Origin of the sequence: Muricoccus vinaceus, from assembly GCF_042433125.1 — a bacterium.
In the GTDB taxonomy this organism is placed as follows: domain Bacteria; phylum Pseudomonadota; class Alphaproteobacteria; order Acetobacterales; family Acetobacteraceae; genus Roseomonas; species Roseomonas vinacea.
Map to the genome: position 1 here is coordinate 282,290 of NZ_JBHLVZ010000084.1, position 221,501 is coordinate 503,790.

212 protein-coding genes, 4 tRNA genes and 1 pseudogene (2 of these 217 running past the window's edge) are annotated in these 221,501 nt (G+C 70.6%); 81 read left to right on the forward strand and 136 right to left on the reverse strand.

Translation table 11 applies throughout. The features are described 5' to 3' along the window. From dxr to ACFFIC_RS24475, 8 genes and pseudogenes are all read right to left on the reverse strand, one after another. Nucleotides 1-357 carry the beginning of a 1-deoxy-D-xylulose-5-phosphate reductoisomerase gene (gene dxr / locus ACFFIC_RS24440; RefSeq protein ID WP_377055288.1) on the reverse strand. It extends 813 nt beyond the left edge of the window, so only the first 357 of its 1,170 coding nucleotides appear in the window; its start codon is at nt 355-357; its stop codon lies beyond the left edge, outside the window. A 31-nt stretch (nt 358-388) separates the two neighbouring features. After that, nucleotides 389-1,264 carry a phosphatidate cytidylyltransferase gene (locus ACFFIC_RS24445; RefSeq protein WP_377055290.1) on the reverse strand — a complete coding sequence of 292 codons (876 nt, stop codon included), beginning with the start codon at nt 1,262-1,264 and terminating at the stop codon, nt 389-391. 4 nt (nt 1,265-1,268) lie between these two features. After that, nucleotides 1,269-2,015 carry a polyprenyl diphosphate synthase gene (uppS, locus tag ACFFIC_RS24450; RefSeq protein ID WP_377055292.1) on the reverse strand — a complete coding sequence of 249 codons (747 nt, stop codon included), beginning with the start codon at nt 2,013-2,015 and terminating at the stop codon, nt 1,269-1,271. Nucleotides 2,016-2,029: 14 nt separating this feature from the next. Beyond that, a complete protein-coding gene (frr, locus tag ACFFIC_RS24455) occupies nt 2,030-2,602 on the reverse strand; it encodes a ribosome recycling factor (RefSeq protein ID WP_377055294.1) in 573 nt (190 codons plus the stop codon). A gap of 10 nt (nt 2,603-2,612) precedes the next feature. After that, nucleotides 2,613-3,332 carry a UMP kinase gene (pyrH, locus tag ACFFIC_RS24460; protein ID WP_377055296.1) on the reverse strand — a complete coding sequence of 240 codons (720 nt, stop codon included), beginning with the start codon at nt 3,330-3,332 and terminating at the stop codon, nt 2,613-2,615. Nucleotides 3,333-3,499: 167 nt separating this feature from the next. Further along, on the reverse strand, nt 3,500-4,414 hold the full coding sequence (tsf, locus tag ACFFIC_RS24465; protein ID WP_377055298.1) for a translation elongation factor Ts: 915 nt from the start codon (nt 4,412-4,414) through the stop codon (nt 3,500-3,502). 377 nt (nt 4,415-4,791) lie between these two features. After that, nucleotides 4,792-5,529 (reverse strand): annotated as a pseudogene (rpsB, locus tag ACFFIC_RS24470) (30S ribosomal protein S2); the annotation flags it as partial. A 226-nt stretch (nt 5,530-5,755) separates the two neighbouring features. Beyond that, a complete protein-coding gene (locus ACFFIC_RS24475; protein WP_377055300.1) occupies nt 5,756-6,301 on the reverse strand; it encodes a hypothetical protein in 546 nt (181 codons plus the stop codon). 181 nt (nt 6,302-6,482) lie between these two features. On the opposite strand from ACFFIC_RS24475, the gene ACFFIC_RS24480 reads away from it, so the two are divergent. Then, nucleotides 6,483-7,466, forward strand: a complete 984-nt coding sequence (locus ACFFIC_RS24480; RefSeq protein WP_377055302.1) for a tripartite tricarboxylate transporter substrate binding protein — start codon at nt 6,483-6,485, stop codon at nt 7,464-7,466. Here ACFFIC_RS24480 and dnaE read toward each other — a convergent pair. The 8 genes from dnaE to ACFFIC_RS24520 all read right to left on the reverse strand — a co-directional run bounded on the left by dnaE (nt 7,463) and on the right by ACFFIC_RS24520 (nt 17,095). Next, nucleotides 7,463-10,921: a DNA polymerase III subunit alpha gene (dnaE, locus tag ACFFIC_RS24485; RefSeq protein ID WP_377055304.1), complete on the reverse strand. Its 3,459-nt coding sequence runs from the start codon at nt 10,919-10,921 to the stop codon at nt 7,463-7,465. The two genes, ACFFIC_RS24480 and dnaE, sit on opposite strands and share 4 nt — an antisense overlap. Before the next feature lie 54 nt (nt 10,922-10,975). Further along, the gene (locus ACFFIC_RS24490) at nt 10,976-12,205 is read right to left on the reverse strand and encodes a M28 family peptidase (RefSeq protein WP_377055306.1); all 1,230 of its coding nucleotides are present in this window, start codon (nt 12,203-12,205) and stop codon (nt 10,976-10,978) included. Further along, a complete protein-coding gene (locus ACFFIC_RS24495; protein ID WP_377055308.1) occupies nt 12,205-13,167 on the reverse strand; it encodes a Bug family tripartite tricarboxylate transporter substrate binding protein in 963 nt (320 codons plus the stop codon). The genes ACFFIC_RS24490 and ACFFIC_RS24495 overlap by 1 nt, the downstream gene beginning before the upstream one ends. Before the next feature lie 54 nt (nt 13,168-13,221). Then, nucleotides 13,222-13,926 carry an ABC transporter ATP-binding protein gene (locus ACFFIC_RS24500; protein ID WP_377055310.1) on the reverse strand — a complete coding sequence of 235 codons (705 nt, stop codon included), beginning with the start codon at nt 13,924-13,926 and terminating at the stop codon, nt 13,222-13,224. Beyond that, nucleotides 13,919-15,172 (reverse strand): lipoprotein-releasing ABC transporter permease subunit, encoded by a 1,254-nt coding sequence (locus ACFFIC_RS24505; RefSeq protein WP_377055312.1) that lies wholly within the window; start codon nt 15,170-15,172, stop codon nt 13,919-13,921. The genes ACFFIC_RS24500 and ACFFIC_RS24505 overlap by 8 nt, the downstream gene beginning before the upstream one ends. Further along, entirely contained in the window at nt 15,172-16,488 is a 1,317-nt protein-coding gene (proS, locus tag ACFFIC_RS24510) for a proline--tRNA ligase (protein ID WP_377055314.1), read from the reverse strand. The genes ACFFIC_RS24505 and proS overlap by 1 nt, the downstream gene beginning before the upstream one ends. A gap of 174 nt (nt 16,489-16,662) precedes the next feature. Next, the gene (locus ACFFIC_RS24515; protein ID WP_377055316.1) at nt 16,663-16,818 is read right to left on the reverse strand and encodes a hypothetical protein; all 156 of its coding nucleotides are present in this window, start codon (nt 16,816-16,818) and stop codon (nt 16,663-16,665) included. Between the two features lie 4 nt (nt 16,819-16,822). Further along, the gene (locus ACFFIC_RS24520; RefSeq protein ID WP_377055318.1) at nt 16,823-17,095 is read right to left on the reverse strand and encodes a DUF1467 family protein; all 273 of its coding nucleotides are present in this window, start codon (nt 17,093-17,095) and stop codon (nt 16,823-16,825) included. A 74-nt stretch (nt 17,096-17,169) separates the two neighbouring features. Here ACFFIC_RS24520 and ACFFIC_RS24525 point away from each other — a divergent pair, with 74 nt between their 5' ends. Next, complete coding sequence (locus ACFFIC_RS24525; protein ID WP_377055320.1) at nt 17,170-17,463, forward strand: hypothetical protein; 294 nt, start codon at nt 17,170-17,172, stop codon at nt 17,461-17,463. A 6-nt stretch (nt 17,464-17,469) separates the two neighbouring features. Here the strand turns inward: ACFFIC_RS24525 and ACFFIC_RS24530 are convergent, their stop codons facing one another. From ACFFIC_RS24530 to ACFFIC_RS24660, 27 genes are all read right to left on the reverse strand, one after another. After that, nucleotides 17,470-19,122, reverse strand: coding sequence for a ribonuclease J (locus ACFFIC_RS24530; protein ID WP_377055322.1), 1,653 nt, complete (start codon nt 19,120-19,122; stop codon nt 17,470-17,472). Continuing rightward, entirely contained in the window at nt 19,119-19,940 is an 822-nt protein-coding gene (locus ACFFIC_RS24535) for a type III pantothenate kinase (RefSeq protein WP_377055324.1), read from the reverse strand. The genes ACFFIC_RS24530 and ACFFIC_RS24535 overlap by 4 nt, the downstream gene beginning before the upstream one ends. Nucleotides 19,941-19,962: 22 nt before the next feature. Next, complete coding sequence (locus ACFFIC_RS24540; RefSeq protein ID WP_377055326.1) at nt 19,963-20,685, reverse strand: biotin--[acetyl-CoA-carboxylase] ligase; 723 nt, start codon at nt 20,683-20,685, stop codon at nt 19,963-19,965. Then, nucleotides 20,682-22,103: an NADH-quinone oxidoreductase subunit NuoN gene (nuoN, locus tag ACFFIC_RS24545; protein ID WP_377055736.1), complete on the reverse strand. Its 1,422-nt coding sequence runs from the start codon at nt 22,101-22,103 to the stop codon at nt 20,682-20,684. The genes ACFFIC_RS24540 and nuoN overlap by 4 nt, the downstream gene beginning before the upstream one ends. 4 nt (nt 22,104-22,107) lie before the next feature. Beyond that, the gene (locus tag ACFFIC_RS24550) at nt 22,108-23,619 is read right to left on the reverse strand and encodes an NADH-quinone oxidoreductase subunit M (RefSeq protein WP_377055328.1); all 1,512 of its coding nucleotides are present in this window, start codon (nt 23,617-23,619) and stop codon (nt 22,108-22,110) included. Next, nucleotides 23,616-25,532: an NADH-quinone oxidoreductase subunit L gene (gene nuoL, locus ACFFIC_RS24555; protein ID WP_377055330.1), complete on the reverse strand. Its 1,917-nt coding sequence runs from the start codon at nt 25,530-25,532 to the stop codon at nt 23,616-23,618. Before nuoL ends, ACFFIC_RS24550 begins: the two co-directional genes overlap by 4 nt. A gap of 6 nt (nt 25,533-25,538) precedes the next feature. Next, nucleotides 25,539-25,850: an NADH-quinone oxidoreductase subunit NuoK gene (gene nuoK, locus ACFFIC_RS24560; protein ID WP_377055332.1), complete on the reverse strand. Its 312-nt coding sequence runs from the start codon at nt 25,848-25,850 to the stop codon at nt 25,539-25,541. Then, complete coding sequence (locus tag ACFFIC_RS24565; RefSeq protein ID WP_377055334.1) at nt 25,850-26,539, reverse strand: NADH-quinone oxidoreductase subunit J; 690 nt, start codon at nt 26,537-26,539, stop codon at nt 25,850-25,852. The genes nuoK and ACFFIC_RS24565 overlap by 1 nt, the downstream gene beginning before the upstream one ends. Beyond that, the gene (gene nuoI, locus ACFFIC_RS24570; RefSeq protein ID WP_377055336.1) at nt 26,536-27,024 is read right to left on the reverse strand and encodes an NADH-quinone oxidoreductase subunit NuoI; all 489 of its coding nucleotides are present in this window, start codon (nt 27,022-27,024) and stop codon (nt 26,536-26,538) included. Before nuoI ends, ACFFIC_RS24565 begins: the two co-directional genes overlap by 4 nt. A 44-nt stretch (nt 27,025-27,068) precedes the next feature. Beyond that, nucleotides 27,069-28,079: an NADH-quinone oxidoreductase subunit NuoH gene (nuoH, locus tag ACFFIC_RS24575; protein WP_377055338.1), complete on the reverse strand. Its 1,011-nt coding sequence runs from the start codon at nt 28,077-28,079 to the stop codon at nt 27,069-27,071. Then, complete coding sequence (gene nuoG / locus ACFFIC_RS24580) at nt 28,079-30,142, reverse strand: NADH-quinone oxidoreductase subunit NuoG (RefSeq protein WP_377055340.1); 2,064 nt, start codon at nt 30,140-30,142, stop codon at nt 28,079-28,081. The genes nuoH and nuoG overlap by 1 nt, the downstream gene beginning before the upstream one ends. Nucleotides 30,143-30,148: 6 nt before the next feature. Continuing rightward, nucleotides 30,149-31,459, reverse strand: a complete 1,311-nt coding sequence (gene nuoF, locus ACFFIC_RS24585) for an NADH-quinone oxidoreductase subunit NuoF (RefSeq protein WP_377055342.1) — start codon at nt 31,457-31,459, stop codon at nt 30,149-30,151. 2 nt (nt 31,460-31,461) lie between these two features. Then, nucleotides 31,462-32,118: a complex I 24 kDa subunit family protein gene (locus ACFFIC_RS24590; protein WP_377055344.1), complete on the reverse strand. Its 657-nt coding sequence runs from the start codon at nt 32,116-32,118 to the stop codon at nt 31,462-31,464. Continuing rightward, complete coding sequence (locus ACFFIC_RS24595; protein ID WP_377055738.1) at nt 32,115-33,332, reverse strand: NADH-quinone oxidoreductase subunit D; 1,218 nt, start codon at nt 33,330-33,332, stop codon at nt 32,115-32,117. The genes ACFFIC_RS24590 and ACFFIC_RS24595 overlap by 4 nt, the downstream gene beginning before the upstream one ends. 20 nt (nt 33,333-33,352) lie before the next feature. Further along, nucleotides 33,353-34,030, reverse strand: coding sequence for an NADH-quinone oxidoreductase subunit C (locus tag ACFFIC_RS24600; RefSeq protein ID WP_377055346.1), 678 nt, complete (start codon nt 34,028-34,030; stop codon nt 33,353-33,355). Then, nucleotides 34,023-34,595 (reverse strand): NuoB/complex I 20 kDa subunit family protein, encoded by a 573-nt coding sequence (locus ACFFIC_RS24605; RefSeq protein WP_377055348.1) that lies wholly within the window; start codon nt 34,593-34,595, stop codon nt 34,023-34,025. Before ACFFIC_RS24605 ends, ACFFIC_RS24600 begins: the two co-directional genes overlap by 8 nt. Before the next feature lie 91 nt (nt 34,596-34,686). Then, nucleotides 34,687-35,055 carry an NADH-quinone oxidoreductase subunit A gene (locus ACFFIC_RS24610; RefSeq protein ID WP_140880998.1) on the reverse strand — a complete coding sequence of 123 codons (369 nt, stop codon included), beginning with the start codon at nt 35,053-35,055 and terminating at the stop codon, nt 34,687-34,689. A 252-nt stretch (nt 35,056-35,307) separates the two neighbouring features. Continuing rightward, nucleotides 35,308-35,384, reverse strand: a tRNA-Asp gene (locus tag ACFFIC_RS24615). 51 nt (nt 35,385-35,435) lie between these two features. After that, nucleotides 35,436-36,389: a tetratricopeptide repeat protein gene (locus ACFFIC_RS24620; protein ID WP_377055350.1), complete on the reverse strand. Its 954-nt coding sequence runs from the start codon at nt 36,387-36,389 to the stop codon at nt 35,436-35,438. Between the two features lie 7 nt (nt 36,390-36,396). Then, on the reverse strand, nt 36,397-37,188 hold the full coding sequence (locus ACFFIC_RS24625; RefSeq protein ID WP_377055352.1) for a hypothetical protein: 792 nt from the start codon (nt 37,186-37,188) through the stop codon (nt 36,397-36,399). A gap of 134 nt (nt 37,189-37,322) precedes the next feature. After that, nucleotides 37,323-37,394, reverse strand: a tRNA-Val gene (locus ACFFIC_RS24630). Nucleotides 37,395-37,534: 140 nt separating this feature from the next. Further along, nucleotides 37,535-39,955: an endopeptidase La gene (gene lon, locus ACFFIC_RS24635; protein WP_377055354.1), complete on the reverse strand. Its 2,421-nt coding sequence runs from the start codon at nt 39,953-39,955 to the stop codon at nt 37,535-37,537. A gap of 218 nt (nt 39,956-40,173) precedes the next feature. Continuing rightward, nucleotides 40,174-41,430, reverse strand: a complete 1,257-nt coding sequence (gene clpX / locus ACFFIC_RS24640) for an ATP-dependent Clp protease ATP-binding subunit ClpX (RefSeq protein WP_377055356.1) — start codon at nt 41,428-41,430, stop codon at nt 40,174-40,176. 214 nt (nt 41,431-41,644) lie between these two features. Next, nucleotides 41,645-42,322: an ATP-dependent Clp endopeptidase proteolytic subunit ClpP gene (clpP, locus tag ACFFIC_RS24645; RefSeq protein WP_377055358.1), complete on the reverse strand. Its 678-nt coding sequence runs from the start codon at nt 42,320-42,322 to the stop codon at nt 41,645-41,647. Nucleotides 42,323-42,497: 175 nt separating this feature from the next. Further along, nucleotides 42,498-43,841: a trigger factor gene (gene tig, locus ACFFIC_RS24650; protein WP_377055360.1), complete on the reverse strand. Its 1,344-nt coding sequence runs from the start codon at nt 43,839-43,841 to the stop codon at nt 42,498-42,500. Nucleotides 43,842-43,900: 59 nt separating this feature from the next. Then, a tRNA-Leu gene (locus ACFFIC_RS24655) sits at nt 43,901-43,985 on the reverse strand. A 78-nt stretch (nt 43,986-44,063) separates the two neighbouring features. Then, nucleotides 44,064-45,464, reverse strand: a complete 1,401-nt coding sequence (locus ACFFIC_RS24660) for an NAD(P)H-hydrate dehydratase (protein WP_377055740.1) — start codon at nt 45,462-45,464, stop codon at nt 44,064-44,066. Nucleotides 45,465-45,618: 154 nt separating this feature from the next. Between ACFFIC_RS24660 and ACFFIC_RS24665 the strand changes: the two genes are divergently transcribed. The 3 genes from ACFFIC_RS24665 to parA are packed head-to-tail and all read left to right on the forward strand — an operon-like array spanning nt 45,619 to nt 48,102. Continuing rightward, complete coding sequence (locus ACFFIC_RS24665) at nt 45,619-46,920, forward strand: sulfite oxidase (protein ID WP_377055362.1); 1,302 nt, start codon at nt 45,619-45,621, stop codon at nt 46,918-46,920. Continuing rightward, entirely contained in the window at nt 46,917-47,420 is a 504-nt protein-coding gene (locus tag ACFFIC_RS24670; protein ID WP_377055364.1) for a hypothetical protein, read from the forward strand. The genes ACFFIC_RS24665 and ACFFIC_RS24670 overlap by 4 nt, the downstream gene beginning before the upstream one ends. 58 nt (nt 47,421-47,478) lie before the next feature. Continuing rightward, nucleotides 47,479-48,102, forward strand: coding sequence for a ParA family partition ATPase (parA, locus tag ACFFIC_RS24675; protein ID WP_377055366.1), 624 nt, complete (start codon nt 47,479-47,481; stop codon nt 48,100-48,102). Between the two features lie 4 nt (nt 48,103-48,106). Here parA and ACFFIC_RS24680 read toward each other — a convergent pair whose 3' ends face one another. Continuing rightward, a complete protein-coding gene (locus ACFFIC_RS24680; RefSeq protein ID WP_377055368.1) occupies nt 48,107-49,015 on the reverse strand; it encodes a DMT family transporter in 909 nt (302 codons plus the stop codon). Between the two features lie 158 nt (nt 49,016-49,173). On the opposite strand from ACFFIC_RS24680, the gene ACFFIC_RS24685 reads away from it, so the two are divergent. The 4 genes from ACFFIC_RS24685 to metC are packed head-to-tail and all read left to right on the forward strand — an operon-like array spanning nt 49,174 to nt 52,623. Continuing rightward, nucleotides 49,174-49,851, forward strand: coding sequence for an NUDIX domain-containing protein (locus ACFFIC_RS24685; protein ID WP_377055370.1), 678 nt, complete (start codon nt 49,174-49,176; stop codon nt 49,849-49,851). After that, on the forward strand, nt 49,848-50,579 hold the full coding sequence (locus ACFFIC_RS24690) for an alanyl-tRNA editing protein (RefSeq protein WP_456306967.1): 732 nt from the start codon (nt 49,848-49,850) through the stop codon (nt 50,577-50,579). Before ACFFIC_RS24685 ends, ACFFIC_RS24690 begins: the two co-directional genes overlap by 4 nt. Further along, entirely contained in the window at nt 50,576-51,430 is an 855-nt protein-coding gene (locus ACFFIC_RS24695) for a sulfurtransferase (protein WP_377055372.1), read from the forward strand. Before ACFFIC_RS24690 ends, ACFFIC_RS24695 begins: the two co-directional genes overlap by 4 nt. Further along, on the forward strand, nt 51,430-52,623 hold the full coding sequence (gene metC, locus ACFFIC_RS24700; RefSeq protein ID WP_377055374.1) for a cystathionine beta-lyase: 1,194 nt from the start codon (nt 51,430-51,432) through the stop codon (nt 52,621-52,623). The genes ACFFIC_RS24695 and metC overlap by 1 nt, the downstream gene beginning before the upstream one ends. An 18-nt stretch (nt 52,624-52,641) precedes the next feature. On the opposite strand, the gene ACFFIC_RS24705 is transcribed toward metC, so the two are convergent. The 3 genes from ACFFIC_RS24705 to ACFFIC_RS24715 all read right to left on the reverse strand — a co-directional run bounded on the left by ACFFIC_RS24705 (nt 52,642) and on the right by ACFFIC_RS24715 (nt 55,517). Beyond that, a complete protein-coding gene (locus tag ACFFIC_RS24705; protein ID WP_377055376.1) occupies nt 52,642-54,003 on the reverse strand; it encodes an NTP/NDP exchange transporter in 1,362 nt (453 codons plus the stop codon). Next, nucleotides 53,993-54,904 carry an aldo/keto reductase gene (locus tag ACFFIC_RS24710; RefSeq protein ID WP_377055378.1) on the reverse strand — a complete coding sequence of 304 codons (912 nt, stop codon included), beginning with the start codon at nt 54,902-54,904 and terminating at the stop codon, nt 53,993-53,995. The genes ACFFIC_RS24705 and ACFFIC_RS24710 overlap by 11 nt, the downstream gene beginning before the upstream one ends. 121 nt (nt 54,905-55,025) lie before the next feature. After that, the gene (locus tag ACFFIC_RS24715; RefSeq protein ID WP_377055380.1) at nt 55,026-55,517 is read right to left on the reverse strand and encodes a Fur family transcriptional regulator; all 492 of its coding nucleotides are present in this window, start codon (nt 55,515-55,517) and stop codon (nt 55,026-55,028) included. Between the two features lie 59 nt (nt 55,518-55,576). Here ACFFIC_RS24715 and hisI point away from each other — a divergent pair, with 59 nt between their 5' ends. Then, nucleotides 55,577-56,050 (forward strand): phosphoribosyl-AMP cyclohydrolase, encoded by a 474-nt coding sequence (gene hisI / locus ACFFIC_RS24720; protein WP_377055382.1) that lies wholly within the window; start codon nt 55,577-55,579, stop codon nt 56,048-56,050. 76 nt (nt 56,051-56,126) lie between these two features. Beyond that, the gene (locus ACFFIC_RS24725) at nt 56,127-56,792 is read left to right on the forward strand and encodes a GOLPH3/VPS74 family protein (protein WP_377055384.1); all 666 of its coding nucleotides are present in this window, start codon (nt 56,127-56,129) and stop codon (nt 56,790-56,792) included. A gap of 4 nt (nt 56,793-56,796) precedes the next feature. Here ACFFIC_RS24725 and ACFFIC_RS24730 read toward each other — a convergent pair whose 3' ends face one another. Next, entirely contained in the window at nt 56,797-57,027 is a 231-nt protein-coding gene (locus ACFFIC_RS24730) for a PQ-loop domain-containing transporter (protein ID WP_377055386.1), read from the reverse strand. Between the two features lie 144 nt (nt 57,028-57,171). Between ACFFIC_RS24730 and lpxB the strand changes: the two genes are divergently transcribed. Then, the gene (lpxB, locus tag ACFFIC_RS24735) at nt 57,172-58,320 is read left to right on the forward strand and encodes a lipid-A-disaccharide synthase (RefSeq protein ID WP_377055388.1); all 1,149 of its coding nucleotides are present in this window, start codon (nt 57,172-57,174) and stop codon (nt 58,318-58,320) included. A 60-nt stretch (nt 58,321-58,380) separates the two neighbouring features. Here lpxB and ACFFIC_RS24740 read toward each other — a convergent pair whose 3' ends face one another. The 3 genes from ACFFIC_RS24740 to ACFFIC_RS24750 form a co-directional block, all read right to left on the reverse strand. Next, the gene (locus ACFFIC_RS24740; RefSeq protein ID WP_377055390.1) at nt 58,381-59,385 is read right to left on the reverse strand and encodes a YsnF/AvaK domain-containing protein; all 1,005 of its coding nucleotides are present in this window, start codon (nt 59,383-59,385) and stop codon (nt 58,381-58,383) included. A gap of 74 nt (nt 59,386-59,459) precedes the next feature. Continuing rightward, a complete protein-coding gene (locus ACFFIC_RS24745; RefSeq protein WP_377055392.1) occupies nt 59,460-59,861 on the reverse strand; it encodes a DUF2382 domain-containing protein in 402 nt (133 codons plus the stop codon). Between the two features lie 85 nt (nt 59,862-59,946). Then, nucleotides 59,947-62,280: a bifunctional salicylyl-CoA 5-hydroxylase/oxidoreductase gene (locus ACFFIC_RS24750; protein WP_377055394.1), complete on the reverse strand. Its 2,334-nt coding sequence runs from the start codon at nt 62,278-62,280 to the stop codon at nt 59,947-59,949. A gap of 108 nt (nt 62,281-62,388) precedes the next feature. On the opposite strand from ACFFIC_RS24750, the gene ACFFIC_RS24755 reads away from it, so the two are divergent. The 10 genes from ACFFIC_RS24755 to ACFFIC_RS24800 all read left to right on the forward strand — a co-directional run bounded on the left by ACFFIC_RS24755 (nt 62,389) and on the right by ACFFIC_RS24800 (nt 70,899). Further along, entirely contained in the window at nt 62,389-63,141 is a 753-nt protein-coding gene (locus ACFFIC_RS24755; protein ID WP_377055396.1) for an SDR family NAD(P)-dependent oxidoreductase, read from the forward strand. Next, nucleotides 63,138-63,644 (forward strand): MarR family winged helix-turn-helix transcriptional regulator, encoded by a 507-nt coding sequence (locus tag ACFFIC_RS24760; protein WP_377055398.1) that lies wholly within the window; start codon nt 63,138-63,140, stop codon nt 63,642-63,644. Before ACFFIC_RS24755 ends, ACFFIC_RS24760 begins: the two co-directional genes overlap by 4 nt. Beyond that, nucleotides 63,641-64,450 (forward strand): enoyl-CoA hydratase family protein, encoded by an 810-nt coding sequence (locus ACFFIC_RS24765; protein WP_377055400.1) that lies wholly within the window; start codon nt 63,641-63,643, stop codon nt 64,448-64,450. Before ACFFIC_RS24760 ends, ACFFIC_RS24765 begins: the two co-directional genes overlap by 4 nt. Then, entirely contained in the window at nt 64,450-65,610 is a 1,161-nt protein-coding gene (locus ACFFIC_RS24770) for an acyl-CoA dehydrogenase family protein (RefSeq protein WP_377055402.1), read from the forward strand. Before ACFFIC_RS24765 ends, ACFFIC_RS24770 begins: the two co-directional genes overlap by 1 nt. Further along, nucleotides 65,607-67,268 (forward strand): AMP-binding protein, encoded by a 1,662-nt coding sequence (locus ACFFIC_RS24775; protein ID WP_377055404.1) that lies wholly within the window; start codon nt 65,607-65,609, stop codon nt 67,266-67,268. Before ACFFIC_RS24770 ends, ACFFIC_RS24775 begins: the two co-directional genes overlap by 4 nt. After that, nucleotides 67,265-67,744, forward strand: coding sequence for an acyl-CoA thioesterase (locus ACFFIC_RS24780; protein WP_377055406.1), 480 nt, complete (start codon nt 67,265-67,267; stop codon nt 67,742-67,744). Before ACFFIC_RS24775 ends, ACFFIC_RS24780 begins: the two co-directional genes overlap by 4 nt. Then, complete coding sequence (locus tag ACFFIC_RS24785; RefSeq protein ID WP_377055408.1) at nt 67,741-68,142, forward strand: RidA family protein; 402 nt, start codon at nt 67,741-67,743, stop codon at nt 68,140-68,142. Before ACFFIC_RS24780 ends, ACFFIC_RS24785 begins: the two co-directional genes overlap by 4 nt. Nucleotides 68,143-68,482: 340 nt before the next feature. Continuing rightward, nucleotides 68,483-69,697, forward strand: a complete 1,215-nt coding sequence (locus tag ACFFIC_RS24790) for an NADP-dependent isocitrate dehydrogenase (protein WP_377055410.1) — start codon at nt 68,483-68,485, stop codon at nt 69,695-69,697. Between the two features lie 100 nt (nt 69,698-69,797). After that, nucleotides 69,798-70,478 (forward strand): DUF599 domain-containing protein, encoded by a 681-nt coding sequence (locus ACFFIC_RS24795; RefSeq protein WP_377055412.1) that lies wholly within the window; start codon nt 69,798-69,800, stop codon nt 70,476-70,478. Between the two features lie 37 nt (nt 70,479-70,515). Beyond that, the gene (locus tag ACFFIC_RS24800; RefSeq protein ID WP_377055414.1) at nt 70,516-70,899 is read left to right on the forward strand and encodes a hypothetical protein; all 384 of its coding nucleotides are present in this window, start codon (nt 70,516-70,518) and stop codon (nt 70,897-70,899) included. Nucleotides 70,900-70,917: 18 nt separating this feature from the next. Here ACFFIC_RS24800 and ACFFIC_RS24805 read toward each other — a convergent pair whose 3' ends face one another. From ACFFIC_RS24805 to ACFFIC_RS24815, 3 genes are all read right to left on the reverse strand, one after another. After that, nucleotides 70,918-71,394: a hypothetical protein gene (locus ACFFIC_RS24805; protein ID WP_377055416.1), complete on the reverse strand. Its 477-nt coding sequence runs from the start codon at nt 71,392-71,394 to the stop codon at nt 70,918-70,920. Nucleotides 71,395-71,498: 104 nt separating this feature from the next. Beyond that, nucleotides 71,499-73,130: a peptide chain release factor 3 gene (locus tag ACFFIC_RS24810; protein WP_377055418.1), complete on the reverse strand. Its 1,632-nt coding sequence runs from the start codon at nt 73,128-73,130 to the stop codon at nt 71,499-71,501. Nucleotides 73,131-73,187: 57 nt separating this feature from the next. Continuing rightward, nucleotides 73,188-74,357: a multidrug effflux MFS transporter gene (locus tag ACFFIC_RS24815; protein WP_377055420.1), complete on the reverse strand. Its 1,170-nt coding sequence runs from the start codon at nt 74,355-74,357 to the stop codon at nt 73,188-73,190. A 175-nt stretch (nt 74,358-74,532) separates the two neighbouring features. Here ACFFIC_RS24815 and ACFFIC_RS24820 point away from each other — a divergent pair, with 175 nt between their 5' ends. Continuing rightward, nucleotides 74,533-74,979 carry a hypothetical protein gene (locus tag ACFFIC_RS24820; RefSeq protein WP_377055422.1) on the forward strand — a complete coding sequence of 149 codons (447 nt, stop codon included), beginning with the start codon at nt 74,533-74,535 and terminating at the stop codon, nt 74,977-74,979. Nucleotides 74,980-75,018: 39 nt separating this feature from the next. Here the strand turns inward: ACFFIC_RS24820 and ACFFIC_RS24825 are convergent, their stop codons facing one another. From ACFFIC_RS24825 to ACFFIC_RS24835, 3 genes are all read right to left on the reverse strand, one after another. Continuing rightward, nucleotides 75,019-75,615 (reverse strand): YcbK family protein, encoded by a 597-nt coding sequence (locus ACFFIC_RS24825; protein ID WP_377055424.1) that lies wholly within the window; start codon nt 75,613-75,615, stop codon nt 75,019-75,021. Further along, nucleotides 75,612-77,186, reverse strand: a complete 1,575-nt coding sequence (locus ACFFIC_RS24830) for a L,D-transpeptidase family protein (protein WP_377055426.1) — start codon at nt 77,184-77,186, stop codon at nt 75,612-75,614. Before ACFFIC_RS24830 ends, ACFFIC_RS24825 begins: the two co-directional genes overlap by 4 nt. A gap of 63 nt (nt 77,187-77,249) precedes the next feature. After that, nucleotides 77,250-77,480 (reverse strand): hypothetical protein, encoded by a 231-nt coding sequence (locus ACFFIC_RS24835; protein WP_377055428.1) that lies wholly within the window; start codon nt 77,478-77,480, stop codon nt 77,250-77,252. Nucleotides 77,481-77,675: 195 nt separating this feature from the next. Here ACFFIC_RS24835 and ACFFIC_RS24840 point away from each other — a divergent pair, with 195 nt between their 5' ends. Together ACFFIC_RS24840 and ACFFIC_RS24845 are read left to right on the forward strand one after the other, a co-directional pair. Continuing rightward, nucleotides 77,676-78,788, forward strand: coding sequence for a hypothetical protein (locus ACFFIC_RS24840; protein WP_377055430.1), 1,113 nt, complete (start codon nt 77,676-77,678; stop codon nt 78,786-78,788). 61 nt (nt 78,789-78,849) lie between these two features. Beyond that, nucleotides 78,850-79,569 (forward strand): DUF1028 domain-containing protein, encoded by a 720-nt coding sequence (locus tag ACFFIC_RS24845; protein WP_377055432.1) that lies wholly within the window; start codon nt 78,850-78,852, stop codon nt 79,567-79,569. 16 nt (nt 79,570-79,585) lie between these two features. On the opposite strand, the gene ACFFIC_RS24850 is transcribed toward ACFFIC_RS24845, so the two are convergent. From ACFFIC_RS24850 to minC, 4 genes are all read right to left on the reverse strand, one after another. Beyond that, a complete protein-coding gene (locus ACFFIC_RS24850; RefSeq protein WP_377055434.1) occupies nt 79,586-81,979 on the reverse strand; it encodes a putative bifunctional diguanylate cyclase/phosphodiesterase in 2,394 nt (797 codons plus the stop codon). Between the two features lie 81 nt (nt 81,980-82,060). After that, nucleotides 82,061-82,342 (reverse strand): cell division topological specificity factor MinE, encoded by a 282-nt coding sequence (gene minE / locus ACFFIC_RS24855; RefSeq protein WP_377055436.1) that lies wholly within the window; start codon nt 82,340-82,342, stop codon nt 82,061-82,063. Further along, nucleotides 82,339-83,157: a septum site-determining protein MinD gene (gene minD, locus ACFFIC_RS24860; protein ID WP_377055438.1), complete on the reverse strand. Its 819-nt coding sequence runs from the start codon at nt 83,155-83,157 to the stop codon at nt 82,339-82,341. The genes minE and minD overlap by 4 nt, the downstream gene beginning before the upstream one ends. Nucleotides 83,158-83,271: 114 nt before the next feature. Further along, nucleotides 83,272-84,027 (reverse strand): septum site-determining protein MinC, encoded by a 756-nt coding sequence (gene minC / locus ACFFIC_RS24865; RefSeq protein WP_377055440.1) that lies wholly within the window; start codon nt 84,025-84,027, stop codon nt 83,272-83,274. Between the two features lie 146 nt (nt 84,028-84,173). Here minC and ACFFIC_RS24870 point away from each other — a divergent pair, with 146 nt between their 5' ends. Beyond that, nucleotides 84,174-84,614 (forward strand): acyl-CoA thioesterase, encoded by a 441-nt coding sequence (locus tag ACFFIC_RS24870; RefSeq protein WP_377055442.1) that lies wholly within the window; start codon nt 84,174-84,176, stop codon nt 84,612-84,614. Nucleotides 84,615-84,680: 66 nt separating this feature from the next. On the opposite strand, the gene ACFFIC_RS24875 is transcribed toward ACFFIC_RS24870, so the two are convergent. From ACFFIC_RS24875 to ACFFIC_RS24910, 8 genes are all read right to left on the reverse strand, one after another. Next, the gene (locus ACFFIC_RS24875; protein ID WP_377055444.1) at nt 84,681-85,238 is read right to left on the reverse strand and encodes a hypothetical protein; all 558 of its coding nucleotides are present in this window, start codon (nt 85,236-85,238) and stop codon (nt 84,681-84,683) included. Between the two features lie 160 nt (nt 85,239-85,398). Then, nucleotides 85,399-87,063 (reverse strand): gamma-glutamyltransferase, encoded by a 1,665-nt coding sequence (gene ggt, locus ACFFIC_RS24880; RefSeq protein WP_377055446.1) that lies wholly within the window; start codon nt 87,061-87,063, stop codon nt 85,399-85,401. 10 nt (nt 87,064-87,073) lie between these two features. Continuing rightward, nucleotides 87,074-87,835 (reverse strand): ABC transporter permease, encoded by a 762-nt coding sequence (locus tag ACFFIC_RS24885; RefSeq protein ID WP_377055448.1) that lies wholly within the window; start codon nt 87,833-87,835, stop codon nt 87,074-87,076. 28 nt (nt 87,836-87,863) lie between these two features. Then, the gene (locus tag ACFFIC_RS24890) at nt 87,864-88,709 is read right to left on the reverse strand and encodes an ABC transporter permease (protein WP_377055450.1); all 846 of its coding nucleotides are present in this window, start codon (nt 88,707-88,709) and stop codon (nt 87,864-87,866) included. Then, a complete protein-coding gene (locus ACFFIC_RS24895; RefSeq protein WP_377055452.1) occupies nt 88,706-89,788 on the reverse strand; it encodes an ABC transporter ATP-binding protein in 1,083 nt (360 codons plus the stop codon). Before ACFFIC_RS24895 ends, ACFFIC_RS24890 begins: the two co-directional genes overlap by 4 nt. Continuing rightward, a complete protein-coding gene (locus ACFFIC_RS24900) occupies nt 89,785-90,555 on the reverse strand; it encodes a class II aldolase/adducin family protein (protein WP_377055454.1) in 771 nt (256 codons plus the stop codon). The genes ACFFIC_RS24895 and ACFFIC_RS24900 overlap by 4 nt, the downstream gene beginning before the upstream one ends. A gap of 2 nt (nt 90,556-90,557) precedes the next feature. Next, nucleotides 90,558-91,493 (reverse strand): 2-hydroxyacid dehydrogenase, encoded by a 936-nt coding sequence (locus ACFFIC_RS24905; RefSeq protein ID WP_377055456.1) that lies wholly within the window; start codon nt 91,491-91,493, stop codon nt 90,558-90,560. Between the two features lie 4 nt (nt 91,494-91,497). Continuing rightward, nucleotides 91,498-92,604, reverse strand: a complete 1,107-nt coding sequence (locus ACFFIC_RS24910) for an extracellular solute-binding protein (protein ID WP_377055458.1) — start codon at nt 92,602-92,604, stop codon at nt 91,498-91,500. Between the two features lie 106 nt (nt 92,605-92,710). Here ACFFIC_RS24910 and ACFFIC_RS24915 point away from each other — a divergent pair, with 106 nt between their 5' ends. Further along, nucleotides 92,711-94,030 carry an NAD(P)/FAD-dependent oxidoreductase gene (locus ACFFIC_RS24915; protein WP_377055460.1) on the forward strand — a complete coding sequence of 440 codons (1,320 nt, stop codon included), beginning with the start codon at nt 92,711-92,713 and terminating at the stop codon, nt 94,028-94,030. A 48-nt stretch (nt 94,031-94,078) separates the two neighbouring features. On the opposite strand, the gene ACFFIC_RS24920 is transcribed toward ACFFIC_RS24915, so the two are convergent. Continuing rightward, nucleotides 94,079-94,987 carry a LysR substrate-binding domain-containing protein gene (locus ACFFIC_RS24920; protein WP_377055462.1) on the reverse strand — a complete coding sequence of 303 codons (909 nt, stop codon included), beginning with the start codon at nt 94,985-94,987 and terminating at the stop codon, nt 94,079-94,081. Between the two features lie 258 nt (nt 94,988-95,245). Here ACFFIC_RS24920 and ACFFIC_RS24925 point away from each other — a divergent pair, with 258 nt between their 5' ends. From ACFFIC_RS24925 to ACFFIC_RS24935, 3 genes are all read left to right on the forward strand, one after another. Continuing rightward, a complete protein-coding gene (locus ACFFIC_RS24925; protein WP_377055464.1) occupies nt 95,246-95,797 on the forward strand; it encodes a peroxiredoxin in 552 nt (183 codons plus the stop codon). Between the two features lie 212 nt (nt 95,798-96,009). After that, the gene (locus ACFFIC_RS24930) at nt 96,010-96,546 is read left to right on the forward strand and encodes a carboxymuconolactone decarboxylase family protein (RefSeq protein WP_377055466.1); all 537 of its coding nucleotides are present in this window, start codon (nt 96,010-96,012) and stop codon (nt 96,544-96,546) included. A gap of 67 nt (nt 96,547-96,613) precedes the next feature. Beyond that, nucleotides 96,614-98,197, forward strand: a complete 1,584-nt coding sequence (locus tag ACFFIC_RS24935; RefSeq protein ID WP_377055468.1) for an EAL domain-containing protein — start codon at nt 96,614-96,616, stop codon at nt 98,195-98,197. Here the strand turns inward: ACFFIC_RS24935 and ACFFIC_RS24940 are convergent. From ACFFIC_RS24940 to ACFFIC_RS24955, 4 genes are all read right to left on the reverse strand, one after another. Continuing rightward, nucleotides 98,194-99,474 carry a TRAP transporter large permease gene (locus ACFFIC_RS24940; protein ID WP_377055470.1) on the reverse strand — a complete coding sequence of 427 codons (1,281 nt, stop codon included), beginning with the start codon at nt 99,472-99,474 and terminating at the stop codon, nt 98,194-98,196. The genes ACFFIC_RS24935 and ACFFIC_RS24940 overlap by 4 nt on opposite strands. A 3-nt stretch (nt 99,475-99,477) precedes the next feature. Further along, nucleotides 99,478-100,011 carry a TRAP transporter small permease gene (locus tag ACFFIC_RS24945; RefSeq protein WP_377055472.1) on the reverse strand — a complete coding sequence of 178 codons (534 nt, stop codon included), beginning with the start codon at nt 100,009-100,011 and terminating at the stop codon, nt 99,478-99,480. 2 nt (nt 100,012-100,013) lie between these two features. Then, the gene (dctP, locus tag ACFFIC_RS24950) at nt 100,014-101,015 is read right to left on the reverse strand and encodes a TRAP transporter substrate-binding protein DctP (RefSeq protein WP_377055474.1); all 1,002 of its coding nucleotides are present in this window, start codon (nt 101,013-101,015) and stop codon (nt 100,014-100,016) included. A 65-nt stretch (nt 101,016-101,080) separates the two neighbouring features. Then, nucleotides 101,081-104,299: a YhdP family protein gene (locus ACFFIC_RS24955; RefSeq protein WP_377055476.1), complete on the reverse strand. Its 3,219-nt coding sequence runs from the start codon at nt 104,297-104,299 to the stop codon at nt 101,081-101,083. Between the two features lie 17 nt (nt 104,300-104,316). On the opposite strand from ACFFIC_RS24955, the gene ACFFIC_RS24960 reads away from it, so the two are divergent. The 6 genes from ACFFIC_RS24960 (at nt 104,317) to ACFFIC_RS24985 (ending at nt 111,079) form a co-directional block, all read left to right on the forward strand. Then, complete coding sequence (locus ACFFIC_RS24960; protein WP_377055478.1) at nt 104,317-107,307, forward strand: bifunctional [glutamine synthetase] adenylyltransferase/[glutamine synthetase]-adenylyl-L-tyrosine phosphorylase; 2,991 nt, start codon at nt 104,317-104,319, stop codon at nt 107,305-107,307. Then, nucleotides 107,304-107,756, forward strand: a complete 453-nt coding sequence (locus ACFFIC_RS24965; RefSeq protein WP_377055480.1) for a peroxiredoxin — start codon at nt 107,304-107,306, stop codon at nt 107,754-107,756. Before ACFFIC_RS24960 ends, ACFFIC_RS24965 begins: the two co-directional genes overlap by 4 nt. A gap of 64 nt (nt 107,757-107,820) precedes the next feature. Continuing rightward, nucleotides 107,821-109,023 (forward strand): MFS transporter, encoded by a 1,203-nt coding sequence (locus ACFFIC_RS24970; RefSeq protein WP_377055482.1) that lies wholly within the window; start codon nt 107,821-107,823, stop codon nt 109,021-109,023. A gap of 75 nt (nt 109,024-109,098) precedes the next feature. Beyond that, nucleotides 109,099-109,560, forward strand: coding sequence for a hypothetical protein (locus ACFFIC_RS24975; protein ID WP_377055484.1), 462 nt, complete (start codon nt 109,099-109,101; stop codon nt 109,558-109,560). 6 nt (nt 109,561-109,566) lie between these two features. After that, nucleotides 109,567-110,313, forward strand: coding sequence for a DUF6065 family protein (locus ACFFIC_RS24980; protein WP_377055486.1), 747 nt, complete (start codon nt 109,567-109,569; stop codon nt 110,311-110,313). Between the two features lie 19 nt (nt 110,314-110,332). Beyond that, nucleotides 110,333-111,079, forward strand: coding sequence for a sulfite exporter TauE/SafE family protein (locus ACFFIC_RS24985; protein WP_377055488.1), 747 nt, complete (start codon nt 110,333-110,335; stop codon nt 111,077-111,079). Between the two features lie 7 nt (nt 111,080-111,086). Here ACFFIC_RS24985 and ACFFIC_RS24990 read toward each other — a convergent pair whose 3' ends face one another. Together ACFFIC_RS24990 and ACFFIC_RS24995 are read right to left on the reverse strand one after the other, a co-directional pair. Beyond that, nucleotides 111,087-112,442 (reverse strand): ATP-binding protein, encoded by a 1,356-nt coding sequence (locus ACFFIC_RS24990; RefSeq protein WP_377055490.1) that lies wholly within the window; start codon nt 112,440-112,442, stop codon nt 111,087-111,089. A gap of 25 nt (nt 112,443-112,467) precedes the next feature. Beyond that, nucleotides 112,468-113,187 carry a response regulator gene (locus ACFFIC_RS24995; protein WP_377055492.1) on the reverse strand — a complete coding sequence of 240 codons (720 nt, stop codon included), beginning with the start codon at nt 113,185-113,187 and terminating at the stop codon, nt 112,468-112,470. 252 nt (nt 113,188-113,439) lie between these two features. Between ACFFIC_RS24995 and ACFFIC_RS25000 the strand changes: the two genes are divergently transcribed. Both ACFFIC_RS25000 and ACFFIC_RS25005 read left to right on the forward strand, forming a co-directional pair. Then, nucleotides 113,440-114,090, forward strand: a complete 651-nt coding sequence (locus ACFFIC_RS25000; protein ID WP_377055494.1) for a DNA-3-methyladenine glycosylase family protein — start codon at nt 113,440-113,442, stop codon at nt 114,088-114,090. Further along, nucleotides 114,083-114,484, forward strand: coding sequence for a VOC family protein (locus tag ACFFIC_RS25005; protein WP_377055496.1), 402 nt, complete (start codon nt 114,083-114,085; stop codon nt 114,482-114,484). Before ACFFIC_RS25000 ends, ACFFIC_RS25005 begins: the two co-directional genes overlap by 8 nt. Nucleotides 114,485-114,494: 10 nt before the next feature. Here ACFFIC_RS25005 and ACFFIC_RS25010 read toward each other — a convergent pair whose 3' ends face one another. Then, nucleotides 114,495-114,626: a hypothetical protein gene (locus ACFFIC_RS25010; RefSeq protein ID WP_377055498.1), complete on the reverse strand. Its 132-nt coding sequence runs from the start codon at nt 114,624-114,626 to the stop codon at nt 114,495-114,497. Nucleotides 114,627-114,815: 189 nt separating this feature from the next. On the opposite strand from ACFFIC_RS25010, the gene ACFFIC_RS25015 reads away from it, so the two are divergent. The 3 genes from ACFFIC_RS25015 (at nt 114,816) to ACFFIC_RS25025 (ending at nt 118,083) form a co-directional block, all read left to right on the forward strand. Continuing rightward, nucleotides 114,816-116,345, forward strand: coding sequence for a circularly permuted type 2 ATP-grasp protein (locus tag ACFFIC_RS25015; protein WP_456306968.1), 1,530 nt, complete (start codon nt 114,816-114,818; stop codon nt 116,343-116,345). Further along, a complete protein-coding gene (locus ACFFIC_RS25020; RefSeq protein WP_377055502.1) occupies nt 116,345-117,286 on the forward strand; it encodes an alpha-E domain-containing protein in 942 nt (313 codons plus the stop codon). Before ACFFIC_RS25015 ends, ACFFIC_RS25020 begins: the two co-directional genes overlap by 1 nt. 65 nt (nt 117,287-117,351) lie before the next feature. Then, on the forward strand, nt 117,352-118,083 hold the full coding sequence (locus tag ACFFIC_RS25025; RefSeq protein ID WP_377055504.1) for a peptidase: 732 nt from the start codon (nt 117,352-117,354) through the stop codon (nt 118,081-118,083). 165 nt (nt 118,084-118,248) lie between these two features. Here ACFFIC_RS25025 and ACFFIC_RS25030 read toward each other — a convergent pair whose 3' ends face one another. Continuing rightward, the gene (locus ACFFIC_RS25030) at nt 118,249-119,343 is read right to left on the reverse strand and encodes a catalase family protein (RefSeq protein ID WP_377055506.1); all 1,095 of its coding nucleotides are present in this window, start codon (nt 119,341-119,343) and stop codon (nt 118,249-118,251) included. A gap of 145 nt (nt 119,344-119,488) precedes the next feature. Between ACFFIC_RS25030 and ACFFIC_RS25035 the strand changes: the two genes are divergently transcribed. After that, nucleotides 119,489-119,686 carry a hypothetical protein gene (locus tag ACFFIC_RS25035; protein WP_377055508.1) on the forward strand — a complete coding sequence of 66 codons (198 nt, stop codon included), beginning with the start codon at nt 119,489-119,491 and terminating at the stop codon, nt 119,684-119,686. A gap of 9 nt (nt 119,687-119,695) precedes the next feature. Here ACFFIC_RS25035 and alaS read toward each other — a convergent pair whose 3' ends face one another. The 12 genes from alaS to ACFFIC_RS25095 form a co-directional block, all read right to left on the reverse strand. Next, the gene (gene alaS, locus ACFFIC_RS25040) at nt 119,696-122,341 is read right to left on the reverse strand and encodes an alanine--tRNA ligase (RefSeq protein ID WP_377055510.1); all 2,646 of its coding nucleotides are present in this window, start codon (nt 122,339-122,341) and stop codon (nt 119,696-119,698) included. 95 nt (nt 122,342-122,436) lie between these two features. Further along, nucleotides 122,437-123,036, reverse strand: coding sequence for a transposase (locus tag ACFFIC_RS25045; protein ID WP_377055512.1), 600 nt, complete (start codon nt 123,034-123,036; stop codon nt 122,437-122,439). Nucleotides 123,037-123,106: 70 nt separating this feature from the next. Next, complete coding sequence (locus ACFFIC_RS25050; RefSeq protein ID WP_377055514.1) at nt 123,107-123,901, reverse strand: hypothetical protein; 795 nt, start codon at nt 123,899-123,901, stop codon at nt 123,107-123,109. 20 nt (nt 123,902-123,921) lie between these two features. Then, on the reverse strand, nt 123,922-125,007 hold the full coding sequence (locus ACFFIC_RS25055; protein WP_377055516.1) for an MBL fold metallo-hydrolase: 1,086 nt from the start codon (nt 125,005-125,007) through the stop codon (nt 123,922-123,924). A 318-nt stretch (nt 125,008-125,325) separates the two neighbouring features. Further along, complete coding sequence (gene recA / locus ACFFIC_RS25060) at nt 125,326-126,366, reverse strand: recombinase RecA (protein ID WP_377055518.1); 1,041 nt, start codon at nt 126,364-126,366, stop codon at nt 125,326-125,328. 156 nt (nt 126,367-126,522) lie between these two features. Next, nucleotides 126,523-128,121 (reverse strand): ATP-binding protein, encoded by a 1,599-nt coding sequence (locus tag ACFFIC_RS25065; RefSeq protein ID WP_377055520.1) that lies wholly within the window; start codon nt 128,119-128,121, stop codon nt 126,523-126,525. A gap of 44 nt (nt 128,122-128,165) precedes the next feature. Next, a complete protein-coding gene (locus tag ACFFIC_RS25070) occupies nt 128,166-129,224 on the reverse strand; it encodes an EscU/YscU/HrcU family type III secretion system export apparatus switch protein (protein ID WP_377055522.1) in 1,059 nt (352 codons plus the stop codon). Nucleotides 129,225-129,227: 3 nt separating this feature from the next. After that, entirely contained in the window at nt 129,228-130,004 is a 777-nt protein-coding gene (locus ACFFIC_RS25075) for a flagellar biosynthetic protein FliR (RefSeq protein WP_377055524.1), read from the reverse strand. Next, entirely contained in the window at nt 130,001-130,276 is a 276-nt protein-coding gene (locus ACFFIC_RS25080; protein WP_377055526.1) for a flagellar biosynthetic protein FliQ, read from the reverse strand. The genes ACFFIC_RS25075 and ACFFIC_RS25080 overlap by 4 nt, the downstream gene beginning before the upstream one ends. A gap of 50 nt (nt 130,277-130,326) precedes the next feature. After that, nucleotides 130,327-130,620, reverse strand: a complete 294-nt coding sequence (fliE, locus tag ACFFIC_RS25085; RefSeq protein ID WP_377055528.1) for a flagellar hook-basal body complex protein FliE — start codon at nt 130,618-130,620, stop codon at nt 130,327-130,329. Further along, nucleotides 130,620-131,027, reverse strand: a complete 408-nt coding sequence (gene flgC, locus ACFFIC_RS25090) for a flagellar basal body rod protein FlgC (RefSeq protein ID WP_377055530.1) — start codon at nt 131,025-131,027, stop codon at nt 130,620-130,622. The genes fliE and flgC overlap by 1 nt, the downstream gene beginning before the upstream one ends. A gap of 14 nt (nt 131,028-131,041) precedes the next feature. Next, nucleotides 131,042-131,449: a flagellar basal body rod protein FlgB gene (locus ACFFIC_RS25095; RefSeq protein WP_377055532.1), complete on the reverse strand. Its 408-nt coding sequence runs from the start codon at nt 131,447-131,449 to the stop codon at nt 131,042-131,044. Between the two features lie 96 nt (nt 131,450-131,545). Here ACFFIC_RS25095 and ACFFIC_RS25100 point away from each other — a divergent pair, with 96 nt between their 5' ends. From ACFFIC_RS25100 to fliP, 3 genes are read left to right on the forward strand one after another with little or no spacing between them, the layout of a single operon-like run. Then, nucleotides 131,546-131,791: a hypothetical protein gene (locus ACFFIC_RS25100; RefSeq protein ID WP_377055534.1), complete on the forward strand. Its 246-nt coding sequence runs from the start codon at nt 131,546-131,548 to the stop codon at nt 131,789-131,791. A gap of 21 nt (nt 131,792-131,812) precedes the next feature. After that, on the forward strand, nt 131,813-132,058 hold the full coding sequence (locus ACFFIC_RS25105; protein WP_377055536.1) for a flagellar biosynthetic protein FliO: 246 nt from the start codon (nt 131,813-131,815) through the stop codon (nt 132,056-132,058). A gap of 26 nt (nt 132,059-132,084) precedes the next feature. Next, on the forward strand, nt 132,085-132,780 hold the full coding sequence (gene fliP / locus ACFFIC_RS25110) for a flagellar type III secretion system pore protein FliP (protein WP_456306969.1): 696 nt from the start codon (nt 132,085-132,087) through the stop codon (nt 132,778-132,780). 84 nt (nt 132,781-132,864) lie between these two features. Here the strand turns inward: fliP and speE are convergent, their stop codons facing one another. From speE to ACFFIC_RS25155, 9 genes are all read right to left on the reverse strand, one after another. Beyond that, nucleotides 132,865-133,737 (reverse strand): polyamine aminopropyltransferase, encoded by an 873-nt coding sequence (gene speE / locus ACFFIC_RS25115; RefSeq protein ID WP_377055538.1) that lies wholly within the window; start codon nt 133,735-133,737, stop codon nt 132,865-132,867. A 73-nt stretch (nt 133,738-133,810) separates the two neighbouring features. Further along, complete coding sequence (speD, locus tag ACFFIC_RS25120) at nt 133,811-134,257, reverse strand: adenosylmethionine decarboxylase (RefSeq protein WP_377055540.1); 447 nt, start codon at nt 134,255-134,257, stop codon at nt 133,811-133,813. A gap of 162 nt (nt 134,258-134,419) precedes the next feature. Next, a complete protein-coding gene (locus ACFFIC_RS25125) occupies nt 134,420-137,128 on the reverse strand; it encodes a hypothetical protein (protein WP_377055542.1) in 2,709 nt (902 codons plus the stop codon). Further along, nucleotides 137,128-137,694, reverse strand: a complete 567-nt coding sequence (locus ACFFIC_RS25130) for a protein phosphatase CheZ (RefSeq protein WP_377055544.1) — start codon at nt 137,692-137,694, stop codon at nt 137,128-137,130. The genes ACFFIC_RS25125 and ACFFIC_RS25130 overlap by 1 nt, the downstream gene beginning before the upstream one ends. After that, on the reverse strand, nt 137,687-138,067 hold the full coding sequence (locus ACFFIC_RS25135) for a chemotaxis response regulator CheY (RefSeq protein WP_377055546.1): 381 nt from the start codon (nt 138,065-138,067) through the stop codon (nt 137,687-137,689). Before ACFFIC_RS25135 ends, ACFFIC_RS25130 begins: the two co-directional genes overlap by 8 nt. Before the next feature lie 16 nt (nt 138,068-138,083). Beyond that, nucleotides 138,084-138,704 carry a MotE family protein gene (locus tag ACFFIC_RS25140; RefSeq protein WP_377055548.1) on the reverse strand — a complete coding sequence of 207 codons (621 nt, stop codon included), beginning with the start codon at nt 138,702-138,704 and terminating at the stop codon, nt 138,084-138,086. Further along, nucleotides 138,701-139,108 (reverse strand): DUF6468 domain-containing protein, encoded by a 408-nt coding sequence (locus tag ACFFIC_RS25145; protein WP_377055550.1) that lies wholly within the window; start codon nt 139,106-139,108, stop codon nt 138,701-138,703. The genes ACFFIC_RS25140 and ACFFIC_RS25145 overlap by 4 nt, the downstream gene beginning before the upstream one ends. Then, nucleotides 139,105-140,169: a flagellar motor switch protein FliM gene (gene fliM, locus ACFFIC_RS25150; RefSeq protein WP_377055552.1), complete on the reverse strand. Its 1,065-nt coding sequence runs from the start codon at nt 140,167-140,169 to the stop codon at nt 139,105-139,107. The genes ACFFIC_RS25145 and fliM overlap by 4 nt, the downstream gene beginning before the upstream one ends. A 67-nt stretch (nt 140,170-140,236) precedes the next feature. Next, entirely contained in the window at nt 140,237-140,791 is a 555-nt protein-coding gene (locus ACFFIC_RS25155; protein ID WP_377055554.1) for a flagellar basal body-associated FliL family protein, read from the reverse strand. A 228-nt stretch (nt 140,792-141,019) separates the two neighbouring features. Between ACFFIC_RS25155 and ACFFIC_RS25160 the strand changes: the two genes are divergently transcribed. From ACFFIC_RS25160 to flgH, 4 genes are read left to right on the forward strand one after another with little or no spacing between them, the layout of a single operon-like run. Next, nucleotides 141,020-141,766 (forward strand): flagellar hook-basal body complex protein, encoded by a 747-nt coding sequence (locus ACFFIC_RS25160; protein WP_377055556.1) that lies wholly within the window; start codon nt 141,020-141,022, stop codon nt 141,764-141,766. Between the two features lie 57 nt (nt 141,767-141,823). Further along, on the forward strand, nt 141,824-142,609 hold the full coding sequence (gene flgG, locus ACFFIC_RS25165) for a flagellar basal-body rod protein FlgG (protein WP_377055558.1): 786 nt from the start codon (nt 141,824-141,826) through the stop codon (nt 142,607-142,609). 5 nt (nt 142,610-142,614) lie between these two features. Then, nucleotides 142,615-143,547 (forward strand): flagellar basal body P-ring formation chaperone FlgA, encoded by a 933-nt coding sequence (gene flgA / locus ACFFIC_RS25170; RefSeq protein WP_377055746.1) that lies wholly within the window; start codon nt 142,615-142,617, stop codon nt 143,545-143,547. 8 nt (nt 143,548-143,555) lie between these two features. Next, entirely contained in the window at nt 143,556-144,302 is a 747-nt protein-coding gene (gene flgH, locus ACFFIC_RS25175) for a flagellar basal body L-ring protein FlgH (protein ID WP_377055560.1), read from the forward strand. Nucleotides 144,303-144,555: 253 nt separating this feature from the next. Here the strand turns inward: flgH and ACFFIC_RS25180 are convergent, their stop codons facing one another. Then, the gene (locus ACFFIC_RS25180; protein ID WP_377055562.1) at nt 144,556-145,740 is read right to left on the reverse strand and encodes an acyl-CoA dehydrogenase family protein; all 1,185 of its coding nucleotides are present in this window, start codon (nt 145,738-145,740) and stop codon (nt 144,556-144,558) included. Nucleotides 145,741-146,274: 534 nt separating this feature from the next. On the opposite strand from ACFFIC_RS25180, the gene ACFFIC_RS25185 reads away from it, so the two are divergent. Continuing rightward, nucleotides 146,275-146,682 (forward strand): phasin family protein, encoded by a 408-nt coding sequence (locus ACFFIC_RS25185; RefSeq protein WP_377055564.1) that lies wholly within the window; start codon nt 146,275-146,277, stop codon nt 146,680-146,682. A 205-nt stretch (nt 146,683-146,887) separates the two neighbouring features. Then, entirely contained in the window at nt 146,888-148,081 is a 1,194-nt protein-coding gene (locus tag ACFFIC_RS25190; protein WP_377055566.1) for a DUF2382 domain-containing protein, read from the forward strand. A 331-nt stretch (nt 148,082-148,412) separates the two neighbouring features. Here ACFFIC_RS25190 and ACFFIC_RS25195 read toward each other — a convergent pair whose 3' ends face one another. Beyond that, nucleotides 148,413-149,486 carry an HWE histidine kinase domain-containing protein gene (locus ACFFIC_RS25195; RefSeq protein ID WP_377055568.1) on the reverse strand — a complete coding sequence of 358 codons (1,074 nt, stop codon included), beginning with the start codon at nt 149,484-149,486 and terminating at the stop codon, nt 148,413-148,415. 455 nt (nt 149,487-149,941) lie between these two features. Beyond that, nucleotides 149,942-150,757, reverse strand: coding sequence for an IclR family transcriptional regulator (locus ACFFIC_RS25200; protein ID WP_377055570.1), 816 nt, complete (start codon nt 150,755-150,757; stop codon nt 149,942-149,944). A gap of 219 nt (nt 150,758-150,976) precedes the next feature. On the opposite strand from ACFFIC_RS25200, the gene ACFFIC_RS25205 reads away from it, so the two are divergent. The 4 genes from ACFFIC_RS25205 to ACFFIC_RS25220 all read left to right on the forward strand — a co-directional run bounded on the left by ACFFIC_RS25205 (nt 150,977) and on the right by ACFFIC_RS25220 (nt 155,124). Beyond that, entirely contained in the window at nt 150,977-152,035 is a 1,059-nt protein-coding gene (locus ACFFIC_RS25205) for a beta/alpha barrel domain-containing protein (protein WP_377055572.1), read from the forward strand. Between the two features lie 91 nt (nt 152,036-152,126). Continuing rightward, nucleotides 152,127-153,101, forward strand: coding sequence for a Bug family tripartite tricarboxylate transporter substrate binding protein (locus ACFFIC_RS25210; protein WP_377055574.1), 975 nt, complete (start codon nt 152,127-152,129; stop codon nt 153,099-153,101). Between the two features lie 13 nt (nt 153,102-153,114). Continuing rightward, entirely contained in the window at nt 153,115-154,023 is a 909-nt protein-coding gene (locus ACFFIC_RS25215) for a cupin domain-containing protein (RefSeq protein WP_377055575.1), read from the forward strand. A gap of 132 nt (nt 154,024-154,155) precedes the next feature. Next, nucleotides 154,156-155,124 carry a DUF6282 family protein gene (locus ACFFIC_RS25220; protein ID WP_377055577.1) on the forward strand — a complete coding sequence of 323 codons (969 nt, stop codon included), beginning with the start codon at nt 154,156-154,158 and terminating at the stop codon, nt 155,122-155,124. Between the two features lie 73 nt (nt 155,125-155,197). Here the strand turns inward: ACFFIC_RS25220 and ACFFIC_RS25225 are convergent, their stop codons facing one another. Further along, nucleotides 155,198-155,665, reverse strand: coding sequence for an isochorismatase family protein (locus ACFFIC_RS25225; protein ID WP_377055579.1), 468 nt, complete (start codon nt 155,663-155,665; stop codon nt 155,198-155,200). 246 nt (nt 155,666-155,911) lie between these two features. Between ACFFIC_RS25225 and ACFFIC_RS25230 the strand changes: the two genes are divergently transcribed. Genes ACFFIC_RS25230 through ACFFIC_RS25245 form a run of 4 tightly spaced genes read left to right on the forward strand, consistent with a single transcriptional unit; the run spans nt 155,912 to nt 159,624 of the window. Further along, nucleotides 155,912-157,192, forward strand: a complete 1,281-nt coding sequence (locus ACFFIC_RS25230; protein WP_377055581.1) for an aconitase/3-isopropylmalate dehydratase large subunit family protein — start codon at nt 155,912-155,914, stop codon at nt 157,190-157,192. Beyond that, entirely contained in the window at nt 157,189-157,683 is a 495-nt protein-coding gene (locus ACFFIC_RS25235) for a LeuD/DmdB family oxidoreductase small subunit (RefSeq protein ID WP_377055583.1), read from the forward strand. The genes ACFFIC_RS25230 and ACFFIC_RS25235 overlap by 4 nt, the downstream gene beginning before the upstream one ends. 32 nt (nt 157,684-157,715) lie before the next feature. Next, complete coding sequence (locus ACFFIC_RS25240; protein ID WP_377055585.1) at nt 157,716-158,594, forward strand: isocitrate lyase/PEP mutase family protein; 879 nt, start codon at nt 157,716-157,718, stop codon at nt 158,592-158,594. 37 nt (nt 158,595-158,631) lie between these two features. Continuing rightward, nucleotides 158,632-159,624 (forward strand): Bug family tripartite tricarboxylate transporter substrate binding protein, encoded by a 993-nt coding sequence (locus ACFFIC_RS25245; RefSeq protein WP_377055587.1) that lies wholly within the window; start codon nt 158,632-158,634, stop codon nt 159,622-159,624. A 292-nt stretch (nt 159,625-159,916) separates the two neighbouring features. Here the strand turns inward: ACFFIC_RS25245 and ACFFIC_RS25250 are convergent, their stop codons facing one another. Beyond that, the gene (locus ACFFIC_RS25250; RefSeq protein WP_377055589.1) at nt 159,917-161,278 is read right to left on the reverse strand and encodes an MmgE/PrpD family protein; all 1,362 of its coding nucleotides are present in this window, start codon (nt 161,276-161,278) and stop codon (nt 159,917-159,919) included. Nucleotides 161,279-161,898: 620 nt separating this feature from the next. Between ACFFIC_RS25250 and ACFFIC_RS25255 the strand changes: the two genes are divergently transcribed. Continuing rightward, nucleotides 161,899-162,678 carry an SDR family NAD(P)-dependent oxidoreductase gene (locus tag ACFFIC_RS25255; RefSeq protein ID WP_377055591.1) on the forward strand — a complete coding sequence of 260 codons (780 nt, stop codon included), beginning with the start codon at nt 161,899-161,901 and terminating at the stop codon, nt 162,676-162,678. 215 nt (nt 162,679-162,893) lie between these two features. Here the strand turns inward: ACFFIC_RS25255 and ACFFIC_RS25260 are convergent, their stop codons facing one another. Genes ACFFIC_RS25260 through ACFFIC_RS25285 form a run of 6 tightly spaced genes read right to left on the reverse strand, consistent with a single transcriptional unit; the run spans nt 162,894 to nt 171,661 of the window. Next, nucleotides 162,894-163,652, reverse strand: coding sequence for an SDR family NAD(P)-dependent oxidoreductase (locus tag ACFFIC_RS25260; RefSeq protein ID WP_377055593.1), 759 nt, complete (start codon nt 163,650-163,652; stop codon nt 162,894-162,896). Between the two features lie 37 nt (nt 163,653-163,689). Continuing rightward, nucleotides 163,690-166,002: a xanthine dehydrogenase family protein molybdopterin-binding subunit gene (locus ACFFIC_RS25265; RefSeq protein ID WP_377055594.1), complete on the reverse strand. Its 2,313-nt coding sequence runs from the start codon at nt 166,000-166,002 to the stop codon at nt 163,690-163,692. After that, nucleotides 165,999-168,344 carry a transketolase gene (locus tag ACFFIC_RS25270; protein WP_377055596.1) on the reverse strand — a complete coding sequence of 782 codons (2,346 nt, stop codon included), beginning with the start codon at nt 168,342-168,344 and terminating at the stop codon, nt 165,999-166,001. The genes ACFFIC_RS25265 and ACFFIC_RS25270 overlap by 4 nt, the downstream gene beginning before the upstream one ends. A 37-nt stretch (nt 168,345-168,381) precedes the next feature. Then, entirely contained in the window at nt 168,382-168,981 is a 600-nt protein-coding gene (locus ACFFIC_RS25275; protein ID WP_377055598.1) for a VOC family protein, read from the reverse strand. Between the two features lie 26 nt (nt 168,982-169,007). Continuing rightward, entirely contained in the window at nt 169,008-169,976 is a 969-nt protein-coding gene (locus ACFFIC_RS25280; RefSeq protein WP_377055600.1) for a Bug family tripartite tricarboxylate transporter substrate binding protein, read from the reverse strand. 14 nt (nt 169,977-169,990) lie between these two features. Beyond that, nucleotides 169,991-171,661, reverse strand: coding sequence for an FAD-dependent monooxygenase (locus ACFFIC_RS25285; RefSeq protein ID WP_377055602.1), 1,671 nt, complete (start codon nt 171,659-171,661; stop codon nt 169,991-169,993). A gap of 234 nt (nt 171,662-171,895) precedes the next feature. On the opposite strand from ACFFIC_RS25285, the gene ACFFIC_RS25290 reads away from it, so the two are divergent. After that, nucleotides 171,896-172,789: a LysR substrate-binding domain-containing protein gene (locus ACFFIC_RS25290; protein ID WP_377055604.1), complete on the forward strand. Its 894-nt coding sequence runs from the start codon at nt 171,896-171,898 to the stop codon at nt 172,787-172,789. 118 nt (nt 172,790-172,907) lie between these two features. Here the strand turns inward: ACFFIC_RS25290 and ACFFIC_RS25295 are convergent, their stop codons facing one another. The 5 genes from ACFFIC_RS25295 to ACFFIC_RS25315 form a co-directional block, all read right to left on the reverse strand. Continuing rightward, a complete protein-coding gene (locus ACFFIC_RS25295; RefSeq protein ID WP_377055605.1) occupies nt 172,908-173,879 on the reverse strand; it encodes a Bug family tripartite tricarboxylate transporter substrate binding protein in 972 nt (323 codons plus the stop codon). A gap of 110 nt (nt 173,880-173,989) precedes the next feature. Continuing rightward, nucleotides 173,990-174,919 carry a CobW family GTP-binding protein gene (locus ACFFIC_RS25300; RefSeq protein ID WP_377055607.1) on the reverse strand — a complete coding sequence of 310 codons (930 nt, stop codon included), beginning with the start codon at nt 174,917-174,919 and terminating at the stop codon, nt 173,990-173,992. Then, on the reverse strand, nt 174,919-176,394 hold the full coding sequence (locus ACFFIC_RS25305; RefSeq protein ID WP_377055609.1) for an amidohydrolase family protein: 1,476 nt from the start codon (nt 176,392-176,394) through the stop codon (nt 174,919-174,921). Before ACFFIC_RS25305 ends, ACFFIC_RS25300 begins: the two co-directional genes overlap by 1 nt. Before the next feature lie 5 nt (nt 176,395-176,399). After that, a complete protein-coding gene (locus ACFFIC_RS25310) occupies nt 176,400-177,986 on the reverse strand; it encodes an ABC transporter substrate-binding protein (protein WP_377055611.1) in 1,587 nt (528 codons plus the stop codon). After that, a complete protein-coding gene (locus ACFFIC_RS25315; RefSeq protein WP_377055613.1) occupies nt 177,983-179,473 on the reverse strand; it encodes a M81 family metallopeptidase in 1,491 nt (496 codons plus the stop codon). Before ACFFIC_RS25315 ends, ACFFIC_RS25310 begins: the two co-directional genes overlap by 4 nt. A 102-nt stretch (nt 179,474-179,575) precedes the next feature. Here ACFFIC_RS25315 and ACFFIC_RS25320 point away from each other — a divergent pair, with 102 nt between their 5' ends. Next, a complete protein-coding gene (locus ACFFIC_RS25320) occupies nt 179,576-180,232 on the forward strand; it encodes a helix-turn-helix domain-containing protein (protein WP_377055615.1) in 657 nt (218 codons plus the stop codon). Nucleotides 180,233-180,272: 40 nt separating this feature from the next. Then, nucleotides 180,273-181,517 (forward strand): NAD(P)/FAD-dependent oxidoreductase, encoded by a 1,245-nt coding sequence (locus ACFFIC_RS25325; RefSeq protein ID WP_377055617.1) that lies wholly within the window; start codon nt 180,273-180,275, stop codon nt 181,515-181,517. A gap of 340 nt (nt 181,518-181,857) precedes the next feature. On the opposite strand, the gene ACFFIC_RS25330 is transcribed toward ACFFIC_RS25325, so the two are convergent. Continuing rightward, on the reverse strand, nt 181,858-182,049 hold the full coding sequence (locus ACFFIC_RS25330; protein ID WP_377055619.1) for a CsbD family protein: 192 nt from the start codon (nt 182,047-182,049) through the stop codon (nt 181,858-181,860). Between the two features lie 104 nt (nt 182,050-182,153). Between ACFFIC_RS25330 and ACFFIC_RS25335 the strand changes: the two genes are divergently transcribed. After that, nucleotides 182,154-182,906: an SOS response-associated peptidase gene (locus tag ACFFIC_RS25335; RefSeq protein WP_377055621.1), complete on the forward strand. Its 753-nt coding sequence runs from the start codon at nt 182,154-182,156 to the stop codon at nt 182,904-182,906. Here the strand turns inward: ACFFIC_RS25335 and uraH are convergent. Next, nucleotides 182,891-183,238, reverse strand: coding sequence for a hydroxyisourate hydrolase (gene uraH, locus ACFFIC_RS25340; RefSeq protein WP_377055623.1), 348 nt, complete (start codon nt 183,236-183,238; stop codon nt 182,891-182,893). The two genes, ACFFIC_RS25335 and uraH, sit on opposite strands and share 16 nt — an antisense overlap. After that, nucleotides 183,235-184,695 (reverse strand): SidA/IucD/PvdA family monooxygenase, encoded by a 1,461-nt coding sequence (locus ACFFIC_RS25345; protein ID WP_377055625.1) that lies wholly within the window; start codon nt 184,693-184,695, stop codon nt 183,235-183,237. Before ACFFIC_RS25345 ends, uraH begins: the two co-directional genes overlap by 4 nt. A 136-nt stretch (nt 184,696-184,831) precedes the next feature. On the opposite strand from ACFFIC_RS25345, the gene ACFFIC_RS25350 reads away from it, so the two are divergent. Next, nucleotides 184,832-186,121, forward strand: a complete 1,290-nt coding sequence (locus ACFFIC_RS25350; protein ID WP_377055627.1) for a M20 family metallo-hydrolase — start codon at nt 184,832-184,834, stop codon at nt 186,119-186,121. 234 nt (nt 186,122-186,355) lie between these two features. Continuing rightward, nucleotides 186,356-186,859, forward strand: coding sequence for an NMCC_0638 family (lipo)protein (locus ACFFIC_RS25355; protein ID WP_377055629.1), 504 nt, complete (start codon nt 186,356-186,358; stop codon nt 186,857-186,859). A 127-nt stretch (nt 186,860-186,986) separates the two neighbouring features. On the opposite strand, the gene infC is transcribed toward ACFFIC_RS25355, so the two are convergent. From infC to ACFFIC_RS25390, 7 genes are all read right to left on the reverse strand, one after another. After that, nucleotides 186,987-187,511, reverse strand: coding sequence for a translation initiation factor IF-3 (gene infC / locus ACFFIC_RS25360; RefSeq protein WP_140882217.1), 525 nt, complete (start codon nt 187,509-187,511; stop codon nt 186,987-186,989). A 139-nt stretch (nt 187,512-187,650) separates the two neighbouring features. Beyond that, nucleotides 187,651-189,612, reverse strand: a complete 1,962-nt coding sequence (gene thrS / locus ACFFIC_RS25365; protein WP_377055631.1) for a threonine--tRNA ligase — start codon at nt 189,610-189,612, stop codon at nt 187,651-187,653. Nucleotides 189,613-190,193: 581 nt separating this feature from the next. Continuing rightward, complete coding sequence (locus ACFFIC_RS25370) at nt 190,194-190,730, reverse strand: DUF421 domain-containing protein (protein ID WP_377055633.1); 537 nt, start codon at nt 190,728-190,730, stop codon at nt 190,194-190,196. 64 nt (nt 190,731-190,794) lie between these two features. After that, a complete protein-coding gene (locus ACFFIC_RS25375) occupies nt 190,795-191,202 on the reverse strand; it encodes a hypothetical protein (protein ID WP_377055635.1) in 408 nt (135 codons plus the stop codon). A 73-nt stretch (nt 191,203-191,275) separates the two neighbouring features. Continuing rightward, nucleotides 191,276-192,163: a formyltetrahydrofolate deformylase gene (gene purU / locus ACFFIC_RS25380; protein ID WP_377055637.1), complete on the reverse strand. Its 888-nt coding sequence runs from the start codon at nt 192,161-192,163 to the stop codon at nt 191,276-191,278. A gap of 109 nt (nt 192,164-192,272) precedes the next feature. Further along, nucleotides 192,273-192,704, reverse strand: coding sequence for a CBS domain-containing protein (locus ACFFIC_RS25385; RefSeq protein ID WP_377055639.1), 432 nt, complete (start codon nt 192,702-192,704; stop codon nt 192,273-192,275). 141 nt (nt 192,705-192,845) lie between these two features. Then, on the reverse strand, nt 192,846-194,627 hold the full coding sequence (locus ACFFIC_RS25390; RefSeq protein WP_377055641.1) for a glucan ABC transporter ATP-binding protein/ permease: 1,782 nt from the start codon (nt 194,625-194,627) through the stop codon (nt 192,846-192,848). Nucleotides 194,628-194,899: 272 nt separating this feature from the next. Here ACFFIC_RS25390 and ACFFIC_RS25395 point away from each other — a divergent pair, with 272 nt between their 5' ends. Together ACFFIC_RS25395 and ACFFIC_RS25400 are read left to right on the forward strand one after the other, a co-directional pair. Beyond that, complete coding sequence (locus ACFFIC_RS25395) at nt 194,900-195,901, forward strand: Bug family tripartite tricarboxylate transporter substrate binding protein (RefSeq protein ID WP_377055643.1); 1,002 nt, start codon at nt 194,900-194,902, stop codon at nt 195,899-195,901. A 45-nt stretch (nt 195,902-195,946) separates the two neighbouring features. Further along, nucleotides 195,947-196,963: a Bug family tripartite tricarboxylate transporter substrate binding protein gene (locus tag ACFFIC_RS25400; protein WP_377055645.1), complete on the forward strand. Its 1,017-nt coding sequence runs from the start codon at nt 195,947-195,949 to the stop codon at nt 196,961-196,963. Between the two features lie 25 nt (nt 196,964-196,988). Here ACFFIC_RS25400 and ACFFIC_RS25405 read toward each other — a convergent pair whose 3' ends face one another. Beyond that, nucleotides 196,989-197,654, reverse strand: a complete 666-nt coding sequence (locus ACFFIC_RS25405) for a glutathione S-transferase (protein WP_377055647.1) — start codon at nt 197,652-197,654, stop codon at nt 196,989-196,991. Between the two features lie 247 nt (nt 197,655-197,901). Here ACFFIC_RS25405 and ACFFIC_RS25410 point away from each other — a divergent pair, with 247 nt between their 5' ends. Next, the gene (locus tag ACFFIC_RS25410) at nt 197,902-199,131 is read left to right on the forward strand and encodes a polyhydroxyalkanoate depolymerase (RefSeq protein ID WP_377055649.1); all 1,230 of its coding nucleotides are present in this window, start codon (nt 197,902-197,904) and stop codon (nt 199,129-199,131) included. Between the two features lie 48 nt (nt 199,132-199,179). Here ACFFIC_RS25410 and ypfJ read toward each other — a convergent pair whose 3' ends face one another. Further along, nucleotides 199,180-200,112, reverse strand: a complete 933-nt coding sequence (gene ypfJ / locus ACFFIC_RS25415) for a KPN_02809 family neutral zinc metallopeptidase (protein WP_377055650.1) — start codon at nt 200,110-200,112, stop codon at nt 199,180-199,182. Nucleotides 200,113-200,183: 71 nt separating this feature from the next. Further along, the gene (locus tag ACFFIC_RS25420) at nt 200,184-201,035 is read right to left on the reverse strand and encodes a Rossmann-fold NAD(P)-binding domain-containing protein (protein WP_377055652.1); all 852 of its coding nucleotides are present in this window, start codon (nt 201,033-201,035) and stop codon (nt 200,184-200,186) included. A gap of 65 nt (nt 201,036-201,100) precedes the next feature. On the opposite strand from ACFFIC_RS25420, the gene ACFFIC_RS25425 reads away from it, so the two are divergent. Further along, nucleotides 201,101-201,892 (forward strand): tetratricopeptide repeat protein, encoded by a 792-nt coding sequence (locus ACFFIC_RS25425; protein ID WP_377055653.1) that lies wholly within the window; start codon nt 201,101-201,103, stop codon nt 201,890-201,892. Here the strand turns inward: ACFFIC_RS25425 and fzlA are convergent. From fzlA to ACFFIC_RS25445, 4 genes are all read right to left on the reverse strand, one after another. Further along, nucleotides 201,889-202,557: an FtsZ-binding protein FzlA gene (gene fzlA, locus ACFFIC_RS25430; protein WP_377055748.1), complete on the reverse strand. Its 669-nt coding sequence runs from the start codon at nt 202,555-202,557 to the stop codon at nt 201,889-201,891. The two genes, ACFFIC_RS25425 and fzlA, sit on opposite strands and share 4 nt — an antisense overlap. Before the next feature lie 139 nt (nt 202,558-202,696). Beyond that, entirely contained in the window at nt 202,697-207,214 is a 4,518-nt protein-coding gene (gene gltB / locus ACFFIC_RS25435) for a glutamate synthase large subunit (protein ID WP_377055655.1), read from the reverse strand. A gap of 14 nt (nt 207,215-207,228) precedes the next feature. Beyond that, nucleotides 207,229-208,665 carry an NAD(P)-dependent oxidoreductase gene (locus tag ACFFIC_RS25440; RefSeq protein WP_377055657.1) on the reverse strand — a complete coding sequence of 479 codons (1,437 nt, stop codon included), beginning with the start codon at nt 208,663-208,665 and terminating at the stop codon, nt 207,229-207,231. 228 nt (nt 208,666-208,893) lie between these two features. Continuing rightward, nucleotides 208,894-209,841: a complex I NDUFA9 subunit family protein gene (locus tag ACFFIC_RS25445; RefSeq protein WP_377055659.1), complete on the reverse strand. Its 948-nt coding sequence runs from the start codon at nt 209,839-209,841 to the stop codon at nt 208,894-208,896. A 211-nt stretch (nt 209,842-210,052) separates the two neighbouring features. Here ACFFIC_RS25445 and ACFFIC_RS25450 point away from each other — a divergent pair. From ACFFIC_RS25450 to hpf, 7 genes are all read left to right on the forward strand, one after another. Continuing rightward, a tRNA-Leu gene (locus ACFFIC_RS25450) sits at nt 210,053-210,139 on the forward strand. Nucleotides 210,140-210,202: 63 nt separating this feature from the next. Next, complete coding sequence (locus tag ACFFIC_RS25455) at nt 210,203-210,871, forward strand: ribonuclease D (RefSeq protein ID WP_377055661.1); 669 nt, start codon at nt 210,203-210,205, stop codon at nt 210,869-210,871. 98 nt (nt 210,872-210,969) lie between these two features. Next, a complete protein-coding gene (gene lptC, locus ACFFIC_RS25460; protein WP_377055663.1) occupies nt 210,970-211,728 on the forward strand; it encodes an LPS export ABC transporter periplasmic protein LptC in 759 nt (252 codons plus the stop codon). Continuing rightward, nucleotides 211,725-212,759, forward strand: coding sequence for an LptA/OstA family protein (locus ACFFIC_RS25465; RefSeq protein WP_377055665.1), 1,035 nt, complete (start codon nt 211,725-211,727; stop codon nt 212,757-212,759). Before lptC ends, ACFFIC_RS25465 begins: the two co-directional genes overlap by 4 nt. Continuing rightward, entirely contained in the window at nt 212,756-213,508 is a 753-nt protein-coding gene (gene lptB / locus ACFFIC_RS25470) for an LPS export ABC transporter ATP-binding protein (RefSeq protein WP_377055666.1), read from the forward strand. Before ACFFIC_RS25465 ends, lptB begins: the two co-directional genes overlap by 4 nt. Nucleotides 213,509-213,579: 71 nt before the next feature. Then, the gene (gene rpoN, locus ACFFIC_RS25475) at nt 213,580-215,040 is read left to right on the forward strand and encodes an RNA polymerase factor sigma-54 (protein WP_456306970.1); all 1,461 of its coding nucleotides are present in this window, start codon (nt 213,580-213,582) and stop codon (nt 215,038-215,040) included. 72 nt (nt 215,041-215,112) lie between these two features. Then, nucleotides 215,113-215,730 carry a ribosome hibernation-promoting factor, HPF/YfiA family gene (hpf, locus tag ACFFIC_RS25480; protein ID WP_377055670.1) on the forward strand — a complete coding sequence of 206 codons (618 nt, stop codon included), beginning with the start codon at nt 215,113-215,115 and terminating at the stop codon, nt 215,728-215,730. Nucleotides 215,731-215,770: 40 nt separating this feature from the next. Here hpf and ACFFIC_RS25485 read toward each other — a convergent pair whose 3' ends face one another. Further along, the gene (locus ACFFIC_RS25485) at nt 215,771-215,992 is read right to left on the reverse strand and encodes a DUF1150 family protein (RefSeq protein WP_377055672.1); all 222 of its coding nucleotides are present in this window, start codon (nt 215,990-215,992) and stop codon (nt 215,771-215,773) included. 92 nt (nt 215,993-216,084) lie between these two features. Continuing rightward, a complete protein-coding gene (locus ACFFIC_RS25490) occupies nt 216,085-216,522 on the reverse strand; it encodes an Hsp20 family protein (protein WP_377055674.1) in 438 nt (145 codons plus the stop codon). 189 nt (nt 216,523-216,711) lie between these two features. On the opposite strand from ACFFIC_RS25490, the gene def reads away from it, so the two are divergent. From def to ACFFIC_RS25510, 4 genes are all read left to right on the forward strand, one after another. Continuing rightward, nucleotides 216,712-217,245 (forward strand): peptide deformylase, encoded by a 534-nt coding sequence (gene def, locus ACFFIC_RS25495; protein WP_377055676.1) that lies wholly within the window; start codon nt 216,712-216,714, stop codon nt 217,243-217,245. Between the two features lie 23 nt (nt 217,246-217,268). Further along, complete coding sequence (gene fmt / locus ACFFIC_RS25500; RefSeq protein ID WP_377055750.1) at nt 217,269-218,165, forward strand: methionyl-tRNA formyltransferase; 897 nt, start codon at nt 217,269-217,271, stop codon at nt 218,163-218,165. Nucleotide 218,166: 1 nt separating this feature from the next. After that, entirely contained in the window at nt 218,167-218,931 is a 765-nt protein-coding gene (gene truA / locus ACFFIC_RS25505) for a tRNA pseudouridine(38-40) synthase TruA (RefSeq protein WP_377055678.1), read from the forward strand. A 186-nt stretch (nt 218,932-219,117) separates the two neighbouring features. Next, nucleotides 219,118-220,251 carry an SGNH/GDSL hydrolase family protein gene (locus ACFFIC_RS25510; RefSeq protein ID WP_377055680.1) on the forward strand — a complete coding sequence of 378 codons (1,134 nt, stop codon included), beginning with the start codon at nt 219,118-219,120 and terminating at the stop codon, nt 220,249-220,251. Nucleotides 220,252-220,318: 67 nt separating this feature from the next. Here ACFFIC_RS25510 and ACFFIC_RS25515 read toward each other — a convergent pair whose 3' ends face one another. Together ACFFIC_RS25515 and ACFFIC_RS25520 are read right to left on the reverse strand one after the other, a co-directional pair. Beyond that, complete coding sequence (locus ACFFIC_RS25515; RefSeq protein WP_377055682.1) at nt 220,319-221,041, reverse strand: class II aldolase/adducin family protein; 723 nt, start codon at nt 221,039-221,041, stop codon at nt 220,319-220,321. A gap of 20 nt (nt 221,042-221,061) precedes the next feature. Continuing rightward, nucleotides 221,062-221,501: the final stretch of an NAD-dependent succinate-semialdehyde dehydrogenase gene (locus tag ACFFIC_RS25520; RefSeq protein WP_377055684.1), read on the reverse strand. Its footprint extends 1,000 nt past the window's final position; the window shows 440 of its 1,440 coding nt (coding positions 1,001-1,440); the start codon falls outside the window, past its right edge; its stop codon occupies nt 221,062-221,064.

Here is a 221,501-nt window from a genome sequence, read left to right on the forward strand (position 1 = left end):
CAGGGTGCCGCCCCGGCGCAGCGCGGCCAGGGCCGGGTGCAGCCCCGCGGCGCCGACAATGGCGGCCATGGTCCAGTCGGCCGGGCGGGACGCGGCCTCGGCCACGGCAGCCTCGCCTGCCGCCGCCTCGATCCCCGAGCCGGACAGGGCCTCCCGCAGGGCAGGCAGGCCCGCGGCGTCGGCCAGCACCGCCACGCGGGCGCGCAGGCGCCGGGCCGTGGCCGCGAGCGCCGCGGCGTCGCGGCCCGCCACGAGGGCCTCCACGGCGAAGGCGCCCTCCGGCGCGGCCTCCAGCAGGGCCACGGTGGAGCGGCCGACCGAGCCGGTGGCGCCGAGGATGGTCACGGTGCGCGTCATGCCGATCGCCCCCGGTTCAGGTTGAGGGCGTTCAGCGCCACAGGGCGCCGCCATAGCCGATCAGCAGCGCAAGGATCATGGCGGCAGGCGCCGCCGCCAGCAGTCCGTCCAGCCTGTCCAGCAGCCCGCCATGGCCGGGGATGAGGCTGGAGGTGTCCTTCACCTTGAAGTGCCGCTTGATGGCCGACTCGAGGAGATCCCCGGCCTGGGTCGCCACGGCCAGCACCGCCGCGACGGCCGCCGCGCGCCACGGGCTGCCCGGAGCAAGCTCGGGCGCCAGCAGGCCGCCGATCACCATGGCCAGAAGCAGCCCGCCGCCAGCCCCGGTCCAGGTCTTGGCAGGGGAAACCTGCCGCCAGAGCAGCGGCCCGCCGAGGGCTCGCCCGGCGACATAGGCGCCGATGTCGCTGGCCCAGACCACCAGGAGAAGGAACAGCAGGTTGGCCCGCCCGGCCTCGTTCTCGTGCCGCAGCTCGATCAGGCAGAGCCCGGCGACGCCGATGTAGAGCACGCCGAGCGCCAGCCGCAGCGCGGGCTGCTGCGCCCGGTCACCGCCGCGAAGCCGCTCGGCCGAAAGCCAGGTGAGCAGGAAGCCCATGCCCAGCACGAGCCAGGACGCCAGCGGATATTCCATCACCGCCAGGGTGCCGGCCACGAACACCGCGACGGGCACCCCCGCGCCAGGCAGCTTCACCGTGCGCAGGCCGCAGAGATGCACCCATTCCCAGGTCAGGATCGCGGCGCCCAGGGCCAGCAGCAGCGTATAGGCATTGGCCCCGAGCCAGACGCAGAGAATGGCGGCGGGCGCGAGCACGATGGCCGAGAGCACCCGCTTGCGCAGGTCCCGCCAGTTCTTCCCCGGCCTGGCCGGGGCGCCGGCTTCCGCCGCTGTGCCCGCCTGGTCCACCGGCTCAGCCGGTCCGGGCGCCGAAGCGGCGGTCCCGGCGGTGGAACTCGGCCACGGCATCCCGCAGATGGGCCGCATCGTAGTCGGGCCAGAGCACGGGCTGGAACACCAGCTCGGCATAGGCGCACTGCCAGAGCAGGAAGTTGGAAAGCCGGCTTTCGCCGGAGGTGCGGATGATGAGGTCGGGATCGGGCATCCCCGCCGTGTCCAGGTGGGCCGCCAGGGCCGCCTCGTCGATGTGCTCCGGGTCCAGCTCCCCCGAGGCCACCCGCGCGGCCAGGACACGGGCGGCCTTCACCAGCTCCGCCCGCCCGCCATAGGAAAGGGCGACGTTCAGGTTCAGCCGCACGTTGCCGGCGGTCGCAGCCTCGGCGCGGGCGATCTCGGCCTGCATGCCCGGCCCGAACGCCGCCCGGTCGCCGATAACACGGAGCCGCACGCCCTTTTCCACGAGCTGCCCGACTTCGTGGCGGAGATAGTGCCGCATCAGCCCGGTCAGGTCCCGCACCTCGTCGGCCGGGCGGCGCCAGTTCTCGCTGCTGAAGGCGAAGAGGGTGAGCCAGGAGATCCCCATCTCGCCCGCCGCCTCGATCAGCCGGCGCGTGGCCTCAGCCCCCGCCTTATGGCCGAGCGCGCGGGGCACGCCGCGGGCTGCTGCCCAGCGGCCGTTGCCGTCCATGATCACCCCGACATGGAGCGGTGGGGGGGGTGCCTCCCCCCTCTGGCGTTTGGTCTGCGTGGCGGCGCTCATGGGAATTGGCCGGCTCAGACGGCCTTGATGTCCTTTTCCTTCTCGGCGTAGGCCGCGTCCACCTTCTTGACGTACTCGTCCGTCAGCTTCTGCACGTCGTCCGACCAGCGCTTCGCATCGTCCTTGGAAATGTCGGACTTGGTTTCCCAGCCCTTGATCGTCTCCATGCCATCCCGGCGCACGCCGCGGATCGACACCTTGTTCGCCTCGGCGTACTTGGCGGCCTGCTTGGCCAGATCGTTGCGGCGCTCCTGCGTCAGGGGCGGCAGCGGAACGCGGATCACCTGACCCTCGGCCTGCGGGTTCAGGCCCAGGTTGGCATCGCGGATCGCGACCTCCACGGCCTTGGTGACCGACTTGTCCCAGACCTGCACCGAAAGCAGCCCGGGGCCGGCCACGGAGATGTTCGCCACCTGGCTCAGCGGCTGGTTGGTGCCATAGGCCTCAACCCGGATCGGCTCCAGCAAGGCGGGGCTGGCGCGTCCGGTGCGCAGGCCGGAGAACTCCTTGCGCAGCGTCTCGAGCGCGCCGTCCATGCGGCGCACGAGGTCCTTGCGCAACTCGGGGAAGTCGGGGGGAGCGGCCATGGGGTGTCCCTCAGCTCTCGTGGACCGTGGTGAACTTGCCCTCGCCCTTCATGACGGCGGTGAAGGCCCCCGGCTCATGGATGTCGAAGACGATGATCGGGAGCTTGTTCTCCCGGGCGAGCGAGATGGCCGCCGCATCCATAACGGCCAGGTCGCGCGCCAGCATGTCATGATATGTCAGGGCCTCGTAGCGCTCGGCCAGTGGGTCCTTGCGGGGGTCGGCGGTGTAGACGCCGTCCACCTGCGTGCCCTTGAGCAGCACGTCGCAGCCCATCTCGGCCGCGCGCAGGGCGGCCGCCGTGTCGGTCGTGAAGAAGGGATTGCCCGTTCCGGCGGCAAAGATCACCACCCGCCCCTTTTCCATGTGGCGCACGGCGCGGCGGCGGATAAAGGGCTCGCACAGGCTCGCCATGGGAATCGCGGACTGAACCCGCACCGGCACGCCCGCCTTCTCCAGCGCGTTCTGCATGGCCAGGGCGTTGATCACGGTGGCCAGCATGCCCATGCCGTCCGCCTGGGCGCGGTCCATGCCGGCGGCCGCGCCGGACACGCCGCGGAAGATGTTCCCCCCGCCGATCACCAGCCCGACCTGGATGCCCAGCTTCGCCACCGCGGACACGTCCTCGGCGATGGCGTTCACGGTGTTGGCGTCCAGGCCATAATTGCCCGGACCCATCAGGGCCTCGCCCGACACCTTCAACAGGACGCGCTTGTAGCGGAGGCTGGTCATTCTGTGCTGCGGTCCCGGGAGCTTGCGAAGGTAACCGTGACCGTCCCGTGCGGCAAGGCAGCGGGGCCGGAAGCGGGGCGCCAGGAGCCGGGCGATCCGTCGCCCGCCTCCCGGCAGATCGCCTCCCCTCGGAGGCAGAGCCGGGCGCGGGGCGCCCGGCAGGCCGGTCAGCCGGCGGTCCCGGCGGCGGCGGCGACCTCGGCGGCGAAGTCGCTCGTTTCCTTTTCGATGCCCTCGCCGAGCTGGAAGCGGGCGAAGCCCGTCAGCTTGGCACCGGACTTCTGCACCACGGCCTTCACGCGGCTCTCGCCGTCATGCACCCAGACCTGCTCCAGCAGCACCACTTCCTCGTAGTACTTGCGGATGCGGCCTTCGACCATCTTCTCGATGACCGCGGGGGGCTTGCCGGAGGCCTGGGCCTGCTCGGTCAGCACCGCGCGCTCGCGCTCCAGCGCCGCGTTGTCCACGGCGGAAACGTCCAGCGCCTCCGGGCGGGCGGCCGCCACGTGCATGCCGATCTGACGGCCGAGCGTGAGGATCGCGTCCCCGCCATCGGCGGCCTCAAGGGCGGCCAGAACGCCGATCTTGCCCAGGCCCGGCTTCACCGCGCTGTGAACATAGGTGGCAACGGCGCCCGAGGGGACGGACAGCACGCGGGCGCGGCGGATCGTCATGTTCTCGCCGATGGTCGCGATCAGGCGGGTCAGCTCCTCGGCGACCGAGTGGCCGGCGCCCGGGTACTGGGCGGCCTTCAGCCCCTCCACGTCCTCGCCGGCGTCGAGGGCGATCCGGGCCACCGTCTCCACGAAGCCCTGGAACTGCTCGTTGCGGGCCACGAAGTCGGTCTCGGCGTTCACCTCGACCATGGCGGCCTTGGGGCCGGAGGAGGCGACGCCGATCAGGCCCTCGGCGGCCACGCGGCCGGACTTCTTGGCGGCCGACGACAGACCCTTCTTGCGCAGCCAGTCGATGGCGGCCTCGCTGTCGCCGTTGCTCTCCACCAGGGCCTTCTTGACGTCCATCATGCCCGCGCCGGTCTTCTCGCGCAGGTCGCGCACCATGGCTGCCGTGATCTCGGCCATCTTTCTCTTTCCGTCTTCTGGCGCGCCGGCCCGCCGGGGCGGGCCCCGGGGCTTGCGGCGCGGCGTGTATGCGACACGCCGGGGCGGCGATGCCACCCCGGCGCGTTCAGTTCCCTGCGAGCCCGGCCGGATTGCCCCGGCCGGGGGCGCGATCAGCCGGCGTTGTTGCCGTCGTCACGGTTGCTCTGGCCAGCGGCTTCCAGGGTGCCGGTGTCCACGCCCGAGGTCGGGCTCGACTGCGCGCCCTCGAGGGCCGGGCCGGCAGCAACCTCGGCGCCACCGACCGCCTCGGGGATGCTCTCGGCGAAGATGCCGACGCCGCCGGTGGAGGCGAGGTCGTCCGGCACGGAGGGCAGCGCCTCGTCGTCGGGCAGGGCGTCGATCGGCAGATCGGCCTGGGCACCGACATCGATGCCGGAGCCGGACAGCTCGGCCGAGATGCCGTCGAACACGGCGGCGGCCATCATGTCGCAGTACAGGTTGATCGCGCGGATCGCGTCGTCGTTGCCAGGGATCGGGAAGGCGACGCCCGAGGGGTCGGCGTTGGAGTCGCAGACGGCGATCACGGGGATGCCGAGCTTGTTGGCCTCCTCGATGGCCAGCTTCTCCTTGATCGTGTCGATCACGAAGATCACGTCGGGCAGGCCGCCCATCTCGCGGATGCCGCCGAGCGCGCGATCCAGCTTCTCCTTCTCGCGCGTCAGCATCAGGATCTCCTTCTTGGTGAGACCCTGGGTGTTCCCGCCGAGCTGCTCGTCCATCTGCTTCAGGCGCTTGATGGAGCCGGTGATGGTCTTCCAGTTCGTGAGCATGCCGCCGAGCCAGCGGTGGTTCACGTAATACTGGCCGCAGCGGGTCGCGGCCTCGGCCACGTAGTCCGCCGCCGCCTTCTTGGTGCCCACGAAGAGCACGCGGCCGCCGCCGGCCACCACGTCACGGACGGTGCGCAGCGCGCGGTCCAGCATGGGCACGGTCTGCTGCAGGTCGAGGATGTGGACCTGATTGCGGACGCCGAAAATATAGGGGGCCATCTTCGGGTTCCACCGGCGGGTGTGGTGGCCGAAGTGGACGCCGGCCTCGAGCAGGCCGCGCAGGGTAACGTCGGGCATCGCCATGTGGCGGTTCCTTCTTCCGATTGATCCGGTTAGGCCTCCGCGGCGCTGACACCCGCGCGAGATTTTCCGGGCGGAAAACTCGGGGGACCGGACCCTGCCGCTTATCTCGGAAGGGCGCACCGCGTGCGGATTTGCCGGGCGAGGGAAGCCCCCTCGTCCGGCGCGCGGCATATGGCATGACACGCGCGCCCGGACAAGGGCGCGCGTGCCCGGTCAGGCCGGCGGCTCAGGCGGTGAAGGCGTCCTCGAGCCGCTTCAGCATGGCCTTCTCGGTGGGCGACACCTTGCTCGTAAGCCCCAGGAAGCCGCCGGAGGCCTCGGCCACCTGATGGGCACGGGCGATCACGTCCTTATGGAGCGCGGCGCGCGCCTCGGGCGCCAGGGCGTGGACATAATCGGTCCAGGTGGCGAGCAGGTCCTGCGGGGGGTGCTGGGCCAGCCAGTGGTCGAGCAACGCGTGGGCGGCGCCGCCCGTCGGAATGCCGGCCTCGCCGGCCGCGGAAAGAATGGCGCGCCGCTCTTCCGGCTCCGGCGTGCCGTCCGCCCAGGCAACCAGCACCAGCGGTGCAAGCGAGAGGGCGGCAAGGGCGTTGGCACCGATGCCGTGCGCCTCCAGCCGTTCCAGCACCTTCGGATCCTGGATGCCCGTGGAGCCGGACAGCTCCTTCTGCCCCTCCGGCGCGTGCAGGCGGCGGATCAGCTCCGCGTTCTGGCGCGCAAAGAAGGCCTCTTCCAGGGCCTTGCGGCGATCATCGATGAAATCGTGGCTCATGGCGGTCTCCAAAGGTGCTTCGTGGCCCCTGCGGGCGGCGGGGCAAGAATATGAGGTGTGGCCGCCGGCACCAATGCCGTCCGCCGGGACGCTCCGGTTGTCAGGCCAGGGCCGCTTCTGCCACGCTTCCCCGGAAGGTCGAGGCGCCGGCAACAGGCGCCCGCCGATGGGAGGATGAGCCATGATGACGCACCCGCGGGGGCGCGTTGCCCGCCGTACCCTTCTCGCGCTCGGCACGGCAGGGCTCGCCGCGCCGGCCCTGGGGCAGACCGGCTTCCCGAACCGGCCCATCCGGCTCCTGGTGCCCTGGCCGCCCGGCGGCTCGGCCGATGCGCAGCTCCGTTCGCTGGCGGACGTCGCCACGAAGATCATCGGGCAGCCCGTGATGATCGAGAATCGCTCCGGCGCCCGCGGGCTGCTGGCGGCCCAGGCGCTGCTGCAATCCGCGCCGGATGGCTACACCCTGGCTCAGCATCATCTTTCGGTTCTCCGCCACCCCTTCATGACGAAGGCGCGGTCATGGGATCCGGTGGCGGACTTCACCCCGGTGCTGGGCCTGACCGGCTGGCTGTTCGGAGTGGTGGTGAGGGCGGACAGCCCGATCCAGGACTGGGCGGGCTATGTGGCGGCCGCCCGGGCCCGGCCAGGGCGGATGACCTATTCCACCAGCGGCATCGGCACGAGCAACCACATCGCCATGGAGGACATCTGCGTGCGCCTCGGCATGGAGATGGTGCACGTGCCCTTCCGCGGCACCACCGAGGGCGTGACGGCGCTGCTGGGCGAGCAGATCGACAGCATCGCCGACAGCTCCGCCTGGGTGCCGCAGGTCGAGGCCGGCGCCTTCCGCCTGATCTGCGTCTGGTCGCCCGAGCGCGCGGCGCGCTTCCCGCAGGTGCCGACGCTGAAGGAGCTGGGCGTCGACGTGGCGGTCACCTCGCCCTACGGCATCGCGGGGCCGAAGGGCATGGACCCGGGCGTGGTGCGGGTGCTGCACGACGGCTTCAAGGCCGCGCTGATGAGCCCGGAGAACACCACCGTGCGGGACCGCTGGGACATGCCCCTGGCCTATATGGACACCGCCGCCTACCGCGATTTCATCGCGGAGCGCGTGGCCTACGAGCGGGAGATGGTGGGGCGGCTCCGGCTGAGCATCGACAGCTAGGCCGCCTCCACCGCCTCCACGCCGGGGATCACCTTCATCGCCTGCGCCAGGCGGGGCGAGACGTTCCAGCGGCCGGGAAGGGTCAGCTCCACCTCCTGCCCGGGCCCGGTGCGGGGGATGAGGATGACCTCCCCCCTGCCCTTCCCTTCCCGCTCCAGCAGGGTGCGCAGCGGCTCGATCGCCTCCATTCCGGCCACCTCGATCCTGAGGCCCTGGCCGATCGACTGCGCCGCGCGCTCCAGCGGCTCGCAGTCGAGCGCGGTGAGCCGCACGGCCTCGCCATCCGCGCGCACCTCCGTGGAGAAGATCACCGCGTTCCCCTCCACCAGCATCTCCCGGCACTTGCCGAGGATCTCGGAGAAGCAGGTCACCTCCGTGCTGCCGCTGGCGTCCGAGATGCGGATCCAGGCCATGCGGCTGCCGGTCTTGGTCGTGCGCTCCTTCGTGCCGATGATGGTGCCCGCCAGCTTGAGGCGGGCGGCGCCGGCCTGGGCGCGCTCCGTCATCTTGGCGATGGGGCAGACGTTCAGCTTGCGCAGCGTGTCGATATAGGTGTCGAGCGGGTGGGCCGAGAGGTGGAAGCCGATCGCCTCCGCCTCCTGGCTCAGCCGGTCGAGCTGCGGCCAGTCCGGCATGTCGCGCAGGCGGAGCGGCGGCGTGTCGCCGGAGGCTCCGGGGGCGCCGAACAGGCCGATCTGCGCGCTGCCGCGGTCCTCCGCGGCGGCCTGGGCGCGGCGGAGGATGAGCTCCGCCCCCTCCGTCACGCGGGCACGGTTGGGGTCCAGGCACTCGAAGGCGCCGGCGCGGGCGAGGTTCTCGACCTGCATCTTGTTGAGCTGCTTCGGGTCCACGCGGTCGGCGAAGTCCGAGAGCGAGCGGAACGGCGTGCCCTGCTCGCGGACCCGCACGAGGTCCTGCATGGCGGCGAGGCCCACGCGCTTCACGGCGGCGAGGGCGAAGCGGATCGCCTCCACCGGCGTGCCGTCCTCCATCTCCCGCATCTCCACCGTGAACTCGGCGGCGCTGCGGTTCACGTCGGGGGGCAGGACCTTGATGCCGAGCCGCGAGGCCTCCTGCAGGTGGGAGGCGAGCTTGTCGGTGTTGCCCATGTCCAGCGTCATGGAGGCGGCGAGGAAGGCGACGGTGTGGTTCGCCTTCAGCCAGGCCGTCTGGTACGAAACCAGCGCGTAGGCGGCGGCGTGTGACTTGTTGAAGCCGTACTCCGCGAAGCGCTCCATCAGGTCGAAGATCTCGCCGGCCTTGTCGTTCGGGATGCCGCGCGCCGTCGCGCCCTCCACGAAGATCGCGCGCTGGGCCTGCATCTCCGAGCGGATCTTCTTGCCCATGGCGCGGCGCAGCAGGTCGGCGCCGCCGAGCGAGTAGCCCGCCAGCTCCTGGCTGATCTGCATGACCTGCTCCTGGTAGACCAGGATGCCGTAGGTTTCCTCCACCAGCGGGCGCATGGCGGCGTGCACGGGCTCCCAGGGCTCCCCGTGCTTGCGGGCGCAATAGGCGGGAATGTTGGCCATAGGCCCCGGGCGGTAGAGCGACACCGCCGCGATCAGATCCTCGAAGCGGTCGGGGCGCATCATGCGAAGGCAGTCCCGCATCCCCTGGCCTTCGAACTGGAACACCCCGGCCGCGTCGCCCTTGGCGAGCATCGCGTAGGTCTTCGCGTCGTCCAGCGGGATGGTGGTCAGGTCCACCGTGATCCCCTGCCCCTTGAGGATGTTCACCGCGCGCTCGAGCACCGTGAGCGTCTTCAGCCCGAGGAAGTCGAACTTCACCAGCGAGGCGCTCTCGACGTATTTCATCGAGTACTGCGTCACCAGCATTTCGCTTCGCGGATCGCGGTAGAGAGGCACGATCTCGATCAGCGGCTTGCGCCCGATCACCACGCCCGCGGCATGGGTGGAGGCGTTGCGGTAGAGGCCCTCCAGCTGAAGGCCGGTGTGCATGAGGCGGTCGACGTTCTCGTCGGTCTCGCGCATCTCCTTCAGGCGGGGCTCGCCGTCCAGCGCCTCCTGGAGCGTCGGCGGCTTGGCGGCGTTGAAGGGGATCAGCTCCGCGATGCGGTTCACCTGGCCGTAGGGCATGCCCATCACGCGGCCGACGTCGCGCACCACCGCCTTCGCCTGGAGGCGGCCGAAGGTGATGATCTGGCCGACGCGGTCCTCGCCATATTCCCGGCGCACGTACTGGATCACCTCTTCCCGCCGGTCCTGGCAGAAATCGATGTCGAAGTCGGGCATCGAGACGCGCTCGGGGTTCAGGAAGCGCTCGAAGAGCAGGCCGAAGCGAAGGGGATCGAGGTCGGTGATCAGCAGCGCCCAGGCGGCGACCGAGCCCGCGCCCGATCCGCGGCCGGGGCCCACGGGGATGCCTTGCTCCTTCGCCCACTGGATGAAGTCGGCGACGATGAGAAAGTAGCCGGAGAAGCCCATCTTCTCGATGACGTTCAGCTCGAAGGCCAGGCGCTCGCGGTATTCGGGGCGCTTGTCCTCGGGGGTGCCCTGGGCATCGAGGCGGCCCTCCAGGCCGCGCGTCGCCATGTCGCGAACCGTCTCGGCCTCGGTCATTCCGGGCTGGACCTTCGGGCAGATCGGCAGCTCGGGCTTGCGCGTCTCGGCCATCACGGCGCAGCGGCGGGCGATCGCCAGGGTGTTGTCGCAGGCTTCCGGCAGGTCCGCGAACAGGGCGCGCATGGCAGCCGGCGGCTTGAACCAGTGGTCCGGCGTCACGCGGCGCCGGTCGGGCTCGGCGAGCGTCCGGCTCTCGGCGATGCAGAGCAGGGCGTCGTGCGCCTCGTGCGCGGACTCCGTCGCGAAGTAGACGTCGTTGGCGGCGACGATCGGCACGGCGGCGGCATCGGCCAGGGCCAGGAGGCCGGGCTCCACCGCGCGGTCGCGCTCGGTGCCGTGGCGGGTCAGCTCAACCGCCAGATTGTCGCCGTAGGCCTCGCGCAGCGCGGCCAGCAGCGCCTCGGCCTGCTCGCGCCGGCCCTCGGCCAGCAGGCGGCCAAGCGGGCCGAGCGTGCCGCCCGTGAGCAGGAAGATGCCCTGCGAATTCGCGCGAAGCTGGTCGAGGTTGATCGCGGGCTTGCCCGAGGGGTCGTCGCCCAGCCAGCCGAGGGAGGAAAGGCGCTGAAGGTTCTGCAGGCCCGGCGCGTCCATGGCCAGCGCCACCACCGGGTCGGGCGGCAGGCGCGCGGCCTCGGGACGCTCGGGCTCCCTGGCTCGGGCCAGCCAGATCTGGCAGCCGATGATGGGCTGCACCCCCTCCTTCGCCGCGTACTGGCTGAACTCCAGGGCGCCGAACATCGTGGCGGTGTCGGTCAGCGCCAGCGCCGGCATCCCGGCCTTGCGGGCCAGGCCCGGCAGCTTGTCGGCCTTGATGGAGCCCTCCGCCAGCGAATAGGCGGAGTGGACGTGGAGGTGGACGAAGCTGGAGGGCATTCCCGGAATATAGGCGGGCGGTGCCCGATTCGCGCGGCCCCGGCGGCGGAACGGTCAGCCCAGCGCCCCGATCTCCTCCTCGCTGGCGTTCAGGGCGGCCCAGAGGATGGCGCCGGCCGTGACGGCGGCCGACTTCAACTCACCCGGCGGCACCACGGCACGGGTGTCGGCGCCGGTGAGGAGGAGCCGCAGCGCCCCTTCCGGCGCATCGAAGCCCGCGATGAGCCGGAGCGCGGGAATGCCGGCGGCGGCGAAGTTCGCGTGGTCGGAATTGACCATAAGGGGATGATGCACCGCCACCTCCGCCCCGATCGCGGCGGCGGCCCGCCGCACGAAGGGACCAAGCCCCACAAAGCCGCTGGTGAGGGCGGTGAGCCGTGGATGGCCCGCGATGCTGTCGAGGTTGAGGTTGAACCGGATGGCCGCGCGCCGCCCCGGATCGATCGCGGCCAGCCATGCCCTGGAGCCCGAGAGCGCCCATTCCTCTGCCCCGAAGACGCAGACGGTGAGCCCGCGCCGGCAGGCGTGCAGGTCGGGTGCCACCGCGCGGGCGAGCGCCAGCGCTGCGGCGAGCCCCGTGGCGTTGTCCATGGCGCTCTCCCCCAGGGGATGGCCATCCAGATGGGCGGAAAGCACCACGCGTCCCTCGCCGCCGCCGGGAAGGTCGAGCACCAGGGTGGGCGCCGTCGCGGGGGCGGCGTCACCTTCCAGCACAAGATGCGCGCGGCGGCCGGCGATGCGGGCCGCGACCTCGATCCCCACCCCGAAGCAAGGGATGGCCACGCCGTTGGCGCCGCCCGAGACCGGCCCGATGCCGGGCTCCGGTTGCACCATCAGCGCGGCCGCCGCCCCCGCGGCGGCCGCGGCGGCCAGCTTGAAGCGCCGGTGGATGGTCCAGGGCGCGAAAGGATATTCGTGCCGCAGCAGCACGGCCTTGCCACGCACGCGCGCGCCGGCCGCCGCCACGTCCTCGGGCGCGCCGCGGCCGAGATCGAGCACCTCCAGTTCCATCCCGCCCGGCCCGGTCGTGGCGGAGCCGAAGAGGGCGACATGGGGCAAAGCCGTTCCGTCCGGCAGGGAGAGGGCGGATCGCCGCAGCGTCCATCCGTCATAAGGCACGGGCTCGTTTGCGGCAGGGCCGATCGCGCGCAGGCGCTCCAGGGTCCAAGCGAAGGCGGCCTCCGCCGAAGAACTGCCCTGCACCCGCCCGCCGAAGTCGCAGAGCGCCTCGAAGTCGGCGCGGAGGTCTGGATCGGCGGCCAGGCGCCCGAGGAAGGCCTGCATCAGCGGACGCTCACACCGGCGGCGCGCGCCACCTCGGCCCAGCGCCGGAACTCGGCATCGAGCACGCGGGCGAAGGCCTCCGGCCCGCCCGGGCGTGGCTCCAGCCCCAGGCTCTCGAGACGGGCGCGCACGTCGTCCGCGGCGATCGCCCCGGCCAGGGCCGTCGCCAGGCGGGTCCGCGCCTCGGCGGGCAGGGAGACGGGCGCGAGGACGCCGAACCAGTTGTCGGCGATCAGCTCGACACCCCCTTCCCGCAGCGTCGGCACGTCGGGGAGGCTGGGGAGCCGCTGCGGGGACGCAACGGCGACGGGAACAACCTGCCCGGCACGCAGCGGCCCCTCGATGGAGGCCGGTGAGGAGAAGATCGCGTTGATCTGCCCGGCCGCCACGTCCTGGAGCGCCGGCCCGGCGCCGCGATAGGCCACGTTGGCGAAGCGCGCGCCCGTGAGTTGCCCGAACCATTCGGGCAGGAGGTGCGACAGGCTGCCGATGCCCGACGACCCGAAGGAAACGGTGTCCGGCCGCGCCTTCGCCGCGGCGGCCAGCGCGGCGGCGTTGCGCGCCGGAAACCCGCTGTTCACCGCCAGGATCATGGTGACGGCGCCGATGAGCGAAACGGGGGCCAGGTCCGCCGCCGCGTTGTAGGGAACGCGCTCCTGCACCGCCGGGATGATGGTGAAGGGCGAATCGGCCAGCAGCACGGTGTGGCCGTCCGTGGCGCGCGCCGCCGCCTCCGTGCCGAGCATGGAACCGGCGCCCGGCCGGTTGTCCACCACCACGGGCTGGCCGAGCGCCGCCGCGAGGCCGGGGGTGAGGAGGCGCGCCACGATGTCCGACGGGCCGCCCGCCGCATAGGGGACGACCACCCGCAGGGGGCGCTGCGGCCACGTGCCCTGCGCGCGCGCGGTGGGCGCCGCCAGGATGGCCGGGGCGAGAAGGATGGAACGGCGACGGATCGGCATGCGCGGGAGCCTAGGGTGGGCTCCCGCCCCCTGTCCACCGATGGACCGGCGGCGTCAGGCCGGGACGATCAGCCCCTCCCGCAGGGTCACCGTGCGGTCCATCCGCGCGGCAAGCTCCGGGTTGTGGGTCGCGATCAGCGCGGCGACCCCGCGCCCGCGAACGGCGTCGAGCAGCTCCGCGAAGACGCGGTCGGCGGTGGCGACGTCCAGGTTGCCCGTCGGTTCGTCCGCCAGCAGCACCTTGGGGCCGTTCGCCAGGGCGCGGGCGATGGCCACGCGCTGCTGCTCCCCGCCCGAAAGCCGCGTGGGGCGATGGTGCCCGCGGTCGCCCAGGCCGAAGGTGGCCAGAAGCTCGCGCGCCCGCGCCTCCGCCTCCCGGCGCGGGCGGTTGGCCGCGAGCTGGGGGAGCACGATGTTCTCCTCCGCCGTGAACTCGGGCAGCAGGTGGTGGAACTGGTAGACAAAGCCGATGGTGTCGCGGCGGAGCGCCGTGCGGGCATCGTCGGAGAGGTTGCCGCTGTCGCGCCCTCCCACCAGCACCTGCCCGGCATCGGGCTTCTCCAGCAGGCCCGCGACGTGCAGCAGCGTGGACTTGCCCGTGCCGGAGGGCGCGACGAGGGCGACGATCTCGCCCGCGAAAAGGTCTAGCTCGGCGCCGCGCAGCACGGGCAGCTCGCCGGCCTCCGTGCGGTAGCGGCGCTCGACGGCGCGCAGCGCCAGGGGCGGCCCGGACGATGTCGCGAGCGGCGCGTCACGCATTGCGCAGCCCCTCCACCGGGTCGAGCCGCGCGGCGCGCCAGGAGGGATAGATGGTGGCCAGGAGCGAGAGGCCGAGGCCCATGCCGACCACCTGCGCCACCTCCATCGGCTCCACCACGGCGGGCAGCTTGGTGAGGAAGTAGATCTCGGCGCTGAACAGGTCCGTGCCCGTCAGCGTCTGCAGGAACTGCCGGATGTTCTCGATGTTCAGGCAGAAGACCAGGCCGATGAAGAAGCCGATCAGCGTGCCCGCGACGCCGATGGAGGCGCCGGCGAGAAGAAAGATGCGCAGGATCGCGCCCCGCGTGGCGCCCACGGTGCGCAGCACCGCGATGTCGCGTCCCTTGTCCTTCACCAGCATGATGAGGGAGGAGACGATGTTGAAGGCGGCGACGATGATGATGAGGGTGAGGATCAGGAACATCACGTTCCGCTCCACCTGCACCGCGTTGAAGAACGACGAGTTGGAATCCTGCCAGTCCAGCACGCGCACGGGCATGCCGCGCAATGCCCCGAAGATCTCCCGCGTGGCGAGCCGGACGCGGGAGGGATCGTCCACGAAGACCTCCACCTGGGTGGCGCTGTCGCGGTGCTGGAAATAGACCTGGGCGGCGCCGAAGGGCAGGAAGACGTAGCTGGAGTCGTATTCCTGCATCCCCGCCTCGAACAGCGCGACCACCTCATAGGCGCGCAGGCGGGGAACCGTGCCCATCACGGTGGTGCGCCCTTGGGGAGAAACCAGGGTGATCCGCTCGCCAACGCGAATGCTGAGCTTGCGGGCGAGCCGCGTGCCGATGACGACCGTGTCGTCGCCGCCGAAGCGGGACAGGTCGCCCGCGCGGATGTTGCCGGCGATCAGCGGCCGGGCGCGCAGATCCTCCGGCCGGATGCCGCGCGCGAGGCCACCCGTCGCGCCGCCCTCGTCGCTGGTGAAGAGCACCTGCCCCTCCACGATGGGCGTGGCGGAGGCGATGCCGGGCAGGCCGCGGATGCGGGCGGCGATGTTGTCGAAGTCGCGCAGACCCGAATTGTCCTGCGCATAAACGCCGAGATGCCCGTTCAGCCCGAGGATGCGGCCCAGCAGCTCCTGCCGGAAGCCGTTCATCACGGACATGACGATGATCAGCGTCGCGACACCCAGCGCGATCCCCACGAGCGAGAAGATGGCGATGACGGACACGAAGCGCTCTCCCTTGCGGGCGCGCAGATAGCGGAAGGCGACGGCGCGCTCGAAGGGAGAGAACATCAGGCGAGCGTCGCGCGGATCTTCGCCAGCGCGTCCTCCAGCGAAAGCTCCAGCCGCTCCCCGGTCGCCCGCCGCTTCAGCTCCACGACGCCCTTGGCCGCGCCGCGCGGGCCGATGATGGCCTGCCAGGGATAGCCGATCAGGTCGGCATCGGCGAACTTGGCCCCGGCCCGTTCCGGCCGGTCGTCATAGACGGCCTCCCCCGGGAGCGCGGCATAGAGCTGCTCGCACAGCGCGTCCGCGGCGGCGTCGCCGGGCTTGAGGTTCAGGATCGCGCAGGCATAGGGCGCGACGGCGTCGGGCCAGATGATGCCTTCCTCGTCGTGCCCGGCCTCGATGATGGCGGCCAGCAGGCGAGACACGCCGATGCCGTAGGAGCCCATCTCCGGCACCACCGGGGTGCCGTCCGGGCCGGCCACGGTCAGGCCCATGGGCTTCGAGTACTTGGTGCCGAAATAGAAGATGTGCCCGACCTCGATACCGCGCGCCGTGACCTGCGCTTCGGCGGGGATGGCGTCCCAGGCGGCCTCGTCGTGCTTTTCGTCGGTCGCGGCGTAGCGGCTGGTCCAGAAGTCCACCACCGGGGACGGATCGCCCGTGCCCGTGGGGTCCTGCGCCAGGACGTCGAACTCCAGCAGGTCCTTGTGAAGGTAGACGACGCTTTCCCCGGTTTCGGCCAGGATGATGAACTCGTGGGAAAGATCGCCGCCGATCGGGCCCGTGTCGGCCTGCATGGGAATCGCCTTCAGCCCCATGCGCGCGAAGGTGCGGAGATAGGCGCGGAACATCAGGCGATAGGACTTGCGCGCGCCCTCCGCATCGATGTCGAAGGAATAGGCGTCCTTCATCAGGAACTCGCGCCCGCGCATCACGCCGAAGCGGGGGCGGATCTCGTCCCGGAACTTCCACTGGATGTGATAGAGGCTGCGCGGGAGGTCCCGGTAGGACTTCGCGTAGCCCTTGAAGATATCGGTGACCATTTCCTCGTTGGTCGGGCCGTAGAGCATTTCCCGGTCGTGGCGGTCGGTGATGCGGAGCATCTCCTTGCCGTAGTCCTCGTAACGGCCGCTCTCGCGCCAGAGTTCGGCGGGCTGGACCGTCGGCATCAGGATTTCCTGCGCGCCTGCCAGGTCCTGCTCCTGCCGAACGATTTCGCTGACCTTGCGCAGGACGCGAAGGCCGAGCGGCAGCCAGGCATAGATGCCCGCACTGGTCTGGCGGATCAGGCCCGCCCGCAGCATCAGCCGGTGCGAGACGATCTGCGCCTCGGCGGGCGTTTCCTTGAGCGTGGGGAGAAAGGCGCGGGACAGGCGCAAGGGAAGGAGCTCCGGTAAGGCCAGGGGATCAGATCGGGGCGCAACCTAGAGCAAGGCGCGGGTGGCGCAATCCGGCAGCCGCCTGCTTCGGACCGTGCCGCGGAAAAGGCGGAGGAAAAGCCAAAAAAAGGGCCACCCCAATGGGGCGGCCCGAGTTTAGGGAGGAAACGCCAGTCACACGGCGGAAGAGGAAAAGCCCTCTTCCATGTCCCGATGATGCAGCGCAGCAGCAGCCGCACAAAGGGCTTTCCGGCCCTCACCGCCAAAAAAGAAGGCCGCGCAGCCGTCGAATGACTCAAAAATACTCATCTTCGTTGTCGAGTGCTGCATTTGCCTAATCGTTAGGCTTGGCGAGCCATCCATCTCGAAAGGACAACCAGTCAGCACGCACCAGCCACTCGATCAGGAACCAGATCAGAATGGACAGGAGCGTGGTGATGATCAGGATTCTCAGCACGCGCACCTGCCTCGGCGCCCCTCGCCACCCGCCGGTCGCAGCCGCCTCCGGGTCCGGGTTGATGCCCAGTGGCAGCACGGCGAAGAGCACCGTCCACCACACCAGGAAATACACCACCGTCCCCGTGACCCAGCCCATGCCATCCCCCATGCCGCGTCGTCATCGTAACCTTACGGCGTCGTATCGCGTTCAAGGCGCGTCCTTGTTCCGGAACGGAAACCGCGATGCGACGCATCCTAATCCTCGCGGGCCTCGCCCTCACGGCGTTGCCCCTTCTGCCACACGCCGCCGAGGCACGCCCGCCCTGGGAAAGGGAGCGTGGCTGGGAGCGCCATGAGCGCCGTGAAGCCTGGCGCGAGGAGCGCTGGCGCCGCGAGGCGTGGCGGCGCGAACATGACCGCCGTGAGGCCTGGCGTGCCGAGCGCTGGCGCCGGCACGCTGGTCGCGGCTACGGCCCGCCGGTGGCCGACTACGCGCCTCCCGCCCCAGGCGTGACCCTGCAGTTCAACCTCCGCTGAGGCGCCTCACACCCGGAGCAGGTGCAACTCGACCTGCGGGCGCTTGCGCACGCGCCGCCCAATGGCCTTGCGCAGCGCGGTCCGGGCGGCCTCCCGCAGGGCCGTGTCCTCCCGGCGGAGGGGCGCGGGCAGGTCGTTCACCAGCCGCGCGAGATCGGCGGCGATCTGGTTGGTCGCCTCCTCGCCCTGGTCGAACAGGCCGGGAGCCGAGATCTGCGGCACGCCGCGGACCCGGCCCGCTTCGTCCACGGCCAGTGACCCGACAACCACCCCGTTGAACAGCATGCGCCTGCGGGCGCCGAGCACGTTGCCTTCCAGCGGAAGCAGGCGCGGCCCATCGACCGCGAGCTTGCCGCTCTGCACGGTTTCCGACACCTCGACGGGGTCAGGACCGAGGCGGAGCATGTCGCCGTCCTCGATCAGGTGCGGGATGGCACCGAAATCGCGCGCAAGGGCCGCGTGCTGCTGCAGGTGCCGCCACTCGCCGTGCACCGGCACGGCGTGACGGGGCTTCACCAGCTCGTAGAGGCGGCGAAGCTCTTCCTTGGCGGGATGGCCGGAAACATGGACGGGATGCTCGGAGTCCGGCGTGATCACGCGGCAACCGGCGCGGAACAGGGCGGATTCGACCGCCATGATCGCCTTCTCGTTTCCCGGGATCATGCGGGAGGAGAAGATCACCGTATCGCCCTCCCCCAGAGAGATCTGGGGGTGGGTGTCGGCCGCGATCTTGGCCAGTGCCGAGCGCGGCTCGCCCTGACTGCCCGTGCAGATGATCAGCAGCTCGTCATCGGGCAGGTAGCCGGCCTCGTCCTCATCCAGGAAGGGCGGGATGTCCTTGAAGTAGCCGGTCTCCCGCGCCGCCGCATCGGCGTTGCGGAGCGACCGGCCGAACAGGGCCACGCGCCGGCCTGCGGCCATCGCGGCCCGGGTGATGGATTCGACGCGCGCCACGTTCGTCGCGAAGCAGGTCACGGCCACCCGGCCCTTGAGGCTGGCGACCAGTTCCGTCAGCGCGACCCGCACATCGGCCTCGCTGCCCGAATAGCCGTCCACCAGGGCATTGGTGCTGTCGCAGACCATTGCCAGCACCCCCTCCGCGCCCAGGGCCGCGAAGCCGGCCTCGTCCGTCGGCGGGCCGATCAGGGGATCGGCGTCCAGCTTCCAGTCGCCGGTGTGCAGCACGATGCCGTGGCGTGTGCGGATCGCCAGCGCCTGGGCCTCGGGCACCGAATGGGCGACGCGGTAGAACTGCAGGTCGAAGGCTCCCACCAGCACGCGCGACGCCAGCGGCACGGTGTGCAGCTTCACCTCGCCCAGAAGGCCGGCCTCGCCAAGCTTGCGGCGCAGCACCGCGGCGGCGAAGGGACTGGCGTAGAGGGGGCATCGCAGCAGCGGCCAGAGGGCGGCAACCGCGCCCAGATGGTCCTCATGGGCATGGGTGATGACCATGCCCACGAGCTTGTCCCGCCGCTCGGCGAGCCAGGCCGGGTCGGGAACCAGGATTTCCGCTTCCGGAAACTCGCTTCCCCCGAACCCGATGCCGCAGTCCACCGCCAGGAGGGCTCCGTCCAGGCGATAGACGTTGAGATTCATCCCGATCTCGCCCGTCCCCCCCAATGGGAGGAAGGCGAGGTCGTCCGTTATGTGGAAGGTCATTCGGTCTCGTTCTTGAGAGCTTCTGGAAGCGTTGTCTTGTGGAAGATGGGGGGTGGATTGCGGCCAGCCAACAGGCGCAGCCCCTCCAGCGTGATATCGGGATCAGTGTGTTGAATGACCGTCGTCCCCTCCGCGAACAAGGGGGCGAGGCCGCCGGTCGCGATCACCTTCAGGGGACCGCCGTGCTCGGCCCGGATCCGCGAGACCAGTCCTTCGACCAACCCCACATATCCCCAGAAGATCCCGGACTGCATGGCGGGCACGGTGTCCCGCCCGATCACCGCCTGGGGGCGGCCGATCCCTATCCGGGGCAGCCGGGCCGCCGCGCGGTGCAAGGCCTCTATGGAGAGGTTGATGCCGGGTGCGATGACACCGCCGACATAGGCGCCGCCCTCCCCCACCACGTCGAACGTCGTCGCCGTCCCGAAATCGATGACGATCAGCGGGCCGGTGTAGTGGTGATGGGCGGCGAGCGCGTTCAGGAGGCGGTCCGCGCCCACCTCCTTCGGCCGGTCCATGCGGATCTCGAAGCCCCAGTCCACGCTGTCCCCTCGCGCGACCAGGGGTTCGCAGTTGAACCAGTCGCGCACCAGGCGCCGAAGGTTGTAGAGGGCGGCGGGCACCACCGTGCCCAGGGCGCAGCGGGTGATCTCGGCTGGCTTCAGCCCGGCATGGGCCAGCAGCGCCAGCAGCCAGACGGCGTATTCGTCGCTGGTCCGGTCCGCCCGCGTGGCGATGCGCCAGCGCCCCCGCCATTCCGAACCGTCATGCACGGCAAAGACGACGTTGGTGTTACCGGCATCGATCGCCAGGAGCATCGCGTGTTCCTTCCCCGGCCCCTCAGGGGTGAACATCCCCGGCCGTGATCGTTTCCATGCCGAGTGCGGTGCGAAGACGCAATGCGCCGCCCTCGTCCAACCCGTCGAAGTGACCGGCGAGCAGGCCGCTGGGCGCGGTGACCGAAAGGGCCGTGCCGGGGGGATGGCCCCGCTCCAGCCAAGCGGCCCGAATGGCGGCGAAGCCCTGCTCCTCCTGGATGGTTCGCCAGTGATCGATCGACGCCATGATCGCTGCCGCCGCTACCTCGGGTGCCAGGGCGGGCGGCGGCAGGGCAGCGGTCGGCCGGCCCGGCACCTCCGGCGCGAAGGCCAGGTTCACCCCGATGCCAAAGGAAAGCCAGTCCAGCCCGCCGCTGGGTGCGAGCGATGCCTCGGAGAGGATCCCGGCGCACTTCGCCCCGCCAAGGAGAAGGTCGTTCGGCCATTTCAGAACAAGGCCAGGCGCAGCGGGCGAGAGAGCGGCGTGGAGCGCGACAGCCGCAAGCAAGCTCCACTGCGGCGCCTCGCGCGCGGCGGCGTGCGGGCGGAGGAGCACCGAAAGATACAGATTGCCCGGAGGAGACTCCCAAGCCCGGCCGCGCGTGCCCCGCCCGGCCGTCTGCCGCCGCGCGAGGACGGCAAGGCGCTCATCCGCGCCGTCCTCCGCGCAGCGGCGGATCAGATCGGCCGTGCTGGGAAGCTGGTCATGAACCAGCAGCCGCCAGCCGGCCGGCGCCGCGCTCACCCAGCGAGGGCGGCAACCGCGGCGGCCGCGGCGGCCACGATCGGCGCGGGGAACAGGAAGAAGAGCACGTTGAACAGCCCCGCTCCGGCCAGCACGAAGGAGACGGCGGAGGAGCGCGGATCCAGCGCGCCATCGGCCGCGTCGAAGTACATGATCTTGATGATGCGGAGGTAGTAGTAGGCACCCACCACGCTGGTCAGCACGCCCACGGTGGCAAGAACCCAGTAGCCCTCCTGCACGGCGGCGAGAAAGACGTAGAGCTTGGAGAAGAAGCCCGCGAGAGGCGGTATGCCGGCCATGGAGAACATGAACACCGCCATGGCCAGTGCCATCGCGGGGTCGGTCCGTCCAAGCCCGGCCAGATCCTCGATCCGCTCCAGCGACCGGCCCTGGCGGCGCATCGCCACCAGAACCGCGAAGACGCCGGCGTTCATGACGATGTAGATCGCCATGTAGAGCATGACGCCCCGAAGCCCCGTATCGGTGGCAACGGCCAGGCCCATGAGCGCGTAGCCGACATGCCCGATGGAGGAATAGGCCATCAGCCGCTTGATGTTGGGCTGGCGGATGGCGGCAAAGGAGCCCAGCAGCATGGAGCCGAGCGAGGCCAACCAGATCACCCCCTGCCACTGCTCGGCAAGGTCGGCGAAAGGATCAGCCAGCACGCGCACAAGGAGCGCGACGGCCGCCACCTTCGGGGCCGAGGCGAAGAAGGCGGTGACCGGCGTCGGCGCGCCCTCGTAGACGTCGGGTGTCCACATGTGGAAGGGCACGGCCGAGATCTTGAAGGCCAGCGCCGCGATCACGAAGGTCATGCCGACCATGACACCGAGCGAGACGCCTCCCTCCCCGGCCACCGCGGTGGAAATGGCGGAGAAGTTGGTGGAGCCGGCGAAGCCGTAGGTCAGGCTGGCGCCGTAGAGATAAAGACCCGAAGCCAGCGCGCCCAGCACGAAATACTTCAGCCCGGCCTCGGCGGAGCGCGCATTGTCACGATCAAAGGCCGCGATGACGTAGAGCGAGAGCGAGAGGAGCTCGAGCCCCATGTAGAGCGTGATGAGGTCCGAGGCCGAAACCATCACCATCATGCCGATCGTGCTGAGCAGCACCAGCACAGGAAACTCGAAGCGCGCGATCCCCTGCTTCTCGTTCCAGTCCAGGGCCAGAAGCAGGCCGGTGGCGGCGCCGAGCAGAATCAGAATCTTCGCGAAGCGCGCGAAAGCGTCCGACACGAACTGGCCGTGGAAGGCCTGGCCGTCCGGCGTTCCCAGAACCAGCACGGCGCCGATCAGAAGCGCGCCGAGCGTACCCATCGTGATGGGAAAGGTCATGTCCCGCTTGGGAATGACGCCAACCAGCAGCAGCACCAGGGCCGCGACCGCGAGCAGGGTCTCGGGGAGGGCGAGGGTCCAGTTCATCATCTCACAGCCCGGCCATGCGGGGGATCGCGAGGGCGGCCTCGTGCCGCTCGACGAGCGCGGCGACGGAAGCCTCCCAGACATGGGTGAAGGAGGAGGGATAGAGGCCCATCCAGAGGGTCAGCAGAATGAGCGGCGCGAAGATCGCGAGTTCCCGCGGGGAAAGGTCCAGCAGCCCGCGCACCTCAGCCTTGGTCACCTTGGAGAAGATCACGCGGCGGTAGAGCCATAGCATGTAGCCCGCACCCAGGATCATCCCCATGGCCGCGCCCAGGGCCACCCAGCCGCTGGACTTCCAGGCCCCGGTGATCACCAGGAACTCGCCCGGGAACCCCGCCGTGCCGGGAAGCGCCACGCTGGCCATGGTGAAGAGCATGAACACCAGAGCGTAAGCCGGCATGATCTTCGCCACCCCGCCGTAGCGCGCGATCTCCCGCGAATGGACGCGGTCGTACAGCACGCCCACGCAGAGGAAGAGCGCGCCCGAGACGATGCCATGCGACAACATCTGGAAGATGGCGCCGGAGATGCCCTGCTGGTTGAAGGTGAAGAGCCCGATCGTCACGATGCCCATGTGAGCCACGGACGAATAGGCGATCAGCTTCTTCATGTCGTCCTGCGCGAAGGCCACGCAGCTCGTGTAGATGACCGCGATGACGCTGAGGGCGAACATGAGCGGCGCGAAATAGGCCGCCGCATCCGGAAAGAGCGGGATGGAGAAGCGCAGGAAGCCGTAGCCGCCCATCTTCAGCAGCACGCCGGCCAGGATCACGGAACCTGCCGTGGGCGCCTCCACGTGGGCATCCGGCAGCCAGGTGTGCACGGGCCACATCGGCACCTTCACGGCGAAGGAGGCGAAGAAGGCAAGGAACATCCAGTACTGCCAGGAGATCGGCACGGGGTTGTCCATCAACCCCGCGATGTCCGTCGTGCCGGCGCGGTACCAGAGCGCCAGGATGGCGAGCAGCATCAGAACCGAGCCGAGCAGCGTGTAGAGGAAGAACTTGAAGGCGGCATAAACCCGCCGCTGACCGCCCCAGACGCCGATGATCAGGAACATCGGGATCAGCACGCCCTCGAAGAAGACGTAGAAGATGATGAGGTCGAGCGCGCAGAACATGCCCACCATCATCGTCTCGAGCACGAGGAAGGCGATCATGTACTCCCGCACGCGGTTCTGCACCGCTTCCCACGAGGCGAGGATGCAGATCGGCGTGAGCAGCGTGGAGAGCAGGACAAAGAGCATCGAGATGCCGTCCACGCCCATGTGGTAGTTCACGCCGAACTCGGGCAGCCAGTTCGCCTGCTCGACGAACTGGGCATCGGCCATGCGAGGGTCGAAGCGGGCCCAAAGGATGAGGGAGAGGACGAAGACGATCAGGCTCGTCCACAGCGCGGTCCAGCGGGCGTTGGAGGCGACGGTCGCCTCGTCGCCCCGGATCGCCAGGATGGCCACCACGCCTGCAAGCGGCAGGAAGGTGAGCAGGGAGAGCAGCGGGAAGCCGGCCGCGTTCATCGGGTGAAGCCCAGGAAGATGACGGAAACGAAGACCACGAGACCCGCGATCATGGTGAAGGCGTAGTTGGCCACGCGCCCCGTCTGGAAGCGCGCCACGCCGCGGGCGGTGTCGACGGTGATGGCGGCGATCCCGTTGGGCATGCCGTCGATGATCCTCACGTCGCCCGTGCGCCACAGCACCCGCGCGAGGCGCCGGAACGGCCGCACGAAGATCGTGTCGTAGAGTTCGTCGAAGTACCACTTATTGAGCAGGAACCGGTACAGGCCCGGGAAGGTCTCGGCCAGGCGCGCCGGAATGCCCGGCGCGAACATGTAGAACACATAGGCCAGCGCGATGCCCGCGATGGCGATCACGGTGGGCGCCAGCGGCACCCAGCCCGGCACCTCGTGCACGGCGTGCATGATGTGGTTGTGCTCGGCGTTGAAGATGGCGCCGTTCCAGAACTCGCCCTGGTGATGCCCGACGAAAAGATCTTCGAAGGCGGCACCGGCGAAGAGGGCGCCGAGCGCCAGAACCAGCAGCGGGATCAGCATGACCGCCGGGCTCTCATGGACATGTTCCATCGTGTGATGATCGGCCCGGGGACGGCCATGGAAGGTCAGGATCAACAGGCGCCAGGAATAGAAGGCGGTCAGGAAAGCCGCGATCAGCCCCATGGCAAAAGCATACATCCCGGCACCCGTATGGGCCGCGAAGGCGCTCTCCAGGATCATGTCCTTGGAATAATACCCGGCGAAGAAGGGAATGCCCGCCAACGCCAGGCTGCCGATCCACATCACGGCATAGGTGATCGGGATCTTGGTCCAGATCCCCCCCATCTTGCGGATGTCCTGCTCGTCCGACATCGCGTGGATGACGGAGCCGGCCGACAGGAACAGCAGCGCCTTGAAGAAGGCGTGCGTGAAGAGGTGGAACACCGCCGCCTGGTAGGCACCAACTCCGATGGCGAAGAACATGTAACCGAGCTGCGAGCAGGTCGAATAGGCGATGATGCGCTTGATGTCGTTCTGCACGCATCCGATCGTCGCCGCGAAGAAGGCGGTCGATGCACCGACAATGGTCACCAGCGTCAAGGCGTTGGGCGCGAACTCCGTGATGGGCGACATGCGCGCCATCAGGAAGACTCCGGCCGTCACCATGGTCGCCGCATGGATCAGCGCGGAAACGGGCGTCGGCCCCTCCATCGCATCCGGCAGCCAGGTGTGCAGGCCGAGCTGTGCCGACTTGCCGCAGGCACCCAGGAACAGAAGAACCGAGATTACCTCCAGCACGGGCAGGCCGGCGAAGGTGACGGAGCGCATCTCCTCCACGCGAGGAAAGATGTCCCCGAAGTTCAGCGCGCCGAAGGTCCAGAAGGTCAGCGCCATGCCAAGCATGAAGAACAGGTCGCCGACGCGGTTCACGATGAAGGCCTTCATCGCGGCCCGGTTCGCGCTCTCGCGGTCGTACCAGTAGCCGATCAGCAGATAGCTCGCGAGGCCGACGCCCTCCCAGCCGAAGAAGAGCTGGACCAGGTTGTCCGCCGTCACCAGCATCAGCATGGCGAAGGTGAAGAGGCCGAGATAGGCGAAGAAGCGCGGCGGCGTCTCGTCATGGGACATGTAGCCGACGCTGTAGAGATGGATGAAGGTGGAGATGAAGGTCACCATCCCCACCATCATCGCGCTCAGCGTGTCGTAGCGGAGGGCCCAGTCGACGCTCAGGCCACCGACATCGATCCACTCCGAGATGGTCACGGTGCGGGGCGCCGAATGCAGCCCGACCTCGACGAAGGCCGAGACGCCGCAGATGGCGGCCAGCACCATGCAGCCGACCGAAACCCACATGGACAGGCGCACGCCCAGCCAGCGGCCGAAGAAGCCCGCGAGCGTCGCGCCCAGCAAGGGGAAGAAAACGGCACCGACGAACATGGCGCCCTAACCCTTCAGGGTGGAAACGTCTTCCACCTCGATGCTTCCGGTGTTCCGGAAGTAGATGACAACAACCGCCAGCCCGATCGCGGCCTCCGCGGCCGCGACGGTCAGGATGAACATGGCGAAGATCTGCCCCGTCAGGTCCCCGAGCCGGGCCGAGAAGGCCACGAGGTTCAGGTTCACCGAGAGCAGGATCAGCTCCACCGACATCAGAATGACGATGATGTTCTTCCGGTTCAGGAAAATGCCGAAGATACCCAGCACGAACAGGATCGCGCTGACCGTCAGGTAATGGCCAAGGCCGACCTCGAGCATCAGTGGTGCCCTCCCCCATGCCCGTGATCATCATGCGCGATGACCTTCCGCTTCTCCTCAGGCACCGGCGGGCGCAGGATCCCCAGCTCCCCGATCGAGGCGCCGACCGGCACGCGCGCCATGTCGAGCTGCGTGCGGCGGGTGACCTGCGCTTCGATGTTCTGGTGCCGGCTGCGGACGCGGTCGCGATGCGTCAGCACGATGGCGCCGATCATGGAAACCAGCAGGATCAGGCCCGCGCCCTGGAACAGGAAGACGTAATCCGTATAGAGCACGCGCCCGATGGCGACCGTGTTCTGCACATCCGTGGGCGTCGCGTTCAACCGGAGGCTCTCGGCCTGTCCGCTCGACTGCCAGGCACCCAGCACGAAGACCAGCTCCAGGAACAGGATGCCGCCGATCACGGCGCCGATCGGGGCATAGCGCTGGAAGCCCTGCCGAAGCCGCACGAAGTCGATGTCGAGCATCATGACCACGAACAGGAACAGCACCGCGACGGCGCCGACGTAGACGATGACAAGGATCATCGCCAGGAACTCGGCGCCCGCGATCAGGAACAGGGCGGCCGCGTTGAAGAAGGCCAGGATCAGGTACAGCACGCTGTGCACCGGGTTCCGGCTGGTGACCACCATCACGGCGCTGGCGATCAGCACCGCGGCGAAGGCGTAGAAGGCAAGGCCTGCGATCATCGGTAGGGGGCATCCGCCTTCAGGCGGGCCGCGAGCACCGGCTCCCAGCGATCGCCGTTATCGAGCAGCTTTTCCTTGTTGTAGAGGAGCTCCTCGCGGGTCTCGGTCGCGAACTCAAGATTCGGGCCGAGCACGATGGCATCCACCGGGCAGGCTTCCTCGCAGAGGCCGCAGTAGATGCACTTCGTCATGTCGAGGTCATAGCGCGTGGTGCGCCGGGAGGCATCCTCGCGCGGCTCGGCCTCGATGGTGATGCACACGGCCGGGCAGACCGCCTCGCAGAGCTTGCAGGCGATGCAGCGCTCTTCCCCGCTGGGATAGCGGCGCAGGGCGTGCTCCCCCCGGAAGCGCGGGCTCAGCGGCGAGCGCTCGGAGGGGTAGTTGATGGTCGCCTTCGGCTTGAAGAAGGCACGCAGCGTCAGCCCCATGCCGGAGATGATCTCCGTCAGCAGGAGGCTGCGCGCGATACGGTCGAGCGTCGCCATTCAGCGGACCTTTCGCGGGCGCAGGTTGCGCCGAAGTGTCGAACTCATGTCGGAAGCCAGCCCGCCACCTTCAGCACGGCAGCCGTGATGACGAGCCAGATCAGGCTGATCGGAAGGAACACCTTCCAGCCCAGCCGCATGAGCTGGTCGTAGCGGTAGCGCGGGAAGGTCGCGCGGACCCAGACGAAGACGAAAAGGCAGAAGCAGACCTTCAGGATGAACCAGATCGGTCCGGGCAGCCAGTTGAAGGGCGCCACGTCCATGGGGGGCAGCCAGCCGCCGAGGAACAGGATGGTGGTGAGCGAGGACATGAGGATCATGTTCGCGTACTCGCCCAGGAAGAAGAGGGCGAAGGTCATCGCGGAATATTCCACGAAGAACCCCGCGACCAACTCCGATTCACCCTCGGGCAAGTCGAAGGGCGCCCGGTTCGTCTCGGCGAGGGTGGAAATGAAGAAGATGACGAACATGGGGAAGAGCGGAATGAAGAACCAGACGGTCTTCTGCGCCAGCACCACGTCCGTGAGGTTCAGCGATCCCACGCAGAGCAGGACGGTGACGATCACGAAGCCCATCGAGACCTCGTAGGACACCATCTGCGCCGCCGAGCGGAGCGCGCCGAGGAAGGCGTATTTCGAGTTGGAGGCCCATCCCGCGATGATGATGCCGTAAACGCCAAGCGAGGAGATGGCGAAGAGATAGAGCACGCCGACATTGATGTCGGCGACCGCCCAGCCCTCGTTCACCGGGATCACCGCCCAGGCGATCATCGCGAGCGAGAAGGTGAGCATTGGCGCCATGATGAAGAGCACCCGGCTCGCGCCCGCGGGCACGATGGTTTCCTTCATCAGCATCTTGCCGGCATCGGCGAAGGGCTGGAGCAGGCCGAAGAGGCCGACCACGTTCGGCCCCTTGCGAAGCTGCATGGCGCCCAGGATCTTGCGTTCCGCCCAGGTCAGGTAGGCCACGAAGATCAACAGCGGCACCAGGAGCGCGAGCGCCTGGGCCACCGTCAGCGAAAGCACCCCAACCGGGGAGTTGAGAAAGCTGTCCATCACTCGGCCGCCATGGCGGGGGTTGGCGCATGAGTGCGCGCGCATTCCGCCATCACGTCGCTCGCCCGGCCCATGACATCGGCCTGGTAGTAGTTCGTGATGAAGGGCACAAAGGGCTCGCTCCCCACCGACCCTGCATCACCGGCAGGCGAGGCGGACACCATGGCCGAGGGCACCAGCTCGTCGATGCGCTCGAAGACCGGATTCGCCTGCACCAGCCGCGCGCGAATGGCAAAAAGGTCGTCATAAGGCAGCGGGTGCCCGAGAAGCTCGCTGGCCGCGCGGATGATCCGCCAGTCCTCGCGCGCCTCCCCGGGCGGGAAAACACCACGGCGACCGCGCTGGACGCGCCCCTCGGTGCTCACATAGGTGCCGTCCTTCTCCAGGTAGGTGGCGCCCGGAAGAATGACGTCCGCGCGCCCCGCGCCACGGTCGCCGTGATGGCCCTGGTAGATGACGAAGGTGCCGGGTGCGATCAGCGCGGCGTCGAAGGCATCCGCGCCAAGTAGCCAGAGCGCGTCCACCCCGCCACCGAGCATGGCGCCCAGATCCTTGCCCCCCTGACCCGGCAGGAAGCCGAGGTCGAGAGCCGCCACCTGCCCGCCTTGCGTGTGCAGCAGGTTGAACCCATTCCAGTCCTCCCGCACCGCGTTGAGCGACTGCGCGAGGCCCCAGGCTGCCGCCAGCACCGCCGCGCCATCGGCCCGCGCCAGCGCGCCGCGGCCGAGCACGATCATCGGCCGCTTCGCGTTGCGCAGAACCTCGCCGAAGGCACCGCCCAGCACGCCGGCAACCGCGTCAGGGCCCTCGCCGAGGTACTGCACGGGGTAGGTCAGGTCGGCCCGCGGCCCGATCACCGCGGCCGGCATGCGGTTGTTCATGACCTTGCGCCGGATGCGCGAGTTCATCACCGGAGCTTCCAGCCGCGGGTTGCTACCGATGATCAGCACCGCGTCCGCCACGTCGATCCCGGTGATGCCGGAATTGAAGAGGTAGAAGGGGCGGGCCGAACCATCCAGCGCAGCCCCGTCCTCGCGGCAATCGAGGTTGGAGGAGCCGAGCGCCCCCATCAGGTCCTTGAGCGCGACGATGCTTTCGGCATCGGCCAGCCCACCGGCCACCGCGCCGATACGATCACCCGGCAGGCCCTTGAGCTTCGCGGCGATCGCCCCGAAGGCCTCCGGCCAAGTGGCCGCGCGTAGCTTGCCGTTCTCCCGGATCCAGGGGCGGTCCAGCCGGCGCTTCTTCAGCGCATCGAAGGAGAAGCGGCCGCGGTCGGCCATCCACTCCTCGTTCACCTCCTCATGCACGCGCGGCAGGATCCGGAGCACGTCCGGCCCGCGTGCATCCACGCGGATGTTCGTGCCGGTCGCGTCCAGCACGTCGATGCTGTCGTTCTTCACCAGCTCCCACGGCCGGGTCATGAAGGCATAGGGGCGGCTGGTCAGGGCGCCGACCGGGCAGATGTCGATCAGGTTGCCGGCAAGCTCCGTGGAGAGAGCCTTCTCGACATAGGTCGTGATCTCCATCGCCTCGCCACGGCCCACGGCGCCGAGCTCGGGCACGCCGGCCACCTCGGTCGCGAAGCGGACGCAGCGCGTGCACTGGATGCAGCGCGTCATGATCGTCTTGATCAGCGGGCCCAGATACTTGTCGGTCACCGACCGCTTGTTCTCGTGGTAGCGGCTGCTATCGCCGCCATAGGCCATCGCCTGGTCCTGCAGGTCGCACTCGCCGCCCTGGTCGCAGATCGGGCAGTCCAGCGGGTGGTTGATCAGCAGGAACTCCATCACGCCCCGCCGGGCGTTGCGCACGCCCGGGCTGTCCGTGATGATCTTCATGCCATCCATCACAGGGAAGGCGCAGGAGGCGACAGGCTTCGGCGCCTTCTCCACTTCCACCAGGCACATCCGGCAATTGCCGGCGATCGACAGGCGCTCGTGGTAGCAGAAGCGCGGGATCTCCGCGCCGGCCAGCTCGGCGGCCTGGAGGGCCGTGGCGCCCAGCGGCACCTCGACCTCCTTGCCGTCCACCGTGACCTTGATGAGCTTCACTTCGCTCATGGTTTCCTACTCCGCCGCCATCGGGAGTACCGGGGCAGCATGTCGCGCCTTATAGGCCGCGATCCGTTCTTCCATCATCGGGCGGTAATGGCGGATGAGGCCCTGCACCGGCCAGACGCCGCCATCGGCGAGCGCACAGATCGTGTGCCCCTCGATCCGCTTGGTCACGTCCTCCAGCACCGAGATCTCGTCGATCTCCGCCCGGCCCTCGACCATGCGGTCCATCACCCGGCTCACCCAGCCCATGCCCTCGCGGCAAGGGGTGCACTGGCCGCAGCTCTCGTGCTTGTAGAACTTCGAGAGGCGGGCGATCGCGCGGATCAGGTCCGTGGACTTGTCCATGACGATCACCCCCGCCGTGCCGAGGCCCGACTTGTGCTCGCGCAGGGCATCGAAGTCCATCAGCACGTCGTCGCAGATGTGCTTGGGCAGCAGCGGCGTGGAGGAGCCGCCGGGAATCACGCAGAGCAAGTTGTCCCAGCCCCCGCGCACGCCGCCGGCATGGCGCTCAATGAGCTCCCGCAGCGGGATGCTCATCTCCTCCTCCACGTTGCAGGGCTTGTTCACGTGGCCCTGGATGCAGAAGATCTTGGTGCCCGAGTTCTTCGGCCGCCCGAAGCCCGCGAACCAACTGGCCCCGCGCCGCAGGATCTCCGGCACCACCGCGATCGTCTCAACGTTGTTCACTGTCGACGGGCAGCCATACAGCCCCACCGCTGCCGGGAAGGGCGGCTTGAGGCGCGGCATGCCCTTCTTGCCCTCGAGGGACTCGATGAGCGCCGTCTCCTCGCCGCAGATATAGGCGCCGGCGCCACGATGGACGTAGAGGTCGAAGTCATACCCCGTGCCCGCCGCGTTCTTGCCGAGCAGCCCCGCGTCATAGGCCTCGTCAATCGCGGCCTGAAGGATCAGGCCCTCGTTGTAGTACTCGCCGCGCACGTAGATGTAGCCTGCCGAGGCGTTCATCGCGACCGCCGCCATCAGGCAGCCCTCGACCAGCGTGTGCGGGTCGTGGCGGATGATGTCGCGGTCCTTGCAGGTGCCGGGCTCGGATTCGTCGCAGTTCACGACGAGATAGGAGGGCCGCCCATCCGGGTTGGACTTGGGCATGAAGGACCACTTCAGCCCCGTCGGGAAGCCGGCGCCGCCGCGGCCGCGGAGGCCCGACTGCTTCACCTCCTCGATGATCCAGTCGCGCCCTTTGGCGATGATCTCCGCCGTGCGGTCCCAGTTGCCGCGCTTCTGCGCCGCCTGCAGCCCCCAGTGCTGGGCGCCGTACAGGTTGGTGAAGATGCGGTCCTTGTCCTGAAGCGCCATGGTCAGTCCCCTCCCCGCACGTCGAGCAGCGTCAGCGGGCCACCCTCCGGCGCGCTCGTCTGGCGGCCGGTGGTGCTGCCGGGTGCCGGGCGCTCGCCGCGGCGCAGCGCCTCGATCAGCCGAACCGTGCGGTCGTAATCCAGGTCCTCATAGTAGTCGTCATCCACCTGCAGGATGGGCGCGTTCACGCAGGCGCCGAGGCATTCCACCTCGGTCATGGTGAACAGCCCGTCCTCGCTCGTGTGGCCGTAGCCCGGAACCTTCGCCGCGTCCTTGCAGGCGCGGTACACGTCGTCCGAGCCGCGCAGCATGCAGGGCGTGGTGCCGCAGACCTGGAGGTGGAACCGCCCGATCGGCTTCGTGTTGAACATGAAGTAGAAGCTGGCGACCTCGAAGACGCGGATCGGCGCCATGCCGAGGCGTTCCGCCACACGGTCCATGGCGATGCGCGGCACCCATGCACTGCCGGTCTGACGCCCCATCTGCTTCTGCGCGACATAGAGCAGCGGAATGACGCCGGATGCCTTCTTGCTCTCGGGATAGCGCGCCAGGATCTTGGCGATCTGCGCCTCGCTCTCCGCGTCGAACTCGAAGCTGTCCGGCTCGGCGCGGCTGTTCCGCCAGTTCGGGTCGAGGTGATCGGTTGCGGCTTCGGTCATCGGTCGATCTCCCCGAACACGATATCGAGGCTGCCGATCACCGCCACGGCGTCGGCCAGCATATGGCCCTTGCTCAGCACTTCCATGGCCTGCAGGTGCGCGAAGCCCGGCGCGCGGATCTTGCAGCGGTAGGGGCGATTGGTCCCGTCCGCCACCAGGTACACCCCAAACTCGCCCTTGGGCGCCTCAACCGCCGTGTAGGTCTCGCCGGCCGGCACGTGGTAGCCCTCGGTGTAGAGCTTGAAGTGATGAATCAGCGCCTCCATCGAGCGCTTCATCTCACCACGCTTGGGCCCGACGATCTTGCGGTCGTCGATCTTCACCGGCCCCTCCGGCATCTGGTCGAGGCACTGGTGGATGATCTTCAGGCTCTCCCGCATCTCCGCCATGCGCACGAGGTAGCGGTCGTAGCAGTCGCCGTGGCGCCCGACCGGAATCTCGAATTCCATGCGGTCGTACATGTCGTAGGGCTGCTGCCGGCGCAGGTCCCAGGCCATGCCGGAGGCGCGGAGGCAGGGGCCGGAGAAGCCCCACTCCATCGCCTGCTCGGGCGTCATGATGCCGATGTCGACCGTGCGCTGCTTGAAGATGCGGTTGTCGGTCAGCAGGCCGCCTAGCTCGTCGATGAACTTCGGGAACTGGTTCGCCCAGGCGCGGATCCGCTCCGGCAGCCCCTCCGGCAGGTCCTTGGCCACGCCACCCGGACGGAAGTAGTTCGCGTGGTAGTGGCTACCCGAAACCCGCTCGTAGAATTCGAGCAGCGTCTCGCGCTGCTCGAAGCCCCAGAGGGACGGCGTGATGGCCCCGCAGTCCAGCGCGTAGGTCGTGATGTTCAGCAGGTGGTTCGCGATGCGCGTGATCTCGGCGAACATCGTGCGGATGTACTTGCCGCGCTCGGGCGCCTCGATCCCGAGCAGGCGCTCCTGCGCCAGCGCAAAGACGTGCTCCATGCACATGGGCGAGACGTAGTCGAGCCGGTCGAAATACGGCATCGCCTGAATATAGGTCTTGTACTCGATCAGCTTCTCGGTGCCGCGATGCAGCAGGCCGATATGCGGATCGGCACGCTCCACCACCTCTCCCTTCATCTCCAGGATGAGGCGAAGCACGCCGTGCGCGGCGGGGTGCTGGGGGCCGAAGTTGATGGTGTGGCTGTCCACCTCGACGCGGCGCGTCTCGGTCGCCGTCTCCGGCGCCGCCGCGCCGAGGGACATGGACTCGGCCGTGGTCAGGCTCATGGCTGCTTCTCCGCCGCCGGCCCCTCGACCTGCGGCTTGTCCAGCAGCGAGGTCTCGGACGGCGCGATGCGGTTCAGATGGACCTTCTCGTCGCCGGGCAGGGTCGTCAGGCCCTCCCAGGGAGAAAGGAAGTCGAAGTTCCGGAAATCCTGCTGAAGCTTCACGGGCTCGTAGACCACCTCGCGCCGCTCCGAATCGTAGCGGACCTCGACATGGCCGGTGAGCGGGAAGTCCTTGCGGAGCGGATGGCCCTTGAAGCCGTAATCCGTGAGGATCCGGCGCATGTCCTCAAGCCCCTCGAAGGCGATGCCGTACATGTCCCAGGCCTCGCGCTCGAACCAGCCGGCGGTCGCCCAGATGGCCGTCACGCTCGGCACGGCATGCTCCGCATCCGTGCGCGCCACCACGCGAATGCGATGGTTGTGCGTGAGCGAGAGCAGGTTCCAGACCACCTCGAAGCGCTCCTCACGCTCGGGATAGTCCACGCCGCAGAGGTCCATGCACTGCTCGAAGGCGAAGCGCGGGTCGGTGCGCAGCACCGTCATCACATTCCGCACGGAGTCGCGGTGGATGCGGATCACCAGCTCCGCGCCCCGGGCGATGTTGGCTTCCAGCAGCACGCCCGCCGGCAGGGTTTCGGTGACGGCGGTGCCGAGTGCGGAAAGGTCAGCCACGGAGGATGGTCCCCGTCCTGCGGATCTTCTTCTGGAGCTGCATAATCCCGTAAACCAGCGCCTCCGCCGTCGGCGGGCAGCCCGGAACATAGACATCCACCGGCACGATCCGGTCGCAGCCGCGCACCACGCTGTAGCTCCAGTGGTAGTACCCGCCGCCATTGGCGCAGGACCCCATGGAGATCACCCAGCGCGGCTCGCTCATCTGGTCGTAGACCTTGCGGAGCGCGGGAGCCATCTTGTTGGTCAGCGTGCCCGCCACGATCATCACGTCCGACTGGCGCGGCGATCCGCGCGGGATCACGCCGAAGCGGTCGAGGTCGTAGCGCGCCATGTAGGCGTGGATCATCGGCACGGCACAGCAGGCCAGGCCGAAGGTCATCGGCCAGAGGCTGCCCGTGCGGGCCCAGTTCACCACCTTGTCGAGGTTGGCGACCACGAAGCCCTTCTCCTCGACCTCGTCGGTCACGCCGCGCAGCACGGCGTCCTGTTCGGGGCCGGGCGGCAAGGCTTTGCCGTTCCAGGCAATCTCGGGGCTGTTCGTCTGTTCGCTGACGCCGCTCATCGCATCGTCCTCCGCGCGTCGCCGCGCGTCATGTTCCTGCGCGCCCGGCCCCGGATGGGCCGCCGCGTCTCGCCGCGCTCTCGCGCGCGGCTCATTCCCAGTCCAGCGCGCCCTTGCGCCACTCGTACACGAAGCCGACCGTCAACAGGCCCAGGAAGCCCATCATCGAAAGGAAGCCCAGCCAGCCGATTCCGCCCAGCGCCACGGCCCAGGGAAACAGGAAGGCGACCTCCAGGTCAAAGATGATGAACAGGATCGCGACGAGATAGAACCGCACGTCGAACCGCCGCCGCGTGTCGTCAAAGGGCTCGAACCCGCACTCATAGGTCGAGAGCTTTTCCGAGTCGGGTTTCTGCCGCGCCGCCAGGACGGAACCCCCGACCATGGCGATGCTGATCGCCGCGGCAATGCCGAGGAAAACCAGGATCGGAAAGTAATTGGCCAACAGCGGCTGGGTCATCGTGCCCTCAGAGCTTTCCGGGGATCCAGGAGCCTCAAGCCGCCGGATACGCCCATGGGCGCTGAGGCGATGCCGCAGCGCAAGGCACGCTACATATAGGCCCCGTCCACCTTCCGCCATAGGGGCGCGCGCCAGGCGTTGCAGAATAAACGCAGCTTAATCAACGGTTGCGAGCCGTTCGCAAAAAGCCGTTTGGCAACGCGCAAAACGAAAACGCCGCCCGGTGAGGGGCGGCGTTTCCGATGCGTCGCGTGGCGCGAGTGACGGGGCTCGAACCCGCGACCTCCGGCGTGACAGGCCGGCGCTCTAACCAACTGAGCTACACCCGCTCGCGACGTGGGGGGCGTTTATGGGGTCCGCCCCCCCCTGTCAAGCGGCCCTCAGCGAAGCACCACCACAACGGGCGGCGGAGAAAGCCATGCGGCGAGCAGAACGGCGTCCCACAGCGCACGCGTCTCCGCCTGGCGCAGCGCGAGCGCCCGCTGAAAGTCACGTTCCTCACCTTCGGCCCGGTCCATCTCCGCGAGATCACGGCGCGCCTGCGCGTCACCGCGGCCGGCAGCGAGCGACAGCCAGCTCCGTGCCTCCTGCGGATCCTGGCCCATTTCCTCCAGCCCGGTCATGTAGAGGCGCCCCACGGCCCGCTGGGCGCGGGTATCCCCGCCCTGCGCCGCGCGGCGCATCCATTGCAGCGCCTGGTAGGACTGGCGCGGCACGCCATCGCCCCGGAACAGCATCGTGCCCAGCACATACTGCGCCTCCGGGACGCCACCCTCCGCAGCCACGGTCAGCCATCTCGCGGCCTCGGCACTGTTCCGCGCCATTCCCCGCCCTTCCTGGAGGGCGGCGCCAAGGTTGTAGGCGGATTGTGCATGCCCCGCCTGTGCCGCCGCACGGCTGAGGTCCAGCGCCCGCCGGCGCCCTCCTGGCGCCGCGCCCCGCTCCACCAGGGTTGCCAGCCGCCACGCTGCCCAGGGGTTCCCCGAATCCGCAGCCTGCTCATAGGACCGCGCGGCCGCCGCCGGACTACGCGGCGCCCCGCCCAGCCCGAACTCCTGAGCCTGCCCGAGCTTGTAGGCCGCGCGCGCCTCGCCCGATGCCGCGGCGGCCCGGAGCACGCCAAGGTCCTCGCCCCGGTAAGGATCGGGGTCGCGCTGGCGTTCCGGCTCCTGGTCATAGGTTGCGGCGATCGTGCCCGTGGGCTGCACCCGGCACTCGGCACCGGGCTGGCAGACCACCACGTTCGGCCCGAAGCCTCCGCCCGGCTGCCCGCGCGGTGCGCAGGCGGCCAGGACAATGCCGGCCCCGAGAACAACAAGGCGGAAGGGGGTCACCGCGGCCTCAGTTCACGCGCAACCGGCCGCCGGTCCCCATGCCGCCGCGCACCTCCTGCGCCTGATAGCCCTGAAGGGCCACGACCATCTTGTTGTAGGCGTCCACGAAGGCGGCCACCGTCGCCTGCCCCGCCGGGGTCCGCTGATAGCCGCCCAGCGCCCCGGCCGCGCCGCCGCCGAAGCCGGCCATGACCGCGCCGAAGTTGGTCGCCGTGGAGGAGCCCTCCGAGGCCGCCACCTGAACCCCCGCCCGCATGTTGAACACGGACAGCGTGACCTGGGTCGATGACGTGGAGAGCGCCGCCCCGGCCAGGCCGACGCCCAGCCCGGCCCAGCCACCCAGCCCCGCGCCGAGGCCGCTCGTGTCCTGGTTGGAGAAGAGGATCGCCGGTTCCATGAAGTAGTCCGCGGCCACCCGCTGGCCGCGCTGCATGTTGGAGCCCGCGCGGAACTCGCCGCTGTTGCGCATGTCGCCGATCATGCCGCGCATGCGGCCCTCCAGCCGGTCGTTGCCCATGGCGGTGATGACGAAGCAATTGGACTGCTGGATGATGAGCCGCACCATCGGCTCGATGGTCGTGATCTGGGTGCGCTGCGTGAAGGGGCCGAACCAGCTTGCCTGCCGGCCGTCATCCACCGCGATGGTGCCCAGCGTTTCCGGGCAGCGCACGATGCTGCCGCCCACGCTGGTGCCGCCCGCCGCAGCGCCGGTCACGGGGCCGCTTGCCGTTCCCTGCTGAAGACAGCCGCCAAGAGCCAGGGCGGACACGGCGGCCAGCAGGCCATTGCGAATCATCATGAACTGGGTTGCCTCTCGCGATGGGCCGAAAAAAGGGCCGGTCGAGAGAGCCTATCCGCGCCAAAGCGGCTTTCGCAACGTTTCCGGGAGCCAAAAGTTGCGGAAGGCGAGGGAAATTCTTCCCGCTTCTGGAATGGGCGCTGAGGGATTCGAACCCCCGGCATCCTCGGTGTAAACGAGGCGCTCTACCGCTGAGCTAAGCGCCCTCGGGCATGGTGTGCGAGGCGGAACATAGCACCGGCGCGCATCACACTGCCACGCCTCTGCGGGGCATTCAGGTGCCATGAACGAGAAAGGGGCGCCGGCCGAAGCCAGCACCCCTCCCCGCTCCGGATAGTCCGGGTTCTCAGTGCGGCAGCAGAGCCGCGCCTGCCGGGTCGCCCGCCGCCGGCTTGGAGGGTGTGACCTCCTCCGGCTCGATCCAGTCGATCGCCTCCGGCCGGCGCACCAAGGCCTGGGAGATCACCTCGTCCACATGGGCGACGGGGATGATCTTCAGCGCCTTGCCCACGCTGTCCGGAATATCGGCCAGGTCCTTCTCGTTCTCCTTCGGGATGAAGACGGTGCCGACGCCGGCGCGGAGCGCCGCCAGCAGCTTTTCCTTCAGCCCGCCGATCGGGAGGACCCGGCCGCGGAGCGTGATCTCGCCGGTCATGGCCACGTCCTTGCGGACGGGAATGCCCGTCAGGATCGACACGATGCTGGTCGCCATCGCGATGCCGGCGGAGGGGCCATCCTTGGGCGTCGCACCCTCGGGCACGTGGACGTGGATGTCCCGCTTCTCGAAGATGTTCGGCTTGATGCCGAAGGTCGTGGCCCGGCTGCGGACATAGGACACCGCGGCCGAAACGCTCTCCTGCATGACGTCGCCGAGCTTGCCGGTGTGCTTGATGGCACCCTTGCCGGGCAGCAGCACCGACTCGATCGTCAGGATCTCGCCACCCACCTCGGTCCAGGCAAGGCCGGTGACGGCGCCCACCATGTCCTCGGCCTCGGCCTCGCCGTAGCGGAACTTCCGCACGCCGGCATACTTGCCCAGGTTCTCGTCGGTGATCTCCACCTTCGTCGCCTTGCCCGAGACGATCTCGCGCACGGCCTTGCGGGCCAGTCCGCCGATCTCGCGCTCCAGGTTCCGCACGCCGGCCTCACGCGTGTAGTAGCGCACCAGGTCGCGCACGGCCTCGTCGGTCACGCTCCACTCGCCGGCCTTCAGCCCGTTCGCCTCGGAAACCTTGGCGATCAGGTGGCGGCGCGCGATGCCGATCTTCTCATCCTCGGTGTAGCCGGGGATGCGGATGATCTCCATGCGGTCCAGCAGGGGCTGGGGCATCTTCAGCGAGTTGGCGGTCGTGATGAACATCACGTCCGACAGGTCGTAGTCCACCTCGAGGTAGTGGTCGTTGAAGGTGCCGTTCTGCTCGGGGTCCAGGACCTCCAGCAGGGCCGAGGAGGGATCCCCGCGCCAGTCGGCGCCGAGCTTGTCGATCTCGTCCAGCAGGAAGAGCGGGTTGGAGCTCTTCGCCTTCTTCATGCCCTGGATGACCTTGCCCGGCATGGAGCCGATATAGGTCCGCCGGTGGCCGCGCACCTCCGCCTCGTCCCGGACGCCACCGAGCGACATGCGGACGAAGTTGCGGTTCACCGCCTTGGCGATGGACTTGCCGAGCGAGGTCTTGCCGACGCCCGGTGGGCCGACGAGGCACAGGATGGGACCACGAAGCTTCTTGGAACGGCTCTGCACCGCTAGGTACTCGATGATCCGCTCCTTGACCTTTTCCAGGCCAAAGTGGTCGGCATCCAGCACCTTCTGTGCCGCCTCAAGGTCGATGCGAACCTGGGTCCGCTTCTTCCAGGGAATCGTCAGCATCCAGTCCAGGTAGTTCCGGACAACGGTGGCCTCGGCCGACATGGGCGACATGCCGCGCAGCTTCTTCAGCTCGCCCAGGGCCTTCTCGCGGGCCTCCGGAGAGAACTTGGTGGCCTTGATCTTGGCCTCCAGCTCCGCGACTTCGTCCTTGCCTTCCTCGCCCTCGCCCAGCTCCTTCTGGATCGCCTTCATCTGCTCGTTCAGGTAGTACTCGCGCTGGGTCTTCTCCATCTGCCGCTTCACGCGGTTCCGGATGCGCTTCTCGACCTGAAGAACGCCGATCTCGCTTTCCATGTGGGCGAAGACCCGCTCGAGCCGGGCGGGCACGCCCACCGTTTCCAGCAGCTCCTGCTTCTCGGAAATCTTGAGGTTCAGGTGGGCCGCCACCGTATCGGCCAGCTTGGCCGGCTCCTCGATCTGGTTGATCGAGACGAGCACCTCGGGGGCGATCTTCTTGTTGAGCTTGATGTAGCCCTCGAACTGGCTGACCACCGAGCGGCTGAGCGCCTCGACCTCGCGGGGGTCGGGCGAGGCTTCCTCGATCGTCTCGGCGAAGGCCTCGAAATGAGTGCCGGTCTCCTTCCAGCCCACCACCTTGGCGCGGCGGCCGCCCTCGACCAGCACCTTCACGGTGCCATCCGGGAGCTTGAGCAGCTGGAGAACGGTGGAGACCGTACCGATCTCGAACAGGTCGGCGGCCTGCGGATCATCCTGCGCCGCGTTGCGCTGGGCGAGCAGAAGGATCTGCTTGTCCTCCCGCATCACGGATTCCAGGGCACGGACAGACTTCTCGCGCCCCACGAAGAGGGGAACGATCATGTGGGGAAATACAACGATATCGCGGAGGGGAAGGACGGGCAGTGCCTCGCCCTTGATCAGCTCCACATCAGAATCCGCCATCGGGACCTCACTTGGACAGTCGGCGCGGAACCGCCCCGATCGGGCACGGCCCCGACGCCACGGGGGAATGCCCTATGTGGTGCCGGGGCGCCTTCCCCACAACGGCGGAGACGGCGCCCCGGTCAAAAGGGACTTTGCAAGAAAAGTGCCCTTCCCACGAGGAAGGGGAACCGCCCCGCGAAACGGGACGGCCGGCCAGCGCGGCCCGGGCACTCCGGTCAGGCGCTGGTCTGCTCCGCGGGCCGCTCGCCATAGATGAACAGGGGCTGGGCCCGCGCTTCGGCCACCTCCTTGTTCACGACCACCTCTTCCACCTCGTCCAGGCCCGGAAGCTCGAACATGGTGGAGAGCAGGATGCCCTCCATGATGGAGCGCAGCCCGCGGGCACCGGTCTTGCGCTGGATGGCCCGCGTGGCGACCGACTTCAGCGCGTCCTCGGTGAAGGTGAGCTTGGTCCCCTCCATCTCGAACAGCCGCTGGTACTGCTTCAGCAAGGCGTTCTTGGGCTTGGTCAGGATCTCGATGAGAGCCTTCTCATCCAGGTCCTCGAGCGTCGCGATCACCGGCAGGCGGCCGATGAACTCCGGGATCAGGCCGAACTTCAGCAGGTCCTCGGGCTCGACCTCGCGCAGGATCGCCCCGGCCCGGCGCTCGTCAGGCCCACGGACCTCGGCGCCGAAGCCGATTCCCGAACCCTTGCCCTTGGCCGCGATGATCTTCTCCAGCCCCGCGAAGGCCCCGCCCACGATGAAGAGGATGTTGGAGGTGTCCACCTGCAGGAACTCCTGCTGGGGGTGCTTCCGGCCACCCTGCGGCGGCACGGAGGCAACCGTGCCCTCCATGATCTTCAGCAGCGCCTGCTGGACACCCTCGCCCGACACGTCCCGGGTGATGGAGGGATTGTCCGACTTGCGGGAGATCTTATCGACCTCGTCGATATAGACGATGCCGCGCTGCGCCCGCTCCACGTTGTAGTCCGCGGATTGGAGCAGCTTCAGGATGATGTTCTCAACATCCTCGCCGACGTAGCCCGCCTCGGTCAGCGTGGTGGCATCGGCCATGGTGAAGGGCACGTCGAGGATGCGGGCGAGCGTCTGGGCCAGCAGGGTCTTGCCCGAGCCGGTGGGCCCGACCAGCATGATGTTGCTCTTGGCGATCTCCACCTCGCCGGTCTTGGCGCCATGCGCCAGCCGCTTGTAGTGGTTGTGCACCGCCACGGAGAGCACCTTCTTGGCGTGCTCCTGCCCGATGACATAGTCATCGAGGACCTTGCAGATCTCCTTGGGCGTCGGCACCCCGTCGCGGGACTTCACGAGGTGCGTCTTGTGCTCCTCGCGGATGATGTCCATGCAGAGTTCGACGCACTCATCGCAGATGAACACGGTCGGGCCCGCGATGAGCTTGCGCACCTCGTGCTGCGACTTGCCGCAGAACGAGCAGTACAGGGTATTCTTCGAGTCGGCGGACTTGCTCATGCGCGCTCCTCGCTCCTGCGCCGGCCGGATGGCATGCCAGGAACGTCAGAAAGGCAGAATAACCCCGCTCCCCCCAAGGGGGAAGCAAGGGACGAAATCGTGAAGGATGCCAAGGCCTTCCTGCCGGGATCGCCGAGGGAGCGGCCAGGCCGGAGCCCGACCCCGCCCCGACAGGGCCGGGACGGCCCGGAAGGATTGGGCCAGAGGGCGTCCATCAGGGCCGCGGGGGCTCCACCGCCGGCGTCGCGACATTGGCCCCGGCTGGCAGCTTGACCACCACCTGGTCGATCAGCCCGAAGGCCTGCGCCTCTTCGGCCGACATGTAGGTGTCGCGCTCGAGCTTGCGCTCGATCTCCTCCACCGGCTGGCCGGTGTGGTGCACGTAGATCTGGTTCAGCCGCTTGCGCAGGTCCAGGATCTCGCGCGCCTGAATTTCGATGTCCGTCGCCTGGCCCTGAGCACCGCCGGAGGGCTGGTGAACCATGATGCGGCTGTTCGGAAGCGCGAAACGCTTGCCCTTCTCGCCGGCGGTGAGCAGCAGGGAGCCCATGGAAGCCGCCATGCCCAGGCACACCGTCGAAACCGGGCTGCGGATGTACTGCATGGTGTCGTACATCGCGAGGCCAGCGGAAACGACGCCGCCCGGGCTGTTGATGTAGAACGCGATGTCCTTGTTGGGGTTCTCGCTCTCCAGGAACAGCAACTGGGCACAGATCAGCGACGAAACCTGGTCGAAGACCTGGCCGGTCAGGAAGATGATCCGCTCCTTCAGCAGGCGCGAATAAATGTCGAAGGCTCGCTCCCCGCGGGCGGTCTGCTCCACCACCATGGGCACCAGGGAGTTGTTGTACAGCTCCACCGGATCGCGATCGACGAATACTGTGCGTGTCATCGTATGTCCTTCCCCGCCGGCGGAGAGGCGCGTCCCCGATGGCACCGCCCGGAAGGACGCCCGGCTCGGCCGCGGCGCCCGCCCGGCCCAATTCGCCGGCAATCTTCAAACCCCAAGATGGGGCAACCCGCCCCCCCGCGAAAGGGGGGCGGGGCCGGTATTCGGCGGGCCGGCCTCAGGCCGCCTGCAGGTCCGCCGGGGAGACGGTGGTGTCGGTCACCTTGGCCAGCTCCAGCATGAAATCGACCACCTTTTCCTCGAAGATCGGGGCACGGAGGTTCTCCAGCGCCTGCGGGTTCTTCTGGAAGAACTCGAAAACCTGCTTCTCCTGCCCGGGATAGCGGCTGGCCTCGGTCCGCATGGCCTGCATCAGCTCGTCCTGGCCGACCTGGATGTTGTTGGTCCGCCCGATCTCCGACAGCAGCAGGCCCAGCCGGATGCGCCGCTCGGCGATCTTGCGGTACTCGGCGCGCAGCGTGTCCTCGTCCTTGCCGGCGTCGTCGGCGTCCAGGCGGCCCGCCTTGCGGTCCTCCTCCACGCGGCTCCAGATCTGGCCGAACTCGGCCTCCACCATGCCCTCCGGCACCGGGAAGTCGGCGCGGTCGGCCAGCTGGTCGAGCAGGGAGCGCTTCACGCGCAGACGGGTGAGCTGGTCGTATTCGCGCTGAATGGAGGAGCGCAGCTCGTCCCGCAGCTTCTCGGCGCTTTCCAGGCCAAGCGACTTGGCGAACTCGTCGTCGGCCGGGGCGGCCGCGCGCATCTTCAGGCCCTTGGCGGTGATCTCGAACTCGGCGGGCTTGCCGGCCAGCTCGGCCGAGCCGTAGCCCTCGGGGAAGCTCACGCGCACCTTGCGGGTCTCGCCGACGGTGATGCCCTCCAGCCCCTCGGTGAAGCCGGGGATGAAGCCCTCGCCTCCCACGTCGATCGGCATGTCCTGGGCCGTGCCGCCCGGGAAGGGCTCGCCGGCCTTGGCCTCGTCGCCCTCGCCCTCGATCAGACGCCCCACGAAGTCCGCCACCACGGTGTCGCCCTTGGCCGCCGGGCGCTCCTCGGTCACGTCCTCCAGCTTGGCGTTGCGCGCGGCCAGCCCGTCCAGCGCCTTCTGCACCTCCTCGTCGGAGGGCTCGGCGCGCGGACGCTCCACCTCGATGCCCGAGAAGTCGGGCATCGGGATCTCCGGCAGAAGCTCCATCTCGATGTTGAAGGACAGGTCCTGGCCATCGGCGAACTCGCCGGCCAGCTCCACCTTGGGCTGGAGCGCCGGGCGCAGGCCGCGGTCGGTCAGCAGCTCGCGGGTCGCGTTCTGCACCTGCTCCTCCAGCACCTCGCCGGTCACGGCCGTGCCGTAGCGCTTCTTGACCACCGAGAGCGGCACCTTGCCCGGGCGGAAGCCGGGCATGCGCAGGTCGCGGCCCAGGGCCGCCAGCCGCTTGTCGCGGGTCGCCTCGATATCGGCCGCCGGCACAACCACCGAGAAGGACCGCTTCAGCCCCTCGGCCGAAAGCTCCGTCACCTGCATTCGCTCAGTTCCACATCCAGGACATAGGGAAACACAATCTGGGGCGGCGCCAGGCTGCTTGGTGCGGGCGGAGGGATTTGAACCCCCACGGCTTGCGCCACTGGAACCTAAATCCAGCGTGTCTGCCAATTCCACCACGCCCGCCTAGCGGCGGCACCGAAGTGCGCGGCCTTAGCGCACCCGGGCCGGCTTTCCAAGCGCCACCCCGACCGGCCCGCCCGATCAGGCGCCGCCGGTGGTCCCCATCGCGGCCCGAAGCGCCGCCGGAAGCCCCGCCAACACGTCCTCCGCCACCACGCCCGGGCCCTGGGGCGCCGCGGCGCCCTGGAGCCAGACGGCGGCGCAGGCTGCCTCGAAGGGTGCCATTCCCTGGGCCAACAGGCCGCCCAGCGTGCCCGCCAGCACATCCCCGGTTCCCGCCGTGGCCAGGCTGGGCGGCGCATTGTGGTTGATGGCGGCCCGGCCGTCCGGTGCCGCGATCACCGTGTCCGGCCCCTTGAGCACGACCACCACCCCCGTCCTCCAGGCCGCGGCGCGGGCCGCGGCAACCCGGTCCGGCCCGATCTCCCCGAAGATGCGGGTGAACTCCCCGGCATGGGGCGTCAGCACGGCCGCGCCCCGCAGCGCGTCCGGCTGCCCCGCGGAGGCCGCCAGCGCGCCGGCGTCCACCACGATGCTGCGCCCGGCCCAGATCGCGGCGTCCAGAAGGCGGCGGGTCTCCCCATCCGGTGCCAGGCCGGGGCCGATCACCCAGGCATTGCGCCTTCCATCGGCCAGCAACGCCTTCGCCGGAGGGTCGGCCACGATGATGCCCGGTTCCCCCGAGGCAAAGACCCGCGCCGCCTCCGGCGAGGTCGCCGCCAGCGTCACCAGCCCCGCCCCCGCCCGCCGCGCGGCCGAGGCCGCCAGCCGCGCCGCCCCGGGCATCGCGCCGCCCGCCACCACGACATGCCCCCGCCGGTACTTGTGCGCGTCCGCCTCCGGGGCGGGCAGGCGCCACAGGCCGGGGGCGTTGCGGAAGCTCCGCGGCTCTTCCCCCGCCAGCCCCCGGGCGAGCGCCTCCACCGGCAGCCCGATATCGGCCAGCACAAGCTCGCCGCAGAGCGCCCGGCCCGGCAGCAGCAGATGGCCTGGCTTGAGGCGGGCAAAGGTGACGGTGACGGCCGCCGCCGCCACATCCCCCAGCGCTTCGCCGCTCAACCCATCCAGCCCGCTCGGCACGTCCACCGCCAGCACCGGCCCGCCGGCCGCGCGCAGCACCGCCGCGGCCCCGGGCGCGAGCGGCCGCGCCGGGGCGGCGCCCAGCAGCGCGTCGATCACCAGCCCGGCCCGCGCGGCCTCCTCCGGCGCGAAGGGCACCACGGGCCCGGCCCAGCGCCCGGCCGCATCGGCGGCGGGCCCACCGGGCCCGGGCGGCGCCATGGCGGCCACCGCCACGGGCCAACCCGCCTCGTGCAGGCGCCGCGCGGCCACGTAGCCATCCCCGCCGTTGTTGCCCGGCCCGGCCAGCACCAGCACCCGGCAGGGCCGGAACCGCGCGGCGGCCGCCCGCGCCACGGCCCGCCCCGCCGCCTCCATCAGTTGTTCCACCGGCACGGCGGAGGCGGCATCGGCCCGCGCCATCTGCGCGGGGGTGAGCAGGTCGATCGGCCAGACGGCTCCTGCTGCGCGCGGCCCGCCATGGGGGATATCATTCTCCCTGCTTGCGGGATGGCGCATGAAACAGTCTCCTGTGGCAGGACGAACGCGGCGGAGACCGCCATCGGGAAGGGAAGTCATGGCACGTGAACGCGCGTTGCACGAACTCTATGCCGAGGACCCGGAGCGGGCCGACGCCCTGGCCTTCGGCCGGCGCGGCGCCCTGAAGGGCCCCGCCCTCGCGGCCATGGGAGCGGCACTGGGTGCCACGATCCCCTTCTCCGCGAAGATGCCGGCGGGCCTCCTGCCCGCCGCGCTGGCCCAGCCCGCGGGGGCCGCGCCGTTGCTGCGCATGGACGGCAAGGCGCCCCTCCTGCTGCTGGGCGAGCGCCCGCTCGTCGCCGAAACGCCCGAGGCCATGCTGGACGACGACGTCACCCCCGTGGACAAGTTCTTCGTCCGCAACAACGGCCAGGTCCCCGAGCGCTTCGCGGGCGACCCGAAGTCCTGGCGCTTCCGCCTGGACGGTGAGGTCGACACCCCCCTCGACCTCACCCTCGGCGAGATGGAAAGCCGCTTCGAGGTCGTGACGCTGCGCCTGCAGATGGAATGCGGCGGCAATGGCCGCTCCGCCTTCGTGCCGGAAACGCGCGGCAACCAGTGGGGCAACGGCGCCATCTCCCACGGCGAATGGACGGGGGTGCGCCTGCGGGACGTGATCCGCGCCGCCGGCCCCAGGGAGGGCGCGCGCTTCACGGCCCATTTCGGCGCCGACCCGCACCTGTCGGGCGACACGTCGCGGCAGGCGATCAACCGCGGCATGCCCGTGGCCAAGGCCATGGAGGACACCACCCTCATCGCCTTCCGCCTGAACGGCCAGCCGATTCCCCAGCTTCATGGCTACCCCCTGCGCATGGTCACCCCAGGCTGGCCCGGCAGCCTTTCCCAGAAATGGCTCACCCGCGTCATGCTGCGCGCCACCCCGCATGACGGCCCGGGCATGGGCGGCACCTCCTACCGCCTGCCGGTGCGCCCGATCGTGCCGGGCAGTTCCACCAACGGCGCCGACTTCCAGGACATGACCTCCATGCCCGTGCGCGGGCTGCTCACCAGCATCGCCCATGGCACCCGCATGCCTGCCGGCACCCGGCAGATCCCGCTGCGCGGCCAGGCCTGGGCGGGGGACAGGACCGTGCGCGCCGTGGACGTGTCCACCGATTTCGGCGCGAGCTGGACCGCCATGCAGGTCGGTGCCCCGCCCAACCGCCATGCCTGGCAGCGCTGGCAGGGCACGGTGGCGCTTCCCTCGGACGGCTATTTCGAGATCTGGACCCGCGCCACGGACAGCGAGGGGCGGATGCAGCCCCACGCCGCCGCCAACTGGAACCCGCAGGGCTACGGCGCCAACGCCATGGCCCGCACGGCGATCCTGGTGGGATGAGCCTCCTTCCGCTCGAAAAGGCGGCGCTGGGGGCGATCTGCGCCCTCGGCCTGCTTGTGCTCGCGACCGACATTCCCTCCCGCCGGGCGCCGCATGCCCCGGCGGCCCCGCCGCCCACGCCCATGGCGCTGGCCACCGCCGCCGCCGAGGCCCGCGCTGCCGCCGGGCGGGAGGAGGCCGCCCGCGCCACGGTCGCCGGGCGGGAGGAGGAAGCCCGGCTGGCCGCCGTGCAGAACCCTCCCGAAACCGCCGAAGCCCTTCCCCCGGGCCATGGCCGCGAGGAGGTCTTCGCCCGCTGCACCGCCTGCCACAGCACCGCGATCATCCGCCGCAGCGGCCTCCAGCCCGCCGCCTGGGACGAGCTGATGGACTGGATGACGGAAAAGCACGGCATGCCGCCGCTGGAAGGGCCGGACCGCGCGCTGGTCGTGGACTACCTCGCCCGCAGCTTCCCGCCGCGCCGTGCGCCGCGCGGGGGCGCGAACCCTTTCCTGAACTGAACGAAGCCCGCCCCGCCGATCCGCGCTACTGTGACAGCGAATCGGCAGGAGGCGGGGCATGGCCTTCGTTGTGGCAGTGGCGCAGCGCAAGGGCGGGGCGGGCAAGTCCACCGTCGCCGCCAACCTGGCCGTGGCCCTCGCCGCGGCCGGGCTGAAGGCCGCGCTGCTCGACACCGACCCCCAGGGCACCCTCACCCGCTGGCATGGCCTGCGCGGCGATGCGGCGGCGGAGCTGAACTTCGGCAGCCCCTCCGGCTGGCGGGTGCCCCAGGCCGTGGACAAGCTGCGCCGCGCCATGGACTTCATCGTGCTGGACACGCCGCCCCACGCGGACACGGACAGCCGCGTCGCCATGCGCTCGGCCGACCTCGTGCTCATCCCCCTCCAGCCCTCGGTCGCCGATCTCTGGGCCATGGAGGGCACACTGGAGGTGGCGGCGGCGGAGAAGAAATCCGTGGCCCTGATGCTGAACCGCGTGCCCGCCCAGGGCCGCGCCGCGCAGGAGGTGGCGGCGACGCTGGCCGAGCGGAAGCTTCCGCTGCTGCCCTCCTCCTTCGGCAACCGCACCGCCTTCGCCGCGGCCTTCGCCGAGGGGCTCGGCGTGGTGGAGCAGGCCCCGCGCAGCCAGGCCACCACCGAGGCGCGGGCCCTGGCCGAGGCGATCCGGCGCGAGGCCGCCTGAGCCCCTAGCGCGCCTCCGCCACGTCCGACCGCCAGAGCGCGAGCCCCGCCCCCACCAGCACCAGGAACCCCGCCAGGTCCCAGCCATCCGGGATCTCCTCCCAGAGCACGACGCCCAGCGCCGTGGTCCAGAGAATGGCGGAATACTCGAAGGGCGCGACCAGCGTGGTGTCCGCCGCGCGGTAGGCCGCCGTCATGAGAAGCTGCGCCACCACGGAAACGAGGCCGACCACCGCCAGCATCCCCCACTGCCAGGGCGTGGGCCAGATCCAGCCGGGCACCGCCGCGGCGCCGGCAACCAGCGCGGCCCCGATCGCGAACCACAGCACGATGGTGATGCCGGACTCGCCGGCCTGCCCCATGCGGCGGATGGATACCATCGCGCAGGCCCAGCCGAAGGCGCCGAGCAGCACCGCCGCCACCGCCCCCAGGTGCAGCGGCCCGCCCCCGCCGGGCTGGAGCATGAGCAGCACGCCCCCAAACCCCGCCAGCACCACCGCCACCCGCGTCCAGGCCACGCGCTCCCCCATCACCAGCACCGAGAGCGCGACGAGAAAAAGCGGCATGGTGAAGTTCAGCGCCGTCACCGTCGCCAGCGGCAGCAGGGCATAGCCTAAGAAGGAGCCGTACATCCCGAGCAGCCCGCCCAGCAGGCGCTCCAGGTGGCGGCGGGGATGGCGCGTCCGCAGCGCCCCGCGCAGGCCGCCCGGGGCCGTCGCCTGCGCCATGGCCAGCAGAACCGGAAGCGGCAGGAGATTGCGGAAGAACACCAGCTCGGACAGCGGCACCGCCCCTTGCAGGGCCTTCACCGCGGCCGCGGCCAGGGCGAAAAGCCCGGCCGAACCGGTGACGCAGACGATCGCCCGGACCCGCGCGGCGCGCTGGCCGGGCGGCGGGGCTGGCAGGCTGTTCATGAACCCTGGGGTGCTTCGTGCGACGGGAAGCGCATTCTCCCCTCCTGCCCCCGCGCCGCAACCCCCGAGCGTCCGGTCCGCGCGGCGGATCGTGACGGGGCGGCGGATTTGATGAACCGCCGTTCCGCTGTAGCCTTTAGCTGCATGACAGAGCCCGCATGACACAGCCCGACGGCGCGCCCGTCCCGTCCCCGGTGCCGGCGGCCCGCCCGGCCAACGCCCCGCCCATCCCGCCCCACCCCCTCTTCCTCCCCGAGGCGGACGAGGTGGTCTGGGCCGGGCGGTTTCCCGTGCAGCGCGTGCGCTTCCGCTTCCGCCGGCGGGACGGCACCCTTTCCGGCCCCCTCACCTGGGAGCTGATGCGGCGCGGCCAGGGCACGGTGATCCTGCCCTGGGATCCCGTGACCGACCGCATCGCCCTGATCGAGCAGTTCCGCCTGCCCGCCCTGGCCGCCGGGGAGGAGCCGCGCATGACGGAATTGCCCGCGGGCTTCGTGGAGGCCGGCGAGGACCCCACCGAAACCGCCCGGCGCGAGCTGGCTGAGGAAACCGGCCTCGCCTGCACCCGCCTTGAGCCGATGGGCGCCTTCCTGCTGATGCAGGGCGCGTCCGACGAGCGCGTGCACTTCCAGCTTGCCCAGGTGTCGCTGGAGGCCGGCCCTGGCGAGATCGGCGGCCTCGCCTCCGAGAACGAGGAAACGGCCGTGATCGTGGTGGAGGCCGCCGAGGCCTTCGCCATGGTCGCCACCAACCGGATCCGCAACGCCCCCGCCGCCCTTGCCCTGCTCTGGTTGCAGGTGAACCACGCCCGCCTCAGGGCGGAATGGACGAGATGATGCAGACACAAGCTTTGTTCCGCGACGACGCTTACGCCGCCTCCACCCAGGCCACGGTTCAGGAATCCTCCGAGGCCGGGGTGATCCTGGACCGCAGCGTCTTCTATCCCCGCGCCGGCGGCCAACCCGGGGACACCGGCACCCTGGTGTGGGAAGGCGGCGAGATGGCCGTGGCCGACACGGTGAAATCCCCGGACGGCTCCCCCCTGCACGTCCCGGCCCCAGGGGCGCCGGTCCCGCCCCCCGGCACCAAGGTGGAGGCCCGGCTCGACTGGACCCGCCGCCACCGGCACATGCGGATGCACACCACGCTCCACCTGCTCTGCGCGGCCATGCCCGGCATCTACGCCACCGGCAACCAGATCGGCGCCGAGAAGTCCCGCCTCGATTTCGACCTGCCGGATCCCCCCACCAAGGAATGGGTGACGGAGCGGCTCAACGAACTGATCGCCGGCGACCACCCGATCGGCGAGCGGTGGATCACCGAGGCCGAGCTGGACGCCAATCCCGGCCTCGTCCGCACCCTCTCCGTCCAGCCCCCGCGCGGCGCCGGGCAGGTCCGGCTGGTGCGGATCGGCACGGAGGAGGCGATGGTCGACCTCCAGCCCTGCGGCGGCACCCATGTGCGCCGCACCGGCGAGATCGGCCGCGTGGAGGTGCTGAAGATGGAAAGCAAGGGCAAGCAGAACCGGCGCATCCACATCGTGCTGGCGGAGGACGCGAAGTGAACGACATCGTCTCGACCGAATGGCTGGCCGCCGAACTCGGCCACCCCGACCTCGTGGTGCTGGACTGCACCCTGTTCCTGCCCAACGAGCCCGGCGACAAGTTCGAGGGCTTCCGCGCCGCCCACATCCCCGGCGCCCGCCTCTTCGACATCGACCTCTTCGCCGATCCCGACAGCGACCTGCCGCACATGGTCCCCACCCCCGCGCGCTTCGCCAAGCTCGCGGGCGCGCTCGGCATCTCCAACGGCAGCCGCGTCGTCTTCTACGACCAGCACGGGCTGCGCGCCTCCGCCCGCGGCTGGTGGCTCATGCGGCTGATGGGCCATGAGAACGCCTTCGTGCTGGATGGCGGCCTGCCCAAGTGGAAGCGCGAGGGCCACCCGGTCGAGCACGGCGAGGCCGGCCCGGCCCCCGCCGCCACCTTCGTCCCCGACTTCCGCGCCGACCGCCTGCGCGGAATCGGCGACATCAAGCGCATCGTGCGGCAAGGGGGCGGCGAGGCGCTGATCCTCGATGCCCGCGCGGCTGGCCGCTTCGACGGCACCGCGCCCGAACCCCGCGCTGGCCTGCCCTCCGGCCACATGCCCGGCGCCGCCAACATCGCCTTCACCGAACTGCTGACGCCCGACGGCACCATGCTGCCGCCCGACGCGCTCCGCGCCCGCTTCGAGCGGGCCGGCGCCGACGGCGAGCGCCCGGTCATCCTCTCCTGCGGCTCGGGCGTCACCGCCTGCGTGCTGGCCCTCGGCCTCGTCCGCGCCGGCCTGCCGGAGGGCGCCGTCTATGACGGGTCCTGGACCGAATGGGCGCTGCGCGCCGAAACCCCCAAGAGCACCAAGGACCCCGCCTGATGGCCGATCCCACCGACAAGCAGCTCGGCTTCGCCACCCGCATGTCCCACCACGGGCGCGCGGGCGCGAAGGCGCACGGCTTCGTCAACCCGCCCGTCCATCGCGGGTCCACCGTGCTCTTCCCGGATTGCGAGAGCCGGAAGTCCGCCGCCAAGCAGCGCTACGAACAGGTGCTGACCTACGGCACGGCCGGCGGGCCCACCCACCACATGCTGGAGGACATGATCGCCGAGATCGAGGGCGGCACCCGCGCGCTCATCGTCGGCACCGGCCTCGCGGCCGTCATGGTCCCGCTGCTCGCCTACCTGAAGGCCGGCGACCACTGCCTCATCCCGGACAGCGTCTACGGCCCCGCCCGCAACCTCGCGGACGGGCTGATGAAGGGCTGGGGCATCGAGACCACCTATTACGACCCCAACGTGGACGAGGCGGGGATGCGAGCGCTGATCCGCCCGAACACCAAGGTCGTCTATACGGAAAGCCCGGGCAGCCACACCTTCGAGGTGCAGGACATCCCGGCCATCGCCCGCGCCGCCCATGCGGCCGGCGCCAAGGTGCTGATGGACAACACCTGGGGCTTCTACAACTTCCAGCCTTTCGAGCACGGGGTGGACGTCTCCATCCAGGCGCTGACCAAGTACGCGGGCGGCCATTCCGACATCCTTCTCGGCAGCGTCGCCGTGAACACGCCCGAGGACTGGACGGTGGTGAAGACCGCCGCCAGCCAGCTCGGCCAGTTCGCGAGCCCCGACGACTGCTGGCTCTGCCTGCGCGGCCTGCGCACCCTGCCCGTGCGGCTGCGCCAGCAGGCCGAGGCCGGCCTGGTGGTCGCCCGCTGGCTGGAAGGCCGCCCCGAGGTGCTGCGCCTGCTGCACCCAGCGCTTCCTTCCCATCCCCAGCACGCCCTCTACGCCCGCGACTTCGCCGCGCCCTGCTCGCTCTTCGGCGTCGTCCTCCAGCCCCGCTACTCCGAGGCCGACGCGGAGGCGGTCTGCGACAACCTCGCCCTCTTCGGCATCGGCGCCTCCTGGGGCGGCTACGAGAGCCTGGCCCTCCCGACCGCGACCTCCATCACCCGCACCGCGAAGGACCCGGGCCTCGGCGGACCGGCCATCCGGATCCACATCGGGCTGGAGGAAACCGCAGACCTGATCGCCGACCTCGCCCAGGCCCTCGACCGGCTGCCCGGCTGATCCTGCGCCCCCGCCCGCTCAGGCCGGGCGGGGCGCTCCGGCGGGCTGCGGGGGGGACGCCGGCTCCGCAATCTCCGTTTCCGCACGCTCCTGCCGCCGGCCTAGCCAGTAGCTGAGCGCAAGCCACAGCACCGAAAGCGGCACCGCGACCACCGCGACCCCCGTCATCCCCAGCCCCAGCGCCGCAAGCCCCGCATAGGACCAGGACCCCACCTGGTCGCCTCCGCGATAAACCACGGTGTCGATGAAGTTCTTCGCCTTGTAGCGGTCCTCCCGCGGCACGGAGGTGAACAGCACCTCCCGCGTCGGCCGGGCCAGCGCGAAGTTGCTGACCCGCCGCAGCACCTGCACCGCCACGAACACGGCGACGGTGGGGGACGCGGCGAGCGCCGCGAAGCCCGCCACGCTGAACAGCGGCAGAGCGCAGAGCGTCAGCGCAACGCCCAGCCACCCCATCAGCCGGCCCGTCAGGAAGAGCTGGAACACGAGGGTGATCACGTTCACCCAGAAGTCGATGTCGGCGAAGAAGGCCGTGCGCGCCGCGCGGCTCGGGAAGTTCGCCTCCGCGATGGTCGCCTGCTGGAAGTAAAGGAAGGTGGAGGTGACGGAGTAGAACAGGATGAAGAAGGCGATCCCCAGCAGATAGGGGGAGCGGAAGGTGTGCGTCATGCCCGCGAAGATGCCGCCCCCCACCGCCCGGTGCGGATCATCCCCCTGGACCGGTTTCGCAAAGGCATCGCTGATCCGCGACAGCCTGCGCGACGCCAGCACCGCGACCTCCAGCAGGACGATCGAGGCCAGCAGCAGCCAGTTCTGTCCGACCTGCTCCACAAAGCCCGAGGTCAGGCCCGACCCCGCGATACCGCCCAGGGTGGCGCCGGCCGCCAGAAAGCCGAACAGCCTCTTTCCCTGCTCCGCGTCGAACACGTCCACCACGAAGGACCAGAAGACCGACACGACGAACAGGTTGAAGACCGAGATCCAGATAAAGAAGGCCCGCCCGATCCAGACATGCTGCTCGGGCGTCGAGACGCTGAGCAGGACCATGAAGAGGACCAGGTTCAGCATGAAGAAGCGGTAGGCGATCGCGATGAAGCGCTCCCGCGGGAAGCGCCGCACGGCGTAGGCGAAGAGCGGGTTCACCGCCAGCATCGCCACCAGCGTGCCCGTGAACAGCCAGGGCAGGTTCCGCACCCCGCCCGCCACCCCCAGCTCGTCCCGGATCGGCCGCAGCACGTAGTAGGCCAGGAACAGCGCGAAGACGTAGAGCCAGGACCAGCCCAGCGCCCGCGCCTCCGCCGGGCGAACATCGATCATCCGGCGCAGGATGCGGAACATCCAGCCGCCCTCCTCCGCAGCGGAGGAGGCGTCAGAGGGCATCGATGTACTGCTCCATCCGCCGGCGCAGCGCCGCGTCCGGCATGCGGCCCCGCGCCGCCATGAGGTTGTCGTCCACGTAGCGGGCCTGGGCCATGCCCGGGATCGCGCAGGTCACGGCCTCATGGGAGACGATGTATTTCAGCATGACCTGGGCCCAGGTCGTGCAGTCGATCTCGGCCGCCCAGTCCGGCAGCGGCTTGCCCTGGGTGGCCCGGAACACGCTGCCCCGCCCGAAGGGCAGGTTGACGAACACCGCCATGCCCCGGTCCCGCGCCAGCGGGATGATCCGGTCGGCCGCGTTCCGGTTGTCCAGCGCATAGTCGATCTGGATCGAATCCAGCGTTTCCCGGCGCATCATGGCCTCGAAGGCCTCGTATTGCCGGTCAAAGGAGGTGGTGGCACCGAGATAACGGATGCGCCCCGCCGCCTTCAGCTCGCGCAGCGTCGCCAGCTCGTCGGCGATGTCGCGCAGGTTGTGCACGGCGATCAGGTCGATCCGGTCCGTACGCAGGTTGCGGAAGCACTGCTCGATCTGCGCCCGCCCCTGCTCCTTGTTGTCCACGGCCACCTTGGTGCAGACGAACATGGAGGGGCGGATGCTCAGGTCCGCCATCAGCCCGCCCATCACCGGCTCCGCCACCCCGTAGGTGGGCGAGGTGTCGAGCACCGTGCCGCCGAGCTGCTGGAAGCGCCGGAAGGTCTCGCGCAGCGGCGCGATGTCCTCCTCCGTCTTGGCGTCCTCGTAGCGCCTGGCGGAGCCGAGGCCGACCACCGGGATCATCTCCCCGGAGGAGGGGATCGGCTTGCGGATCAGCGCCGGCTGGGCCTGGACCCTGCCCGGAACGGCAAGGGCCGCGAGACCGGCCCCGGCGGCAAGGATGGTGCGGCGGTTGGCGTGCATGGCGTCGTCTCCCCGGGGGACGGGCCGCGGGATGCGGCCAGCGGCGTCGTGCCTTCAGCGGAGTGTGCCCATGGATCGGCGTTCCGCGAAACCGGCCGGGCAGAACTTGGTTGCGCCGCCCTCAGCCCCGCGTGCAATCCCCGCAGGTGCCCTCTACCTCCACCGTGGCGCGCAGCGGGCTGAACCCGGCGGCACGGGCGGCGGCCGTCACCGCCTGCGTCACGCTGTTGTCCGAAAGCTCCGCCGTGCGCCCGCACTTTCCGCAGATCAGGAACTGGTGGGGATGGTCGTGCTCATGCCCGTGCGGAGCCTCCATGCAGGGCAGGAAGGCGTTCAGCCGCTCGATCCGGTGGATCAGTCCCTGGGCCATCAGAAAATCCAGGGCGCGGTAAACCGTGGGCGGCGCCGCGCCCGGCCGCTCGGCCCGCAGCCGGTCCAGCAGGGCATAGGCGCCGACCGGTTGCCCGGCCTCCAGCACCATCTCCAGCACGCGGCGCCGCAGCGGCGTGAGCTGGGCGCCCCGCCGCAGGCAGGAATCCTCGGCCTCGCGCAGGGCCGCCGCCTGGCCGGGTGCGCCAGCGGTCGGGGCGGGGTGATGGTCGCCGTGGGGCATCCGGTCCTCGGTGGCGGCGCGCGGGGGACACCGGCGCCTCTGCCACCTATATAGTCGGCATGGCCAAGCCCCCCAACCATCCCCCGCCCTGTCCACCCGGGCGCCCGGCCGGCATCCCCCCCTGGCACGCCCCCTCTCCCGAGGCCCGCGCCGCCTTCACCGCCGCGCTGAAGCCCGACGGCAAGGGCCTCGTCGCCGCCATCGCCCAGGCCCATGGCACGGGGGAGGTGCTGATGCTGGCCTGGATGAACGCCGAGGCAGTGGCTGAAACCCTGCAAACCGGCCGCGTCACCTACTACAGCCGCTCCCGCCGCGCCCTCTGGCGCAAGGGCGAGACCTCCGGCCAGGTGCAGCACCTGATCGACCTGCGGCTGGACTGCGACGGCGACGCGCTGCTCGCCACGGTCCACCAGGAGGGGGTCGCCTGCCACACCGGCCGCCGCTCCTGCTTCTCCTGGGGCCTGGAGGGGCAAGCGGTTAAGCCGCTGGAACCCGTGCTCGCGGCGCCGGCAACCCTCTACGGCGCCGGCTGAGCCGCCGGCCTCGATTGACGCCATCGTGCCACCGGGGCTTCCCTGGCTCCGGTTCAAACGGAAATCGGGGTACCTCATGCCGCTCACCATGCCGGAGGAGCTGATCCTCCTGATGCTGGACGACCGGACAGGACGGCTGAACGAAACCGCCGGCCCTGCCTCCGGCTACGCCCTCGCCGGCGCGATCCTCGCGGAACTGGCGCTGCGCAACCGCATCAACACCGAGCAGGGGCGCTTCCTCGTGACGGACGCAACCCCCACGGGCGATTCGCTGCTCGACCCCGTTCTCGCCCGCATCGCCGCCGATCCCGGCGCCACGGCGGACGTGCCCCATGACAGCCGCTGGTGGATCGAAACCCTGGCGGGCGAGGCCGACGCCTTCCGCGACGCCATCTTCGCCCGGCTGGTCGCCCACGGCATCCTTCGCGCGGAGGAAGGCCGCTTCCTCTGGATCTTCCCCGAGCGCCGCTACCCGATGATCTCCGACAGGGAGGAGCGCGAGGTGAAGGCGCGCCTGGCCGGCGTGATCTTCGACGACCACGTCCCCGATCACCGGGACAGCCTGCTGATCGGCTTGGCCCGTTCCGCCGGGTTGCTGCCGCTGATCCTGGCGCCCGACGCGCTGGAGGCCGCCGAGCCGCGGATCGCCCAGGTGGCCGACATCGACGAGCTGAGCCGCTCCCTCGGCAATGCCGTGCGCGACATCTTCGTGGAGATGGCCCGCTACACGCCGGTGATGTGACGTTTCAGCCGAAGCGCAGCTTCATCGCGAGGATAGAGGCCGAGAGCATCATCGTGGCGGCATTGGCCAGGATGATGCCGTTGCTGCCGATCAGCGGCCGGTAGGCCGGCCACAGCCCGACGCCCGTGCTGAACAGCAGCAGCATGGGCATGGACAGGTCGCAGGCCGACCGGCTTCGGTGCGTCCGCAGCACCTGGGGCACGAGGGCGACGGTGGTCAGGCCCCCCCGCCACAACGCCGAGCCACTCCACACCGTCCTTTGCCCGCCTCTCCCGCGCCCCTCCGCCGGCCACTTCCAAGGGCCGCCATCCCCGCCTATGCATGAGCCCATGCGGGACATCCATGGCCTGATCGGCAGCGCCCGGCGGCGCCGCGCGGCATGACACTTCTTTATGTCGTCGCGGGGGAATCCTCCGGCGACGTCCTCGGCGCACGCCTTGTCGCCCGCCTGCGAGAGGCACGCCCCGACCTCTCCTTCGCCGGCATCGGCGGCGAACGCATGGCGGAGCAGGGAGTGGAGAGCCTTTTCCCGATGCGCGAGCTGGCGCTGATGGGCCTGCTGGAGGTGCTGCCCAACATCCGCAACCTGACGCGCCGCATGGACCAGACGGTGGCCGAGATCACGGCGCGCCGCCCGGCCGCCCTGATCACCATCGACAGCCCCGGCTTCGCGCTGAGGATCGCGAAGCGGGTGAAGCCCCTCGGCATCCCCGTCATCCACTACGTCGCCCCCCAGGTCTGGGCCTGGCGCCAGGGACGGGTAAAGGAAATGGCGCATCGGCTGGACCGCATCCTCGCCCTGCTGCCCTTCGAAGCCCCTTTCTTCGAGCACGCCGGCATTCCCGTCACCTTTGTCGGCCATCCCGTGCTCGAAAGCGGAGCCGACCGGGGCGACGCCGCGCGCTTCCGCGCCCGCCACGCCATTGGCCCGGACGAGCAGGTGGTGCTGGTGATGCCAGGCAGCCGCCGCACGGAGGTCAGCCGGCTCCTGCCGATCTTCGGGGAAACGCTGCGGCTCCTGTCGGCCAGCCGGCCCAGCCTTCGCCCGGTGGTGCCGATCGCAGGCCCGGTGGAGGAGGCGGTGCGCTCCGCCGCCGCCGGCTGGAGCCCGGCCCCCATCCTGCTGCGCGGCGTCGAGGAAAAGCACGACGCCTTCGCCGCCGCCTCGGCCGGGCTGATCAAGTCCGGCACCTCATCGCTGGAGGTCGCCATGGCCGGCGTGCCGATGGTGGTGGGCTATCGCCTGAACCCCATCACCGCCTGGCTGATCCGCCGGATGGCGAAGGTGAAGTATGCCAGCATCGTCAACATCCTGGCCGACGAGGAGGTGATTCCCGAGCTGCTCCTGGAAGACTGCCGCCCGCCACGCCTCGCTGCCGTTCTGGGGCGCCTGCTGGCGGGTGAGGGCGTGGCGGCCCAGCGCGAGGGTTTCGCCCGCGTCATGTCCCTGCTTTCCCCACCCGGAGGCGGCAGCCCGAGCGAGGCCGCGGCCAGGGCCGTGCTGGACACGGTTGGGCCGGCACCCTGAACAAGAAAAGGGCCGCGGCTTGCGCCACGGCCCTCGTGATACGGCGTTTTTAAAGCCGGATCAAACCCGGGGCTTGGCCGAAGTGCCCGTCGTGGTGCCCGTCGTGGTGCTGGCCTTGCTGCCCGCGGTGCGGTCGTCCTCGACCTCCACCTCGGTGTGGCGGACGGTATCGGTGACGTTCTGCGTGCGCTCGCCGACCTCCTTGCGGATCACCAGCTCCTCCTTCACGCGCGCCTCCTTGGAGACGACCGCCTCCTCGCTGTGCTCCACCGCGTCGATCACCCGCTCGCGGAAGGCATCGTCGGCAGCAGACAGCGGCTGGTCCACGGCGCGCCGCTCAACCGAGACGTGCTCGTCATGCAGCGTGACGGATTCGCTGACCGGCGTCTCGACGATATAGGAGCGCACCCGCACCCGGCCGCGGTCGACCTCCCGCTTACCGATGCGGAGCTCCTCCTGCACCACCGGGATGCGCTCCTCGCTGGTGGCGGCTCCCGCCATGCGGCTGCCCGCCTGGTTGCCCGCTGCGGGCTGGGTGCCCATTCCGGCCGTCATGCCGGGCGCCGTCGGGCTGGCAACGCCCATCCCAGTTCCCATCGCCGGCGTGGAGGTGCCGCCCATCGTCGCGGCCCCTACGGCCGAGGACGTGTTCATGGCCATGCCCGTGCCTTCGGCATCATCCATGCGACCCGTCCAGCCACCCGCGCGCCACTCGGCCTCGCGCGTGTCGAGATCGACGGCGCCATGGGATTCGAACACGTCGAGTGCGTGGTCCACAATGGTGTCGTCAACCTCTGCGGAGACCACGTAGCCACCGCGGCGAATGCCCTCGGCATAGGCCTGGCGGTCCTCGTCGGCGATGAAAAGGTCCTTCAGCGAGGCCCAGAGACCATGGTCGTTGCTCCCGGAGCCAGTCATGGAGCCACCCGCGGCGCTCCCCATCTCGCCGGTGTTGCCATGGATCGCAATGCGGCTGGCATCGATCCCGTCATGCGAGCGCAGATGGGAAGCGACGGCTTCCGCTTCGGCGCGGTCGTCGAAAAGGCCGGTGATCGTACGTGTCATATGGGCATTCCTTCATTGGCACCGCCGGTGGCGGCCGCATGGGTCAGGACGCGAAATCGTGGCGGAGGCAGCCCCTAGGGGAGCCGTTCCTCCGGAGGGGTGGGCACGCGCTCGACGGCGGCGTGCTGAACGCGGCGGGAAGCGGTGTGCTCCACGGCCTCCTCGCCATCCACCAGGCGGAGGTGAACCTCCTCCCGGAGCATCAAGCGCTTCTCAACGACGAGAACCTCCTCGACGACAGGAACGATGATCACGTTCCCTTCCTGCCGAACGGCGGGCGCCTCGGTCACCACCCGCCCGACCGGGCGGCGCTCGACCTCGGCGTAGCGGCTGCGAAGCGTCTCGCGGAGCACCTCCTCGACCACTTCGGTGGTCAGGGAAATGCGGACACGCCCGGTCTCCACCAGGCGCTTGCTCACCTGGAGCGTTTCCTCGACGAGAGGAATCACGGTTTCGGCAGTGGCCTCAGCCGTCATTGCAACCTCACCTCGGACTGTTCTGAAAACGGCCGATTCGTGAGGCAGTTGCGACGGACAGCGGAACGGTCGGCGCTTCGGCCCGCTACGCTCCGCGCTCTTCCTGCACGGCGTGCCGCTTCGGGCGGGCCTTGCGGCGCAGTTCCATCATCTCCGCTTCCTCCCGCACGGCGCTGCGCAGGATGGCCTCCTGCCCCCAGCGGTACTGCGGCGGGCAGGCGGTGCGCACGCCAAAGCGCGCAGCCGCGTTCATGGTGAAGGCCGGATCCACGAGGTGCGGCCGCGCCAGCGCGACAAGGTCGGCCCGCCCCGCGGCCAGGATGGTGTTCACCTGGTCCGCCGAGGTGATGCTGCCCACGCACATCGTGGCCACCTTGGCCTCGTTCCGGATCATGTCCGACCAGGGCACCTGGAACATGCGCCCGTAATGCGGCGCGCTATCGGCCACCGTCTGCCCGGTGGAGACATCGAGCAGGTCGCAGCCTTCCTCCGCGAAAGCGCGGGCGATGGCCAGCGTCTCGGCGTCCGTCACCCCGCCATCGGCCCAGTCGGTCGCGGACACGCGCACGCTCATCGGCCGGTCGGAGGGCCAGGCCGCCCGCAGGGCCCGGTAAACCTCCAGCGGATAGCGCAGCCGGTTCTCCAGGCTGCCGCCATAGGCGTCGGCGCGGCGGTTCAGCAGCGGCGAAAGAAAGCTCGCCAACAGGTAGCCATGGGCGCAGTGGAACTCCAGCATGTCGAAGCCCGCCCGCGCGCCGCGGACGGCAGCCGCCACGAAGTCGTCGCGCACGCGGTCCATCTCCGCGCGCGTGATCTCGCGCGGCACCTGGCTGTTCGGGAAGTAGGGAATCGCGCTTGCCGAGACGATCGGCCACCCGCCCTCCGGCAGGGGCTGGTCCATCCCCTCCCACATCAGCTTCGTCGCGCCCTTCTGCCCGGCATGGCCGAGCTGCAGCGCGATCCGGCTGCCGCCATGCGCGTGCACGAAATCGACGATGCGCTTCCACCCGGCCTCCTGCGCGTCGTTCCACAGCCCCGTGCAACCCGGCGTGATCCGCGCCTCCGGCGAGACGCAGGTCATCTCCGTGAAGATCAGCCCGGCGCCGCCCGTCGCGCGCGCGCCGTAGTGCATGAGGTGCCAGTCATCGGGCATCCCGTCCGTCGCCGAGTACTGGCACATCGGCGAGACGACCACGCGGTTCGCCAGTTCCATGCCCCTCAGGCGGAAGGGCTGGAACATCGGCGGCGCGCCCTTCACGGCCGGCAGGCCCTGCGCGCGCACCTCCTCCTCGAACAGCGCGCGCGATCCCTCCACGAACTCCGGCGCGCGCAGCGAAAGGTTCTCCCAGGTGATCGCCTTGGAGCGCGTCATCACCCCGAAGGCGAAGCGCGTCGCCGGCATGTCCCAGAACCGCGCGACGTGCTCGAACCACACGAGCGACACGTCCGCCGCGTGCTGGATCTTCTCCACCTCCTCGCGCCGCCCGCCCTCGAAGCGGGCCAGCGCCTCCTCCACCGTGCCGCCGCGCATGAAGGCGGCGTGCAGGTGGATGGCATCCTCCATCGCCAGCTTGGTGCCGGACCCGATGGAGTAATGCGCCGTCGCCTTCGCATCCCCCAGCAGCACCACGTTGCCCTTCGACCACCGCGCGCAGCGCATCATCGGAAAGCGCCGCCACATGCTGCGGTTCGTGATGAGGCGGTGGCCCTCCAGCTCCTCCGCGAACACCTCCTCCATGAAAGCCGCGCTCGCGGCCTCGTCCATCGCGCCGAGCCCGGCGCGCTCGAAGGTCCCGGGATCGGTCTCCAGCACCCAGGTGCTGGCATTCGCCTCGTACTGGTAGCAGTGCGCGATGAAGATGCCCTCGGGCCGCTCCTTGAAGAAGAAGGTGAAGGCGTCGAAGGGCCGGGTGCTGCCCATCCAGGCGAAGCGGTTGGGCCGCAGGTCCACGGTCGGCGCGAAGTGCTCCAGGTCGCGCTGCCGCACGGGGCTGTTGATGCCATCGGCCGCCACCACGAGGTCGGCATCCGGGAAGTCCTCCGGCATCGCCTCCCGCCCGAACTCCAGCTCGACCCCAAGCTCGCGCGCACGCTCCTGCAGCAGCATCAGCAAGGTGCGGCGGGAACAGCCGCAGAAGCCGTTTCCGCCGATCCGGTGGGTCGCCACCCCGTTGCCGCGCTTGGCCACGATCTCGATGTCGTCCCAGTAGGCGAAGGCCTCGGTGATCGCCTCGTAGGACTCCCGGTCCGCCCGCTCGAAGGTTTCCAGCGTCTGGTCGCTGAACACCACGCCGAACCCGAAGGTGTCGTCCGCCCGGTTGCGCTCCACCACGGTGATCCGCGCCTCCGGCCGGTCGCGCTTCATCAGGATGGCGAAGTAGAGCCCGGCGGGGCCGCCGCCGATGACCGCGATCCGCATGGGATGTCTCCTGGGGTGCCCGGGCATGAGATAGTTTAGGCTTCAAGCTTTCAAGGTTTCAACGGGCGCTTGCGGCAGGCCGCCGAATTCCTTTAGGCTTCAAGGATCATGAACGGCATCACCGGGCGCCATGCGATCGTGACGGGCGGCGGCACAGGCATCGGCCTGGCGGTCGCGGCCGCCCTCACCCGCGCCGGTGCCGGCGTGACCGTCACCGGGCGCCGCGAGGCCCCGCTCCGCGCCGCCGTGGAGGCGGGCCACGCCGCCGGCTTCGAGCTGGCGGACGTCACCGAGCCCGGCGCCTTCGCCGCCGCCCTTTCCCGCGCCGGCACCCCCGCCATCCTCGTCAACGCCGCCGGCGCCGCCGAGAGCGCTCCCTTCCTCCGCACCGACGACGCCTTGTGGGAGCGGATGCTGCGCGTGAACCTCCTCGGCGCCGCCGCCTCCACCCGCGCCGCCCTTCCCGCCATGCTGGACGCCGGCTGGGGCCGGGTGGTCAACGTCGCCTCCACCGCCGCGCTGCGCGGCTACCCCTATGTCACGGCCTACGCGGCCGCCAAGCACGGCCTTCTGGGCCTGACCCGCGCCCTGGCGCTGGAGGTGGCCACCAGGGGCATCACCGTGAACGCCGTCTGCCCCGGCTTCACCGACACCGACATCGTGTCGGAGAGCGTCGCCCGGATCGTCGCGAAAACCGGCCGCAGCGAGGCCGACGCCCGCGCCGAACTCGCCCGCCACAACCCCCAGGCCCGCCTGGTCCGGCCGGAGGAAGTGGCCGCCACCGTCGCCTTCCTCTGCTCGGACGCCGCAAGCGCCGTCAACGGCCGCGCCATCGCGGTGGACGGGGGCGAGGTCCCATGACCCCCGACACCCATGTGGACGCCGAGACGGCGCTGGACCACGCCCCCGCCGGCCACAAGGACGACCTCCGCCTCTGGCTGCGCATGCTTTCCTGCGCCCGGCTGATCGAGGGCGAGGTGCGCCGGCGGCTCCGCCTCCGCTTCGACACCACCCTCCCCCGCTTCGACTTCCTGGCGCAGCTGGAACGGGCGCCGGATGGCCTGACTCCCGGCGACATCAGCCGCCGCATGATGGTCACGGGCGGCAACGTCACCGGCCTCGCTTCACGGCTGGAGGAGGAGGGCCTGATCGAGCGCCGCGCCGTTCGCGAGGATCGCCGCGCCGTCACCCTGCGCCTGACGCCCCAGGGCCGCCGCGAATTCGCCCGCCAGTCCGCCGCGCACGAGGAATGGGTCGCCGAACTCCTCGGCGCCCTTTCCCCGAACGACCGCGCGGCGCTGCTGCGCCTGCTCGACCGCACGCGCCGCGGCGTCCGCGCCGCCATCTCGGAAGGCATGCCATGAGCCTGAGGCATTTCGACGCGCAGCATGTGCGCCTCACGGTGGAGGGCCGCGTCGCCTCCATCCTGCTCGACCGCCCCGAGCGCAAGAACCCGCTGACCTTCGACTCCTATGCCGAACTCGTCGCGATCTTCCGCGCCGCCATACAGGACGAGACGGTCGGCGCCTTCGTCCTTTCCGGCGCCGGCGGCAACTTCTGCTCGGGCGGGGACGTGCACGAGATCATCGGCCCCCTGCTGGACCGCGACACCAGGGGCCTCATGCAGTTCACCGCCATGACCGGCGACCTGGTGAAGGCCATGCGCGCCTGCCCGCAGCCGATCGTCGCGGCGGTGGACGGCATCGCGGCCGGCGCGGGTGCCATCATGGCCATGGCGTCCGACATGCGGCTCGCCACGCCCCGCGCCAAGGTCGCCTTCCTGTTCAACCGCGTCGGCCTTGCCGGCTGCGACATGGGCGCCTGCGCGATCCTGCCCCGCATCATCGGCCAGGGCCGCGCCTCCGAGCTGCTCTACACCGGCCGTTCCATGTCCGCGCAGGAAGGGCTGGACTGGGGCTTCTTCTCCCGCGCCATGGAGCCCGAACTGCTGGCGGAAGCCGCCGCCAACCTCGCCAGGCAGGTGACGGAAGGCCCCGGCTTCGCCAACGCCATGACCAAGCGGATGCTGGCCATGGAATGGTCCATGTCCGTCGAGCAGGCGATCGAGGCCGAGGCCGTCGCCCAGGCGCTCTGCATGACCACCAGGGACTTCCGCCGCGCCTATGACGCCTTCGTGGCGAAGCAGCGCCCGGTTTTCGAGGGCAACTGATGGCCGACCGCGACTTCCTCCTCTGGCCGTTCCTGGAGCCCAGCCACCGCGCCTGGGCGGAGGAGGTCGAGGCCTGGGCGGGCGCCCATGCCGAACGCCTCTCCGCGGGCGACACCGACACCGCCGTGCGGAACCTCACCCGCGCCATGGGCGAGGCCGGGCTTCTCCGCGTCGCCGTGCCCGAGGATGGCCGCCTCGATGTCCGCGCCCTCTGCATCGCCCGCGAAACCCTGGCCCGCCACTCCGGCCTGGCGGACTTCGCCTTCGCCATGGCCGGCCTCGGCACCGGTTCCGTCACCCTTTTCGGCGACCCCGCGCTGAAGCGCGACACGCTGCCGGCCGCCCGCGCCGGAGCCGCCCTGGCCGCCTTCGCCCTCAGCGAGCCGGAGGCCGGCTCCGACGTGGCGGCGCTGGCCACCACCGCCACGCGCGACGGCAACGCCCACTGGCGGATCGACGGCTCCAAGACCTGGATCAGCAACGGCGGCATCGCCGGCACCTACGTGGTCTTCGCCCGCACCGGGGAGGCCCCCGGCGCCCGCGGCCTCACCGCCTTCCTTGTCCCCGCCGACACGCCCGGTCTCTCGATCGTCGAGCGCATCGAGGTCTCCGCCCCCCATCCCCTCGCCACGCTCCGCTTCGACGGCATGCGCGTGCCCGACACCCACCGCCTCGGCCAGCCGGGCGACGGCTTCAAGGTCGCCATGGCGACCCTGGACGTTTTTCGCGCCACCGTCGGCGCCGCCGCCCTTGGCTTCGCCCGCCACGCACTGGACCTCACCGTCGCCCGCGCCTCCAACCGCAGCCTCTTCGGCGGCCCCCTGTTCGACCAGCAGATGACCCAGGCCGCCATCGCCGAGAGCGCGGTGGACGTCGAAACCTCCGCGCTCCTTGTCTATCGCGCCGCCTGGCTGAAGGATTCCGGCACCCCCCGCGTCTCGCGCGAGGCTTCCATGGCCAAGCTGCACGCCACCGAATCCGCCCAGCGCGTCGCCGACCGCTGCGTCCAGATCCACGGGGGGCACGGCGTCGTTCGCGACCACCCGGCCGAAAAACTCTACCGGGAGGTTCGCGCGCTGCGCGTCTACGAGGGCGCCAGCGAGGTCCAGCGGATCATCATCGCGCGTGCCGAAAGGGACCGCGCGAAGGGAGCGGCATGATGGACACCAATCTTCCCCAGGACGACTGGTCCGGTGCTACGCCCGACCTCGCGCCCAGCGGGCACATCGACACCTTCCCGCGCGACAGCCTTCCCCCGCGCGAGGAGTGGCCCGAACTCCTCTTCGACCTGCCGGACTACCGCTACCCCCAGCGCCTGAACTGCGCCGTCGAGCTCCTGGACCGCAACGTCGAGCGCGGCCGCGGCGACCACCCCGCCATCATCACCCCCGACGAAACCCTCTCCTATCGCGAACTGCAGGACCGGGTGGACCGGATCTGCAACGTGCTCACCCGCGACCTCGGCATGATCCCGGGCAACCGCGTGATGCTCCGCAGCGCCAACAACGCCTGGATGACCGCCACCTACCTCGCCGTGCTCAAGGCCGGCGGCGTGGTGGTCGCCACCATGCCCCTGCTCCGCGCCAGGGAACTCGGGCAGATGCTGGAGAAGGCGCGGATCACCCACGCCCTCTGCGACGTGAGGCTGAGGGACGAGATGGATAAGGCGGCCGCCGAGGCGCCGCTCCTGCAACACGTCGCCTTCTGGGGCAATGGCGATCTCGAATCCCGCTGCGCCGCCCAGCCCCCCGGCTTCGCCGCCTGCGACACCGCCGCCGACGACGTCTGCCTCATCGGCTTCACCTCCGGAACCACGGGCCTCCCCAAGGGCACCATGCATTTCCACCGGGACATGCTGGCCATCTGCGACGGCTATTCCCGCCACGTCCTCCGCCCCACGCCCGAGGACCGCTTCATCGGCTCCGCCCCGCTCGCCTTCACCTTCGGCCTGGGCGGCCTCGTCCTGTTTCCCTTCCGCATCGGCGCGACTGGCATCCTGCTGGAGCGCGCGGGCCCGGACGAGCTTCTCCCGGCCATCGAGAAGCACCGCGCCACCATCTGCTTCACCGCCCCCACCGCCTACCGCGTCATGGCCGGCAAGGTGCCGGGCTTCGACATCTCCTCCCTCCGCAAATGCGTCTCCGCCGGGGAAACCCTGCCCCGCGCCATCTTCGACGCCTGGGAGGCCGCGACGGGCCTGCGGCTGATGGATGGGATCGGCGGCACGGAGATGCTGCACATCTTCATCGCGGCGCCGGAGGAAACGCTGCGGCCGGGCTGCACGGGCATCCCCGTCCCCGGCTACCAGGCCCGCGTGATCGACCGCGACGGGAAGGAGGTGCCCCGCGGCACCCCCGGCTGGCTCGCCATCCGCGGCCCCATCGGCTGCCGCTACCTCGCCGATCCCCGCCAGGCCGACTACGTCCGCCATGGCTGGAACATCCCCGGCGATGTCTACATCCAGGACGAGGACGGCTACTTCCGCTACCAGGGCCGCGGCGACGACATGATCGTGGCCGCGGGCTACAACATCGCCGGCCCCGAGGTGGAGGGCGCGCTGCTCACCCACCCCGCCGTCCGCGAATGCGGCGTCGTCGCCGCCCCCGACGGCAAGGGCGGAACCGTGGTGAAGGCCTATGTGGCGCTGAAGCCCGAATACTTCGGCAACGAGGACATGGTGAGAGCGCTCCAGGAGCACGTCCGCGCGGAGATCGCTCCCTACAAGGCACCCCGCGTCATCGAGTTCCTGGACGCCATGCCGCGCACCGAATCGGGCAAGCTCCAGCGCTTCGCTCTCCGCAAGATGGCCAGCGCTTGACGCGCCCCACCCCCGTTCCGGCCTCCGCCCTGCCTTCCGCCGCCTTCCGAGCGGCGCTGCGGGTGCGCTTCGGCGACTGCGACCCGGCCGGGATCGTCTTCTTCCCCAACTGGTTCGTCATGGCCAATGCCGCCATCGAGGACCTCTTCCGCGAGCGCCTCGGGATCGACTTCCACCACCTCCACGGCACGCGCGGCATCGGCACCGGCTTTGTCCACGCCGCCGCCACCTTCATGCGCCCGGGCGCCATGGGGGACGAGGTGGCGCTGACCCCCCTGATCCGGCGCATCGGCGGCGCCTCCTACGCGCTCGACCTCCACATCCACCGCGGCGAGGAGGAGTTGGCCCGCCTGGACCTCGTCACCGCCACCACCGACCTTGCCAGCCGCACCAGCGTGCCGGTGCCGCCCGACCTTCGCGCGGCCCTTCTGCGCTATCAGGCGGAATGCGGCCCGGGCCAGGAGAACACCCCATGAGCGGCAAGCTCGACATCCTCCAGCCGCCCGGCTGGCCCGCCCCGCGCGGCTACTCCAACGGGATCGCCGGGCGCGGCCGCGTGGTGCTGGTGGGTGGCCAGATCGGCTGGGACGAGCAGGGCCGCTTCGCCGAAGGGTTCGTCGCCCAGGCCGAGCAGGCGTTGCGCAACATCCTGGCGGTGCTGGCCGAGGCCGGCGCCGGCCCCGAGCACATCGGCCGCCTCACCTGGTTCGTGGTGGACATGGCCGAGTACCGCGCCTGCCTGCCCGAGCTGGGCCGCGCCTACCGCTCCGTGATGGGCCGCAACTTCCCGGCCATGGCGCTGCTCGGCATCTCCGCGCTGGCCGAGCCGGATGCGCGGCTGGAGATCGAGGCCACCGCCATCCTGCCGGACTGAGGAACCGCGACCGGCCCGGAGGGCAACTCCCGCTCCGCCGCGCAGGAGCAGACCACCTGCCCGTCGCCCAGGCGGTTCGGCACGGTCGGCTCCCCGCAATGCGGGCATTCGCGCACGCTCTCCATGCCGGTCTCTCCTTGCTGGCCGCGCTCCATCCGGGAAAGAACGCGGGCCGGGCAGAATAGGAAGCGCACCGGGCCGCCTTGCCCGTGCGGCGGCCCGGTGCGAATGTCCGGCCGCCGCCGGGGGCCCCCTCCCGGCCCCCTCTACGAGCGGGCCCTGCCCGAACACCCTTTTCCCTGCGGGCACGTGCCCGCCCAGTGAGCCTGCGAGGACCGGAATGGCCAAGATCAAGGTGAAGACCCCCGTCGTGGAGATGGACGGGGATGAGATGACGCGGATCATCTGGGGCTTCATCAAGGAGAAGCTGATCCTTCCGTACCTCGACGTCGACCTGAAGTACTACGACCTCGGCATCGAATACCGCGACCAGACCGACGACCAGGTGACGGTCGACGCCGCCAACGCCACCAAGCAGTACGGCGTGGGCGTGAAGTGCGCGACGATCACCCCGGACGAGGCGCGGGTGAAGGAGTTCAACCTCAAGAAGATGTGGCGCTCCCCGAACGGGACCATCCGCAACATCCTCGACGGCACGATCTTCCGCGAGCCCATCATCTGCCAGAACGTGCCCCGCTTGGTGCCGCACTGGTCCAAGCCGATCGTCGTCGGCCGCCACGCCTATGGCGACATCTACCGCGCGGTGGAGATGAAGATCCCCGGCGCCGGCAAGGTCAGCATGACCTACACGCCCGAGGGCGGCGGCGCCCCCGTCGAGATCGGCGACTTCCCCTTCAAGGCGCCCGGCGTCTTCATGGGCCAGCACAACCTGAACGCCTCGATCGAGGGCTTCGCCCGCGCCTCCTTCAACTACGGCCTGGCCCGCAACTTCTCGGTCTACTTCAGCCACAAGAACACGATCCTCAAGGCCTATGACGGCCAGTTCAAGGACATCTTCCGCGCCATCTACGACGCCGACTTCAAGGCGGAGTTCGAGAAGCGTGGCCTGACCTACGAGGACCGCCTGATCGACGACATGGTCGCCTCCGCGCTGAAGTGGGAGGGCGGCTACATCTGGGCCTGCAAGAACTACGACGGCGACGTGCAGTCCGACATCGTGGCCCAGGGCTTCGGCTCGCTGGGGCTGATGACCTCCGTGCTGCTCTCCCCCGACGGCAACACCGTCGAGTCGGAAGCCGCCCACGGCACCGTCACGCGCCACTACCGCGAGCACCAGAAGGGCCGGGAGACGAGCACCAACCCGATCGCCTCCATCTTCGCCTGGACGCGCGGCCTGGCCTATCGCGGCAAGTTCGACAACACGCCCGACGTGGTCGAGTTCGCCGATGCCCTCGAGCGCGTCTGCGTCGAGACGGTCGAGGCCGGCCACATGACCAAGGACCTCGCCATTCTGATCGGCAAGGACCAGCCCTGGCTCAACACCCAGGCCTTCCTCGCCAAGCTGGACGAGAACCTGCAGAAGGCCCGCGGCTGAACCCAGCGCGCCGCGCGATCCGGAGGGGGCGGGCGCCGCAAGGGCCCGCCCCCTTTCCGTTCATGGCCCCGGTCTTGGAAGCCACCCGAGGAAGATGACCATGCCCGGCTTCCTGACCACCCTCGACCTGCTGGCCCTCCTGGTCTTCGTCCTCTGCTGGGTCGGCTACGCGACGCTCGTGGACCGCGTCCCCTCCATCCGCCGCCGCAGCGTCATCCACGCCATGGACGAGCACCGCCGCCGCTGGCTCGCCGCCGCCATTCCCAAGGACAACCGGATCGCCGACGTCGCCATCGTCGGCAACCTCATGTCCTCCACCTCCTTCCTCGCCAACACCTGCATCTTCATCATCGGCGGCGCCATGGCCCTCCTCGCCTCGCCCGAGACCGGGCGGCGCGTGCTCGGCGCCATGCCTTTCGCCGAGGGCGCGCTGACCGACGGCGGCTGGGAGGCGCGCATCCTCCTCATCCTGCTCATCTTCGTCCGCGCCTTCTTTGAGCTGACCTGGGCGCTCCGCCAGTTCAACTACGGCTCCATCCTGCTCGGCGGCCTCGGCCGGACCGAAGCCGCGCGCCCGGCCGCCGAGGTCGCGGCCCAGGTGGTGAACCGCGCCGCCCGCCACTTCAACACGGGCCTGCGCGCCTATTACTTCGGACTGGCCGTGCTCGCCTGGATGGTCCACCCGGTCGCCTTCATGCTGGCCTCGCTCTGGGTGGTTTCGGAACTCCACCGGCGGGAGTTCCGCTCCGCCGTGCAGGCGGCCCTGGCCGAGGGAGGCTGACGGCGCCGCCCCGGAGTGACCCAGCCAGGAGAACCGGATGCCGCAACTCATTCTCGGATGGCTCCTGCCGGAGGAGGAGCGCGCGGCCCTGCTCGCCGTGGTCGCGCCCCGCTACCCCCGGGTCGTGGCGCACCACGTCACCCTCCGGCCCGGCCTGCGCAAGGACCACCCCCTGCCCGCGGAAACAACAGGCCGGGTGGTCGGCACAGCCGATGACGGCCGGGGCGTCCAGGCGCTGGTGGTGGAGATCGGCGGCACCACGAACCGGCCGGGCGGCTCCACGTACCACATCACCTGGTCGCTCGGACTTGGCCGCAAGCCCGTGGAAAGCAACGACGTCATCCGCGAGCATGGCTGGATGCCCCTGGCCCCTCCCCGCCCCATCCGCCTCCGGCCGGCCGTTTTCGGCCCCGGGCGGTAGCAGGAGCAACGGCCGGGATCAGATCCCGCGCGGCGCCTCCCCGATGAAGCCCAGCTCGCGCAACGCGGCGGTGGACCGCTCCGCGGAGACATGGTGCACGAAGATGCCGCCCTTGGCCTCCCATCCCTCCCGGGCCGAGGCGCGGTCATCCAGCAGCACATGCCCCGGCCCCGACCAGCGCGGCTTCTCCCGGCTCATGCAGGTGATGACCGGCACATGCGCCCCCAGCATCCGCGCCACCCAGCGCGCCTTCTGCGCCGGCGCCCACTGGCCCAGCGGCAGCCCCGTCAGGATGGTCGGATGGTGGGGCTCGCAGAAGCGCCAGAGCGCCTCCGCATCGTGCATGAACTCCAGCGTGTCGAAGAAGGCGGGCGCGCGGGACAGCGCCGCCCACATGGTCTTCAGCGGCAGGTCCTCCGGCCGGCGACCGGTCACGGCCACCACGCCACGGTCGAAATCCGCCAGCACGCCGTCAAGGTCGACGAAAAGCTTCAAGCCGCCGCGGGCGGACGGAGCGTCCGCGCCACCGCGGGCGGACGGCGCATTCGCACCACCGCGGGCGGACGGCGCATTCGCGCCACCGCGGGCGGACGGCGCCTTCACGCCGCCGCGTGCTGCTCGCGCAGCTTCAGGAACTTCAGCGTTGGCCATTCCTCCTCGGCCCGGTTCCGCCGCCAGTCGCTGGTGAAGAAGGCCACCAGCGCCCCGTCATGGTCCTCTGCCGTGTCGTGCGGCGCGGATTGCCGGAATCCGTCCATCGCCGCCTTATCCTCGGACACCACCCAGCGCATCATCCCCCAGGGCGTGCTCTCGTAGCGGCTGGGCACCGAGTATTCCGCCTTCAGCCGCTCCGCCAGCACGTCGAGCTGCAGCGCGCCCACCACGCCCACCACCGGCGGCGTGCCGTCCAGCGGGCGGAACAACTGCACCACCCCCTCCTCGGCCAGCTGCTCCAGCGCGGTGCGCAGCTTCTTGCCGACCATTGCGTCCTCGATCATCACGCGGCGCAGGATCTCGGGGGCGAAGCTCGGCACGCCCCGGAAGTTCAGCGCCTCCCCCTCGGTCAGCGTGTCGCCGATGCGGAGGATGCCGTGGTTGGCGATCCCCACCACGTCCCCCGGCCAGGCCTCCTGGGCCACCTGCCGGTCCTGGGCGAAGAAGAACAGCGGCGCGTTCACCGGCACCTGCTTCCCCGTGCGGGTCTGCCGCAGCCGCATGCCCTTCTCCAGCCGCCCGGAGCAGATGCGGAGGAAGGCCACGCGGTCCCGGTGGTTGGGGTCCATGTTCGCCTGGATCTTGAACACGAAGCCCGTCAGCGCCGGCTCCTCCGGCCGAACCCGGCGCGTGTCGGCGGGCCGCGCGCCCGGATGGGGGGCGAAGCGCGCCAGCCCCTCCAGCAGGTGCCCGATCCCGAAGTCCCGCAGCGCCGAGCCGAAATAGACCGGCGTCATCGTTCCCTGGCGGAAGGCCTCCAGGTCGAAGGCCGGGAAGGCCCCTGCCAGCTCCGCGCCCTCGCGCAGCGCCTCCGCCTCGGCCGCCGGCACCAGCCTGTCGATCTGCGGATCGTCCAGCCCGGACAGCTTCACCGGCCCCGAGCCCTCGGCCAGCAGGTGAAGCGCCGGCTCCAGCATGTCGTAGGTGCCCAGGAACCCCCGCCCCGACCCCACCGGCCAGGCCGCCGGGGTCACGTCCAGCGCCAGCGTCTTCTCGATCTCGTCCAGCAACTCGAAGACGTCCCGGCTCTCGCGGTCCATCTTGTTGATGAAGGTGATGATGGGGATGTCGCGCAGGCGGCACACCTCGAACAGCTTGCGCGTCTGCGCCTCGATGCCCTTGGCCGCGTCGATCACCATCACCGCCGCGTCCACGGCGGTCAGCGTCCGGTAGGTGTCCTCCGAAAAGTCCTCGTGGCCCGGCGTGTCCAGCAGGTTGAACACCACCCCGTCCCGCTCGAAGGTCATCACGGAGGTCGCGACCGAGATGCCGCGGTCCTGCTCGATCTTCATCCAGTCCGAGCGCGTTCGCCGCCGGTCGCCCTTGGCCCGGACCTGCCCGGCCAGCTGGATGGCGCCGCCGCGCAGCAGCAGCTTCTCCGTCAGCGTCGTCTTGCCGGCATCCGGGTGGGCGATGATGGCGAAGGCCCGGCGCCGCGCGGCCTCGCGCGCCACCTGGGCGCTGCCGGCATCCGCCGGCGCAGACTGGAGGGCCTCGATGGGGGTGGTCTGGTCCATCCGCGTTATCTGGCTGTGTTGCGGCCCCGGCGCAACAACCGCCTTCTCATGCCTGCCTCAGCCATAGCGCCGGCGAAGCTGGTTCAGCCCCACGGTCATCAGCGCCCCGAACAGCATCACCGCCGTCACCGGTCGCGGCGTGCCATCGGCGAAGAGGCCCACCGCCGTGCTGCCGAGCGCCGCCACCGCGAACTGGATGGTGCCGAGCAGCGCGGAAGCCGTGCCCGCGCGCTGCCCGTGCCGCGCCAGCGCCCCGACGGCCGAGTTGGGCAGCACCAGGCTGCTGGCGGTCAGCATCAGCACGATCGGCGGGAAGATGCCCCAGATCCCGCCCCATCCCGTCCAGGCCAGCACCGCCAGCAGCAGGGCGGCGGCAAAAACGCCCGAGGAGGCCGCCGTAAGCACCCGCCCCGGCCGGAAACGCGCTGCCAGCATGGGGTTGAGCTGCGCACCGCCGATAAACCCCGCCGCCGAAGCGCCGAAGATCACCGCGAACTGCCCGGGCGTGATGCCGAAATGCTCGATGTAGATGGCGGGAGCCCCGCTGATATAGGCGAACACCACGAACATCACGGCCGCCCCGAGCAAGGCGTGGGTCATGAAGACCGGCTCCGAAAGCACGCGCCCGTAGCCCCGCAGCAGGCCCCAGAGGCCCTGGCGCAGCCGCCGCTCCACCGGCAGCGTGTCCGGCAGGAGGCGCCAGACCAGGAGACAGGACAGCGCGCCATAGCCCGCCATGATCCAGAAGATGGAGCGCCACCCGGCCACCCCCAGCAGCAGCCCGCCCAGCGAGGGCGCCAGGATCGGCGCCGCGCCCATCACCAGGATGAGGCGCGACATCAGCCGGGCCGCCTCCAGCCCCGTCGCCAGGTCACGCACCACCGCCCGCGGAATCACCGCGCTGGCCGAAGCGCCAAAGGCTGCAAGCCCGCGGAACACCGCGAGCCATCCCATGTCGGGCGCCAGCGCGCAGCCGATGGAGGCGAAGGTATAGACCACCGTCCCCACGATCAGCGGGCCGCGCCGCCCGAAGCGGTCCGACAGGCTTCCCTGCGTCACCTGCCCCACCGCGAGCCCGATGAACCAGGTGGCCAGGGTGAGCTGGGCGCTGCCCGGCCCCGTGCGGAACTGCGCCTCGATGGTCGGAAAGGCCGGCAGGTACATGTCGGTGGAGATCGGGTTGATCGCCGTCAGAAAGCCGAGGAGCAGGGGGAGCCAGGACGGCATGGGATCCTTCGCAGGGGTCGTGGCGTCCTTGCTGCGCCGCAGCAAGCCCATTTGGAAGCCCCTTCCACACCTCGCGCCGCAAGTTTTTCACGAAGGGTGCTTCGACCACCGCCCGCTTGCGAACGATTATCATTTTCGTCAGAGTGCCGGAGCGCCCATCACGGAGACCAGACCCATGACCACCCGCGGCCTTCCCCACTGGCCCTGGAACGGCGCCGCCCCCGAGGACCTGCCGCCCGCCGAGGCCGTTCTTCTGGAAGCTTGCCGCGCCTGGGTGGAGGCAACCCGCGAAGGCCGCGCGCCCCTGCCGGCACTGCGCCTGCCCATGGTCACGGAGGGGGTCGAATCCGCGGCCCCCGCGCTGGACGCCCTCCTCCGTGGCCTGGCCTGCCCGGGTTCCATGGGATGCCGCCTCTGCCCACGCCTCACCCCGGCCGAGGGAGCGCTCCTGATGGGGCTGGGCCTCGCCCAGCGCGCCACCCGGCGCGAGGCCCTTGCGGCCTTCCTCCGCCTCGCGCCGCCGGGCGCCGCCTATGCCGCCATGGGCCCGGCCCTCGCGGTCGGCATGGCGATGCGCCGCGCGGGCCTGCTGCTGGCCCACCCGCTGCGCGCCAACTCCTGAAGCGCGGAACGCCGCCGGTTCACCCCGGCGGCGCTTCCTTCACCAGCGGCGGGACTGCCCGCAATCCAGGTGGACGAAGCCGTCCCGCCGGTAGAGCCCCACGCCGCCCAGCCCCATCGAGGCCGCAAGCCGCGCCATGCCCATGGATTCCCGCCCGGGCAGGCGCATGTCCCCGGCCATGCCGGACATGTGCAACGAAACGGTCGAAACGCGCGACGACTGATGGCGGATCGCCGCATTGGTTTCCGGCGCGCGGTAGCCGCTGATCACCTCGAAGGCCTCCGTGGCCTCCATCCGCGCCGCCACCGCGTTCATCACGTCGAACAGGCGCGGGTCCATTGGCGTGACCTCCTCGCGCGACAGGTCGCGGAACACCCAGTCCAGCCGACTCAGCGCATCCGTCACGTAGCGCCCATCGGCAAAATAAACGCCCGAGAAGGAGTCGCTGGTGTAGGCGCGCCGCACCGTCAACCGCCGCGTTCCTCGCACCGCCTGCGCCTCCGCCTGTCCCGGCACGGTGCCGCAGGCCAGCAACCCGAGGCCCGCTCCGAGCAGCGAGCGCCGCCCCAGCCCGGTGGCCGCGCAGCAGTCGCAACCCGGCTCATGCGGCCGGCCGCCCGAGAGAACGCGGATCACCGCACCACTCCCCCGGCCGACGCCACGCGCGTGCCCACCCGGTCCATCTCCCGGGCATAGGCGGCGTCCAGCCCATAGATGTCCGGCCGCACCCGCGCCCGCCCGGCCTCCAGCGTCACGGTGCTGTAGTGCAGGCGGACGGGCAGGGAGCGCCGCAGCGACACGCCCTGTGTCTGCTTGCTGTCATAGACGCGCTGGACGCGCGCCGCGTCCCAGCCCGTTCCCTCCAGCACGACGTTGAGCAACGCATCCGGCTGCGCCAGCCGGATGCAGCCGGAGGAGAAGGCCCTGTCCGGCCTGTTGAACAGGCTGCGGTCCGGGGTGTCGTGCAGGTAGATGTCGTCTGAATTCGGCATGATGAACTTGATCCGTCCGAGCGCGTTGCCGTCGCCGGCGTCCTGTCGGATGAGGTAGGGAAAGCGGTCCGCCCGCACGGCGGACCAATCCACGCTGGCGGGATCGACCTGCACGCGCTCGCCGCCCACCACGGAGTAGAGGCGGAAGCCCTTCGCGGTCATTCCCGCCGGGTCGCGGCGGAAGCGGGGCAGCAGGTCCTCGCGCGCGTTGCGCTCCGGCACGCCCCAGGTCGGGTTGAACTGCACGGTGGTCAAGCGGGCGCGCATGGGTGGCGTGGCCCGCGCCGGCTTGCCGACGATCACGTTCATCTTCAGCAGCACCCGCTCGCCTTCCTGCACGGAAAGCAGGAAGTCAGGGATGTTCACCTCGATCCGGCGCTCGTCGCCCGGCCGCGCGGCGTTGCGCCGCATGTCCAGCGCCGTGCGGAGCTGCGCGACCCGCGCCGTGGCCGGACGGTTCAGCAGCCCCTGGCTGATCGCGCCCACGCGCCCATCGGCCTCCAGCCCGCTCGCCGCCTGCCAGCGGCGCACCGCCGCCTCCAGCGCGGCGTCATAGGTGGCACCGCCATCCCGCGCCGCGGCCAGCACCGGGTCCTCGGCGCGCAGCCGTGCGCGAAGCACGGGAATGCGCACCACGTCCACCATGCCCGGGTCCAGCGTCGGCGCTCCAGGCGGGATGGGCTGCCATCCCCCCGCGCTGACCACGCCGCTCGCCCGCGCCAGCTCCGCCCGGAGGACGGCGGCTCCCTCCAGCAGGTCGGCCGCGCGCTCGATCACCCGCGCGGGCTCGGCTGCCCCCACCAGCTCGGCCTGCCAGCGCGGGAAGTCCGCACCGACCGGATCGCGCAGGATATCGCCGCGCCAGCCCGGCTGCCTCAGCCGCCCGAGCACGAGGTCGCCCATCGCGGCATTGGCCGCGTGGTAGACGCCCGAATGGAAGGCTGCCGGGTCCGAGGCGCCCAGGCTGTCCGGCGGAATGCCATAGGCCACCGGGTCCAACCCCTCCTGGCCGAGCCGGCGCAGCCTGGCCGCCAGCCGGAACACCGAATCCCAGCCCTGCGGCCCCGGCCCCGCCGGCTGAACCGGCGGTGCCTCCGCGGACTCCGCCACGCCGGAAAAGGGAAGTCCGACGGGGGATCCAGTGGGGGTTTCGGCGCGGCCAATGGCGGGAAGCAGCCCGGCCATCAGGCCGGAAAGGGCGTCACGTCTGCGCATGGCGAAGGCATAGCCCCCAAGGGTTCCCGATGCCAGCCGAATGAGCGCGCCCGGCCACTCCGCCTAGCGCGAGATCAGCCAGCCGATGAGCATGATCGCGACCACGCCGATGGCGACCGCCCGGAGCAATGCCCACCACTCGCCGCGCGGATCCTCATCCTCCTCCAGCCCGGCGATCCTGATCGGCGGCGAGAGCCGCGTCTCCGCCAGGCTGACAGGCACGGCGCCATGCACGGAACAGGCCGATCCCTCCCCCGGCCCCGCTTCAGGTCCTCGCATCGGCTCAATCGGCATGGATCATTCCCCAAGGTTCGGACCGGTCGGCGGCGTTCCGCTTCCGCCGCCAAAGCCGCGGAGAGAGGCCGAACCGAGCCCACGGTGCCACGCCCGGACAGGAACGCCCCAAAGTCCCGCTGTTTTCCGCCGCACGCCGCCCGGCACGCCGCACCGCGGCTTGATCCCGTTGCCCAACCCCGCGAACTTGCGGCCATGTCAGACCCGCAGATCGGCGCTGCCCCGGACCCCGACCGGGCCAGCCTCGCCCGCTTCCTGGAGGGGCGCATCCCGCCCGGGCTCCGGGTGGTGGCGCCCGATTCCCTCGCGTCGCTGCTGGGCGAGCTTTCGCCGCCGGATCCCGCCGCCCTGCCGGACTGGGCCGTGCTGCGCGTACCGGAAGCCAAGGGTTTCCCCATCGCACTGCTTCGCCGGCTGCTGACGGAAACGACGCCGGTTTTCGCCAATGCCGCCTTCGTTGTCTTCGCCCGCCAGCCCACCTTCGGCCTGACCAACCAGCGGAACGCCGGCCCGGTCCGCATCCTGGCGGAACAGGCCGCTGGCGAGCGCCCGGCCATGCCCCCTCGGGAGGAAGAACAGGCGCTGGACGAGCCCCGCCCGCGAGTCTCCCCGCCGCCCCGGTCCGGCCTTCCCGCCGCCGAGCGACCCCGCCTTCCCAGCGCGAGACCACCGGACGCCGCGCCACCCGCCGCCGGGCCAGAGGCCAAGCCCGCCTCGGCCGGCGCATCCCCGCCACCCGCCTTGCGGCCGACGCCGCAGGCCGTGGCCGGTTGGGGCGGCATGCCCGCCCGCGTCGCCGCCCTGCTGGGCGACGCCGCCGGGCGCCGGGTCGCCGCGCTCGGCAGAGGGGCGCTGGATCTCGCCGCCGCCTCCCTCCCGCCGGCGACGCCCGTATCCGACGGGGCAGCGGGCCTCCCGGAGGCCTGCTTCGACGCCGCCCTGGTTCTTCCGCCCGACGCCGCACCGGCCCCCTTCGCCGAGGCAGCGCGCCTGCTCCGCCCGGGCGGCACCGCCATCGTGGTGGCGGAGAACGCCGGCTCGCTCGGCCGCCGCCTCGCCGTCGCGCTGGGCCGGGCCGTCCCGCCGGGCGGCGCATCGGCCGCGGCGCTGCGCGGGGCGGCGCATGCCGCAGGCCTTGTCCCCATCCATCTCGAGGGCCACTCGCTGGACACCTGGCGGGCCACGGCCGAAGCGCCGCCGCCCGGCCTGGACCCCGCCGAGCCCGCCGCCGCCCTCCTGGAGGAAGCGGGCCAGGACGCGGGTCCCCGCCACGCCGCATGGCTTATCCTGCTGGCCCGAATGCCCTGATGCCGGCCCCGCACCACCCGTGTAGTCTCCGCGCACCGAAGCCAGGAGGATTGACTGGCCCATGACCTGGTCCATCGTCGCCCATGACCCCGCCAGCGGCGCCTTCGCCGTGGCGGTGACCACCTGCAACTTCGCCGTCGGTGCCTCCTGCCCGCATGTCCGGGCTGGCGTGGGCGCCGTCTCCACCCAGTCCTTCACGAACCGCTACCTCGGCCCGGCCGTGCTGGATGGCATGGCCCGCGGTCTCTCCCCCGGCGCCGCCATCGAGGGAGCCCTGGCCGGGGACGAGGGGCGAAACCTCCGGCAGGTCCACGCCGTGGACCGGTTCGGCCGCAGTGCCGCCTTCACCGGGGAGAATTGCGTGGGATGGGCCGGCGAGCACGCCGCCATGGGCTTCTCGGTGGCCGGCAACATGCTGGCCGGTCCTGCCGTCGTGAACGACACCGTCGCCGCCTTCACGATCAACGGCGCCATGTCGCTGCCGGAGCGCCTGGCGCTGGCACTGGAGGCCGGGGAGGCCGCCGGCGGCGACCGCCGCGGCCGCCAATCCGCCGCCATGCGCCTGATCACCACCGAGGACTTCCCGGACCTCGACATCCGCGTGGACGACCATCCGGAGCCTCTGGCGGAGATGAGCCGCCTCCTGGCCATCTGGCGGCGTGACCGGGCGCCTTTCCTGGATCGTCAGCCGCGCAAGGCCAATCCCACCGGCTACGTGGACATGACGGCCATCGAGGCCGCCTGGAAGGCCGCCGGGCTGGACCTGCGCTTCCGCCGCTGAGGCGCGTGCTGCCTCATCAGGCAGCCCACCGATCCGCCAGCCCGGCAAGGACTCGGAACTCGGCCGCCGGCATGGGCTGGCCGAACAGGTATCCCTGAGCCTCTTCGCAGCCCTCGGCCCGCAGCATGGAAAGCTGGCCCTCCTCCTCCACGCCCTCGGCGTTGGTGGTCACGTCCAGGGCACTCCCCAGCGCGATGACGGCGCGCAGCAGGGCCACCGCCTTCGCGTCGTCCTCGATGTGGCGGATGAAGGAACGGTCCACCTTGATCTTGTCGAAGCGGAATCGCTGCAACGTCGCAAGCGACGAGTAACCCGTGCCGAAATCGTCCATTGCCAGCCGCACCCCCAGGCTGCGCAGCCGGGACAGCATGCCCAGAGTCTCCGCCGTGTTGGCCAGCATCGCGGCCTCGGTGATCTCCAGCTCCAGCCGCTCGGGCGGCAGGCCCGAGCGGGACAGGGCACGCTCCACCGTTGCGACGAAGCTCGCCTGGCGGACCTGGATGGGCGAGACGTTCACCGCGAGGTTCAGTCCCTGCCAGCCCCGCGCCACCTGGCACGCCTCCTCCAGCACCCAGGCGCCGATGGGAACGATCAGCCCGGTTTCCTCGGCCAGGGGGATGAAGGTGTTGGGCCCGATCAGCCCGCGCTGCGGGTGGTGCCAGCGCAACAGGGCCTCCGCGCCCTTGATCCGCCGCGTGGCCGTTGAAACCTGGGGCTGGAACAGGATGGTGAGCTCCTGCCGCTCCACCGCCAGGCGCAGGTCCGCGATCAGCGCGCGGCGCGTCCGCAACCGCTCGTCCATGGCCGGCTCGAACACGCGAAGGCAGGACCCGCCCTCCGACTTGGCTTGGTAGAGCGCGAGGTCGGCATCCTGCAGCAGCGCCTCCGGCCGGCCGTCCAGCCCGTGCAGCGAAAGGGTCGCTGCGCCGATCGAAAGGCCGATGGGGCGGCTTTCATGGCCGACCTGGAACGGCTCCTCCATGCTGGCGAGCAGCCGCGCGGCGAAGGCCGAGAGCGCGCCGTGGTCATCCAGCCCGGGGGCCACGAGAACGAATTCGTCGCCGCCGACCCGCGCCAGCGTGTCGGTCGCGCGCAGGCACCCACGCAGGCGGGAGGCCACCGCCCGCAACACCTCGTCCCCCGCAGCATGGCCGAGGCTGTCGTTCACCTCCTTGAAATGGTCGAGATCCATGGCGAGCACCGCCAGGCCTGTCCCGTCCCGCCGGGCCGCGGCAAAGGTCAGCTCCAGCCGATCCGCCATCAGGGCGCGGTTGGGCAGGCCGGTCAGCCCATCGAAGTTCGCCAGCCAGCGGAGCCGCTCCGACAGGCGGCTGCGCTCGGCGGCGGCATCGCGGAACGCCGTGCAGGCCTCCACCAGCTCCACCACATCCCGTGAGGCGCCACGCGGCGGAGGCGGGATCGCGACACCCAGGTCGCCTCGCCCGAGCTGCCGCATCGCATCCGTCAAGGCGGCCAGCATGCCGCCCAGGCGCCGCGCGGCTGCGGCGGCGAATGCCGCCAGCACAACCAGCAGAAGGGCCACCACCTGCCCGACGATCCGGAACGCCTGGTCCATGCCACTGGCCCCCACCTCGTCGGGCAGCAGCAACAGCAACGACATCCTCGCCGGCCCCGCGCCCGGCTCCGCCACGTCCTCACGCAGCGGCATCAGCCGGGCGAACCAGCTCCGCCCGCCAGCCTCCAGCTTGCCCATGGCCCCACGTTCCCCGGACAGGGCGGACCGCAGCCAGGGCGGGGCGGATGCGCCGAGCGCTTCCTCCGTGCCGGGAAGGCTTGCCACCCGGACCCGGCCATCGGCGATCAGCAGCACGCCGCCCCGGTTCCCCACCAGCGCCCCGGCTGCCGCGCTGTCCAGGAACGCGGCCAGGCGGAGCTCGGTCCGCGCGCCGCCCGAAAGGTCGAAGGCCACCACCGCGACAGCCATGGGAAGGTCCGGCAGGGGGCAGTCCAGGGCCCGGGCCAGCGGGCAATCCTCCTCGGTCCGCCAGCGCCGGGGCGGCGCGCCCGGCCGCGCCAACACGGCATCGAGGCTGCGGATCATCGGCTCGGCGACGCGCAGCCCGGCCAGGAGCCTGGCCAGCAGCCCGCCATCCAGCCCTCCGTCGCGCGCGTCGTGCCCGTCCGAGGTGGCGGACAAGGCTTCACGCAGGCCTGCGTCCCGTGCCAGAAGCTGCGCCAGCGCACCGACCCGCGACTGGACCCCGGCCACCTCGGCCTCGATCCGGGCGGCCAGGATGTCCATTTCCCGCTCACCGAGGTCACCGCGCAGGTCGCGGAGCAGCCAGGGAAACGCGACCGCCAGCAGAAGCACGCAAAGAAGCGAAGGCGCCGCCCAGAAGACGATCAGCCGCGTCCGCAAGGTCCGCATCGGGAAGAATCGCCCCGCCATCGCCCGACTCCCGTCCTGTCGGGAGGGATGGTGGCGGAGCGGCCTTGACCGAGCGTTAAGCCGGCACGTATGGCTCGCGCCTCAGGAGGCGCGGCGCACCGGCTCCGGTCCCGGAAGCTCCACCGCGATCGCCAGGGTGGACAGGTCGCCCCCCCGCTCCAGCGAGACGTTCACCCGCTCCGGGTCGATCGAGACGTGCCGGGCCACGAGCTCCACGATCTCGCGCTGCAGCTTGGGCAGGAAGTCCTCGCCCTTGCGCGAGATGCGCTCATGGGCCAGGACGATCTGCAGCCGCTCCTTGGCCTGAGGCGCTGTCGGGGGGATCTCGTCCTGCTTGCCCCGGAAGAAATGCAGCCAACTCATGCAGCCCTCCCGCCGAACAGGCGCGAGAAGAAGCCCTTCTTCTCGAAGTCGGTGAAGCGCATCTTGCGATCCTCGCCCAGGAAGCGTGCAACCGCATCCTTGTAGGCTTGGCCGGCGGGCGAAGGCTCGTCCAGGATCACCGGGTTGCCGGTGTTGGAGGCCTTCAGCACGCTCTCGCTCTCGGGGATGACGCCCAGCAACGGGATGCGCAGGATGTCCTGAATATCGTCCAGCTTCAGCATCTCGCCCCGCTCCACACGGTTCGGATCATAACGCGTGACGAGAAGGTGCTCCTTCACCGGGTCCTTCTTTTCCTCGGCGCGCTTGGACTTGGACTGGAGCACGCCGAGGATCCGGTCGCTGTCGCGGACGGAGGAAACCTCGGGGTTGGTCACGACGATCGCCTGATCGGCGAAATACAGCGCCAGCAGCGCGCCCTTCTCGATTCCGGCCGGGCTGTCGCACAGGATGTAGTCGAAGTCCTTGGACAGCTCCTCGATCACGGTCGCGACGCCCTCCTTGGTCAGGGCGTCCTTGTCCCGCGTCTGGCTCGCCGGAAGGATCGAGAGGGTATCGACCCGCTTGTCGCGGATCAGCGCCTGGCTGAGCCGCGCCTCGCCGCTGATCACGTTGACGATGTCGAACACCACGCGCCGCTCGACCCCCATGATGAGGTCGAGGTTGCGCAGGCCGACGTCGAAGTCGATCACCACCGTCTTCTTGCCGGACTGTGCCAGCCCGGTCGCAAAGGCTGCCGAAGAAGTGGTCTTGCCCACGCCCCCCTTGCCCGAAGTCACCACGATCACTTGCGCCATGCGCAGACCTCCGCCCCCCAGATAACGCCGCCCACCCGGCGAAAAGCGCGCTTCCATCGCATGCCCGGAGGCAACCCTGCAAAGGGCATTCCACCGGAAATTTGATTTCGGGCTTTAGCCGAGCTTGTCGAACCGCATGCTCTCGCCGATCAGGCAAACCTGAACGGGCTTGCCGAGCGGCGCGTCCCCGAGCCCGTCCCGCACGGCGTAATAGCCCGCGATGGAAACCAGTTCGGGCTCGAAATTCAGTGCGAAGATGCGGGCGGACCGATTCTCCGCCCCTCCGGCGATCGCCCGGCCCTTGAGCGTTCCGTACACGTGAACATTCCCGTCCGCGATCACCTCGGCACCCGGGTTGACCGTGCCACGCACGATCAGGTCGCAGCCCTGCGCCCAGATCCGCTGCCCCGCCCGCACCGCCTGGTCCACCACCATGGTCGGCTGCCAGCCCGAGGGCGGCGGCGGCTCGGGGATCGCCAAGGGCTCCGGCGCGGGGGCCGGGGCGGGTTCGGGCGCCGCGGCCGTCACCGGCTGCTCCCCGCCCGCGGGCCGCAGCGGCGGCAGTCCCGCCGCCTGGGCCGCCGCGCGAAGCTCCGGCGCACCGCCCGTGGTGCCGATGGGCGCGATCTGCACGGAGCGGAGCTGGGCGGTCAGGTGCGTGAAATCCGGCGCCGCCGCCGGGTCGAGGTCGTCCAGACCCAGAACGATCGGCGCGTTGCGCAGAAAGCCCGGTGCCCTCCGGAACTGGTCCGCGAGCGCGGGCACGATCACCTCCACCCGGGGGTCGAGCAGCCGCAGCACCAGCAGGTTGAAATTGGCCCCGCGCAGCCGGAACGGCTCCAGTCGGGCTTCGGACGCGGGAGATGACATTCGGGCGCGCGGTGTCCTGGTTCTGGGTCTCCCCCTCACATTACAGGGAAGTGCCCGGCAGGCGAAGCCTTGCGTGGCCCGCCTCGCGCGAGGACCCTTGGCGGTGGCCATCCGGTCACGGCCACCCATCGAGGAGCAAGACGCGCATGAGCGAGAGGGCCCGCCCGGCACGGGCGGATTACCGCCATTTCCTGTCCATTCCCACGCGCTGGGGCGACAACGACGCCTACGCGCACATCAACAACACCGTTTATTATTCGTTCTTCGACACCGTGGTTTCGCGCTTCCTGCTCGAATCCGGTGCAATCGACCTCAAAACCTCGGAGGTGATCGGCGTGGTCGTGGAAACCGGCTGCCGCTACCTCGCCCCGGTGTCCTTTCCGGACCTCATCACCGCCGGCCTGCGCGTCGCCCGGATCGGCCGCACCTCCATCCGCTACGAGATCGGCATCTTCCGCAACGACGAGAACACGGCCAGTGCAGAGGGTCATTTCATCCACGTCTATGTGGACCGGGAGACCCAGACCCGCCCCACTCCCCTGCCCCGGGCGCTGCAGGACGCCGTGGCACCTCTGCTGGTGGGCTAGCGACACCCCCCCTCGTTGAACGCGGCGCGGGAGGCGGCCGGGCAGTCCGGCCCTGGCAGGAAGGCTTCAGAACAGCCTTGTCCGGGCCGGTGATCCGCGCCGCTCATCGCCGTCGGGGTGCCGCCCGGCCTGCACCAGCCTGTCGGCGACCGCTCCGGCGGCAAAGGCGTAAACACCCTTGTGCAACAGGTCGACCACCTGCTCGTCCACGGGCCAGGTCCAGGGTGGCGCCCCGACGCCGGTCGCGTTCTCCAGCGTCTGATCGTTCAGCAGCCGCAGGTTGAGGAACATGAAGGACCCGACCGGCCCCCGCAGGCCGGACCGCGCCATCAACGCCCGCACCACGCCGAGCACGATTCCTTGTCCCCAGTGCATGGCCCAGTTCATCAGGAGCCGCTCCCGGTCGGGCCTGTGGGGCGCACCGAGCAGGCGCTCCAGCGTATGGGCGGGAACAAAGGAGTTCGGGCGCCCGGTGACCGCCTGTTCCAGCTTTTCCGCCACCGTCATCGCGGCGACGCCCGCAAGGCCGGCCAGCAGGCCCTGCAACACCAGGCCGGCCGTGCCGTGCCGTTCGCCGGGCGACGCGGAAAAATCCCTGCTCTCACGTTCCTGGCGCAGGTGCATTGGCGTGCCGCCCTCCCGTTCCCTCAGCCGAAACCAGCATCGGGCTTTCCCAACACGCCGGTGATGCCCGGAGTTTCAGGCGGGGCGGATCAGAAGCACCGCTCCGGCCCGCCAGGATTAATCCAGGTCGATCAACGCCCTGCCGGGTGGAGGCCGGGCCTCACCGTGCCGCCACGTCCGGCATGAAGCGCACCCCGGCCCGCGCCAGGCCGCCGCCGATCCCCACGGGCGTGCCGTCCGCACGCCAGCACGCGGCCCCGGTCATCGTTCCGTCCATGGTTCCGTCCGTGCCGAAGGCGATGGCTCCCATGCCCCCGCCCACCGTCCGCACCCGCGAAACCCGGTGCCCACGCGCCACCAGAACGGCCTCGGTTTCGGCGGAGATCCCCGGCTCCAGCTCGAGCAGGTGCCCCTGCGTCCAGACCCGCGGCGCCTCCACCGCTTCCTGCAGGGACATGCCGTGGTCCAGCAGGTTGATGATGGCCTGCATGGCCGAACCGAAGATCCGCAGCCCCCCGGGCAGCCCCAGCGCCACCACCGGCACCCCGCCGCGCAGCACCATCATCGGCGCCATGGAGGTGAAGACCCGCTTGCCCGGCGCCACCGACAGCGCCCGGCCCGGGTGCGGGTCGAAGTTGTACATGTAGTTGTTGGCCACCATCCCCGTGCCCGGCACGGTGAAGCGCGCGCCGAACAGGCTGTTGATGGTCTGGGTGGAGGACACCACGGTGCCTCGGTCGTCCGCCACCGTCACATGCGTGGTGTTGGCCGATTCCAGCAGGCCCGCCCCGGGCGCCCAGTCCCGCGCCTGGTCCAGGGCGATCTCCGCCCGGCGTCCGGCCGCGTAATCCTTCGAGACCAGCCGCGCCACGGGAACCTCGACGAAGGCGGGATCGGCCGTCGCGACCGCGCGGTCCGCGAAAGCCATCTTCAGCGCCTCCGCCAGCAGATGAACGCTGTCCGGCGTCCCGGCACCCAGCGCGCGAAGGTCGAACCCTTCCAGCACGTTCAGCATCTGCGCCACGTGCACGCCCGAGGACGAGGGCGGCGGTGGCCCGAGGATCTCGTGCCCGCGGTAGCTGGCCCGGATCGCCTCCCGCTCCACCGGCCCCGCCGCGCGCAGGTCGCCCATCGTGATCAGCCCGCCCGCCCCGCGCATATGCGCCGCCAGCGCCTCGCCCAGCGGGCCATCATGCAGCGCGTCCGGCCCGGCCTGCGCGATCAGCCGCAGGCTTTCCGCGTAATCGCCGCGCCGCACGCGATCCCCCGCGCGCAGCGGCGCGCCGCCCGGCAGGAAGGTCGCGGAAAGCCCGGGATCGGTCGCAAGCTCCGCCGCGTTGTCGCCGACGCAATCCGCCAGGTAAGGTGTCGCCGCCCATCCCCGCGCGGCCAGGCGGATCGCCGGCTCCAGCACATCCGCCAGCGGCATCGTGCCATAGGCCGACAGCGTGTGGCACCAGGCCCTGAGCGCCCCGGGCACCGCCATCGCCAGCGGGCCGAAATGGTTCTCCCGCCCTTCCGTCTCCTGGTAGTCCGGCAGCACGTCCGACAGCGTGCGGTACATGTCCGCCCGTGCCGCGGCGGGCGCCGTGGACAGCCCGTCCACCACCACGTGCCGCCCATCCGGCAGCCGCAGATGGGCCACGCCCCCGCCGAGGATGCCGACCATCATCGGCTCCACCACCGTCAGCGCGAAGAGCGCCGCGACCGCCGCATCCACCGCGTTCCCGCCGCCCAGCAGCATCTCCGCCCCCGCGCCGGACGCCAGCGGATGGTTCGTCACCACCATGCCCTTGCGGGCGGTGACAGGATGCTTCTCGGTCATGGTCTGTCCCTCAATCCGTCCGCTGCCGCCGCAACGCCAGATCCAGCAGCAGCAGCAGCACGGTCATGCCCACCAGCAGCACGGCGACGGCCGCCATGGCCGGGTCCAGGTTCTCGTTGATTCCGTCCCAGATCTTCCGCGGCAGGGTGAACACCCGGCGCGAGGCGATGAACAGCACCACCACGAGCTCATCCCACGAATGGATGAAGGCGAAGATCGCACCCGACACGATCCCCGGCATGATCCGCGGCAGGATCACCCAGCGAAGGGTCTGGGAAAGCGACGCCCCCATGCCGCGCGCCGCGCTCTCCAGCCTGGGGTCGAAGGCTGCCAGCGCGGTCGAGACGGTGATCACAACATAGGGGATCCCTGTCACCCCATGCGCGATCACCACCCCCGTGAAGCTGTCCAGCAGCCCCAGCCGCGCGAAGTAGCGGTAGAGCCCGATCGCATAGGCGATGCTGGGGATGATGATGGGCAGCAGCATCAGCGCCCGAACCAGCTCCGTGCTCCGCCGCGACAGCCGCCAGCACCCGATCGCGCAGGCCGTGCCCAGCACCACCGCGAGAAGCGTGGAGGCCGCCGCGATCCCGGCCGACTGCCCGATCGCGCCGGTCCAGGCCGGCGTGTTCAGCAGGCGCGCGTAGTGCTGCAGGGAAAGCGCCTCGTAAGGGAGCGACAGGAAGCGCTGGTCGGTCAGCGAAACCGGCAGGATGATCGTGATCGGCAGGAGCAGGTAGAGCACCGTCGCCCAGGATACCCCCGCGCTCAACCACCCCGCCCGGTGCCCTCCCATTCCGCTACCCTCCCGCCCCGAACAGCCGGCGCAGGTTCACCAGCCGCGAGAACACCGCCAGCGTGCCGAGGATCGCCACCACCAGCACCGTCGCCATCATCGCGCCCAGCCCCCAGCGGATGAGGTCGAGGATCTGCAGCTTGATCCACTCCGCCGCCATCAGCGTCTTGCCGCCGCCCAGGATCGCCGGCGTGATGTAGAAACCCAGAGAGAAGATGAAGACCAGCACCCCCGCTGCGAACACCCCGGGCAGGGACAAGGGCAGGAACACCCGAAGGAAGGCCCCCGCCCGCCCCGCGCCGAGCCCCCGCGCCGCCGCCAGCACGCGCGGGTCGATCTCCCGCATCGCGGACAGCATCGGCAGCACCGCATAGGGCACCATGTAGTGCACCATCCCCACCACGATGCCGAACTCGTTCCACACCAGCGCCAGCGGCTCCTCGATCGCACCCACCGCCATCAGCCCCTGGTTGACCAGCCCCTGCCGCCGCAGCAGCGTCACCCAGGCGAAGGCCCGCACCAGCACGCTGATCCAGAGCGGCACCAGAACCGCCAGCAGCCACCAGCGCTGCGCCTTCGGGCCGGAAAGCGCGATGCGGTAGGCCAGCGCATAGCCCAGCACCAGCGCGATCGCCGTGGTCACCACCCCGATCCGCAGCGTGGTCCCGATCACCCGCTGCACGCTCTCGCTGGTCAGCAGGCGCTCGTAGTTGCCCAGCCCAGGCTGCGGCTCCGTGAAGCTGATCGCGAGAACCTGCAGGATGGGCGCGACATAAAAGGCCGTCATCAGCAGGAAGGCCGGCAGGATCAGCCCCCACCAGCCCAGGGCATGGCGGCCCGCCGGCCTCACGCGGCGTCTTCCGCCACCGCCACCGCCGCGCCGCGGGGCCAGCCCAGCCGGACCGGGAGTCCCTCGGCCGGCGTCACCGGGATCCGCCAGGCCTGCAGATGCACCTTCAGTTCCCCGAGATCGGCGGTCGTGACCGTGATCGCGTATCCCGCCCCCAAATAGGACCAGGCGGCGATGCGCCCCTCCACCACATTGTCCTCGGCCTCGCCCTCGGGCAGCACGGCGATCTTCTCGGGCCGCAGCGACAGCAGCGCGCGGCCGGGCCCGGCCCGGCCCACCGCCAGCACCCGCGTCGCCCCACGGCGCAGCACCAGCCCGCCGTCATCCTCCTCCGCCTCGCCCTCGATGAAGTTCGACCGCCCCAGGAAGCTCGCGACGAAGCGCGTCGCCGGCCGCTCATACAGCGCGTGCGGCGCCCCCACCTGCACCAGCCGCCCGTTGTTCAGGATGGCGATCTCGTCGGAAAGGCTGAGCGCCTCCTCCTGGTCATGCGTCACGTTGATGAAGGTGCGCCCGACGCGCCGGTGCAGCGCCTTCAGCTCGTCCTGCAACTCCGCCCGCAGCTTCTTGTCGAGCGCGGAAAGCGGCTCGTCCAGCAGCAGCAGCGCCGGGTCGAACACCAGCGCCCGCGCCAGCGCCACGCGCTGCTGCTGCCCGCCCGAAAGCTGCGACGGCCGGCGGTCGGCGAACTGCTCCAGTTGCACGAGGTCCAGCGTCGCGCGCACGCGCGCATCCCGCTCCGCCCGCCCGAGCCGCCGCACCCGCAGCGGAAAGGCCACGTTCTCGGCCACCGTCATGTGCGGGAACAGCGCGTAGCCCTGGAACACCATGCCAAACTCGCGCCGCTCCGGCGGCACGGCCGTGATGTCGCGCCCGTCCAGCAGCACCCGCCCCGCGCTCGGCTCCACGAAGCCCGCGATCATCATCAGGATGGTGGTCTTGCCCGACCCCGAAGGGCCCAGCAGCGTCAGGAACCGCCCGCTGCCGACCTCCAGGGAGGCATCCGCCACCGCCACGAACTCGCCGTAGCGCTTCGAGACCGCCTGCAACGAGAGCGCATGCCCGGCGCGCCCGCTCACAACATGTAGTCCGGCTGCTCGCGGTCCATCTTCCGGCGCAGCGCCTGCCAGGGCAGCCAGCCCTTGACGGGGCTCTCGCCCATCTGGTTCCGCGCGCGCAGCACCACCTCCTCGGGCGGCACCGAAAGCGGCACGCCCGTGGATTGCGCCGCCACCTGGATGCGGCAGGACTGCTCCAGGTAGTACATCCAGTAGAAAGCCTCGGCCACCGTGCGCCCCACCGTCAGCAGACCATGGTTGCGCAGGATCATGCAGGGATTGTCGCCCATGTCCCGCACCAGCCGCTCGCGCTCCGAAAGGTTGTCGTCCGCCGCGATGCCCTCGTAGTCGTGCACCGCGACGCGGCCGTGGAACTCCGTGCTGATCTGGTTCAGCGGCAGCAGCCCGCCCGACTGGGCGGCCACCACCATCCCGGCCAGCGTGTGCGTGTGCATCACGCATTGCGCGCGCGGCGAGCCGAGATGCAGCGCCGAATGGATCACGAAGCCCGCCGGGTTCACCGGCCAGCGCGTTTCCTGCGCCGGCTCCCCCTCCGCATCCACCAGCACGAGGGATGATGCGGTGATCTCCTCGAACAGCATCCCGTAAGGGTTCACGAGGAAACGGTGCCCCTCTCCGGGCACCCGCACCGAAAGATGCGTGTAAACGAGGTCCGTCATTCCGAAATGCGCGATCAGCCGGTAGGCGGCCGCCAGGTCGCGCCGCAGCTCCGCCTCGTCCGGCACATGGTCCGGGTCGGGCCGCAGGGGCGCGGGCGGCATGGGCATGGTCAGTAACCCCGCACGGGATCATAAAGGTTGGGCAGCGGCCTGCCCGCCTCGAACCCCGCGATCGCCTCCGCCACGTAGCGCGCCCGCTCCCGCCGCCGCGCCACGCTCGCCACATGCGGCGTGACCGTCACCTTCGGATGGGACCAGAGCGGGCTTTCGGCCGGAAGCGGCTCGGGGTCGAAGACGTCCAGCACCGCGCCGGACAACTGCCCGGAATCCAGCGCCGCCACAAGGTCGGGCACCACCGCATGCGCGCCCCGCGCCACGTTCACGAAGCCCGCACCCGGCCGCAGCTTCGCCAGCAAAGCCCCATTCACGATCCCCGCCGTCTCGGGCGTCGACGGCAGCAGGCAGACCAGCACGTCCACCCGCGCGAGGAAGGCGTCCAGCTCACCCGCCCCCGCGAAGCTCTCCGCGCCCTCCACCGCCTTCCGGCTCCGCGACCACCCGGCCACGCGATATCCCAGCCCCCGCAGCATCGGCACGGCGGCCGCGCCCAGCGCGCCCAGGCCCATGATGCCGACACACAGGTCCCGCGCCGTGTCCTCGCCCACCTTGTAGTCCCAACGCCGCTCCGCCTGCGCCCGCGCGAAATCGCGCCCGTTGCGCAGCAGCGTCAGGCAGGCCCAGGCGATGTACTCGCCCATGCGCTGCCCCGGTTCCTCGCCGCCCATCCGCACCAGCGGCACGTGCCTGGGCCAGGTCGGGTCCGTCGTGATGTGGTCCACGCCCGCGCCCAGCGAGAAGATCGCGCGCAGGTTCGGCAATCCCGCCAGCCAGCCCGGCGTCGGCGCCCAGGTCAGCACATAGGCCGCCTCCTCCGGCCGCACGTCCGGCGCATCATAGGGCTTCACCACCAGCGAGGGGCGCAGCTCGCCCAGCACCTCGCACCACGCCTGGCGCGTCCGCGCGCCTTCCACCTTGACCAGAAGCATTGCGTCAGCCCGTGATGATGTCGACCACGTCGGCGTTCAGCTCGGTGTAGTTATCGCCCCACCAATTGCCGTCCAGCACGACCTGCTGGCGCGCGTTTTCCGGGTCGGTCGGGTTGAACCGCTTGAACTCCGCCGGCACCAGCGCCGCCGCGCGCGGGTTGGTCGGCCCGTTGCCCATGAATTTCAGAAGCTCCACCTGCGGCTCCGGGTTGGCCAGCATGCTCGCCAGCAGACGCTGCGTCGCGGCGCCGCCGGGCGCCCCGCGCGGGATCACGAAAATGCCCGCCTGCAGCAGCCCCTGGTTCCAGGTGAACTTGATCCGCCCGTTGGTCTCCTGCTCCAGCACCTTCGCCCGCGTGTGCCAGATCTGCCCCATCACCGCCTCGCCCGTGCGGAGGAACTGCTCGCTCTCGGCGCCGTTGGTCCAGAACACCGCGTTGCGCCGGATGTCGCGCAGCTTCGCGAGGCACGCCCGCCCGTCCAGCGGATAAAGCTTCGCGAGGTCGCGCCCCAGCGCCATCTGCGCCGCGTCCATCACCGCCAGCGCATCCCGCCGCAGCAGCCGCGTGCCCGGGAACTTCCGCTGGTCCCAAAAATCCGCCCAGCTCTGCGGCGGTCCGTTCGGGAACTTGCTGCTGTCATAGGCGAGCACGGAGGAGAAGGAATAGGGCGCCGCCCCGTATTCCAGCGTGAAGGCCTCGGAGATCGCATCGCTCTTCTTGACCACGTCGTAGTCGATCCGGGCGATCAGGTTCTGCTTGCTGAGAACACGCGAGGCCGAGGCGGAACTGTCGCAGAGGTCCCAGGTGACGGAGCCGCTGTCCACCATGCTCTTGATGCGCCCTGCCGATGGGCCAGTGCTGTTCTGCACAACCTTGAAGCCGGGATTCGCGGCCTCGAAGGGCGCGCCGTAGTTGCGCGCGAAGCCCTCGTTCGCAACCCCGCCCCAGTTGACGATCACCAGCTCCCGCGATCCCTGCGCCTGCGCGCCTTCGGCCACCGCCGCGCCCATCGCGGCCAGGGCCTTGAGCGCAGCGCGCCGCTCCAGGCCGCCGCGCGACAGCGCGCGCCGTGCGAGGTCCAGGCAATCCTCGTGAAAGCTCTGCGCCATCGCTGTTCCCCTTTCCTCGCCCTTGCCGAAAACGTCGCGCAGGGCGACCCTGCCTGTCCGTGAGAACGATGCCAGCAAGTTTGATACCAGGACGGTTCGCGAAGCAATGAGCCACCCCCTCTTCGCCCAGGACTTCAAGACCACGCCCTGGTGGTGGGAAGCCGCGGAACCCGCGCCACGCCCCGCGGAGCTGCCCGACCATGCCGCCGTCGCCATCGTCGGCGGCGGCTATGCCGGGCTGTCCGCCGCCCTCACCCTCGCCCGCCTCGGCCATCGCCCGGTGGTGCTGGACGCCGAGCGCATCGGCTGGGGCGCCTCCTCCCGCAACGGCGGCATGGTCTCGGGCGGCCTCAAGCTCGCCTCGGGCGACCTCGCGAAAACCCTCGGCCCCGAGCGCGCGGCCGCTGTCGCGCGCGACAGCGCCGCCTCCTTCCCCTTTCTGGAAGAATTGATCGCGCGCGAGCACATCGACTGCGACTACACCCGCTGCGGCCGCTTCGCCGCCGCCTGGACCCCCGCGCACTATCAGGCGCAGGCGGCGAAGGCCGCCTTCATTGCCGAGGCCACCGGACTGCCCACCGCCATGCTCCCGCGCGCGCGCCAGCGCGAAGCTCTGGGCAGCGACCACTACCATGGCGGCATGCTGGCCGCGGCCACCGGCAGCCTGCATCCCGGCAAGTACGCGCGCGGCCTCGCCGCAGCGGCGAAGGGCGCCGGCGCCACGCTCGTGGACCAGACGCGCGTGGAGGGCGTCGCCCGCAGCGGCGAAGGCTTCGCCATCCGCACCGCGCGCGGCACGCTCCGCGCCGACTCCGTCCTGGTCACCACGAACGGCTACTCGATCGACGGCGAAGGCCGCAGCGCCATGCCCTGGCTCGCCCGCCGCGTGATCCCCGTCGGCTCCTACATCATCGCCACCGAGGAACTGCCGAAGGACACCATCGACCGCCTCTTCCCGGGCCGCCGCATGATCAGCGACACAAAGCGCGTGCTGAACTACTTCCGGCCCTCGCCGGACGGCACCCGCATCCTCTGGGGCGGCCGGGCCTCCTTCGGCCCCACCTCCCCCGAACAGGCCGCGCCCGTGCTGCATGGATTCATGACGGCCGTCTTTCCCGAACTGGCGAAAACCCGGATCACGCATTCCTGGACCGGCAACGTCGCCTTCACCTTCGACTTCCTGCCCCATCTCGGCACACAGGACGGCATCCACTACGCCGCCGGCTGCCAGGGCTCGGGGGTCGCCATGGCCAGCTTCCTCGGCCACCGGGCGGGGCTGCGCATCGCGGGCGCGGAGAACGAGCCCTTCGCCCTGGCCGACCTGCCCTTCCCGACCGCCCCCAGCTATCGCGGCAGGCCCTGGTTCCTGCCCCTCGTCGGCGGCTGGTACCGCCTGCGGGACCGCATGGACCGCATGGCCGCCTGAACCGCGCGCCCGAAGCCAACCCAAGGTCGGCCCGAAGTCGGCCCGGCCTCAGGCCGGCGCCGCCCCGATCGCCTCCCGCACCGCCTCGGCCAGGCCCCGGAACTCGGCGGCCCGGGGCGAGCGGCTCCGCCAGGCCAGGCCGAGCGTGCGGGAGGCAGGCTCATCCAACGGCCGCACCGCCAGCGCCGTGCCGGCCAGCACGCCCCCCTCCACCGCCAGGCGCGGCAGCAGCGTGACCCCGAGGCCACCGGCCACCATCTGCACCAGGGTGTGCAGGGATGTGGCCGAAAACCCCTCCGTCTCGCGCGCGGCGGAAAGCCGGCAGGCGTCCAGCGCGTGCTCGCGCAGGCAGTGCCCATCCTCCAGAAGCAGCAGCCGCTCCGCGGCCAGGGCCGACATCGGGACCGTGCTTTCCCCCGCAAGCCGGTGCCCCTCCGGCATGGCCGCCAGGAAGGCGTCCTCCGCCACGGCCAGCGTCTCCGCCCCGTGCAGTGCTGCGGGCAGGGCCAGGAGCAGCAGGTCCAGCCGGCCGGCTTCCAGGTCCTCGGCCAGGCGTGCCGTCACGTCCTCGCGGAGCCAGAGCCGCAGCCGTGGATGGGCGGCGCGCAAGGCCGGCATCAGCCGGGGCAGGAGGAACGGACCGATCGTGGGGATCACCCCCAGGCGAAGCGGCCCGCTCAGCGGCGCCCGGCCCGAATCCGCCGTCTCCACCACCGCCTCCAGCGCCCGGAGCGCGGCGCGCCCCCGGTCCACCACCGACAGCCCGATGGCCGTGAACACCGGCCGCTTCAACGGCCCGCGCTCCAGCAGCGCCACACCCAGTTGCCGCTCCAGCGCGATGATCCCGGCCGAGAGCGTGGATTGCGTCACCGCGCAGGCGGCCGCCGCCCGGCTGAAATGCCCGTGATCCGCCAGGGCGACGAGGTAGCGGAGCTGCTGCGGACTGGGGAGGTGCATCGAACTTTTCGATCGGAACGTCAGGAATCATTCAATAACACGGGGGAGCCTCAGCCGCCCAGAATGTCCCGTCGATGAAGCATGCTGTTGCCCGGACAGGTGGTACGGGCCGAATTTCCATCGAAGAATTCGATGGTTTTAATCCAAATGTCCCATTTGCCATCCGCATGCTGCATCGCGATATAGGAGGCGCGGAAGGGGAATCGCGGCAGCGTGGCTCCCCTTCCCCTCCATCCCCGTCCCATCAAAGGATCCGGCATGCTCACCGTTGGCGATCGCTTCCCCTCCTTCAAGCTGACCGCAGTCGAGGGCGGCCCGAAGGGCCTGGACCTGGACACCGCCTTCACCACCGTCACCGAGGCCGATCAGGCCGGCAAGTGGAAGCTCGTCTTCTTCTGGCCCAAGGACTTCACCTTCGTCTGCCCGACCGAGATCGTGGCCTTCGGCAAGCTGTTCCGCGAGTTCGAGGACCGTGACACCGTGATCTACGGCGTCTCGACCGACAGCGAGTTCGTGCACATGAACTGGCGCCTGCACCACGCCGACCTGAAGGACCTGCCCTTCGCCATGCTCGCCGACATCAAGCGCGAGCTGTCCACGGGCTGCGGCATCCTCGACAAGAACGAGGGCGTGGCACTGCGCGCGACCTTCCTCGTCGATCCCGAGGGCATCATCCGCTACGTCGGCGTGAACGACCTCTCCGTCGGCCGCAACCCGCAGGAGGTGCTGCGCATCCTCGACGCGCTGCAGACCGACGAGCTGTGCCCCTGCAACTGGCAGAAGGGCGAGGACGTCCTCAAGGCCGCCTGAGCCACCCGCCTGCCTTCCTGGGCCGCGCCCCTCCCGGCGTGACCCGGGCACCGGGGCCGCCCTCCCCCCGGGGATGGCCCCGATCGCCCTCCCGCGTGGCCCTTCCCTCCGGAAGCACGGCCCGCGGGAGCGGTGCGCCGGAGCGGCGCTCCCCGCCGGCCCCGCACACCGCTTCCCCATGATCGCTCCCCCATTCACACACGGAGACGACGATGTCCCTTGACGCCCTGCGCGACCGGCTGCCCGACTATGCCCGCGACCTTCGCCTGAACCTCGGCAGCCTGGCCACCGAGCCGGTGCTGTCCGAGCAGCAGCGCGCCGGCTGCTTCGTGGTCAGCGCCCTCGCCTCCCGCAACGCCGAGGTGTCCAGCGCCATCGTCGCCGAGTTCGGCCCCAAGCTCTCGCCCGAGGCGCTGAACGCCGCCAAGGCCGCCGCCGCCGTCATGGGCATGAACAACATCTACTACCGCTTCACGCACATGGTGCACGGCGACTACGGCAAGATGCCCGCCAAGCTCCGCATGAACGTCATGGCGAAGCCCGGTGTGGAGAAGGTGGATTTCGAGCTCTGGTCCCTCGCGGTGTCCGCCGTGAACGGCTGCGGCATGTGCATGGAAAGCCACGAGCGCGTGGTTCGGGAGCACGGCGTGACGGCCGAGCAGGTGCAGGCCGCGGTGCGCATCGCCGCCGTGGTGCACGCCGTCGCCTCCGTGCTCGACGGCGAGGACGCACTGGCCCAGGCGGCCTGAGCGGGCCGGGCCGGGCCGATCAGCCCGGCTTAATTCTTCCGCAAGGCGGGCAGGGCAACCTGCCCGCATGCAGGCCTCCGGCATCGCGTCGCGATCTTCCTCTCCCCCGCGCACGCCGGGCGCGGACCAGCGCGACCGCTTCCTCACCTTCGCCTTCGCCGCCGCCGACCTCCTGGTGGAAACCGGGCCCCATGCCACGATCACCTTCGCCGCCGGCGCCTTTCGCCATCACCTGGGCGAGGCGCCGGAAGCCTTCGTCGGCCGCCCGCTGGACGATCTGATCGCGGCCGAGGAGCGCGGAGCGCTGGCCATGGCCATGCAGTTGCTGGCGGCCCGTGGCCGCCTGCCGCCGACCGCCATCCGCCTGAACGACGCGAGGCGCACGCCCTTCTCCCTTGCCGGCCTCGCCCCCTCTGGTCCGCAGGGGCAGTTCTGCCTCACCTTCGGCCCCCTGCCCGCCCCGCCCCGTGCCCCCACCGTGGCCGAAGGCGCCGCATTCGGGCGCGCCGCCGCCGGCCTGATGCAGGGCCCGGGCGGAAGCGCCGTTCTCGCCTTGATCGACCTGCCCGACGAAATCCGCCGCGCGATCGCCCGCCGCCCGGAGTTGCAGGGGGAGCTGGACGCCGCTCTGCTGGAAGGCTCCGGCGGCGGCCTCACGGGCCGCCTTTCTCCCGGCCGGTACGGCCTGGTCAGCAGCCGCCAGCCTCCGGACCTGCCCGGCCTCGCCGCGCGCATGGAAGCCGTTCTTCTTTCCCACGGCCTCCCGGGGGAGGTATCGACCCGCAACCTCCCCCTCGATCCCGAATCCCTGACCCCGGCCCAGGCCACCCGCGCCCTCCGCCATGCCCTGTCCAACTTCGCCACCGGGGGCACCGCCGCCCTCGCCACCGGCGGCCTCACCGAAGCCCTGCGCGACATCGCCGCTCAGGCCGGCACCATCCGGCGGGCCATCGGGGAACGCCGCTTCGATCTTCTCTACCAGCCCATCGTGGACCTGCGGGACCGCCGCACCCACCACTACGAGGCCCTGCTCCGCCCGGGCGGCCAGCAGGTCGACACCTTCATCCGCTGCGCCGAAGCCGTGGGCCTGACCGAGGAGCTGGACCTCGCCGTCGCCGACACGGTGCTGGATGCGCTGCGCTTCACGCCCGGCGTTCACGTCGCCCTCAACATTTCCGGCCTTTCCATGCAGAGCCCCCGCTTCCGCCAGGCGCTGCAGAACCGGCTGGACGCCAACCGCGCCCTGCTGCCCCGGCTGATGGCGGAACTGACCGAATCCGTGGAGATCGAGAACGAGGAGGAGGCCCGCGCCACGCTGGACATGCTCCGCGCGCGCGGCGTCTCCCTCTGCATCGACGACTTCGGCGCCGGCGCCGCGGCCTTCCGCTACCTCCGCAACTTCGCCGTGAACTGGGTGAAGGTGGACGGCGCCTATGTCCAGAACGCCGTGCGCAGCGAGCGCGACCGCTCCTTCGTCGCCTCCATGGTGGACCTCAGCCTCGCCGTCGGCGCCCGGGTGATCGCCGAGCAGGTCGAAACCGAGGAACACGCCGCCGTTATGGCCTCGCTCGGCGTCGAACTGGCCCAGGGCTACCTCTTCGCCCGGCCCGGCCGCCTTCCCGGCGCGCCCCCGCCGCGCCGCCTGGCCTAGCCCCCGTAGCCCGCCTGCCGCGGCAGCCACAGCGCGATTCCGGGAAAGGCGATCAGCAGCGCGGTCCCCGCCGCCAGCATCAGCATGTAGGGGATGATCGACCGATTCACCTCCGCCAGCGGCGCCCCGGTGATCGCCTTGATCACCACGAGGTTCATCGCGACCGGCGGGGAGATCAGCGCCATCTCCAGGGAAAGCGTCAGCAGCACCCCGTACCAGACCTTGTCGATCCCCAGCGCACCCAGCGAGGGCAGGATCGCCGGCATGGTCAGCAGGATGATGGAGAAGCTCTCCAGCACGAGCCCCAGCACGAACAACAGCACCATCATCGCCACAAGGAACCCGGTGCGCGACAGCCCCATATCCGTCACCAGGGCGGCGAGCTCCTGGGGGATGTGCAGCTTGGTCAGCATGTAGCCGTACACCGCGGCGCCCGCGATGATCATCAGCAGCATCGCGCTGGTCCGCGTCGCGTCCTGCACCCCGTCCCACAGGTCCCGCCAGGTCAGCGTGCGGTAGATGATCGCCGCGATCGCGATGGCATAGAGCGTCCCCGCCCCCGCCGCCTCCGTTGCCGTGAACACCCCCATGTAGATGCCGCCCAGCACGAACACCGGCAGCGTCATCGACCAGCCGGCCCGCCGCAGCGAGGTCCCGACGCGCTCGGGCGGCGGGTCGTCCGCCGGCGCCACGGCCTTGCCCTCGGTCACGAACACATACAGGGCGAAAACCAGCGCCATCATCAGCCCCGGCACCAGGCCCGCGAGGAACAGCGCCCCCACGCTGGTTTCCGTCACGAAGGCGTAGAGCACCATCGGTGCCGAGGGCGGGATCAGGATACCCAGTGTCCCACCCCCCGCCACCACCCCGAAGGCGCCGCGCCGCGACATGCCGTAGCGCAGCATCTGCGGGATCGCGATCTTGCCGATCGTCAGCGCCGTCGCGACGGAGGATCCGCAGATCGCCGCGAACACCGTGCAGGCCAGCACCGTCGCGATGCCCACGCCGCCACGGACCCGGCGCAGCATGGCGAAGGCCGCGCCGTAGAGGTCGTCCACCACCCGCCCGCGCACCATCACATGCGCCATCATCATGAACAGCGGGATGGCCACCAGCAGGTAGCCGTTGAGGTTGCCGATGACGATCTCGCCCAGCGCGGGAATGCCGCCCTCGACCCAGAGCAGCACCGCCAGCGGCAGCAGGAACAGCGCCGCGAACATCGGCAGGCCGAGGTAGAGCAGGCCGATCAGCACGGCCATCAGGATCAGGAAGGACATGCGCTATTCCCCGCGCGCCAGCGTGTCGCGCGGCAACTCCTCGTCACCCGTCGGCAGGTGTTCGGGCGACCCGCCGGCCAGCAGCACGAAGCACTGCGCCAGCGAGACCAGCAGCAGCACCGCCGCGCCCGCCGGCAGCAGCAGTTGCACCCACCACTCCGGGATCTCCGCCACATCGGTCACCAGGCCGACCATGCGGGAGAAGGCCACCGTCTCCCATCCCGCCCAGAGCAGGATCGCGGCCACCAGCGCGACGGACGCGGCGCCCACCACATGCGCCGCCCGGGCCAGCCGCGGCCCCATGCGCCCGACGGCCACATCCACCCCGATATGCTCGAAGCGCCGCTGCGCCTCGGGCGCGGCCAGCAGCACCAGCGCCAGCACGAGCCATCCCGCCACCTTGTCGATCCAGGGCAGCGGCGTGTGGAAAACATAGCGCGCCACCACCGAGGCCCCGACCAGCAGCAGGCAGACCACCGTGGAGAGCGAGGCCAGCCAGCAGGACAGGCGGGATACCAGGGAAACGGCGCGCAGCACGATCAAACCGCCCGCAGCAGGTCCAGCAGCCGCGGTCCGTTCTCGGGCGATTGCCGCAGAAAGGCGTCCATCACCGGCTTCTGCATCGCGTCCCGCCAGCGCGCGGCCTGCTCGGGCGTCTGCACTGTGATCTCCATCCCCTTGGCGCGAAGCTCGCCCACCGCAGCCTCGGCGGTGCGCACGGTCACGTCCACCGCCTCCTCCTCCGCCCGCGCCAGCGCCGCCTCGATCACCGCGCGCGCCTCCGGCCGCAGCCCGTCCCACCAGCGCGGATTGACGTAGACCTGGGTGGACACGCTGAAGAAGGGCGAGACCGTCCCGTATTTCTGCACCTCGTAGAAGCGGCGCGACACGGCGGCGGACACATCCGTCAGCCCCGCATCCAGCACGCCCGACTGCAGCGCCCCCACCACCTCCGGGGCCGGCGTCGCGGCCGGGGCCGCGCCCACGGCGGAGAGCGACTGGTCGATCAGCGTGTTGATGCCGCGGATCTTCACGCCGCGAAAATCCTCGGGATTGATCAGGGCCTTGCGGCCCGAGGTGAAGATCGCCGAGTTGGTGGTGAACAGCCAGGCCACCGAGCGCACCGCCCGCCGCGCCGTGATCCCGTCCAGGAAGCGCCGCGCCTCGGATTTGGGGAAGCGCCGGTTCTGCTCGACCTCCGTGAAGAAGAAGGGAATGGTCTGGGCCGACATCTCCGGGATGGTGTTGCCCCAGGTGAAGTTGGTGGCCACGGCCGCCTCGAAGGCCCCGCGCGCGACGCCCGGGAAGTTCTCCGCCACCCGCGCCAGCTGCTCGGCGGGGAACACCTGCACGTCCACCGCGCCGTTGCTCCTGGCCTTCACCTCGGCCGCGAAGCCCGCCAGCACGCCCGCGATGTGGTGGGAGGGCGGATACTGGTGCGACAGCCGCATCACCGTGGCCCCCTGCGCGGAAGCTCTCCGCACGAAAGGCAGCGGCAGGGCGCCCGCCAGGGGCAGGGCGAGGAGATGGCGTCGTTGCATGGTCGTCCTCCGGGGCAGCTTGCCCGGGGGTTTGCGTCCCCAACCCCCTCCGGTCAAGCGCGGGGTCAACGCCCCGCCGGGCTCGGCCCCGTGAACAGTCCGCGAAGCGCCCCCGGCGCCAGGATGGACAGAGGGTCGAGCTGAAAGTCCGGATCGTCCAGCTTGCCCAGCATCCGGAAGTTCGCGGCGAAGACGCCCCCGCCCCGCTCGGAGGTGAAGAGCTGCCCGATCCCGGGAATGCGGCCCAGCGCGCTGTTGACGGCATAGGAGGGCACGATGGTCCCGCGCAGGTCGAAGCGCTCCGCCTGCCGCAGGATCCGCCCCTCCACCGTGATGCCCAGCGAGGCCGAGACCGCCCGCGCCTCGCGCAGCACCAGGGCCTCTGGCGTCAGGGTGAAGGGCGCGTTGGCCAGGGTGAAGCGCAGCCCCGGCCCGCGCGCCGCCTCGGGGATGCCGTAGATCGAGAGCGCCTGCAGCAGCTTGCCGATCGAGGCCGCCTCCCGCACCCCGAAGTCCCGCAGCTCCGCAACGCCGGTGAGCGGCGAGCCCGGCGCGTTGCCCGGCCATTCGCCGGACATGTGCAAGCGCCCCTCGTCCAGCGCGTCGAAAAGGCCGAGGTCGCGGAGCAGGTTGCCCAGGCCATCCACCCGCGCCTCCATGGCCCGCCCGGCGCCGCGCGGCACCACCACCGCCTCGAACCCTCCGCCGCGCACCCCGCGCCCGCTCGCGCGCAGGTCGCGCAGCACACCGCGCCCGTCGATGAACAGCGTTGCCAGGACCGGCGCCAGTTCCCGGCCCTCGGCCAGCAGCACGCGGTCGAAGCTGGCATCCAGCCGCAGCGCGGTCGGCTCCCCCCCGCCGCCGGCGCCGCGCCGCTCGCGCTCGCGCAGCAGCCCGCGCGCATCCAGCACCGCCCCGCGCAGCCGGATGTCCCATGGCTCCCCGGGCGAGGACGGAGAGGCGAAACGCCCCGAGAAGCGGCTGGCTCCCACCCGCGCCTCCAGCACATCCGCCCCATAGGCGTCGCTGTTGCGCACGAAGGCCACGCCGCCCCGGACATCAAGGTTCGGCCCCTCCACCCGCACCCCTTCCAGCGCCACCAGATCGTCGCCGCGGAAGCGCAGCACCCCCTCGGCCCGCGCGGGCACCCCGGCCTGCTTGTTATAGCCGAGTGGCGCGAGGGACAGCCGCGTGTCCCGCAGCTCCGCCCGCACGGAGACCTCCGCCTCGCGGGAGCGATGCCGCTCCACCTGCGCCACGTAGTTCAGCGGCCCGGTGGCATAGGGCGCCGCGTCCACACCCAGGCGCCTGAGGTCTGCCGCCTCCGTCCGCCCCTCCACCCGCACCCGCTCCGTCACCTGGGAAGGCGGGCCATCGCGGAAGTCGAGCTGCGCCTCCAGCCGGCCGGGAATGGGGCCCAGCCGCGCCGTGCCCGCCAGCTTCATCCCCGCCAGGTCCACCGAAACATCCAGGTCCGCCCGCTCCACCGGCAGGCCGCGGATGAAGTCGGCGATGCGCCCGTTGGTCAGCCGCCCCTGGGCGGCAACCTGCACCTCATCCGTCCGCAGGTCCTTCTTCAGCGGCGTCGAGACCCGCAGCCGCGCGTCCACGCTGCCCCCGGCCGCCCCCAGCTCCAGCGGCCGCTTGTCGAACAGGTGCAGCCGGGGGTTGCGCACCACCGCCAGCACATCGGCCAGCGGCCCCACCACCCGCCCCTCGATCTCCGCCTTCTCCGCATCGACATCGAGGTCAAACAGCCGCACCCGCGCCTCGGGCACCGAGAGCCCCGTGCCCGCCTGCCGGTTCGCCCGCGCCTGCACCACCACCTCGGCGAGGGAGAAGGTGATCAGCCCGTCCGCCCCCTCCAGCGGAGGGATCGGGCGGAGCCAGTGCACCGTCGCCCCCTCCGCCCGCAGCGTGCCCGAGACATCCGTCACGCGCGGGCGGGAAAAGTCGGTCGCAACCTCCCCCTTGAGCACCCAGCGCCCGTCCCGCCCGGTGCCCGCCGTCAGGTTCTCCACCAGCCAGGACCGCACGTTCTCCGCCACCCCGGGCGGCCAGTAGCGGTCGAGGTCCACCACGGCCAGCGCATCCACCCCCAGCTCAAGCTCCCCCCTCCAGAGGTCCCCGTCGCGGTCGGCCCGCGCGCTGGCCGTGATCCGGGTCGGCCGCGCTCCCGGGCGCGGCGGCGCCGGCAAGGTCAGGTCCAGCCGCTCCATGCGAAGCCGCCGCCCGTCCCCGGTCAGCACCAGCCGCGCCGCATTGACGGGAATGCGCCGGCCGGGCGCGACCACGTGGCCGGACTCCGTCCGGACCTCCACCCGTCCGAGGAACTCGCCGCTGCTGAAGTCGTAGCGCCCGCTGAACCGGGCCCCGAGATCGGCCTCCAGCGCCGCCAGCGGCCGGAGCGACGGCAGGGCGGTCGCCAGCGCCGGCGGGCTCACCGCATCGATCTCCAGGATCGCCTCCGCCACCAGCGGCTCCCCCTCCGCCCGCCCGATGATCCGGACGGGGATCTCCTGCCCCGCCAGCAGCAACGCGCCGGATCCGGACATCCCGATCGCCGCGTCCGCGCCACTGCCCCGCGTGATGGAAAGGTTCACGTCGTCGAGCGACCAGCCGAACCGCAGCGGGTCGTCGCGCACCTGCACCAGCCCGCTCTCCACCCGCAGCTCGCGAAGCGAGGCCAGCGGCGAATCGCCGGGCGGGGCCCGCAGCGCCCGGGCCAGCGCCTGGGTGCCCGCCTCCAGGCTCTGCGCCTCGCCCGAAGGCGCTCCCTCCGTGGGCACCGCCGCCTCGGGCGGCACGCCCAGGTCCAGCGAAAGCTCCCCCTGCTCGTCGCGGCGCAGCATCACGGCGGGGTCGCGCAGCACGACCCGCTCCGGAGCCACCACGCCGCGCAGCAGCGGCGGCACGGCCAGCGTGACCTCCGCGGCCTCGAGGGAAGCCCGCGTGGCCCCCTGCGCATCCACCACGCGCAGCGTGTCCAGCCGAAGGCGGAGCGGCGCCGCCACGCCTCCCTGCCAGCCGCCCCAGGCCACCCAGGCCTGCCCGAAGGTGATCCGCACCCCCGGCGCCAGCCCGGTCAGCCGCGCCGCAATGGCATCGTTCACCGGCGGGATGGGCGGAATGGCGATCGGACCCTGCGCAAGCCGCCAGCCCAGCGCCGCCAGACCCACCCCGGCGAGGATCGCCGCCAGCATGGCCAGCCGGAGAAGAAAGGAAACGGCCTGCAAGGCCAGCGCCCCGAAGCGCTTCCCCACTTGACCGAGGTGGCGCCTCACGCGTTGCCTGCAGGCGCATGTCCGCCACTGAAGCCACCCGCCGCCACCCGCCGACACCCTTCGACCCTGCCGCCGCCGCGCGGCTGGCCGAGGACTTCGCCGCGCGTGGGTCCGCCGAGGCCGCCTATGCCGCCACGGCGCCGGGGGCCGCGCTGCTGGCGGCACTGGGCGGCCACAGCCCCTTCCTCGCGGACCTCGCCCTGCGGGAAGCCACGACGCTGCTGCGCATGGCCGAGCGCGGCGCCGAGTCCGCGCTCGCCGCCGCGCTGGACCCGCTCGGCCGCGCCGATCCCGGCGCCAGCTTCGCCCAGCTCGGCGCCGCGCTTCGTCAGTCGAAACGGCAGGCAGCCCTCATCATCGCCGCCGCGGACCTCACGGGGGAATGGAGCCTCGATCAGGTCACCGGCGCCCTCTCCACCCTGGCCGAAACATCCATCGACCTCGCCTGCGCGCACCTCCTGCGGGAGGCCGCCGGGCGCGGCGAGATCACCCTGCCCCATGGCGCCAAGCGCGACCCGCGCGCCGCGAGCCGGGGCTCGGGCCTGGTCGTGCTGGCCATGGGCAAGCTGGGCGGGCGCGAGCTGAACTATTCCTCCGACGTCGATCTGATGGTCCTCTTCGATCCAGCCGCGGCGACCGATCCCGACGGGGCCCAGGCGACCTATGTGCGCCTGGCCCGCGACCTCGTGCGGCTGCTGGAGGAACGCACGGCCGAGGGCTATGTATTCCGGACTGATCTGCGCCTCCGTCCGGACCCTGCCGCGACACCGCTCGCCGTCTCGATACAGGCGGCCATCGCCTATTACGAGAGCTTCGGCCAGAACTGGGAGCGGGCGGCCATGCTCAAGGCCCGTCCCGTGGCCGGCGACCGCGCGCTCGGCGACCAGCTCCTGGCGGAGATCCGTCCCTTCGTCTGGCGCCGCCACCTCGACTTCGCGATGATCGCCGACATCCACTCCATCAAGCGCCAGATCCACGCGGTGCACGGAACCAAGCGCGGCGCGGGGTCCGAGATCGCGGTGGCCGGCCACGACGTGAAGCTCGGCCGCGGCGGCATCCGCGAGATCGAGTTCACCGCCCAGGTCGCCCAGCTCATCTGGGGCGGCCGCGACCCCACGCTGCGCGACCCCACCACCCTCGGCGCCCTCGTCGCCCTCGCCGCCGCCGGCCGCATGGACCGGCGCGCGGCGGCGGAGCTGGCCGACGCCTATGTGTTCCTTCGCGATGTCGAGCACCGGCTCCAGATGGTGGCCGACCGCCAGACCCACAGGCTGCCCGAGGACGAGGACGGCCTGGCCCGCATCGCCTCCTTCATGGGCTTCGACGACACCGGCTCCTTCGCTTCCGTCCTCACCGGCCATCTCCGCCGCGTCGCCGGCCAGTATTCCCGCCAGTTCGAATCGGAGCCCTCCCTCAGCCTGCCCGCCGGGGAGGGCTTCGAGGGCGGCAACCTCGTCTTCACCGGCCCCGAGAACGACCCGGCGACCCTCGAAACCCTGGCCACCATGGATTACGCCAACCCCGGCGGCATCTCCGCCATGGTGCGCGCCTGGCACCACGGCCACCGCCGCGGCACCCGGAGCGCCCGCGCGCGCGAGCTGCTGACCGCGCTGATGCCAGCCCTCCTCGCGGCCTTCGCCCGCCAGCCCGAGCCCGACGCGGCGCTTGCCCGCTTCGACGCCCTTCTGGAGCGCCTCCCCGCCGGCGTGCAGGTGCTGAGCCTCCTGCACCGCAACCCCGCCCTGCTGGACCGCGTGGCCGGCGTGCTCGGCGCCGCTCCGGCGCTCGCCGACCACCTGGCCCGCGACGCCTCCGCCCTGGAGGGCCTGCTCGCGGGCGGCGCCGGGCAGGCCGCGGCCGCCATCCCCGCCCTGGTCGGCGCCGCCCGCCACTACGAGGAATCCCTCGAATCCGTCCGCCGCATGGTCACCGAAGGCCGCTTCGAGGTGGATGTCGCCGCATTGGAGGGCACGCTGGACGTGGACGCCGCCGGCATCGCCCGCAGCGAATTGGCCGATGCCGCCATCGCCTGCCTGCTGCCCCAGGTCGCCAAGGACTTCGCCACCCGCCACGGCAAGGTCGCGGGCGGCGCCATGGCGGTGGTCGGCATGGGCAAGCTCGGGGGCCGGGAGATGCTGCCGGGCTCCGACCTCGACCTCGTCCTCATCTACGACCACGCCGAGGACGCGGCCGAGAGCGACGGCCCCAAGCCGCTGGCCGTTTCCACCTACTTCGCCCGCCTCGCCGCCCAGTTCGTCGCGGCCCTGACCGCCCCGGGCGCCGAGGGCAAGCCCTACGAGGTGGACATGCGCCTCCGCCCCTCCGGCAACAAAGGCCCCGTGGCCGCCAGCATCGCCGCCTTCGAACGCTACCACGGCCCCCGCGAGGCCGGCGGCCCGGGAACCGGAGGGGCCTGGACCTGGGAACGCATGGCGCTGACCCGCGCCCGGCCCGTGGCCGGCCCCCCCGCGCTGCGCCGCCGGATCGCCGAGTGCTGCCGCGAAGCCCTTGTGGCCCATTCCGGCCCCCAGGCCATCGCGGATGCCCTGGCCATGCGCGCCCGCATGCTGCGCGACCTGCCGCCCGACGGCCCCTGGGACGTGAAGGCCATCCCCGGCGGCCTGGTGGAAGTGGAGTTCATCGCGCAGGCCCTGCAATGCGCCCATGCCGCCGCGCACCCGAAGATCCTGGCCCCCACCACGCGCGACGCCCTGGCGAACCTCGCCCGCGCCGGGCTGCTGGAGGCGGAGGAGGCCGCGGCCCTCATCGCGGCGGAGCGCTTCTGGCGCACCCTGCAATCCCTGCTGCGCCTCACCGTCGGCCGGGTGCGGACCGAACACCTGCCCCCCGCCTCCACCCAGGCCCTTCTTCGCGGCATCGCCCCCGCCTGCCGGGAGCCGCCCGTTGACCTGCCCGCCCTCCGCGGGCAAATGCGCGAGGTCGCGTCCGGCGTGCGTTCGAGCTTCGAGCGCCACCTCGGCGCGCTGCCGCTGAAGGGGGCCGCATGATCGAGGTCGGGGACAAGGCACCGGAATTTGACATGCCGGCCGCGGGCGGCGGGCGCGCCAGCGCCGCCCTGCTCCGCGGCCGCCGCTACGCCCTGTATTTCTACCCCAAGGCCGATACCTCCGGCTGCACCGTCCAGGCCCAGGGCGTGCAGGAGAACCTGGCCGCGCTCGGAAAGGCGGGGATCACCGTGATCGGCGTCTCGCCCGACCCCGTGAAGAAGCTGGACGCCTTCGCGAGGAAGTTCGGCCTCACCTTCACCCTGGCGTCGGACGCCGACCAGTCCCTCGCCGCCGCCTATGACGCCTGGGTCGAGAAATCCATGTATGGCCGCAAGTACATGGGCATGGAGCGCAGCACGTTCCTGGTTTCGGCCGAGGGCACGGTGGAGGCCATCTGGCGCAAGGTGAAGCCCGCGGAGCACGCCGCCCTGCTGCTCGCAGCCGCCTGAGGCGGTTGGACCGCCACCGCCGGCCGGATTAGGCTGAGCCACGAAACGCGGGAGCGGGAACATCGTGCAAGGCCGGTCACTCGCGCTCGTTCTCGCCCTTTCGGTCGGCTGCGCGGCGCTTGCCATGGGGCTGCGCCAGTCCTTCGGCCTGTTCCTCGCGCCCATGACCACCGCGCTCGGCTGGTCCACCAGCGGCTTCGCCTTCGCCATCGCCTGCCAGGTGCTCATCAACGGCTTCAGCCAGCCCCTCGTCGGCCAGCTCGCGGACCGCTTCGGCGGGCGCGTGGTGGTGATGGGCGGCGCGCTGCTCTACGCCCTCGGCATCGCCGGCATGGCCCTCGCGCCCGGCCTCGGGGTCTTCACCCTCTTCGCGGGCCTCGTCATGGGCGTCGCCGTCTCGGCGGCGGGAATGCCCGTGATCGTCGCCTCCCTCACCCGCCAGCTTCCCGATTCCATGCGCGGCCGCGCGGCGGCGCTGGGCACGGCGGGCTCCTCTCTCGGGCAGTTCCTGGTGGTGCCCATGTCGGGCGCGGCGCTCGCGGGCTTCGGCTGGCAGGCCGCGCTGCTGGCCATGGCCGGCGCCGCGCTGCTGATGGTGCCCCTTGCCCTGCCTCTGGCCGGCCGTCCCGCGCCGAAGCCCGCCAGCGCGGTCCCGGAGGAATCCGCGCGCCAGGCCCTGTCCCGCGCCTTCCGCTCCCGCATGTTCTGGTGCCTCTTCTTCGGCTTCTTCGTCTGCGGCCTGCACGTCTCCTTTATCGCGATCCACATGCCGGGCTTCGTGGCCACCTGCCATCTTCCCGTGCAGGTCGGCGCCTGGTCCATTTCCCTGATCGGCCTGTTCAACGTGGTGGGCTCACTCGGCTCGGGGGAACTCACGCAGCGCTGGAAGCGGCGGGAACTGCTGGTCGCGATCTACGCGCTGCGCGCCCTGCTGATCGCCGTGTTCTTCGTGGTGGAGAAGTCCACCGCCTCCATCCTGGTCTTCTCCGCCCTGATGGGCGTGCTCTGGCTTTCCACCGTGCCGCCCACCGTCGCCCTCTGCGCCCGCCTCTTCGGCACGCGCTGGCTGGCCACCATCTTCGGGCTGGTCTTCCTGGGCCACCAGGTCGGCGGCTTCCTCGGCGCCTGGCTGCCCGGCCTCATCTTCGACCGCACCGGCAGCTACGACGCCATGTGGCTGATCTCGGTCGCGGGCGGCGTGTTCGCCGCCCTGATCCACCTGCCGCTCCGCGAACCGGCTCCCCTGGCCGCGCCCGCCGCGGCCTGATCCATCGCGGCGGGGTGGACAACCGGCCCGCCCTCCCCTTTTCTGCGGCCACTTCAGGGCATGAGGGACTGTTCGATGCGGCGGAACTGGGCGAAGTGGATCATGGTCGCGCTGCTGGCAGCCCCGCTTGCGGCGGCCGACGCGCAGCAGGGACCGGCACCGGCCGCCCCCCATGCCTGGCTCTTCGGCACCTGGACCGGCGGCATCTTCCCCGCCACCGAAACCGAGGGCGCCGACTGCGCGGCCCAGCCCACCGTCATCTTCACGCGCGACGTCATCATGCGCGTCTCGGTGCTCGAGGTGCCCTACCGGCAGCGCCTGATCGAGACCGTCTCGGGCGGCCCGGACGCGGTGGAGTTCCGCATGGCCCCGGCCAGCGCCTCCATCCCGCCGCTGGGCGGCCGGCTGCCCCCGGACAGCGCCTTCGGCTGCGCCAACCCCAACAACCTCCGGGTGGAACGCCGCGGCCCCAACGAGATCCTCTTTCCCAACTGCTCCGAATTTCCCAGCCCCCTCAAGCGCTGCACCACCCGCTGACCGTGCATGGCGGATGAGGCGCCCCCGATCGGGCTGACGGCGCACAGCCTGGGGGTCCCATCCCCCACCCTCCGCCCGGCGCCGGCGCGGCGGGACTGGATGGACGCCACCCCCCAGGGCTTCGCCAACCGCTGCCTGCCGCTGACCATGGCCAATGCCCATGGCTGGGAGGTGGTGGGCGAGGGCGCCTTCGAGGCCTGGTGGAACGGCGGCCCCAATGCCTCCGACATCACCATCCGCACGGAACGCGAGGGGCGCCCCGCCGCCGTCAGCCATTTCGGCTCGGGCGTGCTCACCTTCCACATCGACATGTTGTTCCGTACCGACCCTGGCTACAGCCTCTGGGTCTCGGGCCCGACCAACACGGCAAAGGACGGCATCGCTCCGCTGACCGGCGTGGTGGAGACCGACTGGTCCCCCGCCACCTTCACCATGAACTGGCGCTTCACCCGCCCGCGCCACCCCGTGCGCTTCGCCCCGGGCGAGCCCCTCTGCCTGCTTTTCCCGATCCCGCGCGACCTGATCGAGCGCGTGCGCCCGGCCATCCGCCCCCTGGCGGCGGACCCTGCCCTGGAGGCCGGGTACCGCGGCTGGAGCGCCTCCCGCGCCCGCTTCAACGCCGCGCTCAAGGAGCCGGGCAGCGAGGCCCGCGCCCAGGGCTGGCAGCGCGACTACCACCGCGGCCGCATCGGGGAAACAACGGCCGGCGACCACGTCACCCGCCTGCGCCCCTGCCCCTTCGAGGTTCCGTGAACTCCCGCCGCGGCGCCCGATGACCCTTCCCGGCCTGCCGCCCCTTCCCGAGCTCGCCGCGACGCTGGCCACCGCCCTCGTCGCCGGCCTCGCGCGCGGCTTCTCGGGCTTCGGCGCGGCGCTGATCTTCATTCCGCTCGTCAGCGCGGCGCTCGGCCCGCGCGTCGCAGCCCCGCTGCTCATGCTGGTGGACAACGCCGCCGCCCTGCCCCTCATCCCCGCCGCCTGGCGAACCGCCGACCGCCGGGAGGTCGCATCCCTCCTCGCCGGGGCCCTGGCGGGAACGCCCGCCGGCGCATGGCTCCTCCTGCACCTCGACCCTCAGGCGCTGCGTTGGGGCATGTGCGCCCTCGCCCTGGCCATGCTGGCGCTGCTGGCGTCGGGCTGGCGCTACCACGGCCGCCCGGCCCTGCCGCTCTCCCTCGGCGTCGGCGCTGCCTCCGGGCTGCTCTCGGGGGCGGCCCAGATGGGCGGCCCGCCGGTGGTCGCCTACTGGCTGGGCGGCGCCATCCCGGCGGCGCGCGTGCGGGCCAACATCGTGCTCTTCTTCGCCGCCAGCGGCGTCATCAGCGCCGCCACCTACCTCCTGGGCGGCCTGCTGACGGAGGAGGTGCTGGCCCTGGCCGCCCTGGCAGCCGTGCCCTACGGGCTGGGCCTCTGGGCCGGGGCACGCCTCTTCGGCAGGGCCAGCGAGGCCACCTTCCGGCGTGCCTGCTTCGTCCTCATCGCCCTGGCGGGCCTGCTCGGCCTTCCCATCCGAACCTGAGGGCGCCTCAGGCCGGCAGCGTCGCGACCGCCAGCAGGCCGCCCTCCGGCCGGTTTCGGAGCACCACGTCCCCCCCATGGGCGCGCAGGATGTTGCGCGCGATCGGCAGGCCCAGTCCCACGCCGCCCGTTTCGCGGTTGCGGCTCGCCTCCAGCCGGCGGAAGGGCTGGAACACGGCCTCCTGGCTTTCCTCTGGAATGCCCGGGCCTTCGTCCTCCACCCGAAGCTGGATCTGCGCCGCCTGGCCGACCTGGGGCGGCACCAGTTGCACCCGCGCGGCATTGCCATAGTTGGCGGCATTGGCCACGAGGTTCGCCAGCGCCCGCTTCAACGCGATCGGCCGCCCGCGCACCGTCAGTCGCTCCGGCCCCTCATAGGCGAAGGCCTCGGGCGGCGCGTAGGGCCTGGCGTCGGCCGCCTCGTCCAGCACGGTGCGGCACAGCGCCGCGAGGTCCAGCGGCACCGAAGGCTCGGCGGCCGCGTCGTCCCGCGCGAAGGCCAGGGTGGCATTCACCATGGCCTCCATCTCCTCCAGGTCCGACAGCATCTTCGCCCGCTGCTCCTCGTCCTCCATGAACTCGGCCCGCAGCTTCAGACGGGTGATGGGCGTGCGCAGGTCGTGCCCGATCGCGGCCAGCATCTGCGTGCGATCCCCCACGAAGCGCCGGATGCGTTCGGCCATGGTGTTGAAGGCATGGGCGGCGGTGGACACCTCGAGCGGCCCGTCCTCGGGCATGGGCGGCGCGTTCACGTCGCGCCCCAGCGCGTTCGCCGCCCGCGCCAGGTCCCGCACCGGCCGCGTCAGCCGCCGCGTCGCCCAGACGATCAGCAGCGCCGCCGCCGCCGTCATCAGCAGGAAGGCGATCAGGAAGGTCTCGGAATGCCAGGGCCTGAGCGGCGGCATGTGCAGCTTCAGGTTCACCCATTGGGACCCGTCCGGCAGCAGCGCCGCCACGTAGAGGGTGCCGAAGCCCATCCCCGCCTGCACCTCCCGCGCCCGCCAGCGCGGCGGTCCGCCCAGCAGGATCTCGGGGCGCACCATGCGCAGCACCTCGGGCGGCGCGGGCAGCATGCCCGACCGCACCCAGGGCTGGTCGTCGAGTCCCGCCTCCAGCCCGGTGGGCAGCTCCAGCTCCGCCAGCACGGAGGGGCGGCGGTCCGGCAGGGCCACCACCATGCTGCGCCACAGGCCGAACACCCGCGCCGACATCTCCCGCTCCATCGCCGCGCGCTGCAGGTCCACGCGGTCCAGCGCATGGATGGTCAGCCCCGCCGCCTGCACCGCCATCAGCGCCAGCAGAAGGAACAGCGCCGTGCGGGCCGCCAGCGTCCGCGGCAGGATGCGGCGGATGAGCCCCTTCATGCGGCCCGATGCCCCCCGGGGCGCCTCACGCCGCGCGCTCCACGTCCGCGGCCAGCACATAGCCGCCGCCGCGCACGGTCTTGATCAGGCTGGGGTTGCGCCCGTCATCCTCCAGCTTGCGCCGCAGCCGCGAAACGGCGACGTCGATCGCCCGATCGAAGGGCCCGGCCTGCCGCCCTCGCAGCAGGTCCATCAGCATGTCCCGCGTCAGCACCCGGTTCGGCCGCTCCACCAGAACCGTCAGCAGCTCGTATTCCCCGCCCGTCAGCGAAACCTCGGCGCCGTCCGGGTTCAGCAGCCGCCGCCGCTGCGGCTCCAGCACCCAGCCGCCGAAGCGGATCGCGCTGGGCAGCGGGTCGCGCCGTGGCCCCTCGCCGTGGGCGCGCCGCATCACCGCCCGGATGCGGGCCAGGAGCTCGCGCGGATTGAAGGGCTTGGCCACGTAGTCGTCCGCGCCCAGCTCCAGCCCGACGATGCGGTCCGTCTCCTCCCCCATCGCCGTCAGCATCACGATGGGCACGTCGGACTGCGAGCGCAGCCAGCGGGCGAAGTCCAGCCCGGATTCGCCGGGCATCATCAGGTCCAGCACCACGATGTGGTACCGGCCCAGCGGCCAGGCGCGCCGCGCCTCGCGCGCCTCGCGCGCCGTGGTCACGCGGAAGCCCTGCTTCTCGAGGAAACGGGCGAGCAGGTCGCGGATCTCGCGGTCGTCGTCCACGACCAGGATGTGGGGGGCGGGTTCCATGCCCTGTTACATAGCGCGCCCGGGCCCGGTGTCGCGGGGCGTGTTGTTACATTCCATGTCGGAACGGGCCGGCGTTGCCGGCTGTTTCACCATCCCGGGAACAGGCCTTGGATGGCGGCCCCGGAACGCCAGATATCGCCCCAACGGCGCCGCCCCATCCCCCCAATCCCCCGGGGCGCCGCCGGAGGAACGGCGGCGGGCATCCCGCATCCCCCCTTGTCGCGGCGCCCGCCGCCGTTCACCTCCCCTCTCATGAACGACCATCCGGCCTGGGCCGCCCCGGGCCTCCTCGGCCTGGCCCTGGCGGACCCGGCGCTGCACGGCGTCCTCGCCGCGGCCGGTCCCCTTCCCTGGCGCCGCCGCGCCCCGGGCTTTCCGGGGCTTCTCCGCACCATCTGCGGCCAGCAGATCAGCAACCGCGCCGCCGGCGCGATCTGGGCCCGCCTCCGTGCCCTTCCCGGCGCCCTGGATCCGGCGGGGCTGATGGCACTGGACGATGCCGTCCTCTGCGGCGTCGCCGGCCTCTCCCGCCCGAAGGCCGCCCATGCCCGCAGCCTGGCCACCGCCATCCTGGAAGGCCGGCTCCGCCTGGAGGACCTGGCCGGCATGGCCGACGAGGATGCGGTCGCCCACCTCTGCGCCATCCGCGGCCTCGGCCGCTGGACCGCCCAGGTCCACCTCCTCTTCGCCGAGGACCGCCCGGATATCTTCCCCGAGGGCGACCTCGCCCTGGCCGCCGCCCTGGCCCACCTGCGCGACCTGCCCGCCCGCCTTCCACCCCGCGCCCTGGCGGAAGCGGCGCGGGGCTGGCAGCCCTGGCGCTCGCTCGCCGCCCGCCTGCTCTGGCACCACTGGCGCCACGTCACGGGCCGCCCCGGAAAGGACCCCGAGGACGATGGATGACACCCCTCCCCCCGCCCTGGCGGAAGGCCGCACCATCACCTTCCTCTACACGGCGGACCTGCCCCGGCTCTGCCGCTTCTACGAGGAAACGCTCGGCCTTCGATGCGTGGTGGACCAGGGCCGGTGCCGCATCCTGCGCGCCAGCGCCACCGCGCTGATCGGCCTGTGCGACATTCCCGGCCGCCGCCTCGGCACCGAGGGCGTGCTGGTCAGCTTCGCCGTCGCCGACCTCGACGCGGCCATCGCCGCCCTGTCCGCCAGGGGCGTGACCTTCGAGGGTCCGGCCACCACCGGCATGGGCGGCACCGTTCGCAGCGCCTTCTTCCGCGACCCCCAGGGCTACCGGCTCGAGATCCAGTCCTTCATCCGCGGGGGCGCCTCGTGGCTGCCCTGATCGCGGCCCATCAGTAGCCCAGAGCCACCGCGGCCTCGCCGAGCGCCCAGAAGGCCGGGAACGCGATCACGAAGGCCAGCATGGCTTCGCGCAGGGCGTCGTTGGGGACGATGGGGCGGGTTGCGGCATGGAGATATCGCATGGGCATCAGTGAACAAAACATGAACTGATCGGGCAAGCCAAATCTGCAGCGGTACCCCGCCGCGCACGCGGACGTGTCCCAATCGAATCCGGAACAAAATCGTCGCCGTACCCCCCCTCGCCCGGCACGCCACTTGCTGCGACGATGGGAAGAGCGGCCCGTCCCGGCCGCAGCACACGGGGGGACACAGTGCCGGCCTTCGACGAGATGCATGAGGACGGAAAGGTCCGCGCGCCCTACGCGGGCATCGCGCGCTACCTGGAGGCGGCCGGCGGGCAGGAGCTGGAAGCCAAGCGGAGAGAGGCGGAGGTGCTGTTCCGCCGCATCGGCGTGACCTTCGCCGTCTACACCGAGGGCGGTGACCCCGAGCGCCTCATCCCCTTCGACGTGATCCCCCGGATCATCGCGCGCAGCGAATGGGACAGCCTGAAACGCGGCCTGGAGCAGCGCGTGCGCGCGCTCAACGCCTTCCTCGCCGATGTCTACGGGCCGCGACGGATCCTCGAGGCCGGCATCGTCCCCGCCGACCTCGTCCTGAAGAACGAGGGCTACCGCCCGATCATGGAGGGCTTCACCCCCCCGGGCGGCGTCTACACCGTGATCTCCGGCATCGACCTGGTCCGCACCGGCCCGGACGAGTTCTTCGTGCTGGAGGACAACTGCCGCGTCCCTTCCGGTGTCTCCTACATGCTGGAGAACCGCGAGGCGATGATGCGGCTCCTGCCGAACCTCTGCTCCGCCCATCGGATCGCGCCCGTCAGCCACTACCCCGAGGAACTGCTCGAAACCCTGAAGTCCCTCGCGCCCGCGGCCTGCAGCGGCGAGCCGACGGTTGTCGTCCTCACCCCCGGCCCGTTCAACTCCGCCTATTACGAGCATTCCTTTCTGGCCGACGAAATGGGCGTCGAGCTGGTGGAGGGCGCGGACCTCTTCGTGCGCGACCACACGGTGTTCATGCGCACCACCGCCGGCGCGCGCCGCGTGGACGTCATCTATCGCCGCGTGGATGACGAGTACCTGGACCCCAAGGCCTTTCTCGAGGAGTCCACCCTCGGCGTGCCCGGCCTGATGGCCGCCTACCTCGCCGGCCGCGTGACCCTGGCCAACGCCCCGGGCGCCGGCATCGCCGACGACAAGGCGATCTACCCCTTCGTGCCGGAGATGATCCGCTTCTACCTTTCGGAGGAACCGATCCTCCGCAACGTGCCCACCTACATGTGCGAGCGCGAGGAAGACCGCGCCTACGTGCTCGGCCACCTCGGCGAACTCGTGGTGAAGCTCGCCCGGGGCTCGGGCGGATACGGCATGCTGGTCGGTCCCCACAGCACCGCGGAGGAGCGCGACATCTTCGCCGCCCGCATCCGCGAGAAGCCCGCCGACTACATCGCCCAGCCCACCCTCGCCCTCTCCACCGTGCCCACCCTCAGCGCCGGCGGCATGGCCCCGCGCCACGTGGACCTCCGCCCCTTCGTGCTCTTCGGCCGCGAGCAGGTCCGCATCGTCCCGGGCGGCCTCACCCGCGTCGCGCTGCGGGAGGGATCGCTGGTGGTGAACTCCTCCCAGGGAGGCGGCACCAAGGACACCTGGGTGCTTGAGCAGGACCCGCCACCGATGAGCCAGTCCATGGGCCCGGGCGTGATGACCCAGAGCATGGGCGGCATGACCCAGAGCTTTGATGATATGGGCTTCGGCAAGCCCGGCCCCGGGAAGGCCCGCTGATGCTCGCCCGCACCGCAGACAGCCTCTTCTGGCTCGGACGCTACATGGAGCGCGCGGGCAACGTCGCCCGTGCCCTGAACGCCTCCCTCCGCATGGCAGCCCTCGCCGCCCCACGCGGCACGGAGGCCGCCGAATGGACCGCCCTCATCGCCGCCACCGGCACGGCCGGGCATTACCAGGAGCTCTACGGCGAGCCGACGCCCGACCAGGCCGCCCGCTGGCTCACGCTCGACACCCTCAACCCATCATCCGTCGCCGCTTGCTTCGAAGCCGCCCGCCGCAACGCCCGCGCCGTCCGCACGGCCCTCACCGTGGACATGTGGGAGGCGGTGAACGACGCCTGGATCGACATCCGCAAGCTCGACAGCGAGGCAGCCGCCGGCGACCGCCTGATGGGCTTCCTGGACTGGGTGATGTCGCGCGCCGTGCTGTTCAACGGCGCCGCCATGGACACCATGCTGCGCGACGACGCCTGGCGCTTCGTCCGCCTGGGCACCATGCTGGAGCGGGCGGACAACACCGCCCGCCTGCTCGCCTCCCGCGGAAACGCCTTCGCGCCGGGCACGGAGGCGGATGCCGCGAACCATGCGCAGTGGCAGACCATGCTGCGCTCCGTCTCGGCGCTGCGGGCGTATCAGCACATGTTCCGGGACCGCCTGCGGCCCGCCCGCGTGGTGGAGTTGCTGCTGATGCGCACCGAGCACCCCCGCTCCGTCTCCGCCTGCTACGAGGAGGTCAACGCCATCCTCAGCGTCCTCGCCATGTCCGACGGGGAGGACCGCGTGGCCTGCCGCCGCCTGGCCGCGGCGCTGCGCGGCCGCTGCGTGGCGCAAAGCCCGGCGCGGCTGATGGAGGGCGGCCTGCCCGACCTTCTCTCGGAGGTGGTGGACGGCAACGGCCGCCTGGGCACATCCATCGGGAAGTGCTTCCTGATCGGCTAGCAGCCCGCCGCAACAAAGGGCGGCTTGCGGTGTTGCCGTCCCACGCGGGACGGAGCGCTGCAACCATGACCTACTGCGTCGGCCTCTTCCTTCGCGATGGGCTGGTGATGCTGGGCGACACCCGCACCAATGCGGGCGTGGACAATGTCTCCACCTTCTCCAAGCTCTACACGACGGGGACCGAGGGCGAGCGCGCCCTTTGCCTTCTTTCCGCCGGCAATCTCGGCGTCACCCAGGCCGTCTGGAACCGCCTGGAGGAGGGGGTGACGCTGGACGACACGCCCCACACCCTGCTCAGCGTGCCCAGCATGTTCCGCGCGGCGCAGCTTGTCGGCGCCGCCATCCGCGCCGTCTACGCCGCCGACGGTCCCGCCCTGAAAGCCCAGGGCCTCTCCTTCTCCGCTTCCTTCCTGGTCGGCGGCCAGATCAAGGGCGGCCCGCCCCATCTCTTCCTCGTCTACTCCGCCGGCAACTTCATCCAGGCCACGCCCGACACCCCCTTCCTCCAGATCGGCGAGCACAAGTACGGCAAGCCCGTCATCACCCGGGTCCTGACCCACGACACCTCGCTCGGCGACGGCGTGAAGCTTGGCCTGGTCAGCATGGACGACACCATGCGAACCAACCTTTCCGTCGGACTGCCGCTCGACCTGCTGGTGTACCGCACCGACACGCTGACGCTGCCGCCGGTACGGCGCATCGGCGCCGAGGACTCCTACTTCGCGGGCCTTCGTGAAGGCTGGTCCAGCCGCATGCGCCAGACTTTCCGCGACCTCCCCTTGCCGGAATGGCTCTGAGCCGCTGGGGATGGCCGCCAGCCCTCCCCACCATGACCACGACGCGGCGGCACCCCACCAGACTCCTCCCCGCGCCAGGCGGCCGCTGATGGCCCGGGGGAAGATCCGGCGCTCAGGCCTGAACGCTTCCTCAGCCCGAGCAGCGTGCCGGGGGCGGGATCGCCGTCAGATCGGGATCTCTTCCGGGGTCCGGGGTTCGTGCATCGGGCAGCCGCTGTGCGCGGCGCGGAACCCCGATGACATCTCGTAGGCAGGCTTGCGCGCGCGGTTGATCGATCCGAGCGGCCTGTGCGCCGACAGCCCATGCCAGGGACTGAACGACATGCCGAGATCAACCGAACGGGAACGCGCCTCGTTCCACGAAGGCTGTGCCGGCACGCGGATGCGCGCCACCACGGCATATGGGCTTTCCTCTTCTGGCCAGATGACCGAGGAGTCCTCGATCGGCATCGTGTCCAGGTCGGTGCAAAGCTGCACCCTGAACTCCCATTCGGCATCCTGGGAGGCGAAGTAGGCCATGACCTCCTCGCGCAGCGCTTCCGGCCGTCCGGCGACGTCCACCTTGCGGTTCTTCAGCGCCTTGAGCATCGGCGTGACCGGCGCGACGGAATACTTCGCCATGTAGGGACCATGGAGGAAGGGCGTCGCGCTGTGGAAGGTTTCTCCCAGGATGTGAGTGTTCGGGTGCCCGCCCAGGGTGGTGAGCGTCGGGCTCTTGCCGCCCACGGCCTCCACCACCGTTTCCGCGCCGCGCAGCACAGCGGAGACTGCCTTCTTCAGGATCTGCGGCGCGTCGGTGGTCCTGGCGAGAAGTTTGGCACTGCCGAGGAAGGCCTTGGCGGTGGGCGCGGCGAAGGCGGGGGCGTTCACCATGACGAAGTCCTGCGTCCGCTGCTCCTCCGAGCCCGGCAGGCGCTCGCCCTCCACGCCCACCATCTTCACGGCCAGGCCGCGCGGGACGGAGATGCTGTCGTCCAGCAGGTCGCCGGGGTTGGTGGAGAAGCGCAGCACGACAGGGTAGGTGGCAGGCTTGGCGAAGACGCCTTGCGCGAAAGGCGGCGCGAAGCCGCCCAGGACCGTCATCTCGCCATGCAGCAGGCCGTGGCTCTTCGCGTGAACGGCGCGAACGGGGTAGCCGTAGTCCTTGAAGGTGGTCTCCACGATGCCCCGCATGGTGTCCGTCAGGTCGCGGGTGGTCTCGGCTTCCCCGGGCTCGGGGTGTTCGAATTCCGGCCGGTAGTGGATCGGCTGATGGATCATGGGACCTCCTGCGAACCGGGGCTCAACGCGCCGGATGCTGGAGCCGTTGCAAGATGCGAATGCAGCTGTGGCCGCGGCGCAACATCGCCCGAGGACTTCATCACGGGACTGTGAAGGTTCGGTGATCCCTTGTTAACGTCGTCGCATGAGCACCTTCCGAGCCCTCTCCCTCCCCGGTCGTGTTGTCCTCGTGCACGACATGCCCGACCAGATCGTGGTCTCCGAGTTCGACGCCGCCGAGGCGTCGACGCTCCTGCGCCAGATCGAGGACGCCCTGTCCAAGGTTCTGCGCGGCCTGTCCGAGCAGGCCGGCGGGCCGCTCTGCCCCGAAACGGTGGGCTGAGCGGCGCACTCAGGCCGCCAGCGCGCCGCGGATCGCGGCGAGGGCTTCGGCGGACCTGGTGCCCTCGGGGCCGCCGGCCTGGGCCATGTCAGGCCGGCCGCCGCCGCCCTTGCCGCCGACCGCGGCCGAGGCGGCGCGGACGAGGGTGACGGCGTCGGCCTTGCCCTTCGCGGCCTCGCCCACGGCGACGACGATGCTGGCCTTGCCCTCCGCGGAGGAGACGAGGGCGACGACGTCGGCGGTGCCGCCCTTGAGGATGGCTTCGGCGAGGCCCTTCAGGTCGCGTGGGGGGATCTCGCCGAGGTCGCGGAGGGCGACGCGGAGGCCTGCGACTTCCTCGACCTCGGAGGCGCTGCCGCCGGTGGCGAGCTTGCGGCGGAGGTCGGCGATCTCACGCTCGAGCTTGCGGCGGTCCTCCAGCAGGGCGGCGATGCGGGCGGGGACCTCGTGTGCCGGGACCTTCAGGGCGGCGGCGGTTTCGCGGAGGAGGCGCTCCTCCTCCTCGATGATGGCGAGGGCGGCGGGGCCGGTGACGGCTTCCACGCGGCGGACGCCGGCGGCGACGGCGCCTTCGTTCACGATCTTGAAGAGGCCGATGTCGCCGGTGCGGGTCACGTGGGTGCCGCCGCAGAGTTCCAGGCTGTAGACGCCGTGGCGGGAGGTGGCCTCGGGGTCGTGGGCCATGCCGACGACGCGGACCTCGTCGCCGTATTTCTCCCCGAACAAGGCCATGGCGCCGGCCTCGACCGCCTGCTCGGGGGTCATGAGGCGGGTGGTGACCTCGGCGTTCTCGCGGATGCGGGCGTTCACCTCCTGCTCCACCCAGTGCAGGTCCTCGGGGGACATGGGCGTGGGCTGGGAGACGTCGAAGCGGAGGCGGTCGGGGGCGTTGAGGCTGCCCTTCTGGGCCACGTGGTCGCCGAGCCGGCGGCGCAGCGCCTCGTGCAGGAGGTGGGTGGCGCTGTGGTGGGCGCGGATGGCGCTGCGGCGGGAGTGGGCGACCTCGGCGAGGACGGCGGCGCCGGTGCTGGCAGTACCGTGCTGGACGATGCCGATGTGGATGAAGAGGCCGAGCTTCTTCTGGGTGTCGCGGACCGCGATCTGCAGGCCTTCGGCGGTGATGAGGCCGGCGTCGCCGACCTGGCCGCCGGACTCCGCGTAGAAGGGGGTCTGGTTGAGGACCACCGAGATCTCGGTGCCCTCGGGGGCGGACTGGACCTCCTGGCCGTTGGCGACGAGGGCGAGGATGGAGGCCTCGGCGCGCTCGGTGGTGTAGCCCTGGAACTCGGTGCCGGTGGCGAGGCGTTCCTTGATGTCGAACCAGAGGGACTCGGTGGCGGCGTCGCCGGTGCCGGACCAGGCGGCGCGGGCGCGGCGGCGCTGCTCGGCCATGGCGGTCTCGAAGCCGGCGGTGTCCACCGGGCGGCCCTCGGCGCGCAGCGCGTCCTGGGTGAGGTCGAGGGGGAAGCCGAAGGTGTCGTAGAGGCGGAAGGCGACGTCGCCCGGGAGGGGCTGGCGGTCGCCGAGCTTCGCGGTTTCCTCGGCGAGGAGGCCTAGGCCGCGTTCCAGGAGGTGGCGGAAGCGGGTTTCTTCCAGGCGCAGGGTTTCGGTGATCAGGGCTTCGGCGCGGACCAGCTCGGGGTAGGCGGCGCCCATCTGGCGGTTCAGCACCGGAACCAGGCGGGGGAGCAGGGGGTCGCGCGCGCCCATCATGTGAGCGTGGCGCATGGCGCGGCGGAGGATGCGGCGGAGGACGTAGCCGCGGCCCTCGTTGGAGGGGAGGACGCCCTCGGCGATGAGGAAGGAACCGGCGCGGAGGTGGTCGGCGACGACGCGGTGGCTGGCCTTGAAGGGGCCGTCCGCTTCCTGGCCGGTGGCCTCGGCGGAGGCGAGGATGATCGCGCGGAAGGTGTCGGTGTCGTAGTTGTCGTGGACGCCCTGGAGGATGGCGGTGAAGCGTTCCATCCCCATGCCGGTGTCGATGCTGGGACGCGGGAGGGGGCGGCGGGTGCCGGCCGGTTCCTCCAGGTACTGCATGAAGACGAGGTTCCAGATCTCGATGAAGCGGTCGCCGTCCTCGTCGGGGGAGCCGGGAGGGCCGCCGGGGATCGCCTCGCCGTGGTCGTAGAAGATCTCGGAGCAGGGGCCGCAGGGGCCGGTGTCGCCCATGCGCCAGAAGTTGTCGCTGGTTGAGATGCGGATGATCTTGCTGTCGGGGAGGCCGGCGATCTTGCGCCAGAGGGCGGCGGCGTCCTCGTCCTCACTGTAGACGGTGACGAGGAGCTTTTCCTTGGGGAGCGCGAAGTCGCGCGTCAGCAGGGTCCAGGCGTGGGTGATCGCCTGTTCCTTGAAGTAGTCGCCGAAGGAGAAGTTCCCGAGCATCTCGAAGAAGGTGTGGTGGCGGGCGGTGTAGCCGACGTTGTCGAGGTCGTTGTGCTTGCCGCCGGCGCGCACGCATTTCTGGGCGGTGGTGGCGCGGTTGTAGGGGCGGCGTTCCGCGCCGGTGAAGACGTTCTTGAACTGCACCATGCCGGAGTTGGTGAAGAGCAGCGTCGGGTCGTTGCGCGGCACCAGGGGGCTGCTGTCGACCACCGCGTGCCCCTGGCGCGCGAAGTAGTCGAGGAAGGTGGCGCGGACGTCGTTGCTGCTGGTCATGGCGGTGTTGTTTGTTCCGATTCCTCGCGGGAACGCGACCGGGGCGTTTAGCCCGGTGGGGGGCGCTGCGTCGAGGGGCGGGGGTGGCGGGGCGTTCATGGCCACGCATTCCTGACCGAGGCAGGGATGCGCTTGCGGCCAAGGGCGGTTCTGGCGAGGGCGGCGAGGGTTTTCAGGTGTTGTTTTGCCGCCGCGAGGGAGGCGCGGGTGGGTTCGAGGCGGGGGTGCGGGGCGCGCGCGACGATTTCGGACAAATGGGGGTCGGGGAGGAGCCAGGGCGGGGCGTTGAGGGCGGTGCGTAAGCCGAGCTTACGGATCAGGAGAAGGAGGGGCATGCCGCCGAGGCGGGCTGCGCGGCGGGTGGCGCGGCAGATGCTGTATTCGATGCTGCGGAGGGGGTGGTTGGGGGCGGCATCGTGCAGGGCTTCGAGGAGGCGGTGCCAGAGGCCGGCGTGGGTGAGGCGGCGGAAGAAGCGGGCGACGGTCTGGGCGTTGCCGTACTCGGGCGGGAGGGTGCGCCAGGGGTCGTTCGGGGTGTGGGCGAGGTGGAAGAGGGCGTCCATGCGCCGGCGGAGGTCGGGGATGCGGCGGCCCTGCGGGGCGCGGGGGAGGACGTAGGGGAGGAGGGCGAGCCAGGCGTCGTCGGAGAGGGGGGTCCAGGGGCGGGGTGGGGTGAGGCGGGATTTTGAGTACATGAGAAGCCTCCATGTACGCTCGCCACCTACAGGAAAGTTGTCTCATTGTCAACTGGATAGTTGTCCTCTCCTACAACCGTTTTTCATCATCTGACGAGCTACTGAATTTCGCTGCGCGAGTAGGCCGCGGCTTACTAGTATTATTTTCTGAACGTTTAATCAGAATATCACAGTCTAGAATCAACTGCTTTCCGTATGTCTCTGACGCATTCAGAACGGACTGGCGATTTACTGCAACGCCCAAATATATGCTATGAATAATGACAACAGCAACTATGGACAAGGCCTTCTGCTGAATCTGAGGAATACTCTCAAAATATGTTTCACTACCAAGCAAAATCCAAAGGCATATAGAGAGGACAACCGCATTAGCGACCAAACCAACGTACTTCAGTCCGCGCAGGTTCCTGCGAAATCCGTAAGAAATTAAATCATCGAAGAGTATACGAAATTGCTTCTGATCTCTTGTTTGACTACGAAGCCAGTTGCCCGCGCTTAGGTAGAAGGCCCTCGCTTCCTCGGGCGTACGTAATTCGTCCTCCTCCGTTGGAGCAACTGCTTTGATCTGACGAGCAATATACTCACGATATCTACGTTTCGACACCTCATCAATCGTATCATTATCTCGTCGCCACAAGTGAGGGGTTGCTCGCGAACCTAACTTCTTCTCCAAACTCGTTCCCATCTTTCGAGCGAGGTCAGAAAGCGCATAAAGTAGAAGCATACTTGTTGCAGATACGATCAAGTTGGATAAACCAAGATTATCCCATTTAACCATCATCAGAAGCATGGCAAAGCTAGGAAGCCCAGCAATTAAAGCCGGAAAGACCCTCGCTTTGAGCGAGTATGCGTCGAAGTATCTCAAGATAGGTTCCAAGTTCACCTCTATTCCTCAACCCTACTCCTAAAAGGAGCTGGTGTTGCCGCGCCATATCCGCGAGAAGGCATATTTCTTGAGTAAGCCAGAAGTTGCCCGTTGGTTGTATATACCGGGTAACCACGTCGAAGAAACGCATTCTCAACCTTTGCTTTCGGATGATCCAAATCGTCCTTGGCTGCAGAACACACAGCGTAACCACGCTGCGCTTGCCCCTGCTGCTGGACTTCACCCAACCACCTGCTGAGAACGAACGGGGTCACATTACGCCTGCTCCCGTGATGCGGAACTTGCATTAAGTTCATTTTTGACGCATAATATAGGGAGCTTTCATAATAATCGCGCGCTTCAGTCAGACCGCCAGGCCCAACATCACCGGTCAGCAGAATATGCTCATTATCCGCATAAAGAAACTGCACCACAGACGACTCGTTAGAAGGGCCTGTCGGCTCAGGGTATTCAGACAGGGTCTCACCATACCAAGTTTCACTAATATAATTTGCTATTGCAATTTTCGCTTCTTCGAGTGACTTTGCTAAGGTGTCAAAGAAGGAGCCTTTTTTCGACTTCACCTCTGCCGGAGTGTTCGGTAGATCAACAAGTAAATCCAGGTAACGTGTCCTGCTGGGAGCTAGAACGACAAAAGGTCCAATATTAGAGCCTTGAAATGGACTCTTCACTATGGTGCCTTTTGAAATTGCCAGTTCCTCCAGCTCAACCAGGGTTGAGAATTGCTTTCGTAGGTACGAAGTCAATCCCTCAGTCGTCCAGTTTCCATGAAAACGATGAATTATTTCACTCGCATGCAACCAAGGCCGGTTCATCCATAGCGTTCCGACCGAAAAACTTTCCAGCACGTTAAACAAACCAGATACGTGATCAGAATCGGGATGAGTTAGCACGACGTTATCGATAAAGCTCGGATAGTTATAGTTTTCGTTAATGTGTTTAACGATTTCAGGACCAGTTTCACTGTACCCGCCATCAACTACGTGGATGCTGAACGAACCACTTGCGTTGGCGTACCGGATGCAAATTGCGTCACCGCTTCTAGTTCCAACACCAACCGGAAGAAAATCAATTTCAAAAGCCACAACATCCCCAATCCTATTCTAGAGGATTCATCGGCCGCCAAACTTCGAGGTGACGAACCCACAGCTGATATACGTGATCCAGGTTGAATGCGCGCAGCTTCACATGAGTTACTTCATCGTACCGGCGCTGTCACGAGTTAACAGGCGCGGTTCCACAGCGGCCAGGCTCCTGGCGGAAGGGAGTATCGAGGGGGTCCGAGGCACTGCCGCGGACGCCGAAGGCCGGCAGAGCCTTCCACAGGGCCGCTCGCGAAGGCCACAACGAAAAAGGGCCGCACCCGAAGGTGCGGCCCTTCGTCGTTTGGTATCAGCGCAACTTCACTCCGCCGCGGCGGCGGCTTCCTCAGCGTCCGGGGCGACCATCATGGCGTTGGCCACGGCGCTCGCCTGGTCGCGGATGCGCTTCTCGATGCTGTCGGCCATGGCGGGGTTGTCGCGCATGAATTGCTTGGCGTTCTCGCGGCCCTGGCCGATGCGCTGGCTGTCGGCGGAGAACCAGGCGCCGGACTTCTCGACGATGCCGGCCTTGACGCCGAGGTCGATGAGTTCGCCGACCTTGGAGACGCCCTCCCCGTACATGATGTCGAACTCGACCTGCCGGAATGGCGGGGCCATCTTGTTCTTCACCACCTTCACGCGGGTCTGGTTGCCGACGACCTCCTCACGGTCCTTGATCTGGCCGATGCGGCGGATTTCCATGCGGATGGAGGCGTAGAACTTCAGCGCGTTGCCGCCCGTGGTGGTCTCCGGGTTGCCGAACATGACGCCGATCTTCAGCCGGATCTGGTTGAGGAAGATCATCATGCAGTTGGAGCGGCTGATGGAGCCGGTCAGCTTGCGGAGGGCCTGGGACATGAGGCGGGCGTGGAGGCCGACGTGGCTGTCGCCCATCTCGCCTTCGAGTTCGGCGCGGGGGACGAGGGCGGCGACGGAGTCGATCACCAGCACGTCGATCGCGCCGGAGCGGACGAGGGTGTCGGCGATTTCGAGGGCCTGCTCACCGGCGTCGGGCTGGGAGATGAGGAGGTTGTCGATGTCCACACCGAGCTTGCGGGCGTAGGTGGGGTCGAGGGCGTGCTCGGCGTCGATGAAGGCGCAGGTGCCGCCCTTCTTCTGGGCCTCGGCGATGCACTGGAGGGCGAGGGTGGTCTTGCCCGAGGATTCCGGGCCGTAGATCTCGATGACGCGGCCCTTGGGGAGGCCGCCGATGCCGAGGGCCAGGTCGAGGCCGAGGGAGCCGGTGGAGATGACCTCCACTTCCTCGCTGATCTGCTTGCCTCCCATCCGCATGATGGAGCCCTTCCCGAAGGAGCGCTCGATCTGGCTGAGAGCGGCTTCGAGAGCCTTGTTCTTTTCCATATTGGAAGTGCCCCTTGCGTTCGGTGGACGCGTCGCGTGCCACCGGCGGATGAGAGGGTGGGGTGTTACGCCACCGCCTCACGCGCTTGTTAACCGGCCGGGGTGGTGGGGCACAAGCGCCAAACACCGCCGCGGTCCGGGATGTTCATATTATGTTCAGGGTTCGGGAATCAAGGGGAACCCGGCGGGTCCGGGGAGGTTGGCGACGGTTTCGACGAGTTCCGCGGGCCGGTATGGCTTGGGGAGGAAGGCGGGGCGGGGTTGGAGGGGGGGCGGGCCCCTGCCCTGCCCTGGCTGGGCCGTGCCGGCGAGTTCGTCGTGCAGGGCGGCCTCGGCGTAGCCGCTGACGAGGATGACCGGGAGCGCCGCGTGGCGGGCGCGGAGGGCGCGGGCCAGGGCGAGGCCGTCCATGCCGGGCATGGTGATGTCGGTGACGAGGGTGTCGGGTTCGAGGCCGGAGTCGATGAGTTCGAGGGCGGTTTCGGCGTCCTCGGCCTGGGTGACGCGGTGGCCGGCGCGTTCGAGGGCGATGGCGGAGAGGCGGCGGAGGGGGGCTTCGTCGTCCACGAGGAGGATGTGGCGCGGGGCGGGGGCTGGCGGCGGGGCGGGGGGCATGGGGGGGGTGGGCTCGGCCTCTCCCTCGTGGCGGGGGAGGGCGATGCGGAAGCGGGTCTGGCCGGGGCGGCTCTCGATCTGGAGGGCGCCGCCGGACTGGCGGACGATGCCGTGGACGGTGGCGAGGCCGAGGCCGGTGCCGCCCTGGGCGGCGCGGGTGGTGAAGAGGGGTTCGGTGATCCGGTGGAGGAGCCCGGGGGGGATGCCAGGGCCGTTGTCGGTGACTTCGAGGATGAGCCAGCGGCCGGGGGGGAGGTTGTCGGGGAGGCCGGGTTCCTCGCGGAGCGCGAGGGCGGTGCCGGTGGCGATGGTGAGGCGCCCCTCCCCTTCCCTCATGGCGGCCCCGATGGCGTCGCGGGCGTTGGTGGCGAGGTTCAGGAGAACCTGGTCGAGCTGGACGGGATCGACGCGGACGCGGCGGCCGAGGGCGCCAGGGCGGAGGTCGAGCGTGATGCGGGTGCCGAGGAGGGAGCGGAGCATGGGGGCCATGGCGGCGACGGCGTCGTCGAGGTTGACCACGCGGGGTTCGAGTTGCTGGCGGCGGGCGAAGGCGAGGAGGCGGCGGACGAGGGCGGCGCCGCGGGCGGCCGCGTCGAGGGCGGGCTGGAGGCTTTCGGCCGTGGCGGGGGTGGCGGCGCGGGCCTGGTCCACCGCGGAGACGATGATGGAGAGGAGGTTGTTGATGTCGTGGGCGATGCCGCCGGCGAGTTGGCCGACGGCGCGCAGGCGTTCGCCGGCGGCGGCCTCCTCGCGCCTGCGGGCGCGCTCGGACAGGTCCTCGGCCAGGAGGATGCGGGTGCCGTCCGGCAGGGGGGTGAGGCGCAGGAGGGCGAGGATGGGGGCCTGGCCCTCGGGGCGGGCGAGGTGGGCCTCGATGGGGCCGGGGCCGTCATGGGCGAGCCATTGGAGGACGGCGTGGCGCGATTCGGCGCCGATGAGGGTTGAGGCGGAGGTGCCGGGGCGCAGCGGCAGGGAGGGGCCGAGCATGAGGTGCAGGGCGGGGTTGGCGCGCAGGAGGTTGTGCGCCGGGTTCAGCAGGGCGGCGCCTTGGGGGAGCGAATCGAAGAGGGTGAGCAGGCCCGCATCCGGTACCGTTTCGGATCGGGTGATGCGCAGCGCGCGCCGGATGCCGTGGGCCATGCGGGGCAGCCTAGCGGCTGGGGCGGGTGCGTCCATCGTTGCGGTCATGGCACGGAATGGCGGGTGCGGGCGCGCCAGACGAAGGCGATGATCTCGGCGACGGCCTGGTAGTGCTCGGCGGGGATTTCCGTGTCCAGCGGGAGCTTGAAGAGGGCCCGGGCGAGGGGCGGGTTGGAGACGAGGGGGATGCCGGACTCGCGGGCTTTCTCGCGGATGCGGGCGGCGACCTCGTCGGCGCCTTTCGCGAGGATTGTGGGCGCGGCCGACGAGCCCTCCTCGTAGCCGAGGGCGACGGCGTAGTGGGTGGGGTTGGTGATCACCACGGCGGCGCGGGGCACGGCGGCCATCATGCGCTGGCGGGCGCGCTGCTGGCGGATGGCCTTCTGCTTGCTTTTGATGTGGGGGTCGCCATCGGCGTCCTTGGCTTCCTCCTTCATGTCCTGGCGGCTCATGCGCAGGCGGCAGAGGTGGCGGAGGTGAACGAGAAGGAGGTCCGCCGCGGCCAGCAGGGCGAAGGCGGCCAGGGTGGCGGCGACGAGGCGCAGGCCCTGGTCGGCGACCACGTTCAGGAGGGCGGCGGCGGGCTGGTGCATCACCGCCTCCAGCAGCGTGGGGGCGGCACCGGCATGCCAGATGGCGGCGCCCACCAGGGCCATCTTGAGCAGGGTCTTGGCGAATTCCACGAGCTGTTCGGCGCCCAGCAGGCGCTTGAGGCCAGCCAAGGGGGAAAGGCGGGAGAGTTGTGGGGCGAGGCCCTTGGCGGAGACCAGGCCACGGGTCTGGAGAAAGGTGGTGGCGGCGGCGCCGACGGTGGCGGCGGCGAGGACGGGAAGGAGGACCAGGGCGGTCGGCATCAGCACCTCGAGCGCCTGCTCCGGCGAGAGTTCGTGGCCGCGCTCAAGGATGCCGCGCAGGGCGCGCAGGAGATCACGGCCCATGGAGGGGAGCGTCATCGTGGCGGCGAGAACGGCGCAGAGAAGGGCGGCGAAGCCGGAGGCCTCGCGGGAGTTGGGAACCTGGCCTTCCTCGCGGGCCTTCTCCAGGCGCCGGCTGGATGGGGCTTCCTGGCGGTCCTCGGCGTCGTCTCCGCCTTCCTCGGCCATGGCTCAGCGGAGCCCGGGGAGGTTGGACCAGCCAGAGAGCAAGGCCTGGTGGAAGCTGGCAAGGATGGAAGGGGCGAGGACGGCCAGGAGGGCGATGCCGGCCAGGATCTGGCCGGGGGCGGCGACGAAGAAGACCTGGATAGAGGGAGCGACGCGCGCCACCAGGGCCATGGCGAGGTTGATGGTGACGGCGGCCACCACGAAGGGCCCGGCGAGGCGGAGAGCGAGGGCGAGCATGGCAGCGCCGGCCTCGGCCATCTCGCCGGCGGCATCGGCGGCGGGCCAGGGAGAGCCAGGGGGCATGAGCGCATAGGATTCGGCCAGGGCCCGGAGCGGGAGGGTGTGGAGGCCGGTGGAGAGAACCAGCACGGCGGCGGCGAGCGAACCGAGCCGGCCGAGCGCGGAGGCGCCCCCGCCGAGGGAAGGGTCGGGCGCGAGGATGGCGGCAAGGCCGAGCAGGGAGGCGCCGGCTTGCAGCGCGACCGAGAGGGCCAGGGCCAGGAGGCGAGCGAGGCCACCGATCCAGAGGCCCGCCGCGACTTCGAGGGCCAGGAGGCGGAGGACTTCGGCCGCGGAGTCGGGGGCACCAGGCAGGCCAGGGGAGAGGACAGGGAGGAGGAGGGGTACCAGGCCAAGGGCAAGGGCGAGGCGGACGGGGGCCGGAACGTCCCCCTCCCCCAGGCCCGGCAGGATCATGGCGGCGGCGCCGAGCCGGGCGAGGAGCAGCACGGACTGGAAGGCCAGGGCCGGAAGGGCGGCGAGGAAGGCGGCCTCGGTCAAGGCATGCCGCCGAGCGCCACCATGCGGTCGAAGAGGGTGACGGTCCAGGCGCGGAGGGTTTCCGCCATGAAGGGGCCGAGCAGCAGGAGGCCGCCGCCGGCAACGGCGAGCTTGGGGAGGAAGGCGAGGGAGGATTCCTGGATCTGGGTGAGCGCCTGGAGCACGGAGACGGCGAGGCCGACCACGAGCAGGGCGACGAGCAGCGGGGTGCCCATCTGCAGGGTGACCCAGAGCGCGTCGCGCATCGACTGCGCGACGAGATCGACTTCCATGCGGCCCTCCTGGCCTTGTTCCGCGATACCCGGCCCGCTTCGGCGGACGGTCAGATCGGCATGCGCATCACGTCCTGATAGGCGGAGACCACGCGGTCACGCACGGCGACGGCGGTCTGGAGCGCCATCTCGGCGCGGCTGACGGCAAGCACGGTGTCGGTGACGCTGACCTGACCGAGAATGGCGCCGGCGCTGGCGGCATCGGCCTGGCGGCCCGAATCGACGGCGCCCTGGATGGCGCGCTGGAGCACGTTGCCGAAGCCTTCCGCCGGGGCCGCCGCAGGGGTGGCGGAGGTGTCGCGATAGGCCGCGGCAGCCGCGGCGGCGCCGATCGGGGCAGGCATCAGCGCAGCGCCTCGATGGTGCGGGTCAGCATGCCGCGCGTGGTCTCGAGAACGGAAAGGTTGGCGCTGTAGGAGCGCTGGGCCTCGCGCATGTCCATCACCTCGATGAGGCTGTCGACATTGGGGGTTTTCACATAGCCCTGGGCGTCGGCGGCGGGATGCGAAGGATCGAAGCGGCGGGGGAACTCGCCCTGAGCCTGACCGATGCGGGAGACGCTGACGGCCTGCGCGCCGGTCGCGCGGTCGAGATGGCTGGCGAAGGTGACGGTGCGGCGGCGATAGGGATCGGCGCCGGGGGACTCGCCGGTGCTGTCCCGGTTGGCGAGGTTTTCCGCGACCACGCGGAGCCGCGTGGACTGGGCCGCCATGCCGGCGGCGGAGATTCGCAAAGCCCGTTCGATGTCCATGCGGGGCTGTCTCCTTACCCGTTGCGGCCGAGGGCGGTGCGGAACATGCCCATCCAGCGGCGGTGCAGGCCCATGGCGAGGGCATGGGCGGTGTCGGTGTCGGCCACCTTGATGGCCTGCTCGTCGAGCGAGACGGCGTTGCCGTCGGGCGCGACCTCGGTGACGGGATCGGGGCGGGCGCGGGGGCCACCGCCGCCGGTGCCGGCGAGGTGACGGCGGTCGGTACGGGCCATCCCTTCCCCGCCGGCCGCGCGGGCGAGGTGGGCGGAGAAGGAGGCGAGGTCGCGCGGGCGATAGCCGGGGGTGTCGGCATTGGAGATGTTGCGGGCCAGCACCTCCTGCCGGCGGTCCAGCCAGCGAAGGCGGGACTCGGCAAGCTCGATCGGGCTGCGGGCCGTTGTGGCGGGGCTGCTGCGGTCCATGCCCGGCATTATCGGCCGGGAGGGTTAAGCGAGGATTGAGAAAGGGACGAAGGGCGTTAGGGCTTTGGCAGGGATTTGAGCGGCAAACTCCGCCGCATGACGAGCCAACCGCAAAACGCCGTTCTCGCCGCCGTCGATGAGTTGCAGGGCGTGCTGAGCCTCGCCGAGGTGCTGCTTCACACGGGGAAGACCCTCGACCTCCAGGGGCTGGACAAGGAGGTGGCCGGCATCTGCGAGGCCGCCGCCGCCCTGCCCCCGGATCAGGGACGGGCCGCGCGGCCAGCCCTGGCGGATCTGCTCAGGCAGGTGGAGGCGCTGCATGGGCAGCTGGCACGGCGGTGAGCGGGCCGTGGAGGGCGGCGCATGAGCGGGGCGGCAGGACAATGGGCGACGGCGGCGGGCGCGCTGGCGCTGGTGCTGGGCCTGCTCTGGGCTGTGGCGCGGCTGGCGCGGCGGGGCGGGCTGGCCTCGGGGGCGCCGCGGCGCGTGCGGGTGGTGGAGGCCACGGCGCTGGACGGGCGCAGGCGGGCGGTGATCCTGCGCGTGGACGGGCGCGAGGCGCTGGTGCTGACCGGCGGCCCGCAGGACGTGTTCGTGGGCTGGCTCTGAGGGCTCTGCTGGCCGGCGGCCTGCTGGTGCTGCCGGGGGTGGCGCTGGCGCAGTCGGTTTCGCTGGATCTGGGCGGCGGCGGCTCGGGCAGCACGGCGCGGCTGGTGCAGCTGACGGCCATGATCGGGCTGCTCTCGCTGGCCCCTTCCCTTCTGGTGATGGCGACGGCCTTCGCGCGGATCGTGATCGTGCTGTCGCTGCTGCGGAGCGCGATCGGGGCGCAGGGGATACCACCCAACCCCGTGCTGATCGGGCTGGCGCTCTTCCTTACCTTCTTTGTCATGCAGCCGGTGGTGGAGGCGTCCTGGGCGCAGGGCTTGCAGCCGATGCTGGCCGGGCAGATGGCGGAACTGGAGGGACTCTCGGCTTCCGCCGAGCCGTTCCGCAAGTTCATGGCGGCGAATGCGCGCGACAGCGATGTTGCGTTGTTCCTGGACCTGGCGCGGTTGCCGGCACCAGGAGCGGCGGATCAGACGCCCTGGCGCGCGCTGGTGCCGGCCTTCATGGTGAGCGAGTTGAAGCGGGGATTCGAGATCGGCTTCCTCATGTTCCTGCCGTTCCTCGTCATCGACCTCGTCGCGGCGTCGCTGCTGATGTCGCTGGGCATGATGATGCTGCCGCCGAGCGTGGTGGCGCTGCCGTTCAAGATCATCTTCTTCGTGATGGTGGATGGCTGGCGGCTCGTCTCGGCGAGCCTGGTGCAGGGCTTCGCCGGTTCGTAGCGAAGACCGGGCCGCCGCACCGCCGCCCCGATCCGTTCCGCAGGGCGCGGTGAGGTGCGGTGGAGCGCAGCGGGCGGAGGCCGTTCAGCCCTGCTCCGGCAGGTGCTTCGCGATGTAAGGGGGCAGGTTGAAGGAGCCCGCGTGGATTTCCGGCGTCCAGTAGCCGGTGGTGCCGAGGATGCCGGCTGCCTCGGCGCGGCGGCGGATTTCCTCCGCGGTGGTTTTCCGCATGGAGGGGTCCTTGGCGGCCCAGCCGAGCGTCATCAGCCCGCCGACATAGGTGGGCACGGCCGCGACATAGGCGTGGATGTCGGGAAAGGCCTTGGCGCGGCGGAGGGAGGTTTCCGCGAGCTCCTCGGCCTGCATGGCGGGGACGCCGCACTGGTTCACGACGAGGCCGCGTTCCGTGAGCAGGCGGGCGGTGTTGGCGTAGAACTCGTCGGTGAAGAGGGCCTCGCCGACGCCGATGGGGTCGGTGCTGTCCACGATCACGACATCGAAGGAGCCGGCCTCCGCGCGGCGGACGTAATCGATGCCGTCGGCGACGAGGACTTCGGCGCGCGGGTCGTTCCAGGCGTCGCCGGCGATGGAGGGGAGAAATTCCTTGGCGAGGCGGATGACCTCGCCGTCGATCTCCACCATGACCGCACGCTCGACGTTGCGGTGCTGGAGGACGCGCCGGAGCACGCCGCCGTCGCCGGCGCCGATGATGAGGACGCGCTTCGCCTCGCCATGGGCGAGGAGGGGCACGTGGGTGAGCATTTCCTGATAGACGAACTCGTCCATCTCGGTGATCTGCACGGCGCCATCGAGCAGCATGACGCGGCCGTGCGTCTCGGACTCGAAGATGAGGATGTCCTGAAAGTCGGACTTCCGGCGGGCGAGTTCGCGCACCACGCGGAAGCGCTGGCCCCAGCCGGCGTAAAGGGTTTCGTTGACCCAGATGTCGGTGGTCATCAGCGCGCTCCGGACAAGAAGAAGGGGCGGACCCTAGGGTCCGCCCCTGGTCAGGTCAGGTGAAGCTTTGGCTTCAGGCCTGCATGCCGCGGCGGTGTTCCGCGAGCTGCACGCGCTCGGGCAGGAAGCCGCGCTTCAGCACAGGGATCGCCAGGTAGGGATCGCAGGCGCCGCAGACGAAGATGTCGAGCGCGGCGTAAGCCTTCTCGGGCCAGGTGTGGATGGAGACATGGCTCTCGGCCAGCACCAGCACGCCGCTCACCCCGCCATTTGGCTGAAAGTGATGGAAGTGCCCGTGCAGGATCGTGGCGCCCGTCTCGATCGCGGCGTTGCGCAGAATCTCATCGATATGCGCGGGGTCGTCGAGATTCGTCGCCCCCCACAGATCGATAATCAGGTGAGTCCCGGCGAAGCGAATGCCGTTCTTCTCGACGAAGTAATCCTTCGTCTCTTCGGTTTGCAGGGCTTCGCTCGGGCTGAAATCCGAAACCATCCCCAGCGAAGCGGTAAGAGTGTCCATTAGGTGGGCCCCCCAATCCTCGGCCGGCGATGACCAGGGCGATCGTGAATTCGATCAGGTCAACGGGGGGCGCATATGAGGCAGACGCCCCCCCTACGCAAGCGAAATCATGATTTTTCCTGCCGAAAAAAACGCGGCGCCCCCCCGCGTGCCACGCGCAGCTCAACGCGAAACTGCCGCCGCTGTCCGGAAGGCCTCCAGCCCGGCGGGAATTCCCCGGAAAAGGTTCAGTTCGCGTTGAAGCCGGGGCAGGTCGGCGAAGCCCTGGACGGGATCGGCGGTGAGCAGGCGGAAGGCCTCGGCCAGGGGGCCTTCGCCGATGCGGGCGGCCCAGTCGTTGCGGAGAGCGGCGAGGCGCGCGGCGTCGCGCGCGAGGGTGGCGAAGGCGGCGGCGCGGAGGATTTCGCGGGGGGTTGAAGGATCTTCGGGGCGGGCGGCCGCGAGGGCCATGGCGGCGTCGGCGGCGCTAGGCCAGTCCTGGCGGGCGGCCAGGAGGTCGGCGAGGGCCGGCAGGCCGGGAGTGCCGAGGCCGCGGAGCAAAGCGAGGGCGGTGTCGGTTTCGCCGAGGCTGGTGCGGATGCGCGCGAGGAGGAGGGTGCGGGACGTGGATGGTTCGGCGGCTTCCAACGCCGCAAGGGCGCCCTGCGGGTCGCCGGCGGCGAGGCGGAGCGTGGCGAGCTGGGTGGCGATGGCCGGACGCTGCGCAGGGGTTGCACGCTCCTGGGCGCGCTGGGCCATGGCGGCGGCACGGTCGGGCAGGTCCATGGCCGCGAGGCGTTCGGCCAGGAGGGAGAGGGCTTCGGCGCCGCGAGCATCGCGGGGGAGAAGCGCCTCGTTGGCTTCCAGCAGGGCCACGGCGATGGTGGGCTGCTCCTGCGCGAGCGCCTGGAGCAGCGCCGTCTCCTGCGCGGCGCGGAGCTTGTCGGCGCGGTCGGGGAAGGCTTCGCCGGTTTCGCGGAGAAGGTCGAGCGCGGCCCGGCTGTCGCCGGCGCCCTGGCGGAGCTCGGCGATTCGGAGGCGGGCACCGAACTCCTCATTGTCGCCACGCCAGGCGAAGAGGGCGGCTTCGAGGGCATCGGCAGCGCGTCCCTTGTCGAGCGTGCCGGTGGCGAGGCGGAGCTCGGTGGCGCGACGGATGGAGCGTGCGCGAGCCAGCCGGTCGCGGCCCGCAGCCACGGCGGCGTAGAGGGCGATGGCTTCCTCGGCGCCACCTTCGGCCTCGGCGAGGCGGGCGCGGGCGAAGGCGAAGTCGGGGCGCTCGCCGGCGCCGCGCAGGAGGCGGCGGGCGGAGGCTGTGTCGCCCTGCTCGATGAGGGCTTCGGCGGCGAGCGGGAGAAGGCGGGCGCGAACGGGCTCGGGGTAGGACAGGAGCAGCGGGAGGGCGGTGGCCAGGCCTGGGGCGCGCTCGCCGGCCCATGCCGCGAGGACGGCGCGCCAGAGGGTGAGCTCGTCGCTGGCGGGGAGGTCGGGGGAAAGGAGGCCCTGGGCCTCGGCGGGGCGGTTGGAGAGGAGGGCGGCGGCGGCGTGGACCAGGAGGCCGCGGGGGTCCGTGGAGGCGCGGGAATCTTCCTGGAAGGCGAGGCGCATCATGGCCTGGGCTTCCTGTGCGAGGCCGAGGGAAAGCATGCCCTCGGCGGCGGCACGGCGGAGGGGAAGACGGGCGAGCGGGGGGGCGGCGGCGATGCTGGCGGTCTGGGCGCGGAGACGTTCCTGGGCCGGCGCGGGGTCGAGGCGGGGGAGCTCCATCAGGCGGGACATGGTGCCGGCTTCGGCTATGGGGTCGGGCGCGGCGGTGACGCCGCCGATGCCGGAGAGGAGGAGGCGGTCGCCGGCGCGGCGGAGCGCGGTGCTGTCGGCGCGGGCCAGGGCGGCGACGCCGAGCTGGGTGGGCAGGAGATCGGCCTGGGCGAGGCTGCGCGTGGCGCCCATGGCTTGGCCGGCTTCGCGCACCGTGCCCACCAGCAGGGGCAGGCCGGTTACGGGGTCTGTGACCGGCACGGGGCGGCCGGGCGAGGAGGCGCGGAACATCAGGTTGGGGCCGTCGGATTCGGCCAGGATGGAGCGCTCGCGCTCGGGCTGGGCGACGGGGATGAGGAGCCAGCGGTGGCCGTCGCGGCGCGTGCGGAGGGCGGCGGGCGCGGCGAGCGGCAGGTGGAGGATGGTGGCTTCGGGGAAGGACTCGACCCGGAGGGCGCCGAAGACGGGATCGGCGCGGAGGGCGGCGGGGTTGAGGGCATGGGGCTGGTCCAGCACCACCAGCAGGGTGTCGCCCCGGCGGAGTATGGCGAGGCCTGTCTCGGGCGCGGTCGGCAGCGACAGCGCGCGGGCCTCGCCGACCGCCACGATGCGGAGCGGGGCGCCGGGCGGGGGTTGGAGTTCTGCTGGCGGCGCGGGTTGTGGGGGCGGCGCGGGTTGCGGGGGCGCCGCGGCAACCGGTGGCGCGGGGGGCGGGGTGGGCTGGGAACCGCGCTCCGGGCTGGCGGGCGCGGGCGGCGGGCGGAGGTTGGCCGCGGCGGAGCGCGCAGGCGGAGCGGCGTCCACCACGTCCAGCACAAGGTGATTGCCCAGGCGGTAGTGGCGCAGGCGGGCGCCGGGGCGAAGGGCGAGAAGGAGGCCTTCGGGCCGTGCCTCCATGCTCCGGACGTTGCGCGGCGGGCGGCGGGCGGCGGGGAGGTCCACGGGAAAGTCGGGCGGAAGGCGCAGGAGCGTGCCCTCCGGGCCTTCCTCCAGTTCGAAGGGGATGTTCGGCGCGGCGAGGTTGAGGACGATCCGTCCCAGGCCGGGATGGTCGCCCTGCCGCACCGCCACCCGGCCCGCCAGTGCCGGCGATGCGAGAAGCAGGAGCGCGAGGCCGGCCGCCGCGCCGCGCATCAGTCGAAGCTCGCCAGCAGGGCGTCGATCTCCGCCTGGGAGGAGGCGGCGGCACCGGCCTGGGGACCGTTGGCCAGGCGCTCACCCTCGGTGCGGGGGGGGGCGGTGCGGGCGGGGAGCGCGGCGGAGGGGGCGAAGCGTCCGGTGGTCTCGCGCACGCGCTGCTCGATCTGCTTCAGCGCGTTCACCACCTTGCCGATCCGCTGGCCCGTGATGTCCTGGAAGGCGCATGCCTCGTAGATGCGGGTCACGCAGACGGCGACGATGTCGGCGGCCTCCGGGGCGAGGCCGGGCTGGAGGTTCTCCAGGGTTTCGCAGACGTCGAGGATCTCGTTGGCGGCGTCTGCAGTGCTCTTGACCACTTCGTCCAGCTCGTCGGTCGCAGCGGGGAGATGTGTGGCGTCCACGTTCTCCACGCGCATCGCCGCGATCTCCTCCTTGGCGGCGGCGACCATGCGGCCGAGGGCCTCCAGCTCCTGCAGGAGGGTGGCTTCGGTCTTGTTGAGGCCGGACATGACGTTCAGCGCGATCTGCGCGCGGTCCACCTTCTGCATGGGCTCAAGCATGGGCCATCACCTTCTCGATCTTCTCGCGCAGCGTCTCGGCGTTGAATGGCTTGACGATGTAGTTCGAGACGCCCGCGGCCCTTGCGGCGACGACGTTCTCGGTCTTGCTCTCGGCGGTGATCATGATGAAGGGAAGCGCCTTCAACCGGGCGTCGGCGCGCACCTCCTTCAGCAGGTCGAGGCCGGTCATGGGCTCCATGTTCCAGTCGGAGATGACCAGGCCGAAGTTGCCGGCGCGGAGCTTGGACAGGGCCTCCTGGCCGTCGGTCGCTTCCTCCACGTTGTTGAAGTCGAGCTGCTTCAGCAGGTTCCTGATGATGCGGAGCATCGTCTTGTAGTCGTCCACGATGAGAACGTTGGTGCTCTTGTCCATCGTATTGGCTCTCCTTTCAGTCCGGCCGGTTTGTGGCAGCGCGGAGCCGGGCCAGCTCCGCGGTCAGGCTTCTTGCCCGATCGGGCCGCATGGCGCCGATCACGGGAGCGGCCTTCGCCTCCCGCATGCGGTTCACGATCTGGAGGAGCACGGGCATCTCCAGCTCGTCGAAGACGGTGGCGGCATCGCGCGGGCGCATCGCCTCGTAGGTTTTGACAAGACCGCGCCAGCCGGCCTCCTCGCGCTCGCCCCGGCCGCGCTCCAGTGCCTCGAGGCGCGACTGCAGGGCGGCCATTTCCTCGAGGCGGGCGGTGAGGCGGCGCTCCGCGGCGGCGAGGACGGATTCACGGGCGGAAAAGGCGGCCTCCTTTGCCTCGATCTCCGCCCGGCGCTCGCGCAGGCGGCCGAGGAGGGCACGCTCGGCCTGGTCCACGGGATCGGGTGGGGGAGGAGGCGGGGGCGGCGCTGGCGCGGCGTGCGCGGGCGTGGATGGCGGGGCGGAGGCGGCGGCGGCGGAGACGAACGCCCCCTCCCCCGGCAGCGCGCGCCACAGGGACTGCGCCTTGACCAGCGCGAGGCCCGCGCAAGCCAGCAGGATCACGGGAAGCAGCCTGGGGCGCGGCATGCGGCGCTTCACCGGGCCATCCTCAGGGCCTGCAGAAGGTCGCGCTCGGCCTGGGAGCGCTGGGGCTCCTCCGCGACCTGGGGGGCGGCGGGAGCGGCGAGCGGGCGGCCCTGGCGGACGGCCGTTTCCAGGCGGTTGGCGAGGCTTTCGGCGCGTTCCACGAGGAAGCGTAGGTCATCCCGCAGGGCTTCGGCGCTGGCAGCCTGGCGAGCCTGGGTGTCGAGCGCGGCGCGGAGGCCGGAGAGGACGGACTGGGCGCCGCTGGCGGCCGCCTCGAAGCCCCCGGCATTCTCGTGCAGCGCGGCCTTGTCCCTGCGGAGCGCGGCGAGGCCGCGTTCCAGGCGCAGCGCGAAAGGCAGGGCGGCGAGCAGCAGCAGCAGCAGCGCGCCCTGCAGGGTCCACTCCAGCATGCTCATGCGGCCTGCTCCGTTTCCACGCGCTTCAGATCCCGCTCGATCCGGACGGCGAGGCGGTTCTCCCGGCGACCGAGCATGGCTTCGAAGAGGCGGACCTCGCCGCAGCGGAGAAGAACCGGGGCGCCGGGGCCGACGTTCAGCGTGAGCCGGTCGCCGGGCCTGAGGTTGACGATGGTGGAAAGCGGGAGTGGCTGGTCGTCGAGCACGACGTCGAGCGCGACCTCGGTGTGGCGCAGCTCGTCGGCGAGGTGGTTTTCCCAGATGGAGTCGCGCCCGAACTTCTCCCCCATGAACTGCTGGAGGAGGAGCTCGCGCACGGGTTCGAGCGTGGCATAGGGCAGAAGGAATTCCATGCGGCCACCGCGGTCCTCCATCTCCACGCGGAGCTTCACGAGGATGGCCGCGTTGGAGGTGCGCGAGATGGCGGCGAAGCGCGGGTTCACTTCCAGGCGCTCGAACTGGAACTCCACGGGGCACAGGGGCTCGAAGGCGGCGGAGACGTCGCGAAGGACCACGCCGATCAGGCGCTCCACCAGGGTGCGCTCGATGGTGGTGTAGGGCCGGCCCTCGATGCGCATGGCGGCGGTGCCGCGGCGGCCGCCCAGCAGCACGTCCACCACGGAGTAGATCATGGCGGAATCCACGACCATGAGGCCGTAATTGTCCCATTCGCGCGCCTTGGTGACGGCGAGCATGGCGGGGAGCGGGATGGAGTTGAGGTAGTCTCCGAAGCGGAGCGAGGTGATGCCGTCGATCGACACCTCGACGTTGTCGGAGGTGAAGTTGCGGAGCGTGGTGCTCATGAGCCGCACCAGCCGGTCGAAGACGATCTCGAGCATCGGCAGGCGCTCGTAGGAGACGAGGCCGCTGCTGATGATCTGCTCGATGCCCGACTTGGCTTCGCCCTGGGGGCTGTCGTCGAAGCCGAGGAGGCTGTCGATTTCGGCCTGGTTCAGGACGCGGGCGGCGTCGGCGTTGCCGGCGGGGGCGGCGGCCCCCTCCCCCGCCTCCTCGATGGAGGCGCCCCAGGCAGCGGCGAGGTCGTCCTCCTCGGTGCTCATGGCGACGGGCTCATGGCGAGGGGGGTATGGCGACGGGTCATGCGACGCGAACCCAGGGGACGCGGGCTCACTGGACGATCATCTCGACGAAAAGGACGTCGGTCACCTTGCCAGTGCCGATGGCCAGGGTCGCGCGGTTGCGGAGTTCCTCCCGCAGGCGGTAGGTGCCCTGGCTGCCGCGAAGTTCCTCCGGACGCATCTCGCGCAGGTAGGTCTGGAACAGGTCCATCAGCCGGGGCATGGCGGCGTTGACGGCCGCGGCGTCGGCTTCGGACACTTCGAGCTTTGCGCGGAGGCGGATAAAGGTCGCGCGGCGGCCGGTGACGTTCAGGTTGGTCAGGATCTCCGGCATGTCCACCAGGATCGGCGGGCGTGACGGGGCGTGGGCGGGCGCGGAGGAAGGGCCATGGGCCGGGGCGGCGCCGGCGGGGGGTCCATGGCCATCGCTGGCGTGCCCGGCGGCGTGATCGGACTTGCCGAAGGGGAGCAGGCCGCTGAACCAGAGGCCGGCGCCCGCGCCGGCCAGCACCAGGGGCACGAGGGCGATGAGCAGGAGCTTCTTCTTCCCGCCCTTCGCGGGGGGAGCCTCCGCTTCGTCCGCCGGGGGTGCCGCCGTGGTCATGGGGGTGGGGTGCTTCCTGGTGTTCCGATGGGGCGATCCTGGAGGGGGCCCGCTTAAGAAAAGGTTGGCGGCGGCCCGAAAGGACCGGGGTGCGGCACTTTCTGCCCGGAGGCGGCGGCTCCGGGCCTGGGGAAGCCGGGAATCGGGTGGCACGCGGGTTGCGCAAACGCTTCCGAAACCAGTGTCGGCCGATGGTTGCGGCCCGACGGCACAAGGCGGACGGCGCGAATGGACAACTCAGGTTATGTGGCGCTCTCGCGGCTGGTGACGCAGAACCGCGCGACCGCGGTGCTCGCCCACAACATGGCGAACGCGGAGACGCCGGGGTTCCGGGCCTCGCGCCCCGTATTCACGGAGCATCTGGCGCGACAGCGCGGAATGCGGGGCCCGGCGGGGGGCGAGTCGGTGCATTTCTCGCAGGACCGGGCGACCTGGCGCGACGAGCAGCCCGGGGCGGTGCAGAGCACGGGAAATCCGCTGGACCTGGCGATCTCCGGCGAGGGTCTCTTCTCCGTCCAGACGCCGCGGGGAGAGCGCTACACGCGCGCCAGGCGGTTCTCGCTCGGGCCCGAGGGGACGGTTGTGGACATGGAGGGGAACGCGCTGCTGGACGCCGGCGGGAACCCGCTGCGCGTGGCGCCCAGCGACACGCGGCTGGTGATCCGCGGCGACGGCACGCTTTCGAGCGAGAACGGCGAGATCGGGCGGATCAGGGTTGTGCGCTTCGCGGAGCCCCAGCGGCTGGTGGCGGAAGGGGACCGGCTGCTGTCGGCAGGCGCGGGCCAGGCGCCGGACGCGGTGGAGCGGCCCGCGGTGGTGCAGGGCGCGCTGGAGGGCAGCAACGTGCGCCCGGTGATGGAGCTGACGCGGCTGACGGCCGAGATGAGGGAGTTCCAGTTCATGGCGCAGTTCGCGGAAAAGGAAGGCGAGCGCGTGAGCGGCGCCGTTGAGCGCATCCTGCGGAAGCGCGGGTGATGCGGGGCACGCGGGTGGCGGCGCCGGCGCGGAACATGATGGGGGGAGACTGATTTCATGCGCGCGCTCTGGACGGCCGGCACGGGCATGATGGCCCAGCAGACCAACGTGGAGGTCATCTCCAACAACATCGCGAACATGAGCACCACCGGCTTCAAGCGCCGCCGCGCGGAGTTCCAGGACCTGATGTACCAGAACATGCGGCGCGTCGGCTCACAATCCTCGGACACGGGGAGCACGCTGCCCTCGGGCGCGCAGGTGGGGCTCGGGGTGCGGACGGCGGGGGTTTACCGCATCCACGAGCAGGGAAGCCTGCAGCAGACCGAGAACAAGTTCGACGTGGCGATCCGTGGCAACGGGTTCCTGCAGGTGCAGCTTCCCTCGGGCGAGACGGCCTATACGCGCGACGGGACGCTGGGGCTTTCGCCGGAGGGCGTGATCGTGACGGCGGAGGGGTTTCCGGTGATGCCGGGGATCACCGTGCCGCCCAATGGGCGCGACGTGACGATCAACGGCAACGGCGAGGTGCTGGTGAAGATCGACGGGCAGACGGCGCCGCAGAACGTGGGGCAGTTCCAGCTTGCCATCTTCGCGAACGAGGGCGGGCTGGAGGCGGTGGGGGACAACCTGCTGATGGCCTCGGCCTCCTCGGGGGCGGCGCAGCAGGGGGCGCCGGGCGCGCCGGGCTTCGGCAACGTGATGCAGGGCTTCATCGAGACGTCCAACGTCAACGTGGTGCAGGAGATCACGAGCCTGATCACGGCGCAGCGGGCCTATGAGATGAACAGCAAGGTGATCACCGCGAGCGACGAGATGCTCAACACCGTGGCGCGGCTGCGGTGAGCGCGATGTGGCGCATGGTGCTTGTGCTGGCGGGGCTGGCGGGGCCGGCCTGGGCGGAGCTTGCGGTGCTGCGGCCGCTGGCGGTCGTGGAGGAGGCGGTGATCCGGTTGTCGGACCTGTTCGACGAGGCCGGGCCGAATGCGGGGCGCGTGGTGGGGCCGGCGCCCGCGCCCGGGCGGCGCGTGGTGGTGGAGCCGGCGCAGCTTCTGGCGATCGCGCGCGCGAACGGGGTGATGTGGCGGCCGCTCACGGCGGCGGATTCGGTTGTGGTCGAGCGGCCGGGGCGTGCCGTTCCGCGCGAGGAGGTGGTGGATCTGCTGCGGGGCGAGTTCGCGCGGCTGGGGCTGGATCCCCTGGCGGAGATGGAGCTGCCGGGGTTCCAGGCGCCGCTCGTGCCCTTGGCGGCGTTCACGCAGCTGGCGCTGGAGCAGCCGGCCTTCGAGGCGGCGACGAACCGGTTCTCGGCGACGCTGGTGGTGGTGGCGGAGGGGATGCCGGCGTTGCGGATGCGGATCGCGGGGCGCGCGGTGGCGACGGCGGCGGTTGTGGTCGCGAGCCGGCGGCTGGCGCTGGGCGACGTGGTGCGGGCCGAGGATGTGCGGCTGGTGCGCCAGCGGGCCGAGCGACTGCGGCCGGGGATGGCGACGGACGCCGGGCAGATCCTGGGCAAGGCGCTGCGGCGGCCGCTGGCGGAGGGGCTGCCCTTTCCGCTGGCGGACCTTTCGGCCCCGGCGGTGATCGAGAAGAACGCCACCGTGCTGATGCTGATCGACGGGCCCGGCTTGAGCATGACGGCGCAAGGGCGCGCCATGGCCGCGGCGGCGCGCGGGGAGGTCGTGCCGGTGATGAACCTGGCGTCGCGCAGCGTGGTGGAGGGGGAGGCGATCGGGCCGGGGCGGGTGCGCGTCGCCTTCGGCAGCACGCCTGTGAGCCGATGAGGGGGGAGATGCGAACTGCGCGAGGCCTTGTGGCCCTGGTGATCGCCGGCATGCTGGCGGGATGCGGTTCGGTTGAGCGGCTGGCGCGGATCGGGCATGCGCCGGACATGGCGCCGATCGCGGATCCGACCCGGAACCCGGATTACCGCCCGGTGTCGATGCCGATGCCGGCTCCGCAGGACGCGCGCAACCTCGCCGCGAACAGCTTATGGCGGCCTGGCAGCCGGACCTTTCTGCGCGATCAGCGCGCGGCGGCGGTGGGTGACCTGATCACCGTGCTGGTGGCGATCAGGGACACCGCGCAGCTTTCCAACTCCACCGAGCGGTCCCGCGACAACACGGAGAACATGGGCGTGCCGCGGCTGCTGGGTCTGGATGCGTCCTATATGCGGTTCCTGCCGAACAGCATCGATCCCTCGCGGCTGGTGCAGGCGACCTCGGCCAACACCTCCACCGGGGACGGCAAGATCCAGCGGAACGAGGCGGTGACGATGCGGATCGCGGCCACGGTGAACCAGGTTCTGCCGAACGGGAACCTGGTTGTGGGCGGGCGGCAGCAGGTGCGTGTGAACCACGAGATGCGCGACCTGACGATCGCCGGGATCATCCGGCCGCAGGACATCGCGAGCGACAACACGGTGCAGCACGACCGTTTGGCGGAGGCACGGATCGCCTATGGCGGGCGGGGCACGATCAGCGACGTTCAGCAGCCGCGCTATGGGCAGCAGGTGCTGGATGCGATCCTTCCCTTCTAGGATAACCTTGCTGCACGGGCGGGTGGCCGGGAGGTGGAGGCCGGCCGGCGCAAGCCGGCATTGTCGTGCCACCGGGCCCGGCCGGGCCTGTCTCGCCTCCTTTCCGGCGTGTTCCCTCCGGCGATGCCGCTGTTGCGCCAGGAGGTCGCCCCGGGGTCACCGGGTGCGGCCGGGCCGGCGGAATTGGAGTCGAGGTTCACCTCGATGCGGACGGCCCACCGCGTCCATCGCTCCCTCAATCGGCAGCGGCAGCTCACTCCGCTGCCCGGGGCTCGTCCGCCGCAGTGGGCCGGGGCGGGCGCTGGGAGAAGCGGCGGCCGAACACGTCCTCGGCGAGGCGGTTCTTCATCATCTCGATGGAGCCGCCCGCGATCATCCAGCCGCGGCAGCGCCGCATGCAGTACTCCACCAGTGCCTCCTCGGAGAAGCCGGTGCCGCCCATGATCTGCACGGCCTCGTTCGCCACATCGAAGCCGGCCTGGTTGCAGGCGAGTTTGGCGAGCGTCGTCTCATAGGCCGAGGGCAGGCCGCGGTCGGCGCTCACGGCGGCGCGGTAGAGCAGGAGCTGCGCGGCCTCCAGCTTCAGCGCCATGTCGGCGAACTTCCATTGGATGCCCTGGAACTCGGAAAGGGTGCGACCGAACTGGCGCCGCGTCTCAGCGTGCTCCTTCGCCTGCTCGAAGGCGTAGCGCCCGACCGCGAGCGAGCGCGCGGTGTTGCCCACGCGCTCCGCGTTGAAGGCCGCGATCTGCTTCTTGAAGCCGCCCGGGCCGAGCAGCAGGTTCGCGCGCGGAACGCGGCATTCCTCGAAGTAAAGGGTGCTCCACTCCTCCCCGTTCAGGAAGCGCGAGGGCTGACCGATCCTGAAGCCCGGCGTGCCGCGCTCGATCAGCATGGAGCCGATGCCGTCGATGCCCGGGCCGAAGCGGAGATAGATCAGGTAGAGCGAGGCCTCCGCGCTGTGCGTGCCGAAGACCTTGGAGCCGTTGACGACATAGGTTTCGCCATCGAGCCGCGCGGAGGTCTTCAGCTCGGTCGCGGCCGATCCCGCTTCCGGTTCGCTCATGCCGAGGGAAATGGTGTTCCGCCCCGCCAGCAGGTCCGGCAGCCATTTCGCCTTCTGCTCAGGGGCCGCGTATTCGGCGAAGGTGCGGATCGGGCCGAAATTGCCGGCCTGGACCACGTCGGCGCTGCGCGGACATGCGGCGGCGACCTGCTCGATCGCCAGCACCGCGTGCATCAGCGTGCCGCCCTGGCCACCATCCTTTTCGGGAATGGTGATGCCAAGCAGACCCTGGTCTGCCATGAGGCGCGCCACGTCGTAGGGGAAACCCGGCGTATGGGCGCGCTTCAGGGCGCCCGCGGCCAGATGGTCCTCAGCGAAGCGGCGCACGCTGCTGGCGAAGATCCGCTGGTCCTCGGTCAGGTTGAAGTCCATGGCGCACTCGCTCCGGGGCCGATTTCGCGGAACAGATCTTATCCTGCCCTTGAATCCGGCGCATCTCCGGGCCTCCGGGAAAACAACCGCGTCGCCATGTGTGCCTGTCTGCTCAGGCGCGTCACGCAACACCGACCCCCAGACGGTCACTCAGGCCGGCATCTCCGGGGAAACTCCGGCGGAACAGGCCGTTCGCGTTCGCTGCGCCGGAGGAGTGCTGCCGTCCGGGGATTGGGACACGGCCATGCGGTTCAACCATCGGGGGTTCGTCCCCGCGCCAGCATCACCCGGGGCGCTGCAGCCTCGCGGGACATGCACGGAGGTGGGATGGCGGCCGATGCAGACGTTCATCGCGATTTGAAATCGAGAGGGCTTGGTTCGCGGTTTTGGTGCGGCGGGGAAGCGCGATGTTGCAGCGCAGCATTTCTCTTGCGATTCATGGTCACTGCTCGTACAACCAGCATCATATTGCGCTGCAGCATGGATGCTTCGAGTGTCCGCCAATGCCGCGCGCACACAGGGAAGAACCGCCAGATGATGACGATGAACAGCACGCAGCAGGCAACTGTCGCGATGGACAAGCTCTCCAGGGCAGCGGCGGGCGGCGCCGCTTTCAACCGCGCCTATCTCGACGCGGCGACGCGCTCGGGCCAGCTTTGGACGGCCGGGCTGCAGGATCTCGGCAAGCGCTACATCGGCGCTGCCCAGAGCATGACGGAGCAGTTCCAGGCGACCGCCAAGGCGCTTTCCTCCGCTCGGACGATGAAGGAGGCCGCTGAGATCCAGGCCGCCCATGTTCGCTCGGTGATGGAGCAGGCGATGAGCCAGGCGACCAGCTTCCGGGAGGCGACGCTCCAGCTCGTGCAGCAGGCCTCCGCGCCGATGGCCGAGCAGGCGGCTGCCACCTCGGCGACAATGATGGCGCGCGCCCCGCAGGCCTGACAGGCGGCGCCCTGGCGTGGCGCTGGCCGACCGGACTCAGGCTTCGCCCTCACCGGCGCAGCCAATGGCTACGAAGCTCAGCCGCCAGGGGTCTGCCCTGGGCGGTGGCTGGACCGACGTTCGGGAGCGAGGCCGCTCCCGAAGCCGCCAAAGCCGCCCGGCTTTGGTCCACGCAGCGACCAGCAACCGACCAAGGATCAGCCGAATGTCACTCCGCACTCTGATGCAAGCGGGCTCCAGCAAGGCGAACGACCTGTTCGTCCGGCTTTCCGATACCTCGGAAGGCGCCGTGAAGACCCGTGAGAAGCTCTTCACCGAGCTCAAGGCCGAGCTCGAACTTCACGCCGACCTGGAGGAGGAGCACCTGTTTCCGCTGCTCCGGAAGAATCCGGAAACCCGGGGCTTGGTGGTCGAGGCCATCAAGGACAACAAGGATCTTCGGGCTCGCCTGGCCGAGATCGACGCCCTGCCGAAGAACGACGAGGCCTTCATCCCCCGCCTCACGGAGTTGCAGAAGGCGTTCCGCCAGCATTCGCGGGACGACAAGAAGGAGCTGCTGCCGGCGGTGCAGCGTGCCCTGGGCGCGGAGCAGACCCAGGAGGTCGCCGGGAAGATGGAGGCAAGCCTGGCCGAGATCGAGCAGGCCAGGCAGGAGGAGGCGGAGGAGCGCCGGGCGAAGGCCCGCCAGGAGCGCGAGCAGGCCGAGCTGGAAGCGGAGGCCGCGGCGCGCCAGCAGCAGGAGGAGCAGGCAGCCAAACTCCGCACCCGCGACGCCGCCCGCCGGGTCGCCGATGCGACGGTTGTCCCGCTTGAGGTTGCCGCCGGTGCCTCCCGCAAGGTGGCGCAGCTCGTGACAAGTGCCCCCGCCATCGCCAAGGCCCCGGCTGCTTCCCCGGCGCGTGCGTCGGGTTCCGCCCTGACCGACATGTTCCTCTGGCCCTGGGCCGGCGCGATGCAGGGTCTTCAGGCGGGCCGCCCGGCTCAGCCGTCGGCGCCCCGCGCGGCCGCCAGCCAGGAGGAGGTGATCCCCTTGGGCGAGGAGGTGCTCGAGGTCACCAAGCGCACGGAGAACCGCGGCACCGCCCGCGTCCGGCGCTACGTCGTCGAGACCGAGGTCGAGGAGCAGGTGACGCTGCAGAGCGAGCGGGTGGTGGTGGAGCGCCGCCGCCCGGTCAGCGACGAGGTGACGGGCGAGATCCTGACCGAGATGACGGTCGAGGTGGTCGAGACCGCTGAGGTGCCCGTGGTGAACAAGCGGGCCCGGCTGCGCGAGGAGATCGTGGTGCGGACGGAACGCACCCAGCACGTGGAGACGGTGAAGGAGACCGTCCGCCGGGATGAGGTGGAGATCCGCCAGCCCGGCAAGAAGCCGGCAGCCCGCGAGCGGGCGGGCAGCTGAGGCAGGTCGGCGCGGGCGGGGAGGCTCCCTGCCCGCTCTGGCGGCGACCAGGCTGACGGCGATTTGAGGCAGCGCGCAGGTGGCTGGATGGCCGTCTGTGCTCTGCCTCTGTTTTTCTTTCCGCCGTCGCGGGGGGCGGTCTGCCGAGTTCGCGGCGCCTGCGGAGGCGGGAACTTCGCGAGCGGGGGGGCAGGACCACTTTCCTCTTGGCGGTGGTGTGCCCAAGATCAGATCCGGTTCCGCGCAGTATGGTCCGGGCTGACGCACAGAGGGCAATTCCGGATCGGGTCAGCGCTTCAGGCCACGGTGGAGACCTGCACGGCCTGGCGGATCAGGCACGCCGCTCCATCACAACCGCGAGCGGGGCACCGATCAAGCACCGCACGCCCTCCGCGTCAAAGTCCATCCTCACCCGCCCTTGCAGTTCCCGCACCAGCACCTCCTCGATGAGGCGGCGGCCGAAGCCCCGGAAGGTCGGGGATCTGACAGCCGCTCCGCCGCTCTCGCTCCAGTCGACGCACAGCTCGTCTCCCGTGGCGCCGGGCGTTACCGACCAGTTCAGCCCTACCCGGCCATGGGGCGTGGAGAGGGCGCCGTGCTTCAGGGCGTTCAGGCCAAGTTCGTGCAATGCCAGCCCCAGCATCACGGCCGCGCCGGCCCGAAGGTGGATCTGTGGCCCGCTTGCCTCCACGCGGCCTGGGTTGCCGATCCCGAAGGGTGCGAGCTGTGCCTGGGCCAGGGAATCGAGGGGAATGCTTTGCCAGTGAGCGGCGACGATCGCCTTCTGAGCCTGCGCCAGGGCAAACAGCCGTTGCTGCAGGGCGACCTGGAACTCATCCATGGAACTGGCGCTGCGCCCAAGACGCGCCGCGAGCGATTGCACCGCGGCCAGGTTGTTCATGACGCGGTGGTTGAGTTCACCCAGCAGAAGCTTCTGACTGGTTTCGGCGCGCATCTGGTCCGTCACATCCCGCTGCGCCGATATCCAGCGCACGATCTTTCCCTCCGCGTTGCGGAATGGATTGATCAACCACTCGTTGACGTATTCCGTCCCATCCTTGCGGTAGTTCACGGCCGTGCCGAGGAAGGTCTTACCCTGTTCCAGAGCGGCGCGCAGACGGTTGAGCGTGGCCCTGTCCGTTCGCGGCCCCTGGAACATCCGCGGTGACCTGCCGAGGACCTCTTCGGGCTCGTAGCCGGACATGCGCGTGAAGGCGGCGTTCGCGTACTCGATGCGTGGACCAGGATAGTCGAGCTCCGCGCTGGTCACCAGCACGCCATCACGCACCGTGTCCGCGATGATCCTGAAGAGGCCGAGATCCTGGCTGGTCGTTGCCGGATGGCTGGCCGAGTCGGGGATGACGGTGCGAGGCGGCAGGGAGGCACGATCACCCGACGAGGTCATAGGGGGCACCAGAGATGGGGTGCGTTGCTCCGCACCAATCTTCTATGACGTTGCAGGGGCCCATCCGGTTGCGGGCCGGGTGTTCCGGCCTAGAGGCTGGCGGACATAATTGCGGCATCAACCGCATCACGATCGCCGCACCCGGCCTGACTTACGCGCTCCTGACCGGCGCCAAGGGATGGTTCCGGCTGGAAACATGGCGGCCGGTCCTGGTGCGGAACCGGGAGTTCTGGCTCTTGCTGATGCCCCCAGGAGCCATGGCCCGGACGAGGTCGCTCACCGAACGGGGGGCGATGCCCTCGATCCGGGGCTTCCGGATCAGCGCAACCAGAGCCGTCGCCGCCAGCCGCCGAGGCGCCAGGAAGGGCGGGACGCGGATCAGCGCACCGAGGGGCCCCGGGGCGGCGGGCACAGGGCATGGGGAACTTTGCTGGTGGTGACTGCCGCAAGGCATGTCACCGCTGGCGGTCGGCCGCTGTCACGGCGCGGGTTCCGAGACCCTGGCCCAGCATACGCGATGCCTTTTCCGCGAGAAGGCGGATTGCGGCAATGAGGTGAGGCGCAGGGACCGCTGTGATGTGCTGGATCGAGCCGACAAGGCTGATCGAGGCCACCAGGCGGTCGTCATGGTCGTGGATCGGCACGGCGAGCGCATTGCAGCCCAGCAGCGTTTCCTCCGGCGCCGTCGCGTAGCCCTGGTCCCGGATGCGGGTCAGCTCGGCGGCCAGGTCGTTCGGGTCGGTCATGGTGCGCGCGGTGAGGGCCGTCAGCGGGCCCTGGAGCACGCGGTCCGAGAGTGCCTTTGAGCCGAAGGCGAGGAACACCTTTCCTTGCGCGGATGCGTGCAGCGCGAGTTCGCTGCCCGGGCGCACGCCGATGTCGATCGGACGCGTTCCAGGGAGGGTGGAAACCACCAGGGCTCCGCGCGGTGTCGGCGTGCTGAGAACAACGGCCGAGCCGACCTCGTCGCGCAGTTCGCGCATCGGCCCCTCCAGCGTTTGCGCCAGGTCCCAGGATCGCGGCGCCAGGTGACCGATCAGAAAGGCACGGGGACCGAGCCGGTAGCGGTTCGTGTCGGCGTCCTGGATCAGGTAGACGCGGTCCACCAGGGTTTGAAGATGGCGGAAGATCGCGCTCTTCGTCGCGTGAAGCGACTGGGCGATCTGCGTGACGCCCACCGGCTCCCCCGCCCAGGCCACGGTTTCCAGCACGGACAGGACCGTGTCGGCCGCCCGGACACCGGGTGGATCGGCTTCTCGTGGAGGCGACATGTTTCGTCCTTTGTTCGCGAGGGAAGAACACAATACAGGATTTCTTCAGTGCCTGCTACGTCAAACGCGTTCTCCTTGACCCCATTGCTTGGTTCGGACTACGGATACGCGAACGATATTCCCCTGTCGTGAACAAGTATCGAGGGAGGGCGCCATGCGGCCCGCATTGCAGAAGCCGGTTCTGCGCGTGATCTGCTGGCTTCCCGGCGAGGCATGCGCATGAGCGCACGCCTCCAGACCACCTTCGGCCGCATCCGCCTCAAGAACCCGGTGATCGCGGCGGCGGCCGAGCACCTGATCGAGGCCAGGGGCATCAAGGCGGCCATCGAGGCCGGAGCCGGCGCGGTCGTGGTGAAGTCCACGAACGAGACCATGGCGGGCAAGGACCAGCTGGGCCGGGCGGAATACGTTGCCCTGGACGCGGAATGGAACCCGGTTCCCTGGGACGCCAGCGCGCCGCCCGAGGTGACGCTGGCCAGCCGTTCCGGCATGTCGCCGCTCGGCTTCGACGCGTGGCTCGCGCAGAACGTCGTCCTGGACCGCCTTGCCGGAGAGCGGGACTGCCTGCTCGTCGCGAGCCTCGTCATGGCCGACCTCCAGGCGTCGCTTGACCTGGCGCGCCGGATCGAGCGGGCCGGGCTTCGCGCGCTGGAGTTCAACATCGGCACGCCCTATGCGAGCCAGGCCGCGAAGGGCGTGGTCACCACCGAGTTGCAGCCGAGCCGCGTGGGGGAGCTGGTGGCAGCGATGAGGAGCGCCGTCTCGCTTCCCCTCTGGGTCAAGCTCACCGGCCAGTCGGAGCGCGTGCCGGAGCTGGCGGAGGCCGCGTTCGAGGCAGGCGCCGATGCGGTGGTGATGGCCGGGCGGCTGCTCGGGATGGTGCCCGACCTGGACAGCATGAGCCCTGTGCTCGGGACCAGCCTCGGCATCGGCGGCTACTGGAATCTGCCGCTCACCTGTCACTGGCTTGCCCTCACGCGCGCAAGGCTGGGGCCCGAGGCGGCGCTCATCGGCATCAATGGCGCCCGGGACGGGCGGGACGTCGCGCGGATGATGCTGGCCGGCGCGAGCGCCGTCGGCATCGCCTCCCCTGTGATGCTGCGCGGCTCGGGCATCCTGCACGAGGCGGTCTCATCGCTCGACGCCTACCTGCTCGCCAAGGGGATGACGGCGGAGGCGCTGGTTGGCCGCGCGGCCGATGCCCGGAAGACCTTCGCGCAGATGCCGCCGCTCGAAGAGAACTGGCGCCGCTACGTCACGGAGGGCGAACAGGGGTGAACCGAGGGGGGCACGCGGCGGCCACGGCCAGGCCCCCTGCCCCGCGAGATCAAGCGTCGAAAACGTGGAACGTCCCGAGAAAGGAAAAAGCATGAGTCTCTCCCGCCGCATGGTGCTTGGCGCAGCGGTCAGCGGTGCCGCCCTGTCGCGCCCGGCCCTGGCGCAGCGCCCTTGGCCCAATCGTCCGATCCGGCTGGTCCTCGGCTTCGCGCCCGGCGGCGTCGGCGACCTGACCGCACGGATGATCGCGCCCCGCATCTCCGAAGGACTGGGCCAGCCGATCATCATCGACAACCGCCCGGGCGCCGCCGGGATCGTGGCGGCCGAGCCGGTCGCGCGGTCCGTGCCGGATGGCTACACCATGCTGCTTCTCACCACCACGAACAGCACGGCCGATGCCATGTATCGCAGCCTCCCCTACGATACGAACCGCGACTTCGCACCCGTCGCGCGCGTCGCGACCTTCGATCACGTGCTGCTGACGGCGGCGAACAGCCCGTACCGCACCTTGAGGGACGTGATCGAGGCGGCGCGCGCGAAGCCCGGCAGCATCAATCTCGGCTCCATCGCGGTCGGCAATGCGCAGCACCTCGGCGCGGAACTGCTGCGCAGCATGGCAGGCGTGGACATGACCATCGTTCCCTATCGCTCGACGCCGGACCTGATCAACGCGACCACGACGGGCGACGTCCATCTCGCGAGCGAAATCCTGGCGCCCGTGCTGGCGCAGGTTCAGGCGGGCCGCCTGCGGGCGCTCGCCATGGCCTCCGCCGAGCGCTACCCGTTGCTGGCGGATGTTCCCACCGCGAACGAGCGCGACCTGCCGGGCTACATGGTCGGATCCTGGAACGGCGTCGCCGGGCCCGCCGCGATGCCGCGCGCGATCGTGGAGCGGATGAACACCGAGATCGGGCGCGCGCTGGCGCTGCCGGACATCCGGGAGAAGCTGCTCGAACTCGGCGTGACGCCCGCGTTCAGCTCACCGGAGGAGTTCGGCGCCTTTATCCGCAGCGAGGGTGAGCGCTGGTCGCGGATCGTCGAGAGCTCCAACATCCCCAAGCAGTAGTGGAAAGTCCGGAATGTACGATCAGACCGACCCCCGCGCCGCGCTCGCGGCAGCGCCAGCGGGTCAGACACCTCCCCCGACTGCCTTCGCCCCCGCGCAGTATGCACGCTTCTACGAAGCCGAGCCGCAGGAGGATGACGCGGGCGGGCGGCACTGGTACGCGCGGGCGCAGAACTTCCTGGTGGCGTACACGGAAGCCCGGCTGGGCGCGGTTCTGGCCAGGCAGGCCCAGCCGGACGAATACGGCGTGCTGCTCCCCGATGCGGACAGCGAGGTCGCTGTGGAGGTGGCGGGGCAGCGGCACGTGCTGGCCGGCAACAGCCTGGCCTTCGTTCCCCCGGGCGACAGCCGGATCGAAGTGCTGCGGCCGGGGCGGGTGGTGCGGCTTTTCACCACGCGTGCCGCCGACCTCGCGGCCAGGTGCTCCAACGCTGCCGCCTTCGCCGAGCCGCAGCCCAACATCCCGCCGCTGCGGCCCTGGCCGGCACCACCGGGCGGGCTGATCTATCGCAGCTACAGCCTGGATGTGCCGCCCGACCCGACCCGCTTCGGGCGGATCTGGCGCTGCACCACGCTGATGGTGAACGTCCTCGATCCAGCGGATGGGCCGCGTGACCCGCGAAAGATGTCGCCGCACCATCATGACGACTTCGAGCAGGGATCGCTCGTGCTGGATGGCGCGTACACGCATCACCTCCGCTGGCCCTGGATGACGGACATGACCATCTGGCGCGAGGACGAGCACGAGTACTGCCGCGGTGCGTCTCTCACCGTTATCCCGCCGCCTTCCATCCACACCTCGGAGGCAAAGGAGCCCGGGCAGATGGTCGATCTCTTCTGCCCGCCGCGGCTCGACTTCTCGAGCAAGCCGGGCTGGGTGCTCAACGCGGCGGACTACCCGATGCCGTCGTCATCCCCCTGACCGGCCGGGCCGCGGGCGCCGCTGTGCCATGACCTGGCGGGCGCCCCTTTGCCGGCAACGCGCCGCGGGCCCGTGCGGCCTGAACGAGCCACCCAGGACAACGCCTGGCCATTCGGAGCGATCGAGGATTCCATGACAGGAACAGGCACCATTGATTCGGTTGAACAGCGCATCGACGCGCTGCTGCAGGGCGCTATCGATCCGCATGTTCATAGCGGCCCCTCCATCGCCGAGCGCGGCATCGATCATCTCGACCTTGTTGTCGAGGCATCCAAGGCTGGCTTCGCGGCTGTTGTCACCAAGGACCACGACTACAGCGGCGTCATGACGGCCGCCCTCATCGCTAGGCACCATCCGGAGCTGAGAACAAAGATCTATTCCAGCATCGTGCTGAACAACGTGGTCGGGGGCTTCAATCCCTACGCGGTGGAGCACATGGCTGCCATGGGCGGCAAGATCGTCTGGATGCCGACCCTGGCGGCCGAGAACCACCTGCGATGGGAAAAGACGGCGGGCTGGGTTCATCCCGCCTCAACCCAAAAGATCAGGCCGGCCGCGGGCATACCGGTGCTCGACGGCGGCAAGTCGGTGCGCGACGACGTGAAGGAGGTTCTGGACATCATCGCGAAGAACGACATCGTCCTCGCGAGTGGCCACCTGCACATCAGCGAAACCTGGCTCGTTTTCGAGGAAGCGCGGCGGCGGGGCGTCAACCGGCTCGTTCTGACGCATCCCGAGGACATCGTCGACGCCTCCATGAACGACGTGCGCGGGATCGTCGCGATGGGGGCCTTTGTTGAACATTCGCTCTGCATGTTCCTCGAAGGCTCGAAGTTCAAGACACGCACCGAGGAGGACCTGCGCAAGCAGATCGATGCGGCGGGCGTCGACCGCACGATCCTCTGCTCCGACCTCGGGCAGACGGGTGTGTTCAGCCCGCTGGAGGGCTTCCGCCGTGGCATCCGTCTGTGCATGGATCTGGGATATTCGGACCCGGACATCCGGAAGATGGTCTCGACGAACGCGGCGCGCGCGATCGGGATTGAGGCCGACCTTCGGGATGGACGCGACGGCGCCGGCCACGGATCTCCGAGCGCCTGACAAGCGGCGGCGGTGCCCGCGGTGGGCCCAGGCGGAACGGCCCGGAGCCCGGCTTCGCCGCAGGGGCTGCCGCTTACTGCGCGTTGCGGGCGAGGGTCGCCCGCAACCCCTCCAGCGACATGAGATCCGCGTATTTCTTGCCCATGTCGAAAAGGTTCGCCTCGTGCGGCCCGATGGCACGGTCGCCGACGCGGTCCGTCACCATCACGGGGCGGAGGTTGTGCGCCGGGGCATCCACCACGCTCGCCCGGACGCAGCCGCTGTTGGTGCAGCCGGCCACGAGCAACGTATCCACGCGGCGGAAGGCGAGCCATGCGGCGATGTCCGTGCGGAAGAAGGCACTGGCGTGCCGCTTGCGGAACACGGCCTCGCCCGGCAGGGGCGCGACCTCCGGCACGATCCGGGACAGGGGGCTCGTCTCCGTCAGTCCGAGCAGCGTGGGGACCTTCATGGCGAAGGCGCCCGCGTCGGAGCCGTCTTCGGCATAGACCACGCGGGTGTGCGCCACCGGCCGGCCCTGCGATCGCGCGACGGCGAGCAACTCCGTGGTGCGCAGGGTTGCCGGACCGATGCTCCCGCCACCGGGATGCTTGGGACCGTTCCGGGGATGCTGCGGGGGCCCGATGGGTCGCCGGCGCCGGATCAGCCATTCTCATGATCGCCGCGCGGTGGGGCGGCACCCGGCACGTCTGCGCCCGGCCTGCGTCATGGACGCGGCGTCGGCCTGTCGGTAGCGTCCGCCCGGAAGCGGCGACGCGCAAACTCCGCCACCAGTGAGGGACGGACCATGCCAGCCCAGACCATCACCGAGAGGATCCTCGCCGCCCATGCCGTGGGGGGCCGGGCCGTGGCCGGGGAGATCGTGACCGTGCGTCCGGATGTCGTGTTGCTCAACGACGTGTCGGGGCCGCTTGCCTTCGAGGGCTTCGAAGCGATGGGCGCCAGCCGTCCCTTCGATCCCGCGCGGATCGTGCTGGTGGCGGACCACTTCGCGCCGGCCCCTAACGTGGCTGCCGCCGGCGCCATCAGGATGACCCGCGACTTCGCCAGGCAACACGGGATCCCTCATTTCTACGAGCCGGGTACGGGGGGCATCGAGCACACGCTTCTGGCCGAGCTCGGCATGGTCGGACACGGCAGCGTGGTGTTCGGTGCCGACAGCCACACCTGCACGGCGGGGGCCTTCAACGCGCTCGGGATCAGCTTCGGCTCCACCGATCTCGCGGCCGCGCTGGCGACCGGCCAGCTCTGGATGCGCGTGCCGGACTCCATCCGCGTCGAGCTCCTGGGCCAGCCCGGGCCGTATGTCGGCGGCAAGGACGTGATCCTGGAGGTGATCCGGCGTATCGGCTCGGATGGCGCGGCGGATGCATCGCTGGAGTTCGGCGGGCCGGGCGTGGCCGCGCTGTCGGTGGATGCGCGCATGGCGGTGGCGAACATGGCCGTGGAGGCGGGCGCCGACACCTGTGTTTTCGAGGGCGACGCGCTGTCCGCCGCGAGACAGGCGGAAACGGGCGCGCACCCCAGCCCGCCGGTGGGCGCGGACGCGGATGCGCGGTATCGCGGGCGCATGGTCCTCGACCTGGGGACCCTGATGCCCATGGTGGCCCGCCCCCCCTCGCCTGCCTCCGGCGTGCCCGTCGGCGCGCTGCGTGGGCAGCGCGTGGATCAGGTCTACATCGGCAACTGCGCGAACGGCACGATCACCGACCTGCGGCAGGCCGCGGAGATGCTGAAGGGGCGCCGGGTGGCGGCGGGGGTGCGGCTCATCGTGGTGCCGGCCACGCAGCGGATCTGGCGGCAGGCGCTGGCGGAAGGCTTGCTCGACATCCTGGCTGCCGCCGGAGCGGCCGTGTCCACGCCCACCTGCGGTGCCTGCTTCGGCGGCCACATGGGGATCCTCTCCGCCGGCGAGACGGCCATCGCCACGACGAACCGGAACTACCGCGGCCGCATGGGCGATCCGGACTCGCAGGTGTTCCTGGCGAATGCCTGGGTGGCTGCGGCGGCGGCGGTCGCGGGCGAGATCGTGTCGCCCCAGGAACTTCGCGAACCGGTGCCGGCATGAGCGCGCCCCTGCAGGGTCTCGTCCACCGCTACGGTGACGAGGTGAACACCGATGTTATCCTCCCCGGCCGCTACCTTGCGCTGCGGAGGCCTGAGGAGTTGCGGGAACACTGCCTCGAAGGACTCGATCCCGGTTTCGTGCGGCGCGTGCGGCCGGGAGATATCCTGGCGGTCGGCCGCAACTTCGGCTGCGGCTCCTCGCGTGAGCACGCCGTGGTTGCGCTTCGAGCGGCTGGTGTTGGCGCGATCGTGGCGCACAGCGCCGCGCGCATCTTCTACCGCAACGCCATCAACCTGGGACTGCCCGTGCTGATATGCCCCGAGGCCGCGGCAGCGATGGTTGCCGGCGGCATCGCCTCGATCGACCTCGGCGCCGCGAGCATTCGTCAGGGCGCAACCGGGTGGCAGGCCCAGCCGCTGGGCGACGAGGTGCGCGCCATCCTGGCCGCTGGCGGTCTGGTGCCGCGCGTCCGCGCGGCGCTCGCCACCTGAAACATCACCCTTTAAGGAGAGGAACTCCCTTTATGGCCGATCCCACGCTCAAGGCCGCCCTTCGCGGCGGCGAGTTCATCGTTGCCCCCGGCATCTTCGACATGATCTCCGCCCGGATGGCCGACCGCATGGGCTTCGCCGCGCTTTACGCGACGGGCTACGGCACGGTGGCCTCGCATCTGGGCGTGCCCGATGCCGGCATCGCCACCTTCACGGACATGGTGTCCCGCATGTCGCGCTTCGCGCAGGGGACGCGCACGCCGGTCATCGCGGATGCGGATACCGGCTATGGCGGCCTGCTGAACGTGCGCCATACCGTGCAGGGCTATGAGGCGGGTGGCGTGACCGCGATCCAGATCGAGGATCAGGAGGTGCCGAAGAAGTGCGGCCACACGCCCGGCCGCCGCGTCATTCCCGCGGAGGAGATGGCGCTGAAGATCGAGGTGGCCGCGGAGGCGCGCAGGAGCGACGATTTCCTGATCATCGCGCGGACCGACGCGCGCACCACGCTCGGCCTTGATGAAGCCATCCGGCGCGGCAAGCTCTATGCCCGGGCGGGCGCCGACATCATCTTCATCGAAAGCCCCGAGAGCGAGGAGGAGATGCGCCGCATCGGCGGCGAGATCGACGCGCCGCTGCTCGCGAACAACGTGGAGGGAGGGCGCACGCCCATCCTGCCGGCCGAGACGCTGAAGGCCATCGGCTACAACGTCGCCATCTTCCCGGCCATCGGGTTTCTCAGCGTCGCCCGGGCGCTGGAGGGCGCCTATGCCCATCTTCGCCGGAACGGTGACAGCCACGGGCTGGAGACCTACGCCTTCAGCGACATGAACGAACTCATGGGCTTTCCCGAAGTGTGGGAGTTCGACGCGAAGTGGGCGCGCCCGGAGCGTTCCCAGGCCGCCGAATAGACGCGCCGGGGGGCGGACAGGGAGGGAGGAAAGCAAGATGATGAACACCATGAGCCGGCGCGGCCTCGGCACGCTCGGCATGGGGCTGCTGGGCGCCCCCGCCCTGCAGGGCCCGGCGGCGGCCAGCACCTGGCCCGACCGTCCCGTCACCCTTGTGGTGCCCTTCACCCCCGGCGGTGCATCCGACACGCTGGCGCGCGTGATCTCGCAGCACTTTCCGCGCTTCACGAACGGCCAGACGCTGGTCGTGGAGAACCGGCCGGGGGCCGGGGGGCTCGTGGGCGGCGGCTATGTCGCCGGGCAGCGGCCGGACGGCAATGTCCTGCTGATGGCGGATATCGGTGCCAACGCCATCGGGAGGGAACTGAACTCTCGGCTGGGCTACGACCCGATGACGGCCTTCACCCCCGTGATCCAGCTCGTCAGCCTGCCGGCCGTCCTCTTCGCCCATCCTTCCGTTGCCGAGCGGAGCGTGCCGGAGGTGATCGCGAAGGCGAAGTCGCGGCCGGACAGCTACACCTACGCCTCGGCCGGCGTGGGCAATGGCAGCCACCTGTTCATGGCCCTTCTCTGCCGGCGGGCGGGGATCTCCATGGTGCATGTTCCCTACCGCAGCGGTTCCGAGATCGTCACCTCCGTGCTTCGCGGGGAAACGCAGCTGGGCTTTCCCAGCCTTTCTTCCGCGCTGCAGCAGCTCAAGGCCGGGAGCATCCGTGCGATCGCCATGGGCAACCCGGAAGGAAGCCCCGCCATGCCGGAGCTGCCGCCGGTCAGCGACACGCTTCCCGGCTTCGATATCGCGGTCTGGTACGGCGTCGCCGCGCCGGCCGGGCTCGCGCCGGAGCTGACGCAGCGCATCAACGAGGTCTTCGGCGCCATCCTCGCGCTTCCGGAGGTGCGTGAAGGCGTGTTCCGCACCCAGGCAGGCCGGGTGGTCGGCGGTTCACCGGCCGAGTTCGGCCGCTTCCTCCAGCGGGAATACGATACGTGGACGCCGGTGATCCGCGAGGGCGGCATCCGCACGGAATAGCGGTGCTTCAGCTTTCGTCCATGATCATGATCGGGATGGCCTCGTCCGCCATCCCGAAGCGCGCGGTGTTGCCGGCGCGCTTGGCAGGCAGCGCCGGGGCCTGGGTGCGCCGCGATCTCCCGGCGGGCCGGGTCTTCGCGGCGAGGCGGCGAAGGGAGTTGCCCGAGATCCATCGATCCTCGGTTTGTCTGAAGTCCTTTCAGGCCGAACCCGGCGGCCATGTGGTCCGCGACCGACCGGCGGCGCCGCGCCTCCCCCGCCTGTCCGGCCGGAAAGGCGGGTGGCCGGGCTGTCAGGCCGCCTGTGCGGGGGCGAGCAGCGGCACATGGCCGGGCAGGACGTCGCCGCGCAGCAGGGCCTCCTCCAGCCGCGCCGCCGCCCCGGCGCCGATCGCGGGACCGGCGAGCTCGTGGAACTTGGCCGACAGGTCGGCATCGCTCAGCGGCATCTCCGGGTCGCCCTTGCGGGTGGGCTGCAGGTGCTCCAGCACGCTTCCATTGCGCAGCGTCACCCGCACCCGCGCGGCGCGGCGGGCAGGATAGGCATCCGCCAGTTCCGGATCGAGCGAGACGGTGACCTTCGCCATGGTCGCGCGGATCGCGGGATCGGCGAGCTGCGCGGGCTCGAAGGCGGCGAGGCGCACGCCGCCCAGGTGAAGGAGGGCGGCGGCGCAGTACTGCATGGAGAAGCGGCAGTCCTGCTCGGTCCGCGCCTCCGGGCGGTCGCAAACGGTTTTGGTGGGGCCGTAACCGCCGATATGGATCGCGGCCACGTCGCCCGGGCCGAAGCGGCGGGTGGTGCGGAGCGCCTCGATCCCGTCCAGGCCGGCGAAGACATGACCGCAGCAGCCGTGGTTCTTGAAGGTCATCGCGGCGATGGCGTAGCGCTTCCCCAACCCGTCCAGCGCCTTGTCCCACTTGCCCGTGTCCTCGCTGGTGGCCGCGGCGAAGCCGGCGGGGCCGTCCAGCACGTCCAGCGCGCCGGTCACGCCCTGGGCGGCGGCCATGGCGGCCAGCGCCCCGGCCTCCGCGGCGTGTCCGGGATGCAGGGGCTTGCTCATCCCATCGCCCCGGAACGCCTGCTGCAGGCCCCCGGCCATGGTGGCGGCGGTGGCGAGGGCATGCGCGGTGCGGGCCGCGTCCAGCCCCAGGATCACGGCGACGGCCGCGGCCGACCCGAAGGTGCCGACCGTGCCGGTGGTGTGCCAGAAGCGGTAGTGACTGGGCTGGACGGCAAGGCCGATGCGGCAGCCGACCTCGTAGCCCGCGACGATCGCGCGCAGCAAGTCCTGCATGGAGGCGCCGCTCGACTGCGCCGCCGCCAGGGCGGGGGGAATGGTCGCGACCGAGGGGTGATAGCCGGCGTCGCGGTGGATGTCGTCGAACTCCACCGTGTGGCTGGCGGTGCCGTTGATCAGGGCGGCCTGCCGGAGCGGCACCCGGCCGCCGTCCACGTAGCAGATCGCCTTGCCTGCCCCCCGCTCAGGCGCGAGGGCCGCGGCAAGCAGGGTGGCGGGCGCGCGGGAGCAGCCGGGGAGGAGGGATGCGAACCAGTCGAGCAGGGCGCGGCGCGCGTGGTGCTCGAGATCCGCGGGCAGGGGGCGGCCACGCCAGTCGGCCGCGTGCCCGGCCAGGCGGATCAAGGGATTCGGCATGCATTCCTCCCGCTCTCGTGTTCCCGGCGCCGCCGCCGGCTGCCGGCTCGGCATCCTAGCGCGCATTGGCGATCTCCGGGCGGGCCGTCTCGGCGGCGAGGACGCGCGCGGCCGGGCTCGCCCGGGCGGGGCGCCGAAGGAGCGCCGGAAGGCCAGCGGCTCCGCCGGCCCGATCGGCCGGGCCTGCCTTGCCGCAGCCCGCCCATGGCGCCGTTGCCGGTGCGGGCGAGAGGAGAACCACGCGAGCGGCGAGGGAACCGGCGGCATCCGCCGGGCCGGTCGGTTCACCCGTTGTGGCGGACCATTCGGCAGCAGGACATCGAGCGGCCCCTCGCGGCCACGGCTGCGCAGCCGCCTCGGAGCCCTGCTCCGCGGGCCGGGGACGGAGAGCCTTCCCCTCCCCTGCCCCGGCAGGTGCCGCCGGGGTGGCGGGCGCCTCACCCATGCCGCCCTCCGGCCTGGAAGACCGGGCGGGGTCCACTTCCCTGAGGGCCCTCCCACCTGACGTATCGCGCGGAGCACCCACATGGCTGAAGCCGGCTTCGGATTCCCAAGTGGAACCCCGGCGCCCGCCGCTCTGTTCCCTCTTCTCACCCTCCCACCTCATTGCCGGGGCAACGATGCACCACTCTCCGCGCGCCGCACTGATCACCGGAGCCACCAGCGGCATTGGCGAGGCTTTCGCCCATGCCTTGCCCGTCACGACCAACCTCCTGCTGACCGGACGGAACGGGGAGGCGCTGGAGCGGATTGCCACGGTGCTGGGGGACCAGGCACCAGGGAGGAGGGTCGAGACGGTTGTCGCGGATCTGGCGATGGATGAGGGCCTTGCAGCGGTCTGCACGGCCGGGGAGGAGTTCGGCCCCGATCTGCTGATCTGCGATGCCGGTGTGGGTCCCTTCGGCGATTTCCTGGCCACGCCCGAGGCGGACCTGCGCGAGACCGTGCTCGTCAACGCGCTGGCACCGCTCGTGCTCACACGGCGGCTGCTGCCCGGCATGATCATGCGGGCCGAGGCGGAAGCCCACCGCGCCGGCCTCATCGTGGTGTCCAGCGGGCTCGGTTTTGTGCCGACCCCCCGGCTGGCCACCTATGCCGCCACCAAGGCCTTCGACCTTTCGCTCACCGAAGCCCTTGCCGCGGAACTTTCCGGACGGCCCGTGGATGTTCTGGCGCTCTGCCCGACCGCCACGCGGAGCCGGTTCGCCAAGCGGTCAGGCTTCGGGGCCAACCTGCCTGGCGCGCAGGACCCCGCCCATGTTGCGCATCGGGCGCTGGAGGCGCTGGGGCGGCAGCGGACGCTGGTGCTGGGTGCGATCACAGGATCGGTGCTGACGGTTCCGGCGCTGGTGCGCGCCGCCGCGGCGCAGGTCATTCAGACGGTGCTGCCTCATCGCTGAGGCCGCCAGCATGCCCGGCCGTGCTGAGGGCTCCGGCCGCCTTGATCAGGCCAGGGTGGGGCAGGCGCGCTGCGGCGGGAAGCGCGCGAAACCGGCAGGAGAGCAGGCGGCGGGGCGATTCGCGTTCCGCGTGTTCCGGCGGGTCCGCCGGCTTGGCCGGGGATGCCGGGGGAATAGCCGTCAGCTTCCGGCGCCTGTGCGGGGACCGGCTTCCATCAGTGCATCACCGATCCACCATCGACGACGAGGGTCTGCCCCGTCATGAAATCGCTCTCCGCGGAAAGCAGGAAACCCATGGTGCCCGTCAGGTCCTCCGGTTGCTGCGCGCGCGGAAGGCAACGGGTTCCCGCCGCCGCGGCGAAGTATTCGTCCGGATAGTCCTCGCGGCCGAGCAGCCCTTCGCTCAGCGTCAGGCCGGGCGCGATGCAGTTCACGCGGATGCCATCGCTCCCGACCTCCCGCGCGACCGACCGGGTCAGCGCGATCACCGCCCCCTTGGATGAGACATAGGGCAGCATCATCGGCGTGCCCTTGAACACGGTGCCGGAGGCGATGTTGACGATCTTGCCGTAGCCCCGGCGCCGCATGGCGGGCAGCACCGCCTTGATGCACTCGAAGGTGCCTCGCACGTTCACGCGCAGGATGCGGTCGAACTCGTCCGAGGCGATCTCCTCGAAGGGCCGGGGCGTCAGGGTCGCGAACAGGGCTGCGTTGTTCACCAACCCGTCCACGCGCCCGAACCGCTCCTCCGTTCCGGCCACCATCCGCGCCACCGCCGCCGGGTCCGTCACGTCGCAGACCGCGCCCATCGCCTCGCCGCCTGCCTGCCGGATGGCGGCGACCGTGGCCTCCGGCGCGCGCAGGTCGCAGAGGCTGACCCGCGCCCCCTCCGCCGCGAGGGCTTGGGCGAAGGCGGCCCCGATGCCGCCCGCCGCCCCCGTCACGATCACGCCGCGCCCCGACAGCCTAGCCATGCCCACCCCTCCCCTTCGCCGGCCCTGTCGGCCGCGTCTATCCGGACCGCAAGGCCTGCCAGACGCGGGCAGCCGAGGCCGGCATCTCCAGGCGTCTCACACCCCGCGGGCGCAGCGCGTCGAGGATCGCGTTCATCGCGGTCGGCAGCGACCCCACGGTTCCCGCCTCGCCCACGCCCTTGACGCCCAGCGCGTTCCCCGGCGAGGGAACGAGCATCAGCTCGATCGTCACGCGCTTCACGAGGTCGGCGTGCGGCATGGCGTAGTCCATGAAGCTCGCGGAGAGCATCTGGCCTTCCTCGTCATAGCGGCAGACCTCCCCGAACACCTGTCCGAGGCCCTGCAGGAGGCCGCCCCAGATCTGCCCTTCCAGAAGGGCCTGGTTCACCACCACCCCGCAATCGTCCACGGAAACGTAGCGGACCAGCTCCGTCGTGCCGGTATCGGGGTCCACCTCCACCTCCGCGACGTGAGCGCCGGAGGGGAAGGCCTTGGGCGCCGGGAGCTCCGCGCGCCCGTCCAGCGCGCCGGGATGCGCGCGCGCGAGTGCGGAGAGGCCGATCGCGCGATCGGTGCCGACGATGTGGAAGGCGCCGTCCGCGTAGGCGATGTCCCCCGGATCGGCTTCCAGCGCCTCGGCCGCCAGGTCGCGGCCCTTGTCCAGCACCACGCGCGCCGCAGCGACCGCGACATTGCCCATGGACATCATCGTGCGGGAGCCGAAGGCGCCGCCGCCCTTCAGGGACGGTCCGTCCATCCGGCCCGCGCGCAGCGTGATGCGTTCCGGCTCCACCTGCAGGATGCGGGCGGCAAGCTCCGGCAGCACCGTCTCGTGCCCCTGGCCCGAGGCGATCGCCACCTCGTGGAGCAGGATGGAGCCGTCCGGCTCGAAGGTGATCGCGGCCTCGTCCGTTGGCGAAACGCCGCCCGCGGGCTCGATGAACACGGCGCAGCCGATGCCGCGCAACCTGCCGCGCGCCTCCGCCTCCTCGCGCCGCGCGGCGAAGCCGTCCCAGTCCGCCTGGGCCAGGGCCGCGTCGAGCAGGGCGTGGAAGTCGGCGCTGTCATAGGCCTCGGCGGCGGGCGCGGAGGGAATGGCGTAGGGGAAGGCCTCGCGCGGGATGAAGTTCCGGCGCCGGATCTCCAGCCGGTCCAGTCCCGTCTCGCGCGCCGCCTCGTCCACCAGCCGCTCGACCATGAAGGCCATGTCGGGGCGGCCGGCACCGCGATAGGCGGTGATCGGCACGGTGTTGGTCACCCCCAGCCGCGTGCGGCCGCACACCGCCGGGATCGCGTAGGCGCCGCCCGCCATGAGCGCCGCGTTCACCGTGTTCGTCACCGCTCCCGCCGCAGAGGGATAGGCGCCGAGATCGCAGACCCAGTCGTGCCGGATCGCGAGAAACCGGCCCTCCGCATCCAGGGCGAGCTCCGCCGACATCCAGACCGCGCGGCCGTGATAGTCGCTCAGGAACGTCTCGGACCGGCTGGCGACCCACTTCACGGGCCGCCCGACGCGCCGTGACGCCAGCGCCATCGCGGCGTATTCCGGATAAGCGTTTCCGCGGATGCCGAAGGCGCCTCCCACGTCCTCGGCGTGGACGCGCACGCGCTCCGGCGGCAGCCCTGTCAGGCCCGCCAGGCTCATGCGCATTCCCGTGCTGCCCTGGGAGCTGCTCCAGAGGTCGAGCACCTCCCCGTCCCAGGCGGCAAGCGCCGCCTTCGGCTCCATCGGGTTCCCGACGACGCGGGCGCTCTCCTGCTCCAGGCGCACCACATGGGCGGCGCGCGCGAAGGCCGCGCCGACCGCCGCGCCGTCGCCGAAGGCGGTGTCGAAGGCGAGGTTGCCGGGCACGTCGTCGTGCAGGAGCGGCGCGCCGGCCTCCAACGCCGCCCGCGCATCCACCACGGCCGGCAGGTCGTCGTAGTCCACCACGATCCGTTCCGCCGCGTCCTGCGCCTCATGGGCCGTTTCCGCGACAACGATCGCGACCGGCTCCCCGACGAAGCGCACGCGGTCCAGCGCCAGGGCGGGGCCGGTGGGCACCTTCATCGGTTCGCCCCGCGCCGGCGGCATGAGCGGCTGGCCACGGTTGTAGCCTGCCGCGGCCGCGTCGCGGCCGGTCAGCACCGCGAGCACGCCCGGGGCGGCGAGCGCGGGGCCCACGTCCAGTGCGGCGATCCGCGCGTGCGCCCGGTCGGCGCGCAGGAACGCCGCATGGGCCTCGCCCGGCAAGCTCCGGTCCGCCGTGTAGCGGCCGGCGCCCGTCAGCAGGCGCCGGTCCTCCCGCCTTCCCTTGAAAGGGGTGCTCGTCGTCGTTCCCGTCACGTTGTGCACCTGGTCCTTCGTCATACCGTTCGAAGGTGCCGCACGGGCCGTCCGGGCGCCAGCGCTTCCGCCGCGCGCATGATCGCCGCCGCGTCGATGCCATGGTGACGGTAGAGGTCGGCCACGGTGCCGGTCTGGCCGAAGTGCTCGACGCCGAGGGAGCGGATGCGATGGCCGTGCACGCCGCCCAGCCAGGCGAGGGTCGCGGGGTGGGCGTCGAGCACGGTGACGAGTGCGGCGCCCCGGGGAACGGCGGCGAGCAGCGCCTCGACGTGGCTCTCCGCGCGGCCGCCGGCCTCCCGAGATCGCATGGCCTCGTTCCAGCCGGCGTGGAGGCGGTCGGGGGAGGTGATGGCGAGGAGCCCGACGTCGCGACGGTCCTCCGCCAGCAGCCCGGCGGCCTCCAGGGCCTCCGGCGTCACGGCGCCGCAGCAGGCGATCACCGCGGCGGCGTTCGGGCCGGGGCGCCGGTGCCAGTAGCCGCCCGCGACGATGTCGGCGGCGAGGGCGGGCGTCATGGCCCGGCGCGGCTGCTCGACCGGGCGGGTGGTGAGGCGGAGATAGGCGGAGCCGCCGTCCGCGGCCTGAAGGTGCGCGAAGGCGTGGCGCATCAGCACCGCGAGCTCGTCGGCATAGGCCGGTTCCCAGCAGGCCAGCCCGCCCTGCGCCATGCCGATGAGCGGCGTGTTCGCGGACTGGTGCGCCCCGCCCTCGGGCGCCAGGGTCACGCCCGAGGGGGTGGCGACGAGCAGGAAGCGCGCGCCCTGGTAGCAGGCGTAGTTCAGCGCATCCAGGCCGCGCGCGATGAAGGGATCGTAGAGCGTGCCGATGGGGATGAGCCGTTCCCCGAAGGTGTCGTGCGCCAGGCCCAGCGCCGAGAGGTTGAGGAAGAGGTTCATCTCGGCGATGCCGAGCTCGATGTGCTGGCCCCTGGGGGAGAAGTGCCAGTCGAAGGTCGAGGGGATGCGCTCGCGCTTGAAGGTGTCGGCCAGCTCGGCGCGGGCGAAGACGCGGCGGCGGTTCACCCAGGGGCCGAGATTGGTGGAGACCGTCACATCGGGCGAGGTGGTGACGATGCGCCGGGCCAGCTCGCCATCGGTTTTCGCGAGATCGTGGAGGATGAGGCCGAAGGCCTGCTGCGTGGAGAGCACGGGCTGCGCGGGCGCGGGAAGCGCCTCCGGCACCGGGATCGCCGGCGCGCTGCGGCGGGCGCGGGGGCGGGCGGCGAAGGGCACGCCGGCGAGGAAGCGGCGAAGCTCCTCCTCCGGCAGGTCGAGCCCCTCGAAGAGGTCCCACTCATGGCCCTCGCGGATGTTCATCGCGCGGCGGAAGCCGTCCATCTGCGCGGGGGTGAGAAGGCCCGCGTGGTTGTCCTTGTGGCCCGCGAGCGGAAGGCCGTGCCCCTTGATGGTGTAGGCGATGAAGCAGGTCGGGCGGTCATGGGCGCGGGCCGCCCCGAAGGCCTCCAGCAGGGTGGGGAGGTCGTGGCCGCCCAGGTTGCCCATCAGGGCCGCGAGCTCGTCGTCGGTGCGGCGCTCGATCAGCGCGGAAACGTCCCCCTGGTCCCCGAGGTCGTCGACGAGGCGGCGGCGCCAGGCCGCGCCGCCCTGGAAGGTGAGCGCGGAGTAAAGGCTGTTCGGCGCCGCCTCGATCCAGGCGCGAAGCCGCTCGCCGCCGGGTTCGGCGAAGGCCGCGCGCTGCAGGGAACCGTGGCGCAGCACCACCACGTCCCAGCCGTAGTTGCGGAAGGATGCCTCGTGGCGCTCCCACAGCCCTTCCCGCACCACGGCGTCGAGGCTCTGGCGGTTGTAGTCCACCACCCACCAGAGGTTCCGGAGGCCGTGCTTCCAGCCCTCCATCAGCGCCTCGTGGATGTTGCCCTCGTCCATCTCGGCATCGCCGAGGAGGGCGATCATGCGCCCTTCCGCCCCCTGCCCCATGCCCTTCAGGCGAAGGTAGTCCTGGGCCAGGGAGGAGAAGAGCGTTTGCGCGACGCCGAGACCGACCGAGCCGGTGGAGAAGTCCACGTCCGCCGTGTCCTTGGTGCGGGACGGATAGGATTGCGCGCCGCCGAAGCCGCGGAAGTCCCGCAGCTTGTCCCGCGCCTGGCGGCCGAGGAGGTACATGAGGGCGTGGAAGACCGGCGCAGCGTGCGGCTTCACCGCCACCCGGTCCTCCGGCCGCAGCACGGCGAGGTAGAGCGCGGCCAGGATATGCGCCATGGAGGCCGAGGAGGCCTGGTGGCCGCCGACCTTCACGCCATCCCCGCCGGGCCGCACATGGTTGGCGTGGTGGATCATCCAGGTGGAGAGCCACAGGGCCTTCCGGTGGAGGGCGGCAAGGAGGTCCGGTCGGGGATCGGCCATGCGGGTCATCCTTTCGTCGCTCCCCGCCGCACCGCCTCTAGGAGGCCGGGGCGGGGCTGGGCGTGGGAAGGCCTATGTTGGGCGCCGTGGCGGGCGCGTAATCCCCTGCCCGGATCGCGGCCTGGAGCGCCGCGAAGCCGGCGCCCGCCGCATGCGCCTCGAACACCGGGCGCGGGTCGAAGAAGACGCCGATGGGATTTTCCCTGAAGACCGGCGAGGTCCGCATCCATTCGCTCGACTTGTCCCAGTCGCCGAAGTTGTCGCTCTGGAGTTCGACGAAGTTGCCCTCGGGATCGCGATAGTAGAGCGAGATGGTGAGACCGTGCTCCAGGCAGAAGGCCGGCTCGATCCCCTCCCGCGCCATGCGGTCGTAGGAGGACATGAGGTCCGCGAAGCTCTCGTACTCGAAGGCGGAATGGTGCATCCCGTTGTGGAAGCTCTTGCGGTCGTCGTCGCCGAGGCCGGGGGCCGAGAGCAGGGCGATGCGGTGGTTCGCCGCGTCGTTCGTCATCCAGGCGTTCATTCCGTCCCGGAAGTTCACGCGGGCGCCGATGACGGCGCCGTACCACGCGATCATCTCGTCGAGCCGCGTCGTCTTGAGCGTGACGTGGTGCAGGGCGGGGCGGATGATGTCCATTTCGGTTCCTCCTTTGCTGTTGGGCATCAGTCGAGCGAGGCGCCGACCTCGGCGATGAGGCGGCGATAGACCGCGCGGTCCGCCGAGAGCGAGGCGGCGAACTCGGCGGGGGTGCCGGCCACCACGTCGGCGCCGAAATCCCGCCGGAGGCGCTCCCGTATCCCGGGCTGCGAGAGCACGCGGCGGACGTCGTCCGCGATGCGGCGCACCACGCCCTCCGGCACCGCGGCGGGGCCCAGCAGGCCGAACCAGCCGCGCGAGGTGAAGCCCGGGATCGTCTCGGCCGCCGTCGGGACGTCGGGGATGGCGGGATCCCGCTCGGCGGACGTGACGGCGAGGCCCTTGAGGAAGCCGCCGCGGATCTGCGGCGTGATCACGGGCGTTCCGTCGATCAGCAGGTCCACGCGCCCCGCCGCGACGTCCTGCACGGCCCCGGCCATCGAAACATACGGCACGTTCACCATCGGGATGCCGAGCGCGGTCTTCACCCGCTCCCCCACGAAGCGCGGAAGGCCCGTGGCGCTCAGGGTGGCGAAGGTGATCCCCTCCGGCCGTCCCCGGGCCCGGAGCCCGTCCAGGCCGGCATAGGGCGCGCCGGGTCGGCTGGCCACGATGAAGGGCGTGGTGGCGAGAAGGGAGACCGGGGTGAAGTCGCGGTCCCCGTTGAAGGGCACGTTCCGCATCAGCCCCTCGTTCAGGAGGAGGAGCGAGGCATGGGCGAAGAGCAGGGTGTGACCGTCCGGCGGCGCCGTGGCCACCGCCCCCGCCGCCGGGTTGCCGCTGGCGGCGGGGCGGTTGTCCACCACGACGGGCTGGCCCCAGAGGGCGCCCAGCCGGTCCGCCAGCAGGCGGGCGATGACATCCGGCGCCCCGCCCGCGGGAATGCCCACGAGCAGCCGGACCGGCCGGGTCGGGAAGGCCGCTTCCTCCGCCTCCGTCCTGTGCGCCCATGCCGCCGCGACGGCTCCCGCAACCACGCTCCTGCGCGTCGGCATGGTTTCCCCTCCCCTCATGTTGTCGCTTTCCCGACCGGCAGCTTGCCGCCGGCGGCCGAAGGCGTGCCGCCGCGCGCGCGGTCGAGGATCGCGCCCGCGCCCTCCGCGGACATCCCGCGCCAGGCGACATGGCCATCGGGCCGTATCAGGCAGAGCGCCGCCTCGTAGCGGGGCCGCAGCCGCGGATCACCGGGGGCGAGCACCGTCAGCGGCAGGTCCCGCGCCGCCGCGGCGGCCGCGAAGGGGCCCGCGGCGGCGGCGGCGCCCTCCGTGACGAGAAGGGTGAAGCCAGGGCCGAAGTGGTCGAACAGCGAGGTTCCGTCCGCGAGCCACAGATGCGGCGCGCGGCATCCCGGACGCGCCGAGGGCACGTAGACCGTCGCGCTCTCCGCCGGGGCCGGGCTGCCATCCGGCACCACGAGCGGCGAGTTCCCGTAATGCGTGCCGAGGACGAGGCCGAGCGTCATGAACTCCCGCACCTTCGTCATGCGGATGATCGCGCCGACCTCCCGGCGCGTCGCCTCGCCCAGCGGGCCGTCCTCCTCCAGGCCGGGCTGGACCAGGTGGTTTCCGACGAGCCCGTAGTTCACGACCGACTCCGCGATGGTCCGCTGGTGAACCGGGCGCCGTTCCGCCTCGTAGGAGGCGAGCAGGGCCGGGCCGCCCCAGCCCCGGAGCGTGGCGGCGATCTTCCAGCCGAGGTCCACCCCGTCCCCGATCCCCATGTTCATTCCGAAGCCCCCGAAGGGCGGGTGCAGATGGGCCGCGTCGCCCGCGAGGAACACGCGGCGCGTGGCGTAGCGGTCCGCGATCAGCTCCTGCGCCACCCAGGGATCGGTGCGCAGGATCTCCACCGCGAGGTCCGGCAGGCCGGTGCCGCGCCGGATCAGCTCCACCGGGTCGATCGCCGCGGGATCGTGGCCGTCGGGCAGGCGGGTCGCGATGAAGGACCACAGGCCCGCTTCGTCCAGCGGCCCGAGGACGGAGGGCACGTCGGCGTTGACCATCCAGTACATGATGCCCGGCCCGTGCCGGCCTCGCGCCGCGAGGCCGGGCGCGCGGAAGATGACGTTGATGTTGGCCGCGAGCGCGCCCGCCCCGGTCATCCGCGCTCCGATCGCGCCACGCACCGCCGAGCGCGACCCATCCGCGCCGATCACATAGGCACTCCGCACGTGGCGCGTCGCTCCGCTCGCGAGGTCCCGGATCACGCAGGCGACGGCTTCGTCGGATTCCCCGAGCGAGACGAGTTCCTCGCGGAACCGCACCTCCACGCCGGGAAGGGACGTCGCGTGGGCGCGCAGCACCTCCTCCAGCACGTATTGCGGGACCCACTGTGCTTCCTCGGCGTAAAGGTTCGTGCGGGCGCGGGTGCCGTTCAGCGCGTCCTCGAAGCGCGCCAGCTCCGGCCCATCCATGCGCGTCGCGAAGATGATGGTGGACGGCCGGTCCGGATGGATCGGCGAGGCGCGGCGCAGCGCGTCGGCGATGCCCCAGCGCCGCAGGTGCTCCCGCGTGCGCACGTTGGTTGTTTTCGCACGGGGAGCGTAGCCGACGCGGTCGTTCCGCTCGACGACGAGGCAGCGCACGCCCCTGTGGCCGAGCTCGATCGCGGCGGCCAGCCCCACGGGTCCGGCGCCGACGATCAGCACCTCGGGGTCGGCCGCGCCGCTCACGCCCGGCACGGCATGTTCCGTCGGTTCACCGTTGTTTCCTCCCGGGCCGCCGGGATCGCGCCGTTCACCGGAGTGGAGGCGCGACCCTTTCCAGCATTCCGGGGTGGAGCATGCCTTGCCGGGGGATGCTCACAAGATGCCGGTTTGATCGGAGCGATACCCGTATGGTATCGCCCTTCCGGCGTCCTCCTCCCCTTGCTGCCCGGCGCGGCCCCGCGCGGAGGCGGGCGTGGAGGAAGCGCCGTGAAGCTGCATCACCTGCAGGAAGTCGTCGCCATCGCGGAGCATGGCAGCATCCGCGCCGCCGCCCGCGCGCTGAACCTCGCCCAGCCCGCCCTGACCCGCAGCCTCGCCGACCTTGAGCGCGAACTCGGCGTGCCCCTGTTCGAGCGGCACGCGCGCGGCGTCGTGGCGACGTCCGCCGGAACCGCGGTGGTCGGCCGCGCGACCGCCATCCTCGAGGATCTGCGGCGTGCGCGGGAGGAGGTGGCCCAGCTTCGCGGGGCGACCGGCGGGACGGTGGCGGCGGGCTTGTCGACGGCCGCGCATATCGGGCTGCTGCCCCCCGCGCTGAGGCCCTTCCGCGCGCGCTATCCGGACACGCAACTCCAGATCATCGAGGGCCTCTATCCCACGCTGGAACCCCTGTTCCGCACGGGCGTGCTCGATTTCTACATCGGGCCCGACCCTGGATCACCCCTGCCGCCGGGGCTTGCGGGGGAGGTGCTGGGGCCGGGCAACCGGGTGGTTCTCTGCCGCAAGGGCCATCCCCTTGCGGGGGCCCGGTCCCTCGCGGACCTCGTCGGCGCCGACTGGATCACGACCTCCGTCACCGCCGATGCGGCGGACGAGATGGGCCGGCTGTTCGACGCCCATGGGCTGCCTCCGCCGCGCCTCGCCGTGCGCTCGCGTTCCGCCCTGACCGTGATGACCTGCCTGGCGCACAGCGACCTGCTGGCGATGGTGCCGCGTGGATGGACCCGCTTCGCCCTGACGCGCGAGGCGCTCATCCCCGTGGAGGTCGCGGAGGAACTCGCTGCCCCCGCGATCATGCTGATCAGGCGCCACGACCTGCCTCTGACGCCCGCGGCGACGCATCTGCTCGATCTCATGCGGCGCGCCATCGGACGCCTGTAGGACGGAGCGGCGGACGCGAAGAGGCGAAGAGGCGAAGAGGCGAAGAGGCGAAAGGCGCGCCCGGTCGCGGCGGCAGCGGCAAGCGGGAGCGGTGCGGCGCTCCCGCCCTTCGTTCAGGTTATTCGTGGGCCATGCCGAGGTCGCGCAGAACCTGGCGGTTGCTGTCGCTTTCCGCGACGAAGCGCTCCCGGAACTCGGCACCACTGGCGTAGCTCGGCACGGCGTTGAGGCGGCCGGCGGCGGTGCGGAAGCTCTCGCTCGCCACCGCCTCGCCGCAGGCGCGCTGGATAACGGCGGCGATCGCGTCCGGCAGGCCGGCGGGGGCGATGAGGCCGCCGGCGGAGCTGCCGACGATGGGGTAGCCGGCCTCGGTGACCGTGGGGACCTGCGGAAGGGAGGCGATGCGCGCGGCGTTGAAGACGCCGGCCACCGGCAGGCCGGTGGAAGCGGGAATGGAAGGGCTTTCGACGAAGGCCATGATCTGGCCGCCGAGCGCCGCCTGCGCCATCGGGCCGGCGCCCGAGAAGGGGGCGTGGAGCGCTTCCACCCCGGCGCGGCGCAGCAGGTTGGCGATGAGGATGTGCTGGGTGCTGCCCTGGCCCGGCGAGCCGTAGACGAGCGCCTCGGGCTTCGTGCGGCCGAGGGCCACCATGCCGGCGATGTCGCGGAACGGCGCGTTGCGGCCGAGGACGAGGACCTGCGGGTTGTCGTACACCAGGCAGAGGAAGCGGAAGCTGTTGAGCGAGTAGCTGAGCGGAACAAGATGCGTCTGCGCCGTCAGCGGCGTGTTGGGCGAGAGGCCGATGGTGTAGCCGTCCGGCCGGGCACGGGCGACCTCGGCGTCGCCGATCGTGCCGGATGCGCCGCCGCGGTTGACCACCACCACGCCCTGTCCGAGCGCCTGGGACAGCGATTGCTGCAGGGCGCGCGCCATCAGGTCGGTGTTGCCGCCGGGCGGATAGGGGACGATGAGCTGGATGGGGCGGGCGGGATAGGCTTCCTGCGCGCCGGCCCCGCCGGACAGGATGGCCAGAGGGGCGAGCAGGCCGAGGCAGCGGCGGCCGATCCGGTTCCACCATTCCTGGGGCATGACATCCTCCGCGTCCGTTGTTGCCGGTGACCCTAGGGGAGCCATGCCGGCGGCTCAACCGGACCTCGCGCCCCGGTGGCGGGAGCCTGGAGGGCGGCCGGGGCCGGATCTCAGGCGCGGCAGTCGTTCAGCAGGGCACGCACCGCATCGGGCTGAAGCCGTCCGTTCTCCGCGATCAGGACAAGCCGCACCGGGGCCACGCCGGGCGGAGCGGCGGGAGCCGCGCCGAAGGTCGCGCGCTGCCCGACCATCTGGAACAGCATCGGGTGCTGCTGACCTTCGAAGCGCAGGATGCCCTTGGCGCGCACGAGAAGCGGTGCGAGGCGGCTGACCGTCGCCTGGAAGCGCGGCAGCGACAGGGGACCTTCCGCCGTCCAGCTCAGGCTTTCGAAGCCGGGGGTCGCGAATCGGCTGGCCGCGGGCAGCGCGCGATCCGGGAAGGCCAGCGGGTCATCCGAGAGGAAGAGACCGGCCGGCACGCGGCCGCATCGGGTTTCCAGCACGGTCCGGCCCGGCAGCAGGGCCGCGAGCCGGGCGCGGATATCCGCCAGCTGCCCGGCCGGCACGGCATCGGCCTTGTTCAGCGAGATGACGTCGCCCGCGCGGAGCTGGGAAAGCAGCAGCGCGTCGTCCAACATTGCCGGCCGATCGGCGAGCGCCTGCGCGTCCGCCACGCAGAGCACGGCGTCGAGCGCGGCCTCCCGCCAGATCACGGGGTCCAGAAGGCTGCGCACGATCTCGGCGGGGTCGGAGACGCCGCTGGTCTCGATCACGATGCCCTCCGGCGCCGGGTCGCGCCGCAGGAGGAGCGAGAGGGTCCGCAGAAGGTCGCCCTGCAGCGTGCAGCAGATGCAGCCGTTCTGCAGCGCCACCATCCCCTCGGCGCTTCCGGCGAGCAGCTCGGCATCGATGTTGATCGCGCCGAAGTCGTTCACCACCGCCGCCAGCCGCTTGCCGTGCGGGGCGGTCAGCAGGTGGTTGATCACCGTTGTCTTGCCCGCACCCAGGAACCCGGTGACGAGCAGCACGGGGACGCTCATCAGCGCCGGACCGGCTTCCCGGGACGCGCGGCGGTCTCGAGTTCGCCGCCCGCGACGACCGCGACGCCGTTCACCAGCACGTGGCGCATGCCCTCGGCCGCGCGGTTCATGTGCCGGAAGTCGGCGCGGTCGGTCAGGGCCTCCGCGTCGAAGATCACGATGTCGGCGTCGCAGGCCGGCTGCAGGCGTCCCTTGCGGCGCATCTGCGGGGTGCTTTCCTCCAGCACCCGCGCCGGGATCAGCGTGCATTTGGCGATGCCGTCCAGCAGCGGCATCGTGTTCCGGTTCAGCACGTATTGCCGCAGGAAGCGCGTGAAGGTGCCGGAAGAGCGCGGGTGGGAGGAGGCCTCCGCCGGCAGCGGCCACTCGTCGCCCGTGTAGACGGAGGCGTCCGGCAGGGTCCATGGCATGGCGTCGGACGCGATGGCGCCGCCGGGGTAGAGGATGGAGGTGTCCAGCAGGTCCTGGTGCCGCGGCTGCACCTCCACGTCGAGGAAGTGGAACAGCACGAGCGAGGCCGGTGCCTCCTGCTGCGCGGCCACCAGTTCGTCGCGCGAGGCGAAGCGGTGGCCGGTGGAGACCATCTGGACCGAGCCGTAGTCGCGGCCCGTGCGTTCGGAGAAGGCGGGGTCGGTGAAGAAGGCGGCGCCGAGGACGGTGGAGCCGGAGCCGTAGGGATAGGCCTCCACCGTGATCTTCAGGCCGAGCGACTGCGCCTTCCGCACCAGCTCCGCCGCACGCTCCACATCCAGCAGGCTGGTGCTGTTGAAGTGGCAGATGTGCATGTGGGCGCCGGTGGAGCCGGCATAGCCGATCAGGCGCGTGTAGGCCTCGATGGAGCTTTTCGGATCGACGTTCGACATGTAGGCGATGTGCGTGTAGGTCGGCACCCCGCGCTCCGCCGCCAGGCTGCAGACAAGGGACATCTCCTTGACGCCCGTGCCGGGGGCGTAGGCGCTGGGCAGGCCGATGCCGATGCCGCCCTCGTCCAGGCCCTCGCGCACGCGGCGCAGCACCTCCGCCACCTCGGCGTCCGTCGCCACCTCGTCCATCCAGCGGCGCTCGCGGGTGGCGCGTCCCATGAAGCCGAGCTCGGGCTCCGGCTCCATGCCCGTCATGGCGGCGATGCGGGCCGAGACCCAGGCGGCGGCGGTGCCGTAGTTCAGCACGCGCCCCGCCGCGGCCTGGCGCTCGTACCAGAGCCCGACCGGCAGCACGCCGACCTCCAGCTCCAGCGAGGTGGTCACGCCGTCGAAGGCCTGCATGCGGTCGGCGGGAATGGACTGCCCGTGGGCGTGCAGGTCGATGAAGCCCGGCGCGACGACGAGCCCGGCGGCGTCGATCTCACGCCGCGCCGCCCCCTCCACCGCGCCCACGGCGACGATCCGGCCCTGCGCGATCGCGACGTCGCCCGTGGAGTCCAGGCCTGTCTCCGGGTCGAGCAGGCGTCCGCCGCGTATGATGAGGTCGTGCATGGGGCTCAGGCCTTCCGCAGGTTCCAGAAGACGGGCGCGGTGCCCGGCAGGACGTCCCGGAGGCTGTTGCGGTATGCGGTGGGCTGCTGGATGGTGCCGATCGGCACGTAGGGCACGGTGGCGAAGGCCTGGCGCTCCATCTCCGCGGCCAGCACCTTCTGCGCCGCCGCGTCCCTGGCGCCGAACCAGTCGGTGCGCAGGGCCTCCAGCTTCTGGTCGGTGAACCAGCCGGCCCAGCCCGCGCGGCCGTTCCCGCGCAGCGCGAGGTGGGAGGCGGGGCTCATGAACTCCGGGGCGACGGCGGTGGTGTGGAAGATGTTCCAGCCGCCTTCCTCGGGCGGCTTCTGGGAGGCGCGGCGGGCCAGCACCGTGCCCCAGTCGGTCGCCACCAGCTCCACGTTCATCCCGAGGCGCTTCAGGAGGTCCGCCGTGATGTCGCCCATGGGCGCGAGGAACGGCATGTCGGTGGGGGAGATGACCACCACCTTGCGGCCGTCGTAGCCGCTGGCCTTCAGCATCTCCCGTGCCCTGGCGAGGTTGGCCTCCATGACCTCCCCGCCGGCGCCGGTGGAGAGGGGCGTGCCGCAGGGGAAGAAGGCCTTGCACTCGCTGAACAGGGAGGGATCGCCGACCATGGCCTGGAGGTAGTCCGGCTGGTTCACCGCGTGCAGCACGGCCTGGCGCACGCGCACGTCGTCGAAGGGCGGAAAGAGGTGGTTGAAGCGCAGCAGCACGTAGACGCCGAGCGGGTCGCGCGTGGTGATGGTGATGTCGCGGGAGCGGCGGAGGATCGGCAGCAGGTCGGTGGGGGCATTCTCGATCCAGTCCACCTGGCCGGTCGAGAGGGCGGAGACGGCGGTGGAGCTGTCGGGGATGACCTTCCACTCCACGCGGTCCACGTTGACGCGCTTGCCGCCGGCGGCGCCGTCCGGCGCCTCCGCGCGCGGCACGTAGCCGTCGAACCGGGTGTAGACGGCCTGGCTGCCGGCGACCCACTGATCCTTCACGAAGCGGAAGGGGCCGGAGCCCACGGCTTCCCGGATCTGTTCCTGCGGCGATGTCCGGGCCAGCCGTTCGGGCATCATGAAGGGCACGGGGCTGGACAGCTTGCCCAGCGCTTCCGCCAGCAGGGGGAACGGCGCCTTCAGCCGGAAGCGCAGCGTGCGGTCGTCCACCGCCGAGAGATCGTCGGTCTGCGCCATGAGGGTCGCGCCGAAGCCGTCTCGCGCGGCCCAGCGGCGGATGCTGGCCACGCAGTCCTGCGCGCGCACGGGCTCGCCGTCGTGGAACCTCAGGCCGTCCCGCAGGCGGATGGTCCAGGTGCGGCCGTCATCCGCCACCTCGTGGCCCTCGGCCATCTGCGGCTTCACCTGGAACCTGGCATCCATGCTGTAGAGCGTGTCGTAGACCATGTAGGCGTGGTTCCGGACCACGTAGCCGGTGGTCCAGACCGGATCGAGGGCGGCGAGGTCCGACTGGGGCACGAAGCTCACGACCTTCGCGCCCTGCGCCACCGCCGGGCGGCCGAGGCCGGGCGCGAGCGCCGTCGCGGCGGTGGCGCCCAGCAGGGCGCGGCGGGTGGAGGCGGTCATGCGGCGGGCTCCTGGAGGGTGTTGGTCGGCGTGAAGGGATCGGCCACGCGGGGCCAGTAGGGGCGGGTGCGCTTGCTGAAGGGAATGCTCGCGTAATCCGGCGGAATGGCGCCGGGCGCGGCGACGTAGCGGATCTCGCGCGCGACCGGCGCGAAGGCGGCGTGGAAGTGCTGGGTGGACTTCACCACGACGAGGTTCTTGTCGGCCAGCGTGATGCCGAGCCCGGTGAAGGCGTCCGGCGCGAAGGTCTGCTGGCGCCTGCTGACGAGGACGATGTCGATGCCGTCCGCGGACACCCAGGCGCTCGGCCCGAAGCCCGCGCGGCCGCCGCTCAGCCCGGTCTGCGTGAAGTCAGGATCGAGCCTGCGCACCGTGACCATCAGGTCCACCGGATCGCCGGATGAGGGGCCGCACTTGCCGCCGATCCGCAGCAGGAAGGCCGCGCCCTCGCCGGCCTCGGTGCAGAAGGCCACCGCCTGCGGGTCCCAGAAGCAGCCGATCGCGGCGTTCCTCACGCCCCGGTCCACCAGCCGCCGGAGGATGGCGGTGTTGTCCGAGGGTGCGCCGCCGCCGGCGTTGTCCGCCACATCCGCGAGGACCAGCGGGCCGCCCTGGCCGGACAGCGCGCGGTCGATGCCCTCGTCGATGGTGTCGTGATGGGTGGAGGTGGCCTCGCGCATGGCCCAGATCTCGTCGCCCAGGCGGCTGGCCAGGGCCTCGGCCTTCTCCCTGTCGCCGTCGGCGATGACGACCACCTTCGCGCCCACCTCCTCCACGTCGCCCCAGGGAAAGCCGTGGCCGAAGGAGACGGAGAGGATGCCGTCCTTTCCTTCCAGGGACTGCATGCGCGCGACAAAGGACCGCATCGGCTCCTGCGGCGTGCGCCACATGCTGATCATGCGGCAGTCGTGATAGGCCGTGACCGGGTTCACCTCGCCCCGCGCGGCGCGGGTGCAGAGGGCGTACAACTCCTCCGCCCGCTCGGCCATGTCGATGTGCGGGTATTCCTTGTAGGTGATGATCGCGTCCGCGTTCCTTCGCATCAGCTCCGTCAGGTGGCAGTGCAGATCCAGCTCGATGCCGATCCTGGCGGTGGGGCCGACCACCTCGCGGACGCGGGCGAGCGTGTCGCCCTCGCAGTCGTCATAGCCATGCGCGACCATGGCGCCGTGCATGAAGAGCAGCACGACGTCCACCGGACCGGCGGAACGCAGGTCGTCGAGCAGCATGTCGCGAAGCCCCTCGTAGACATGCCGCAGCGTGGTGCCGGCCGGCTGCGCGAAGGTGCAGAGGCTTTCGGCGACATCGTGCCCCCCGGCCTCCGCCAGGCGGCGCCAGGCGATCAGCGGGATGTTGCCGGCAACGGGCGGATGGCGGCTGCCGTCGTCGCGGAACCAGACCCGCTCCTCCTTGAATCCGGCCCAGCCGGTGGGAATGGGCGAGAAGGTGTTGGTCTCGGTGGCAAGCCCCGCAATGAAGATCCGCACAGCCTGCACCTCCTGTCTTTCGATCTGGCATCCGGCCGAACGAACACCTACGATGCGTCAAGATTTGATCGATAGTGAAATTCCACGATCGGATGTGTCAACATGCATGAGGTCGCCGACCTCTCCCCCGGCCGCCCCTCGCTCGGGGAATCCGTGCGCGCCGCGCGACAGGCGCAGGGCCTCACGCTGAAAGAGGTCAGCGCCCGCTCGGGCCTCGCCGTATCCACCCTCTCGAAGGTGGAGAATGGCCAGATGTCGCTGACCTACGACAAGCTGCTCGCCCTCAGCGAAGGGCTGCGGGTCAATGTCGCCAAGCTCTTCGAGGCGCCCGGCGCGGCGCGGCGGCCCGTCACCGCGCGGCGCAGCGTCAGCCGCGTTGGGGAGGGCCAGCGGGTTCGGACGGACTGGTACGACTACCTCTACCAGTTCGCGGACATCGCGCGGAAACGCATGATCCCGATCCTGGCGGAGCTGCATGCCCGCTCCCTCGCCGAGTTCGGCTCCCTGATCCGGCACACGGGCGAGGAGTATTGCCACGTGCTTCAGGGCCGGGTCGCGGTTCACACCGAGTTCTATGCGCCCGACCTGCTGGAACCCGGGGACGGCATCTACCTCGACAGCAGCATGGGCCATGCCTACCTCAACGCCGGCGACGGCCCCGCACGCGCCGTTGTCGTCTGCTCCGGGATCGATCCGGAGCTGGACGCGGCGCTGATTGCGCTGCTGAGCGGACGCCGGCGCGGCGCATCCGAACCGTGACCCGGTGAATGCAGCCCCGCGGCGGATGGAGATTCAGGGCATGGCGCAGTCGGCGATCGTGCTGGGCGCGGGGATGGTCGGCGTGTCCATCGCCCTGCACCTGCGGCAACGCGGATGGGAGGTGGCGCTCGTGGACCGGCGGCCGCCTGGGGAGGGCGCCTCCTTCGGCAATGCCGGGCTGATCCAGCGGGAGGCGGTGCACCCGCACCCCTTCCCGCGGCGCCTCGCGGAGCTCACGCGCATCGCCGGCAACCGCGGCGTGGATGCCGTGTACCATCCTTCCGCCCTGCCTGGCCTGGCCTCGCCGCTTCTGCGCTACTGGTGGCATTCAGAGCCGGGGCGCTACGAGGCCGTGGCCCGGGCCTATGCCCGGCTGATCGTCACCTGCCTGGATGAGCACATGGCGGTCGCGCGCGATGCCGGCTCGGCGGAACTGCTGCGCCCCATCGGCTGGATGCGCCTTTTCAGCACCGAGGCGCAGCTGGACCATGCCCGGCAGGAGGCCGAGGCGGCTCATCGCGACCACGGGGTGGGCTATCGCGTGCTGGATGCCGGCGCCCTGGCCGAGGCGGAGCCGCACCTCATGGTCCGGCGCGCCGGGGCGCTGCACTGGACGGATCCCTATTCGGTCAGCGATCCCCATGCCCTCACCACATCCTACGCGCGGCTCCTGGAGGCCAGGGGCGGCCGCTTCGTCCTCGGGGAGGCCGCGACGCTGGAGCGCGCCGGGGCCGGCTGGCGCGTCCAGGGGGCGGAGGGACCGGTGGAGGCCGCCCACGCCGTCGTGGCCCTTGGCGCGGCCGCCGGTACGGTGACACAGCGCTTCGGCTATGCACCGCCGCTTTTCGGCAAAAGGGGCTACCACCACCACTACGGCATGCGGGGGAATGCGGTGCTGAACCACCCCTTCATCGACGAGGCCAGCGGCTTCTGCCTTGTTCCCATGCGGGCCGGCATCCGGCTCACCACCGGCGCCGAGTTCGCCCGCCCCGGCGCGCCGGAAACGCCCATCCAGATCGAGCGGGCCGAGCCGATCGCGCGTTCCCTCCTGCCGCTGGCGAATAAGGTGGAGGACAAGCCGTGGATGGGGGTGCGGCCCTGCACGCCGGACATGCTGCCGGTGATCGGCCCCATAGCCGGGCATGACGGGCTCTGGGGTGCCTTCGGCCACGCCCATCAAGGCATGACGCTGGGGCCCACCACCGGGCGTCTCCTCGCGGAGATGATGGATGCGAAGACGCCCTTCATCGACCCGGCACCTTACCGCGCCGAGCGGTTCTCCTGAGCGTTCGGCCGATCCTCGGCAGGGTTACCCACCCGCGGCTTCCACGGGGCAGTTGGTTCAGGGACGACCGCAAGGTTGAGCGCGATGGCTCTGGCGGTGGGCCGGGATGACGGCGTGGCAGGGTTCGCCAATGGGAAGGCGCCGGGCCTGATGAACGGCAGCATGCGGGCGGAACCGGAGTCTTGCTCCACCGGCCAGCTTCCCGCCCCTCCCGGCGGCGGCGTCCTCCGTCCGGACGGACCGCAACACGCCGCTCAGTCCCTTCACCGTGAAGCCCGGCCGAACGCAAAAAGGCGGGCCACCTTCCGGTGGCCCGCCCTTCAGCCAATCCCCGGAGGGATCAGGTCTTGTTGACGGCGTCGCGCACCGCGTCCTTGGCGCCGCCCGCCGTGTTCTGGACCTTGCCCTCGGTGCGCTTGGCCGCGCCCTCGGCCTCCATCTTCTTGTCGCCGATCGCGGCGCCGGCATTCTCCTTGATCGCGCCGCCAGCCTGCTTCAGGGCGCCCTCAATGCGGTCCTTGTCGATCGCCATGTGCTGTCTCCCACGTCGTTGTTGCGATGGGATGAGAACGTGGGGTCCGCCGCGGGGTTGCTCTCCTTATGTCGCGCAACATCACAGATTGAATCGAGCATCACATGTGCGGGAGATATTTCCTTCAACGCGATCCGGCGCAGCTGGCCCGGTACTACGACACGCCGGCCAGCAGCCCGACGCCGAACTTCGCACCGAGCTGGAACATGGCACCGACGCAGGACGGGATCGTGCTGCGGCGCCATCCGGAAAGCGGGGAGCGGCGGATGGATGCCTTGCGCTGGGGCCTGGTGCCGCGGTGGGCCAAGGACATGAAGGACGGGGCACGGCTGATCAATGCCCGCTCGGATGGGGTGGCGGAGAAGCCATCCTTCCGGGAGGCCTTCCGTAAGCGGCGGTGCCTGGTGCCGGCGGACGGCTTCTTTGAGTGGCTTTCGCCCAGCGAGGCGGCGGTGCGGAGCAAGGACCCGAAGCAGCCCTTCGCCGTGGCCCTGGCCAGCGGGGAGCCGATGAGCCTCGCGGGCATCTGGGAGGGGTGGCAGGACCCCCAGGGCAACTGGCTGCGCACCTATTCGATCATCACCACGGAGGCGAACCCGAAGCAGCAGCCGCTGCATCACCGCATGCCCGTGATCCTGGCCCGGGAGGACTGGCCGGCCTGGCTGGGGGAGGAGGAAGTTCCGGTGGAGGGGCTGCAGGCTTTGCTGCAGCCCTGCCCGCCGGAATGGCTGGCCTGCTGGCCCGTGAGCAAGCGGGCGAACAAGGTGGCGGAAAACGATGCCGGGCTGATCCTGCGCGACGCCTCGGTGCAGGCGCCGCCGGGTTTGGACGATCCCTCGCCCTATGAGCCTCGGTAGGTGGAATAGCTCCAGGGGGAGCAGAGGAGGGGGACGTGGTAGTGCCCCTCCCCTTCCCGCAGGCCGACATTGATCACGACGGTGCCGAGATAGCCGGGATCCTGGCCGCGGGCGGCGAAATAGGCCGCGACGTCGAAGCGGAGCTCGTAGCGGCCGGGGGCGAAGTCGCCGGGCGGCAGGAGGGGGGCGTCGAGGCGGCCGTCGGCGTTGGTGGTGCCGGCGCGGATGAGCACGGGCTCCGGCTCCATGCGCCAGAACTCCAGCGGCATGCCCTGGGCGGGGATGCCGTTGGCGGTGTCGAGAACGTGGGTGGAGACGGCGGAGGGCTTCATTCGGCGGCCATCGCGATCGATTCCTGGGGGATGTCGCCGGTGAGCTCGGGCTCGGCGTAGGTGAGCAGGCTGTCCAGGTGGGCTTCGGCGTCCTCCAGCCAGAGGCGGCGGCAGATGCCGTCCACCAGGCGCAGGGTTCCGTACTTCATGCCGCTGATGGTGGCGCCCGACAGGCCCATGGAGGCGGTGGAGCCGTAGTTGATCATGTGGATGTGGGTGAGGAAGGGGGCTGCGCCCGGGGCGTTCTCGCGCATGGAGAAGTCGTCCCGCAGGTAGGGGCAGGCGCCGAGGACGGGGAATTCCTGGCCCTCGGGCGGGGTATAGACGTCGCGCCAGAGAAGGACGTGCCGGGCGAAGGGGGCGAGTTCCGGGCGGAGCGCGAGGTCGAAGGCGGTGCCGGTGCCGGTGATGACGTGGTCGGTGCGGTGCTCGCCGCGGGGCGTGGTGACGACGACCTCGTCGTTTTCCTCGCGGACCGCGAGGACGGGGCTGGCCATGTGCAGGTCGAAGCGCGGGTCCGAGGCGACGCGGTTCCAGGATTCCTGGGGCGGCGGTTGGTTCAGGGCGAAGATGTGCTGCATGAAGCGCCAGCGGAGGGCATCCGGCATGGCGTAGAGCTGGCCGAGGAAGCCGGACTGCTCCATCCAGCGGAAGGGGTTCACCCGCGGCATCTTCGCGCGGCGGACCAGCATGGTGCCCTGGGTGGCGCCGGCCTCCAGGGCGGTCGCCAGGTTGTCGAAGGCCGAGGCACCGGCGCCGACCACGAGGACGCGCCTGCCGGCGAGCGCGCCGAAGTCGACATGGCCGGAGGTGTGGGAAACGCGGGCGGCGGGGAGCTGGTCGAAGGGAGCGGGGATCGCCCAGCCGCCCATGCCGTCCATGCCGGTGGCCAGCACCAGCTTGCGGGCACGGACCATGGTTTCGCCGGAGCCCGTGAGGAAGGTGAGTTCGAGCGGCTCGCCGGTTCCGGTGTGGCCGATGCGGATCAGCCTGTGCCCGTGGGTGACGGGGAGTTCGAGGGTGGCTTCCAGCCAGTCGAGGTAGCGCTGCCAGTCCACGCGGCCGATCTTGTTCAGGGCGTCCCAGGCCTCGGCGCCGTCGCGGGCGGTGAAGAAGGCGCGGGGCGTGAGGGCGGGGATGCCGAGGTCGGGGCCGGTGACGTGCTTGGGCGTGCGCAGCGTCTTCATGCGGGCGAAGGTGGTCCAGACCCCGGCGCCGCCGGCGGGGGCGGCGTCGAAGACGCGGACGCGCTGCACGCGCTCGCGCAGGAGGCCGAAGGCGGTGACAAGGCCGGTCTGCCCCGCGCCGATGATGGCGACGTCCAGCACGCCCTCACCTTTCTCCGGCACCCAGGGGTGGCGGGGGTAGGAAAGGAGTTCGAGCTGCCGGCGGGCTTCCTGGGCCAGGGCGGCGAGGCCGGGATGGCCCGCAGGGATGGACGCGCTGTCGTCGGGCATGGCGGAGGTCCCGGGGGGAAATGGTTGCGCCCGGTGCTTAGCATGGAGCGTGCCGCGGCCGACACGGTGGGGTGCGGGTTGATCTGGCGCCCGGCAATACCGCAAATGCGCGGACGCCCACCCGAAAGGACCATCCATGAGCGCCAGCACCGCCCCCAACCTGATCGCGGCCGTGAGCGAGCAGCGGCAGTGGGACCGGCTGATGGAACTGGCGAAGCTGGGCGCCATCACGGGGGCCGACGGGTCGCCCGGGGTGAACCGCCCCTGCCTTTCGCCGCTGGACCGCGAGGCGCGGCGGCTGATGATCGGCTGGGCCGAGGGACTGGGGCTCGCCGTGACGGTGGACGAGATCGGCAACCTGTTCTTCCGCCACGAGGGCACGGACGCCGAGGCGGCGCCGGTGCTGACGGGCAGCCACATGGACAGCCAGCCCAATGGCGGGCGTTTCGACGGCATCTGGGGCGTGGTGGCCGGGCTGGAGGCGGTTCAGGCGATCCGCGAGGCCGGCGTGGCGACGAAGCGGCCGATCGAGGTGGTGGCCTGGACCAACGAGGAGGGCGGGCGGTTCGCGCCGGGCTGCATGGGCAGCATGGCCTGGGCCCACTTCAAGCCGGCCAATGCCTGGGACGCGGTGGCGGACCTGGAGGGGGTGACCTTCCGCCAGGCACTGGACGAGCACCGCAAGGCCGAGGCCGACCTTGCCCGGCGGCCGCTGGGGGGCAAGCCCTTCGCCTATCTGGAGGCCCATATCGAGCAGGGGCCGCTTCTGGAGGCGGAGGGGAAGGACATCGGCGTGGTCACGGGCATCCAGGGGAGCCGGTGGTTCATCGTGGAGATCACGGGCGAGACGGCGCATGCCGGGACCTCGCCGGTGTCCACGCGCAAGGATGCCGTGCAGGACATGATCCGGGCCATCACGGCGCTGAACGCGCTTATGACGGACCCGACGGACGTGCTGCGCTTCACGGTCGGGCAGATCGAGGTGTTCCCCAACACCTCCAACACGGTGGCGGACCGGGTGCGGTTCACGATCGACTTCCGACACCCCGACAAGGAGCTGCTGATCACCAACGGCGACGCCATCGAGCCGACGATCCGCAGCGCGGTGAAGGGCTGCGAGGTGGCGGTGACGGAGCGCTTCCACGCGCTGCCCGTGGAGTTCGACGCGCTGGTGACCGACGCGGTGGAGGATGCGGCGACGGCGCAGGGGCTTGCGGCCGTGCGGATGCCGAGCGGAGCCTTCCACGACGCGCAGTTCATGGTGCCGATCTGTCCGGCGGGCATGCTGTTCGTGCCGAGCCGGAACGGCGTGAGCCACAATCCCGCGGAGTATTCGAGCGCCCCGCAGCTCGCCGCGGGGACGCGGGTGCTGGCGGCGGCGCTGGTGGAGCTGGCGAACAAGGAAACCACGGCGCCCGTGTTCTGAGCCGCGGGAGGCGCGGTGGCTTCCGGTTGCCCGCAGCGCGGTGCCATCCGCTTGCGGGCGCCGGACACCGCATCAGAGACCGGGCGGCGTGAAAATGGTGTTCTGCCGTAACGTGGGTTTCACCAGAGACCGACGTGCCGGAACGCCGCTCGGAGCGGCGCTGCTCCTGTGCGACCGGGTGGCCTCGCAGGGCTGTGCGACGGGACGGAATTCACCGGATGCGAGCGAGGCTTCGTGGATATCCGGGCCCTGGCCGGCACCACCGTGAACATCCCTGGGCAGGGCTTCGGGGGCCATCTCGGTTCGGCGCCGGGAATGGCGAGCTGGGCTGAACAGAACGGCCTCGTGCCGGCTTCTGCGAAGACCTTGCCAATGTATGGCGGCTCCGCCGATGCGTCCGCATGGGTCCCCCCGGTCGACGGGATCAACCCAGCCACGGTGTTCGGACGCGACGGCATCTCGTGCGGCGTCTCTGCGCAGGGGTCGGATATCGACCTGATCCGCTCCCTTTTTGTTTCGGTGCTGGAGAACGTCCGCCGGTCAGGCGTTCTCGTTGAAAAGGAGGTCGACAGGGAGGTCGTGCAGAGCAACGTGCGGGTGCAGCAGGTGGCATTCCGCCTCCGGGCCGAAACCAGTCAGGCCAACAGGCCGGATCGCATCTTCGTTCTGACCGCGAACACGATAACGGACAGGCGCTTCCCGGTCGTTCCAATCGCGTCCCACGTTCAAGGACGGTAAGGCCGGGCGGTTCGGTAAGGACCAACCCGTGGCCGGGGAGTGGAAAAGAAAATCCGGCGATCCCTGGGAAGCTGGACGGGCGCTTCCGGGATCGCCGATTCTGCCAGGCCGAAACGCGGCCTGGCGGCTACTTGGGAGCGAGCACCATGATCATTTGCCTGTTCTCCAGGCGGGGCATGGATTCGACCTTGGTGGCCTCGGCCATCTCGGTGCGGATGCGTTCCAGCACCTTCACGCCGAGATCCTGGTGGGCCATTTCGCGGCCGCGGAAGCGGAGGGTGACCTTCACCTTGTCCCCTTCCTCGATGAAGCCCTTCATCTGGCGCATCTTCACTTCGTAGTCGTGGTCGTCGATGTTCGGACGGACCTTGATTTCCTTGATCTCGACGACCTTCTGGCGCTTGCGCGCCTCGTTGGCCTTCTTCTGCTGCTCGTACTTGAACTTGCCGAAATCGGTGATCTTGCAGACCGGGGGCTCAGCGTTGGGGCTGATCTCGAGCAGGTCCATTCCGACATCATAGGCGCGGGCCAGGGCCTCGCGCGCGCTCATCACGCCCTGCATCTCACCGTCCTGGTCGATCAGGCGGACCTGGGGCGCGCGGATCTCCTCGTTCACCCGCGGTCCGTCGCGGGTCGGGAGTGTATTGGGCATTGGGCCTCGGGCCAGGGTCGTCTCCTGTTGTGGTGGGTCGTTCTGGGAAGTTATGGGGCGGGGCGGATGCGTCTGCAACCGCTGCGTGGCGGGGTCAAGCCGATTCGGCCGTCCTTGACGGGACGACCTCCGGGGGCGGTCAGGCCGGCCCGGCCTCCTGGACGGGGGCCGGCCGGCGGTCGGGCGGGGCGGCCTGGGCGAGGATGCGGGCCACGGCCTCGGCGAGCGGCAGGGTTTCCTGCTCGCGGCCCGGCAGGCGCCGGAGGACGAGGTTGCGCTCCTCGGCCTCGCGCCGGCCGATCACGGCGAGAAGGGGAACGCGGGCCTCGATGTGCTCGGCGACCTTGCGGTTGATCTTCTCGTTGCGGGTGTCGGTGGCGACCGAGAGGCCGGCGGCGCGCATGGCCTCGGCCACCTCCTCCGCATAGGGGGCGGCATCGTCCACGATGGTGGCCACGACCACCTGGGTGGGGGCGAGCCAGAGGGGGAAGCGGCCGGCGTGCTCCTCGATGAGGATGCCCAGGAAACGCTCGAAGGAGCCGAGGATGGCGCGGTGGAGCATGACCGGGCGGTGCTTGGCGCCGTCCTCGCCCACGTATTCGGCGTCGAGCCGCTCGGGAAGGACGAAGTCCACCTGGAGGGTGCCGCATTGCCAGTCACGGCCGATGGCGTCGCGCAGGACGAATTCGAGCTTGGGGCCGTAGAAGGCGCCCTCCCCCGGATTGAGTTCGTAGTCCACGCCGGCGGTGGCGCAGGCCTCGCGGAGGGCGCCCTCCGCGCGGTCCCAGGTGGCGTCGTCGCCGGCGCGGGTGGCGGGGCGGTCGCTGAACTTCACGCGGAACCCGGTGAAGCCGAAGTCGCGGTAGATGGAGGACAGGAGGGCGACGAAGCGGACGGTCTCGGCCGCGATCTGGTCCTCGGTGCAGAAGATATGGGCGTCGTCCTGCGTGAAGGCGCGGACGCGCATGATGCCGTGCAGCGCGCCGGATGGCTCGTAGCGATGGCAGGCGCCGAACTCGGCCATCCGCCAGGGAAGCTGGCGGTAGGAGCGGATGCCCTGGTTGAAGATCTGCACGTGGCAGGGGCAGTTCATCGGCTTCAGCGCGAGCACGCGGTCCTTCTCGGACTCGTCCTCGACGGTGGCGATGAACATGCTTTCGCGGAACTTCTCCCAGTGGCCGGACTCGATCCAGAGCTTGCGGTCGAGAAGCTGGGGGGTCTTCACCTCGTCGTAGCCGGCGGCGTCGAGGCGGCGGCGCATGTAGTCCTCCACCGTGCGGTAGAGGCGCCAGCCCTTGGGGTGCCAGAAGATGGAGCCGGTGGCCTCCTCCTGAAGGTGGAAGAGGTCCATCTCCTTGCCGATGCGCCGGTGGTCGCGCTTCTCGGCTTCCTCCAGCTGAAGGAGGTGGGCATCCAGTTCCTTCTGGTCGCGCCAGGCGGTGCCGTAGATGCGGGACAGGACGGGGTTGCGGTGGTCGCCGCGCCAATAGGCGCCGGCGACCTTCTGGAGCTTGAAGGCGGTGCCGACATCGCCCGTGCCGCGCATGTGGGGGCCGCGGCAGAGATCGAGCCAGTCGCCCTGGCGATAGATCGAGATCGTCTCGCTTTCGGGCAGGTCGCGGATCAGCTCGGCCTTGAAGCGCTCGCCCCTGTTCTCGAAGAAGGCGATGGCCTCCTCGCGGGGCCATTCCTCGCGCTCGAACCGGGCGTTGCGCGCGACGATCTCGCGCATCTTCGCCTCGATCGCCGGGAAGTCCTCGGGCGTGAAGGGCTGGTTGCGGGCGAAGTCGTAGTAGAAGCCGTTCTCGATGGCCGGGCCGATGGTGACCTGGGTGCCCGGAAACAGCTCCTGCACGGCCTCGGCGAGCACGTGGGCGGCGTCGTGGCGGATCATGCCCAGCGCCTCGGGGTCGCGCCGCGTGATGAAACGGAGCTTCGCGTCGGCCTCGATGCGGACGGACAGGTCGCGGAGGGCGCCGTCGACCTCCATGGCCAGGGCGGCCTTGGCGAGGCCGGGGCCGATGGACGCGGCCACGGTGGTGCCGGTGACGGGACCGTCGAAGGATCGAACGGAACCGTCGGGCAGCGTGATCGCGGGCATGGGGGCGGAGCGGGCCTCTCGGTGGGTATAAGGGCGGGAGAGGTGGCAGGCGGGCGGGGGGAGGTCAAGCGCGCGGGAGGCGGGGCTGCCTCGCGCGGCCTCCGGAGGATCGGTGCGGCGGGTTTGTCCGGGTGTTGTGAGCGGGAAATACCCGTGGGAGCGGAGCATGGGGGCGGCGCGATGGTGGCCGGAGCATCTCGTAGGCGGCGGTCACCTCGATCCCTTCGGTGAAGAGGGAGGCGGTGTCGGGGGATCAGGATGCCGGCGAGGGGGTTCTGCAACACGTCGCGGAGGGCAAGGCGGATGGCCACGCCGCGGATGCCCGGCGGGTTGCATTGGTCGCCCGCCGAGGCCGAGGGGAACGCGAGGAGGCCGAGATCGGGAACACCATCGGGGTGGTGACGCCGCCGGCGATGCGGCCCGCGTCATCGCGGGGCGGATGGCGCGCCCGGGGGCGGACCGGGGGCGGAGAAGAGCGCCCCCGGGCGGAGCCCGGGGAGGAGGCGGACGGCGGAGTTGCCGCGGACCTGGAGCCGGCCGATGGTCCGCCGGACATGGCGCTTCCTTGGCCGTCCGGGGGTTCAGCGCGCGGGCTGTTCGGTGCCGGGGACGGCGCCGCTGACATCCGCCAGACTGGACGAGGTTTCGCCCGGGGCCTGCGGGAGGACGCTGAGGCTGCCGTCTGTTTCCAGCACCACGGCGCCGACCTCCGCGGGATCGGCGGCGCCCGATCCGCGAAGCGCGGCCAGAACTTCCGCCCGGGTCACCCGCTGTGAACGCATGGCGCCCTCCAGGAGGCGCCCCTGGTGGAGCAGGAGGGTCGGCTCGGACTTCACCAGGTCGCTGAAGCCGGGGGAGCGGACCGAGAGCCAGGCCACGAAGTACTGCAGCCCCGCCAGGAGGAGGAAGGCGAGCAGCCCCTCCGCCAGGGCGACGGACTTGCTGAGAAGCACCGTTGCCAGCGTCGAGCCCAGCGCGACCGTGACGATGAGGTCGAAGGCGTTCAGCTTGGCCAGGGTGCGCTTGCCCGAGACGCGCAGCAGGACCACCAGGGCGACATAGGCCAGGGTGCCGACCACCAGCACGCGCAGAAGGCCGAACCAGCTGTCGAAGAACATGCGTGCCGCTCCTGTCCGGACCTCGCGTCCGGGCGTCGTTGGGCGGGGAGAGCACGGTGCGAGGTCACCGTGGCTGGTGCAGCAACGCTTTGGCGGCGAGGGCGGCCAGCAGGGCGCCGGCGGAGTCCATCACGATGTCGAGGATGGTGTCGTGCTTGCCCTTGATGACGTCGCCGGGCGCGAACTGGTCGAACCCCCATTCGGCCACCTCCCACAGGGCGCCGATGGCGATGCCGAGGCTGGCCAGCAGGAGAACGACGAGGACGCGCTGGCGCGGCTCTCCCGTGAGCGCCCGGGCGAAGACCATGAGGCCCAGCCAGAGCGTGAGCGCCAGGATGGTGGCGCCGTGCAGGACACGGTCGAACCACCAGAAGCGGTGGTAAAGGTCGAAGGCATAGCCCGCGACGTTGGCGGCGGTGACCAGGCCGAGCGAAACCCAGGCGGCGATGCGCCCTCCGGCGGTGGCTCGCATCGTCATGCTCCTGGTCTGGGCCGTGCCCGGCGGCCTCGCGGGGACAGCCTGCGGTTCAGGCGGAACGGCGCGCCTAGTTCCGGAACACCACCGTGCGGGAGCCGTTCAGCAGCACCCGGTCCTCCAGCTGCCAGAGCAGGGCACGGGAGAGGACGCGGCGCTCGATGTCACGGCCCTGGCGCACGAGGTCGTCCGGGGTGTCGTTGTGGGAGATGCGCTCCACGTCCTGCTCGATGATCGGGCCCTCGTCGAGGTCGGCCGTGACGAAATGAGCGGTGGCGCCGATCAGCTTCACGCCGCGGGCCTGGGCCTGGTGGTAGGGGCGCGCGCCCTTGAAGCCCGGCAGGAAGGAGTGGTGGATGTTGATGCAGCGGCCGGCCAGCTTGGCGGCCAGGCCGTCCGAGAGGATCTGCATGTAGCGGGCGAGGATCACCAGCTCGGCACCGGACTCGCGGATCACGCGCCAGACCTCGGCCTCCTGCTCCAGCTTGGTCTGCCGCGTGACGGGGAGGTGGTGGAAGGGGACGGCGCCGAAATCGAGGTGCTGGTAGGTCTCGCGCCCATGGTTGGAGATGATGCCGACCAGGTCCATCGGCAGTTCGCCCAGGCGCCAGCGGTAGAGGATATCGGCCAGGCAGTGGTCGAACTTCGAGACGAGGACGATCACCTTGCGCCGGGCGGCGCGGTCGCGGAGCGTCCATTGCATGGAGAAGCGCTCGGCGACCGCGGTTAGGCCCGCCCGCATGGCGGGGATGTCGAGAGCGCCGTCCGGGTGGTCCAGGGTGATGCGGGCGAAGAAGCGGCGGCTCTCGACATCGTCGTACTGCTGGGCCTCGCGGATGTTGCCGCCGTGCTCGAAGATGCAGGTGGCCACCGCCGCGACGATGCCCGGCCGGTTGGGGCAGGACAGGGTGAGGATGTGCTCGGGCCGGGGCTGGGGCGGCTGGTTCTGGTCGGGCATTGGCGGGGGACTCGCGCGGGCTGGGGCGCGCCGGAAGCGCGGCGCGGCCATGCCCCTTGCCACCTGCGGGGCTGCCCGGCCAGCCCCCTTCCCCCGTGGTGCCCCGCCGTCAGCCCGTGGTGACGTAGTCCCGGAGCGCCGCGGCCTCGCCCACCGCTTCCTCGATCCGCGCCTTCACGAGGTCGCCGATGGAGACGATGCCGCGCAGCGCGCCGTTCTCCAGAACCGGCAGGTGGCGGACGCGGCGGTCGGTCATCATCTCGAGCGCGCGGGTGATCGGCGTGTCGGGGGTGGCGGTGAAGAGCTTGCGGGTCATCACATCCGCCGCCGTCTGGCCGGCCAGGACGCCGTCCTCCTCGGCCAGCGCGCGGACGATGTCGCGCTCGGAGACGATGCCGAGCACCTCGCCCGCCGGGCCGCGCACCAGCACGGCGCCGAGGCGGTGTCGGACCATGGTCTGGGCGACCTTGCCGAGTTCCTCTTCCGGGCCCACCGAGATCACGTCGGAGCCCTTGTTGCGCAGGATCGTGGCGATGGTCATCGCAGCCTCCCCGGGCCAGTGATGGGGAGGATCGTGGCAGGGTTGAGGGGGGAGGCCGCAAGCGGGAAAAGGCGGTGTCACGCCTCCGTGAAGTTTTCGTAACCTGAACCAAGCGGGCGCGGCGGTCGCGCCCGCGCCCCCTCAGGCAGCGACGGCTGCCGCCTTCGCCTGCTCCGGCCCGGAAAGCTGCGTGCGGACGAGCTCGGCGAAGCGGCCGCCGAGGGAGACCAGCTCCGCGAAGGTGCCGCGCTCGACGATCTTGCCGTACTCGAAGACCAGGATCTCGTCGGCGTCGCGAATGGTGGAAAGGCGGTGGGCGATGATGAAGGTGGTGCGGCCGGCCATCAGGGCCTTCAGCGCGCGCTGGACGCGGGCTTCGGTGGCGGCATCCAGCGCGCTGGTGGCCTCGTCCAGGATGAGGATGGGCGGGTCCTTCAGCAGGGCGCGGGCAATGGAGAGGCGCTGCTTCTGGCCGCCCGAAAGGCTGATGCCGCGCTCGCCCACGCGGGTGTCGTAGCCCTGGGGCTGGCGGATGATGAAGTCGTGCGCCTCGGCCATGCGGCAGGCGTGCTCGAGCTGTTCCTGGGTCGCGTCGGGGCGGCCGATGAGCAGGTTTTCCTTGATGGTGCGGTTGAACAGCATGGCGTCCTGGAAGACCACGCCGACGTTGCGGCGCAGGCTTTCGAGGGAGATGTCGCGCAGGTCGTGTCCATCGATGGTGACGTGGCCCTGGACGGGATCCCAGAGGCGCTGGAGCAGGGACATGGCGGTGGACTTGCCGGCGCCGGTCTGGCCGACCAGGGCGACGGTCTTGCCGGGAGGCGCCTCGAAGTTCACGTCGTTCAGGATCAGGCCGCCGCCGGGATAGCCGAAGGCGACGTGGTCGAAGTGGACCATGCCCTGGACGCGCGGCAGGTCGATGGCGTCGGGCTTCTCGGGCACGGTGCTGCGCGCGTCGAGCACGGAAAAGACCTCGCGCAGGCCCGGCACCTGCATCAGCAGGCGCGAGACGAAGCCCACCGCGCTTTCCAGGCGGCCGATCAGCATGGTGGCGAAGCCCATGAAGGCGACGATCTCGCCGACGGTGGCCTGGCCGCGCATGTGAAGCCAGGTTCCGAGCATGAAGATGGTGATGACGCTGATGGTGCTGGCGGAGCGGGTGAGCACGGAAACGATGGCCCACCAGTTGAGCACCGGGAACTGGTGGTCGAGCACCTGGCGCACGATGTCGCCGAAGAGGCGGGCCTCGGCGTTCAGGCGGGTGAAGGACTGCACGACCACGACGTTGGAGAGCGCGTCCTGGGCGTTGCCGGCGAGCTGGCTCTGGAAGTCCTCGACCCGCTCCTGCGCCTCCTGCGTGCGGCTGACGACATAGGCCGCGACGATGGAGAAGATGATCACCAGCGCCAGCAGCACCAGGGCGAGGCGCCAGTTCATGAAGAAGGTGAGCGGCAGCAGCACGATGACGGTGATGAAGGTGACCAGGTGGTCGCGGAAGAAGGAGAGCCAGATGCCGAAGAGGTGGTCGGTGCCGACCAGCATGACCTTCATCAGGCGGCCCGAGGCGGTGTCGCCGTGGAAGGAGAGTGGCATGGCGAGCACGTGCTGGAAGTAGCGGTGCATGACGGTCAGGCGGTTGCGGTGCGCCATGCGGTCGGCCAGCAGGGAAACGGCGACATTGGCCGCGATGCCCGTGATGCCGACCGCCGCCCAGACCACCAGCAGCGAGACGGCCGAGCGCCAGACCACGTCCTGCGGCAGCCTGTCGGCGCTGGTCAGCACGTCCACGACCCGGCCGAAGAGGACCGGCTCGAGGAACTGCAGGCCGGCCAGGGCGAGCGAGGCGAGGGCGAGGCCGATCGCCACCCACTTGTCCGGCGCCAGCAGGCCCAGCACGCGGGCATAGGTCTGGAGAAATCCCATGCGGTTCGAACCCCTTACGCTCTCTGACGCACGCATTCCGACGCATGTCCGACCCGGACACGGCCTGGGCAGCCTCATCCCCAGGCGAACCTGTTTCCGCAACGCGGCAGGCCGAACTCGGCTGCACGAGCGGTCGACCGGATTGCGGCCCGGCGCAAGCCCTTGTCCGAACACCCTTGCAAGAGCCCGTGGGGGCGGGCACGTCTTTTGTTGTCGCCGCGGCGGAACAGGGGCGTGAGACCCCGGCGCGCGGTTGCTCAAGGAGGTTGTTCATGAATGTTTCGCGTCGCGCGCTGCTCGCCACTCCTGCCCTGTCGGGCCTTCCGATTCGCGCGTGGGCGCAAACAGGGGCCGGCAACTGGCCGGCGCGGCCGGTCCGGGTGGTGGTGCCCTTCACCCCCGCCGGAACCACCGACGTGGCCGCGCGGATCCTGGCGGAGCGCCTGCAGGCGCGGCTGAACCAGCCGTTCACGGTGGAGAACCGGGCCGGGGCCGGGGGCAATGTGGGCGCGGACTACGTCGCCAAGGCGGAGCCGGACGGGTACACGGTGCTGATGCAGGCGATCTCCTCGGGCGCCATCAACTACACCCTTTACGGCGACCGCATGCCCTACCGGCCGGAGGACCTGGCCGAGGTGGGGCTGGTGGTGCGCGTGCCCAACGTCATCTTCGTGACGAACGCCCTGCCGGTGCGGAGCCTGCGGGAGTTGGTGGCCTATGCCAAGGCGAACCGGGGAAGGCTGAACATCGGTTCCTCGGGCGCCGGGACGTCGCTGCACGTGACGGGGGAGCTGCTGAAGATGGAGGCGGGCATCGAGATGACGCACGTGCCCTTCCGCGGCGCGGGGCCGATGCTGGCGGAGGTGATCGCCGGGCGGGTGCAGGTGGGGGTGGACAACCTGCCCTCCGCGATCGGACACCTGCGCGACGGGCGGCTGCGGGCCCTGGCGGTGACGACGGCCACGCGCACCCCGGCCCTGCCGGACTGCCCGACCACCGCCGAAGAAGGGCTGCCCGGCGTGGAGGCGACGGCCTGGTTCGGTATCCAGGCGCCGGCCCGCACGCCGCGGCCGATCATCGAGCGGCTGGGTGCGGCGATCGATGCCGTCGTGAAGGAGCCCGAAACCCGGGCACGCATGGCGGACGTGGGCGGCATGATGCCCGACCTGACGCCGGACGGCGGCACGACGCCCGCCGCCTTCACCGCCTTCGTGCGGGCGGAGACGGCACGGTGGGGCGAGGTGGTGCGCAGATCCGGCGCGACGGTTGAGTGAGCGAGTGGGCGAGCGAGTTAAGAAGGCGGCTTGGGAGTGAGTCATATGGATCAGAGAAACAGCTTTGGCGCCCTGTCGCGCCGCGCCGCGCTGCTGGCGGCACCGGCCCTGGCCGCGCCCTTCGTGGCGCGGGCGCAGGGCGTTTTCCCCAACCGCCCGATCCGGATCATCGTGCCCTTTCCGGCCGGGGGCGCGACCGACCTGACGGCGCGGGTGGTGGCGGAGCGCATGCCGGCGTTGCTGGGCCAGGGCGGCGAGCCCTCCCGCTTCCCGGTGGTGGTGGACAACCGGCCGGGCGCGGGCGGCAACCTGGGCAGCGACGCGGTGGCCAAGGCGGACCCGGACGGGCACACCATCCTGTGCTGCACCATCGGCACGGCCAGCATCAACCAGTTCCTTTATTCCCGCCTGCCCTATGACCCGACCCGCGACCTGGCGAGCCTGGCGCTGGTGAACGAGGTGGCGAACGGGATCGTGGTGGCGCAGGACTCGCCGCTCCGGACCCTGGCGGACCTGCTGGCGGCGGCGAAGGCACGGCCTGGGGAGCTGAACTACGGCACGCCCGGCAACGGAACCTCGGGGCACCTTTGCGGGGAATACCTGAAGACCAAGGCCGGGGTGAACCTGACCCATATCCCCTATCGCGGCACCTCGGGGGTGATCCCGGACGTGCTGGGGGGACGGGTGGAGGTCGCGATCGACAACCTGCCGGGCTACCTGCCGCATATCCGGGAGGGGCGGATGCGCTGCCTCGCGGTGACCTCCTCGGCGCGCTGGTTTTCCCTGCCGGAGGTGCCGACGGTGATCGAGGCGGGGGTGCCGGAGTTCGAGGCGGTGGCCTGGTTCGGCTTCCAGGCGCCCGCGCGGATTCCCGCGCCGGTGCAGGAGCGGCTCGCGGATGCCATCCTGGGCGCGGTGGCCGAGCCCGCCACGGCCGAGCGGCTGCGCGACATCGGCAGCGCGCCCCGGCCGCTCGGGCCCCGCGCCTTCGATCGCTACATCGAGGCCGAGAACAACAAATGGCGGGAGGTGGTGCGGGCCGCCGGGGCGAAGCTGGACTGAGCCTTCGGGGCCGGCGGGGCGGGGCTCAGAACTCCGCCTCCACCTCCAGCTCGTGGATGTCGGGCTCGGGTTCCTCCTGCGCGGCGGCGAGCCACTCGGCCATGGGTGCCCATTCCATGATGCGCCCGGCATAGGCGGCGCAGGCGCCCGCCAGGGGGACGTCGTAGGTCAGGAGGCGCGTGACCACGGGGGCGTACATGGCGTCGGCCACGCTGGGGCGGCTGCCGAAGAGCCATGGGCCGCGCCAGGTTTCCAGGCAGTCCCGCCAGATGAAGAGGATTCGGTCGATGTCCGCCTGCGGACCGGCCCAGACGCGGAAGCCCGGGCGGTGGGCGCGGAGGTTCATGGGCAGGGAGGCGCGGAGCGCCTGGAAGCCCGCATGCATCTCCCCGGAGATGGAGCGGCAGCGGGCGCGGGCGGCTCGGTCCGTGGGAAGCATGCCGGCCTCGGGGAAGGCCTCGTGCAGATGGGCGGCGATGGCCGTGGTGTCCCAGATCCGCAGGCCTTCGTGCAGGAGGCAGGGGATGCGGGTGGAGGAGGCGCGCATCAGGAGTTCCGCACGGGCGGCGGGGTCGTCCAGGTCCACCCTCTCCACCTCGAAGTCGAGCCCGGCGAGGCGTGCGATCAGGAAGCCCCGGAGCGACCAGGAGGAGTAGTTCCTGCTGCTGATGAGGAGCCGGGCCCGTTCCATTTTGCTGTCCTTTCGCGCCGCCGGGTGCTCTGCCGGCCTGGAGCGGAGGCTATGCCAGAACCGTTCCATTGTCCCCTGCGGCGGGTGCGGAGGGGCGCTGCGGCAGAAGAGGCACAAGCCGGGAGCGAAACGGGCCACACTGTTGACCTCGATGGGGGCGAGGCCCACCATCCCGAACTGTGATCAAACCCATGACCCTGCCCGGCCGTTCCATGGCAATGCGTCAGATGAAATCGAAGCGGCCTGCATGATCTACCAGCTCTGGCAAGCGCAGCAGGACCTGCAATTCCCCTTCCGGGCCTTCGCCGAAAGTGCCGGGCGCTTGCTGAAGCAGATGGAGCCGGTGACCGCCGCCCTTCCGCTGGCGGCGCCTTTCATCCGCCGGACGGCCGCGGCCTTCGACATGGTGGCCCAGGCCAGGACCACCCATACGAGGCCGGGCTACGACTTCACCACCGTGCGCGTGGGCAACCGCGACGTGGAGGTCACGGAGGAGGCGGTGCTGGAGACGCCCTTCGGGACGCTTCTGCGCTTCGCCAAGGACACCTCGGTGCAGCAGCCGCGGGTGCTGGTGGTGGCGCCGATGTCCGGGCACTTCTCCACCTTGCTGCGGGGCACGGTGGAGGTGCTGCTGCCGGACCATGACGTCTATATCACGGACTGGGTGAACGCCCGGGACGTCCCGCTCTCGGCCGGGGCGTTCGGCTTCGACGACTTCACCTCGCACATCATCCGCTTCATGGAGGTGCTGGGGCCGGGCAGCCACGTTCTCGCGGTATGCCAGCCGGCGCCCGCGACGCTGGCGGCCGTGGCGGTGATGTCCGAGGAGCGGAACCGGGCGGTTCCGGCCAGCATGACGCTGATGGCCGGGCCGATCGACACGCGGGTGAGCCCGACCAAGGTGAACGAACTCGCCCAATCCAAGCCGATCGGCTGGTTCGAGCAGAACCTGATCGGCACCGTGCCCGGACGCTATGCCGGCGCGGGGCGGCGGGTTTACCCGGGGGCGGTGCAGTTGCAGGCCTTCATGTCCATGAACATGCAGCGGCATGTCAGGGCGCACCGGAACCAGTTCGCCAACATCGTGGCCGGCAACACCGAGGCCGCGGCGGCGCACCGGCGCTTCTACGACGAGTACTTCGCCGTGATGGACCTGCCGGCGGAGTACTTCATCCAGACCGTGCAGCGCGTCTTCCAGGAGCATGACCTGCCGCGGGGGGCGCTGACCTATCGCGGGAAGCCCGTGCGGCCGGAGGCGATCCGGCGCACAGCACTGCTGACGGTGGAGGGCGAGCGGGACGATATCTGCGCGATCGGCCAGACCATGGCGGCGCTGGACCTTTGCCCGAACATCCCCCTGGCGAACCGCCGGCACCACCTGCAGACGGGCGTGGGCCATTACGGGGTGTTCAGCGGGCGGCGCTGGGCCAGCGAGGTTTACCCGAAGGTGCGGGCCATGATCGAGGCGAACAGCTAGGCTTCGGTCCCTCCCCCGCGAGGGGGAGGGAATGTCAGGCTTCCCGGGTCAGCCCTGGAAGGTGTCGCACTGGCGGATATCGCCGCTTTCCAGGCCGCGGCGGAACCAGCGGACTCGCTGCTGCGAGCTGCCATGGGTGAAGCTTTCCGGACGGATCCGGCCGCCGGTGACACGGTCGTCGCCCACGGCGGCGGCGGCGTTCAGGCCCTGCTCGATGTCGCCATCCTCCAGGATCTGGCGGGCACGGTTGGCCTGGTTGGCCCAGACCCCAGCGAAGCAGTCGGCCTGCAGCTCGACCCGGACCTGGAGCTGGTTGCGCTCGGCCCCATCGGCGCGGGCCTGGGCCCGCTGGACCTGCGGCAGGACTCCCAGAAGGTTCTGCACGTGATGTCCGACTTCGTGGGCCACGATGTAGGCGGCGGCGAATTCCCCGGTGGCGCCGAGCTGGCGCTGGAGGCGGGCCATGAATTCCAGGTCGATGTAAACGCGGCGATCTTCCGGGCAGTAGAAGGGGCCGGTCTGGGCCTGGGCCGCGCCGCAGCCGGACTGGGTGGCGCCGGAGAAGAGAACCAGCACGGGCTCCTCGTAGCGGCGGCCGAGCTGGGTGAACTGGGCGTTCCAGACGCGCTCCGTCTCGCCCAGCACCTGGCCGATGAAGCGGCGGCCGGCGTCTTCCTGGCCACCCTGGCCCTGGCTTTCGTTCTGGGCCTGGCGCTGCGCCGGGCGGGCGGGCTCCGGGTCGTAGCGCCGTTCCTGTGGAGCGGGCTGCTGGGGTGCCATCTCGCCGCCGCCGAGGATGGTGGAGGGATCCACGCCGAGCAGCAGCGCGACCACGAGCAGAACCACGCCGCCGATGCCGCCGACCGCGATGCCGCCGCCGCGCCTGCCGCCACCCAGGCCGCCGAATCCGCCGCCGCCGAAGCCCCCGCCGCTGCCGCGACGGTCCTCGACGTTGTCGCTTTCCGGACCGTCGAGACGCATGGCAGAGGGCTTCCTTGTTCCGATGAGCAGGGGGCGAACGCCCGCCCCTGGGTGGGGTTGCGGCAGAGGGATCAGCCGCCCTCGGCGATGATGGCGGCGAGCCCCTCGCGCCAGGTCGGATGGCGCCAGGCGATGCCGAGGGCCTGCTTGGTGCGGGTGTTGGCGATGCGGCGGTTTTCCGACCAGAAGGAGAGGGCCATCGGGGACATGGTGGCGCGGGCCGTTTCGAAGGGAACGGCGGGGGGCGGGTCCATGCCGAGGAGGCGGGCGGCGCCTTCCGTCACGGCCGCGCTTTCGGCGGGCTCGTCGTCGGACAGGTGCAGGACCCGCAGGCCGGGCGGGGGCGGGTCGCCGGCGGCGGCGAGCACGGCCAGGGCGATGTCATCGCGATGGATGCGGCCGAAGGCGTGGCCGCGCAGCACGGTGCGGCGGGCGGTGCCTGCGCGGAGGTCGTCCAGCACGGAGCGGCCGGGGCCGTAGATGCCGGCGCAGCGGAAGAGGTCCACCGCAGTGCGGGGGGCAAAGCTCTCCCACTGCCGCTCGGCGGCGCGGCGGCGGATCGAGCGGGGCTGGGCGGGGGCTGGTTCCGTTGCCTCGTCCACCCAGGCGCCGGCGCGGTCGCCGTAGACACCGGTGGTGGACAGGTAGCCGATCCAGCGGAGGGGGGCCCTGGCGAGCGCGGCGGCGTGGGCGGCGATCACGGGGTCGCCCGCCTCACCCGGCGGGGCCGTGACGGCGAGGTGGGTGGCGGCGGCGATGCCGGGGCCGGCGCCCGCGAAGGGAATGACCGACAGGCCGGGGATGGCAGGGGCGGCGGAGGGGTCGCGGGCGGTGGCCGTGACCCGCCAGCCGGCCGCCAGGGCATCCCGCGCGATGGCGGCGCCGCTGAAGCCGAGGCCGATGAGGAGGAGGTTGCGGTCCATTCCCCATTCTTGGGCATTGCGGGATCTGCGGGCTAGGCTGGGGCATGAAGCCTGGCACGGGATCGATGGCGTGCGCTGCCGCGCTGGCGGTTGCGGTGTGGGGCTGGTGGTGGGTGATCGGCTCCGCCCCCCCTGCCCCGGCGCCCGCGCTGCCCGAAGCGGCGCGGGCGCCGGCGCCCGCGCGCGATGACAAGGAATGCCTGGAGCGGCTGCGTCCCGGTGGCGCCGCGGCGCTGGACTTCGCCCTGGCCTGGGAAGCGCGCGGCGGGGGAGACGGGGCACGGCGCTGCGCGGCCCTGGCGATCGTGGCGGGCGGGGAGCCCGAGCGGGGGGCCGCACGGCTGGAGGCGCTGGGCGGGCGGCCGGGCGCGGGTGACGCGGCGCGCGCCGCCTGGCTGGGGGAGGCCGGGCAGGCCTGGATGCTCGCGGGGCAGCCGCGGCGGGCGCTTGGGCCCATCACCCTGGCGCTGTCGCTTGCGCCGGCGGATGCGGGACTGCTCGTGGACCGGGCGGCGGCCTCCGGGGCGCTGGGGCACTTCGGGGATGCGCTGGAGGATGCGGGGCGCGCGGCCGCGCTGGAGCCGGGGCGGGTGGAGGCCTGGGTGTTCCGCGCGGCGGCGCTCAGGCGGCTGGAGCGGACCGGCGAGGCGCTGGCGGATGTCGCGCGGGCGCTGGCGATCGACCCCGGGAATGCGGCGGCGCTGCTGGAACGGGGCATCCTGCGGCGGATGGCCGGGGATACCGAGGGTGCGCGGGAGGATTGGGAGGCGGTGCTGGCGCGGGAGCCGGAGGGCGGCGCGGCGGCGGTGGCGCGGCGGAACCTGGAGCTGGATCAGGCGCCGCGGCGGCGGGGCTAGAAGTCCAGGTCGGCGTAGTGGTTGGGGGGCGTGAGGCCGCTGACGCGGTCGGCCAGCAGGGGGCGGAAGGCGGGGCGAGACTTCACGCGGGCGTACCAGTCCTTGACCGCGTCGTTCATGGACCAGTCGACGTCGCCGATATAGTCGAGGCAGGAGAGGTGGGCGGCGGCGGCGAGGTCGGCGAGCGAGATCTGCGAGCCCGCGAGCCAGGCGCGGGTCTCGGCCAGCCAGCCCAGGTATTCGATGTGCGGCTTGATGTTGGCGTAGCCGGCGCGGAGCGCGCCGGCATCGGGGTTGCCGCGGCCCAGCATGCGCTTGAGCTGCTTCTCGAAGTAGAGGTTTCGGGTGACCTCGCGGTCGAACTTGCCGTCGAACCAGGCGACCAGGCGGCGGACCTCGGCGCGCTCCGCATGGGTGCGGCCGACAAGGGGCATGTCCGGATAGGCTTCGTCGAGATACTCGCAGATGGCGTTGCTGTCGGCGAGAACCAAGCCGTTCTCTTCCTCCAGCACGGGGACGGTGCCGGCAGGGTTCATCACCAGGAACTCTTCCCGCCGCTCCCAGATGCGCTCGGCGCGCAGCTCGAAGGGGATGCGCTTTTCCTGGAGCGCAAGGCGCACCTTGCGGCAGGCGGGGGAGAGCGGGAGGTGATACAGGATGCGCACGGGGCGGGTGTTTGCCACCCCGGGGCGCGGCGGGCAAGGCGCGCTGCCGCTTTAAGGACCGCGCGCAACACCCTGTAGTGTCAAGCTTTGTAGGCCGAGCCGCCTCGAGGGCCGGCGGCTGGCCGCCGGCCCTGTTCCCTCACTCCGCGGCCATCAGCCGGTCGCTCATCGGCTTCGGCAGGAGCTTGGCGTAGTCCTTGGGAACGACGTGCCAGAACCGGTCGCGCTCGGTGGACCAGTCGTTCAGGATGCGGGCGGCGAGGCGCGAGCCGGTTTCCCGCACATGCCGCTCGACGAGGCCGTGCAGCATTCCCTCCCAATGGGCGGAGCCGAGACGGGCCCAGAGGAGGGTGTCGCGGTTGAGGCGGCGCTCGAAGGTCTGGTCGGCGTCCCAGACGAAGGCGTGGCCGCCGGTGAAGCCGGCGCCGAAGTTGTCGCCGACGGCGCCGAGGATGACCACCGTGCCGCCCGTCATGTACTCGCAGCCATTGGCGCCGATGCCCTCCACCACGGTGGTGGCGCCGGAGTTGCGGACGGCGAAGCGCTCGCCCCCCTGCCCCGCCGCGAAGAGCTCGCCGGCCGTCGCGCCGTAGAGGACGGTGTTGCCGACGATGGTGTTCTCCTCCCAGACGAAGTTGGCGGAGGGGCCGGGGCGGACGGTGATGGTGGCGCCCGAGAGCCCCTTGCCGACATAGTCGTTGGCGTCGCCGAGCACCTCCAGCTTCAGGCCGCGGACGCCGAAGGCGCCGAGCGACTGGCCAGCCGAGCCGCGGAGGCGGACGGTGAGGTGGCCCGGCTGGAGGCCGGTCATCCCGAACTGGCGGACGATCATCGAGCTGGTCTTGGTGCCGATGGCGCGGTGCGTGTTCTGGATGTTGTACTGAAGCTGCATCTTCTCGCCACGGGAGAAGAGGGCGGCGGCGTCGCGGATCATGTCGGCATCGAGGGTTTCCGGAACCTCGTTGCGGCCTTCCAGCGTGCAGTAGGCGGGATGCCCGCCGGCATCGGCCTGGACCAGGAGGGGGTTCAGGTCGAGGTCGTCGAGGTCCTCGGCGCCGCGGGAGACCTGGCGGAGCAGGTCGGTGCGGCCGATGACGTCCTCGAGCTTGCGGACGCCGAGCGAGGCCAGGATCTCGCGCACCTCCTCCGCCACGAAGGAGAAGAGGGAGATGACCTTCTCCGGCGTGCCCTCGAACTTGGCGCGCAGCGCCTCGTCCTGGGTGCAGACGCCCACGGGGCAGGTGTTGGAGTGGCACTGGCGGACCATGATGCAGCCCATCGCCACGAGGGAGGCCGTGCCGATGCCGAACTCCTCCGCGCCGAGCATGGCGGCGATGACCACGTCGCGGCCGGTCTTGATGCCGCCGTCCGTCCGCAGCTTCACGCGGTGGCGGAGGCGGTTGAGCAGCAGGACCTGGTGGGTCTCGGAGAGGCCCATTTCCCAGGGCAGGCCGGCATACTTGATGGAGGTGACGGGCGAGGCGCCGGTGCCGCCGGAATGGCCGGAGACGAGGATGGCGTCGGCCTTGGCCTTGGCGACCCCGGCCGCGATGGTGCCGATGCCCGAGCGGGACACCAGCTTCACGCAGACGGTCGCTTCCGGGTTGATCTGCTTCAGGTCGTAGATGAGCTGGGCGAGATCCTCGATCGAGTAGATGTCGTGGTGGGGCGGCGGCGAGATCAGCGTGACGCCCGGGGTGGAGTGGCGGAGCTTGCCGATGAGCTCCGTCACCTTGAAGCCGGGAAGCTGGCCGCCCTCGCCGGGCTTGGCGCCCTGCGCGACCTTGATCTCGATCTCGCGGCAGTTGTTCAGGTACTCGGCGGTCACGCCGAAGCGGCCGGAGGCGATCTGCTTGATGGCGGAGTTGGCGTTGTCGCCGTTGGGGCGGGGCCTGGCGCGCGCGGGGTCCTCGCCGCCCTCGCCGCTGTCGGAGCGGGCGCCGATGCGGTTCATGGCGATGGAGAGGGTTTCGTGCGCCTCCGGGCCGAGGGCGCCGAGCGAGATTCCGGGCGCGAGCAGGCGCTTGCGGATTTCCGTGATGCTCTCGACCTCCTCCAGCGGGAGGGGACGGGCCGTGGGGGTGCGGAAGTCCAGCAGGTCGCGCAGCGCCACGGGGGGAAGCTGGCGCACGGCGTGGCTGTAGCGCTTGTAGGTCTCGTAGCTGTCGGCGTTCACGGCCTTCTGGAGAAGGTGGATCAGGCTGCCCTCGAAGGCATGCGCCTCGCCGCGGCGGCGGAGCTTGTAGAGGCCGCCGACGGGCAGGACGGGGGTGGCGGCGTCCCAGGCGGCGGCGTGCATGTCGAGCACGCGGCGGGCGATGCCGGACAGGCCGATGCCGGAGATGCGGGACTGGGTGCCCGGGAAGAACTCCGCGACGAGGGCGCGGGAGAGGCCGATGGCCTCGAAGTTCATGCCGCCGCGATAGGAGGACAGGACGCCGATGCCGATCTTGGACATCGTCTTGAGCAGGCCCTTGTCGATGGCCTTGCGGTACTTGGCGACGCATTCCTCCACCGAGAGGCCCGGGAAGAGGCCGCGGCGATGGCGGTCGGCGATGCTTTCCTGGGCGAGGTAGGCGTTCACCGTGGTCGCGCCTGCGCCGATGAGGACGGCGAAGTAGTGCACGTCCATGCATTCCGCGCTGCGGATGTTGAGGCTGGTGAAGGTGCGGAGGCTGTGGCGCACGAGGTGGGTGTGGACGGCGCCGACGGCCAGGATCATCGGGATGGCGGCGCGGTCGGGGGTCTGCGCCTCATCCGAGAGGATGACGTGGGCGCAGCCGGAGCGCACACCCTCCTCGGCCTCGCGCCGGATGCGCTCGATGGCGCGGCGCAGGCCGGGCTCGCCTTCGGAGACGGGGAAGGTGGCGTCGACCTCGCAGGCGGTGTCGCCCATGTAGCCGCGCATGGCCGCGAACTCGGCGTTGGACAGCACGGGGCTGTCCAGCATCAGCATGTCGCACTGGGTCGGGTCCTCGTCGAGGATGTTCCCGAGATTGCCCAGGCGGGTCTTGATCGTCATCACGCGGGTTTCGCGCAGGCTGTCGATCGGCGGGTTGGTGACCTGGGCGAAGGCCTGGCGGAAATAGTGGTGCAGGCCGCGGTACTGGCGGGACAGCACGGCGATGGGGGTGTCGTCGCCCATCGATCCGATGGCCTCGGCGCCTTCCTCCACCATGGGATGAAGGATCGCCTCCAGGTCTTCCAGGGTGTAGCCCATGGAGAGCTGGCGGCGGCGGAGGGACTCACCCTCCAGCGTCGCGGTTTCCTGCGCGTCGGCCTTGACGATCTCGTCGATGCGGGTGGTGCGGCGCGTCCAGTCGCCCCAGGGCTTGCGGGCGGCGAGCATGTCCTTCAGCGCGGCGTCGTCGAAGAAGCGGGCCTCCTCCAGGTCCACGCCGATGCACTGTCCCGGGCCGAGGCGGCCGCGGGCGATGACGCTTTCCTCGGGGAAGCGGACCATGCCGGTCTCGCTGCCGACGACGAGCATGCGGTCCGCGGTGATGGTGTAGCGCATGGGGCGCAACCCGTTGCGGTCGAGGCCGGCGACGACCCAGCGGCCGTCGGTGGCGGCGATGGCGGCGGGGCCGTCCCAGGGTTCCATCACGGCGTTGCAGTAGAGGAAGAGCTCCTGGTGCGCCGTGGGCATGGTGGCGTTGGAGCCGATGCTCTCGGGGATGAGCATGGCCTTGGCCATCGGCGCGTCGCGGCCGGCGCGGACGAGGAGTTCGAAGACGTTGTCGAGCGACGCCGTGTCGGAGTTGCCGGCCTGAACGACGGGCTTGATGTCCTCCATGAAGGGGTCGAGCAGCGCGTGGGAGAGGCGCGTCTCGTGGCTCTTCATCCAGTTGACGTTGCCGTGCACCGTGTTGATCTCGCCATTGTGGGCGAGGGTGCGGAAGGGCTGGGCCAGGCGCCAGGTGGGAAAGGTGTTGGTGCTGTAGCGCTGGTGGTAGATGGCGAAGCGGCTGACGAAGCGCGGGTCCAGCAGGTCGGGGTAGAAGACCGAGAGGCTCTCGGCCAGGAACATGCCCTTGTAGATGATCGAGCGGCAGGAGAGCGTGCAGAGGTAGAGGTCGGGGATCTGGGCCGCGATGGCCTGCTTCTCGATCCGCCGGCGGATGACGTAGAGGTCGCGCTCGAAGGTCGCCTCGTCCCGCTGCTCCGGGTCGTAGATGAGGATCTGCTCGATCTCGGGGCGGGTGGCGTTGGCCTTCTCGCCGATGCAGGCGACGTCGATGGGAACCTGGCGCCAGCCGTAGATGCCGTAGCCGGCGATGAGGATTTCGGATTCCACGATCGAGCGGCAGCGCTCCTGCGCGCCGAGGTCGGTTTTCGGCATGAAGACCATGCCGACGCCGATGCGGCCGGGGCGCAGGCGGTCGCCGCCGTGCTCGACGACCTCGGCGAAGAAGTCCTGGGGGATCTCGACATGGATGCCGGCGCCGTCGCCGGTCTTGCCGTCGGCGTCGACGGCGCCGCGGTGCCAGACGGCCTTCAGCGCGTCGATGCCGGCCTGGACCACCTCGCGGCGGGGAATGCCGTCGAGGGCGGCCACGAGGCCGACGCCGCAGGCGTCGTGCTCGGTGGTGTCGATATGGGCCTCGTCGCGGAGGAGGGCGGTGTTGGCGAGGTGCTGGGAGACGTAGTCGGACATGGCTGTTTCCTCGCTCACTCGGCCGCCTGGGGAACGGCGTCGCGCGCCTTGACGTATTCGGCGATGCGGTCGGCGGCGTCGCGGCCGTCGCGGATGGCCCAGACGACGAGGGAGGCGCCGCGGACGATGTCGCCGGCGGCGAAGACGCCGGGGAGGCTGGTCATCATGCTGCGGCGGTCGATCGTGAGCGTGCCCCAGCGGGAAACGGCGAGGCCGGGCTCGTCGAACATCTTCGGCAGGTTCTCGGGGTCGAAGCCGAGGGCCTTGATGACGAGGTCGGCGGGCTCGGTGAACTCGCTGCCGGGGATGGGCTCGACCTGCTGGCGGCCAGTGGCGTCGGGGAGGCCGAGATGCATCTTCGTGACGCGGACGCCGGTGACCTGCGTGTCGCCCTCGAAGGCCTCGGGCGCGGAAAGCCAGGCGAAGCGGACGCCCTCCTCCTCGGCGTTGTGCACCTCGCGCATGGAGCCGGGCATGTTGGCCTTGTCGCGGCGGTAGAGGCAGGTGACGGAGGCGGCGCCCTGGCGGATGGAGGTGCGCAGGCAGTCCATGGCGGTGTCGCCGCCGCCGATCACCACCACGCGCTTGCCGGCGGCGTTGAGGGCGCCGCTGTCGAACTCGGGCACGTCGTCGCCGAGGCCCTTGCGGTTGGAGGCGGTGAGGAAGGACATGGCGGGAACGACGCCGTCCAGATGGGCGCCGGGGACGGCGATGTCGCGGGCCTTGTAGACGCCCGTGGCGATGAGGACGGCGTCGTGCTTCTCGCGCAGCTCCTCCAGCGTGACGTCGCGGCCGATCTCGCTGTTCAGGTGGAAGGTGATGCCGCCCTGCTCGAACTGGGCGGTGCGGCGGGTGATGACGTCCTTCTCCAGCTTGAAGTTCGGGATGCCGTAGATCATCAGGCCGCCCGCACGGTCGTAGCGGTCGTAGACATGGACCTGCCAGCCCTGGGTGCGGAGCTTCTCGGCGGCGGCGAGGCCGGCGGGGCCGGCGCCGATGATGGCGACGGAGCGATCCAGCTCGCGCACGGGGGTGGGCGGCTTGACCCAGCCCTTCTCCCAGGCGGTGTCGTTGATGTAGCGCTCGACGGCGCCGATGGTGACGCTCTCGAAGCCCTTCTCGATGACGCAGTTGCCTTCGCAGAGGCGGTCCTGCGGGCAGACGCGGCCGCAGATCTCGGGGAAGGTGTTGGTGGCGGCGTTGACCTCGTAGGCCTCCTCCAGCCGTCCCTCGGCGGTCAGCTTCAGCCAGTCCGGGATGTTCTGCTGAAGGGGGCAGTGGACGGAGCAGAAGGGCACGCCGCACTGCGAGCAGCGGCTCGCCTGCTCCGCAGCACGGGCGGGGTCGAAGCGGGCGTAGATCTCGTCGAAATCTTCGCGGCGGATCGTGGGCTGGCGCTTTTCGGGCGTCTGCTGGGAAAGGCGGACGAATTGCAACATGCGCTCGGCCATGGCGCGATCCTTGCTCTGCACGCGATGCAACAAGCCGTTCGGGAAGATGGTTGCCCGAACGGCGAAGGGGCCTGGGCCCATTGGAGGCGCGGTTTGCCATAGTCTCACGGGCTCCGCGAGATCAAAATGGCTGAAGGGGCAGTATTGCTGTCCTTCTTAGGTGCCCGATGCCCCGGCGAACTACGCGCTACCGGGTGAGCAACAGATAAAATGTCCGATCCGGACCTTTCAGCCCGGGATCACCGCGCGCCGGCCCCCGCCCTCCCGGAACCGGGTGAGGTAGCTCGGCAGAATGGCCTCCAGCGAGGTGGGGGCGATGCCGAGTTCGGCGAGGCCGGGCAGGTTGCCGGAGGGGACGTTGTCCTTGCGGAGCAGGATGATCTGGTCCTGGGTGAGCGGCGGGTTGGGCAACCAGGCGGTGAGACGGGCCTGGAGCCTCGCGAGGCCGGCCGGCATCTCCACCACCGGGCGGCGGCGGCCGATCAGCTGGAGCATGTATTCCATCAGCGAGCGGAAGGTGGCCGCGCGGGGTCCGGCGAGCTCAAAGGTGCGGCCGGCGGCCTCGGGGCGTTCAATGGCGGCCATCACGGCGTCGGCGACGTCGCCCACATAGACCGGCTGGAAGCGCGTGCTGCCGCCCACCAGGGGCAGCACGGGCAGCACGCGGGCGAGGCCGGCGAAGCGGTTGAAGAAGGCGTCCTCATGCCCGAACACCACCGAGGGGCGGAGGATCGTGGCACGGGGGAAGGCCGAGAGCACCGCCGCCTCCCCTTCCGCCTTGCTGCGCGCGTAGAGGCTCTCCGAGGCCGGGTCCGCGCCGATGGCGGAGATCTGGACGAGGTGGGTGACGCCGGCCGCCGCCGCGGCGGTGGCGATGCGGCCGGGCAGCGCGGCATGGACGCGGGCGAAGTCGCCGGCGTGGCCCTCGGACAGGATGCCGATCAGGTTGACGGCGATCTCCGCCCCCTCCAGCGCGCGGTGCAGCGCGGGGGCATCCATCGTGCCGGCGGCGACGGGAACGATCTGGCCGACCATGCCCTGGGTCATCAGGCTGCGGGCGGCCTCGGCGCCGCGGGTGACGACGCGGACCACGTAGTCGCGCTTGGCCAGCCTTTGCACGACGTAGCGGCCGATGAAGCCCGTTCCGCCGAAAACCACCGCCACTCGCCGCGCCATCGGCCGCCTCCATTCGTGCAGGATTCGTCACTGAGCCCTGAGGCCGAACTTAGGGCGGGTGGGGCGCGGCGCAAATCGGGCACCGGCGCGGCCGCCCCGGGGGCCCGGACGGGACCGGCGAATTCTGCGCGGGGGCGGCTTGACGGGGGCGGCGCGGGACCATAGAAGCCCGCTCCACGCCTTCCCGACTACGAGGGCGGCCGGCCCCCTTGCCCAGGTGGCGGAATTGGTAGACGCGCTGGCTTCAGGTGCCAGTGACCGCAAGGTTGTGAAGGTTCGAGTCCTTTCCTGGGCACCACCACCCCGACACAAGCGATCCAGGCGGCCGAGCGGCGGCCGCGAGCCGGATGGAGCGCCCTTCATGGGAACCACGCTCTTCGTGCCGAACGCCACCATTCACCTTCATCGCGACGATTTGCCGCCGGGGCTTTCCCTTGGGCCCGTTGTTGCCATCGACACCGAGACCATGGGGCTCAACCCCCATCGCGACCGGCTTTGCCTGGTGCAGCTGTCCAGCGGTGACGGCGCCGCGCATTGCGTGCAGATCCGCCCGGCGCATCTGGGCGGGCCCGCGCGGCGCGGCGGTTTCGTGGACTGCCCCAACCTCCGGGCGATGCTGGCCGATCCCGGCACGGTGAAGCTGTTCCATTTCGCGCGCTTCGACGTGGCGATCCTGCACAAGGAACTCGGCGTCACCGTGGCGCCGGTGCGTTGCACCAAGGTGGCGGCCAAGCTGGTGCGAACCTTCACGGACCGGCACGGGCTGAAGGAGCTCTGCCGGGAGTTGCTGGGGGTGGAGATCTCCAAGCAGCAGCAGACGAGCGACTGGGGCGCGCCGGAGCTTTCGTCGGAGCAGCTGGCCTATGCCGCGTCCGACGTTCTGCACCTGCACGCGCTTTGGGAAAAGCTGGAGGGGCTGCTGCGGCGGGAGGGGCGCTTCGATCTGGCCGAGGCGTGTTTCCGCTTCCTGCCCACGCGTGGCGCGCTGGATCTGCTGGGCTATGCGGAACCCGACATCTTCTCCCATTAGCGGCATCAACCCCGCGTTGCAGAATGTGGCACGATTCTTGGTAATATGTGTTCCGCATCTGCGTTGACCGGCCATTCGCCCGGCTCCATACAAGGGGGGTGACCGCCCAAGCCCCCTCGCCCGCACCCGCCGCGCCGAATGGCGCACCGGGGCCGGGCAAGCTCTACGCCCTGGTTCCCGGCCCCACGGGAGCGGGAGATGGCGCTGGCCTGCCGGCGGACTGGCGGGACCGGCCGGTGCCTTCCCGCGCGCGGCGGGGCTACACGCGCGGGTCCATGATCCGGCGGCGCTTGGCCGTGCGCTTTCTCAAGCTGATCCTGCCGGTGGGGGCGCTGGCGCTGCTGAGCGCCATCGTGCTGTGGCCGGAGTTCGAGCGCACCGGGGAGAATGCCCGGCTGTCCTTCCGGCGGCTCAGCCGGACGTCGCCCGAGGCGGTGCGGGTGGTGGACCCGCGCTACCAGGGCGTGGACGACACCGGGCGGCCCTACAACGTGACGGCCTTCACCGCGGCGCAGCAGGGCAGCAGCAACGTGGTGGACCTGCAGGCGCCGCGCGGCGACATGACGCTGAGCAACGGGGGCTGGGTGCTGCTGGACAGCAAGACCGGGCGCCTGGACCGGGACGAGAATATCCTGGACCTCTGGGGCGATGTGACGATCTGGCAGGATGATGGAACCTTGATCGAGACGCAGCAGGCCCGCGTGGACGTGAAGGAGGGCCATGCCGAGGGCGACAGCCCCGTGGCCGCGCAGGGCAGCTTCGGCACGTTGACCGGCGAGGGCTTCCGCCTGCGCGACCGGGGCGCGGTGGTGGTGTTCACGGGCAATGCCCGCGCGGTGCTGGAGGGGCGGCGGTGAGGGTTCCGCGGCTTTTCCTGACGCTGGCCGCGCTCGCAGGGCCAGTCATTCTCCCCTGCCCGCTCGGCGCGCAGCCGATCGATCTTTCGGGCGGCGGGCCGGTGGAGATCACCTCCACCGACGGCATCGAGTGGCGGCAGGGCGAGCAGGTGGTGGTGGCGCGCGGCCGCGCGCGGGCGACGCGTGACGGGGTGACGGTGGATGCGGCGCGGCTGATCGCGCGCTACCGCCCGCGGGCGCCGGCACCGGGCACGGAGGCCGCCGCCGCGGCGGCGCAGCAGGAGGGGCCGCTCTCGGGCGGGGAGATCTGGCGGCTGGAGGCGGAGGGGGACGTGCGCATCTCCACCGCGACCGATCGCGCCCAGGGCGACCGCGGCGTTTATGACATGGACCAGGCCGTGATGGTGCTGACGGGGCGGGACCTGAAGCTTTCCACGCCCAACGACACCATCGTGGCGCGTGACAGCCTGGAATACTGGTCGCAGCGGCGCATGGCGGTGGCGCGGGGTGCCGCGCGGGTGAACACCAGCGACAACCGCCAGATCGCGGCGGATACGCTGGTGGGTTACTTCCTGGAGCAGGCGCCGGCGGCCCAGCCGGTGGCGTCGCGGCCGGCGCCCGCCGCGCCGGGGCGCGCGCCGGCCGGGCCGGCCGCTCCGGGGCGGGCAGTGCCGGGCGAGGGATCCAAGCTCGACCGGGTGGAGGTGTTCGGCAACGTGGAGATCCGCACGGAAACCGAGGTGGTCCGCGGCGACCGCGGCGTCTACAGCCCGGTGTCCGGCATGGCGCGGGTCCTGGGCAACGTGCGCATCACGCGCGGGCAGAACCAATTGCAGGGGCAGGAAGCGATCGTGAATCTTCGCACGGGCATCTCGCGCCTGGTTTCGGCGCCCGGGCAGCGCGTGCAGGGGCTGGTGCTGCCCTCCTCCGGGCAGGAGGTGGCGCCCGGGGGGGCGCAGAGCGGAGCGCGGCCGAGCCCGGCCCCTGCCCCGGCTCCGGCTCCGGCTCCGGCCCAGGGGCGCACGCGATGAGCGATGCCTTTCGTGTCGTGCCCGGCGAATCCGGGCTCGTCGCCCGGGCGCTGGGCAAGCGCTACAAGAAGCGCCCCGTGGTGCGCGGCGTCTCGCTCTCGCTGAAGCGCGGGGAGGCCGTGGGGCTGCTGGGGCCGAACGGCGCGGGCAAGACCACGACCTTCTACATGATGACCGGGCTTGTGCGGCCGGACGAGGGGCAGGTCTTCCTCGACGGGCACGACGTGACGATGCTGCCGATGTACCGGCGGGCGCGGCTGGGCCTGGGCTACCTGCCGCAGGAGGCGTCGATCTTTCGCGGGCTTTCCGTGGAGGACAACATCCGCGCGGCGCTGGAGGTGGTGGAGCCGGACCGCGAGCGGCGGGACGGGATGCTCGACTCGCTCCTGGCGGAGTTCGGCATCGCGCATCTGCGCCGCGCGCCGGCGCTGGCGCTTTCGGGCGGCGAGCGGCGGCGCTGCGAGATCGCGCGCGCGCTGGCGACGCATCCCGCCTATATCCTCCTCGACGAGCCGCTGGCGGGCATCGATCCGATCGCGGTGGGCGAGATCCGCGATCTCGTGCGGCACCTGAAGGACCGCGGGATCGGCGTGCTGATCACCGAGCACAACGTGCGCGAAACGCTGGCGATCATCGATCGCGCCTACATCCTGCACGACGGGCAGGTGCTGATGGAGGGGCGGCCGAGCGAGATCGTGGCGCATGAGGGCGTGCGGCGCGTTTATCTCGGGGAGCGGTTCAGCCTGTGACGGCGCGGGAGGTCCTCATTGCAGCGGGGGCGGGCCAGGCGTGGTGATCTGCACGTGGTAAGCTCCGCATGGTGAGCCTGGGTCCGCGGCTCGACTTCCGGCAGACGCAGCAGCTGGTGATGACGCCGCAGCTGCGGCAGGCCATCAAGCTGCTCCAGTCCAGCAACATGGAGGTTTCGGCCTTCGTGGAGGAGGAACTGGAGCGCAACCCGATGCTGGAGCGCGAGGAGGGCAGCGCGCCCGCCGCGCCGGTGACGGTGGAGCCCGATTCCTTCGAGGCCGCTTCCTCCACCACGATGGGGGAGGAAGCGAGCAGCCCGATCGAGGCGGACTGGTCTTCCTCCTATGAAAGCGGAGATGCGCTTTATCCGGCCTCGCGCGGGGCGCGGGCGGACTCCTGGGACGAGGACGGGCGCAGCCTGGAGGAGATGGCGGGGGAACGGCCACGCTCCCTTCGCGAACTCCTGGCCGAGCAGGCGCGGCTGGCCTTCGGCGATGCCCGGGAGCGATTGATCGCGGGGCAGCTGATCGCGCTGCTGGACGGCGCAGGCCGGCTTTCGGTGACCGACCAGGCGATCGCCGATGCGCTGGGCTGCGAGGTGGGCGTGGTGTCGGGCGTGCGGGCGCGGATGCAGCGCTTCGACCCGACGGGGCTGTTCTGCGCCGACCTGCGCGAATGCCTGGCCGTGCAGCTGGCGGAGCTAAACCGGCTGGACCCGGCGATGCAGGCGCTGCTGGACAACCTGGAGATGCTGGCGCGGCGCGACATGGTTGGACTGCGCCGGGTTTGCGGCGTGGATGCCGAGGACCTGTCCGGCATGATAGCCGAGATACGGCGCCTGAACCCCAAGCCCGGGGCGCTGACGGATGGCGAGGTGGCGCCGCTCGTGGTGCCGGACGTGCTGATGCGGCGGCTGCCCGACGGCACCTGGCTGCTGGAGCTGAATCCGGAAACGCTGCCACGGGTGCTGGTGAACCGGGGCTTCCACGCCACCGCGCATACGGGAACGCGGAGCAAGGAGGATCGCGCCTTCATCGCGGAGAAGCTGCAGGCGGCGAACTGGCTGGTGCGCAGCCTGGAGCAGCGGGCCAACACCATCCTGCGCGTCGCGGCCGAGATCGTGCGGCGGCAGGAGGGGTTCTTCCGCCACGGCGTGGGGCACCTGCGGCCGCTGATCCTCCGCGACGTGGCGGACGAGCTGGGGATGCACGAGAGCACCGTCTCCCGCGTGACGGCGAACAAGTACATCGCGACGCCGCGCGGGACGCTGGAGCTGAAGTACTTCTTCACCACGGCGATCGCGGGGACGCATGGAGGGGAGAGCTTCTCGGCCGAGGCGATCCGGCACCGCATCCGGGACATGGTGAACGCGGAGACGGCGGAGGAGGTGCTGTCGGACGACGCGATCGTGGAGCGGCTGCGCGCGGAGGGCGTGGATATCGCCCGCCGCACGGTGGCGAAGTACCGGGACGCCCTGAAGATCCCCTCCTCGGTGCAGCGCAAAAGGGAGAAATCGGCGCTCGTTCTCTGATCAGGCCCCTTTAAACCGGCTCGGCTCCGTCTCAGGTCACATATGTTACAAGTTAGAGAAGGGAGCCGATCCATGCAGATCACGGTCGCCGGCAAGGGCGTCGAGACGGGCGAGGCACTGAAGACTCATGTGACGGACGGGCTGGAGGCGGTCACCCGAAAGTACTTCGACCATGCCATCGATGCCCATGTGACCTTCCGCAAGGACCGCGCCTTTTTCGCCTGCGACATCAACCTGCGCGCCGGGCGCGGCCTGAACATGCGGGCTGAGGGCGAGGGGGTGGATGCCCACCGGGCCTTCGCGGACGCGGCAGCGCACATCGGCAAGCGGCTGCGGCGCTACCGGCGGCGGGTGAACGAGCATGCGCGCAGCCTGGCCGAGGAGCGCGACCCGCTGACGGAGCTGGCGCGAAGCGTGGTGCTGCGGGAGGAGGACGAGCCGGAGGAGGGCACCGACACCGTCCAGGCCGCTCCGGGCGAGGCCGTGACGGCGGACGGCTATGCCAATGGCGCGGTGGTGGCGGAAACGCCGACCGAGATCAGCCGGCTGACCGTGCCGGAGGCCGTGATGCGGCTTGACCTGTCGCAGGAGACCGTCCTGATGTTCCGCAACCGCGGCACCGGGGTGCTGAACGTCGTGTATCGCCGGGCCGACGGGCATGTCGGCTGGATCGATCCCCAGAAGGTCTGACGCCACGGAGGGGAGGCCGGGTGGCCTCCCCAGCCATGGTTCAGTGGACCAGGACGGGCGCCATCTCGTGCTGAAGGATGGCGGCAATGGCCAGGGCCTCGTTCGGGGCGGCGCCGATGGGGGTGCCGTCCGCCGCGTGGATGGCCACGGCCTGGGTGCCATTGACCGTCACGGGGCGAATATAGGCCATTTCCTGCGCCCCGAAGCGCGCCCAGTCGAGCGGCGTCAGATTGCGGAGGGTGATCTCGGGGTTCGGGTGCATGGTGTTCTCCTCGCCCGCAGCCGGAATGGCCTGCAGGCCCTTAACGTCCGATCGGCTCCCCGGTTCGGCGGAGCGTTGCGGAGTGGGAAAGACTAGGCCTCGCCGTCAACCATCGGGCGGGACTTTCCGTTGATCTGGATCGTTCGGACCCTGACCTCCGGCTGGGGACGGCGCAGTTCGACGTGGAGCAGGCCGTTGTCGAGCCAGGCGCCCTCGATCTCGATGCCTTCGGCGATCACGAAGGCCCGCTGGAACTGCCGGCCGGCGATGCCGCGGTGCAGGAAGATCCGGCCCTCGACATCGTCGTTCTGGCGGCCGCGGATCACCAGCTGGTTGTCCTCCTGGGTGATCTGGAGGTCGTCCATGGCGAAGCCCGCCACGGCCAGAGTGATGCGCAGGCGGTCGGCCGCCGTTTGCTCGATGTTGTAGGGCGGATAGCCGTCCGAGGATTTCTGCACGCGGTCGAGCATCTGCTCGAGGTGGTCGAAGCCCAGGAAGAGTGGCGATCCGAAGACCGGCGAACGCGACATGACGCGGCATCCTTGAGAAAGCGAGGCCACGCGGTGCGGCCCTCCAGGAGGCGCCGAACCGCCGACAGGGAATATTGTCGGCCTCGCAGCCCGTTGCAAGGGCGTGCCAGCGCGCCCTGCGAGCGACGGTGCCCGACGCGGGCGGCATTCCGCCGGGCGGGGTTCTGTCCTACATGCGGGGCGGACATCATGACCGAAGACCTCATCCTCCCTATCCTTCTCCACCCCTCCCCGGTTCTGCGGGCCAAGGCCCGGCCGGTGGCCGAAGGCGATGGCCCGCGCGTGTCGGCGCTCGCCGACCGGATGCTGGCGACCATGTACAAGGCGCCGGGGATCGGTCTGGCCGCGCCCCAGGTGGGCGAGGCATTGCGGCTGGTGGTGCTGGACGTGGCCAAGGAGGACGCGCCCCAGCCCTTGGTGCTGGTGAACCCGGAGATCCTGGCCGCCAGCGAGGAGCGGGCGGTGCGCGAGGAGGGGTGCCTTTCCCTGCCGGGGCAGTACGCGGATGTGGAGCGGCCCGCGCGGGTGAAGGTGCGCTACCGCGCGCTCGACGGTTCACGCCGGGAGATCGAGGCGGACGACCTGCTGGCGACCTGCCTGCAGCACGAGATCGACCACCTGGACGGGGTGATGTTCACCGACCGGATCAGCCCGCTGAAGCGGAACATGCTGATCAAGAAGTTCCTGAAGGAGCAGAAGCTGAAGTCCCGGGAGGCGATGTGACCTCCCGCCTCCGGCTGGCCTTCATGGGGAGCCCGGCCTTCTCGGTGCCGGCCCTGCGGGGGCTGGTGGAGGCGGGGCACGAGGTGGCCTGCGTTTACGCACAGCCGCCCCGCCCTGCGGGGCGGGGGCAGCGGGAAACGCCCTGCCCGGTCCATCAGGCGGCGATCGAGATGGGGCTGCCCGTGCGGACGCCGGCGCGGGTGCGGCGGGACGTGGCGGAGCACGACGCCTTCGCGGCGCTGGGCCTCGATGCCGCGGTGGTGGTCGCCTATGGTCTGATCCTGCCGGGGCCGATGCTGGCGGCGCCGCGGCTGGGCTGCCTCAACATCCATGCGAGCCTGCTGCCGCGCTGGCGCGGCGCGGCGCCGATCCACGCGGCGGTGCTGGCGGGCGATGCGGAAACGGGCATCACCATCATGCGGATGGACGAGGGGCTGGACACCGGGCCCATGCTGCTGCGCGAGGCCACGCCAATCGGCCCTCGCGAGACCACGGCCGAGGTGCATGACCGGCTTTCCGCCATGGGGGCGCGGCTGATCCTGCGGGCGCTGGCGGAGCGGCCGGCCGAAATCCCGCAGCCGGAGGAGGGCGCGACCTATGCGCCCAAGCTGGGGAAGGAGGACGGGCGGCTGGACTGGGCCGAGCCGGCCTCCGCGCTGGACCGGCGGGTGCGGGCGATGACGCCCTGGCCGGGGGCCTTCACGGCGCTGGGCGGGGAGGTGCTGCGGGTGCTCTCGGCCGAGCCGGCGCCGGGAAGGGAGGCGGCAGCGGGGACGGTGCTGGACGACGCGATGCTGGTGGCCTGCGGCGGTGGAACGGCGCTGCGGCTGCTCCGCGTGCAGAAGGCCGGACGGGCGGCGATGGAGGCCGGGGCCTTCCTGCGGGGGCATGCGGTGCCCACCGGCACGGTGCTGGGCTGAGATGCCGCGCTACGCGCTGCTGGTGGAGTATGACGGGGCGGGCTTCGTCGGCTGGCAGCGGCAGGCGGAGGGGGTGTCGGTGCAGGGCGTGCTGGAAGCGGCCGGAGCCTTCCTGAACGGCGGGGTGGAGCCGGTGCTGGGCGCCGCGGGGCGGACGGATTCGGGCGTTCACGCGGAAGGGCAGGTCGCGCAGATGGACGTGACCGCGGACCTGCCGGTGGAGCGGGTGCGGGAGGCGCTGAACGCCCGGACGCGGCCGCACCGGGTTTCCGTGCTGTCGGTGGCCCGGCCCGGGGCGGAGTGGAGCGCGCGGTTTTCCGCGGTTCACCGGAGCTATCGGTACCGGATCCTGAACCGGCGGGCACGGCCGGCCCTGGAGGCCGGGCGGGTGTGGCATGTGCCGGCCCCGCTGGATGCGGCAGCGATGCACGAGGCCGCGCAGGGGCTGCTGGGGCACCACGACTTCTCGGCCTTCCGGGCGGCGACCTGCCAGGCGAAGCACGCGATGCGCACGCTGGACCGGCTGGATGTGTCGCGCGAGGCGGAGGAGATCGTGGTGCGGGTTGGGGCGCGCTCCTTTCTGCACCACCAGGTGCGCAACCTGGTGGGGACGCTGGCCAAGGTCGGGTGGGGGCAGCGGCCGGTTACCTGGCCGCGCCAGGTGCTGGAGGGGCGGGACCGGACAAAGGCCGGGCAGACCGCGCCGGCGGAAGGGTTGTGCTTCACGGGGGTGCGGTACGAGCCAGGGCTGGACTGGGCGGCCTGAGCGATCCCTCGCTGGCGTGATGGGGCAAGCAGGGCGCGGAACGGGCGGGGCGCCCGCCCTGCAACATGCGGCACCTGCCCGCGAACCCCCGCGAAAGGTCCTGACAACATATCGATCACGATATTATGATGGCCGCCGCTCCGCCGGCCTATGCGGGAAGTCGAGTGCGGAGGGGAAAGATCGACCGTGCCACTGGCAATCGCATCCGCGCCCCAGGGCCTGAACATCGCCGTGGTCGGCGGCTCCAACAGCCTGATCAGGGACGGCTATCTCGCGTGCTTCCAACACGAGCTGGAAGCGGAGCATGGCGTCCGCGTCGCGACGCTGACCAATTTTTCCCTTGGGGGAAGCTCCTCCTTTTTCGGCCTGGCGCAGCTCTGCCGGACCGGAGTGCACCGGGACGTGCACATCCTGATCGTGGAATACGCGTTGAACGATTCCGCGGGCTTCTCGCGCAAGCCGGCGCTCTATGACCACTGGGCCAGGGCTTACGAGGGAATCCTGAGAAAGGCGCTGACGGAAAACCCGGAGCTGATGGTCGTGTCCCTGATTCTGGGGCAGCAATCCGGCGCTCACCGGAGGCGTATCTGTCCCTACTCGGCTGGCATCCACTTCATGTCGGCCCGCTACGGCGCGCATGTGATCGACCTGAACGAGATCCTGGCGAGGGAGCAGCCCGATGCTTTCGACGATGATGCGCTCTATGCCGATGTCAGCCACTATTCACGCCCCTACGGCGTGGCCGTCGTCGGAAGCATCGTCGCGCGTGAGATGGCCAGGGCGCTGCAATCGCATGGCGGCGCGAAGCTGCCCCGCCCGATCTATGCGCAAAACTATTCCCATGCGCGCTATCTGGCCGATCTCTCGCCCTTCCTGCAGGGGCCGCGCGGCGAGACGGTTTACCAGAACCGGGCGTTCGATCTGCGCGCGGCGGAGTTGCTCCCGACGGCTGCGCTGAGCTTCCGCCTGTCGGGGCGCGTGCTGTCGATTTCCTTTGTGTCGCACCCCGCCAGCGCATCGCTCAAGGTGCGCGTGGGTGATTCGGAGTTCGTGCAGAACACGGCGCGCGCAACCTTCCGCACCAAACCCCTGAAGTTCCTGCAGTCGACGCTCATGCCCGAGGTCCATGGCGGCTACACCCTGGGCGGGAACCGCGTCGCCATCAGCATGACGGTTCTCGGTGGCGCGGAGGCCCGGGCCGAGCCGGACCCGGAAGCGGGCCATGACGAGGCCGCCGGGCCGCTGCTGCCGCCCATGGCCGCGGCGCCCATCAGTTTCGCGCCGCTCGGGGTGCTTTACTGCGGAAGCCTGAGCCCCTGATCGCGTCGCCTCCGGTGCGGCGCGGGCATAAGGCCCGGGCGGTTGGTAGCGCCCCTGTGGACCGGAACTAGATTCCTCCGAAGCCCGCCCGGGCCCGGCGGTATTCCCAGCTGCGCGAAAGCGGTCGCTCGCTCATCTGCATTTTCGCGGTGAGCGCGATCTCTCCGGGGGAGAGGTAATGGACCTCGCCCATCGCCTCGGCGGCGGCCTGGACCTCGGCGTTGTCGCGGAGCGTGATGGCGACAAAGGTGACGGCGGCCAGGCTGGTCTCCGCGTTGGTGGCACCATGGCCGCGCAGAAGCACGCTGTTGCCCTGCCCCATCGCGCGGGCGTGGCTGTCGGCGACGGCGGCGTCGCCGATGATCATGGCGGTGTCGCCGAACTCGGGGACGCTGTCCCAGACGGGAACGGTCTCGCCGAGGACGGCGGCGAGGTGGAAGACGGGGCGGAGCGGCCGCTTCGTGATGGTGAAGGGCAGCACCGCGCGGGCGTGGTGGTGGACGATGGCCCGCACGTCCGGCCGCGCGGCGTAGAGGCGGGCGTGCACGATGGTCTCGAGGTAAGGGCGGCGCTGGCCGGGGTCTTCCGGCACGGCGTCGAGGTCGAAGCGGATGAGGTCGGCGCGGGAGACGAGCGCGGGGCTGCGGGAGGCGCTGAGCCAGAAGCGGGAGGGGTCGTGCGGATCGCGCGCGGAGACGTGCCCGAAGTCGTCGAGCACGCCCTCATGCGCGAGGATGCGGTTGGCGATGACGAGATCCGCCAGCAGGGCGTCCAGCGTGCGGTCGGTCATCGGCCCCTCCCCGCCCCGGCTCAGATGCCGGTCTGGGTGACGAACTTGGTCACCAGGTAGGGCTCGATGGCCTCGGAGCCGCCCTCGGAGCCGTAGCCGCTGTCCTTCACGCCGCCGAAGGGAACCTCGGGAAGGGCGAGGCCGAGGTGGTTGATGGTCATCATGCCGGTTTCCACCCGCGCGCCGAGCGCCTGCGCCGTGCCGGCCGAACCGGTGAAGGCGTAGGAGGCGAGGCCGAAGGGAAGGCGGTTCGCTTCCTCCACCACCTCGTCGAGGTCGGAGAAGCGGTTCACCAGGGCGAGCGGGCCGAAGGGCTCCTCGTTCATCGCGCGGGCGTCGCGCGGGAGGTCGGAGATGACGGTGGGCTCGTAGAAGTAGCCCTTGTTGCCGATGCGCTTGCCGCCGGCCTGGAGCTTCGCGCCGCGGCCGACCGCGTCCTGCACGAGCGCCTCGATGGCGG

Excerpts from the sequence above, each read along its gene's own strand:
- uppS (WP_377055292.1), bottom strand. The coding sequence starts at position 2,015 with ATGAGCGCCGCCACGCAGACCAAACGCCAGAGGGGGGAGGCACCCCCC.
- frr (WP_377055294.1), bottom strand. The coding sequence starts at position 2,602 with ATGGCCGCTCCCCCCGACTTCCCCGAGTTGCGCAAGGACCTCGTGCGC.
- pyrH (WP_377055296.1), bottom strand. The coding sequence starts at position 3,332 with ATGACCAGCCTCCGCTACAAGCGCGTCCTGTTGAAGGTGTCGGGCGAG.
- tsf (WP_377055298.1), bottom strand. The coding sequence starts at position 4,414 with ATGGCCGAGATCACGGCAGCCATGGTGCGCGACCTGCGCGAGAAGACC.
- ACFFIC_RS24475 (WP_377055300.1), bottom strand. The coding sequence starts at position 6,301 with ATGAGCCACGATTTCATCGATGATCGCCGCAAGGCCCTGGAAGAGGCC.
- ACFFIC_RS24480 (WP_377055302.1), top strand. The coding sequence starts at position 6,483 with ATGATGACGCACCCGCGGGGGCGCGTTGCCCGCCGTACCCTTCTCGCG.
- dnaE (WP_377055304.1), bottom strand. The coding sequence starts at position 10,921 with ATGCCCTCCAGCTTCGTCCACCTCCACGTCCACTCCGCCTATTCGCTG.
- ACFFIC_RS24490 (WP_377055306.1), bottom strand. The coding sequence starts at position 12,205 with ATGCAGGCCTTCCTCGGGCGCCTGGCCGCCGATCCAGACCTCCGCGCC.
- ACFFIC_RS24495 (WP_377055308.1), bottom strand. The coding sequence starts at position 13,167 with ATGCCGATCCGTCGCCGTTCCATCCTTCTCGCCCCGGCCATCCTGGCG.
- ACFFIC_RS24500 (WP_377055310.1), bottom strand. The coding sequence starts at position 13,926 with ATGCGTGACGCGCCGCTCGCGACATCGTCCGGGCCGCCCCTGGCGCTG.
- ACFFIC_RS24505 (WP_377055312.1), bottom strand. The coding sequence starts at position 15,172 with ATGTTCTCTCCCTTCGAGCGCGCCGTCGCCTTCCGCTATCTGCGCGCC.
- ACFFIC_RS24515 (WP_377055316.1), bottom strand. The coding sequence starts at position 16,818 with ATGCAGCACTCGACAACGAAGATGAGTATTTTTGAGTCATTCGACGGC.
- ACFFIC_RS24520 (WP_377055318.1), bottom strand. The coding sequence starts at position 17,095 with ATGGGGGATGGCATGGGCTGGGTCACGGGGACGGTGGTGTATTTCCTG.
- ACFFIC_RS24525 (WP_377055320.1), top strand. The coding sequence starts at position 17,170 with ATGCGACGCATCCTAATCCTCGCGGGCCTCGCCCTCACGGCGTTGCCC.
- ACFFIC_RS24530 (WP_377055322.1), bottom strand. The coding sequence starts at position 19,122 with ATGACCTTCCACATAACGGACGACCTCGCCTTCCTCCCATTGGGGGGG.
- ACFFIC_RS24535 (WP_377055324.1), bottom strand. The coding sequence starts at position 19,940 with ATGCTCCTGGCGATCGATGCCGGTAACACCAACGTCGTCTTTGCCGTG.
- nuoN (WP_377055736.1), bottom strand. The coding sequence starts at position 22,103 with ATGAACTGGACCCTCGCCCTCCCCGAGACCCTGCTCGCGGTCGCGGCC.
- ACFFIC_RS24550 (WP_377055328.1), bottom strand. The coding sequence starts at position 23,619 with ATGAACGCGGCCGGCTTCCCGCTGCTCTCCCTGCTCACCTTCCTGCCG.
- nuoL (WP_377055330.1), bottom strand. The coding sequence starts at position 25,532 with ATGTTCGTCGGTGCCGTTTTCTTCCCCTTGCTGGGCGCGACGCTCGCG.
- nuoK (WP_377055332.1), bottom strand. The coding sequence starts at position 25,850 with ATGCTCGAGGTCGGCCTTGGCCATTACCTGACGGTCAGCGCGATCCTG.
- ACFFIC_RS24565 (WP_377055334.1), bottom strand. The coding sequence starts at position 26,539 with ATGATCGCAGGCCTTGCCTTCTACGCCTTCGCCGCGGTGCTGATCGCC.
- nuoI (WP_377055336.1), bottom strand. The coding sequence starts at position 27,024 with ATGGCGACGCTCGACCGTATCGCGCGCAGCCTCCTGCTGACGGAGATC.
- nuoH (WP_377055338.1), bottom strand. The coding sequence starts at position 28,079 with ATGGACAGCTTTCTCAACTCCCCGGTTGGGGTGCTTTCGCTGACGGTG.
- nuoG (WP_377055340.1), bottom strand. The coding sequence starts at position 30,142 with ATGAGCGAAGTGAAGCTCATCAAGGTCACGGTGGACGGCAAGGAGGTC.
- nuoF (WP_377055342.1), bottom strand. The coding sequence starts at position 31,459 with ATGGCGCTTCAGGACAAGGACCGCATCTTCACCAACCTGTACGGCGCC.
- ACFFIC_RS24590 (WP_377055344.1), bottom strand. The coding sequence starts at position 32,118 with ATGACCGAAGCCGCAACCGATCACCTCGACCCGAACTGGCGGAACAGC.
- ACFFIC_RS24595 (WP_377055738.1), bottom strand. The coding sequence starts at position 33,332 with ATGTCCCTCGGCGCGGCGGCGCCGGAGACGGCGACCGAGACGCGCCGC.
- ACFFIC_RS24605 (WP_377055348.1), bottom strand. The coding sequence starts at position 34,595 with ATGAGCGGCGTCAGCGAACAGACGAACAGCCCCGAGATTGCCTGGAAC.
- ACFFIC_RS24610 (WP_140880998.1), bottom strand. The coding sequence starts at position 35,055 with ATGACCCAGCCGCTGTTGGCCAATTACTTTCCGATCCTGGTTTTCCTC.
- ACFFIC_RS24625 (WP_377055352.1), bottom strand. The coding sequence starts at position 37,188 with ATGATGATTCGCAATGGCCTGCTGGCCGCCGTGTCCGCCCTGGCTCTT.
- lon (WP_377055354.1), bottom strand. The coding sequence starts at position 39,955 with ATGGCGGATTCTGATGTGGAGCTGATCAAGGGCGAGGCACTGCCCGTC.
- clpX (WP_377055356.1), bottom strand. The coding sequence starts at position 41,430 with ATGAGCAAGTCCGCCGACTCGAAGAATACCCTGTACTGCTCGTTCTGC.
- clpP (WP_377055358.1), bottom strand. The coding sequence starts at position 42,322 with ATGACACGCACAGTATTCGTCGATCGCGATCCGGTGGAGCTGTACAAC.
- tig (WP_377055360.1), bottom strand. The coding sequence starts at position 43,841 with ATGCAGGTGACGGAGCTTTCGGCCGAGGGGCTGAAGCGGTCCTTCTCG.
- ACFFIC_RS24660 (WP_377055740.1), bottom strand. The coding sequence starts at position 45,464 with ATGGCGCGGGCCGATGCCGCCTCCGCCGTGCCGGTGGAACAACTGATG.
- ACFFIC_RS24665 (WP_377055362.1), top strand. The coding sequence starts at position 45,619 with ATGGCACGTGAACGCGCGTTGCACGAACTCTATGCCGAGGACCCGGAG.
- ACFFIC_RS24670 (WP_377055364.1), top strand. The coding sequence starts at position 46,917 with ATGAGCCTCCTTCCGCTCGAAAAGGCGGCGCTGGGGGCGATCTGCGCC.
- parA (WP_377055366.1), top strand. The coding sequence starts at position 47,479 with ATGGCCTTCGTTGTGGCAGTGGCGCAGCGCAAGGGCGGGGCGGGCAAG.
- ACFFIC_RS24680 (WP_377055368.1), bottom strand. The coding sequence starts at position 49,015 with ATGAACAGCCTGCCAGCCCCGCCGCCCGGCCAGCGCGCCGCGCGGGTC.
- ACFFIC_RS24685 (WP_377055370.1), top strand. The coding sequence starts at position 49,174 with ATGACACAGCCCGACGGCGCGCCCGTCCCGTCCCCGGTGCCGGCGGCC.
- ACFFIC_RS24690 (WP_456306967.1), top strand. The coding sequence starts at position 49,848 with ATGATGCAGACACAAGCTTTGTTCCGCGACGACGCTTACGCCGCCTCC.
- metC (WP_377055374.1), top strand. The coding sequence starts at position 51,430 with ATGGCCGATCCCACCGACAAGCAGCTCGGCTTCGCCACCCGCATGTCC.
- ACFFIC_RS24705 (WP_377055376.1), bottom strand. The coding sequence starts at position 54,003 with ATGCCCTCTGACGCCTCCTCCGCTGCGGAGGAGGGCGGCTGGATGTTC.
- ACFFIC_RS24710 (WP_377055378.1), bottom strand. The coding sequence starts at position 54,904 with ATGCACGCCAACCGCCGCACCATCCTTGCCGCCGGGGCCGGTCTCGCG.
- ACFFIC_RS24715 (WP_377055380.1), bottom strand. The coding sequence starts at position 55,517 with ATGCCCCACGGCGACCATCACCCCGCCCCGACCGCTGGCGCACCCGGC.
- hisI (WP_377055382.1), top strand. The coding sequence starts at position 55,577 with ATGGCCAAGCCCCCCAACCATCCCCCGCCCTGTCCACCCGGGCGCCCG.
- ACFFIC_RS24725 (WP_377055384.1), top strand. The coding sequence starts at position 56,127 with ATGCCGCTCACCATGCCGGAGGAGCTGATCCTCCTGATGCTGGACGAC.
- lpxB (WP_377055388.1), top strand. The coding sequence starts at position 57,172 with ATGACACTTCTTTATGTCGTCGCGGGGGAATCCTCCGGCGACGTCCTC.
- ACFFIC_RS24740 (WP_377055390.1), bottom strand. The coding sequence starts at position 59,385 with ATGACACGTACGATCACCGGCCTTTTCGACGACCGCGCCGAAGCGGAA.
- ACFFIC_RS24745 (WP_377055392.1), bottom strand. The coding sequence starts at position 59,861 with ATGACGGCTGAGGCCACTGCCGAAACCGTGATTCCTCTCGTCGAGGAA.
- ACFFIC_RS24750 (WP_377055394.1), bottom strand. The coding sequence starts at position 62,280 with ATGCGGATCGCGGTCATCGGCGGCGGCCCCGCCGGGCTCTACTTCGCC.
- ACFFIC_RS24755 (WP_377055396.1), top strand. The coding sequence starts at position 62,389 with ATGAACGGCATCACCGGGCGCCATGCGATCGTGACGGGCGGCGGCACA.
- ACFFIC_RS24760 (WP_377055398.1), top strand. The coding sequence starts at position 63,138 with ATGACCCCCGACACCCATGTGGACGCCGAGACGGCGCTGGACCACGCC.
- ACFFIC_RS24765 (WP_377055400.1), top strand. The coding sequence starts at position 63,641 with ATGAGCCTGAGGCATTTCGACGCGCAGCATGTGCGCCTCACGGTGGAG.
- ACFFIC_RS24770 (WP_377055402.1), top strand. The coding sequence starts at position 64,450 with ATGGCCGACCGCGACTTCCTCCTCTGGCCGTTCCTGGAGCCCAGCCAC.
- ACFFIC_RS24775 (WP_377055404.1), top strand. The coding sequence starts at position 65,607 with ATGATGGACACCAATCTTCCCCAGGACGACTGGTCCGGTGCTACGCCC.
- ACFFIC_RS24785 (WP_377055408.1), top strand. The coding sequence starts at position 67,741 with ATGAGCGGCAAGCTCGACATCCTCCAGCCGCCCGGCTGGCCCGCCCCG.
- ACFFIC_RS24790 (WP_377055410.1), top strand. The coding sequence starts at position 68,483 with ATGGCCAAGATCAAGGTGAAGACCCCCGTCGTGGAGATGGACGGGGAT.
- ACFFIC_RS24795 (WP_377055412.1), top strand. The coding sequence starts at position 69,798 with ATGCCCGGCTTCCTGACCACCCTCGACCTGCTGGCCCTCCTGGTCTTC.
- ACFFIC_RS24800 (WP_377055414.1), top strand. The coding sequence starts at position 70,516 with ATGCCGCAACTCATTCTCGGATGGCTCCTGCCGGAGGAGGAGCGCGCG.
- ACFFIC_RS24810 (WP_377055418.1), bottom strand. The coding sequence starts at position 73,130 with ATGGACCAGACCACCCCCATCGAGGCCCTCCAGTCTGCGCCGGCGGAT.
- ACFFIC_RS24815 (WP_377055420.1), bottom strand. The coding sequence starts at position 74,357 with ATGCCGTCCTGGCTCCCCCTGCTCCTCGGCTTTCTGACGGCGATCAAC.
- ACFFIC_RS24820 (WP_377055422.1), top strand. The coding sequence starts at position 74,533 with ATGACCACCCGCGGCCTTCCCCACTGGCCCTGGAACGGCGCCGCCCCC.
- ACFFIC_RS24830 (WP_377055426.1), bottom strand. The coding sequence starts at position 77,186 with ATGCGCAGACGTGACGCCCTTTCCGGCCTGATGGCCGGGCTGCTTCCC.
- ACFFIC_RS24835 (WP_377055428.1), bottom strand. The coding sequence starts at position 77,480 with ATGCCGATTGAGCCGATGCGAGGACCTGAAGCGGGGCCGGGGGAGGGA.
- ACFFIC_RS24840 (WP_377055430.1), top strand. The coding sequence starts at position 77,676 with ATGTCAGACCCGCAGATCGGCGCTGCCCCGGACCCCGACCGGGCCAGC.
- ACFFIC_RS24845 (WP_377055432.1), top strand. The coding sequence starts at position 78,850 with ATGACCTGGTCCATCGTCGCCCATGACCCCGCCAGCGGCGCCTTCGCC.
- ACFFIC_RS24850 (WP_377055434.1), bottom strand. The coding sequence starts at position 81,979 with ATGGCGGGGCGATTCTTCCCGATGCGGACCTTGCGGACGCGGCTGATC.
- minE (WP_377055436.1), bottom strand. The coding sequence starts at position 82,342 with ATGAGTTGGCTGCATTTCTTCCGGGGCAAGCAGGACGAGATCCCCCCG.
- minD (WP_377055438.1), bottom strand. The coding sequence starts at position 83,157 with ATGGCGCAAGTGATCGTGGTGACTTCGGGCAAGGGGGGCGTGGGCAAG.
- minC (WP_377055440.1), bottom strand. The coding sequence starts at position 84,027 with ATGTCATCTCCCGCGTCCGAAGCCCGACTGGAGCCGTTCCGGCTGCGC.
- ACFFIC_RS24870 (WP_377055442.1), top strand. The coding sequence starts at position 84,174 with ATGAGCGAGAGGGCCCGCCCGGCACGGGCGGATTACCGCCATTTCCTG.
- ACFFIC_RS24875 (WP_377055444.1), bottom strand. The coding sequence starts at position 85,238 with ATGCACCTGCGCCAGGAACGTGAGAGCAGGGATTTTTCCGCGTCGCCC.
- ggt (WP_377055446.1), bottom strand. The coding sequence starts at position 87,063 with ATGACCGAGAAGCATCCTGTCACCGCCCGCAAGGGCATGGTGGTGACG.
- ACFFIC_RS24900 (WP_377055454.1), bottom strand. The coding sequence starts at position 90,555 with ATGCCCATGCCGCCCGCGCCCCTGCGGCCCGACCCGGACCATGTGCCG.
- ACFFIC_RS24905 (WP_377055456.1), bottom strand. The coding sequence starts at position 91,493 with ATGCTTCTGGTCAAGGTGGAAGGCGCGCGGACGCGCCAGGCGTGGTGC.
- ACFFIC_RS24910 (WP_377055458.1), bottom strand. The coding sequence starts at position 92,604 with ATGGCGCAGAGCTTTCACGAGGATTGCCTGGACCTCGCACGGCGCGCG.
- ACFFIC_RS24915 (WP_377055460.1), top strand. The coding sequence starts at position 92,711 with ATGAGCCACCCCCTCTTCGCCCAGGACTTCAAGACCACGCCCTGGTGG.
- ACFFIC_RS24920 (WP_377055462.1), bottom strand. The coding sequence starts at position 94,987 with ATGCACCTCCCCAGTCCGCAGCAGCTCCGCTACCTCGTCGCCCTGGCG.
- ACFFIC_RS24925 (WP_377055464.1), top strand. The coding sequence starts at position 95,246 with ATGCTCACCGTTGGCGATCGCTTCCCCTCCTTCAAGCTGACCGCAGTC.
- ACFFIC_RS24930 (WP_377055466.1), top strand. The coding sequence starts at position 96,010 with ATGTCCCTTGACGCCCTGCGCGACCGGCTGCCCGACTATGCCCGCGAC.
- ACFFIC_RS24935 (WP_377055468.1), top strand. The coding sequence starts at position 96,614 with ATGCAGGCCTCCGGCATCGCGTCGCGATCTTCCTCTCCCCCGCGCACG.
- ACFFIC_RS24940 (WP_377055470.1), bottom strand. The coding sequence starts at position 99,474 with ATGTCCTTCCTGATCCTGATGGCCGTGCTGATCGGCCTGCTCTACCTC.
- dctP (WP_377055474.1), bottom strand. The coding sequence starts at position 101,015 with ATGCAACGACGCCATCTCCTCGCCCTGCCCCTGGCGGGCGCCCTGCCG.
- ACFFIC_RS24960 (WP_377055478.1), top strand. The coding sequence starts at position 104,317 with ATGTCCGCCACTGAAGCCACCCGCCGCCACCCGCCGACACCCTTCGAC.
- ACFFIC_RS24965 (WP_377055480.1), top strand. The coding sequence starts at position 107,304 with ATGATCGAGGTCGGGGACAAGGCACCGGAATTTGACATGCCGGCCGCG.
- ACFFIC_RS24975 (WP_377055484.1), top strand. The coding sequence starts at position 109,099 with ATGCGGCGGAACTGGGCGAAGTGGATCATGGTCGCGCTGCTGGCAGCC.
- ACFFIC_RS24980 (WP_377055486.1), top strand. The coding sequence starts at position 109,567 with ATGGCGGATGAGGCGCCCCCGATCGGGCTGACGGCGCACAGCCTGGGG.
- ACFFIC_RS24985 (WP_377055488.1), top strand. The coding sequence starts at position 110,333 with ATGACCCTTCCCGGCCTGCCGCCCCTTCCCGAGCTCGCCGCGACGCTG.
- ACFFIC_RS24990 (WP_377055490.1), bottom strand. The coding sequence starts at position 112,442 with ATGAAGGGGCTCATCCGCCGCATCCTGCCGCGGACGCTGGCGGCCCGC.
- ACFFIC_RS24995 (WP_377055492.1), bottom strand. The coding sequence starts at position 113,187 with ATGGAACCCGCCCCCCACATCCTGGTCGTGGACGACGACCGCGAGATC.
- ACFFIC_RS25000 (WP_377055494.1), top strand. The coding sequence starts at position 113,440 with ATGAACGACCATCCGGCCTGGGCCGCCCCGGGCCTCCTCGGCCTGGCC.
- ACFFIC_RS25005 (WP_377055496.1), top strand. The coding sequence starts at position 114,083 with ATGGATGACACCCCTCCCCCCGCCCTGGCGGAAGGCCGCACCATCACC.
- ACFFIC_RS25010 (WP_377055498.1), bottom strand. The coding sequence starts at position 114,626 with ATGCGATATCTCCATGCCGCAACCCGCCCCATCGTCCCCAACGACGCC.
- ACFFIC_RS25020 (WP_377055502.1), top strand. The coding sequence starts at position 116,345 with ATGCTCGCCCGCACCGCAGACAGCCTCTTCTGGCTCGGACGCTACATG.
- ACFFIC_RS25025 (WP_377055504.1), top strand. The coding sequence starts at position 117,352 with ATGACCTACTGCGTCGGCCTCTTCCTTCGCGATGGGCTGGTGATGCTG.
- ACFFIC_RS25030 (WP_377055506.1), bottom strand. The coding sequence starts at position 119,343 with ATGATCCATCAGCCGATCCACTACCGGCCGGAATTCGAACACCCCGAG.
- ACFFIC_RS25035 (WP_377055508.1), top strand. The coding sequence starts at position 119,489 with ATGAGCACCTTCCGAGCCCTCTCCCTCCCCGGTCGTGTTGTCCTCGTG.
- alaS (WP_377055510.1), bottom strand. The coding sequence starts at position 122,341 with ATGACCAGCAGCAACGACGTCCGCGCCACCTTCCTCGACTACTTCGCG.
- ACFFIC_RS25045 (WP_377055512.1), bottom strand. The coding sequence starts at position 123,036 with ATGTACTCAAAATCCCGCCTCACCCCACCCCGCCCCTGGACCCCCCTC.
- recA (WP_377055518.1), bottom strand. The coding sequence starts at position 126,366 with ATGGAAAAGAACAAGGCTCTCGAAGCCGCTCTCAGCCAGATCGAGCGC.
- ACFFIC_RS25065 (WP_377055520.1), bottom strand. The coding sequence starts at position 128,121 with ATGGCCCACGGCATCCGGCGCGCGCTGCGCATCACCCGATCCGAAACG.
- ACFFIC_RS25070 (WP_377055522.1), bottom strand. The coding sequence starts at position 129,224 with ATGGCCGAGGAAGGCGGAGACGACGCCGAGGACCGCCAGGAAGCCCCA.
- ACFFIC_RS25080 (WP_377055526.1), bottom strand. The coding sequence starts at position 130,276 with ATGGAAGTCGATCTCGTCGCGCAGTCGATGCGCGACGCGCTCTGGGTC.
- fliE (WP_377055528.1), bottom strand. The coding sequence starts at position 130,620 with ATGCCTGCCCCGATCGGCGCCGCCGCGGCTGCCGCGGCCTATCGCGAC.
- flgC (WP_377055530.1), bottom strand. The coding sequence starts at position 131,027 with ATGGACATCGAACGGGCTTTGCGAATCTCCGCCGCCGGCATGGCGGCC.
- ACFFIC_RS25095 (WP_377055532.1), bottom strand. The coding sequence starts at position 131,449 with ATGGACCGCAGCAGCCCCGCCACAACGGCCCGCAGCCCGATCGAGCTT.
- ACFFIC_RS25100 (WP_377055534.1), top strand. The coding sequence starts at position 131,546 with ATGACGAGCCAACCGCAAAACGCCGTTCTCGCCGCCGTCGATGAGTTG.
- ACFFIC_RS25105 (WP_377055536.1), top strand. The coding sequence starts at position 131,813 with ATGAGCGGGGCGGCAGGACAATGGGCGACGGCGGCGGGCGCGCTGGCG.
- speE (WP_377055538.1), bottom strand. The coding sequence starts at position 133,737 with ATGACCACCGACATCTGGGTCAACGAAACCCTTTACGCCGGCTGGGGC.
- speD (WP_377055540.1), bottom strand. The coding sequence starts at position 134,257 with ATGGACACTCTTACCGCTTCGCTGGGGATGGTTTCGGATTTCAGCCCG.
- ACFFIC_RS25125 (WP_377055542.1), bottom strand. The coding sequence starts at position 137,128 with ATGCGCGGCGCGGCGGCCGGCCTCGCGCTCCTGCTTCTCGCATCGCCG.
- ACFFIC_RS25130 (WP_377055544.1), bottom strand. The coding sequence starts at position 137,694 with ATGCTTGAGCCCATGCAGAAGGTGGACCGCGCGCAGATCGCGCTGAAC.
- ACFFIC_RS25135 (WP_377055546.1), bottom strand. The coding sequence starts at position 138,067 with ATGGACAAGAGCACCAACGTTCTCATCGTGGACGACTACAAGACGATG.
- ACFFIC_RS25145 (WP_377055550.1), bottom strand. The coding sequence starts at position 139,108 with ATGAGCATGCTGGAGTGGACCCTGCAGGGCGCGCTGCTGCTGCTGCTG.
- fliM (WP_377055552.1), bottom strand. The coding sequence starts at position 140,169 with ATGAGCACCGAGGAGGACGACCTCGCCGCTGCCTGGGGCGCCTCCATC.
- ACFFIC_RS25155 (WP_377055554.1), bottom strand. The coding sequence starts at position 140,791 with ATGACCACGGCGGCACCCCCGGCGGACGAAGCGGAGGCTCCCCCCGCG.
- ACFFIC_RS25160 (WP_377055556.1), top strand. The coding sequence starts at position 141,020 with ATGGACAACTCAGGTTATGTGGCGCTCTCGCGGCTGGTGACGCAGAAC.
- flgG (WP_377055558.1), top strand. The coding sequence starts at position 141,824 with ATGCGCGCGCTCTGGACGGCCGGCACGGGCATGATGGCCCAGCAGACC.
- flgA (WP_377055746.1), top strand. The coding sequence starts at position 142,615 with ATGTGGCGCATGGTGCTTGTGCTGGCGGGGCTGGCGGGGCCGGCCTGG.
- flgH (WP_377055560.1), top strand. The coding sequence starts at position 143,556 with ATGCGAACTGCGCGAGGCCTTGTGGCCCTGGTGATCGCCGGCATGCTG.
- ACFFIC_RS25180 (WP_377055562.1), bottom strand. The coding sequence starts at position 145,740 with ATGGACTTCAACCTGACCGAGGACCAGCGGATCTTCGCCAGCAGCGTG.
- ACFFIC_RS25185 (WP_377055564.1), top strand. The coding sequence starts at position 146,275 with ATGATGACGATGAACAGCACGCAGCAGGCAACTGTCGCGATGGACAAG.
- ACFFIC_RS25190 (WP_377055566.1), top strand. The coding sequence starts at position 146,888 with ATGTCACTCCGCACTCTGATGCAAGCGGGCTCCAGCAAGGCGAACGAC.
- ACFFIC_RS25195 (WP_377055568.1), bottom strand. The coding sequence starts at position 149,486 with ATGACCTCGTCGGGTGATCGTGCCTCCCTGCCGCCTCGCACCGTCATC.
- ACFFIC_RS25200 (WP_377055570.1), bottom strand. The coding sequence starts at position 150,757 with ATGTCGCCTCCACGAGAAGCCGATCCACCCGGTGTCCGGGCGGCCGAC.
- ACFFIC_RS25205 (WP_377055572.1), top strand. The coding sequence starts at position 150,977 with ATGAGCGCACGCCTCCAGACCACCTTCGGCCGCATCCGCCTCAAGAAC.
- ACFFIC_RS25210 (WP_377055574.1), top strand. The coding sequence starts at position 152,127 with ATGAGTCTCTCCCGCCGCATGGTGCTTGGCGCAGCGGTCAGCGGTGCC.
- ACFFIC_RS25215 (WP_377055575.1), top strand. The coding sequence starts at position 153,115 with ATGTACGATCAGACCGACCCCCGCGCCGCGCTCGCGGCAGCGCCAGCG.
- ACFFIC_RS25220 (WP_377055577.1), top strand. The coding sequence starts at position 154,156 with ATGACAGGAACAGGCACCATTGATTCGGTTGAACAGCGCATCGACGCG.
- ACFFIC_RS25230 (WP_377055581.1), top strand. The coding sequence starts at position 155,912 with ATGCCAGCCCAGACCATCACCGAGAGGATCCTCGCCGCCCATGCCGTG.
- ACFFIC_RS25235 (WP_377055583.1), top strand. The coding sequence starts at position 157,189 with ATGAGCGCGCCCCTGCAGGGTCTCGTCCACCGCTACGGTGACGAGGTG.
- ACFFIC_RS25240 (WP_377055585.1), top strand. The coding sequence starts at position 157,716 with ATGGCCGATCCCACGCTCAAGGCCGCCCTTCGCGGCGGCGAGTTCATC.
- ACFFIC_RS25245 (WP_377055587.1), top strand. The coding sequence starts at position 158,632 with ATGATGAACACCATGAGCCGGCGCGGCCTCGGCACGCTCGGCATGGGG.
- ACFFIC_RS25250 (WP_377055589.1), bottom strand. The coding sequence starts at position 161,278 with ATGCCGAATCCCTTGATCCGCCTGGCCGGGCACGCGGCCGACTGGCGT.
- ACFFIC_RS25255 (WP_377055591.1), top strand. The coding sequence starts at position 161,899 with ATGCACCACTCTCCGCGCGCCGCACTGATCACCGGAGCCACCAGCGGC.
- ACFFIC_RS25260 (WP_377055593.1), bottom strand. The coding sequence starts at position 163,652 with ATGGCTAGGCTGTCGGGGCGCGGCGTGATCGTGACGGGGGCGGCGGGC.
- ACFFIC_RS25265 (WP_377055594.1), bottom strand. The coding sequence starts at position 166,002 with ATGACGAAGGACCAGGTGCACAACGTGACGGGAACGACGACGAGCACC.
- ACFFIC_RS25270 (WP_377055596.1), bottom strand. The coding sequence starts at position 168,344 with ATGGCCGATCCCCGACCGGACCTCCTTGCCGCCCTCCACCGGAAGGCC.
- ACFFIC_RS25275 (WP_377055598.1), bottom strand. The coding sequence starts at position 168,981 with ATGGACATCATCCGCCCCGCCCTGCACCACGTCACGCTCAAGACGACG.
- ACFFIC_RS25280 (WP_377055600.1), bottom strand. The coding sequence starts at position 169,976 with ATGCCGACGCGCAGGAGCGTGGTTGCGGGAGCCGTCGCGGCGGCATGG.
- ACFFIC_RS25295 (WP_377055605.1), bottom strand. The coding sequence starts at position 173,879 with ATGCCCCAGGAATGGTGGAACCGGATCGGCCGCCGCTGCCTCGGCCTG.
- ACFFIC_RS25300 (WP_377055607.1), bottom strand. The coding sequence starts at position 174,919 with ATGAGCGTCCCCGTGCTGCTCGTCACCGGGTTCCTGGGTGCGGGCAAG.
- ACFFIC_RS25305 (WP_377055609.1), bottom strand. The coding sequence starts at position 176,394 with ATGCACGACCTCATCATACGCGGCGGACGCCTGCTCGACCCGGAGACA.
- ACFFIC_RS25310 (WP_377055611.1), bottom strand. The coding sequence starts at position 177,986 with ATGACCGCCTCCACCCGCCGCGCCCTGCTGGGCGCCACCGCCGCGACG.
- ACFFIC_RS25320 (WP_377055615.1), top strand. The coding sequence starts at position 179,576 with ATGCATGAGGTCGCCGACCTCTCCCCCGGCCGCCCCTCGCTCGGGGAA.
- ACFFIC_RS25325 (WP_377055617.1), top strand. The coding sequence starts at position 180,273 with ATGGCGCAGTCGGCGATCGTGCTGGGCGCGGGGATGGTCGGCGTGTCC.
- ACFFIC_RS25330 (WP_377055619.1), bottom strand. The coding sequence starts at position 182,049 with ATGGCGATCGACAAGGACCGCATTGAGGGCGCCCTGAAGCAGGCTGGC.
- ACFFIC_RS25335 (WP_377055621.1), top strand. The coding sequence starts at position 182,154 with ATGTGCGGGAGATATTTCCTTCAACGCGATCCGGCGCAGCTGGCCCGG.
- uraH (WP_377055623.1), bottom strand. The coding sequence starts at position 183,238 with ATGAAGCCCTCCGCCGTCTCCACCCACGTTCTCGACACCGCCAACGGC.
- ACFFIC_RS25345 (WP_377055625.1), bottom strand. The coding sequence starts at position 184,695 with ATGCCCGACGACAGCGCGTCCATCCCTGCGGGCCATCCCGGCCTCGCC.
- ACFFIC_RS25350 (WP_377055627.1), top strand. The coding sequence starts at position 184,832 with ATGAGCGCCAGCACCGCCCCCAACCTGATCGCGGCCGTGAGCGAGCAG.
- infC (WP_140882217.1), bottom strand. The coding sequence starts at position 187,511 with ATGCCCAATACACTCCCGACCCGCGACGGACCGCGGGTGAACGAGGAG.
- thrS (WP_377055631.1), bottom strand. The coding sequence starts at position 189,612 with ATGCCCGCGATCACGCTGCCCGACGGTTCCGTTCGATCCTTCGACGGT.
- ACFFIC_RS25370 (WP_377055633.1), bottom strand. The coding sequence starts at position 190,730 with ATGTTCTTCGACAGCTGGTTCGGCCTTCTGCGCGTGCTGGTGGTCGGC.
- ACFFIC_RS25375 (WP_377055635.1), bottom strand. The coding sequence starts at position 191,202 with ATGCGAGCCACCGCCGGAGGGCGCATCGCCGCCTGGGTTTCGCTCGGC.
- purU (WP_377055637.1), bottom strand. The coding sequence starts at position 192,163 with ATGCCCGACCAGAACCAGCCGCCCCAGCCCCGGCCCGAGCACATCCTC.
- ACFFIC_RS25385 (WP_377055639.1), bottom strand. The coding sequence starts at position 192,704 with ATGACCATCGCCACGATCCTGCGCAACAAGGGCTCCGACGTGATCTCG.
- ACFFIC_RS25390 (WP_377055641.1), bottom strand. The coding sequence starts at position 194,627 with ATGGGATTTCTCCAGACCTATGCCCGCGTGCTGGGCCTGCTGGCGCCG.
- ACFFIC_RS25395 (WP_377055643.1), top strand. The coding sequence starts at position 194,900 with ATGAATGTTTCGCGTCGCGCGCTGCTCGCCACTCCTGCCCTGTCGGGC.
- ACFFIC_RS25400 (WP_377055645.1), top strand. The coding sequence starts at position 195,947 with ATGGATCAGAGAAACAGCTTTGGCGCCCTGTCGCGCCGCGCCGCGCTG.
- ACFFIC_RS25405 (WP_377055647.1), bottom strand. The coding sequence starts at position 197,654 with ATGGAACGGGCCCGGCTCCTCATCAGCAGCAGGAACTACTCCTCCTGG.
- ACFFIC_RS25410 (WP_377055649.1), top strand. The coding sequence starts at position 197,902 with ATGATCTACCAGCTCTGGCAAGCGCAGCAGGACCTGCAATTCCCCTTC.
- ypfJ (WP_377055650.1), bottom strand. The coding sequence starts at position 200,112 with ATGCGTCTCGACGGTCCGGAAAGCGACAACGTCGAGGACCGTCGCGGC.
- ACFFIC_RS25420 (WP_377055652.1), bottom strand. The coding sequence starts at position 201,035 with ATGGACCGCAACCTCCTCCTCATCGGCCTCGGCTTCAGCGGCGCCGCC.
- ACFFIC_RS25425 (WP_377055653.1), top strand. The coding sequence starts at position 201,101 with ATGGCGTGCGCTGCCGCGCTGGCGGTTGCGGTGTGGGGCTGGTGGTGG.
- gltB (WP_377055655.1), bottom strand. The coding sequence starts at position 207,214 with ATGTCCGACTACGTCTCCCAGCACCTCGCCAACACCGCCCTCCTCCGC.
- ACFFIC_RS25440 (WP_377055657.1), bottom strand. The coding sequence starts at position 208,665 with ATGGCCGAGCGCATGTTGCAATTCGTCCGCCTTTCCCAGCAGACGCCC.
- ACFFIC_RS25445 (WP_377055659.1), bottom strand. The coding sequence starts at position 209,841 with ATGGCGCGGCGAGTGGCGGTGGTTTTCGGCGGAACGGGCTTCATCGGC.
- ACFFIC_RS25455 (WP_377055661.1), top strand. The coding sequence starts at position 210,203 with ATGGGAACCACGCTCTTCGTGCCGAACGCCACCATTCACCTTCATCGC.
- lptB (WP_377055666.1), top strand. The coding sequence starts at position 212,756 with ATGAGCGATGCCTTTCGTGTCGTGCCCGGCGAATCCGGGCTCGTCGCC.
- hpf (WP_377055670.1), top strand. The coding sequence starts at position 215,113 with ATGCAGATCACGGTCGCCGGCAAGGGCGTCGAGACGGGCGAGGCACTG.
- ACFFIC_RS25485 (WP_377055672.1), bottom strand. The coding sequence starts at position 215,992 with ATGCACCCGAACCCCGAGATCACCCTCCGCAATCTGACGCCGCTCGAC.
- ACFFIC_RS25490 (WP_377055674.1), bottom strand. The coding sequence starts at position 216,522 with ATGTCGCGTTCGCCGGTCTTCGGATCGCCACTCTTCCTGGGCTTCGAC.
- def (WP_377055676.1), top strand. The coding sequence starts at position 216,712 with ATGACCGAAGACCTCATCCTCCCTATCCTTCTCCACCCCTCCCCGGTT.
- fmt (WP_377055750.1), top strand. The coding sequence starts at position 217,269 with ATGGGGAGCCCGGCCTTCTCGGTGCCGGCCCTGCGGGGGCTGGTGGAG.
- truA (WP_377055678.1), top strand. The coding sequence starts at position 218,167 with ATGCCGCGCTACGCGCTGCTGGTGGAGTATGACGGGGCGGGCTTCGTC.
- ACFFIC_RS25515 (WP_377055682.1), bottom strand. The coding sequence starts at position 221,041 with ATGACCGACCGCACGCTGGACGCCCTGCTGGCGGATCTCGTCATCGCC.